Annotated in this window: 123 protein-coding genes, 4 tRNA genes, 3 rRNA genes and 3 pseudogenes; 79 read left to right on the plus strand and 54 right to left on the minus strand. The window is 58.7% G+C overall.

The window, feature by feature from the left end; translation table 11 throughout:
- From BGLCM_RS02215 to BGLCM_RS02295, 15 genes are all read left to right on the plus strand, one after another.
- On the plus strand, positions 1–248 hold a 248-nt coding region (locus BGLCM_RS02215; RefSeq protein ID WP_044084607.1), incomplete at its 5' end, for a zinc ribbon domain-containing protein.
- 549 nt (positions 249–797) lie between these two features.
- Entirely contained in the window at positions 798–5,330 is a 4,533-nt protein-coding gene (locus BGLCM_RS02220; protein ID WP_148401463.1) for a hypothetical protein, read from the plus strand.
- Between the two features lie 743 nt (positions 5,331–6,073).
- Positions 6,074–8,770: an Rne/Rng family ribonuclease gene (locus tag BGLCM_RS02225; RefSeq protein WP_006294978.1), complete on the plus strand. Its 2,697-nt coding sequence runs from the start codon at positions 6,074–6,076 to the stop codon at positions 8,768–8,770.
- A gap of 700 nt (positions 8,771–9,470) precedes the next feature.
- Positions 9,471–13,811: a SpaA isopeptide-forming pilin-related protein gene (locus BGLCM_RS02230; RefSeq protein ID WP_006294977.1), complete on the plus strand. Its 4,341-nt coding sequence runs from the start codon at positions 9,471–9,473 to the stop codon at positions 13,809–13,811.
- Between the two features lie 998 nt (positions 13,812–14,809).
- Positions 14,810–16,318, plus strand: a complete 1,509-nt coding sequence (locus BGLCM_RS07940) for an isopeptide-forming domain-containing fimbrial protein (protein ID WP_052295108.1) — start codon at positions 14,810–14,812, stop codon at positions 16,316–16,318.
- A gap of 256 nt (positions 16,319–16,574) precedes the next feature.
- The gene (locus BGLCM_RS02245) at positions 16,575–17,561 is read left to right on the plus strand and encodes a class C sortase (RefSeq protein WP_238548611.1); all 987 of its coding nucleotides are present in this window, start codon (positions 16,575–16,577) and stop codon (positions 17,559–17,561) included.
- Between the two features lie 304 nt (positions 17,562–17,865).
- Complete coding sequence (locus BGLCM_RS02250; RefSeq protein WP_006294973.1) at positions 17,866–19,038, plus strand: Cna B-type domain-containing protein; 1,173 nt, start codon at positions 17,866–17,868, stop codon at positions 19,036–19,038.
- Positions 19,039–22,245: 3,207 nt separating this feature from the next.
- The gene (locus tag BGLCM_RS02260; RefSeq protein ID WP_044084613.1) at positions 22,246–23,949 is read left to right on the plus strand and encodes an isopeptide-forming domain-containing fimbrial protein; all 1,704 of its coding nucleotides are present in this window, start codon (positions 22,246–22,248) and stop codon (positions 23,947–23,949) included.
- 339 nt (positions 23,950–24,288) lie between these two features.
- Positions 24,289–24,597, plus strand: a complete 309-nt coding sequence (rplU, locus tag BGLCM_RS02265) for a 50S ribosomal protein L21 (RefSeq protein ID WP_044084614.1) — start codon at positions 24,289–24,291, stop codon at positions 24,595–24,597.
- Between the two features lie 42 nt (positions 24,598–24,639).
- Positions 24,640–24,909, plus strand: a complete 270-nt coding sequence (gene rpmA, locus BGLCM_RS02270) for a 50S ribosomal protein L27 (protein ID WP_006295934.1) — start codon at positions 24,640–24,642, stop codon at positions 24,907–24,909.
- 156 nt (positions 24,910–25,065) lie between these two features.
- Positions 25,066–25,479 carry a SpaA isopeptide-forming pilin-related protein gene (locus BGLCM_RS02275; protein ID WP_155813718.1) on the plus strand — a complete coding sequence of 138 codons (414 nt, stop codon included), beginning with the start codon at positions 25,066–25,068 and terminating at the stop codon, positions 25,477–25,479.
- A gap of 100 nt (positions 25,480–25,579) precedes the next feature.
- A complete protein-coding gene (locus BGLCM_RS02280; protein ID WP_162176549.1) occupies positions 25,580–27,004 on the plus strand; it encodes a hypothetical protein in 1,425 nt (474 codons plus the stop codon).
- Between the two features lie 315 nt (positions 27,005–27,319).
- The gene (gene obgE, locus BGLCM_RS02285) at positions 27,320–29,011 is read left to right on the plus strand and encodes a GTPase ObgE (RefSeq protein ID WP_006295930.1); all 1,692 of its coding nucleotides are present in this window, start codon (positions 27,320–27,322) and stop codon (positions 29,009–29,011) included.
- A 259-nt stretch (positions 29,012–29,270) separates the two neighbouring features.
- Positions 29,271–30,368, plus strand: coding sequence for a glutamate 5-kinase (gene proB, locus BGLCM_RS02290; protein ID WP_420796142.1), 1,098 nt, complete (start codon positions 29,271–29,273; stop codon positions 30,366–30,368).
- A 97-nt stretch (positions 30,369–30,465) separates the two neighbouring features.
- Complete coding sequence (locus tag BGLCM_RS02295) at positions 30,466–31,671, plus strand: pyridoxal phosphate-dependent aminotransferase (protein WP_006295928.1); 1,206 nt, start codon at positions 30,466–30,468, stop codon at positions 31,669–31,671.
- A gap of 151 nt (positions 31,672–31,822) precedes the next feature.
- Here the strand turns inward: BGLCM_RS02295 and tnpA (BGLCM_RS02300) are convergent, their stop codons facing one another.
- Entirely contained in the window at positions 31,823–32,263 is a 441-nt protein-coding gene (tnpA, locus tag BGLCM_RS02300) for an IS200/IS605 family transposase (RefSeq protein ID WP_044084644.1), read from the minus strand.
- Positions 32,264–32,344: 81 nt separating this feature from the next.
- Here tnpA (BGLCM_RS02300) and BGLCM_RS08230 point away from each other — a divergent pair, with 81 nt between their 5' ends.
- Positions 32,345–33,634, plus strand: coding sequence for an RNA-guided endonuclease InsQ/TnpB family protein (locus BGLCM_RS08230; RefSeq protein WP_202961057.1), 1,290 nt, complete (start codon positions 32,345–32,347; stop codon positions 33,632–33,634).
- A 194-nt stretch (positions 33,635–33,828) separates the two neighbouring features.
- On the plus strand, positions 33,829–34,872 hold the full coding sequence (locus BGLCM_RS02310; protein ID WP_238548612.1) for a LacI family DNA-binding transcriptional regulator: 1,044 nt from the start codon (positions 33,829–33,831) through the stop codon (positions 34,870–34,872).
- 248 nt (positions 34,873–35,120) lie between these two features.
- Here BGLCM_RS02310 and BGLCM_RS02315 read toward each other — a convergent pair whose 3' ends face one another.
- From BGLCM_RS02315 to BGLCM_RS02335, 5 genes are all read right to left on the minus strand, one after another.
- Positions 35,121–35,888: a TraX family protein gene (locus BGLCM_RS02315; protein WP_006295921.1), complete on the minus strand. Its 768-nt coding sequence runs from the start codon at positions 35,886–35,888 to the stop codon at positions 35,121–35,123.
- Positions 35,889–35,961: 73 nt separating this feature from the next.
- A complete protein-coding gene (gene pulA / locus BGLCM_RS02320; protein WP_006295919.1) occupies positions 35,962–38,004 on the minus strand; it encodes a type I pullulanase in 2,043 nt (680 codons plus the stop codon).
- A 237-nt stretch (positions 38,005–38,241) separates the two neighbouring features.
- Entirely contained in the window at positions 38,242–39,096 is an 855-nt protein-coding gene (locus BGLCM_RS02325; RefSeq protein WP_044084646.1) for a sugar ABC transporter permease, read from the minus strand.
- A 47-nt stretch (positions 39,097–39,143) separates the two neighbouring features.
- The gene (locus BGLCM_RS02330; protein ID WP_006295917.1) at positions 39,144–40,550 is read right to left on the minus strand and encodes a carbohydrate ABC transporter permease; all 1,407 of its coding nucleotides are present in this window, start codon (positions 40,548–40,550) and stop codon (positions 39,144–39,146) included.
- A gap of 285 nt (positions 40,551–40,835) precedes the next feature.
- A complete protein-coding gene (locus BGLCM_RS02335; protein WP_006295916.1) occupies positions 40,836–42,107 on the minus strand; it encodes an extracellular solute-binding protein in 1,272 nt (423 codons plus the stop codon).
- Between the two features lie 219 nt (positions 42,108–42,326).
- Between BGLCM_RS02335 and BGLCM_RS02340 the strand changes: the two genes are divergently transcribed.
- The gene (locus BGLCM_RS02340; protein ID WP_006295915.1) at positions 42,327–43,997 is read left to right on the plus strand and encodes an alpha-amylase family glycosyl hydrolase; all 1,671 of its coding nucleotides are present in this window, start codon (positions 42,327–42,329) and stop codon (positions 43,995–43,997) included.
- Positions 43,998–44,139: 142 nt separating this feature from the next.
- On the opposite strand, the gene BGLCM_RS02345 is transcribed toward BGLCM_RS02340, so the two are convergent.
- Positions 44,140–44,910: an HAD family hydrolase gene (locus BGLCM_RS02345; RefSeq protein WP_006295913.1), complete on the minus strand. Its 771-nt coding sequence runs from the start codon at positions 44,908–44,910 to the stop codon at positions 44,140–44,142.
- Positions 44,911–45,317: 407 nt separating this feature from the next.
- Here BGLCM_RS02345 and malQ point away from each other — a divergent pair, with 407 nt between their 5' ends.
- On the plus strand, positions 45,318–47,531 hold the full coding sequence (gene malQ / locus BGLCM_RS02350) for a 4-alpha-glucanotransferase (RefSeq protein WP_006295909.1): 2,214 nt from the start codon (positions 45,318–45,320) through the stop codon (positions 47,529–47,531).
- 143 nt (positions 47,532–47,674) lie between these two features.
- Here the strand turns inward: malQ and BGLCM_RS02355 are convergent, their stop codons facing one another.
- From BGLCM_RS02355 to BGLCM_RS02365, 3 genes are all read right to left on the minus strand, one after another.
- Positions 47,675–48,286 carry a DUF624 domain-containing protein gene (locus BGLCM_RS02355; protein WP_006295908.1) on the minus strand — a complete coding sequence of 204 codons (612 nt, stop codon included), beginning with the start codon at positions 48,284–48,286 and terminating at the stop codon, positions 47,675–47,677.
- Between the two features lie 253 nt (positions 48,287–48,539).
- Complete coding sequence (locus BGLCM_RS02360) at positions 48,540–49,379, minus strand: carbohydrate ABC transporter permease (RefSeq protein WP_006295907.1); 840 nt, start codon at positions 49,377–49,379, stop codon at positions 48,540–48,542.
- Positions 49,376–50,230 (minus strand): carbohydrate ABC transporter permease, encoded by an 855-nt coding sequence (locus BGLCM_RS02365; RefSeq protein ID WP_006295906.1) that lies wholly within the window; start codon positions 50,228–50,230, stop codon positions 49,376–49,378. Before BGLCM_RS02365 ends, BGLCM_RS02360 begins: the two co-directional genes overlap by 4 nt.
- Positions 50,231–50,636: 406 nt before the next feature.
- Between BGLCM_RS02365 and BGLCM_RS02370 the strand changes: the two genes are divergently transcribed.
- Positions 50,637–50,873 (plus strand): hypothetical protein, encoded by a 237-nt coding sequence (locus BGLCM_RS02370; protein WP_006295903.1) that lies wholly within the window; start codon positions 50,637–50,639, stop codon positions 50,871–50,873.
- 94 nt (positions 50,874–50,967) lie between these two features.
- Positions 50,968–51,987: a LacI family DNA-binding transcriptional regulator gene (locus BGLCM_RS02375; protein ID WP_006295902.1), complete on the plus strand. Its 1,020-nt coding sequence runs from the start codon at positions 50,968–50,970 to the stop codon at positions 51,985–51,987.
- A gap of 718 nt (positions 51,988–52,705) precedes the next feature.
- Here the strand turns inward: BGLCM_RS02375 and BGLCM_RS02380 are convergent.
- Positions 52,706–54,025 carry an ABC transporter substrate-binding protein gene (locus BGLCM_RS02380; protein WP_044084647.1) on the minus strand — a complete coding sequence of 440 codons (1,320 nt, stop codon included), beginning with the start codon at positions 54,023–54,025 and terminating at the stop codon, positions 52,706–52,708.
- 1,495 nt (positions 54,026–55,520) lie between these two features.
- On the opposite strand from BGLCM_RS02380, the gene BGLCM_RS02385 reads away from it, so the two are divergent.
- On the plus strand, positions 55,521–57,272 hold the full coding sequence (locus BGLCM_RS02385) for a glycoside hydrolase family 13 protein (RefSeq protein WP_006295895.1): 1,752 nt from the start codon (positions 55,521–55,523) through the stop codon (positions 57,270–57,272).
- Positions 57,273–57,314: 42 nt separating this feature from the next.
- Here the strand turns inward: BGLCM_RS02385 and BGLCM_RS02390 are convergent, their stop codons facing one another.
- Entirely contained in the window at positions 57,315–58,004 is a 690-nt protein-coding gene (locus BGLCM_RS02390; protein WP_006295894.1) for a histidine phosphatase family protein, read from the minus strand.
- Between the two features lie 203 nt (positions 58,005–58,207).
- Between BGLCM_RS02390 and BGLCM_RS02395 the strand changes: the two genes are divergently transcribed.
- Together BGLCM_RS02395 and BGLCM_RS02400 are read left to right on the plus strand one after the other, a co-directional pair.
- Positions 58,208–58,675, plus strand: a complete 468-nt coding sequence (locus BGLCM_RS02395) for a DUF4235 domain-containing protein (RefSeq protein WP_006295892.1) — start codon at positions 58,208–58,210, stop codon at positions 58,673–58,675.
- A gap of 91 nt (positions 58,676–58,766) precedes the next feature.
- Positions 58,767–59,543, plus strand: a complete 777-nt coding sequence (locus BGLCM_RS02400) for a nitroreductase family protein (protein WP_006295891.1) — start codon at positions 58,767–58,769, stop codon at positions 59,541–59,543.
- 113 nt (positions 59,544–59,656) lie between these two features.
- Here BGLCM_RS02400 and BGLCM_RS02405 read toward each other — a convergent pair whose 3' ends face one another.
- The 5 genes from BGLCM_RS02405 to glf form a co-directional block, all read right to left on the minus strand.
- Positions 59,657–59,908 (minus strand): hypothetical protein, encoded by a 252-nt coding sequence (locus tag BGLCM_RS02405; RefSeq protein ID WP_044084617.1) that lies wholly within the window; start codon positions 59,906–59,908, stop codon positions 59,657–59,659.
- A 480-nt stretch (positions 59,909–60,388) separates the two neighbouring features.
- Positions 60,389–60,505: ribosomal RNA gene (gene rrf / locus BGLCM_RS02410) — 5S ribosomal RNA — on the minus strand.
- A gap of 184 nt (positions 60,506–60,689) precedes the next feature.
- Positions 60,690–63,771: ribosomal RNA gene (locus tag BGLCM_RS02415) — 23S ribosomal RNA — on the minus strand.
- A 464-nt stretch (positions 63,772–64,235) separates the two neighbouring features.
- Positions 64,236–65,778 (minus strand): 16S ribosomal RNA (locus BGLCM_RS02420).
- The 16S, 23S and 5S rRNA genes sit together here, the layout of an rRNA operon.
- Positions 65,779–66,364: 586 nt before the next feature.
- Complete coding sequence (gene glf, locus BGLCM_RS02425; protein ID WP_044084618.1) at positions 66,365–67,543, minus strand: UDP-galactopyranose mutase; 1,179 nt, start codon at positions 67,541–67,543, stop codon at positions 66,365–66,367.
- A 211-nt stretch (positions 67,544–67,754) separates the two neighbouring features.
- On the opposite strand from glf, the gene BGLCM_RS02430 reads away from it, so the two are divergent.
- Positions 67,755–69,245 (plus strand): glycosyltransferase, encoded by a 1,491-nt coding sequence (locus BGLCM_RS02430; protein WP_238548613.1) that lies wholly within the window; start codon positions 67,755–67,757, stop codon positions 69,243–69,245.
- An 82-nt stretch (positions 69,246–69,327) separates the two neighbouring features.
- Here the strand turns inward: BGLCM_RS02430 and BGLCM_RS02435 are convergent, their stop codons facing one another.
- Positions 69,328–70,296: a glycosyltransferase gene (locus BGLCM_RS02435; protein WP_044084619.1), complete on the minus strand. Its 969-nt coding sequence runs from the start codon at positions 70,294–70,296 to the stop codon at positions 69,328–69,330.
- A 90-nt stretch (positions 70,297–70,386) separates the two neighbouring features.
- The gene (locus BGLCM_RS02440) at positions 70,387–72,489 is read right to left on the minus strand and encodes a DUF6541 family protein (RefSeq protein ID WP_006295435.1); all 2,103 of its coding nucleotides are present in this window, start codon (positions 72,487–72,489) and stop codon (positions 70,387–70,389) included.
- A gap of 229 nt (positions 72,490–72,718) precedes the next feature.
- Here BGLCM_RS02440 and BGLCM_RS02445 point away from each other — a divergent pair, with 229 nt between their 5' ends.
- From BGLCM_RS02445 to BGLCM_RS02455, 3 genes are all read left to right on the plus strand, one after another.
- Positions 72,719–75,463, plus strand: a complete 2,745-nt coding sequence (locus tag BGLCM_RS02445) for an LTA synthase family protein (RefSeq protein WP_006295434.1) — start codon at positions 72,719–72,721, stop codon at positions 75,461–75,463.
- A gap of 158 nt (positions 75,464–75,621) precedes the next feature.
- Entirely contained in the window at positions 75,622–77,427 is a 1,806-nt protein-coding gene (locus BGLCM_RS02450) for a DUF4012 domain-containing protein (RefSeq protein ID WP_006295433.1), read from the plus strand.
- Positions 77,428–77,549: 122 nt separating this feature from the next.
- Positions 77,550–79,685 carry a glycosyltransferase gene (locus BGLCM_RS02455; RefSeq protein ID WP_081927603.1) on the plus strand — a complete coding sequence of 712 codons (2,136 nt, stop codon included), beginning with the start codon at positions 77,550–77,552 and terminating at the stop codon, positions 79,683–79,685.
- A 93-nt stretch (positions 79,686–79,778) separates the two neighbouring features.
- Here BGLCM_RS02455 and BGLCM_RS02460 read toward each other — a convergent pair whose 3' ends face one another.
- From BGLCM_RS02460 to BGLCM_RS08495, 4 genes are all read right to left on the minus strand, one after another.
- The gene (locus BGLCM_RS02460) at positions 79,779–81,599 is read right to left on the minus strand and encodes a glycosyltransferase family protein (RefSeq protein ID WP_052295125.1); all 1,821 of its coding nucleotides are present in this window, start codon (positions 81,597–81,599) and stop codon (positions 79,779–79,781) included.
- Between the two features lie 84 nt (positions 81,600–81,683).
- A complete protein-coding gene (locus BGLCM_RS02465) occupies positions 81,684–83,171 on the minus strand; it encodes a GH25 family lysozyme (protein ID WP_052295124.1) in 1,488 nt (495 codons plus the stop codon).
- A 327-nt stretch (positions 83,172–83,498) separates the two neighbouring features.
- Positions 83,499–84,830, minus strand: a complete 1,332-nt coding sequence (locus BGLCM_RS02470) for a polysaccharide pyruvyl transferase family protein (RefSeq protein ID WP_160268334.1) — start codon at positions 84,828–84,830, stop codon at positions 83,499–83,501.
- Between the two features lie 247 nt (positions 84,831–85,077).
- On the minus strand, positions 85,078–85,458 hold the full coding sequence (locus BGLCM_RS08495; RefSeq protein ID WP_160268333.1) for a hypothetical protein: 381 nt from the start codon (positions 85,456–85,458) through the stop codon (positions 85,078–85,080).
- A 91-nt stretch (positions 85,459–85,549) separates the two neighbouring features.
- Between BGLCM_RS08495 and BGLCM_RS07950 the strand changes: the two genes are divergently transcribed.
- Positions 85,550–88,069: an InlB B-repeat-containing protein gene (locus BGLCM_RS07950; protein ID WP_162176550.1), complete on the plus strand. Its 2,520-nt coding sequence runs from the start codon at positions 85,550–85,552 to the stop codon at positions 88,067–88,069.
- A 185-nt stretch (positions 88,070–88,254) separates the two neighbouring features.
- Positions 88,255–89,682 carry an MFS transporter gene (locus BGLCM_RS02485; RefSeq protein WP_006295425.1) on the plus strand — a complete coding sequence of 476 codons (1,428 nt, stop codon included), beginning with the start codon at positions 88,255–88,257 and terminating at the stop codon, positions 89,680–89,682.
- Between the two features lie 362 nt (positions 89,683–90,044).
- Here BGLCM_RS02485 and BGLCM_RS02490 read toward each other — a convergent pair whose 3' ends face one another.
- Genes BGLCM_RS02490 through BGLCM_RS02505 form a run of 4 tightly spaced genes read right to left on the minus strand, consistent with a single transcriptional unit; the run spans position 90,045 to position 96,419 of the window.
- Positions 90,045–91,421, minus strand: a complete 1,377-nt coding sequence (locus tag BGLCM_RS02490; protein ID WP_006295424.1) for an ABC transporter ATP-binding protein — start codon at positions 91,419–91,421, stop codon at positions 90,045–90,047.
- Complete coding sequence (locus BGLCM_RS02495; RefSeq protein ID WP_006295422.1) at positions 91,421–92,257, minus strand: ABC transporter permease; 837 nt, start codon at positions 92,255–92,257, stop codon at positions 91,421–91,423. Before BGLCM_RS02495 ends, BGLCM_RS02490 begins: the two co-directional genes overlap by 1 nt.
- 10 nt (positions 92,258–92,267) lie before the next feature.
- Positions 92,268–94,496 (minus strand): DUF6020 family protein, encoded by a 2,229-nt coding sequence (locus BGLCM_RS02500; protein ID WP_006295420.1) that lies wholly within the window; start codon positions 94,494–94,496, stop codon positions 92,268–92,270.
- A 51-nt stretch (positions 94,497–94,547) separates the two neighbouring features.
- On the minus strand, positions 94,548–96,419 hold the full coding sequence (locus BGLCM_RS02505) for a glycosyltransferase family protein (protein ID WP_044084621.1): 1,872 nt from the start codon (positions 96,417–96,419) through the stop codon (positions 94,548–94,550).
- A 329-nt stretch (positions 96,420–96,748) separates the two neighbouring features.
- On the opposite strand from BGLCM_RS02505, the gene BGLCM_RS02510 reads away from it, so the two are divergent.
- The 3 genes from BGLCM_RS02510 to BGLCM_RS07955 all read left to right on the plus strand — a co-directional run bounded on the left by BGLCM_RS02510 (position 96,749) and on the right by BGLCM_RS07955 (position 100,997).
- Positions 96,749–97,912, plus strand: coding sequence for an acyltransferase family protein (locus BGLCM_RS02510; RefSeq protein WP_006295415.1), 1,164 nt, complete (start codon positions 96,749–96,751; stop codon positions 97,910–97,912).
- Positions 97,913–98,037: 125 nt separating this feature from the next.
- Positions 98,038–99,036 (plus strand): glycosyltransferase family 2 protein, encoded by a 999-nt coding sequence (locus tag BGLCM_RS02515; protein ID WP_006295414.1) that lies wholly within the window; start codon positions 98,038–98,040, stop codon positions 99,034–99,036.
- Positions 99,037–99,335: 299 nt separating this feature from the next.
- A complete protein-coding gene (locus BGLCM_RS07955; RefSeq protein ID WP_006295413.1) occupies positions 99,336–100,997 on the plus strand; it encodes a CHAP domain-containing protein in 1,662 nt (553 codons plus the stop codon).
- Between the two features lie 360 nt (positions 100,998–101,357).
- On the opposite strand, the gene BGLCM_RS02525 is transcribed toward BGLCM_RS07955, so the two are convergent.
- The 4 genes from BGLCM_RS02525 to BGLCM_RS02540 form a co-directional block, all read right to left on the minus strand.
- A tRNA-Ser gene (locus tag BGLCM_RS02525) sits at positions 101,358–101,442 on the minus strand.
- Between the two features lie 154 nt (positions 101,443–101,596).
- A complete protein-coding gene (locus BGLCM_RS02530) occupies positions 101,597–102,361 on the minus strand; it encodes a hypothetical protein (RefSeq protein WP_006295411.1) in 765 nt (254 codons plus the stop codon).
- 369 nt (positions 102,362–102,730) lie between these two features.
- Complete coding sequence (locus BGLCM_RS02535) at positions 102,731–104,200, minus strand: hypothetical protein (protein WP_006295410.1); 1,470 nt, start codon at positions 104,198–104,200, stop codon at positions 102,731–102,733.
- On the minus strand, positions 104,197–106,269 hold the full coding sequence (locus BGLCM_RS02540; RefSeq protein ID WP_148401468.1) for a hypothetical protein: 2,073 nt from the start codon (positions 106,267–106,269) through the stop codon (positions 104,197–104,199). Before BGLCM_RS02540 ends, BGLCM_RS02535 begins: the two co-directional genes overlap by 4 nt.
- 342 nt (positions 106,270–106,611) lie before the next feature.
- Here BGLCM_RS02540 and BGLCM_RS02545 point away from each other — a divergent pair, with 342 nt between their 5' ends.
- Together BGLCM_RS02545 and BGLCM_RS08685 are read left to right on the plus strand one after the other, a co-directional pair.
- Positions 106,612–108,111, plus strand: a complete 1,500-nt coding sequence (locus BGLCM_RS02545; RefSeq protein ID WP_006295408.1) for an ABC transporter permease — start codon at positions 106,612–106,614, stop codon at positions 108,109–108,111.
- 2 nt (positions 108,112–108,113) lie between these two features.
- Entirely contained in the window at positions 108,114–109,295 is a 1,182-nt protein-coding gene (locus tag BGLCM_RS08685; protein WP_006295407.1) for an ATP-binding cassette domain-containing protein, read from the plus strand.
- 181 nt (positions 109,296–109,476) lie between these two features.
- On the opposite strand, the gene BGLCM_RS02555 is transcribed toward BGLCM_RS08685, so the two are convergent.
- The 8 genes from BGLCM_RS02555 to metG all read right to left on the minus strand — a co-directional run bounded on the left by BGLCM_RS02555 (position 109,477) and on the right by metG (position 121,986).
- The gene (locus tag BGLCM_RS02555; protein ID WP_044084666.1) at positions 109,477–110,289 is read right to left on the minus strand and encodes an HD domain-containing protein; all 813 of its coding nucleotides are present in this window, start codon (positions 110,287–110,289) and stop codon (positions 109,477–109,479) included.
- Positions 110,290–110,378: 89 nt separating this feature from the next.
- Positions 110,379–112,520 (minus strand): KUP/HAK/KT family potassium transporter, encoded by a 2,142-nt coding sequence (locus BGLCM_RS02560; RefSeq protein WP_238548614.1) that lies wholly within the window; start codon positions 112,518–112,520, stop codon positions 110,379–110,381.
- Positions 112,521–112,807: 287 nt separating this feature from the next.
- A complete protein-coding gene (locus BGLCM_RS02565) occupies positions 112,808–114,019 on the minus strand; it encodes an RNA-guided endonuclease InsQ/TnpB family protein (protein ID WP_006295403.1) in 1,212 nt (403 codons plus the stop codon).
- Positions 114,020–114,107: 88 nt separating this feature from the next.
- Positions 114,108–115,064: a TatD family hydrolase gene (locus tag BGLCM_RS02570; protein ID WP_006295402.1), complete on the minus strand. Its 957-nt coding sequence runs from the start codon at positions 115,062–115,064 to the stop codon at positions 114,108–114,110.
- 119 nt (positions 115,065–115,183) lie between these two features.
- Positions 115,184–115,339, minus strand: coding sequence for a hypothetical protein (locus tag BGLCM_RS08420; protein ID WP_006295401.1), 156 nt, complete (start codon positions 115,337–115,339; stop codon positions 115,184–115,186).
- Between the two features lie 107 nt (positions 115,340–115,446).
- Positions 115,447–118,245, minus strand: a complete 2,799-nt coding sequence (locus BGLCM_RS02575) for a glycoside hydrolase family 36 protein (RefSeq protein ID WP_238548615.1) — start codon at positions 118,243–118,245, stop codon at positions 115,447–115,449.
- Positions 118,246–119,571: 1,326 nt separating this feature from the next.
- On the minus strand, positions 119,572–119,901 hold the full coding sequence (locus BGLCM_RS02580) for a hypothetical protein (RefSeq protein ID WP_006295399.1): 330 nt from the start codon (positions 119,899–119,901) through the stop codon (positions 119,572–119,574).
- Between the two features lie 222 nt (positions 119,902–120,123).
- Positions 120,124–121,986, minus strand: a complete 1,863-nt coding sequence (gene metG / locus BGLCM_RS02585) for a methionine--tRNA ligase (protein ID WP_006295397.1) — start codon at positions 121,984–121,986, stop codon at positions 120,124–120,126.
- A gap of 257 nt (positions 121,987–122,243) precedes the next feature.
- Between metG and BGLCM_RS02590 the strand changes: the two genes are divergently transcribed.
- Positions 122,244–122,978 (plus strand): hypothetical protein, encoded by a 735-nt coding sequence (locus BGLCM_RS02590; RefSeq protein WP_052295123.1) that lies wholly within the window; start codon positions 122,244–122,246, stop codon positions 122,976–122,978.
- Positions 122,975–123,394 carry a variant leucine-rich repeat-containing protein gene (locus BGLCM_RS08545; RefSeq protein ID WP_044084627.1) on the plus strand — a complete coding sequence of 140 codons (420 nt, stop codon included), beginning with the start codon at positions 122,975–122,977 and terminating at the stop codon, positions 123,392–123,394. Before BGLCM_RS02590 ends, BGLCM_RS08545 begins: the two co-directional genes overlap by 4 nt.
- 106 nt (positions 123,395–123,500) lie before the next feature.
- On the opposite strand, the gene rsmI is transcribed toward BGLCM_RS08545, so the two are convergent.
- Positions 123,501–124,553 carry a 16S rRNA (cytidine(1402)-2'-O)-methyltransferase gene (gene rsmI / locus BGLCM_RS02600; RefSeq protein ID WP_006295394.1) on the minus strand — a complete coding sequence of 351 codons (1,053 nt, stop codon included), beginning with the start codon at positions 124,551–124,553 and terminating at the stop codon, positions 123,501–123,503.
- A 65-nt stretch (positions 124,554–124,618) separates the two neighbouring features.
- Between rsmI and BGLCM_RS02605 the strand changes: the two genes are divergently transcribed.
- The 6 genes from BGLCM_RS02605 (at position 124,619) to BGLCM_RS02630 (ending at position 130,178) form a co-directional block, all read left to right on the plus strand.
- Positions 124,619–126,289: a dolichyl-phosphate-mannose--protein mannosyltransferase gene (locus tag BGLCM_RS02605; RefSeq protein WP_006295393.1), complete on the plus strand. Its 1,671-nt coding sequence runs from the start codon at positions 124,619–124,621 to the stop codon at positions 126,287–126,289.
- A gap of 147 nt (positions 126,290–126,436) precedes the next feature.
- Positions 126,437–126,583, plus strand: a complete 147-nt coding sequence (locus BGLCM_RS08425; RefSeq protein WP_162013712.1) for a hypothetical protein — start codon at positions 126,437–126,439, stop codon at positions 126,581–126,583.
- Positions 126,584–126,837: 254 nt separating this feature from the next.
- A complete protein-coding gene (locus tag BGLCM_RS02615) occupies positions 126,838–127,629 on the plus strand; it encodes a DedA family protein (protein ID WP_006295391.1) in 792 nt (263 codons plus the stop codon).
- Positions 127,630–127,744: 115 nt separating this feature from the next.
- Positions 127,745–127,817: transfer RNA gene (locus BGLCM_RS02620), tRNA-Ala, on the plus strand.
- 346 nt (positions 127,818–128,163) lie between these two features.
- Entirely contained in the window at positions 128,164–129,402 is a 1,239-nt protein-coding gene (locus tag BGLCM_RS07965) for a hypothetical protein (protein ID WP_052295122.1), read from the plus strand.
- Between the two features lie 98 nt (positions 129,403–129,500).
- Positions 129,501–130,178, plus strand: coding sequence for a PspA/IM30 family protein (locus BGLCM_RS02630; RefSeq protein ID WP_006295388.1), 678 nt, complete (start codon positions 129,501–129,503; stop codon positions 130,176–130,178).
- 176 nt (positions 130,179–130,354) lie between these two features.
- Here the strand turns inward: BGLCM_RS02630 and BGLCM_RS02635 are convergent.
- From BGLCM_RS02635 to tnpA (BGLCM_RS02675), 9 genes and pseudogenes are all read right to left on the minus strand, one after another.
- Positions 130,355–130,654, minus strand: a pseudogene (locus tag BGLCM_RS02635) (SDR family oxidoreductase); the annotation flags it as partial.
- Positions 130,655–130,781: 127 nt separating this feature from the next.
- Complete coding sequence (locus tag BGLCM_RS02640; RefSeq protein ID WP_006295386.1) at positions 130,782–131,468, minus strand: HAD family hydrolase; 687 nt, start codon at positions 131,466–131,468, stop codon at positions 130,782–130,784.
- Between the two features lie 131 nt (positions 131,469–131,599).
- Complete coding sequence (locus BGLCM_RS02645) at positions 131,600–131,875, minus strand: hypothetical protein (RefSeq protein ID WP_006295385.1); 276 nt, start codon at positions 131,873–131,875, stop codon at positions 131,600–131,602.
- A 719-nt stretch (positions 131,876–132,594) separates the two neighbouring features.
- Positions 132,595–133,833 (minus strand): RNA-guided endonuclease InsQ/TnpB family protein, encoded by a 1,239-nt coding sequence (locus BGLCM_RS02650; protein WP_081927601.1) that lies wholly within the window; start codon positions 133,831–133,833, stop codon positions 132,595–132,597.
- Positions 133,834–134,171: 338 nt separating this feature from the next.
- A pseudogene (locus tag BGLCM_RS08690) lies at positions 134,172–134,726 on the minus strand (heat shock protein transcriptional repressor HspR); the annotation flags it as partial.
- 5 nt (positions 134,727–134,731) lie between these two features.
- Positions 134,732–135,793: a DnaJ C-terminal domain-containing protein gene (locus BGLCM_RS02660; protein WP_006295378.1), complete on the minus strand. Its 1,062-nt coding sequence runs from the start codon at positions 135,791–135,793 to the stop codon at positions 134,732–134,734.
- A 232-nt stretch (positions 135,794–136,025) separates the two neighbouring features.
- The gene (gene grpE / locus BGLCM_RS02665; RefSeq protein WP_006295377.1) at positions 136,026–136,658 is read right to left on the minus strand and encodes a nucleotide exchange factor GrpE; all 633 of its coding nucleotides are present in this window, start codon (positions 136,656–136,658) and stop codon (positions 136,026–136,028) included.
- Positions 136,658–138,523, minus strand: a complete 1,866-nt coding sequence (gene dnaK, locus BGLCM_RS02670) for a molecular chaperone DnaK (protein WP_006295376.1) — start codon at positions 138,521–138,523, stop codon at positions 136,658–136,660. Before dnaK ends, grpE begins: the two co-directional genes overlap by 1 nt.
- A gap of 371 nt (positions 138,524–138,894) precedes the next feature.
- Positions 138,895–139,335, minus strand: coding sequence for an IS200/IS605 family transposase (gene tnpA, locus BGLCM_RS02675; protein WP_044084682.1), 441 nt, complete (start codon positions 139,333–139,335; stop codon positions 138,895–138,897).
- 81 nt (positions 139,336–139,416) lie between these two features.
- Here tnpA (BGLCM_RS02675) and BGLCM_RS08235 point away from each other — a divergent pair, with 81 nt between their 5' ends.
- From BGLCM_RS08235 to rplA, 6 genes are all read left to right on the plus strand, one after another.
- The gene (locus tag BGLCM_RS08235) at positions 139,417–140,706 is read left to right on the plus strand and encodes an RNA-guided endonuclease InsQ/TnpB family protein (RefSeq protein ID WP_202961058.1); all 1,290 of its coding nucleotides are present in this window, start codon (positions 139,417–139,419) and stop codon (positions 140,704–140,706) included.
- Between the two features lie 126 nt (positions 140,707–140,832).
- Positions 140,833–140,905, plus strand: a tRNA-Trp gene (locus BGLCM_RS02685).
- A gap of 45 nt (positions 140,906–140,950) precedes the next feature.
- Complete coding sequence (gene secE, locus BGLCM_RS02690; protein WP_006295372.1) at positions 140,951–141,187, plus strand: preprotein translocase subunit SecE; 237 nt, start codon at positions 140,951–140,953, stop codon at positions 141,185–141,187.
- A 46-nt stretch (positions 141,188–141,233) separates the two neighbouring features.
- Positions 141,234–142,106: a transcription termination/antitermination protein NusG gene (gene nusG, locus BGLCM_RS02695; protein ID WP_006295371.1), complete on the plus strand. Its 873-nt coding sequence runs from the start codon at positions 141,234–141,236 to the stop codon at positions 142,104–142,106.
- A gap of 833 nt (positions 142,107–142,939) precedes the next feature.
- A complete protein-coding gene (gene rplK / locus BGLCM_RS02705; protein WP_006295368.1) occupies positions 142,940–143,371 on the plus strand; it encodes a 50S ribosomal protein L11 in 432 nt (143 codons plus the stop codon).
- Positions 143,372–143,391: 20 nt separating this feature from the next.
- On the plus strand, positions 143,392–144,087 hold the full coding sequence (gene rplA, locus BGLCM_RS02710; protein WP_006295367.1) for a 50S ribosomal protein L1: 696 nt from the start codon (positions 143,392–143,394) through the stop codon (positions 144,085–144,087).
- A 147-nt stretch (positions 144,088–144,234) separates the two neighbouring features.
- On the opposite strand, the gene BGLCM_RS02715 is transcribed toward rplA, so the two are convergent.
- Positions 144,235–145,014, minus strand: a complete 780-nt coding sequence (locus BGLCM_RS02715; protein ID WP_006295366.1) for a PucR family transcriptional regulator — start codon at positions 145,012–145,014, stop codon at positions 144,235–144,237.
- 86 nt (positions 145,015–145,100) lie between these two features.
- Positions 145,101–147,389, minus strand: coding sequence for a DUF6020 family protein (locus BGLCM_RS02720; RefSeq protein ID WP_148401473.1), 2,289 nt, complete (start codon positions 147,387–147,389; stop codon positions 145,101–145,103).
- 763 nt (positions 147,390–148,152) lie between these two features.
- On the opposite strand from BGLCM_RS02720, the gene BGLCM_RS07985 reads away from it, so the two are divergent.
- Both BGLCM_RS07985 and BGLCM_RS02730 read left to right on the plus strand, forming a co-directional pair.
- Positions 148,153–149,370 carry a hypothetical protein gene (locus BGLCM_RS07985; protein ID WP_052295121.1) on the plus strand — a complete coding sequence of 406 codons (1,218 nt, stop codon included), beginning with the start codon at positions 148,153–148,155 and terminating at the stop codon, positions 149,368–149,370.
- Positions 149,371–149,445: 75 nt separating this feature from the next.
- The gene (locus BGLCM_RS02730; RefSeq protein ID WP_006295359.1) at positions 149,446–150,495 is read left to right on the plus strand and encodes a biotin--[acetyl-CoA-carboxylase] ligase; all 1,050 of its coding nucleotides are present in this window, start codon (positions 149,446–149,448) and stop codon (positions 150,493–150,495) included.
- A 35-nt stretch (positions 150,496–150,530) separates the two neighbouring features.
- Here the strand turns inward: BGLCM_RS02730 and BGLCM_RS02735 are convergent, their stop codons facing one another.
- Positions 150,531–151,223, minus strand: a complete 693-nt coding sequence (locus BGLCM_RS02735) for a biotin transporter BioY (RefSeq protein ID WP_052295119.1) — start codon at positions 151,221–151,223, stop codon at positions 150,531–150,533.
- A gap of 401 nt (positions 151,224–151,624) precedes the next feature.
- Here BGLCM_RS02735 and BGLCM_RS02745 point away from each other — a divergent pair, with 401 nt between their 5' ends.
- The 5 genes from BGLCM_RS02745 to BGLCM_RS02765 all read left to right on the plus strand — a co-directional run bounded on the left by BGLCM_RS02745 (position 151,625) and on the right by BGLCM_RS02765 (position 166,349).
- Positions 151,625–153,598: an ATP-binding protein gene (locus BGLCM_RS02745; protein WP_006295357.1), complete on the plus strand. Its 1,974-nt coding sequence runs from the start codon at positions 151,625–151,627 to the stop codon at positions 153,596–153,598.
- The gene (locus tag BGLCM_RS02750) at positions 153,591–155,303 is read left to right on the plus strand and encodes an acyl-CoA carboxylase subunit beta (RefSeq protein WP_006295356.1); all 1,713 of its coding nucleotides are present in this window, start codon (positions 153,591–153,593) and stop codon (positions 155,301–155,303) included. The genes BGLCM_RS02745 and BGLCM_RS02750 overlap by 8 nt, the downstream gene beginning before the upstream one ends.
- 421 nt (positions 155,304–155,724) lie before the next feature.
- Entirely contained in the window at positions 155,725–165,117 is a 9,393-nt protein-coding gene (locus BGLCM_RS02755) for a type I polyketide synthase (RefSeq protein WP_044084691.1), read from the plus strand.
- A 631-nt stretch (positions 165,118–165,748) separates the two neighbouring features.
- Positions 165,749–166,216 carry a holo-ACP synthase gene (locus BGLCM_RS02760; protein WP_006295354.1) on the plus strand — a complete coding sequence of 156 codons (468 nt, stop codon included), beginning with the start codon at positions 165,749–165,751 and terminating at the stop codon, positions 166,214–166,216.
- Between the two features lie 59 nt (positions 166,217–166,275).
- Positions 166,276–166,349, plus strand: a tRNA-Gly gene (locus tag BGLCM_RS02765).
- A gap of 153 nt (positions 166,350–166,502) precedes the next feature.
- Here the strand turns inward: BGLCM_RS02765 and BGLCM_RS02770 are convergent.
- Positions 166,503–167,201, minus strand: a complete 699-nt coding sequence (locus BGLCM_RS02770) for a phosphatase PAP2 family protein (RefSeq protein WP_006295353.1) — start codon at positions 167,199–167,201, stop codon at positions 166,503–166,505.
- A gap of 283 nt (positions 167,202–167,484) precedes the next feature.
- Between BGLCM_RS02770 and BGLCM_RS02775 the strand changes: the two genes are divergently transcribed.
- The 8 genes and pseudogenes from BGLCM_RS02775 (at position 167,485) to BGLCM_RS02810 (ending at position 179,419) form a co-directional block, all read left to right on the plus strand.
- Positions 167,485–168,216: a 3'-5' exonuclease gene (locus BGLCM_RS02775; protein ID WP_044084637.1), complete on the plus strand. Its 732-nt coding sequence runs from the start codon at positions 167,485–167,487 to the stop codon at positions 168,214–168,216.
- 537 nt (positions 168,217–168,753) lie between these two features.
- Positions 168,754–169,435, plus strand: a pseudogene (locus tag BGLCM_RS02780) (hypothetical protein); the annotation flags it as partial.
- A 188-nt stretch (positions 169,436–169,623) separates the two neighbouring features.
- A complete protein-coding gene (gene rpsO / locus BGLCM_RS02785) occupies positions 169,624–169,893 on the plus strand; it encodes a 30S ribosomal protein S15 (protein WP_044084639.1) in 270 nt (89 codons plus the stop codon).
- Between the two features lie 423 nt (positions 169,894–170,316).
- The gene (locus BGLCM_RS02790) at positions 170,317–173,004 is read left to right on the plus strand and encodes a polyribonucleotide nucleotidyltransferase (RefSeq protein ID WP_006295349.1); all 2,688 of its coding nucleotides are present in this window, start codon (positions 170,317–170,319) and stop codon (positions 173,002–173,004) included.
- A gap of 413 nt (positions 173,005–173,417) precedes the next feature.
- Positions 173,418–173,996 carry a LemA family protein gene (locus tag BGLCM_RS02795; RefSeq protein WP_006295347.1) on the plus strand — a complete coding sequence of 193 codons (579 nt, stop codon included), beginning with the start codon at positions 173,418–173,420 and terminating at the stop codon, positions 173,994–173,996.
- A gap of 188 nt (positions 173,997–174,184) precedes the next feature.
- Positions 174,185–176,539 (plus strand): DUF2207 domain-containing protein, encoded by a 2,355-nt coding sequence (locus BGLCM_RS02800; protein WP_044084696.1) that lies wholly within the window; start codon positions 174,185–174,187, stop codon positions 176,537–176,539.
- Between the two features lie 236 nt (positions 176,540–176,775).
- The gene (locus BGLCM_RS02805) at positions 176,776–177,207 is read left to right on the plus strand and encodes an AraC family ligand binding domain-containing protein (protein WP_006295345.1); all 432 of its coding nucleotides are present in this window, start codon (positions 176,776–176,778) and stop codon (positions 177,205–177,207) included.
- A gap of 157 nt (positions 177,208–177,364) precedes the next feature.
- A complete protein-coding gene (locus BGLCM_RS02810; protein ID WP_006295343.1) occupies positions 177,365–179,419 on the plus strand; it encodes an acyltransferase family protein in 2,055 nt (684 codons plus the stop codon).
- Between the two features lie 130 nt (positions 179,420–179,549).
- Here the strand turns inward: BGLCM_RS02810 and BGLCM_RS02815 are convergent, their stop codons facing one another.
- Positions 179,550–180,413 carry an aldo/keto reductase gene (locus tag BGLCM_RS02815; RefSeq protein ID WP_006295342.1) on the minus strand — a complete coding sequence of 288 codons (864 nt, stop codon included), beginning with the start codon at positions 180,411–180,413 and terminating at the stop codon, positions 179,550–179,552.
- Positions 180,414–180,622: 209 nt separating this feature from the next.
- On the opposite strand from BGLCM_RS02815, the gene BGLCM_RS02820 reads away from it, so the two are divergent.
- The 15 genes from BGLCM_RS02820 (at position 180,623) to pstB (ending at position 201,361) form a co-directional block, all read left to right on the plus strand.
- Positions 180,623–182,257 (plus strand): peptidase U32 family protein, encoded by a 1,635-nt coding sequence (locus tag BGLCM_RS02820; protein ID WP_006295341.1) that lies wholly within the window; start codon positions 180,623–180,625, stop codon positions 182,255–182,257.
- A gap of 50 nt (positions 182,258–182,307) precedes the next feature.
- The gene (locus BGLCM_RS02825) at positions 182,308–183,489 is read left to right on the plus strand and encodes a purine nucleoside phosphorylase YfiH/LACC1 family protein (RefSeq protein ID WP_006295340.1); all 1,182 of its coding nucleotides are present in this window, start codon (positions 182,308–182,310) and stop codon (positions 183,487–183,489) included.
- A 68-nt stretch (positions 183,490–183,557) separates the two neighbouring features.
- Positions 183,558–184,433 carry an IspD/TarI family cytidylyltransferase gene (locus tag BGLCM_RS02830; protein ID WP_081450408.1) on the plus strand — a complete coding sequence of 292 codons (876 nt, stop codon included), beginning with the start codon at positions 183,558–183,560 and terminating at the stop codon, positions 184,431–184,433.
- 22 nt (positions 184,434–184,455) lie between these two features.
- On the plus strand, positions 184,456–185,145 hold the full coding sequence (locus BGLCM_RS02835) for a pyroglutamyl-peptidase I (protein WP_006295338.1): 690 nt from the start codon (positions 184,456–184,458) through the stop codon (positions 185,143–185,145).
- A gap of 138 nt (positions 185,146–185,283) precedes the next feature.
- Positions 185,284–186,996: a coiled-coil domain-containing protein gene (locus BGLCM_RS02840; RefSeq protein WP_006295337.1), complete on the plus strand. Its 1,713-nt coding sequence runs from the start codon at positions 185,284–185,286 to the stop codon at positions 186,994–186,996.
- Positions 186,997–187,211: 215 nt separating this feature from the next.
- A complete protein-coding gene (locus BGLCM_RS02845; RefSeq protein ID WP_044084640.1) occupies positions 187,212–188,549 on the plus strand; it encodes a C1 family peptidase in 1,338 nt (445 codons plus the stop codon).
- 1,096 nt (positions 188,550–189,645) lie between these two features.
- Positions 189,646–190,533, plus strand: coding sequence for a hypothetical protein (locus BGLCM_RS07990; RefSeq protein WP_052295118.1), 888 nt, complete (start codon positions 189,646–189,648; stop codon positions 190,531–190,533).
- A 920-nt stretch (positions 190,534–191,453) separates the two neighbouring features.
- Positions 191,454–192,575: a 3-deoxy-7-phosphoheptulonate synthase gene (locus BGLCM_RS02855; RefSeq protein WP_006295332.1), complete on the plus strand. Its 1,122-nt coding sequence runs from the start codon at positions 191,454–191,456 to the stop codon at positions 192,573–192,575.
- Between the two features lie 149 nt (positions 192,576–192,724).
- Entirely contained in the window at positions 192,725–194,680 is a 1,956-nt protein-coding gene (locus BGLCM_RS02860) for an acyltransferase family protein (protein WP_081450403.1), read from the plus strand.
- A 118-nt stretch (positions 194,681–194,798) separates the two neighbouring features.
- Positions 194,799–196,085, plus strand: coding sequence for a 3-deoxy-7-phosphoheptulonate synthase (locus BGLCM_RS02865; RefSeq protein ID WP_006295330.1), 1,287 nt, complete (start codon positions 194,799–194,801; stop codon positions 196,083–196,085).
- A gap of 115 nt (positions 196,086–196,200) precedes the next feature.
- Complete coding sequence (gene mtnN / locus BGLCM_RS02870; RefSeq protein WP_420796141.1) at positions 196,201–196,890, plus strand: 5'-methylthioadenosine/S-adenosylhomocysteine nucleosidase; 690 nt, start codon at positions 196,201–196,203, stop codon at positions 196,888–196,890.
- A 172-nt stretch (positions 196,891–197,062) separates the two neighbouring features.
- Positions 197,063–198,238, plus strand: coding sequence for a phosphate ABC transporter substrate-binding protein PstS (locus tag BGLCM_RS02875; RefSeq protein ID WP_006295328.1), 1,176 nt, complete (start codon positions 197,063–197,065; stop codon positions 198,236–198,238).
- Positions 198,239–198,297: 59 nt separating this feature from the next.
- Positions 198,298–199,263 (plus strand): phosphate ABC transporter permease subunit PstC, encoded by a 966-nt coding sequence (gene pstC, locus BGLCM_RS02880; RefSeq protein WP_044084705.1) that lies wholly within the window; start codon positions 198,298–198,300, stop codon positions 199,261–199,263.
- 251 nt (positions 199,264–199,514) lie between these two features.
- Positions 199,515–200,477 (plus strand): phosphate ABC transporter permease PstA, encoded by a 963-nt coding sequence (gene pstA, locus BGLCM_RS02885; protein WP_044084707.1) that lies wholly within the window; start codon positions 199,515–199,517, stop codon positions 200,475–200,477.
- Positions 200,478–200,581: 104 nt separating this feature from the next.
- Positions 200,582–201,361: a phosphate ABC transporter ATP-binding protein PstB gene (pstB, locus tag BGLCM_RS02890; protein WP_006295325.1), complete on the plus strand. Its 780-nt coding sequence runs from the start codon at positions 200,582–200,584 to the stop codon at positions 201,359–201,361.
- The last annotated feature ends 49 nt before the right edge of the window (positions 201,362–201,410 follow it).

Consider the following 201,410-nt stretch of genomic DNA (forward strand, 5'->3'; position numbering starts at 1 on the left):
CCATGCTGGAGTACAAGGCCGCATGGTACGGACGCGACATCGTGGTCATCGACCGCTGGTATCCCAGCAGCCAAATCTGTTCGACCTGCGGGAAGAACACCGGCCGCAAACCGTTGAACGTCAGGGCATGGACGTGCCCGCACTGCCACACGACCCATGACAGGGACGTGAACGCCGCGAAAAACATCCTCGCCGCAGGGCTTGCGGTGAACGTCTGCGGAGACCAACGCAAACACCACAACAACTAATCACGTTGTAGTGCGAAGCGTAGTCTGTGAAACAGAAACCCTAGGCCGCGAGGCCAAGGAATCCCCCGCCTCTACAGGCGGGGGAGGATGTCAATTTTCTTTCACCCACCCAGTTGCCTGCACATACCAATGCGTCACTATATTTGCAATTGACTGTATGGAGTTGTGAAAAATTAATGTCCATATATGGAGCGCTCTCGCATTTTCGCGTCAATTTCGGCTAGACTGGCCATATCGCAATTTCGTTACGAGCGAATAATTGTGGGGATGACTATTTACATAGCCTGCAGCATTAAGCCTCAGGGGTGGGGTTTAGCGCAGCGGGCCCCTGACATGGGGATGAATCCATAACGTAGTGGATTCTTCAGCCGGGCAATGGAAGGGATAATCCGTACTTCGGTACATTCCGGCAACTGCACATTTGACGTCAGCTGGGGAGTTGGGGTCACACAACCCGCATTGGGGGTGGGGAACATGGCCAAACATGGCAAGCCGAACACTATGCACTTGTTGTTCCATAGGGTACGTATGGTATGCAAAAACATTGGTATGCGCACAACCCATGTGGTCGCGCTCGCGCTCGCCACGGTGCTGTGCCTGTCAACGTGCCCGGCTCGTGGTGTGGAAGTGGTAGATGATGCACCATCATCGATCACGCAATCCAGTGATGCACCCGGCACCAGCACTGCAAACAGCACGAATACCAACGCCAACGGCGCTCGCGCAGCCGACGCTGCCGCGCGAGACGCCGCCAATGGGGAACCTGACGGGGAATTCACTACGAAAACCGACACGGTGTCGCCGTCGAGTTCGGTTATCAATCTGTTTGACTATTGGGAAGTGGCCAATGGCCGCGATACCCCAACGCCAGGATGGGGCCATGTGGGCCCTGGCGGTCCAACGAACAGTGACGAAGCGATCAACGCCGGTCATGCGTTCAAGTTCGTGCGTAATTCGGGCGATGGCAACGGTTTAGGTGAATTCAACCAATACACGAATAGCGCCAATGTGCGCCCGGGCATTGTGTCGAATCTGCTGAGCTATGGCTATCCGAAGCTGTCTGGTGAGAACGGGTTTGCGCCCGGCACTTCCGAGCAGGCCCGTAACGAATCATTGGACTATCTGTTCAATCCATTGACGAAAGTGCCTGATGGCCGTGCCACCTATGCGAATGTCAAGAACCTGTTCTCGTATACCAAAGACGGCTATTTGAGTTACAACAGCAATAAGCACTATGCGCAGTTCGATGAACACACGAACTCGTTCATATTGATGAATGAGCCTGCCTCATGCTCCCAAAGTTTTGATGGGCAATTCTTCCCATTTGACGCCCCCGCAAAAATTGCAGGGCATCGCAGTGAGGGCAACGGTTGCCAGGCTGGAGACATCAACCATTTCTTTGGTATCAACATCATTGCGCGCTTTGTGCAACGCAACGGTGGTTTCGCCGATGCACAGCACAAACAGCGCACAACATTCAGCTTTTCTGGTGACGACGATGTGTGGGTGTTCGTTGACGATGTGCTCGTGGCCGATTTGGGTGGCTTGCATAATGAAGCGTCCGTGGCCATCGATTTTGTGAACGGCCATATCACGGTCAACAATCGGTTCGAGGGCACGCTGAAGAGCAAATTTGAGGATGCAGGCCGTGTGCAAGGCGTCGAGTGGTCCACGACGGATCCCACGTTCGCCGATGAGACATCGCATACGCTGAAGTTCTATTACTTGGAGCGTGGCAGCGGCGAATCGAACATGCATATCGAATACAATCTCGTCGATATCCCCGTGACGTCGTTGTACAAAGTAGACCAGTATGGCGATCCGCTCAAAGGCGCCGTGTTCGCTACGTACCATGGGCGTCAGGAATACGACGACAACGGTTTGCCCGTGGTGGGGTACCTCAAAGACGGTACGGACAATGATTACGTGGCATGGCCTGCTGGAGCCGTGGTGGATCAGCAGACGGGCAACGTCTATGCCGACGAGGCCCAGCAGAATCTGTTGTTCACACCCACGTACAAAGCTGTTACTGACGATTTTGGAGAAATATTATTTGCCAATGAAAACGGAGCCCTCTCGGTAGGTGAGTTGAAGCAACTGCTGGGCGAGGAATTCGTGTTGCGTGAGCTGTATGTGCCGGACGGATACCGCACGGTCAGTGATGATGCCGTGTTGTATTTCGCGGGTGACATGCTGCAGTCGCGTGACCCGTACGGCACGGGAGTGTGGGCGGCGCCGAGCTCGCTCGTGACGGCCACGAACAGTTTGTATCTGATCAATGGTGACTCACAACCCACACCGCAACCGTATTACACGCTGAACAACGCGGGTGAATACGAATCGGAAGGCACGCTATTTGCCGTTGTGCTCAAGCGTAACGGCGCCGCGTGGACGGACCTGCAAGAGGGCGGCGACTGGACTCCGGTATACGGCAATGCCGATATGGGATATAAGGAAGCATCTCAAAAGGGCGTGTCGGGTGCCGTGGAAACGGTCAAATATATGACTGGCATGATGGACGGCGTGAGGCGTGGCTACCCGGAGTTCACGGCGCGTGCCAACGGCATGCAGGGATTGTTCTCGAATCTGCCGGGCTTTACGACGCAGTACTACTCGTATGTCGAGGAAGCCTATTTTGGCGGCGACTCGGGCAAAATCGCGGATATTCTGCAGGTGTGCGCAACCAGTGGCGGCACACAGCCCCTGGCCTCCTGCCAAGAGGCCATTAATCAAGGTGTGACGCGCGAGCAGCTTGAAGCGCTCGATTCAATTGAGTATTACGTCGGCTATTTCTGGACGGAGGAACACGATATTGCAAGCGCTAAGGAAGAGAACACTTGGCGCGTGCATTCACACCGCAACTCGGTGGAGGGGCTGAAGGACGACGAATTCATGGGGTTCGACGTCAAATGGGGATCCACAATCAAGGTGCCGAACGTTGAAAACCGCCTGATTGTGCAGAACCATGTGTACCGCGAGATGCCGCGCCGCACCGATGGTGTGGATGACAACGATGCCTATAACGGCTCATGGTTCGCGATGTATCATGTGGGCGAAACGCCTGTCCAAGACGAAGGTTCGTCGCCGGTCATGTATTACTTGGGCAACTCTACGGACGGCTCGCAAACGAACGTGCCGATCTACTTGAATCCTGATCCCAAGCGCGACGGCCTGCTGACCGATGCCGCATGGATTGTGGATCGGCAAACAGGGCAGCGCGTCGGGAACATTGGCACGTATCTGATTGACCAGAGCGTGCAATCGGCTGATAGCACGCAGAACCCGCAGGCTGGAGACATCACGGTGACAATCGGTGACGCTACATACACGATTCCTGTGGCCAGGAACGCTGAAGGGCAACGCTGCCTGAAACACACGCTGCCGGCGTCCGATCAGGAAAACCCGATCAAAGACGATGGCGCGCTGTATTTCTCGAAACTGCTGACAGGCACATATGTGGTGCGTCAAATCACAGCACCCGTGAACCCGGATGGTGAGAAATACGCGATCAACATTGCCGAATCCAAAGTGGCCGTGGATTCCACAGCAATCTATGCAAACGCGGGTGGCGACCGTAACGGCGTGCTCGTGGGTAACGGCGTGGGCTACCTGGCCAAAACGCTGAACATGTTCGCATCCAACGACGCGATTGACGAAACATTGCGTTGGGTGGCTTCCTGCTTGCGTGTCAACGACGCGCAAACATTCAGCAAGTTCGCGCAATTCCTGGCCTCGTCCGACGAGTTCGGAGAGGCTCCCTGGGGCAAGCGCAGCGAGAATACGAGCCACACGGCCATCTCCTCCGACTCCACGACCACGCTGCATGAAGCGATGGTGACGTATTTGCAGTTCGCCCCTGACGCGGCCACCACGTTTTTCGACTACCAGCCGAACCCAAACCAGTCGGGCAACGGACGTTTTCAAACCACGGGTCCGTATGTGATGCAGCAGATGGCCTCAATTGACGGCGACCTGTTTGCTCGCGAAGCGCGTGATGGTGAATCCTCACCTGATGGTGATGCGGTGCCTGGTGCCGGCCAAGGCAATGCCGGCAATGCCAACGATTCATTGCCCACCATGGGGGACGGTGAGGGCAAGATGCGCCTGTACACCGATGAAGGCTGGAGCAAGATCGACATCTACCAGGACTATGGCTTTGGTTTAATGGAATCGCAGCGACAGCAGGCAAACGGTTCGCATGTCACGTATGCAAGCCTGTGGAACCGTGAAATCACGGGCTTGTTCTCGAACTCCACGTTCGTGGACTACTACAACTCACCCACGGCAGGCCCCGCCATCGTCAAAGTGAAGGCTGAGACGGAGCAGTGGGACAATGTTCCCGCCAATCCCAACGACCCTGACAATACTGACACGGTCCGAAAATTCGTGGACTACGAGACCAAACTGTCGGGCGCGAAGTTCAACATCCAACGCAAGTTCGACGACAGCTACCGTTATCTGACGCGCTCGTGCCCCGCTGAGCCAGAAGCTGATCCGGACCCGCAGCCTGAACCGTCAGACGACCGGTGCACCTACGACTGGGCGCCATCCGAGTCTGATTCCGACCAGGCCTACCTCTTCACATCTGATGAAGTCGGCGTGGTCTGGCAGAACATCCCGCTCGTGCCTTATGCGAACGGTGTCAATGTGCAGTACCGTCTCGAAGAGGTGACGCCGCCCACGGGTTACAAGGCACTGCGCTCGACAATCGACTTTGAACTCTACAACGTGCAAAACAGCGAGACGGGCGCTCAAGACGGTTCCGTCACGATGATCCGCTTCTCTGATGCCCCTGAGGCCGACAAGCTGACTGCACAGGTGAAGGATCCGGAAACCAACGAAACCAAGACCGTAGTCGCCGCGCGCATCGCTCCCGGCGGTATGACGATGTACGTGGGCAACTACCCGGACCCCAACCCACAGCCCGATCCTGATCCTGATCCCGCTCCCGGCGTCATGCTGCCGAACGCAGGCGCCACATTCATCTGGCGCACCGTGGCCGTGGGCCTCGTATTGACGGTCATCGCGCTCGCAATGTTGCGACGCGCCTTGCAGGAGGGTGGCAATTCGAGCGATTACTGACTAGACTGCATTGCGTCTGTGTTAATGCGGGTGACCGCACGCACAGGTTCACGGCAGCAGTCTCGCAGTAGGCGACTAACAACAGACGTACCATGAATATCCCCATCACGGAACGCTTCCGGTTCTTCTTCCCCTATCTTGCCGGAAGCGTTCCTTTTCTTATGCGCCTTCCTATGCGGCCTGTCTGCAGCGTCTCGCACCCCCCTCACATCCCCTCTTCTCACCTCAATCACGCTCTGACTCAATTTCCCACGCAATCACGAGAAAAAACGCTTGGCCAATGTCGCTGTAATGTCGCCGCGCACAGGCAAGATAGACGGCAGCGGCGCTGCAAAGCCGCTGCCCATCCGGAGGCGTCGATCCCCTCGCGGCAGAGCACTCAGGTTCAGTGACGAGGCTCTCCCGAGCGCCGGTGTCCGCTTCCGCATGATGATGACTTTTGGATTGCCTCCAACGTGCATCCTCCACGATGCGGCCACGGTGAGAGCGTGGCGTGAGACCGTTGGGGCCAGGACGTTGCGGCATGATTGCAGCATGCCGTGAGGAGCATTGTGCCCGCTACATCAGAACATGGCTTCGATCACACCGACGCCGACCAGCCCACTTCCGTGACGACCTCTTCTTCCGATACTTCCGCTTCTTCCGCTTCTTCGGCCAACACAGCTGACTTTGACGGTTCCGCTGCGACTGCGGCCACGTCGTCGGCCACTTCCACGCCGCGCCGCCGCCGCACAGGCCGCCGCGTGGTACGTGGTGCCGGAGCTGCCGGCGCCCAACTGCAGCTCAAGGTTGAAGACCATGCACTGCTCGATCCGCCGAGCCCGGCTCCCGCGTTTGAGCAAACGGCCGATCAGCCCGCGCCTCCAGCCCCGCCCGCCACTGCGGACCGTAGCGATGAGCAGGAATCCCAGCCGCGCCGCCGCACGCGCCGCCGTTCCGCAGCGCGTGAGCATGAGCAGACGTTCCGTGAGCCGCCAACTGCGCCGCGCCGCGCCGCATCCCAGTCCGATGATGCCGTGCCCGACCTTGCACTCGACGTGCTCGATTCGCTGCCTGCCATGCCGCGTGCGGCCCGTGGCATGACTTCACTGCTGTTCCAGGAGCCGGTGCTGCCCGCACAGCACTCGCGTTCGCACGAGGACCGTTCCGAAAGTGCATCAGAGCATCATGATGATTTCCGCGAACCCACACGTAGCTCCTCACGCCACCGTCGCCTGAACGCTCAGGAACGGCGCGCCGCCGCCGAAGTCGAGCAAATTGAGGAAGATCTCGAACTCGACGACATCACGTATTCGCCAATCGACGACGACACGGTCGATCAGCCGCGCCCTTCACGCCGCCGCCGTCGCGGCCAGTCATCGCGTGCCGACCGTGAAACGCAAGACAATGGTGAATCTGCTGCGCATGAGCATGCCCGCGACGAGCGTGGCCGCGCAGACCGTGAGCGTGAAGAGGAAGAGGAGGCGCGCAGCACTACGCGTCGCCGTCGCCGCCGTTCGAGCGCTGCGGCACAATCCGATGAGGACCAGGTGCAATCCGCCACTGCGGAAGACGACGAGGAGCAGCCGACCACGCGCCGTCGCCGCCGTCGCAACCGCCAGCAGGATGCCGATGATGCTGCCAATGAGCAGACCAAAGACACTGCGGCAGACGATGAGACCGATAACGCGGACCGTGCCCGGTCCTCAGATGATGAGGACGAAGGCGCCACGGTCACGCGTCGCCGCCGTCGCCGCCGGTCAAGTTCCAAGAACGCTGAAGACGAGCAGACCACCACGCGGCGCTCGCGCAAGCAGCAATATATGGACGAAATCACCGATGTGGAAGGTTCCACGAGGCTTGAGGCCAAGAAGCAGCGCCGCCGTGACAACCGTCGTGAGCGCAACCGCCAGAACCAGCTGCTCGAGCAGGACTTCCTGGCACGCCGCGAAAACGTGGACCGTCTGATGGTCGTGCGCCAGCGTGGCCGCCATACGCAGATCTCGGTGATTGAAGACAATATTTTGGTGGAGCATTATGTCTCCGATATCCAGGAAGTGGCCACGGTAGGCAACATCTACTTGGGCCGCGTGCAGAATGTGCTGCCAAGCATGGAAGCCGCATTCGTCGACATTGGCCAGGCGCGCAACGGCGTGCTCTATGCGGGCGAGGTGAACTGGGACACAACGCGTCTTGAAGGCCAGCCGCGCCGCATTGAACATGCGTTCCGTTCAGGCGACCCAGTGCTCGTGCAGGTCACGAAAGACCCGATCGGCCACAAGGGCGCACGTTTGACGAGCCAGGTCACATTGGCCGGCCGTTTCCTTGTGCTCGTGCCGTCGGGCGGCATGACGGGCGTGAGCCGCAAGCTCAGCGAACATGAACGTTCCAGGCTCAAGTCAATTGTGGCGAAGGTCGCTCCGAAAGACATGGGCGTAATCATCCGTACTGCTGCTGAAGGCGCTTCGGAAGAAGCAATCACGAAGGATCTTGAAAACCTGATGCACCAGTGGGAACACATCACAGCCAAGCGTGAGGAGTTCCGCAACGGCAAGCGTCCCAAGCTGCTGCAAGGCGAGCCTGATGTGGCGATCCGCGTGGTGCGTGACATTTTCAACGACGACTTCTCAAAGCTGATTGTGGAAGGCGAAACCGTCTACGAGCGTATTGCCGAGTATTTGGACACAATGGCACCTGACTTGAAGGCCAAGCTGGAGCAGTGGGATCCTGCCGAGCACCAGGGCAAGGATGTGTTCGACAAATGGCAGATTGACTCGCAGCTGCGCAAGGGCATGGAACGTCAAGTGTATCTGCCGAGCGGCGGCTCGATTGTGATTGACCGTACCGAAGCTATGACGACGATTGACGTGAACACAGGCCGTTTTATTGGTAAGGGCCGTTCGCTTGAGGAAACCGTCACGGCCTGCAACCTTGAAGCGGCCGAAGAAATCGCGCGTCAGCTGCGTCTGCGCGATATTGGCGGCATGGTCATGATTGATTTTGTGGACATGGTCATGCCGGCCAACCGAGATTTGGTGTTGCGCCGATTGCTTGAATGCTTGGCACGTGACCGCACGAAGCATCAGGTGGCCGAGGTCACGAGCCTGGGTCTCGTGCAGATGACGCGCAAGCGCATCGGCCAGGGCTTGGTTGAGGCGTTCTCCGAGGAATGCCCGACGTGTAAGGGTCGTGGGTTCATTGTGCATGACGAGCCGACGGTTTCAGCCGACTTTGAAGATCCATATGCGTTGAAGGGCGGCGATCCGTTCATCAAGACGAACAAGCATGGCCAGGGCACGGCCGTACATGCTCCCAAGGGATCGAGTGAATCGGTCAAAGCCAAGCTGGCCCAGATTGCGGCGGCGGCAGTGGCCGCGAACAGCGATGCCGAGGAAGCCGAGGACGCGATGGATGAAGCGGAGCAGGCCGAAGTCACGATTGAAAGCATCGAAGAAAACTAAACGCAAACGTTTGCACTAGGCTATAACGAGAAAGCCGGCAGCGGGTTGAACTGACAACCTGCTGCCGGCTTTTTCGTATGCTGTCCAGCATGCGGAACCGCAATATGATGGCTGTTTCATCGACAATCCCAATCAAATCAACATGTTGCGTTCGAGTGTGTAGGTAGAGAGGTGCGATTGTGCACAATATGTGCAATATTTTCACGATTCGCGGGAATGTGGGGCGCAGCGCGTCTGTTAAGTAGGGCAGATAGGCGCGAAGGTGCGTGATCGCAGTACATGTTGGGGTTCCTCTTGGTCGAGCAAATAGGGGGAAGTCCTGTGAAAGTCCTTCGCCGCAACAATCCAAATCGCTAGAATGGGTGGCATTAACTGTTCGCCAGTAGTAAAATCGTTCCCAGATTGTTCGCTGAGGAATGAATAGCGGGGGTTGCATGCTCCCGAGTGCCTTGATCGCGCAGGGAAGCGTTCTGTTGGCAAAGACCGTGCGAACGGTTGCAGAGAGAGCACTGCACTACCAAGGAGAGGTAACGCAATGTCTAGAAGGGCAACGTGGCTGAGCCGCAAGGTGAAGTCAGCATTGCTGCGTGAACGTGACGGCAGGCAAGGAAGTCCTGCCGTCACTTCTGCATGACTGCGTGATGAACACTCGCAGCAATCCAATTCAACACACAACACCATGGTTTCGAGGGGAGACCGAATGACCAACAACACAACAGGTGCGCTGAGGCGGCAACCACGTGTCTACGCGGCCCTAACGGCCCTAGCCATGATGCTCGCCACCGCCGTTCCTGCGTTGCTGCCGAGGACCGCACAGGCGAATGACCCGGTGGCGGGAATCTGCGTCCCAGAGGACATCACGCTCGGTGACGGCACCGATGGTGGTACCGTCGACACCGGCGTGGCCACGTGGGTCGGTCGCGACATGTATGTGGGCGCCCCTAAGGCGGGCATAACCAATTACGGCAGGAATAGCAACGAGATCAACGGCTCGTACGCAGTGGAGGCCGAAGGCACGACCCTCGTGGGCGGCAAGCTGGCCATCAACTCGAAGAAGGCCTCCTGGAGCAATCGCGGCTTCCGCTTCGGCATCGTCGGCTTCGGTGCACAGTACCGCCCGGCCGCCGGCAGCGATGCGCTCGTCGTGGCCGGAACGAATTCCAACATCACCCTCACGGGAACCTCGAACAACGGCAGCCAGACCGTGGATACGAATGCGTTAGGCTGGGGCCGTAACGCCCGTGGTTGGGTCGGTACGCTCAAGAGCGGTGAATGGAACTACGATGCCCGCATCAGCGGCAACAAGAGCCAGACCGTCTACGACTACAGCAACCAGTGGTTCGATTCCGTATACAGTGACAACGCGGCGGACGTACCTGCTTCACAGGTGCTGTGGAACCAGTCCAATCCGCTCTCCAACGTCAAGCTGAACGGTGCCAATGGCGCAACCGCGGATTACACGAACAACACGGAGACCATCCAGAAGCTCTCCCAGACGCTTGCTGCGATTCCGGCCACCGAGGACGCCGCCACACCGAAAGTCGAGAATGCCGGTACGTATGACAACGGCAGCCTGAACGGCACCTATACCTACAAGAAGTACAACAGCGACGATGGCGTGTACATCGGCGCGAACATCACCTTCTCGAACGATGGCGGGAAGCGCGAGAAGCTCATCGTCTTCGATGGCAAGAACACCGATGCGAAGACAATCGTATTCTTCCTGGATGGTTCGCAGCTTGCCGACGGTAACGACTACAACGGCACGTCGTTCATGTTCAAGAACATCCCCGACAACGCGTCCATCATCGTCAACGTGTCGGGTTCCGCTCCAATCTCCTTCCATAACGGTTGGCGTTTCTGGTGGAACGGCCTGCAGATTGGCAATGGCTACTACCTCAAGTCCAATAATCCCGCCATCCAGAAGGCCTATGAGCGTGCGGCCCAGGCGATCATGTGGAACTTCTACGAAACGAGCTACCTCAAGATCGAAGGTGGCGTGGTGACCGACGGCCAAGGTGTTGCCTGGGCCAATACCGGTCAGCCGAACGACCAGAAAGTCACCGTCAACGACGATCCCGCAGCGGCCATGATCGGCAGCATCCTGGTGCCGAACGGCTCCTTCGAGGACCATGTCACGACCAACGGCCGTGTCTGGGTCGGCCAGGACTTCATGATGTACAACCCGAGCGTGGCCAGAAACTTCGGTCCCGGCGTCGGCGAAGGCGATTCCGCGTCAATCCTCGACATGGACCAGGAACGCCACAACTTCCCGTGGACGGGTTCGCTGCACAGCGAATGCTCGACGATCGCCTGGAACAAGGTGGACGAGAGCGGCAAGCTGCTCGGCGGCACCCGTTGGGGTGTGTACGGATCGCTGGAGGACGCGAAGAACCGTTCGAACGGCATCTATCCAAACGTAGCGGACAACAACATCCCTTCCGGTGATTGGAACCTCGAGGACGGCAAGTTCCGCGTCAATTCGCTCGTGCCCGGTGCCGACTACTACATCCGGGAAATCGAGACGGTCACCGGATACAAGCTCAACGACAACATCTACGTGATCAACGCCGCGAACAAGGGTGACGTCGCCAATACCGCCATCAAGGCGGTCTACGACGGCCAAGGCAATGCGCTCACCGGCGACAATGCAGACAAGGGACTGGCCAATGTGTCCCCCGCGGATTCGTCCAACCCGATCGGCATCGTCAACCCGACCGAGGGCGGCCTCGTCAACTGGGGCAAGTATGCCGAGGGGTCCAGCCAGCCCTACAAGGGGCTTGAGGGCTCCGAATGGAACCTGCAGAAGGACGGCGACTCGGAATCGTGGACGATCACTGACAATACGTTGGCTGTTGCGGGCCTCAAGGTCTTCCACGGCGAGACGCTGGTCGCGGACAGCGAGACCGGCGAGATCGGCGCCGTCGTCGATGTCGCGGAGTTCCAGCAGCTGCAGCTGAACGCGACCGTGCTGCCGGCGAGTGCCGTGCAGAAAGTGACCTGGTCCTCGGACAACGAGAAGGTGCACGTCAATGACGGTCTCATCAACGTGACCGAGTATCCGGGGGACGATGTGCAGGTGCACATCACCGTCACGACCGTGGATCTCGACGCGAGCGGCAACCCGATTTCAGTGACGATTCCGCTGCGCATCACGCAGGCGACGGTTGAGTCGCTCACCGTCAAGAAGGGCAACGATGTAGTGGCGCCGAACGAGACCATCGACATGAACGTCGATGATACCGTGAAGCTGACCGCATCCGTCGAACCGGCGTATCTGCATCCCACCTTCACATGGACGAGCAGCAACCCCGGTGTCGTGACCGTCGATGCGAATGGCACCGTGCACGCCGAGGGAGAGGGCACCGCAGACGTCACCGTGTCCTGCAAGGGCAAGACGCAGACGATTCGTTTCCTCGTCGCCCCCAACCAATACCCGTTGACGGTCTACATCCAGTGGCCGGGCGCCAAGCCGACGTTCTACTGGTATGATGCACCTGGTGAAAGTGGGCCGGAGTGGGGTGTTGCCCCGTACATGGACCCGGTCGACTCCTGTGGGAACAACTGGTATTCGTATAATCTGCCCTTCGGCAGCGGCAAGGAGTTCAGTTTCATCATCAGCGACGACCACAATGGCGAAAAGAAATACGCCATGAGCCTCTCGGATACGAATGAGTTCACCGGTCTGGAACCACCGGGGGGCACGCAGGGTAAGTACACGGCCGTCAAGGCGATGGGCAATATGAGGGCGTATATGATTCAGAATGGTGAGCTCTCCGTGGGTGCGCCCAGCTGTGCCGCCGTGACCCCCTCACGGGCCAAGGCGCTGAGCGTCGCGCCGCAGTCCATGTTCACACAGCAGGACCTACATGTCTCGTCCAAGCCTCTCAACGAGGTCGGCGCCGAGACGATCCTGCGCGCGCGCAAGGCGCAGATGCGTGACGCCGCCAAGGATTCCACGCCGATGGATCAGAACTCACGGCCCGGCGAATTCTCGCTGGCTCTGGAGAACGGCACGTACACGCTGTGGGAGAAGACGGCCCCCGCCGGTTACACGATCAATCCGACGAGGTATCGGTTCACGATTACGGACGGCGTCGTGGAATGGATCGGCGACCAGAAGCCTTCCATTGTCGGTGCTGTCGGCTGGATTGCTGATTCGCCGACCACGGTCAGCTGGCAGAAGACCGATGCCGACAACGACGAACTGCTCGGCGGATCCCAATGGGGTATCTACGAGAAGATTGACGGAGCCGTCCAGGTCGAGCCGATTCAGCTGATCGAGGACTGCGTCGCCAATGACGCGGCGGCGTGCGCCACGCGGTATGCGAACCAGAAGTATTACGATGCCAATCCGGCGAAGGGCAAGTTCAAGGTCAGCAAACTGCCCTCCGGTTCCTACGTACTCAAGGAAATCGAGGCCCCGACAGGCTACGAGCTCCTTGAAAACGGATACCCGTTCAAGATCGATACCACCAGTACCAATGAAAATGATGTGAACATCGAAATCGGGGCCTTGAAGAACCAGAGGACCCTTGGTAGTGTTACCTGGAGCAAGGTCGACGCGGAGGATACTTCGAAGCTCCTTGCTGGTTCTGAATGGACGCTGACTTATAAGAAGGGCACAGAAGATCAAGTTGTCCTGAATATCGAGGATTGCAATAGTAAGTCTGGATGTGAGGCGCTTCCTGCTGATGGAGCAGCGTGGAATGCGACTGGTGGGAACGTGGTATATGACTTCAATGGCACGTTCAGTATCAAGAATCTGCCGTGGGGCAGCTACGAATTGGTGGAAACCAAGGCGCCTGACGGATACTACCTCGATGCCACCGAGCACAAGTTCACGGTCGGACCCGATACCAATGAAACCGTTGAAACCATCAAGTTGAACTGGGATTTGGGTTCCATCCGCAACGAGCCCGGCGTCGTGCTGCCGTCGGCGGGTGGCGATGGACAGGCTGTGTGGGTGATGTTGGCGGGTGCGCTGGTGTTGCTCATGGGCATGGGGTGCGCGGTGATCGTGAATCGTCGTCGTGTGTGACCTCGTGGCTCGGACGGGCAATCGAGTGATCGGTTGATTCGTCTGGGTTGATGCCTGGCTGATATGACTGATGGCCGCAAGAGTTGATGCTCTTGCGGCCATCAGTCGTTTGTGGGGTGTGTGCGACTAGGTTAATTGGCTTCGAGTTTGAGCCGATTATGCAGTCACCGGTCGTTTGTGGGTGGGCGAGATCGTTGGAATATCAACGTTTTCTGAGGTTGTTGTGGCGTTATGTGAAGGATATGTGACGATTGGTGAAATCACTGGAATTTTCTTGACGCGTGTGGCATTGTATATATTGCTTTGCGAATCAAGCAATCGGTTGATTACTATTGGTTACTGAGTAATCAACCTCCTTTGGGAGAGGGGCGCATGCCCCGGCCTCATGGCCATACATGCGCCCCTCTCATCTTCTCCCTTCCACAATCCTTACCTTGATAGGCATGAAAGTTTACTGTGCCTAGTAATAGGAACGATTGTGCCCGCACGAGAGTTAGACAACTTCTCCCGAACAACTGCAATCAACTTGTGAAAATTTGAAAAAATACTTGGTCTCAGGTTGCAAAGTTCAATCTCATAGCTTAGACTCAAACATGTGGCCGACGGAATCGCTCTCAGCAGAGAGATTCGTCGCTCGGCAAAACTCAAGACGGAGAGCGGATTGAGGGAAGCACAACTTCCTTCGGTTCGCATAGCGAAACGAAGCGCACACAAATGTGCTGAGAATCGCAACTTGCATTTCCGATGTGTGCACCGGAGAAATCCTCCTGGATTTCAACGAAGGGGCCGGAGAAATTCTCCGGAAGCGGCGAAGCGATTCGTCCCGGTCAACCAAGACCTACCAGGTTGAAGTTGATTGGACATCGAGAAGTGAAGCACCAGCGGAGACGGCGCGAAGCGGCGTTAATCAGACCCTCAGATTCTCCCGAGGAGATGATTCCGCAAATGTGCACACAAGGCTCCACCTGTAAACACAGATGAACCAATTAAGGAGAATCATGAAGAAGCTCAACAAGGCAATCGTTGCCTTCGGCGTATCGGCGGCAATGCTCGCCACCGGCTTCGCCGGCATTTCCACCGCATATGCGGCAACTGGCGAGGATGCTACTGTCACCATTTCAAACTTCGTTGCCGGCGACGAGCTCGTTGGCTATCGTATTCTCGACATCACGTCCGAGAATAGCGGTGCCACGAGGGACGACGACAAGTTCGTCTATGCCGTCAACGCCGAGAACAGGAGTGCTCTCATCGCTGGCCTCAAAAAACTTGTGAGTGTTCCTGATGATGCTACGGATGCTGATCTGATCAAGCTCGTTCTTAATAACCTGACGACCTCTGCCAACGTTGAGACCTTCGCGAAGGCTTTCAAGGCCGCTTCTCCGACTGCCGGTCCGACGATTACGGATGAGACGACCTCGGTTAATCAGGGATACTATCTCTTCGAGCAGACTGAACTCGGCAAGGACGACACCTACACCAAGTCGAAGTATTTGGTTGTCAATGTCGGTAAGAACGGAGCAACCGTTACGCTGAAGAACGGTACCGTCTCGTTGGAGAAGAAGGTCGCGGACAACGGTGATCCCAACGCTCCTGAGGGTCAGGGCGAGAACGAAATGAACGACTCCGCCGATTACGCCATCGGTGACACCGTTCCCTTCCAACTGACTGGTACGCTTCCTGCCGAATACGACGAGTATGAGACCTTCTACTACTCGTTCAACGATACGATGTCCGCTGGCCTCACCTTCAAAGCAGATTCTGTCGCAGTGAAGTCTGGCGCCACCGATCTCACCGAGTGCTTCACGGTGACCGCGGCGACCCCGATTACGATTGCAACGGCTAACCTCAAGGCATGCACCGCTGCTGCCAGCCTTACTGCTGATAGCGAGATTGTAGTCACTTACAATGCGGAGCTGAACGACAATGCGGTCATTGGTACTGCTGGCAACCCGAACACCGCCAATCTGACCTTCTCAAATAATCCGTATGCGCAGGGCACAGGTGACCGCGGTACCACTCCGGATGACAAGGTTGTGGTCTTCACTTGGGAGTTCGATGGTACGAAGACATTCAGCATCGACCCCAATGACGCCGATCTTCCGGTGTTCCAGCTGACCAACAACAGCACTGGTGCGCAGTATACTCTGTCTGTCACGAAGCAGCCAAGCGGTGCCTACAAGTTCGGTGTCAAGGGCATCGACGCGGGTAATTACACGCTTACTGAGACCTACACTCCTGCAGGCTTCAACAAGGCTGACGACATCACGTTCGACATTAAGCCGACCCACGATGTCCTTGCGGATGAGCCGACCGCTGCTTTGGTCGTCACCGGCGATGGTGTGACTCAGGGCACTAATGGAGCACTTGCTACCGTTCTGAACGAGGGTGGTAACAAGCTCCCCGAGACCGGTGGCATGGGTACTGTGGCTCTGTACACGGCTGGTGCGGCTATCGTGCTGTTCGCTGGTCTGGGCCTGACCCTCGCGATGAAGCGTCGCAACGCCTGATTCAGGTATCAAGGATCCAATCAATGATTGGTGACTGACTTACAGCGGATGCTCTACCAACACGGTAGGGCATCCGCTCTTTTATGCAATCGTGGAACCCTTGTGAACACTATGGATTGCAGCACTGTGCTGCAGTAGACTCAAGGGGGGCAGACCACAATGTTTGTATTGTGCGTCTGCGGATTTTTTTTGACCTGCGCCAGCGGAGCGCGCAGCATAGTGCAATGCACGGTATGACGGATTGAAAGGGAACGCAGTGAGCCCAACACCTGATCAGCAACCAGTGGACCAAACAGCTCAGGGCCACGTGCAGCCTGACCAGGATTCACAGGCTGCTGCAACACAAACAGCTGACGCACCACAAACGCCAAAGAAGAAGAGCAATGCGTTCATGAACATCATGATCGCAATCTGCTCGTTGGCTCTGCTCGGTGGCATCGGCGTGCTCGCATACCCTTCGTTCGCCGACTGGTGGAACCGTCTGCACTCGTCACGCGCTGTGGCCAGCTACGTGGAGCAGGTCAACGACATGTCTGCTGAGAACAAGGCCAAGCTGCTTGAAGGCGCGAAGCAATACAACACGGACTTGTTGAGCTTCCCGAACCGCTTCCAGCCTAGCGACGCTGAACACGAGTACTACGAGAAGACACTCGACGTGACGGGTACCGGCATCATGGGTTACATCAGCATTCCGAAGCTTGAGCAGCGCATGCCGATCTACCATGGCACCGAAGAAACAGTGCTGCAGATCGCTGCAGGACATCTTGAAGGCTCGTCGCTGCCTGTGGGTGGTCCGAGTACGCATGCTGCGATTTCGGGGCATACAGGCTTGCCTAGTGCCGAGCTGTTCACTGGTTTGGACACGCTCAAAGAAGGTGACCAGTTCTCGGTCACTGTGCTCGATGACGAACATTGGTACCAGGTTGATCAGATCAATGTGGTGCTGCCTGGAGACATGAACAACCTTGCGATTGAAGACGGCAAGGATTATCTGACGCTGATCACATGCACGCCATACGGCGTCAACTCGCATCGCCTGCTTGTGCGCGGCCATGCGATTCCAACGCCGCCTACGGCCAAGGATGTGCAGTATCCAAGTGCGCAGGACATGACGAACATGGCTATCGCAATCGCTGCCGGCGTGTTCCTCGTGCTTGCGTTGCTCGTCTGGTGGTTGATCCGTCGCAAAGCCAAGAAGAAGTCACGCGATGCCAATGGGGCTCATCATGCCCATGAGCGCTGAACGGAAATAAATAAGAATAAAACATGAAGTGTCCGTGAAGTGACGTGACAGATTGCTCTAAAGCGGGTACGCTAGTAGCATAACTATCAGGGTGTGGCTCTGTGCGTCCGGGCGTGCGAATGCCGAGGTCTGTTGAAACCAGTGTTTCGTAACAGAGTGCGGGATCCGAGGGTACGGAAAACTGCATGCTCGGGCCGAAGGCGGCTCTGTCACACCGCATATAGCAACAAACGAATCTCAAGAGAGCGAGAAACCGCCGGCTGAGACTTGAAGCAAGGTCAAGGCCCAAGGAAGGGATCACACTATGACGAAGACCACTATGGCTCGCCGAGCATGGTTGGTGACGGCTGCCATGATGTCGACGGCAATGGCGTTCTGCGGCCTGACCGCACCCACTACATTTGCTGACGAAAGCACCGGCTCCATTAAGTCGGGGCAGAACAGCGTGACGGTAACGTACGAACATGAAGACAAGCCCGTCGCCGATTCCAACTACTACCTGTACCAGGTGGCTGAATGGAACGGTGAAATGCCGATGTATGACCATCTGACGTTGACGCCGATGTTCCAGAAGTATGAAGACGAGCAGGGCATCAACATCTCGGGCATGCTCAAGCCGAGCGGATGTGCGGTGGCGGATACGGACGCTGCTGCTTCCGGTGATGCTGCTGCTTCCGGTGATGCTGCTGCCACGACGGAGCCGACCGAATATGAACTTGCATCGCTGTGCTGGGATCGACTGAACAGCACGCTGTTCCAGACGCTCAAAGTCAACGGCGAATTCTATGGAGACAACCTGGCCAAGCGTATTGAAGCGGGCGACGCGCGCACCGCGGAAACCGACGCCAACGGACAGGTGACGTTCAGCGACCTGGGTGACGGCGTGTTCTTCCTTGTCTCTCCGATCGATGTCGTGCCGGAACTCGTGTACTCGGCGCAGCTCGTGTCGCTGCCGTCGGCCATGCCGGCCAGCGAGGAAGCGCGCCACCTGAGCGTGAAAGCCAAGCCGAACCTGTGGGCGGGCGTCGATCCGATCCACGTGAAGAAGGTCTGGAAGAACGACGATCCGGCAACGCGACCGAAGTCCGTGACCGTGGAACTCTACCTGAACCTCGATAACGGTATTGACGAAATGGTGTTGATAGACACCGTGGAGCTCAACGAAAGCAACGGTTGGGAATACGACTGGGACACACTGCCCGAATACATGGACTACTCCGTGCGCGAGAAGGACGTGCCTGAGGGCTACAAGGTGACGGTGACGGAAACCAAGGACGGCCCGAACACGGCGTACTTCACGCTGACGAACACGAAGCCCGCCGTGCCGCCGGTGACGCCGCCGACGCCGTCGGTGCCGGAGAAGCCGGCGCAGACCGGTGCGAACGTGGCGCTGATTGCGCTCGTGGCCGTGGCATCGTGCTTCCTGGCGCTGCTGCTGATTGTGGAAGCTCGGCGCGTAGCGAAAAATAAGCAGTGATGCGATCGGCTTGGGCCGCTGGGGTATATAGTGGCTCGTGGATTGCGGATCCCCTTCTGCAGGTTTTCTTCAATGGATTTCTTCCATAAATTTCCTGCAGAACGCAACCTGATCGCAATCCTCTGGATTGGCGACCCGTGGAGTACCCCTTCCCCCTATGAATGAGATCCACGGGGCCGCATCGCAAACTGCAGTTTGCATCAAAGGGACGTTCTTCCCCAGAACGCCCCTTTTTCTTTTTGGTTGTTGCTCGTTGCTCTGCTGCCTGCTGCTCCTGTTTCTTCCGGTGCCTTCCTGTTTCTCCTGTCTCCTCTGTTCCTGTTTCTCCTGTCTCCTCTGTCCCTCTTTGTCCCTTTCCTCTCTCTTCCTTTCCTCTTTTTCCTCTTCTTCTCTTTCTTCTTCTCCCGTTCCTCCTCTTCTTTCTCTCCGGTTCTTTCCTCTTTTTCCTCTTCCTCTCTTTCTTCTCCTTCCTCTTTCCTTTTCTTCTCCCATCCTCCCTTCTTCCCCTTCCTTCTCTCCGGTTCTTTCCTCTTTCCTCTCTCTTCCTCTCTTCTTCTTCGCCCTTTTCCTCTTCTTTTTCTCTTCTTTTCTTCCTCCCGTTCCTCCTCTTCTTTCTCTCCGGTTCTTTCCTCTTTCCTCTCTCTTCCTCTTTTCTTCTTCGCCCTTTCCCTCTTCTTTTCCTCTTCTTTTTCTCCTCCCGTTCCTCCTCTTCCTGCTCCCTGTTTCCTTTTCCTCCTTTCTCTTCCTTTCGCTTTGTCCTCTTCTTTCCGTTCTCTCTTCCTCTCTTTTCTCTCTTTTCTCTCTTTTCTCCCTTCTTCCTTCTCCCTTCTGCTTCCTCCTGCTGTCTCTTTCTTTCTATTTCTCTCTTTTCCTCAACCTGATGGATCCCTCCGGAGTCCTGCGGATTCTCTTGGACCCCGTACCTGTATCGTCTTCGTACCACCGTGGTACAGAAGCGGTACGGATTCACTTGCGAGGAGTCAATCTGTGTCGTGTTTGTACCACCGTGGTACAGCCGCGCTACGGATTTCGCTCGAAAATGCACGTGGTTGTACCACGGTGGTACGAACGCGTTCCAAACTCGTCAAAATCCGTACCGTAATTGTTCCGCCGTGGTACAAACGCATCCCATCTTCGCCTTCTTTGCCCCAACTCGTCTCGTTTCCGTACCACGGTGGTACAACCGCGCTACGTTCTTGGCCGCAACTGCACCTCCCCTGACCATGCTGGTCAGCGGGGATGCAGTTTCGGGCCGAAAAGTGTGGTTTTCCTGACCAGGTTGGTAAGCGGAGATGCAGTTTCGTGCTGGGAAGTGCAGTTTTCCTGACCGGGCTGGTAAGGGGAGATGCGATTTCGGAGTGGGGAAGTGTGGTTTTCCTGACCACGCTGGTAAGGGGAGATGCGGTTTTGAAGTGAGGTGTGTTGTTTCCCCATGGAACTGTTCCACCTCGATTCTGATCTACTCCATCCCCGCATGGTTTCCTGCCTATTGGGCGTGGGGAGAAGTGTGTTTTTCGTTGGAGGTGGGTTTTCCTGACCACGTTAGTCAGCGGAGATGCGGTTTCGTGCTGGGAAGCGCGTCCTTTTCTGACCACGCTGGTCAGCGGGGATGCATTTTTAAGTGGGGAAGTGGTGGTTTTCCTGACCATGCTGGTCAGCGGGGCTGCAGTTTCGGGCCGAAAAGTGTGGTTTTCCTGACCATGCTGGTAAGCGGAGATGCAGTTTCGTGCTGGGAAGTGTGGTTTTGCTGGCTGGGCTGGTCAGCGGAGATGCATTTTTAAGTGGGGAAGTGTGGTTTTCCTGACCATGCTGGTCAGCGGGGATGCAGTTTCGGGCCGAAAAGTGCGCCTTTCCTGACCAGGTTGGTAAGCGGAGATGCGTTTTTGGAGTGAGGCGCGTTGTGTTCCTCATGGAGGTGTTCCATCCCGATTCTGATCTCTTCCATCCCCCGTCTAATTTCCTGCCGATTGGGCGTGTGGGGAGGTGCGTTTTCTGTCGGAGGTGCCTTTCCTGACCATGCTGGTCAGCGGAGATGTGGTTTTGAGTGGGGAAGTGTGGTTTTCCTGATCGGGTTGGTCAGCGGAGGTACAGTTTCGTGCTGGGAAGCGTGTCTTTCCTGACCACGCTGGTCAGCGGAGATGCAGTTTCGTGCTGGAAAGTGCAGTTTTCCTGACCGGGTTGGTCAGCGGAGATGCGGTTTGGAACACGGAGATGTGCCTTCCCTGATTGGGTTGGTCAGAGGGGATGCGATTTTGGAGTGGTGAAGCGTGTCTTTCCTGACCACGCTGGTCAGCGGAGATGCGTTTTAAGTGGGGAAGTGTGGTTTTCCTGACCGGGCTGGTAAGCGGGGCTGCGGTTTTAGGTCGGAAAGTGCGCTTTTCCTGATCTGCCTGGTAAGAGGATATGCGCGTTTGAGATGAGGCGCGTTGTTTTCCTAGTGGAGTCACCTCATCCCGATTCCGATCTATTCCGCCTCCGTCTGGTTTCCTGCCTGGTGGGCGTGCGGGGATGTGCGTTTTCCGTTGGAGGTGGGTTTCCCTGACCACGCTGGTCAGCGGGGGTGTGGTTTTGAGTGGTGAAGCGTGTCTTTCCTGACCACGCTGGTCAGCGGAGATGCGGTTTTGGGGTGGGAAGTGTAGTTTTCCTGACCGGGCTGGTAAGGGGAGATGCGGTTTTGGGGTTGGGAAGTGTGGTTTTGCTTGGTGGGGTGGTAGGAAGTTGGGGGGGTTTGGGTTTGGTGGGATTGGCTGGAGGGCGCGAAGGGAAGGACGGGTCGTGGAGTGATGGGGGATGGTGGTGGGGGGTGGGGAAGAGTTGGGGTGGGTGTTTGCTGGAGGCCTAAGGGGGGGTTGGGCGAGTTGGAGGGGCGTGGCTAAATAATGGGTGTAATGAGCTGGGATTCTTACACTGGCAGCTGAGGGTGCAGTGAACAGAGGGGGAAATGATTCACAATGGGTGGCGAAGACGTTATGTGGAGTCTGGGGCCACGTAACGGATGGGGATTTTACACGTTTTTCTCCATCTATGGTTGGGCACACCAGCGTAGGATCTGCACCTTGCAGATCGTGTGCAGTGCATCGGGTACCAGATCGGGTACCAAGCCTGGTTCGGAACCGTATCTTCTTGACGCCAAGCGTGGACCGCCATGATGCTGGGGGTGGGCCGCCTAAGGCTTGCTTCCTGATCATGCAAGCCTCAAGGAACATTATGAACAAGCTATTGAAAGGAACGATCGCTGCGGTCTCCGGCGCAGCCTTCACCCTTGCTGGACTTGTTGGTGTCAACAGCGCGCTCGCTGAAGATGCACCAGCAACAGCGCCGACAGATTCCGCTACAACAGCAACAACGGTGCCAACCATTAGTGGCACTCCAGGCACAGCCTCAACGACCACGAGCAAAATTACCGTAAAAGGGGCTGTGGCTGGCGGCATGATTGAAGGCTATCGACTGCTCAATATCGAGTCACAGTCGGGCGATTCGTTCATCTACTTGGTGAACCCTGACTACAAGGCCGCCATTATCAACGGCATTAATGCTGTCATTGGCAGCAGCGGTACGCAGTTCACTGATGCGGTCACCGATGCACAAATCATCGAATACTTGACGAAGAATCTTAACGATAGCAATATCAAGACATTCGCCACGGGATTCATGTCCACTACGTCTGCGCCAACGCCTTCGTTCGAGCAAACTGATGCAACCAAGACGATTACTGCGCAGGTTGGCTATTACTTGTTCAACCAGACCGCTACTGGTGACCCCACGGGCAAGGTGCTGTCGAACTACATGGTTGACACGTTGGGTGCAGCGCCTCTGACTATCACGTTGAAGAACGGCACCGTGACGTTGACCAAACAGGTCAAGGACAATGACACCAATGAAGATGCAAGCGGCGCTCCAACCACATCTATGCAGGATTGGGTGAACGGTGCGGATTATGGTCTCGGTGACGAAGTTCCTTTCAAGCTGACTGGTACATTGCCGAGCACGTATAGCACCTTCACTTCGTATTCCTATACGTTCACCGATACGCTGTCCGATGGTTTGACGCTTGATCCGTCCACGGTCAAGGTGTACGCCGTCAACGGTACGGGCAATGCCCAGACCAAGACGCAACTTAACGGATTCACTGTGAGTGACACGACGCCAGTGACCACGCCTCATGCCGGCAACCAGTTCACGATTTCCACGAACAACTTGAAAGTCGTGACTGCTACTACGGGGCAGGCCAATGTCCCGAACCCTCTGATTACCGCTGATACCAAGATTGTGGTCGAATATGAGGCCACGCTGAACGAAAATGCCGTAATCGGCAACCCCGGCAACCCAAACTATGCTGATTTGACCTTCTCCTCCAGCCCGAATGTGGGTGGTGCAGGATCCACTGGAACCACGCCTGAGCAGCAGGCTGTAGTGTTCACCTATGAGCTCGACATCACCAAGGAATTCCAGGGTGCTGACGGCAAGACTGTTGACACCCCTACCAATGACATGCCTCAGTTCACGCTGTATGCGGCGGACGGCACCACCGAGGTGCAGGGCCCATTCACCGTTCCTGCTGATGATCGCAAGCTTGTGATCAAGGACCTTGATACGGGTACGTACATCCTCAAGGAAACCAAGACTCCAGCAGGCTTCAACAAGGCTGATGACGTTGAATTCACGATCAAGGCCGTGCATGGTACGGATAGTGGTGCAGCTACCATCACGGAGCTGACGGTATCCCAAGCCGGTTGGAATGCTGATCCGAGCACAGGCATTGTGTCGGGCGCGATTGTCAACTCGCAAGGAACCAAGCTGCCTTCGACGGGTGGTATGGGTACGACGTTGTTCTATGTGGCGGGTGCCGTGATTGTGGCGGCTGCTGTGGCTGGTCTTGTGATCGCGCTGCGTCGTCGCAACAACGCCTGAGTGTAGTTTTCGCGTTGATGTGAGGTGCGTCGGTGTGAGCTGATGCACTGATAATGTCAAACGCGTCCATATTGTGACCGGTGCTTTCCCGCGACCTGATGGGAGGGCACCGGTCCATTTTTGCGTGATAACGTGGATGAATCGGCCGGATTGCTGGGCTGCGGCGGTTATGGACGGCACGCGGAAATACAAAAAAGCAGCCCGACACGCCGCGGGACGCACCGTGGAAGTACAGTGTTGCCGTTGTACATGGGGTTGTGTAAATTTGATTGCTGGTGTCTGGCCGCGAGGCTCGAACGTGCCGGGCAGTAAGCTTTCCAAGTGAATAAAGGAATGATTATGTACGCGATTGTGAAGGCCGGCGGCCATCAGGAAAAGGTCGAGGTCGGTGACGTGATTCTCGTCAACCGTCTCGATGCCAAGAAGGGCGACACTGTGGAGTTCCCGGTGGCTCTCGTTGTGGACGGCGCGAACGTGACGCTCGCATCCGGTGATCTGGCCAAGATCTCCGTCAAGGCTGAAGTTGTGGACGATGAGGCCAAGGGCCCGAAGATCCGCATCCAGAAGTTCAAGAACAAGACTGGCGTTGCCCGCCGTAAGGGTCACCGTCAGAAGCTCACCGCCGTCAAGATCACGGAAATCGCCTGAGTGTAACTCGGGTCGGTAGAGAACAGACCGAAAGGAACAGACATGGCACATAAGAAGGGTGCGTCCAGCTCACGCAATGGTCGCGATTCAAATCCTCAATACCTTGGTGTGAAGAAGTTCGGTGGCGAAGCTGTGGTCGCCGGCAACATCCTCGTTCGCCAGCGCGGCACGAACTTCCACCCGGGCCACAATGTTGGCATGGGCAAGGACCACACGCTGTTCGCCCTTGTTGATGGCAAGGTGCAGTTCGGTGTGCGTCGCGATCGCAAGGTCGTGGATGTGGTCGAGGCTGCTGAGGCAGTGGAGGCCTGAGCGTCCGGAGCGAACTGAACGCTGATAAACGTTGAAACCGCGGATTCCGTTGAGGGGATCCGCGGTTTTTTGTATGCGGGGTGATGACCGGGGCGAGTGGGCGGCGCGCAGTTCAGTGTGGAATACCGAGCGTCTGCCAATGACGCGTGGAAGAGCGTGACCATTACTGATTGCGAAAGTGAGACGCGCAGTGAATGTCCGGCAGCTCCTGCGGGGGAGCCAGCGTGGGCGCGTGATGTGAACCCGGCTGCGGGCGCGTGGAATATTGAGGGGCTGCCGTGGGGACAGTACCGGCTCAAGGAAGCCAAAGCGCCGCAGGGCTACGCGTTGGAACCCGGATACTTTACGCCTGAGGGCGTAACGCAAGATTCGCAGCAAGCTATCATGGCCGTCGGCCCTAATGCGAACAGTTACATGTTCTCGTTGGGACTGGTGAAAGACGAGGCTTACGTGGAGCTGCCTGTGACGGACGGCGCGGGACGTGACACGTGGCTTGGATTGGCGGGCGCTGTGTGCATCGCAGTTGCGCTGATGATGGGAGGCGCGTATGTGCGGCGGAAGAATGCGTGAGCCGATCATGAGGAAGCAGACGGTCGCGGAGGCGGCAGCGGTTGCGGGGCCGGTGAAATCGGCGGACTCGGTGCGGCCGGTGGAGTCGCGGACGCTGGCGATGGAATCGCGGACGGGACGAGCTGTGGAGGTTGTGCACTTGGAGGAGCTGGGCGAACCGGCGATGGTCGCGGAACCGGTAGCGGTTGCGGGGCTTGGGGAGCTGGCGTGGTGGCTGCGGCGGCCGTGGCATAAGGTTGCGGCCGTGATCGTGGCGATGCTGGCGGCGTTGGCCATGTGCCTGGGGACAGGCGTGGTACTCGGCGCGCAGGTGCCGCAGGCTGTGGCGGATCCTGTGATGAACGCTGGAACGGGCGCGAACGCTGGAACGGGGACGAACGCTGGAACGGGCGCGAACGCTGGAACGGGGACGAACGCTGGAACGGGGACGGTCGTGCGCGGCAACTCGCTGCACGTGACGTTCAAGTATGGCGAGCATCCGGTCAGCGATGCCGACATGGGATTGATGGAAGTGGCGCGTTGGGACGGGCAGCTGCCGGTGACCGACCATCTGACAGTGCTGCCGCAGTTCACGCGCGGTGAGTATCGCAAGATTGACGTGCTGGGCCTGATCCGCGGGCAGCATCAAGGGCTCGAACGTGACTGGGGCACGCTTTCGGAGCAGCTGCTCAAAGTGCAAATGCATGAAGAAATTACGAATGCGCTGAAGCCACCGAGTGCCGCCGCGCGAAAGAGCGTAGCCAGCGCGGATGGCGTGCGTATGGATAACGGTGCCGTGCTCAACGGTATGACGAATACCGAGGGGCGGCTTACGTTTACGGATCTGAGTGACGGCGTGTACTTCCTGCGTGGCGCGCGCATTGTGTCTGCGAACCGGGTGGCTGATGTGGCACGGGCGTTGGATCAGATCGGTCTTGATGCCGGGGATGCCGGGACTTCGGGTGAGTCTGGCGAGTCTGGCGAGTCTGGGGAGCCCGATGAGTCGGGCGAGTCGGGCGAGTCGGATGACAATGTGAATGGTGAGGAGTCCGGAAAAGAGTATTCGTTTGTTGGATCGGCGCAGATTGTGGCGTTGTCTGGCGTGGTTGAAGGCGAGGAAACGCCGAATACGCAAGTGGTGACCAAAGGCTTTTTGGTGCGCATGAGGATGCCTGCGGGGCCGGTGGAACCCGGTGAGGAGCCGAGCGAGCCGCGGGAGAAGCCGAGTGGGCCTAGCGAGGAACTGAGTGAAGAGCCGTCTGAGCCGTCTGAGCCGTCCACACCTTCGACGCCTGCGGGTCCGAGCGCGCCGAGCTCTCCGAGTGCTCCGAACTCGCCGAGTACACCGAATTCGCCGAGTACACCGAATGGGCCGAGTGCGCCGAGTGTGTCTGCGGGAAGCAAGCCGTCGTCGCCTATTGCGCAGATGCTGGCTGCGACGGGTGTGAGTACGGTCGTGATTGTGATTATGGCCGTCGCGGCGCTGACGATGGGCGTGGCGCTGTCGATTGAGTTGCGGCGTAGTGTGCGGCGTGAGGGATGTTGAAACGGGTGGCCTGAAGTTGGCTAAAGCTGGCTGAATCTGGCTGAAGCAGGACAGGGCGGCTGAAGCGGGACGGGGCGGCTGGATGCGGGTTTTGCTGTGACGGCAAGGGGACGCATGTTTTTGGCTTGCGTTCGGGCTTACGCTTGGGCTTGGGGAGCGCTGGCGTGTCGGGGGGCTTGTGGGGCGTGAGGCACGTGGTTATGATGGCTGCATCGAACATTTGTTCGAACTGCTAGTCCCAATGCCGGGACCAGTGGTGGGGCGTGTGGTTGGGTGGCCGGGCAAACGGCATACTCGCGGCTAAGGTGGTGACTTATGAGTGACTTTGTGGATCGCGTGACTGTTCATGTCAAAGGTGGCGACGGCGGCAATGGTTCTGCCGGTGTGCGCCGTGAAAAGTACAAGCCCCTTGCCGGTCCGAACGGCGGCAATGGAGGGCGTGGTGGTTCCGTTATTTTTGTGGCCGACGCAAACGCCAATTCGCTGCTTGATTACCGCTTCATGCCGCATCGCAATGCCGGCAACGGTACGATGGGTTTGGGAGACACGAAAGACGGCTCGCAAGGCGACGACCTGATCCTGCCTGTGCCGATTGGCACTGTGGTGTTTGAAGCCAAAGGCAAGGAAGGCGAGCCGAAGCGTCCAGGGGCGCAGCTGGCCGATTTGCGCCATGCGGGCGACCGCTATGTGGTGGCTGCCGGTGGTGCGGGTGGCCTGGGCAACGCCGCGCTGGCGAACAAGACGCGTCGTGCGCCGGGATTTGCGCTGCTTGGCGAGCCAGGCGAAGAACGTGACGTAATTCTGGAGCTCAAGTCGATCGCTGATGTGGCGCTCGTCGGATTCCCGTCGGCCGGCAAATCAAGCCTGATCGCCGCAATGAGCGCGGCCAAGCCGAAAATCGCTGATTACCCGTTCACGACGCTCGTGCCGAACCTGGGCGTCGTCAAAGCGGGTGACATGCGCTATACGATTGCCGACGTGCCAGGCCTGATTCCTGGCGCTTCGCAGGGCAAAGGCTTAGGTCTGCAGTTCCTGCGCCACATTGAGCGTACGGAAATCATTGCGCACGTCATTGATTGCGCCACGCTGGAACCTGGGCGCGACCCGATGAGCGACTATTACGCGCTCGAAAACGAGCTCGGCATCTACTCGGATGAGCTCGAGCTGCCATTGGGAGCGATTCCGATCCCTGAGCGTCCGCGCGTGATTGTGCTCAACAAGGCCGACGTGCCCGAAGCCAAAGAACTCGCCGAGTTCATGAAACCTGAGTTTGAAAAGCTCGACCTGCCCGTGTACATCATCTCCACGGCGTCCCACGAAGGCCTGAAGGAACTGAACTTCGCGCTCGCCAAGCTCGTGCAAGAGATGCGTGCTGATCTGGTGAAGCGTGAAGAGCAAGAAGAACAGGAGCGTGTGGTGATCAAGCCGCTCGAAACCCCGCGTGGACGCATGCGTGGCAACGAGCCCGGCTTCACGATTGAACGCAAGCAGGATGGCAACGGCAACTACTGGTTCACCGTGCGCGGCGAAAAGCCCGAACGTTGGGTCATGCAAACGAACTTCGACAACGACGAAGCCGTGGGCTATCTGGCTGACCGTCTCAACCGGTTGGGTGTGGAGGATGCGCTGCGCAAGCAGGGTGCCCGACCTGGCGATGAAGTGCGCATTGGCCGTGGGGACCGTGAAGTGTCGTTCGATTGGGATCCAACGATTGCCGCAGGTGCCGAGATGCTCGACGGCTCGCAACTGGGTGCGCGCGGTCAGGACTTGCGTTTGCAAGAGGAAGACACGCGAGCGCGCCGCCGCACGAACACGGAGCGTCGCCGCCAGTATCACGAGATGATGGATGCTCGTGCCGCTGTGCGTGCAGCCATGATGGCTGAACGTGAGGCCGGACACTGGGCTGATCCGTCCAAGGATGACGATCGTCATGATACGCAGGCGATCCTGGGGCGTGGTGAGATGGCTGACGACGCGGACGAGGCTGGCCAGGATAGCGACGAGTAGTTGTCAACTGGTCCCTGCCAACCTCAGCGCGGCTTGACGCGGCTGATATGGCATGGCTGCGAATGCGGTTGTGTAGCTGTGGCCGCGCGGGCGGTTATGTGGCTGTATGGGCGTGGCGTAACTAAGGCGTATGGCATGGCCGGCTTGGTATGGCTGGGTCGGCTATGTGTGGCTTGGATGCCATGCTGGGTTATGCGGAAATAATGAAAAATCCGGAGAAGAGGACGCGGTGAAAACGCAAGAAGAGGTGCGCCGGGCGATTGCGGCGGCCGAAACGGTTGTGGTCAAGGTGGGTTCGAGTTCGCTGACGCAACCAAGCGGGCATCTGGATCCGGCGAAACTTGAAGCGCTCGTGGGCGCTGTGGCAAGTGCGCGGCTGCAAGGTGCGCGCGTGGTGCTCGTGTCGTCCGGCGCAATCGCTGCAGGATTCGGACCGCTCGGATTTGACGAGCGCCCCAAGGACGTGGCGCTGCAGCAGGCCACGGCGTCGGTGGGGCAGGGGCTGCTTATGGCGCAATACGAGATGCTGTTCGGACGATACGGTATTCGCGTGGGCCAGCTGCTGCTGACGGCGTGGGACACAATCCAGCCGCAGCAGTACCGGTCGGCCCGGCGCACAATGAACGCGCTGCTTGACTTGGGTGTGGTGCCGATTGTCAACGAAAACGATGCGCTCGCCTCGAGTGAGATTCGCTTTGGTGACAATGATCGCCTTTCAGCCCTTGTGGCGAACATGGTGTGTGCGAATGCGCTCGTGCTGCTGACGGACGTGGACGCGCTGTATACGGCACCGCCGTCGGAGCCTGGGTCGACGCGGATTTCGTTTGTGCCGAACGTGGAGGATGTGCTTGATTCGGTGCGTGTGGGCGGCTCGGAATCGGGTGTGGGCACGGGCGGCATGGTCACGAAGCTTGAAGCGGCGCGTATGGCGGCCGTGTCTGGCATACCGACCGTGTTGACGGCCGCGCATAATGCTGGCCCTGCGTTGATGGGCGACGAAGTGGGTACGGCGTTCGCACCAATTCATAAGCGCGGGTCGGCGCGACGGTTGTGGCTCAAGTTTGCGGCCAATCCGCGTGGCACGCTCGTTGTGGATGCTGGCGCGGCCCAGGCGTTGCGTGGCGGAAGGGCATCGCTGTTGGCGGCGGGTGTGCTCGAATCGCGCGGCGACTACTCGGCCGGCGATCCTGTGTGGATTGTGTCGGAAGATGGCGAGCGTTTGGCGCGTGGTCTGGTCGGGTATGACTCGGAAGAGGTGCCGCGCATGTTGGGGCGTACCACAACGCAGCTGCGACGCTTCTTTGGCGAGGAGTATGCGCATCCGCTGGTGCATAGGGATAATCTGACGCTCGTCTGATATCCGTCGGGTGCTCGTCTGATACGGGTTGCGTAACCGCTGTTCATATTCGGGGACGGCTGCTCGTGTTGTTGTGCTGCGTGGTTACGATGAAGGCATGGCTCAACTTGACACTCTTTCCACCCGTATTAATGCAGTTTCCCCGAGCGCCACACTGGCAGTCGACTCCAAAGCCAAGGCTATGAAGGCTGAAGGCATCGACGTCATTGGCTTTGGCGCGGGCGAACCCAATTTCCCTACTCCCAAAGCGATTGTGGATGCTGCGGCACTGGCCGTACAGGACGAACGCAACTATCGTTACACGCCTACGGCGGGACTTCCTGAACTGCGCCAGGCGATTGCCGACAAAACGTTGCGCGACTCGGGCTATGCGGTTGACGCATCGCAGGTCGTGGTGACGAACGGCGGCAAGCAGGCTGTGTATGAGACGTTCCAGATTCTGCTTGATGATGGCGATGAAGTCATCATCCCCACTCCGTATTGGACGAGCTATCCGGAAGCTGTGAAATTGGCTGGCGGCGTGCCTGTGGAAGTGTTCGCTGGCGCCGACGAGTATTTTGAACCGAATATCGATGCGTTGGAAGCTGCGCGTACGGAACGCACGAAGGCGATCATTATCACGTCGCCCAACAACCCTACAGGTGCTGTGTGGAGTGCCGACACGATTGCGGCCATTGGTGCATGGGCCATCGAGCATGGCATTTGGGTGATTTCCGATGAGATTTACGAGCACTTGGACTATGACGGTGCGAAGACCACGTACATTGGCGCTGCTGTGCCTGAAGTGCGTGATCAGCTGATTGTGCTCAACGGCGTGGCCAAGACGTATGCGATGCCGGGGTGGCGTGTGGGCTGGATGGTGGCTCCCGCGCGCGTGGCTTCGGCCGCTTCGAAATTGCAGGGGCATATGACGTCTAACGTCAACAATATTGCGCAGCGCGCGGCACTTGCAGCCGTGTCGGGCTCGCTGGACGCCGTCTATGAGATGCGTGAGGCATTCAACCGTCGCCGCGAGGTGATTGTGAGCATGCTCAACGAGATTGAAGGCGTGAATTGCCCGACGCCGACGGGTGCATTCTATGCGTTCCCTGATGTGACGGGTCTGCTGAACCGCCCTCTAGGGCCAAGCAAGACGGTATTCACGACGACGAGTGAACTGGCTGCCATGCTGCTGGAAGAGGGGCATGTTGCCGCGGTGCCTGGTGAGGCGTTTGGTGCTCCCGGTTATTTGCGGTTCTCGTATGCGTTGGCTGATGACGCGCTTGTGGAAGGCATGAAGCGTTTCCAGGAATGGGCGCGTTGATAGAGCGCTCAATCAGCTTGAAACCGTTGTGCTGATTGGTCTAGCAGTCAGTGTGCATCAGCGGTTGCGGTAACGGGTGGCGGTCACCGGGATGGGGGTTTGGGGGCGGGAAGCCCCCGGCTTCAGCTGTGGGGATGGATGGCCCCCAATCCTAGACGTTGCGTTGGTTTTCGACGTATTGCTTGACGATTTCGAGCGGCGTTCCTCCGACGGTGGCGACGAAGTAGCTGTTGGTCCATAGTGTCGGGATGCGGCGTTTGAGGCTGGGGTATTCCTGCCTGAGGAGACGGCTTGAGCGGCCTTTGATGAGGCGGACGAGCTTGTTGATTCCGTATTGCGGGTCGCAGTCCACGAGCAGGTGCACATGGTCGGGCATGGTTTCCAGTTCGAGGATTTCGCTGTCATGCTCTTTGCAGACGTCTTGGATGATTTCCTTGAGGCGCGCGTCTACGGGGCCGGGGTCTCCCGGTATTGGCGGGTTGTTGAGTTTCGGGTCGAGGCTGGTGATGACCTTGCGCCGGTACTTGGGGCACCAGACGACGTGGTAGTGGCACCGGTAGGTGATGTTGTGGTTGTGCTTGACGGCATCCATGTTTTTGCGACGGCTCATGCGTACAGTATACAGCAGCGAAACCATATGCGTATATGTTTTATGTATGGTATACTGTCTTTCATGAAGGTTCGCTACACGTACAGGCTACGCCCGTCCAAGACGGCGCGCCGCCGCCTCATGCGCGAATGGGGCATGTGCCGCTACGTGTGGAACCGGATGGTTGAGGAATCCAAACGCCGCCACGAACTCAACCGCGACGAAGGGCGACTCCACGACGAAGAGTTCGGCGACAAGACGGCGCAACGCTACCTGACCATCCTGCGCAACCTCACCTGCGACGAGCACGGCGACCGCTGGCTGCGCGAAGGCAGTGTCGTCGCCCAGCAGCAGACCGTCAGGGACTTCTCCAAAGCCCGAAAGAAGGCGTTGCTTGACCGCAAGAACGGGATTGCCCCCGGCAAGCGCGCTGGGCTGCCACGGTTCAAATCCAAACGCGACTCAACAGCGACACTTAATTACACCACACGAGGCTTCTCCCTATACGACGACGACGGCGGGACACGCCTACGCTTGGCCGGGGGTATCGGAATCCCGGTCGTATGGTCGCGCCCGCTGCCCGGCAAACCGTCAAGCGTGCGCGTCAGTCAAGACACCGACGGGCACTGGTACGCCTCCTTCGTCGTGGACAAGCCGGCCGAGACCCCACTGCCCGAGACGGGACGCGCCATCGGCATCGACCCCGGCGTAAGCACGCTGATGACCTGCGCAACCATCGACGCAAACAGCACCATCGATGAAACCGACGCATACGACCTGCCACACCCCGAATACGGCAAGAAGGCGCAGCGCGAACTCGCCCGACTACAACGACGCATGGCAAAAGAACGCAGACCGAAACGGCAGAAACCTTCCAACAGGTACCTGAAGAACAAGCGCCGCGCCGCTGAAATCCAACGCCGCGTCCAACGCCAACGGCAGGACACGGCAAACAAATGGGCGCGCCGTATCGTGCGGGACCATGACAATATCGCCATGGAGGACTTCAAGCCGAAGTTCCTCGCCAAGACCACCATGGCCCGCAAGGCGGCTGATGGGGCGATAGCCAGCGTCAAGCATGCGCTTGAATGGCAGGCCCTCAAACATAGCCGCACCCTCAGGCTCGTCAACCCATCCGACACCACGAAACGTTGCGCGCATTGCGGCGCGATAGCCAAACACCGCATCCCCCTGAAGGAACGCACGTTCCGTTGCGATTCATGCCGCATGTCGCGCGCGAGGGACAAGAACTCCGCGCTGAACATGCTTTGCAGGGCTGGTTTCATCCCTGACGGCGTGGACGGGGTAAACCCACGCTGGGACGCTGTTCCCACTGGCACCCGCCCAGCAAACCGTGAAATCCCCCGCCTTTAGGCGTGGGGAGGATTCAAAGTACAAGCACATCGCAAACACCACGCCATCGCACAGCGCAAGCGGCACACAATGCCGCGGCACATGTCGTGCCATGTATCGACACATGTGAGAACGTTTGCAAATAGTGTGCAAACACGGGTACGATGAAACGAAAATCATTGCATTCTTATTTATCCCAAGGAGGGGGTGAATCATTGGAGAAAAGGGCTGGGATTCGCGACGTTGCGAAGGCTGCCGGCGTATCCATTTCCACTGTTTCGCGCGTGTTCTCACGACCTGAAATTGTTTCAGATTCAACCCGCAAACGCGTATTGGAAATCGCGGACAAATACGATTTCAAAATCACGCGCACGGGCACGATGCTCAAGTCCGGGCAAACATTCCGTGCCGCGTTGCTGATGAACGAATCAATCACGAGCTGGTTCAACACGCAGGTATTTGCAGGCATCGATTCAATCCTGCACGACAAAGGCTACGACATCTCGTTGTTCCAACACATCGACTCGGCCGAGAGCCGCGAACGGTTCTTCACGAACCTGCCTGTGCTGCGCAACGTCGATATGGTATTTGTGGCCTCGTTCGCGATTGAGGCCGAGGAAGCCGAACAGCTGCAACGCACACGTGTGCCGATTGTGGGCATCAACGTGCCCGAATCAAGCTGTTTCGACTCCACGATCAGCATCGACGATGAGGGCGGCATGGAACGTGCCACACAGCATCTGATCCGGCTTGGCCACCGCAACATCGTCTACACGTGTTCGCAACCGGCCCCGACGATAGATTCCTCGATTGACGCGCGCGAGCGCGGCTTTGTGCGGGCCTGCACGCAAGCCCAGCTGACAATCCCCGATTTGCGCTGGAAAGTGTTGAAAGTGCCGCGCGGTCAGCAGTTTGCCGATTTCGCGTTGGCCGCCGTGCTGGCTGAAGAGACGTTCCCCGACGCCATTTGCTGCCAGATGGACATGATGGCGTTGCCACTCGTACTCAAACTGCAACATTTTGGCCACCACGCTCCACGCGACTATTCAATCATCGGCTTCGACGACTCGCCGTATGCCGACACGCTGGGCCTGACCACGATGCATCAAGATCCGTTCGAGATGGGCGCAATGGCTGCACGAAACGCGCTCAAGCTGCTGAACAACGAACCGCTCAACGAACCGTTCCAACTCGTAGAGCCGTCGTTGATCTTGCGGTCCACCGACGAGCGTCGCAATGTTGCACAAATAGCAGCATGAGCTATGCTTGGCAGTAGATGAAGCATTCAGAGCGGCAATTGCCCGTTCAATACCGAGGCCTCATCGAGCACGGTTCCATCGGTTGCCTGGGAATTCCCCTTCACCCCGGGCAGCGTCGCAACCCGCTGCATGGGCGATTTTTCCATAGCGTCGCGCCATCACCGTGGTTGTAAAGACCGGGCGGCAACCCTGTGCAAACAGGATTGCGCCCGGCTTTTTTCTTTGGAGTGAGGGGTAAGTCTTAGATCTTAGAGCGCGTGCAATGGTGCACACACGAGCAAGATCACGGGATACACGGCATACCACACCCATTTGGTCCAGCTGTGGCGTGCTCCCGTTTCATCATTGCGATAATGCAGAATGGCCACGCCCACAGCCGGCGCAATCATCATCATTGCGCCAAAGAAGCCGGCGGTCAGCATCATCGTGTTTTCACGGCCGTCAAAGAAGTAGAAAATCAGTGTGAACAGCACGCTCATCACGCCAATATTGATGACGAGACCCGTGTCTCCGACGCGGAACAACCATGACCAAGCCAGTCCCACGAGCACGACGATCACCGACAAGATGATCTGCATGCTGCGCGAATACGCACGCAACAGGTCGAGCAGGCCAATCACGATCAACGAGATCAGCAGCCCCCATACGGGATTCTGCGCGCCCATCGAAATCGCATGCCCGCTGACCATCAGGTCATACGGCACTTCACACACGAGCGCCAGCACCAGCAGCCTCACGCCATAAAGCACGGCGTTATGCGTGTACTGGTATCCCGAGTACACGAACCAGGCATACATCGGCACAGCCACCCACGACGCGATTTCCGACAGCACGCTCACCGTCAGGCTCGTCATGTTATTGGCGTCGGGCGTGCCGAGCCAGTACGGGAACAACGTCGTGCTTGCCGCCCCAAGGAACAGCAGCACAGCCGCGATCACCTTGAGCTTGAAGCGCGACAGCCCTTTGCGTGGACGCCGCTTTTTCTCGCGTACAGAAAATTCGTATTCATTGGCCACAGGCCTCGGGTCTCCTCCCTGCGTACGCTTGCGCACGCATTCAACGCTCAGTTGCCGCCCGGCATGCCGGCATTCAGTGCATCATCCAGATGCGGAACGAACGTGGCGGTAGTTCGAACATACGCCCATGCTCCCCTTGAGCGGGAGCCTCGAGCGTAATCCCGTGCTGATTCTCCACAGTTGAATCGAGTACGCACGTCCACGTCGGCTCCTGATTCTGGACATCCTGCGCGCGTGCGCCGTTCATGCTGTTCTCGTCATCCTTGCCCAGCAACACTTGGCGCGGCTCGCAATCCGGGTTCGCCAGCGCCAGGCACGTGCCGAACCGGTACGCAAGATGGTCACCGTTCGTCTCGATCGCCTCGTGCGCCACGCTGAACCATTCAGGCATCTGCTTGCGCAGCTCAATCAAGCGCCGGTAATAATCGGTCAGCGGCTGCATGCGTTGCGCACGCGTCCAGTCGATCTGGTTGATCTCCTTACCCGAGTCAAAAGAATTATGATTTCCGTATTTCGTCTTGGCAGCCTCTTCACCCGATAGCATGAACGGAACTCCAGCCGCCGTCCAGATCAGTCCTGCAGCAAGCTTGTTGGCCTCCAGCACACGCTGCTGGGCTTGCCCCGGCTCAGCCGCAAACAGCTCGGTCAAGTCGTCCATGCGCTTGCCATACATGCTGATGCACAGCTTGTCCCACAATGTCAAATCGTCGTGTGCCGACACGTACTGGATGATTTGGCCCGCATAGCCTTCCCACGTGTCTGGGGTGCGCCATGCGTCCACGGCGAAGGCCACAGCCTCTTTATGGCCGGCTGCATCGCCGTTGACATAGCCCTGATTCGACACTTCAAACACATGGCCTTTGATTGCGTCTCGCGTCGTGTCGCAGAAATGACCGATGCGCGGGTTGAGCTTGTCGAGTCCTTCCTTGTCTGCCAGCAAGGTGCCTTCAAGCGTGGCCGTGTCGGCGGCGCGCCATGGTTCGCCATACATGATGATGTCTTTGCCGTCCGGCAGCGCGTCGAGTGTGGCACGGATGTCGTTCATCGTGTCGGTGTCGATCAGGCCCATCAGGTCAAAACGGAATCCATCCACATGGTATTCTCGCGCCCAATAGGCCACCGATTCAACCATGAAACGGCGGAACATGCGATGCTCGGTGAACATGTCGTTGCCACAGCCCGAACCGTTCGACAGCGCACCGCTAGGCAACCGGCGCACGTAATAACCCGGCACCGTGCGTTCAAACCAGTTGTCTTTGACAAACATGTGGTTGTAGACCACATCCATGATCACTTTGAAGCCGTTGGCATGCAATGCCTGGATCATGCGCTTGCACTCGTTGATGCGCACGGCGCCATCATATGGGTCCGTTGAGAACGAGCCTTCGGGCACGTTGTAGTTCACAGGGTCATAGCCCCAGTTGAACCCATCGGTGCGCGTTTCATCCACGGAACCGTAATCGTAGAACGGCAACAGCTGCACAGCCGTCACGCCAAGTTTCTTGAGGTAGTCCATGCAGGTCGAGAACGCTTCACCACGTGAATCGTCGCTATCAGGACCATGCTCGCCATCCAGTGTGGTGCCGTTGAGCGTGAACGCCAAATATTTGCCACGCAACTGCTCGGGTACACCGCTGTGCGGATCGTTGCTGAACGAACCGACGTGCGCTTCCCAGACCATCGTTTCGCTGAATGGCGTATCAGGGCGCTTATCGTCGGCCCAGCCTTCCGGGTCGGTGCGCTTGAGGTCGATAATCATGCTGCGGCGTCCATTGACGCCTGCGGCCTTGGCCCACGGGTCGGCCGAACGCTGTGTGGTGCCGTCTTGCATCCACAGCAAAAAGTCGTAATACATGCCATCGAGGTTCTCGTCACTATGCCATGTCCAAGACCCGTCAGGTTGTTGTGTCATCGGATGGGACGCGAGATGGTCCACGTTGAATTCGCGTTCCTCACCGTACTGGAACAGTCGCAGCGTGACGGCATGCGCAGTAGGCGCCCAGAGCGCCACATCGGTGCCGGACTCGGTGATGGTGGCGCCCAGTGGACGCTCCAAGCACAGCGGATACGGTTCCACTGAATTTGCCTGTGAATTGTCCTGCATTGCAAAAGCCATTGGTGTGATTGGTCCTTACATCAAAAAGTTCGTGAAAGAAAGCATCGGGCATGTGGGGCCGGATGTGGTAGGGGGTGAAAACGGAAATCAAAAAGAATAATGTCAAGCAGTCCGTGCGATACCGGGCGGGCCATGTCCAAAAATCGGCTAGTCACTGCAATACCAGTGGCTAGCCGAGTGAAGTGGAACCGGCAGCGCAACGTCAAGCGAGACGCTGCCGGCACAGGTCAATGGGAATCAGCCCTTGACGGCGCCTGCCATCGACGTGGTGTAGAAGCGCTGCATCACGATGAACAGGATTGCGATCGGGATCGAGATCAGCACAGCACCTGCGGCGAAGCGGGCGTACCAGGACTGGATGTATTCCTTCTGCAGCATCTGCCACAGGCCCAGCGAAGCCGTGTAGGTGGTCTGCGTACGGCAGATGACCTTGGCCATGACGAAGTCGAGCCACGGGGTCAGGAAGCCGATAATCGCCTGATACACAATCATTGGCTTACAAACCGGGATGATAATCTTCGTGAACACCTGCCAACGGTTGCAGCCGTCGAGCATGGCGGCCTCGTCAAGCGAGGTCGGAATCGTGTCCATGAAGCCCTTCATCACGTAGAAGCCGGCGCCCGTACCTGCCGAGTAGACGATGATCAGAGCGATGATCGTCATGCTCGCGCTCGTCAAGCCCAAAGCCTTGAGGATGAAGTAAATGGCGACGACGGCCATGATGCCCGGGAACATGCCGAGGATCAGCACGAAGTTCATGAAGAAACGACGGCCGCGGAAACGCATACGGCTGATGCAGTATGCGACCGAGAGCACGAAGAACACCGAGATGATGCACACGAAGATAGCGATGATCAACGTGTTCATGAACATGCGCGGGAAGTCAAGCACGTTGCGCTCGGCGAACAGCTTGACGTAGTTGTTGAACGTGTATTCCGTCGGGAAGAACGTGGCCGTATACGGGGCCGTGTTCTTGTTGAAGCTCTCGAGGAACACCCATACGATCGGCAACAGCCAGACGATGGCCAGAGCCGTCAGCAGGATGTAGACCAGGATGTCTGCAAGGATGCGGCGCTTGCGCTGATCCTGCATGAAACCAATGGATTCGGAAGCGGGAACCTTAGCCGCGGTATGTTTACTCACCGGAAGCCCTCCTCGTTCTTGTACGAACCGGTGCTGCGGTACGTGATCAGCGAGACGATGGCAAGCACGATGAACGTCATGATGCCGATGACTGCGCCGAGGTTGTAATCGTTCTTCTCAACAGTCAGCTTGTACAGCCAGGTGATGAGCAAATCAGTCTTACCTGCCGAAGCGCCGACCGGTGTCGGCTCGCCCTTGGTCAACAGGTAGATGACGTTGAAGTTGTTCACGTTGCCCGTGAACGTGGTGATCAGGTATGGCGTGAGCACGAAGAAGATGTACGGCATCGTGATCTTCGTGAACGTCTGCCACCAGTTGGCGCCGTCGATGCGGGCGGCCTCATACAGGTCGGCAGGAATGTTCTGCAGAATACCGGTGACCTGCATGATCGTGTACGGAATACCAACCCAGAGGTTGACGATGATGACCGTGACACGGGCCCAGTTGGCGTCAACGAGGAACGGCAGCGGGCTGTCAATCCAGCCCCAGCTCTGCAGCAGGCGGTTGATAGCGCCCTGCGGCTGCAGCATCTGGCTCATGACGAGCAGCGACACGAACTGCGGCACTGCGATCGACATCGAGAAGATGGCGCGCCACACGCTCTTGCCGGCCGTGGTCGGACGGTTGAGGATCATGGCCAGGAACAGGCCGAGGAAGAAGTTCAGGAACGTGGCGAAGAACGCCCAGATCAGCGTCCAGCCGAGGACCGACAGGAACAGCTTGCCGTTGACAATGCTGCCCGTGCTGGCGAACACTTCCTTGAACGAATTCAGGCCGTCCCAGTCGAACAGCACCAGATGGTTGTGGTCGTAGTTCGTGAACGCCATCGAGATCATGAAGATCAACGGCAGCACGGTGAAGATGGCGATGCCGAGGATCGGCAGGAACATCAACGTGATGTTGGCGCGTTGGTTGAGCATGGCCTTGACGTCCTGGCCGAACGTGAGGGCATGGCCTTCGGCCTTGACCTCGCACTGCGCCTTGTATGCCGAACGGATCGACATGATCCACCATGCGATGAACACGAGGCAAATCACGACAGTGGCAACGCCGTACAGCAAGATGACCACGGAGTTGTCGCCGGCTTCATAGTGGTAGAAACCGTCGGCGTCCTTGACCTGACGCTGCTCATGGTCACCGAGTGACGGCAGCATGCTCAGGTTGTGGGCACCCGAGAAAATCATGAACAGAATGAACAGAACCTCACCGGCAAACAGCAGCAGACCCTTGATGATCTGCTTATGCATAACGTTGCCGAGGCCGAACACAATGATCGACAACTTGGTCCAGACATCACCATTCGCCAAAGCGTTCTTCAGCGAATACGGCGATGGCGGAATGTATTCCGCCCCTAATTTGCGGGCTTTTTTGGCCGCACGGGGGGAAAGCGTGGTGGCACTCATGGGCACCTACCGCCTCTCTCTTGTAAAAATGAACTCTCCAAAGAAAACACCAGGCAGGCATCCAATTGGCTCCGGACGCCGCCGGCCGAATGAAAAGCAAAAGGAATCTCGAACAGATCCGAAGAGAGTCCGGATCTCTTCGAGATTCCCCTGCTATGACGGGTCATACCGCCGACAAAACGGAGCATCGGGAGTGTGAATGACGATGCTCCGTCTGTGGGACCGCCGTTAGCGGTCATTTATGATATGGGCCGGATTGGCGCGTTGGCGCCGATCCGGATGCAATCACTGCTGGAAGGAGGCCAGAGCCTTGGTCAGCTGGTCTTCCCAATCCTTGGTCTTGGCTTCAGCATTATCAGCCGTCACGTCCTTGTTGACGATGGCCTTGCCGAAGGACTCGGCCGGGGTCCACCATTCGTTCATGGCAGCGATGGTCGGCTGAACGATGGAGGTGTTGGCGATCGTGTTGATCTGAGCCTGGGCAGCCGGATCCGCGGAGATGCCTTCGAGATCAGCCAGCGACTTGTCGGTCGGGATGATCTGGCGCTTCTCCCAGTGCAGCTTCTGAGCCTCAGTGGAGCCCAGGAAGCCAGCGAACAGAGCGGCAGCCTTGGTGTTGGAAGCGTTCGGGTTGTAGGCGGCAGCCTTGGAACCAGCGAACGACTTCATCTGCATGTCTTCACCAGCGCAGTTGAAGGTCGGCAGCTGGGCAGCGGCGTAGTTGTCGCCCAGAGCTTCCTTGACGGAAGCGGCATCCCAGGAGCCCGAGAAGTAGACGTCAGCGTCGCCCGTCTTGAGGGCAGCGAGGCCGGAGCCATCCTGATCGTTGATGAAGTTGGCGTTGTTGGCCACGTCGACGAGGTACTTGGAGACATCCACAGCCTTGTCGCCGAACTTGATGCCTTCCTTGACGTCGGTGCCGTTCTCACCGAAGAACGTCATGCCGCCACCGACATAGAATGCCGGGATGTACCAGGAGTTGCTCAGCGGGAAGGCAACCTTGCCCTTCTCGAGCAGCGTGTTGAAGCTCTTGATGTCGTCGGCGCTGTACTTGGACTTGTTGTAGTACATGAACCAAGTGTTGCCCGTGTAAGGAACGCCGTACAGCTTGCCGTCGGTGCCCTGGACGGAGTTGACCATGGACGTGTCGTTCTGTTCCTTGACCTGGGAAGCAACCGAATCCGGCAGCTCGCCGATGGCCTTGAGGTCGATCAGCGTACCGAGCTGATCGTTTGCGAACATGTAGACGTCAGCAGCGGCCGAAGGATCGGTCTTGACCTGCTTGGAGACGTCACCTTCGGAGACGACGTCGTTCTTCCACGTCACTTCATACTCAGGGTGAGCCTTGGCGAAGGCATCCTCAACGGCCTTCAGCCAGTTGCCCTGGTCATCGGCCTGATCTTCGGCCGGCGCCCACACGCTCAGCGTGACCTTCTCGGTGGAACCCGAGGAAGCGGTAGAGTTGGAGTTGGAGTTGTTGTCGGAACCGCAAGCCGCGAGCGGAAGCAGCATAGCAGCAGCGGCGGCAAAGCCAACCGACTTCTTCCAATTGATCATCTTCGATCACCTTTCATTTTCTCAATCATTTCCACAGTCGCACCGCGCTCAATTCCTTACCCCACAAGGCATGACGAATTCACGATGTTTCCGTGCGTTACACTGTACCATAGTTGCAAACGTATTCAAGTTCGCTCATTCCATGCTGGACGAATCCCCCCTCCTTTTCCAGCATCACGGAGCGTCTCAAATCTGCAGTAATCATGTAAGGAACCCGTCATGACCCCCTTCACCTCTCGGACGAAAGCATGGCTCAACACGGCCGTGTTCTATCAGATTTACCCCTCAAGCTTTCAGGATTCGAACGGCGATGGCATCGGAGATTTGCAAGGCATAATTTCTAGGCTCGATTACCTGCAAAAACTTGGCATTTCGGGCATCTGGATTAGTCCAATATATGATTCGCCGTTTCGTGATGGCGGCTATGATGTGCGCGATTTCTGCAACGTTGCAGAACGGTTCGGCAATAATGACGATGCAGTGAAACTGTTTCATGAAGCGCATAATCGAGGCCTGCGCGTGCTGCTCGATTTGGTGCCCGGACATACGAGTGATGAACATGCTTGGTTTGCCGATAGCAAACAAGCCACACCTGTTCACTACGCGGATAGATACATCTGGACCGACGACTGGATTGCCGGCGGTGACGGTTTGCCCTTCATCGCGGGTACGGCCGACCGCAATGGCGCCTACATCACGAACTTCTTCTCGTTCCAGCCCGCACTCAATTACGGATTCGGAGAGCGTCAGCGCGTCTGGCAGACCGAACCGTTGCAAGGCGCCGCATTGGACACGGCCCAAGCACTCGTGGATGTGATCCGCTTCTGGCTGGAGTTGGGCGCGGACGGCTTCCGCGTGGACATGGCTGATTCGCTTGTCAAGTTTGATGATGCGGGAGCTGTGGGCAAAGAGCAGACACGCCGTGTGTGGCAGTGGGTGTTTGACCAGGTGCGCCCTGATTTTCCCGATGCCGTGTTCGTCTCGGAATGGGGACGGCCTGACCAGTCCTTGGACGCCGGCTTTGACATGGATTTCTATCTGGATTGGCGTTGGGATGGCATTCCGAACGGCTATAACATGCTGCTACGCAACACGTCGACGCCACTTGAACACGATGATGACGCGAGCTATTTCAACGCCGATAGCGCCACTGGCATCGCGCCGTTCCTGGCCGAGTATGAGCCGCGTCTGGGGGCTGCGCAGCAGGCTGGCGGATTGTTTGATTTCATCACGTGCAACCACGACACGGTGCGTGTGCGCCCAAGGCTTAGCGAGCTTGAGGTGAAGCTGGCTTATGCCACGTTGTTGACGCTGCCGGGCGCCCCGTTTGTCTATTACGGCGACGAAATCGGCATGTGCTACCGCACGTTGCCCACGAAGGAAGGCGGCTATGTGCGCACGGGCACGCGTACGCCGATGCAATGGGACAGCGCACAGACCAACGATGGCTTCTCCACGGCCAGCGCCGAGGACCTCTATTTGCCGGTCGATCCGGACCCCGATGCGGAATCGGTCAACGATGCCATTGATGACGTCGATTCGCTGTGGCATGTGGTGCATGACTTGATTGCGCTCAAGAAGCAGCATGCGGCGTTGGGATCCTATGCCGGGTATCGCACGTTGTTCTCGTCCGACACGCAGCGCTCCTATGTGTTCGAACGCTTCAGTGACGCCGACGCAAACGATGGTGCATTGGATGCCGCGGGCGCGCAGCGTGTCATTGTGGCTGTGAATCCGTCACGACATGCGGAAACGGTGTCGTTGCAGGAGTTGCCTGACGGATGGTCAGGCAAGTTGACCGCGCTGTATACGGTCAACGACGTCAGTGCTTCCGACGACATGTTGACGTTGGGCGCCCAGAGTTTTGCCGTGTTCATGCTGGGTGAATGACCGGATTGTTGACATCATTGTTGAACCGGTAACGGCCACAACACGCAAGTGGGCGGTTGCATTGGTGTGCAACCGCCCACTGCTGTTTCATATGGCTGATTCACATGGCTGGCATGTGGACCGTTCGCTGTGACGCATGCATTCAGGCCACAGGCTGCGGCGCGCGCACCGCATCATGCTTGAGAATGTATTCGAGCACGGCACCGTAATCGGCTCCTTCCAGCGCCAGCGTGGCGGCGTCTTGCGCGCGTCCCGCATCGGGATCGTTGTCGGTATGCAAATACACGGTGTCGAATCCGGCATGGCGTGCGCCATCGATATCGCAATGCACGTTGTTGCCCACCATCAGCACTTCATCGGGACTGACCTGATTGCGTTCCGTCACGGTGTCGAACAATCCTTTGGCTGGCTTGCGCAGGCCTTCTTCGCTAGAGATCGTGATCGCATCGAACTCGCCAAGCAGTCCGAGCTCTTTCATTTCGGGCACTGTATAGCATGTCTGGGCATTGCTCAGCAAGACCACGCGGTAGCCCTCCTTGCGCAAACGCCTCAACAGTTCCACAGCCCCCGGGAACAGCTTGAGATGCTTGGTCGCGGCTTTCCTGAACGCCCAAGCGCAACGCTGCACCGTGTCGTCATCGGCATCAAACCACAAAACGGAAAGCAACCCGCGATACGCATCCATCAAGTCCGGTTCAAAATCCGGATCCATGTCCATGTGTTCGCGGTCCGGCATAAAACATGCCCCGAATTGGCCACGCAATTCATCATTGTTGTGGTAGAGCGCCCCATCGCGGTCCAATTCAAAACGCAGCGCATCCCATGCCGACTCCAGCGATTCATCCGTAATGTTGTCGACGAGCGTGCCATATAAATCAAAGGCGATGACCTTGTATCGTTGTGTAGCTGCCATAGCTCACCCCTTTCATATGCGCTGTTGTTCACCCTACATGAAACGTACACCCGTTTGGTTGACCAATCCACCAAATCCCTCATCATTTGCACACTTTTCACAGATTTACGTCATAAGGTGTCGCTGCTGTATGTGGTATGGGATGCGCACCGGCCGCGTAACATGGATTGCAAACGTTGCGCACCAGGGAACTACAGCGGCAATGGTTGCGTGCACAGAAATCAATCAAAATCAAGGAAAACGACACCCCATATCGCGTTGCAAACGATGGCAGTGTGCGGTAATCTGGACGCAATGGTGAGCGCGGTCGCAACCCGCAGTCCTGTGCGACGAAGCACGGGGGTACTGTCAGGAACCCGCCGAATCCCCAAGAAAACACACATCTTACGCGTATAAGGAGGGCAACGATGCCGAATGAACCCCGCAACGAATCCGCACAGCAGCGCACCGAGAGTGCCGAACGACTCGCGAGACCGCTGATCCAGCTCGCGAATCTCTGGGGCGTTTCCACCGCGTATATCGACCAGGTCGGCACGTATGTGGAAATCGCCGACGAGTCGCTCGTGACCGTGCTCGGCGCGCTCGGAGTGGACGCGTCAAGCGACGCGCTGATTGACGAAGCACTCGAGCGCATCCGCACGAGCATGCACACGCAGCTTGTGCCGCCGACGATTGTCAAGTTCACAGGAGTGAACAGCAGTGTGGAAGTGCGCGTGCCGGCAGGAGCCAAGCCACAAGTGGCAATTTCGCTGGAACAGGGCGGTCAGGCGGCCGACGATGCCGCGACACTTGAATTTGCCGCGCATGATGACGACGTGGACGTTTACACACTCACGATTGCCGACAGCTTGCCGGAAGGCTACCACCATCTGAGCGTGAGCGACGGAACCGAAACGGCCGAGTCGACAGTGCTGCGCGCCGCCGCACGCATTCCGCTGCCCAAGTCGATGGACCGCCAGCGCTGGGGATGGATGACGCAGATGTATTCCGTGCGCGGTCCCGAATCGTGGGGCGTGGGCGATTATGGCGACTTGCAGCAGCTCGCGGGTGACGCAGCCGCCAAGTCAGGCGCCGACTTCATGCTGATCAACCCGATTCACGCCTCGGCACCAATCACGCCGCTGGAACCGTCGCCATATTTGCCTGAATCGCGCCGTTTCCTGAACGTGACGTATATCCGTCCGCAGAACATTGCCGAATATCAACAGCTCGAAGCGATCGAGACGCCAGAATCGGCTCGTGTACTCAATGAGATCAAGACATTGCATGAGCGTGTGGCGGCAGACAACTTGAACCCCGACCCGATCAACATCAACGACGCCTGGGATGCCAAGCGTGAAGCGTTGCGCCTGATTTTTGAACAGCCGCGTTCAGCTGAGCGCCAGGCCGCGTTCGACGCGTTCAAGCAGGCGGCTGGCGAAGACTTGGAGGCATTCGCACTCTGGAGCGTGGCCTTTGAAGTGTGGGGCGCACCATGGCAGGCCGAGAACGACTGGTTCCATAAGCTCGACAAGCACTCCCCCGAAATCGCGAAGCTCAAGTCCGAATACCACGACATGTTCGAATTCGAATGCTGGCTGCAGTGGATCGCCGACGAGCAGGTGGCCGCCGCACAGCAGGCCGCCAAAGACAACGGCATGGCGCTGGGCCTGATGCAAGACATGGCGGTGGGCGTGCACACCTATGGTTCCGACGTGTGGTGGAGCCCCGAACGCTTTGCCATCGGCCATGTCACAGTGGGCTGCCCGCCCGACTTCTACAACCAGCAGGGTCAGGACTGGGGTCAGCCGCCGTTCAACCCCAACTATTTGGAGGCCACGGGCTACCAGGTGTATCGCGAGATGGTGCACAACATGTTTGCGCATGCGGGCGCCATCCGCATCGACCATGTGCTCGGACTGTTCCGCCTGTGGTGGATCCCGGCAGGCAAGGGCCCGACGGCTGGCGCGTATGTGCGCTACAACTATGAGGCTATGCTGGCTGTGCTGACGATTGAAGCTTCACGCGCCGAGGGCCTTGTGATTGGCGAAGACTTGGGCACGGTGCCCGAGTTCGTGCGCACGACGCTGAGCGAACATGGTGTGCTTGGCGCCGATGTGGAATGGTTCGCACGCGTTGGCAATTCAGGCACTGCGGGCGACCCATACATGCAGCCTTCCGAGTATCGCAAGTACGCGCTGGCATCGGTCACCACGCACGACTTGCCGCCGACCGCGGGCTATCTGCTCTACGACCATGTGGCGCTGCGCGACGAGCTGCATTTGCTCAAGGAACCTGTTGAAGAGTTCCGCAAGGCGGCCGAAGCTGAACAGCACGCGATGCTCAAGGTGCTCGCCGAAGGCGGATGGCTCTCGCCTGAAGCGGCCGCAGACGTGCCGAACCATGTGCAGGAAGTGGTGGAGGCCATGCACCGCATGCTCAAAGCCACGCCGTCGTTGCTCATGCAAGCCGCGCTCGTCGATGGCGTGGGCGAGCGCCGCACGCAGAACCAGCCCGGCACATCCACCGAGTACCCCAACTGGCGCATTCCGCTGGCCGACGCTGACGGCAATGTGGTGCCCACGGACCAGGTGTTCGATTCGCCACGCGTGCAAGCGCTGTCGGCCATTATGAACGGCTGAGAGCCCGCATAACGGCTTTATGCAACATAGCGATATAGCGTGAGCGCCCCGACTGCCATCTGGCGGTCGGGGCGCTCAACTATGTCAGTAGATCAGTCAGGCCTTTTGTTGGCCACTTATGACCTTGGTCAATCAACATAGGTTCAGTGTGTGGCCGGCAGATGGCCGTGCGTGCGCAAGATGTATTCCTGGATTGGCACATGCAGCGACAGCAATGAGCCGTAACCCAACACGCCAAGCAGGAACAAGCCTTGCGGCAAATACAGGAATGACGCCACAATCAACGCTACGAAGGCGATGTCAATCGCCATCATGGCCAAAGTGGCCCAAATGTAGCTGACGCCAAAAATGTAGGCGTTGATCAGCGTGCGCGACACGGGATTTTCGAAGCGCGCCTGCAACGCCCATACCCATTCAAACCCGATGAACCATACGAGCGTCAATGCGATTTTTGGCACCATGAGTTCAGGGATCGTGATCAGCCACATCCATGCGGCGAGCGCGCCGACCAAGCCGAACACGATCCACAGCATCGTGGCTTTGATGAAGTTTTGTTTGAACGATTTGAAGTAGCGTCGTATCCAATGGCCTTCGGCGTGCAACATGCGGCGCGTCGTCTCTTGACCGGCCGCGAGTGAAGCGCCGATTGTGATGATCGGGATGCTCGTGAGCGCCATGAGCAGGTTGATGATGATTGCGTCAACGAAGTTGCTCCATCCCTGCATGAACCGGGAATCAGGAGACAGGAAATTCATGGGTCGCCTTCCAAAAGAGCCAAAGAATCGTGTTACGTGTTGTAACTGTGATAACTGTCTAGTAAAGCTGCTCAGCAGTATAAGGGCAAGTGGCGATGCCTGTGCGGGTGTGAGAGTGGTGGGGATTGGGGATGCGCGGCGGCTATGGGGGTGCCACGGAAATAATGAAGAAAATACCCAGCCCAAGCGCACCATCAAAAACAGGCGGGAAGGAGCGAACCCCTTCCCGCCTGCATGGAAATGATTGAAAAAATCAGCCCTTCACAGCACCTGCCATGACACCCTTGACGATGTACTTCTGGCAGATCAGATAGAAGATGACAATCGGGATGATGGCGAGCACGAGGCAGGCCATCATGGCGCCCATATCCACCGCGCCATAGCCACCCTTGAGATACTGGACGGCGACCGAAATCGTCTTGTATTTGTTCAAGTCCAGCGTCAAGTACGGCAGCAGGTAGTCGTTCCAGATCCACATGGCCTGCAGAATCGCGACCGAAATGATCGACGGCTTCATGATCGGCACCACAACCTGGAAGAATGTGCGCGGCACGGAAGCGCCATCGAGCATGGCCGACTCTTCGAGCGACTCGGGGATGCCCTTGACGACGCCCGTGAAGATGAACACGGCCAAACCGGCGCCGAAGCCCAGATAGATGAAGCACAAGCCCCACGGCGTGTTCAGGCTGAGGCGGTCAGCGAGCCAGGACAGCGTGAACATGAGCATCTGGAACGGCACAATCATGTTGAACAGGAACAGCATGTACAGCGTCTTGGCGGCCCAGTTGTTGACGCGGACGATCCACCAGGCGCACATGGACGTGCACAGCAGGATCAGGCAGACGGAACCCACGGAAATCAGCAGCGTCCAACCAAAGCTTGCGAAGAAGTTCGTGACTTCAATGCCGCGCAGATAGTTGTCGAAACCGGAGAACGACTCGCCAGTCGGGAAGGCGAACGCGTTGTCGTTGATGAACGCCTTCTTCTTGAACGAGTTGATGAGAACGAGGAAGAGCGGGAAGACCCAGGCGATCGAAAGCGCCGAGAAGAACAGGGTCCACGCAAGCGCGTGCTTCGGCTTTTCGGAATTCATGCCGCGACCTCCTTGGACGTGGTGAGCTTGTTCTGCAGCAGCGCGACGACGGCCACGAGAATGAAGAACAGGACCGCCTTGGCCTGGCCCACACCCTCAAAGCCCGTGCGAGCATAGAACGTGTTCGTGATGTTCAGCGCCAAGCCTTCCGACATCTTCATCGGGTTGCCGGCCGTAAGCGCGAGGTTCTGGTCATAGAGCTTGAAGCCGTTGGTGACCGTAAGGAACGAGCACACGGTGATGGACGGCATCATCAGCGGGATGATTACGCGGAACATTGTCTGGCGGCTGTTGGCGCCATCGACCGAGGCGGCCTCGAGCACGTCGGTCGGAAGCGACTGCATGCCGGCGATGTAAATGATCATCATGTAGCCGATCTGCTGCCAGCACACGAGGATGACCAAGCCCCAGAAGCCATACTTCGCGTCGAACGTAAGCGACTTGGACCAATGGGCGAGCACGCCGTTGAGCAGCAGCAGCCAGATGTAGCCCAGGATGATGCCGCCGATAAGGTTGGGCAGGAAGAACACCGAACGGAACACGTTCGAGCCCTTGATCGCCTTCGTGAGCATGTAGGCGACCGCGAACGCGATCACGTTGATGATGATGGTGGTCACAATGGTCAGCAACGTGGAGAACAGCAGCGAATGCAGGAACACAGGATCCTTGATTGCCTTCGCATAGTTCGAGAAGCCCACGAACTTCGCATCGGTGACCGTGGTGAACTTACAGAAGCTCAGATAAACGCCATATACGAACGGGACGATAAAGCCGATGATGAACGCGACGAATGTCGGAAGGACAAACAGCGCCCACCATTTGCGTATCGCCTTTCCAGCCATACTGATCATAGGGGTCAGGCCTACTTTCTTCGGGTCATCTCCATCCACGCCATCGTGTCGATGAAGACAATTGCATTGCCGGTCTCAGGTCTCGCTGCCGGTGCGTTGTGCATCCATCATGCCTGGCATGTCTGGTGCAGTATGCCTGATGCGTCATCTCTGATGCATCGTGCATGGCCACAATTCTCGTTACCTTGCGTTGCTCTGCTGCTGCCGCTGCTGCGTGGATGCTGCAGCTGCGCCGCTGTTGCTGCGCTGCCGCATCGCTGCGACGGCCGCTCGCGTTACTCACCGATTCCCAAAACACGCCGAACGTGCTTGGCTCCGCTGAGTACTGCTTGAGTTTCGCTTGGTTTCGATTGTTGTGAATGCGCTGGCTGCTTTGCCGCGACCACTGCATGCAAGAATACCTATCATGGCCGATAATGTCAAACGTTTGCATTCCCGCGTGCCGAATTCCGCGTGGCGCGGTAGAAGCCGCGGAATCATTGCTGTACAATGGGTTTCAGTAAGCCGTTTGCACAGCACTGCTGCTGAACTGCAAACGTTTGTGCAATCGATGGAACAACAAACGTTTGCAATACTGCAACACGTGTCATTCAGCGACGAAGATTCTTCAACGACGAAGAGCGACGGCTCCCGTAATCACTAACCACTGACTACTAACGACCAACTACCAACCACAACGGAACAGTGCAACAGCAACCCATGCACAGGACCATCTATAGAAGAGGTGTGACTTCCCCATGAACACGAGCATTCAGGATGTGGCCAAAGCCGCGCAGGTCTCCATATCCACGGTCTCCAGATCGTTCACACGCCCCGAACTTGTTTCCAAAGCCACGCGTGAGAAAGTGCTCAAGGTGGCCGAGGAACTCAATTTCTCCACGTCCCGGTCCGCCGCGGCACTCAAGACAGGCCGCTCCTTGCGCATCGCACTGCTCATGAGCGACGCGCTGCATCGCTGGTTCAGCTCCTCCGTGATCGAAGGGCTCAACCAGGTGCTACATCCGGCCGGCTATGATTTGTCGATTTTCCAGGTTTCGAGCGTCGAGGACCGCCGAGATTTCTTCACGATGCTGCCCGTGCGGCGCAATGCCGACGCCGTGATCGCCACGTCGTTCGACATTGACACGAGCGAGGTTTCCGAGCTGATCGCCATCGGCGTACCCGTGATTGGCATCAATTCAGTCATGCCGCGCGAACGCGGGTTCACAGCTGCCGTCAACATCGACGATGTGCAGGGTTCGATTCTGGCCGCCCGTCACTTGATTGCGCTCGGCCACCGCCGCATCGCCTACATCCGTTCGGCGCGCGACGTTTCGCTGCACTTCAGCGTGGCCCAGCGTTTCGATTCGTTCGTGGAATGCTGCAGTCACTCGGGTATCACTCCGACCGTCATCACGGCCATGGAAGGTCCCGACCGTATCGGCGACGTTGTTACCGAACTGTTGAGTCTCGAGCAGCTGCCCACGGCCATCGCCTGTCAGGAAGATGACATTGCGATCCCGCTCATGTTCCAGCTCATGCGCAGCGGGTTCTCGATTCCCGCCGATTTTTCTATCGTTGGGTATGACAACAGTACTTTTTCTTCTGATTTAGGCCTCACAACAATCGCTCAAGATCCGCAGGCCATGGCTGCAACAACGGCGCGTATGACGCTTGACCTCATTGATGGCATCAACCCGCCAGAACTGTTCGTGACCGAACCCGCACACCTCGTTGTGCGTTCCAGCACCGGCCCCGTGCCGCAACATAAAGCCTAGCTAGCGCCAGGCTGCTAAGGAAAAGGCAGAACCCACCAAACCGCATCTCTCCTTACCAGCCTGATACGCAAACACGCACCATCCACCAGCAACCCGCATCGTTGCGTACCAGCCCGGTACGCAACGATGCCGAATCCATCCCCAAACCGCACCTCCCCTGACCAAGCTGGTCAGCAAAACTGCAGTTCCCCGCTCCAAACCGCACCTCCCCTGACCAAGCTGGTCAGCAAAACTGCAGTCCCCCGCTCCAAACCGCATCTCCCGTTACCAGCCCGGTCAGGAAAGATGCAGAATCTGCTGCCAAACTGCATGTTTACTTACCAGGTTTGAGGGGGGGCACGAGCGCTCAAGCCACGTACTTCTCATCCCGCCAATAGTTCAGTTGGGCAGTAAACCGGCTAGGCAGCACGGGCGTTGAACTGTTGGCGGGATTTGTTTTATGTACTCGCACATACGTCACCATTGCGCGCCGCTGGGGTGGCCGCCGAATACGCGGGGACGAGATCAACGGGTATACCAACGGGGCTGCAGCCATCCCTTGATGGCTACAGCCCCGATTGTTGAGAGAGAGGAAAAGAAGAATGTCCTATGGCTTTGCGAATTGGCTTTTTCTGGCCAATTCGCACCAAGTCCCCGTGACGGCCGGGAGGATCACCTCCCGGCGTCACGAGGATTGAGATATTTCGAGCGGATTCGTTACCGAATCCAAGTGTCAAAATCAGTGGGAAGCGTCGTACTCGGTCTTCCAGTTGTCCACGAAGGCCTTCTCCACGGCATCCCAGTCACCGGTGCCCTGAGCGTAGGCGAGCATGGCCTGGCCGAGCTGGTTCTTCCACTCCTCCGACGGCATCATCGTGAAGTTCCAGGTGACCTGCGTCTTGCCGGAGTTGGAATCCTCAACAGCGGCGGTGACGAGCGGGTTCTCGGAAGTGACCTTGTCGAACGTCTTGAATGGCGTGGTGAAGCCCATGTCTTCCGACAGAGCCTTGATGCCCGTATCCGACGTGATGACCCAGTTCAGGAAGTCCTTCGAAGCCTTCTGATCAGCTTCCGAAGCCTTGGCGTTGATGCACAGGTAGTTCTCAGAGCCCGTAGCCAGGCCCTCAGTGGCATCGTCCACACCGGCGTAGATCGGCAGCATGCCGAGCTGATCAGCGTTCATGCCGGCCTTCTGCAGATCGGACCATGCCCAGGTGCCGTTCTGGTAGAACGCAGCCTTGCCGAGCGCGAACTCGGAGTTGGCGTCGTCACCGGTCTTCGAGCTCAGAGCCGTGCGATCCGTCGTGGAATCGGTGATGTACATATCGAAGATGTTCTTGAAATTCTTCAGATACGTGCCCTTGATGGTCTCAGGCTGCTCAGTGATGTTGTCGGCCTTGAACTCGTAGTACAGCGGGATGTTGGCCAAGTGCGTCTTGAAGCGCCAGTCGGAGCTGGAGTCGAAGCCAGCCGAAGTGAAGGCACCTTCAATGCCGAGTTCCTTGGCATGCTTCTGCATGTCGTCGGCCACTGCCTTGAGCTTGTCGTACGAGTCGATCTCTTCGGCGCTCTTGACCTTGGCATCGGGCAGCTTCGTGTACTTGTCGACGATGTCCTTGTTGTAGATGATGCCGTAGGTTTCCATCACGTAAGGAATGCCAACGACCTTGGAGTCATCCTTGAGGGCGATGTCCTGATTCTTGAGCTGCTTGTACATCTCGGTGTCGGACATATCAGCCGTGTAATCCTTCCACGTGGCCAGACCCACGGGGCCGTTGACCTGGAAGATGGTCGGGGCGTTGCTCTTGGCCATCTCGGACTTCAGCGTCTGCTCATAGGTACCCGAAGCAGCCGTCTGCACCTCGACCTTGACACCCTTTTCCTTCGTGTACTTCTCAGCCAGAGCCTTCCACTGATCAGCAGCTTCCGGCTTGAAGTTCAGGAAGTACACCCTTCCTTCGGAATTGTCAGAACCCGAGTTGCCGCAAGCAGCCAGACCAGTCAGGCCCATGACGGCCACAGCAGTGATTCCGATAGCTTTCTTCCAAGTGCGATTCATCTTCGAACCTTTCATACGATATTTCGTCTTTCGACGCTCCGCATCGGTGTGGAGCAGAAGAAGTTTCTCTCATGGACTTCTTTCCGTGATTCCCCATTATGCACCACTTCACAGCAAATTGCAAACGTAATCATCATAAAAGCTGTTTTGAGCGCTCCATCACATCCCCGCGAACCTCGTTTTCCCTAGAAAACAAGCCAAAACCGCCATGTGAAGAAAATGAAAGCGTTTGCCGCAACGAGCGCAACACACCCCCAACCTGTGCACCACCATCACGCTGATTGCCTCCCAATAGCCAACGATTCCTTCTCATTCCTATGCGCCCCCACTCCTGCCTCTTCCCAATCGACCTCTTTCCCGTACCAGACTCTTCCCTACCTCGGCACTGTCCGATCCTTGCCCTTCCCGACCCGCCCTTTCCTCCGCGTTTATCTGTTTCTGCCGATTCCTTGTCCATTTTTATTTCTGACCATTTCCCCTCACCCCTTCTCATTCCTGACCTACCCCTATCTACCCCGGCCTCACCACTTCTCGTTTCCAACCAATCCCATCTCATTCCATCTACTCATACGGGCGAAGTTGAAGTGTGGGATGGAACAATACGCCGACTTGCGACTCCTATGTGCAGACGGCGCCCCTAGGTGTAGCGTCTTCGTACCACCGTGGTACAAACACGACACAAGTACCCGCAATCCGTACCGTTTCTGTACCACCGTGGTACAAACACAATACGGATTTCAGGCCAAATGTACCGCTTTCGTACCACCGTGGTACAAACACGACACAAACGAGCCAAAATCCGTAGCGCCAACGTACCACCGTGGTACAAACGCGATACGAATAGGGACCATCCGTACCGGATTTGTACCACCGTGGTACAAACGCGATACACGCACGAGCCATATCCGCAGCGAATCCACGTCACAGCAATGCAAACGCAATACAGAAGCAAGCCAAACGTGAGGCCCCTTACCAGTCCAGCACAACAAACCTCCGCTTTGGCTACGGGAACTGACGTCTACTTGCCGGCCCAGCGCAACAGACCACCATTGTGGTGGCCAAGTGCGGCCTGTTCTGACCGCAACGGATTACAACAGCCATAGTTCCACGCCCAGTTGCTCACTCCTATATCCACTATCCAGCCGCTGCCCAAACCCACCTTGACGCATACGACGCACACACGGATTGCATATCGAATCGCCCGCCCCTACTCTTTCCATCCCTCCCACCAAGTCGAACACGCTTTGGCCCGCGGCACGCACCGCATGTCGCGCCACCCCCATCTGGCGGTCGTTGTCGTTAGTATGGTGGCCAATCGCACAGTGATGCCGAACAACAGCACCGCCATGCAGGCCAGGTGCGGCGGCACTTGGTGCATCGCCGCACCAAAGCCCAGCCATGCCACAGCGCCACCGACAGGCAGCGCCGTAGCGCCACCACACCGGCAGCGCTGTAGCGCAGATAGCCGTTTTGAGATGAAGGAGGAGTCTCGCATATGACCAACAACAACACGTTCGCCGACTGGTGGAAACAAGCCGTGGTCTACCAGGTGTACCCGCGCAGTTTCAAAGACATGAATGGTGACGGCTTGGGAGATATCGCAGGCATTACCGACCGCATGCCCTATTTGCATGAGCTCGGCGTGGACGCGATCTGGCTTTCGCCGTTCTATCCGTCCGAGCTGGCCGACGGCGGCTACGACGTGATCGACTACCGCAACGTCGATCCGCGCCTCGGCACGCTCGACGACTTCGACGCAATGATCACCGCCGCGCACAAGGCCGGCATCAAAGTCGTCGTCGACATTGTGCCCAACCACACGTCCGACCATCACGTTTGGTTCCAGGAGGCGTTGGCCAGCAAGCCCGGTTCTCCGGCACGCGAGCGCTACATTTTCCGTGACGGCCAGGGTGAGCATGGCGAGTTGCCGCCCAACGGCTGGCAGTCCGTGTTCGGCGGTTCGGCTTGGCAGCAGGTGCCCGACGGCCAGTGGTATCTGCATCTGTTCACGAAGGAGCAGCCCGACCTCAACTGGAAGAATCCCGAGGTGCATCAGGATTTCAAGGAAACGTTGCGGTTCTGGTCCAAGCGCGGCGTTGACGGCTTCCGTATCGATGTGGCGCATGGCTTGGCCAAGGATTTGGACTCGCGCCCGCTGGCTGAGCTTGGTGAGCTCTATTCCGTGCAAAACCTCGACAGTCCCGACGGTCAGCATCCGCTGTGGGACCGTCCGGAAGTGCACGACATCTACCGTGAGTGGAATGAAGTGTTCAATGAGTTCAACCCGCCGCGTTTCGCGGTGGCTGAGGCGTGGGTTACGCCCGAGCATCAACATCTGTATGCGCGCGAGGATGAGCTCGGCCAGATTTTCAACTTTGAGTTTGCGAAGGCCGACTGGTTCGCGAAGGATTTCCGCACGGCCATTGTGGAGGGCTTGCAGTCGGCGCAGGATTCGGGCACCACAACTACTTGGGTCATGAGCAACCATGACGTGCCGCGTCATGCTTCACGATACGGCCTTCCGCAGGTTGAGACGCCTCAGTATCACCGTTTGGCCAATGACTGGCTGTTGCGTAGCGGCACGAGTTACGTCGAGGATCGTGAGCTCGGCGCGCGCCGTTCACGCGCGGCGCTGCTGATGGAACTTGGGTTGCCGGGTTCGGTGTACGTCTATCAGGGTGAGGAGCTTGGCCTTCCCGAGGTCGCGACGATTCCTTGGGACCGTCTTGAAGATCCCGTCGCGTTCAATACGGACCACGGTTATGCCGAGAAGGGCCGCGACGGCTGCCGCGTGCCGTTGCCGTGGGATTCGTCCGATCTGCCCGAACCCGCGCTCTGGGATGAGACGTTTGGTGAAGGCTCGACGGGTTCGTTCGGCTTCTCGCCGGCCGGTTCGGCTGACCCGCATCTGCCGCAGCCCTTGTGGTTCAAGGACTATTGCGCCGACGTGGAGCACACCGATCCGGCTTCGATGCTCAATCTGTACCGTCGCGCGCTGGCGATCCGTCAGTCGCTGCTCACGTCGACACGCAGCCTTGACTTCACGTGGTTCCCGACTGTGGAATTTGGTGAGCAGGTCATCGCTTATTCGCGTCCGATGCACGACGAGACCGGCGACCGGTTCGCTTGCATCGTCAACTTCGGTGCCGAACCCGTGATGCTGCCCAACGGCGAGCTGTTGCTCAAGTCATCGCCGTTCGACGGTTATGCGCTGCCAACCGACACGGCCGTGTGGATGCGCGTCTGAGTTGTGGGGTGGAGACGGCACGGTCGCGGTAGCAGAAATCAATTAAAAATTCCACTCCTCGATGACCGTGTCGCCCTTGTAGAACCCGAGACGGCACAGGTGGGCCGTGTCGAGACGCAGGTGACGGGCCGAACGCGGGTCCTCGCCGAGGAACTGCGTCGTTAAGATGCGCAGGATGTGCGCATGGGCCACGAACAGCACGTCGCGACCCTGCATGAGTGCCGGGCGTGCGGCTTCGATGGCCCGCGAGGCGCGCGCGGCCGCCACTTCCAGCAGTTCCCCCTCGCCGTTGACCACGTGCACGGTCGAGCCGTCCGGCATGATTTCCGTACGCTCGCCCGAAAACTGCAGCGGCACCCCCTCGGGCCCCTCACGCCATACGTCCCACGGCGAGCCGAGGGCCTCGGAAATTTGCACTCGTGTGCGGCCTTCCGCACGGCCGTAATCCCATTCAGCAAGTTCGTCAAGCACCTGGTGTGTCGGGAAGCCGGCCAGGGCCGCCGTTTCCTGCGCGCGCACGAGCGGACTCGTGAACACGTCTTGTGGCTCGAATCCGCGCGGGAAAATCGCACGCAGCCGCTCCCCTGCGGCCACGGCCTGCTGCCGGCCCGTTTCGGTCAATGTGATGTCTGTACGGCCCGTATATTGCCCGCTTTCGCTCCATACGGTCTGTCCGTGGCGCAACAGCACCAGCGTTCCCGGCGTCACTTCTTGTTGTGCGAACGGCATCATGATCTCCTGCTTCGTTGCGTGGCCTCAAATATGTTCATCCTATGCCAACTTCGCGTTGTTCACGAGCGTTATTTCGGTTTCTTCATGGTTTATGCTGATTTCTATTTCTGTTGGGGAGAGCATGGCGTCCCGACCTTCACAAACTCAGTCCGTTTCTAGCAAGTGCCCAATCTTTGGACTGTTCAGTGACATACACTGGACACATGAGCTTAACAATCAAGAACACACGCGGCTCGGCCGTGGCGGCGCTCGACAAGGCCGATGCCAAACTGGTCAAGGCTGATGCCGAAGCATCCCACCAGGAACAAGGGTTGTCGTCCACAGCCGGCAACGTGATCAACTCACTGCACAAGGTCGACAACAAAGTCAACGGTCTGGCCGCCGCGCGCCGTCGCGATCCCGATACGCTTGGAGACAAGATTGCGAAATCGGCCGTCCCGTCGTTGGCCGGCATGGCTGCCGGACGTATTTTCCAAACGGTGTGGGATCGCATCATGGACAAGATTCATCCAAGTCCCGTAGACGACGAGCAGGACCATAAGACCGGCATCATCGGCAGCCTCGTGTTCGCCGCACTGTCGGCCGCCTTCGTAGCCGTGGTCACGCAGCTGTCCGACCGTGGCACGATCGCCGCCATCCACAAAATGCAGTCCAAACGCAAGAAGCGCTGAGTGGGGCTGCGTGCAATAGCGGTTTTCTGTGGATGGCTGATTTTTGCCAGGTTTCGTTGGCATCAGGAGGGTTCGCCTTGATAATGAGGGTATGGCAGAAATAATTCATAATCAAACTGTTGATGCACTACTGAACCGTTGTTCAATTCGAGCGTTCGAACCGGACGAAATTGACGATGATACGATTGCGACGCTGGAACTGTGCGCACAGCACGCGCCGTCGAGCATGTATCTGAACGATTGGTCGGCAATCCGAATTACGGACCCCGAAAAACGGCGGAAGTTGGCCGAAATCGGACGGCAGTCGTATATCGGAACCGCGCCGCTGCTCTATATTTTTGTGATTGACGAACACCGTAACGCGCAGATTGCGCAACGGATGGGCGTGGATGTGGAGTCCGGCGAGTTCACGCTTAACACAAGCTACCGATTCACGCAAGCGCAGAACGACGCCACGCTCGCGCTGCAGGCGATGGCCACGGCGGCCGAATCGCTCGGGCTGGGAAGCGTCGTGCTCGGAACCGTGCTCGGCGATATCGATGCCGTTATCGACCTGCTTGAGTTGCCGCAGTTCACGTACCCCGTGCTCGGCCTGGCGCTCGGCAAGCCAGCGCAACAGCCGGAAGTCAAGCCGCGCATGCCGCGCGAAGTGCAGTTCATGGAGAACAGCTACTTTGGCGACGAACTGACCACGCGAACGCGCATGGAAGCGTTCGATGCCGAGGTGCACACGTATTACGATCTGCGTAATGACGGCCGGCCGGAAGAGACGTTCAGCAAGCAGATCGCGAAGAAAGCTGTGGCACAAGGTGTGCTCCAGAGCGGTCTGGACCATGCCAAGCGGCAGGGGTTCCGGTTGGATCGCTGAGATAGCGGCGAATCTGTGACGGATAATCCCGAACGAAGAGGGGCCTTACCTTCATTGGTGAGGCCCTTCTGCTTATCTGCGACGGCAGTATTTCTAGGAGGAACTCACGGCCGTTACCGGTGGCGCGGCTTGAAGCCTTTCTTGCGGGAGTGAGGACGCTTGCCCGAGCGCTGTGTGAAGGGCGGAAGCACGGCTTGCGGATTGCGGTGGGTCAGATGCCAGGTATGGCAGAATTCGCACTGGTAAACCCAAAGCTCGGTATGGCGCTCGATTCTACTTTGCTCAGCTGCTTGCAAGGCCGTGACCTTGTCGTGATACATGATCTTGTTGGTGGACTCGCAACGCTTGGGCACAAAGTAATACATGCTGCCATCCTTGCACAAGGGTGCTATGTCTATTGCTGAGGGGTTGATGCGGGATATGCGGGGCTGGGAAAGTGGCGCTGATGGTGGGAAGCTGCGGTTCCCGGGCGCAAACCGCGTCCCTCCTGACCGGTCTGGTCAGGAAAGGTGTGGTTTCCGGGTGTAAAGCGCGTCCCCGCTGACCAGGCTGGCCAGGAAGCATGCAGTTCAAAGGCTTAAAGTGCATCCCTGCTGGCCGGCCTGGTCAGGAAAGGTGCGGTTAGGGGTTCCGGATGCGGCTTGCTCCTGCCGGTCCCGTGCCTCCGGATCGCGTCCCGTCCCCAAAACGCGTCCCCGCTGACCATGCTGGTCAGGAAAGCTACGGTTACATGGTGCAAAGCGTGTGCCTCCTGGCCTGTCTGGTCGGGTGGGAGGCGGTTTCATGCCAGGGTTGGTTTCGGGTATGAAAAAAGGCACCCTGTGGGGGTGCCTTTGAAGTGTGGGTTGCGGCGGTGTGCTACTCTCCCGCGTCCTCTCGGACGCAGTACCATCGCCGTGCCAGGTCTTAGCTTCCGGGTTCGGAATGGGTCCGGGCGTTTCCCCTGGGCCATGGCCGCCGCAAAATCTTCTATTATACCCTTCCCCGTGCGGGGGGATTGGTGTTGGCGGTTTGGGGACCGGCGGGTGGACGCGGATGGTATCGTGATGTGCTCGGGGATTGTTTGTGTCGTCCCGCGTGCGCGGGGGATTGTCCTGGTGTCTTGCGCAGGGATTCTTGCGTGTTCCCAACCGTGAAGGGTTGGGGGTGTGTGTGCGTTCGGCCGTTAGTGCCGGTCAGCTCCACCCCTCGCGGGGCTTCCACGTCCGGTCTATCCACCACATGGTCTCATATGGGGCCTTCAACACGTGAATGTGTACGGAATCCTTATCTTGGAGCGGGCTTCCCGCTTAGATGCTTTCAGCGGTTATCCCTTCCGAACGTGGCCAACCAGCCATGCCGCTGGCGCGACAACTGGCATACCAGAGGTTCGTCCACCCAGGTCCTCTCGTACTATGGGCAGGTCTCCTCAAGATTCCAACGAGCGCAGAGGATAGAGACCAAACTGTCTCACGACGTTCTGAACCCAGCTCGCGTGCCGCTTTAATCGGCGAACAGCCGAACCCTTGGGACCTGCTCCAGCCCCAGGATGCGACGAGCCGACATCGAGGTGCCAAACCATCCGTCGATATGGACTCTTGGGAATGATCAGCCTGTTATCCCCGGGGTACCTTTTATCCGTTGAGCGATGCCGCGTCCGTACGCCGGCACCGGATCACTATCTCCGACTTTCGTCCCTGCTCGAACCGTCGTTCTCACAGTCAAGCCCGCTTGTGCGATTACACTCGACACCCGATTGCCAACCGGGCTGAGCGGACCTTTGAGCGCCTCCGTTACTCTTTGGGAGGCAACCGCCCCAGTTAAACTACCCGCCAGGCACTGTCCCTGGCATGGATGACATGCCGAGGTGAGGCACCAGATGGGGACAGAGCGGTATTTCACTTGCCGGCTCCACACGGGCTGGCGCCCGTGCTTCACAGCCTCCCGCCTATGCTACACAATCCGCACCTGGTACCAATACCAAGGTATAGTAAAGGTCCCGGGGTCTTTTCGTCCTTCTGCGCTTAACGAGCATCTTTACTCGTACTGCAATTTCGCCGAGTTCCTGGTCGAGACAGCGGGGAAGTCGTTACGCCATTCGTGCAGGTCGGAACTTACCCGACAAGGAATTTCGCTACCTTAGGATGGTTATAGTTACCACCGCCGTTTACCGGGGCTTGAATTCACCGCTTCACCAAACAATATGGTTGACGGATCCTCTTAACCTTCCGGCACCGGGCAGGCGTCAGTGCATATACAGCGACTTGCGTCTTCGCATGCACCTGTGTTTTTGGTAAACAGTCGCTACCCCCTGGCTTGTGCCACCCCCCAACGCTCAAAGGCCGCGAAGGGCCCTCCACGCCGGGGGGTCTCCCTTATGCCGAAGGCACGGGAGCAATTTGCCGAGTTCCTTGACCAGGATTCACTCGATCGCTTCGGTATACTCTACCTGACCACCTGTGTCGGTTTGGGGTACGAGCGGCAACGCGCCCTGACGCCGAAGCTTTTCTTGACGGACCGGATCACCTGATATCACGCCACAAGGGCGCCCACCATCACACCTCACCTTGAACATCCCCCGGATTTGCCTGGGGGACAGGCCACATGCTTGGCCACGGAAAACCACCTCCGCGGCAGGCTACCGGTCCGTGTCACTCCCGCGCTCACCACCAACCCGTCCGAGCCACGACCCCGAACACCCGGGACCGCCCGAAAGCGGACCCGGCCGGCCGGGGAAGCGGCCTTCCAGGAAAGCGGCGTTGGTCGGTCGCGTGCCGGTACGGGAATATCAACCCGTTCATCCATTCGACTACGCCTGTCGGCCTCGCCTTAGGACCCGACTCACCCAGGGACGATGAACGTGGCCCTGGAACCCTTGGTCGTCCAGCGGCGGGGATCTTCACCCCGCTTTCGCTACTCATGTCTGCATTCTCACTCCCGCACGGTCCACCACGGGTCACCCCGCGGCTTCACCCCATGCAGGACGCTCTCCTACCCAGCAAGCAAACGCCTGCTGCCGCGTCTTCGGTGGCGTGCTTGAGCCCCGCTACATTGTCGGCGCGGAACCACTAGACCAGTGAGCTGTTACGCACTCTTTCAAGGATGGCTGCTTCTGAGCCAACCTCCTGGCTGTCTATGCGACTCCACATCCTTTCCCACTTAGCACGCGCTTGGGGACCTTAGACGACGGTCCGGGCTGTCTCCCTCTCGACGACGGAGCTTATCCCCCGCCGACTCACTGCCGGAATACACATGACGGGTATTCGGAGTTTGGCTGCTATTGGTACCCAGTACGGGCCCGCGAGCATCCAGTAGCTCTACCCCCCGCATGCAATCAACCGACGCTGCACCTAAATGCATTTCGGAGAGAACCAGCTATCACGGAATTTGATTGGCCTTTCACCCCTAACCCCAGGTCATCCCCTCAGTTTTCAACCTAAGTGGGTGCGGTCCTCCACGCGGTCTTACCCGCGCTTCAACCTGCCCAGGGCTAGATCATCCCGCTTCGGGTCCAGGACAAGCGACTCAAGACGCCTTTTAAGACTCGCTTTCGCTACGCATCCGCCACAAGGCTTATGCTCGCCACCTGCCACTGACTCGCAGACTCATTTTTCGATAGGCACGCCGTCACCCCCCAAAGGAAGGCTCCGACGGTTTGTAAGCGCACGGTTTCAGGAACTGTTTCACTCCCCTCCCGGGGTGCTTTTCACCTTTCCCTCACGGTACTGGTTCACTATCGGTCAGACACTCATACTTAGGCTTACCCGACGGTCCGGGCTGATTCACACGGGATTCCACGAGGCCCGCGCTACTCGGGAACAACCACTCGCCAGACCATGCGCGTTCGGTTACGGGGCCATCACCCTCTACGGCCCGGTATCCAACCCGGTTCACCTCACACACGGTTTTCTCACTGGCGGCACACGCGTCGGCATGTGCACAGGTCGTCCCACGACCCCGTGCGCGCAACCCCCGACGGGTATCACACGCGCACGGTTTAGCCTCATCCGCTTTCGCTCGCCACTACTCACGGAGTTTCCTTTCCTGCAGGTACTGAGATGTTTCACTTCCCTGCGTACCCCCCAGCCCGAAAGCTGGTGCCGGCCCACAACAGCCGGCGGGTTTCCCCATTCGGACACCCTCGGATCAAAGCCCTGTCGGCGGCTCCCCGAGGACTATCGCGGCCCCACACGTCCTTCATCGGCACTGTCTGCCAAGGCATCCACCACACGCCCTTACAGGCACACACGCCCGCAAGACCACACGAAAAACACCAGACAACACGCCAACCATCCCAACAAGGGACAGCCGGCGTCATCGACACAAAAAATAATGATCACAAAACGATAAACAACAACTACAACGAACCACCACCCCCAACAGGGGACGGCGGCCGCAGTACCAAGCGAACACACGAACCACGAAAAACCCGCGGCCGTGTGACGCTCGCGTCCACTCTCCAGTTCTCAAACCACCAACCCGCACAGGACACCCCACACCCGAACACGGGCAGGGACACCCCATGGGGCGCACGGAACACCACACCCCCCCACACCGGGGAGGCGGGTGGCGGTCCGGGGACCCAACAGCATGCACCACACCACAACAGCGAACCCAAGGCTTGCCAATGACCCTTTTCCAGCCAGCGACACCGGCACCCCGGACCCCTCACAGGCCCGGAACACATGCCGGCGAACATTCATTTCTCCGTAGAAAGGAGGTGATCCAGCCGCACCTTCCGGTACGGCTACCTTGTTACGACTTAGTCCCAATCACGAGTCTCACCTTAGACGGCTCCCCCCACACAAGGCGGTCGGGCCACCGGCTTCGGGTGCTACCCACTTTCATGACTTGACGGGCGGTGTGTACAAGGCCCGGGAACGCATTCACCGCAGCGTTGCTGATCTGCGATTACTAGCGACTCCGCCTTCACGCAGTCGGGTTGCAGACTGCGATCCGAACTGAGACCGGTTTTCAGGGATCCGCCCCACCTCACGGTGTCGCATCCCGTTGTACCGGCCATTGTAGCATGCGTGAAGCCCTGGACGTAAGGGGCATGATGATCTGACGTCATCCCCACCTTCCTCCGAGTTGACCCCGGCGGTCCCACGTGAGTTCCCGGCATGACCCGCTGGCAACACGCGGCGAGGGTTGCGCTCGTTGCGGGACTTAACCCAACATCTCACGACACGAGCTGACGACGACCATGCACCACCTGTGAACCGGCCCCGAAGGGAAACCCCATCTCTGGGGCGATCCGGAACATGTCAAGCCCAGGTAAGGTTCTTCGCGTTGCATCGAATTAATCCGCATGCTCCGCCGCTTGTGCGGGCCCCCGTCAATTTCTTTGAGTTTTAGCCTTGCGGCCGTACTCCCCAGGCGGGATGCTTAACGCGTTAGCTCCGACACAGGACCCGGAAAAAGGGCCCCACATCCAGCATCCACCGTTTACGGCGTGGACTACCAGGGTATCTAATCCTGTTCGCTCCCCACGCTTTCGCTCCTCAGCGTCAGTAACGGCCCAGAGACCTGCCTTCGCCATTGGTGTTCTTCCCGATATCTACACATTCCACCGTTACACCGGGAATTCCAGTCTCCCCTACCGCACTCCAGCCCGCCCGTACCCGGCGCAGATCCACCGTTAAGCGATGGACTTTCACACCGGACGCGACGAACCGCCTACGAGCCCTTTACGCCCAATAATTCCGGATAACGCTTGCACCCTACGTATTACCGCGGCTGCTGGCACGTAGTTAGCCGGTGCTTATTCGAAAGCTACACTCAACATCCCCGAAAGGACGCCTTGCTGACAATCAAAAGCGGTTTACAACCCGAAGGCCTCCATCCCGCACGCGGCGTCGCTGCATCAGGCTTGCGCCCATTGTGCAATATTCCCCACTGCTGCCTCCCGTAGGAGTCTGGGCCGTATCTCAGTCCCAATGTGGCCGGTCACCCTCTCAGGCCGGCTACCCGTCAAAGCCTTGGTGGGCCATCACCCCGCCAACAAGCTGATAGGACGCGACCCCATCCCATGCCGCAAAAGCATTCCCCACACCACCATGCGATGGAGCGGAACATCCGGTATTACCACCCGTTTCCAGGAGCTATTCCGGTGCACAAGGCAGGTTGGTCACGCATTACTCACCCGTTCGCCACTCTCACCAGCCAAGACAAGCTCGGCCGGATCCCGTTCGACTTGCATGTGTTAAGCACGCCGCCAGCGTTCATCCTGAGCCAGAATCGAACCCTCCACAAAAAAATCATGGAAAGCCAAAAAACGGCTCTACAAAAAATAATCAACGGCCGTTCCCTTAAGGACAAGGAACGGACACACAAAAAACCCCGGCACCAATCAAACCCTCTCGGGCACCACACGGGCAGGCACCGGACTGGCAATCAAAAACAAAACCAAACAAAAGGTTCGCTAAAAAAAGAAGTAGTACAGTACACACTATTGAGTTCTCAAACCACCACCACACACCCACCAACCACACCAGGAAAACCCCGGCAAGCCGTGAGCGGCAGCAAAAGAAAAACCTACACCACCCACACCAAAACCGCAACCCACCACACAAAAACCCAAACAACACAACACCTCCACGGCGTGTCGCAACCAACCAAAACAACCCCACAACAACACCCAAACCACCCCAACCAACCCCAAAACCACCCCACAACGGCGTGTCACCACCACAACACCATCCACACAACACAAAATCCCGCGCCACCCAATCGGATGACGCGGGATTTGCGAATCAGTTACGAGCCAGTTCAAGACCCCACTCAAGCTCAAACTCAAGCTCAAGTTCCAGCTCAAGCTCAAGCCCTACTCAAGCTCACTCTCAGCCCTCCAGCAGCGGAGCCACCTGCTCCTCGAAAGCCGTCAACGCGGTATCGATCACATTGTGCATGTCGTAGTACTTGTACGTACCCAGGCGCCCACCGAACACGGTCTTCGGCTCCTCAGCGGCCTTCGCGGCATACTGCGCGTAGAGCGCCTTGTCGTCGTCGGTGTTGATTGGGTAATACGGCTCATCGTCACGCGTGGCAAAGCGCGAGTACTCCTCCCAGACCACGGTGCGGTCGGGATTCTGCTGGTCCTTGCGCTCAGGATTGAAGTTCTTGAACTCAATCGCGCGCGTATACGGCACCTCGGCGTCCGAGAAGTTCATGACGGGGCAGCCGAAGTGGTCGCCCTCGTCGTACCGCACTTCCTTGAAATCGACCGTGCGCCACTTGAGCTCGCCCAAGTCGTAATCGAAGTAACGGTCAATCGGACCCGTGTAGACCACAGGCACGCCAGCTTCCTGCAACGCCTTCTTGTTGAACGGCTGCGACTCGTCGAAGAAATCGGTGTTCAGCGTCACCGTGATGCGCGGATCGTCAATCATGCGCTCGAACCATGCCGTATAGCCGTCCACCGGCAGGCCTTCATAGGTGTCTTTGAAGTAACGGTTGTCGTAGTTGAAACGCACCGGCAGTCGCGTGATGATTGACGCCGGCAGCTCGCTCGGGTCGGTCTGCCACTGCTTGGCCGTGTAATTCTTGATAAACGCTTCATAGAGCGGGCGGCCGATCAGAGAAATGCCCTTATCGTTGAGGTTCTGCGGATCCTTGCCCGCGAGTTCGCCCGCCTGCTCCTCAATCAAGGCTTTGGCCTCGGCCGGCGTGTAATGCGCGTGGAAGAACTGGTTGATCGTGCCAAGGTTCGTCGGCAGCGGGTAAACCTCGCCATTGTGCGTGGCATAGACGCGGTGCACGTAATCGGTGAACTCAGTGAACCGGTTCACGTAATCCCACACGCGCTGGTTCGACGTGTGGAACAGGTGCGCGCCGTACTTGTGGATTTCCGCACCCGTTTCCTCATCCATGTAGGAGTAGGCGTTGCCTCCGATATGGTCACGGATGTCAATAATCTGCACGTTCGCGCCGTACTTTTCCACGGCCTGCTGTGCGATGGTCAGTCCGAACAGACCGGCGCCCACGATCACCAGATCAGGGTACTGCGTCTCCTGCGCCATGCTGGTTTCCTTTCTGATGCGGGACTCGGGCATGCTGGCAGATCATCGCCACATGCTGTCCCGCGCCGAACATCACGGTATCAATCGTCCTTCAGTGTAGCCCGTAATATAGCCCGCTTTTTCCAACCCCTCTCCCCCTATCCTCCCCACACTTCGCACGCAGCCCAAGCGTCACGCAATCGAACCCCACTATGTTCTAGGATAAAGAGTCGTGAACACAGCGCTTCCTGACTCCCCCGCAACCCCGCCGGCAGCCCCTGCGGCCCCATCAACTTCCGCTGCAACCCGCGACACTGCAACTCCGGCAGCCCTCGAAACTCGCGGTCCAGCAGCCCCCTCAGCAGCCCCCACAGCACCCGCCACCAGCGCCACGCTGCCAACGCCCGTCGCGCCTCCCAGCGTGCGCACATTGCCGCCGTTCAGCCTGCTGATGTCGGTGTATGCCAACAACAGCGTCCATGAGGTCACGCGTGCCGTCGAATCAGGCACGATCGCCCAGGAACTGCCGCCCACGCAGATTGTGATTGTGCGCGACGGTCCCGTTGATGTTGAGTTGCAGCGGTTTCTCGACATGCTGCCCACCACGCTCGAGCTGTGGTTCTCGGGCCAGGTGGTGCCTGAGCTCACCGTCGTGCCGCTTGAGACCAATGAAGGTCTCGCCCACGCGCTGAACATCGGCCTTGAGCATTGCAAATATGACGTTGTGGCGCGCGCGGACGCCGATGACATTTCGTTGCCCGACCGCTTTTCGTCCATGATTCCGTGGTTCGCTCCCGATCAGCCGCGTCTTGACGCGTTGGGCAGCTCGATTCAGGAATTCACAACCGAGATGCTCAATACTGATGACGAGCGTTCTGGACAGGTTCGTTTACTGCCCGCGTGCGGCGAGGAACTCGACCGCTTCGCGCGCATGCAGTCGCCGCTGCATCATCCGAGCGTCGTGTTGCGCAAGTCAAGCGTGCAACAGGTGGGTGGGTATCCTGAAAATTCGGGCCGGTTCGAGGATTACCTGCTGTGGAGCCGTTTGATGACGAACGGCTGTGTACTGCGCAATCTGCCGCAGGTGCTCGTGCTGTACTGCGTTGACGGCGACGCGTTCGACCGTCGCGGCGGCCGTCAGATGTTGCGCGACGAGTGGCAGCTGCAGCGCACGTTCCGCAAGGAGAAGTTCACAAGTTTCGCGCAATTCCTGCGCAATGTGGTGGTGCGCGCGGGTTACCGCTTGGTGCCGTCCTCGTGGCGTCAGAAGGCGTATCATCAGCTCGTGCGTTCGCGCAACAACGCTGCGGATGGTGATTTTCATGATGATTCCCGCTCATCCTCGCAAATCACGGCCAGTACCCCGCAGACCACCACGATGCTCGCAGAGCCAACCGATAAGCCAGCCACACCGCCGAAGCCGCGCGCCGTGGAATCCAAGCCCGTGGTGTGGGTAGTGCCCGCTTCCGAGCAGGAGGATGTGCCAAGTTTTGCGCCAATGAATCCTGAGCGCACTTCAGCCAACCGTGCCGCACGCGCCGCACAGCGCGAAGACCAGCATGTGGCTGAACAGGCCGTGGCCGGATTGCAGGAAGATGGCGTTGTGCAGTCGTTCTCGCAAGAAATACCGGCACTGCGCTTCAGTGAAACATCAGGCATTCAGCGCATCAACGCGCAAAACATCGAAGCTGTGATTCCTGATCTGAAAAGCTTCAATCTCTAACCGCTGGCAGCCAGCAAAAGGCAAGCGAGAGGTGCCGCATCCGAACCGGCTGCTTGATGGCAGCCGGTTACGTGCTGCTGACTTAGCGTTCCACGGTTTTGATCGCGCGTTCCGCCAGCGGTTCGCTGGCAAAAATGGCCTCATTCGATTCGGGATTGGTGTGCCATCCTTGGTTCCAGCCCTCTTGGAAATACGTCAACAATGCTTCGCGATCCGCGCCGCGCGCAATCGTCAAAGCCCAACGACGCATAGTTTTCAGTAGCAACTCGGCATATTCTTCCGCATAAAAATCGGATCGGCGCAATCGCATCATCCAGATTTTGTTGCGCACTTCGTTGACGAACCGCGCGCCCGGATCCGCGTCTGAGGAGCCAAACACTTTGGTCCGATGCTCCACCACGCTATTGGGCACGTAGTAGCCGATACCGCGTTTGAGCAGCGCCGACGTGAATTCAAAATCGTCGTTCCATAAGAAATATGCGGCTAGCGGCAATCGGTGCAATCCTTGCACGGCACCCGCATTGATCAGGCAAGACACGAACGACAACGACCGCACCTGGAACGCGCCCTGCGACCCCTGGAGGAACCGCTGACCTTTGCGCACAAACGTACGCAACCGCGGCTTGTTCATCAGATGTTCGCGACCATCGGTCCACACAGCTTTTGACCCCAATACCGTCGGCAACACGCCATTCTCAGCAACGCTCGCGTCAACAGCGTCCAGCAGTTGCGCCAACGCCGTGCGCTTGGGAATCGTGTCGTCGTCCATGACCCACAGATATTGCACAGTGTCGGGCCGGTAATAGTGCTGCATCGCGAGCGCGATACCCGCACAAAAACCGCCAGCGCCGCCATAGTTCTTGTTGAGTTCAACCACATGGGGATGCAATGGATGAGTGCGCGCGACGCGCAGCGCATGGTCGGTGCTTGCGTTGTCTATGACAATCACATGGTCGGCCTTGCGTGTTTGCCGCTGAATGCCTGTCAAACATTCTCGCAGCAGTTCTTCACGGTTATAGGACACGACAATCGCGGTGACTTCACAATGCATGTGCCTCATTATGCCCGTCAAGGCCGTCATTGTGCTGGGCCAGTGCAGCGGTGCGCAGCAATGTGCAACAGCGCACAACTGTTTGCAACATCAGCGCACGCTGCAGCCTACGATGTGGTACAGCGTGGCTTCCCCTTGCGAATCCATGGGCTCAAGCAGCGGACTGGACGCTGCATCAAAGCGTTGCATGCCGTCGAACACCTGATGCTGCGGATCATTGCTGACATAGGGTTCGCCCATATCCAAGTACCATTCCAAGCCTTGGTCGTTCAGAATCGAGCACACCTTGTCGTCATTGCCGATGTTGTCCATGTGGGTGCCCAGATAGCTGTGGTCATGGTCCCAGATCATGTACAAGTGCGGGTAATACAGGTCTCGACCGCCGATAGCGAGCGCGAAACCGCTACCATTCCACGGGTCGGATACGATCAGTTCGCCTTCAGGCACGGTGTCGCCAAGTCGTTTGAGCAGCAAGTATTTGTCTTGTGACAGCATCGGATTGTTGGCCCCGTTGGCTGCGAATTGGGCTGTCTGCCCCACGGCATGTGCCATCGTGTTGGCTTGGGGGCTTAACAGCACGCATAGGCATGTCAACGAGAGCAACACGGTGCGTGGCAGGTTTCCGATCACGATGCGCATGCGTGAGTCATGCGTGCCGCCGTTATCTGCTGTGTTGGCTGTGTTGGCGGTCTTGGCGTGGAGACGGTTACGCCACCAACGGCATAATGTCAAGCAGCCCAAGCATATGATCGGAATCGTGATCATGGCCCAGGCGGCAAATGGCCGGCGTTGGTCCTTGTACCACAATGCTGTCACGACTTTGGCCCAGTCGGCATGCGTGCCCGCGCAGCACGCGACCACAAAGCACAGCAGCGCATAGGAGCACAGCAATATGGCGCCATCACGACGCGTTCCAGTTCGTTTTTTGGCCAGCAAGACTATTGACAACACTGCGATGGCCAGCAGTGCCACGACAATCCAATCCACAGGCATGCGTGCGGCGCGCGAATCAATCGGCGTGCCCGACAATGCGCGCCAAATCGCTGATGACATCGAGTCGGTCGGCAGCGCCTGGCCGCCGTTGAGATGGTCGCGAATCGGCCTCGTGTTGTTGCGCAAATACATGCGGTCGAATACGACTGCGCCACAGGCCAATATGGCCAGCACAATCAGTGTGAACGCAACCACGGCCACATGCATGACATGCGCGCCGTAGCGGCGTTTGAGCGCGCGAGCCGCAGTGATCAGCCACCAGATCAGCAGTGGCAACGCCAGCAGCAGGAACGTCATCATCACGCGGAAATGCGCGACGCTGACGGCAAGCATGCCCGTCACGATCCAACCCAGACCTGCCGCGCAACGGCCACCGCCATGATTCCACTCGTGCATGGCCCATTGCCATGTGGCGGCAAATAGCACGGGCATTACGCATTGCGCGGCGAACATCGAATAGAGCGTGCCCCAATCGAGCAGCAGAAACGGGAAGCCGCCAGCCATAGCAGCCAAGGCTGGAGCCATGATGTCGGTCAGCATGTGGCGCCCGCAGACGGTGCGTACCACATAGAGCACGGAAATCGGATTCACGCATGCCGCGAACACGATCCATGCACACATGATCGCCGCGGGCGATGTGGTGGATGGCACGGCCAATTGTCCAAGTGCCGCAAACTGTTGGAACGCGATCGGATAGACATCGCGCACAGGCGGCAATGCGTGCAACATGTCTGCCTGGCCCGAATGCACGATATGCCCGACCACGTTCGTATGAAAAATAGAGTCATAATTTTGCATGACTTGGTCAGGCGAAGGGACTGCGGAAATCAATCGTCCAATAATGGCCACGGCGGCGAGCAGCACGCCGAAAACCGGGGCCCACGAACGTGGGAGCCGGCCCGCGGAAAGCACGAATGCGGGCGAACGGTGGATCAATGATTGCACCACGAACACGAGCAGCGCGGCGAACGCGGCGGTGCAACCGTATACAGCCCACCCCCAGCGCATGCCGAGGCGCGCGCACCACAAGCCCGATGCCGTTGCAACAATCAGCGAAATCAGTGGAGCCCAAGCCAGGATGCCCGTACACCTGCGCCGTCCCGCGCCGGCGAGCCATGCAATAATCGAGCCTGGCACATACAGCGCAACCATAATGAGGACGGTGGGCGCGATGGCGGACCCCCACGAGGCGAGCTGCATGGAACGCTCCTTTATGAACACAATTCAATGAAATAGTCAACCGGTCAACGGCAGAGTATCGAGAGCTGCAAGGCCGCACGGTCATTCATCTAGATTACATTTGAACCATGATTCGCTCCGGTGCGAACGATTGCAGCTTTATTGAGTACTCTGTGTCATCGTTACTGTGCAAGCATAAACGCGCCGGCAGCCCGTACCGGAACCAAAGCACAACAAGAAAGAGGACGTCATGGCCGATCTTGATCAGACGGAAGATCCCAAGGATCTGCACGAACAGATCGAGCAAGAATCCGGTCATGCCGGTGCTGAGGCGGGTTCGGGACAGGCCGAGTCCCCGCAGACTGCTGCTCCGGCAGAGCGTGAAGCGGCAGTTGACAAGTCGGCACAACAGCCGGATGCGCAGACTGCAGCGGATACAACGAATACAGCTAATACAGCGAATCAGGAAGCGGCTGAGAGCGCAATGAATCGCGGGACAACTGAGAGCGCACTGGGCAATGATGCGCAGGCTGTGAAGCAGGAGATGTCCGAAACGGCGCAGGCTAATGAGACGGATGCGAACAGCATTGCCAGCAGTTCAGAAACCATTGGAACGGTGGACGGGGAGACTGCCGACACTGCGCAAACTGGTGAGTCTGGCGAACAGAACAATGACGCAACCGTTCAGCATGCAGCCGACGAAGCGGCTGATCAGCCCGCTGCTGAAACGGGTGGGGAATCTAGTGCCGAAACGGCCGGCGAGACTACTGCTGAGACGGGTGGTGAGGGCGCCTTGGAAACGACCGACGAACCCGCTGCCGTGACAGCTAACGAATCTGCCAAAGATTCTGCGGCCATGAGTGCAGCCAAGGGCGCGACGAAAGCGGCACACAAGCATCGCGGAGTGCATGCGCCGCAATGGTGGGTGCGTTACAAGCAGACGAAGTTCTATCAAATCTGGGACAAACGCATCAAATTCTCGTATGGCGCGTATGCCGTCGTGTTCATTGTCGTGACGCTCGTCATGGACATGTTCCAACTGTGGGGTACGGCTATTGGCAGCACCTATGATCCTAACGGTCCAAGCTTGTTGCATCAGGTGTTCAAAGCCGAATATATCTGGCTGTCAAGCACCTCGGGCTGGCTCAATATGATTGGGCTCGCGTTGATTTATTTGGCCGTGATCTGTGTAATCAACCGGTTCTGGGTCGCCACAGGTATTTTTGGCGCTGTGATGACGGTGTTCGGCATTGCGAACAAAATCAAGATCGCGTTGCGCAACGAACCGATCATCCCGTCCGATTTGCTGTTTATTTCCGGCGGCCAGGGCGGCGAAATCACTTCGTTCGTGTCAGACGACATGAAAAGCCTGGTCAACGCGGCCATCTGGTTCGTGGTGTGGTATGTGATCATTTGCTTTGCGTTGCAATTTATTGATAAACGCCGCGCATTCATTTATTGCTCCTGGATGCATCCGATTCGCAATGCCAAAAATATTTGTGGCACGTTGGGCCGCATCTTGGCCGCCGTGCTGAGCGTGGTATTGCTCGTGAATTACGCCTGGGGATTGTCGGACACTGAATCAGCCTCGTACCGCTTCACGTCGAAGACATTCGGTTACTCGCCAAAGCTCTGGAATGCGCTCGAAGATGCCCAAGCTTCGGGCACGGTGTCCACATTCTTGAGCCTGACGAAGATGCGCGCCATGGAAAAACCGGACGCCTACAGCGAGCAGGAAATGAATAAGCTTGCCGCAACCTACCGCAAACAGGCTGATGCGATCAACGAGCAGCGCAACACGCAATTGACCGACAACACGGTCATTGCCATTCTGTCGGAATCGTTCTCCGATCCCACGCGCGTGCCCGGCATCACCATGAGCGAGGATCCCATTCCGTTTGTGCGCCAGCTCAAGAACGACACGACGAGCGGCATCATGCTGTCGAGCGGCTACGGCGGCGGCACTGCGAACCTCGAATATCAAGAGCTGACAGGCCAAAGCATGGCCGTGTTCGACCCAAGTATGCTGGCCCCCTACCAGCAGCTTGTGCCGAAGCTGCGCTCGATTTTCACGTTCAACCAGATGTGGAACCGCGCTTGCGGCAGCGAGAAATGCTCCGTCGCGTTCCATCCGTACCAGAAGAACTTCTATATGCGCGATTCGAACTATAAGAAGTTCCAGTTCTCATACTTCAGGACGCAAGACACGCAGCCGCCTGTCACGCATCAAGATACTTTGGAAAACAGCTGGGTCGTCAGTGATGAAGCCGCGTACAGGGACGTGCTTGACGAGGTCAAGTCGAATGACCTCAACCAGTTCGTGCAACTGATCACGATGCAGAACCATGCGCCGTATACCACGCAATACCCGGACGACACGAACCAGTTCGTTGCCGCCAACACGTCCCAAGGCTTGTCTGGAGACGAGAAGCATGCCATTGATGTCTATACGAAGGGCATCAACTACACCGACAAGGCCACCGAGCAGTTCCTTAACGAACTGAACACAATCAACAAGCCGATCACCGTCATTTTCTATGGCGACCATCTGCCTGGCATTTACAGCACGGCACAGAAGAATCCGGCCAATGATCTGGCGCTGCACGAGACCGACTACTTCATCTGGTCGAACACGAAGGCACGGGAAACCAACAAGTCAATGGTCGACCATCCGGGACAGTACTCAACATCGAACTATTTCATGGCGCAAACGGCCACGCATCTCAACGCCAAAGTCTCGCCGTATCTGGCGCTGCTGACCGAGCTGCACCAGGCCATTCCGGCCATGGTGCGCATCGCTCCGACCGACGGCAAGTGGGCTCCGGGAGACACGGTGACCGTGATCGACAAGGATGGCAATCTGATTCCCGAAAGCCAGCTCGACGAGCATGCCAAGCAGTTGCTGCATGATTACACGCTCGTGCAATACGACATGACAGTTGGCAACCGTTACCTTGAAGGACAGCAATTTCTGCAGCTGCCGGATGCGCAGTGAGCAGCAAGCAGTGAGCAGTAAGCAGTGAGGGGACAATCATGAGCAAACATGCCGCTTCCCATACGAACAATGGCCATAGCCAAGCGCAAGGGCACGGGCGAGGGCGAGACCAAGGCCAAGGCCAAGGCCACGGGCACGGGAATGTCAGCCCGACTGTCATGAAGCGCCGTTGGCCATGGGTTGTGGGCATTGTTGTGCTGCTGCTCGTGGCAGTCGGCGTGGTATGCGGCATATTCGCATCCAAAATCTATGCAGAAGCCAAAGAAGTCAAGGCGCATGAGGAACGCGCCATGTCAATGATTGGCAACCTGTCCGATATAGCTGATGGCAATGCCTTGGACAGCTTGCAGGCCAACATTCCTCAAATCCAGCAGCAAACCCAAGCCGCTGCCGACATTGTGCAGCAAAGCCATTGGGGGTTCGCCAGTTCGCTACCGTGGATCGGCCAAGACATTACCACGGTGCGCGGCATGGCCGTGCAAGTCAACAACATCATGCAGCAGGACCTGCCTCAGTTCGTTGACGCGTTCAATGAGCTGACGCAATCGGATTTGAGCGCTGGTGACGACCAGATCAATCTGCAACCGATCATTGATGTGCAGCCCAAGCTGACCGCTGCGAACACTGGTTTGCAACACCATGTCCAAGCATTCGATGCATTGCCTGAGGGCAACATCTCCATGGTGTCCGACGCCTATCAGCACAGCAAACAGAAATTGGATGGCATGGCCACGAAGGTGGACCAGATCAGCAACACAGTGAAAGTGATTCCCGAATTCCTGGGGCATGGCGATGGTCCGCAAACCTATGCCGTCATGGCCGCCACTACCTCCGAAATGCGTTCTTCGGGAGGCCTGATCGGTTCCGTTGGCGAGCTGACCACCGATAACGGCCATATTGCTATAGGCGATTTCCATTCCAATGCGGATTATCTGAACGGCAATGGCGGTTCGGCCACGGGCACGGCGGATGAGCAGCGCATCTTCCAAAAGGAAGGGCCGTTGCGCATGTCGTTTGACATCCGAGACCTTGCCGTGTTCCCCGATACCGAACGTGTGGCGCAAGGTATGCAAGAAGTATGGGACCGCACAGCTTGGGGCATGCAAAAACCGTTGGATGGCGTCATTCTTGTCGATCCCGTGTTTGTGCAGGAGCTCGTGCGCATCAACGGTCCTGTCACGTTACCGACCGGCCAGGTGCTTAACGGCGACAATACAGCGGAATATCTGCTCAACACCATTTACAAGGATTACCCGAACGAAGGCGACGCGATGGATAGCGTGTTCGGTTTGGTCGCCACGCAATCCATTGGCGACATGTTCCATAATCTCAACGTCAAAAAGCTGTTGCAGATTGGCGACATCATGGGCGCCATGGCGCAGCAACGACATTTCTCCATGTATGCGTTCAACAAGGATACGGAACAGACTATTGCGCAAGCCGGCTTCACGGCTTCCACACCGCAGGATGCCACCAAACCGCAAGTCGGCATCTACCTGACCGAGCAGAACCCTTCCAAGATGGGCTGGTATCTGCAGCGCAACGCGACCATCACCAAACAGGATTGCAACAAGAGCGGTGCACAGACCTACCATGTGCAATACACGATGCATAACACCATCACCACGCAGGAAGCCAAAGACCTGCCCTGGTACATCACGGGCGTCAACCCGAACGACCGCGGCAATTGCCGTGAGAAAACGCTGTTATATGCGCCAAAGGACGGCTCGATCAGCAACCTGACAGTTACTGGACTGGCTGAAAAAGCCACGTTCAAGCAAGACACAATGAATGGTTCGCCCATTTACCGCTCCACCATGGTCATCAAACCAGGCGAGACCGCCACGATCAGTTTTGATGTGACTACCAGTGATCAAGCCACATCGGATCTGACGATTGATCAGACGCCAATGGGCTGGCCAGGTGATGCCACCGAGTTGGCTGTGCTCGGCTGCAAGAAGTGAGCTGCAAGGGGCAGCGCACCGTAAGGAGGCGTAAGGAGGCGTAAGGAGATATAAGAGGCCGGGAACCGTCAGGAAGTTGCGCCAGCGAACAGCATCGGATTGCTTTGGCATATACTGCAACCATGCCACATGCACAGCAATCTTTGAAGAACGGCACTACTGCCGGCAACCAATCCGCAGCTTCCAAGGCAGCCAAGGCAGCCAAGGCGTCCAAGGCGTCCAAGGCACCCAAGGCATCGAACAAGCCCGACGAAACTTGGCAGGTCGTCAACCGCGTCGTCTACCCCGTGCGCGACGAGGATTTGACGATGCCGCTGTATTGCATTGAATGGACTCGCCCGCATCTGACCGATGCTGTGCTCGACCCTCGCGTCGACACGCGCGCGCTTAACTTCAAAGCCATGAACAAGACGACATTCCAGCGTCTCGTGGGTGAGGGCGTCAATCCGCACGCCAACACGGCCCAGCATGACGTGTTCAGCACGCTTGGCCGCACAGGATTGCGCATACAGCCCGGTCAGCATGTTTCGTTATGCACGTTCTTCAACGCGTTTCCCGCCAGTTATTGGCGCCGCTGGACGAACATCACGGCCGTCCGTTTCGTCGCATGCGTGCAAGGCCACGGCCAGATCACGCTATTCCGCTCCACAGGGCGCGGCCTGTTCTCCCCCGCCGGCACGATTGCCGTGGACTGTGAGGAGCCGACCACCGTCACGTCCGACCTTGATTTGCATGGTCTCATGGACGGCGGGTACTTCTGGTTCGACGCCAAGGCCAGCGAGAGCGACTCCCTGACCGTCAGCGACGCCGCGTGGAGCGTGCCCGTCGCCGACCGCACGGCTCAAGAATCGACGACACTTTCGATCGCGATCACCACGTTCAACCGCGCGCCTTACTGCATGAATCAGTTGAAAGCTATTTCCGCTGAAGCACCATTGCGTGCCCGTCTCGACACAATCTTCTGCACGGACCAAGGCACCGATCTGGTCAAAGACCAACCCGACTTCGACCAGGTGGCAGACGAACTGGGACCGCAATTGACCTATATCCGCCAAGCCAATTTTGGTGGGTCCGGCGGCTTCTCGCGCGGCATGTATGAAACGCTCAAAGCTGGCACATCGTCGTATACGCTGCTGCTTGACGATGATGCGATCAGCGAGCCTGAATCGATTTTGCGTGCTGTGCAATTCGCCGACTATTGCAAGAAGCCGACGATTGTGGGTGGCGGCATGCTGCATCTTGACAATCGCACGGTGCTCTACACGCAAGGTGAGCGGTTCACGCGTAACAGTGTGTGGATGGCTCCTTCAGATGGTTTGCCGTATAACCATGATTTCGCAGCGTTCCCGTTGCGTGACTCACCCGAACGCCATCGTCGTGTGGATTCGGATTTCAATGGTTGGTGGATGTGTCTGATTCCGACGGCCATCATGAAAGACATCGGGTTGAGCCTGCCTGTGTTCATCAAGTTTGATGACACGGAATACGGCCTGCGCGCTCTTGAACACGGCTATCACACCGTATGCCTGCCTGGTGTGGCCGTATGGCATCAGGCTTGGCATGACAAAGATCCGTCGCGTACGTGGGAGGAGTATTTCTTCCAACGTAACCGCTGGATTTGCGCGTTGCTGCATGAACCTAAGCCGAGTCTGCGGTTCATGTACGAGATGTTCTATGGCGATGTGAACGTTGGGCTCAAATTCGTCTATTCGGCACTCAAACTGCGCCATATGGGATTGCGTGACATTATGCGTGGCCCGCAATACATTGTCGATTCGATGCCGGGCAAGCTCGCCGAAGTGCGTGAAGCGCGTCAAGGATTTGCCGACACGACCATGCTGACCGACCGCGACGCGTTGCCGGAGCCGCGTCGCGAATTCTCTGATGATTTCAAACCTGAAAGTTTTTCCGCTACGAAGATTTCGGGTCTCGTGGCCATTACCAAAGCGTTGCTTTCACGCGGCGATGGCACTGTAGACACGCAGCCCGACATCGCGATTCCGGCGCGTGACGCATTCTGGCGCTCCTACGACGGCATCAATTCAGCCGTGGTGACCTCGCCTGACGGATCAAGCATCGCCTGGTGCCGGCGAGACAGCAAGGAATACCGCAAACAAATCAAGCGCGGACTGTTCCTATCGAATGAATTGCGCAAGCGCTGGGAACAACTGTCCGAACAGTATCGCGCTTACGACATGGCCAGTGTGGCCGTGTGGCAGCGCATTTTCGAGTCGGGCGCGGCCAAGCCGGCTCAATAAAGCAACGCCAACGCAATATAGCCTCAATACAGTCTCAATACAGTTAGGCCGGCTGGAACAGGAATCCAGCCGGCCTAACTGTATAACGGCCAATCACGCGTTGGCGCTGGCACTGGCATCCGTGCTGGCACTGGCGCTAGTACTAGTCCTAGCATTGGCAAACCGTTGGCGCACAGTCTGATATGCGAGTGCCAATCCTCGCGCAATCTGTACGGTGCCATAAGCGGCCAACGGAATCAACAGCAAGAAGAACGGCAGCGTATACACGCTTTTGGCTTCCCATAGCAGATAGCACAGGAATCCGCCAATGAAGCCTGCACTCAATGTGGTCGCGGTAAACACGAATGCGGCGTCCAACGCCTCATGCCGTTGGCGCACGAGCTTGACGATGATTGCGATGACACCGATGAACGCGGTCAAATAGAGCATGCTCTGGAACACGTTCATGTACTGGAATGCCAACGAGTCGGGGCTGATAGCCACCAATCGGGCCAACGTACCCGTGAACTGTGAAGTCGAATCCCCTAGCCCCGAATAATACAAGGATTCAAATGTCGGATCGGACCATTCCCCGATCAACTTGGTATGGAAGAAATCCCACGCTTGGGAAGGATTACCTTGCAGCTCTTGGGTGCGCTGCACCAACCATTGCTTGATCAGCTGTTGCTGCAACCCGTAATCGCCATCCGCTTTGTCATAGATTTGGATTGCGGCACCGGTCCACCAGCCTTCACGCTCCGGATACCGCTTGTCTTGACTCAATCCCAGCATCACCCAGGACGTCATCGGCATGCCTTTGCCATACGTTTGGCCGCTCACATGTTGCACATAAGCCAACGGCAGCAATGAAGACAGCTTGTAGCCGACTGCTCCCAGTCCCGCGCCCCATGGGATTTGCCAATAGCGTTTGTTGCATAGCGCCGCCAACACGATGGCAATGATCGCAGCCAACACCACAATCACATACGTGGATTTGAACATGATGCCGAGTGAGCACAACGTGAATCCCGCAAACATCACCAATGCCGAAACCCATGCGCGTGCAACGTCCAGCGAGCGCACCACCACACAAATACCAGCCAGCACCAATCCGAAACCGACCATGTTCGTGTATACGAACGCGCTGATGAACGTCATTGGCAGGAATCCCGCAACCAGCAGCGCGCAGATTGCTGTACCGAAATTGCCTAATCCCAACCGTTTGGCCAAATACCACAGGCATCCAGCAATCAGCGTGCCAAACACCGCGTTGCACAATTGGATACCCCAAATGTTGTTGGCGCCAAATATCTGGAACACCAACGCGAACCATAATGCGGGCCCGCTCTGGAACGGATACATATGCAAATAGCGGTATGACGACGGCACGCCAACGTCACAGTAGTCCATCGGATGCGGTCCCGAGCAGGCGTCCGCGGCAAAAGAACCCATTTGCGAAGGGTTGAGTGGCATGCCGTTCAATCCGTTGATGCCGTTGGCAATCGACATCAGGCTCAACGAATCGTTGTATCCGTAGTTGTACAAACTCAATGAAGCGACCCACACGATTTGCGCCACGGTCATGTATACCAGCAATGCCGCCACAACAATACGGCCCGGCACCCGCTTCAACAACGTGCCAGCCGCAATGCATACGCCAAGAAGCACCACGAGCATCGTATAAAACGTGAACGATGGAGCTCCTTGGAACACGTGGAACCGTTCCTCAGAGCCCGCACGGCAAATCATGGCGCCATGGCAACGTTCGGCATCGAACCGTTTGAACGCCACAGTGCTGCCAAAAGACAGCCACACCAGAAAACCGACGAGCAGGAATTGCAACGCCAAAGCGGCGACCATCAACCATCGCGGCAAGCCATTGTTCCACCACCGTGGGCCATCATCAAGACGAGGACGCGGCAATTGCGCTGTCATGAACACTTCCTTCTGCTCTACCGGGCTTTTCCCTGCTTCTCAACAAGTTCCGTTCAACGAGTTCCGTTCCTTGTTGCGCACAATTTACGCGTGCCCATTATATATAGCGGCACGGTGCAGGAAAGCCGCCATATCCTGTCGAATCACCGTGTTTGTTGGCCGATACGTGCCATCAGCAAAACCAGTGGCAATGCCATTGGCCGCACACCACCAAATCTCTTTGGCATGCGGCGTGCTGGCGTTGACATCAGCAAACCGCGTTTGTTCGGCAGCGGAAGGCGTATACGCAGGCGAACCAGCTAGGCGATACAGGAACGCGGCCATGTCCTGACGGTTCACATGGTTCATCGGCCTGTAGCTGCCATCATCAAACCCCGTCGTAATGCCGGAGGCCGCCAGCCACCAAATCTCTCTGGCATGCGGCGTGCCAGCGCCTACATCCTTGAATCGTTGCTTCTGGGCAGCCGTTGGCGTGAACGCCGGCGACCCGGCCACACGGTACAAGAACGCGGCCATATCCTGGCGCACCACCGTGCTGGCCGGACGGTATGTCAAATCCCCGTATCCAGTCGTCGTGCCGTTCGCACGCATCCAATCGATATCGGCGGCGTGGGCTGTGCTATGCATATTGACATCGCGGAACACGTACCGGTCGAACGCGCTCGCATCCACCGCTCCGGTAATCCCCCACACATCACCTGCGTCCGTATACTGCCAGCCGCGCGAGCCCTGATAGCTGGATGGATACGCATAATCAAAGTTCGGCTTGTATTGCGCCACCCATCCCGTTCGAGCGCGAATGCTGGGATCGTTGAGTTCATGGTTCAGGTAGTCCATGTAGCTGTATACCTGCACGTGCGTGTAGCCGCGTTTGGCCAGCGTGTTGAAGAACGCGTCAACAATCGGCTTGTATTGTGCCGCGGTCGTGGGATGCCGGTGTCCCGTCCACGTCCATTCCTCAAGATCGTAGAAAATCGGCAGCATGTTGTCACGGATGCCGTATCGGTCCATGACGTCCGCCACATAGTTCGCTTCTTCACGCGCGAACTGCGCGTCATACGCGTAGCTATACAAATACACGCCGAACGGCAGCCCCACTTTGCGCACGCCCTGCAGATTCTGCGCGAATCTCACGTCATCATTCTCGATGCCGTAGCCGAGCCTCAGCACGGCTCCGTCCACTCCCGAACGCACGACTTTTGTCCAGTCGACCGCCTCTTGATGCTCGGAAACGTCAATCACTTTCATCGCATCCGCCGAGAACACCTGTCCATTGCCCTGGCGCACCACGCGTTTGCCGTTCGCGTCCGCTTCCCAGTTGGGCCGGTCCGTAAATCCTCGCGCCGAGTAAAACCTTGGGGCAGGTTCACCATCTTGGGTTGCGCCCGACCACATGTGCGTCGGGTTCGGCGGTACATCCGCCGTCACCATCGCGCTGGTTTCATTTGATAATGATGATTCCTCAGCCAGTGCCAATGGCGTTCCAAACGTTGCCGTCATCGCCAACGCCGCTATTGCGCCAACCACTGTGCTGAACTTAAGCGAATGGCGTGAATCTTGTGCATGACGCATTCTTCTCAACTCCATCTCTTGCCGCCAAGCCCGTAAGCTACCCATTGTGCCATCTTCTCAAGCATTCACCTGAAAAAGTAATACACTTCTCGCATAGCATCCACATCGTGAGCATCTTGCGCAGCGTGGATTTACTCATTACTGCGCCTACTGGCACAATAATGCGGCGGCATCGAACAGTTTCACCGCCGATGATGCCAGTAGCGGCCAGCCACCAGATTCGACGCGCGTGCGGCGTATTCTCGTTGACATCCGCGAATCGACGCATTTGCTCCTGGCTCGGCGTGAGGTCGGGAGCGCCTCTCGCATAAAGATATTCTCCGCGAATCAACGACCGTATAACACAGCGGCATCAGCACGGATCTGATCGCGATATACGAAGCGTTTGGACACATCCGCAAAGCCTTGTCCGGGTTCAGGAATCACGTCGGCACCAATGGCGATTGGCGTCCAATGCGACCCCATACGCAGCACAGCATCATGCTTGACGTCGTAATATCCGGGTTTGACGACCATGTAGGAGCCACTGGCCCCTACGGCAGCAGCCAACAGATGCGGATGGTAGCGCGTGGAAAGCCAGCGCTGGCCTTCACGGGCAGGGAATCCGTCTTCAAGCAGCAGTTGCATCGGGAACAGCACCGGCGTCCAGCCGGCCTGCGCAACAGCGGCCAGCACGTCACCCACCTCATAAGGAATGCATTCGACTACGCCGACGCGAGCGCCAGGTTCCACACCCCATGCCTGCAGCGTGCGCACCATCGTGTCAACAACGGACTGCTTGCCGTCGACCAAATCGTTTTGTACGCACACCATCACGTCCGGCAGACTCGCGGGGTCACGATGGTAGACACCTTCCAAACCGTTGACGAAACAGTCATCGGGAGCAACGCGCACGTTGTCCGCGTCTGTGCCCAACGCTTGCGCACTCAGCGCGTCACGGCAGCTGAACAGCTGTACCGCATCAACCACCTGTCGCACGAAATCGAGGTCTTTGTCTTCCAATGGCAAAATGCCTGTGCCTGTCACCATGGCCGGCAGCCCATGGCTCGCCGCCCATAAGGGCGCTGCGAGCCTCGCCAAATTCGCGGGCCACATGCTATTGAGGTATCCGCCGCCCAACACATGCATGCCACGCATGCTGCGTTGTATCAGCCGAATACCAGCGGCCACTTGTGCGGCCATCCCGTCATCATCCAATGCCCTAAGAATATGATCTGCTATGGGTTGCACGGGTTCGGCAGACAAGTTGTCGGATTTGTCTACATGCACATTCTCAACACTTAATCGCGCCACGGTATCCACAACCGTCAATTGCGGATGCTGACCATAGAGCAATGCGGCCGCTGAACCGGCATGCATGCAGTCCATGATGACTGGCGTTTCCGGATGCAGCCACGCTAGATAGCGCAACCATTCACGGGCGATCAGCTCGTCACCATAGTTTGGGAAACCGGCCTCAGCAATCAAGTAGTAGGCTTTGCGTTCACGTTGCGAACGCTCAAGGTTTTCGACCATGCGCCTCAGCTTATGCAATTCATCGAGCATCTGATTGTCGTGGTCGCCAAGTTGTTGCAACCGGTTGCGCAGATCAGCCGTCTGACCGTACAATGCCCGCCTCGTTGCAGGCATGTGGTTGCCCAGGTCAGTACGTATATCCATCTCGGCTTGTTCCTTCCATCGCATCCGCTATCTGCTCACATTGTACTGGGTAAAATTCGTAAATCTTGAGCATTCTGCCCAAACGTTCTTCCTGATTGCTTCTAGAGTACGACACCGGGGTTGCAACGGGCTTTTCTCGTTGGCAGAAATAATAATCTTCCAACCCAGCAGAATCTTGATTGTGCCAGAGCGAAACGGGCCAATCAAGAAACTGCACCCAACGGGTGTTGCGCACGGGACTGAACCTCTATAATTTTTGCTGTAAGCAAACTTTATTGTCGCTCTCGATGATTGCAGATGGTGCAGGGCTGCACGAACGGCGACGCTTACGAAAAACAGAGATTACGAGAGAAGGTGAGTAATCCATGAAACGATTGAATTCCATGATTGCCGCGCTGATATCGATTGCATTATTGTGCATAGGAATACCAGTTGCCCAAGCTACTGAGTTGATAGAACCAAACGTTGCCGCGGAATTGACCCAAGGCCTACCGTCCTCATCCATTACGGACACGGGCGAGACCATACAGCGAGAAGTCAGCGGCGATACGCAATCGCGGCGGTCGAACCGCCGCATGCTTGCCGCACGCGCTTCAATCCAATCACAAAACATCAGTTTCACCGACACTACGGGTAATGTCGTCAGACTCAATGATTACGCGGGCTCGCCGCGCGTGATTATTGGGGGTTCATATTCATGTCCTCATACGCAAAGCGCCGTGGCTGAAGCAGCAGCGCTGACCAATGTGGCCGGGTTTGAGCATGCGCAGTTCTTTGTTATGAATTTTCAAGCTGCCAGTGTTGCAGAGTTTGTCTCGCAGTATGCGCCGAGCGCTTCGGCCCGCGTGCATGTGGAAGCCGGTGAATCCAATTGGACACTATGGAAGCTCATCGATGGTGTTGCCCCAACAACTACTTCCATCAACCTGCCCGCCGTGTTCTATATCGACGGCAACGGCACCATTGTGGACTACACCAACGGTTCCACATCACTACGCGATGGCATGGCGCGGAATTTCGGCTTGGAGGAACCCAACAGCAAAGGCCTGACCACTGACGTTTCGCTTGGCATCTCCGGCGTTACCGTCTTCACGACCGAAACAGTGGACCAGCAAGCCGTGTATGCCAGCGCATTGAACACTGTGAAGAAATGGCGCCAGGACGCATTGAACGACACGGCGATCAAACTGCCATACAACGGCAGCTACAAAACAGTGCGCGAATATCTCAAGGCCGCGGGCATCAGCGAAGCGACCTATCTGAACCCGCAATGGTCACAGACTTTGGAACGCATCGCATTGCAACGCGCCATTGAAATCTACGATTATGCCGGGCTTGTGCATACACGCCCCAACGATGATAGCTGTTTCACGGCCACCTACAACGGTGCCCACGCCAACGGAGAAATCATTGCCGCAGGATTCAGCGACATCGCCGACACTATTGACCGAGGCTGGGCTGGCGGCGAGAAAGCCGACTATATCAAGGAAATCAACGGGCAACCCCATGGCCAAACCGGTCATTATGTCAATCTGATCACGCCGGAAAACCAATATTATGGTTTCGCTGGCGCTAGCGAGAATGCCTACGGCACATCTTGGGCTGGTGAAAGCTCGCAGTCGCTGTCCGGCACGACCACGCCGCTGAATCTCAAAGGGACTTATGAATTTTCTATCCGCGTCAGCGAGGCCAGGCTCGATCAAGGCGTGAACCTTGTGCTGCCTGACCGCATGGCACCGAACCGGACCGCACAGGCCAAAGCCAAATTGGCATATATGAACGGCCGCTATGAATTGCGTGGTGATTGGAAGTCATCCAATACCGCTGTGGCCACAGTTGACGCCAATGGCAACGTGGCAGCCCGTTCGGCCGGAACCACAACGATTAGCGTGACGCAGCATAATCGCACGTATTCGAAGCAGCTTACCGTGGCTACCACTACTGTGTCGTTCGCCGGCAATGGCTCCACTAGCGGCGCCACCAATGCCATCACTGGAGCACAAGACGATGTGGTGACGCTGCCCACAAGCGGTTTCGCACGCACCGGCTACACGTTCACCAGTTGGAACACCAAGGCTGATGGCACCGGAACCACATATCAGGCAGGAGCCAGATACACACTGCCTGCACAGAATGTGACGCTGTATGCCCAGTGGAAGATCAACACGTATACCGTCACGTTCAACGCAAATGGCGGCAGCGCAGTGGCCTCACAAACCGTCACCCACGGCAACAAAGCCAGCGCGCCCGCCAACCCCACACGCACCGGCTACACATTCCAAGGCTGGTACACCGCGGCCAGCGGCGGCACCAAGTTCGACTTCAACACCGCCATCACCGCCAACCGCACGCTCTATGCCCAGTGGAAGATCAACACGTATACCGTCACGTTCAACGCAAATGGCGGCAAGTTCCTGCCGAACAAGGCCGATACCATATCCAAGAGCGTGGATTACGGCAAGAGCGTGACGGCTCCGGCGGCCAATACGATGAGCCGTCCAATAGGTCACCAGTTCTCGGGCTGGTACACGGCCAAGACAGGCGGTTCGAAGGCCGAACTGAGCAAGGGTGTCACGGGCAACATGACGTTGTATGCGCATTGGGACACGATCATGTTCTCCGACGTGCGCCTGCCGGGAGCCGACGGCAAGGGCGGCACCTCGCATGCCGAGCATGTGCAATGGATGGCCGCCTCGTATCTGGCCGACGGTTACGACAACGGCGACGGCACCTATCGCTATGAAGGCTTGACCCGCGTCTACCGCCAGGACATGGCCGCGTTCCTACGCCGTCTGGCCGTTAAGGACAAGATCGGCGACGCCGCCACTTGGACGCCGTCCGCGACCGACTGGAACCGGTTCAAGGATGTGACACGCAACACGCCCCACGCCGAGGACATCCTGTGGCTGGCCCACGCCGGCATTTCCGAAGGATGGAAAGCGTCGGACGGTTCGGCCACGTTCCGTCCGATGGACACGGTCAAACGCCAAGACATGGCCGCGTTCCTCAAACGCATGGCTGACAAGGCCGGTAAGTCTTCCGGAGTGGCCCCCAAGTCGTTCTCGGACGTGACCGACGAGACGCCCCACGCCGCGGAAATCGGCTGGCTTGGCGGCGCGGGCATTTCCATAGGCTATGCGAACGCTGACGGCACACGCCGTTTCGGGGGCATGACACCCGTCTACCGACAGGACATGGCCGCGTTCATGCACCACCTCGACACCCGCCTCACGCAGTGAGAGCCCAATAAGAGCTTGATAAGAGCTCGAATACCATCCACTCCGCGGTGGGCCACCCCATACAGCCCACCGCGTTATCATCCTCCTGCCGCGCCGCACTGGCGATACGATGAAGCCAGCACATATGCACTTTCATGCCTCATCGTTGAGCCATATATCCGGCATGGTAGGAGGTTCTTATATTCATGGCCACCACGCAACGTTCACCGCTCCAGCAGTCGCATCGTTCCACGACGGCTCTGATTATTGTGCTGCTGGCCAGCAATGTGCTGGCTTCAATCGACCAATCAATGATGAACGTCGCGCTTGATGCCACGGCCACAAAGTTTCACGTGGAACTTGCAATGGCCAACTGGACCGTCCTCGGGTTCTCAATCATCGCCGGCACCGTCATCATGGCCGCCGCCGCGCTGCTGGCCCACTTCGGTCTGCACCGCATCATCATGGCCGGACTCATCTTCTCAGCCGCCGGCTCATTGCTAGGCCTGGTGTCTTGGGATTTCTGGTCATTGCTCGCCGCACGCTTCCTGCAAGCCGTCACATCGGGCCTGTTCTTCCCCGTCATTTCCGCAGCGTTATTGATTGTGGCGCCTTCCGGCAAAAAAGCCACGCTGATTTCGCTCAACAGTGCCGTCATTGGCGTCGGCCTCGCGTTTTCTCCCGTGATTTCCGGCGTGCTGTTGACCTATCTCGGCTTGCGTTGGATGTTCATTGTGCCGTTGATTTTATCTATTTCCCTGATTATTGCTGGGCCATTCACATTGTTTGATGTTGAACCCCGTGCGAACCGGCCTGTGGATGCGATCAGCGTCATTGTCAGCTTCATCGGCTTCTTCGCCTTCATGTATGGCCTCAACGATGTGACCAAAAACCTGATGCACGGCCTGATTGGCATGATTATAGGTACCGCCGTCCTAGCCTATTTCATTTATCGGCAAGGACGTATCGCCCATCCGCTGCTTGACTTGAAGCCATTCAAGTATCTGGAATTCGATTGGGGCGAGGCCGTGGCCATGCTGTGCTTCATGAGCTCGCTCTACATGAGCCTGCTGGCGCCACTGTATTTGGAAGGTACGGCAGGGTTTACACCGTTTATTGCCGGATGCTGGCTCGTCACACCGATTTTGCTCTATGCGCTCTCCACGTATATTGGCGGTCGCATTGAAGACAAACGCGGCATCTGGCCCTTGGTGCCTTGTGGCGTGGGCTGCGTCGTCATCGGTTTGACAGGCATGGCGTTCGCGGCCTCAACTCGTAGCGTCATCGTGTTTATTGTCTGCTGTGCCGTGACCTATTTCGGTGTGGGATTCGTCTATGCGCCCATGAAATCACGCGATTTGGAGCTCGTACCCGAAACGATGAGCTCGAGTGCTTCCTCAATCCATTCCACGTTGGCCCAAGTCGTCACGTCGATCGCTTCGGCATTGTTCGTCGGTCTCATGTCGTCCGATTCCGCACATTTGATGAGCCAAGGCGCATCCAAAGCCGATGCGTATGCGCATGGCTTCGTGCACACGTTGCTGATCGATCTTGGCATTGCCATAGTCTCGTTGCTGCTCTCACTCGGATTGGTGCATCTCATGCGCCACCGCCATGAACTGCGGGCACAATAGCCGCACGTCTCATCAAAACTCCAGTGCGATGAAACGCTTCTCCCCTATCTACTGCAATTGCTGCGATATTCAGTGCAATAGGGGGTGTTGGGCAACGGTACCCAACACCACATGCGGAGGATATCCTCTGGCTGCGCGCACAAGGCATCGCCTTCGGATGGCTTGAGAAAGATGGCACACGCACATTCCGTGGCAACCAGACCATCCAACGCCAAGACATGGCGGCTTTCGTGCATCGCTTCGATAATCTGCTCTAAGCACACGTCGTCTACGCAACAGAAAATCCCGTATCCATCAGTAATGGATGCGGGATTTCCATGTACAAGCGTGCACGTTATCAGGCACGCCAGCCAGACATCAATCTATGCTTGCGCCTCTTCGACTGCGTTTTGGAATGCCTCTCGTTGCTGGGCCGCACCGGACTCAGCTTGTTCACACGTGATTTCGGTGAACTCGAGCGCACGGTCGCTGAGCAATGCGTAGCTGTTCGGGTTGGCCTTGTCACGGATTGAGAACGTGCAAGCGTTGTCGTCCAATGCCACGCCGACGGCATCGGTCATGTTCGGGTTTCCTGGCGTCGGCGTGCGCAGCGAGGTGATCAGGCGGAACTCGCCGTTGTTGAACAACGCCAACGGAATCTCGAAATACACGGTGTGATGCCCGTGCTCGGTCATCTTGAATTTACGCGGACCCGAATCATAGGTAATACCGCCACGACGGATGTCGTGCATGGCGATGGCCAGATAGAAGTCGCCGGGCTCGTCGAACTGGTATTCCACAGCGAAACGGAACGTGTCGGAGCTCTTCATCATGAGCGGCGAAACGCCATAAGTACGCAGGATCGGGCAACGCTTGTTCAGCCCGTTCGGGAACACTTCAGGGTTTGCAGCAAGTTCATGGTTGCGCGCCGATTCTTCCTTGCGCATTGCCTCAAGATTGGCCAACGAATACTGTTCGGCCACCATCATCGGGTCGCCAATCGAGGCCACCTCACCTTCCTGGATGAACACGGCACGCGTGCAATACCGCTTGACTGCGCCCATGTCGTGTGTTACGAGGATCACGGTCTTCGCGGGATCCTTGCGGATGTTCGTGAAGAAGTCGTCACACTTGCGTTGGAACGCCTCGTCACCCACAGCCAGCACCTCGTCGAGCACAAGAATGTCACCTTGGGCTTTGATCGCCACCGAGAACGCGAGACGCACCTGCATGCCGCTCGAATAGTTCTTGAGCTTTTGGTCCATGAAGTCTTCCAACTCGGCGAACTCGACGATGTCGTCATACATCGCGTCGACTTCCTCGCTTGTGAATCCGAGCAGCGCGCCGTTCAAATACACGTTCTCTCGGCCTGTCAGTTCAGGGTTGAATCCCACGCCAAGCTCAATGAACGGCACGAGCTTGCCCGAGACTGTCACCGATCCCGAGTTTGGATAGTAAATCTGCGAGATGATTTTCAGCAGCGTCGACTTGCCGCCGCCGTTACGTCCCACAATGCCGAAAAACTCACCTTGGTGCACCTGGAACGACACGTCTTTGAGCACGGTCTGCTCACGGTATCCTTTGATACCTTTCGTCCAGTTGATGAACGCTTGCTTGAGGCCCGTGGCCTGCTCGGTGGGCAGTTTGAAGAACTTCTCCACGTGGTCCACGTCCAGCACAACGGGGCGCTTCATATAATTATTTATGCTGACCACGTCGTTTGCCGTCGTGGCTTCGCTTACCATCGCCTCGCTGCTCATCACATCACCTCCGCAAACTTACGGCTGTTCTTACGGAACACGAACACGCCTAGGCAAATCAACACGACGGTCAACGTCAACGGAATCGCCTTGACCCACCAGGCATGGTAGGTATTCCAGATCGTCGGCTGCGTTTGGGGTGCCAACAGGTTGTGCCGGATGTCCTGGATGGCTTGGGCGATCGGGTTGAGCAACTCGAGTTTGGCCAGCTGCGCGTAAATGCCGCCACGGTCAATGACGTAGCTCAACGGGTAAATGATTGGCATGCCGTAGAAAATGATCTGCTGCAACACTTCCCAGATATGCGCGATGTCACGGAAGTAAACATACATCGTGCTGAACAACAGCGCTAACGCCAACGCCAGAATGTAGAGTTGCAACACGTTCAGCGGTACCCACAGCACTTCCCAAGTAAAATGCACATGGCTGAAGAATGCGAAAATCAACACAACGACGAAGTTGATGCCGAAACTGATCATCGAGCCGATCGACGCTGAAACAACGACGATATAGTTCGGAAAATGCACTTTACGCAACAAGTCGCCACGGTCAACAATGGCGCGCAAACCGATGTTCACAGTTTCCGTGACCATCTGCCATGAGGTGATACCCATCAGCAACACCACAGGATATGTGGGGGTGCCATCAGACATGCGCAGGAACTTGCCGAACACCACATACATGACGGCGAACAACATCAGCGGCTTCAACACGGACCATGCCATGCCCAAGAACGAGCCCTGATAGCGCAATTTGAAATCGGTCTTCACCAAACCGCGCAGCACGGTCATGCCGTAGCCGTAACGGGTTTGCAGTTTGGACGACAACGTGGCCATGACGCCTCTCCTACCTCTCGTCCTGATTGTTGTTTCGGGCGTTGTGCTCCATCGAGCCAATCATTGTACTCGTATGGGCACCTTCAGCTCCCAGGGTCCCATTCTGCGCAGATGCAGAAGTATCGTCCATGGTGTCCAACGCCAACGTTGCCGCAGTCTGAGCCTTGATGAACGCAATCGCCATGACCAGTACGGCGCAAAATGCCATCGGCCAAGTATAGCGGAACTGGTGCATAGGGCTGAGCAGCATCGTGCCCATCATAATCAGGAACGGCGCCAGGTACAGCAGGTTGCGGTATCTGCGCAATGCCAAGCACAACACCAATGCCAACACGGGCAACCATAGCGAGTACAACCCTTCGGTCATCAGCACACCCACAACGGGCAGTCCCGCGTCAATCATATAGAGCTGGCGCGCACGCAACTGGCCTGGGGACGCTTCATGGTCCCGATACTGCGGCAGGATCATCGTGCCGCCTTGGTCTTCCCAACCCCAACGCACCGAGAACCCCTCATCGTAATACGGCGACATCAAGAAGGCTTGGAACAATGACGGTGTGGCTTCAAACGCCGTAGCCGGATGCTGCGCAGCCAGTTTGGCCCATGTCAGCATGAAGTCCCGGTATTGCTCACTCGTCGCATCACGGTTATAGCAATCCTTGGCGCCATCGGCGGTTTCGGTCGTGAACCGTTCTTTGAGTTGATCAACCGTACAGGCGCCGAAAATGGTTTCCAACACGGCTTTATCTTGAGCATCGATCGTGTCGCCATGGCGTAGCAGGATGCCAGCCGACTGCTGCAACGGCACGGCAATCCTTTCTTGTGGACCGCCCGGATAAATATGCAAGGTCGGGTACGCCACTTTCGGAATGGCCATGGAGACGGCAACAATCACGACCATCATCAGGCCAGTGATGATTCGAGCGCGCAGAACCACGAGCAATACAAGTAGCGACGCCAGAAGCACATACACGCCCGTTTTCTTCATCAACCCGCACAGCACAGCCAACGCCACAAGCCCGATGCACAACCACACGCCAATCTTGCGCTGTGCCAACACGCGGCGGATGTACTCGATGAATAGCACGATCCAGACCATAAAGAACGGCAAGAACGTCAAATCCTTGACAATGCTCATCGCTTGGCGGCCATAGATTGGCACGAATGCTGCAAACAATGTGGCGAACACGCCAAATTTCCACGATAATCCGACACTGCCGCACAAATATGTGATTAGTATAGCGAACGCGACGGCAATTAGCGCCACATGCACAACAGCCAGAATCCATAAGCCCAACGCCTCGTTGCCGAGCGAGACGCCCCACTGGTCGAACCAACCATAAATCAACGTCGTCAACCAAGGATGGTGGTCACTCAACGCGAATTGTGCGGGCAAGTCTTGCCTCGATGAAGGATCCCACGCGTGTCCCGTGCGGTACCAGACCAGTTGGGCCACCGTATCGGGGCCAATATTAGCCGGTCCCATCCAGATAATCCATGGCAACCAGCACACCACAATGATCAGCGCCACCAGCATGACAATGCCAAACTGCATGGTGATGAACCATGATTGCGCGAACGAGAACACACGCCACCATGCTTGCGTAACCGCATGCCAATAGCGGGTCAACTGGTCTGTGCACGGTTGATTAGACGCGACATCCTTGGCACGCACAGCATCATCGCGAGTCAACGCCAGTTCCCCCTCATGCTCAGCGCGCGCAATGTGCCAAATCACACAGCGAAACAGGCATACCACCAAACATGATGCCAATACTGACAAACTCGCCCATCGCACGCCGTTGTATACCAAGTACGAAGCCCAGTGCAACGGCCGCCCCGTAGCGAACTCTTGACCATGTTCCGGCACACCCGATCCGGCAGCCATCAACGACCAGGCAATCGGGACGCCGGCGATGCACGCAAGCACGCGCAACCGGACCGACGCATGCAACCACGCCAACGCCGACCATGCCGCGCCAACCATCAAGGCCAACCCCAATATCGTGATCGCCACCGGTCCCGCTTTGCGCACATCACCGCTCGCTTCGCGAAACGCTTCAATGATGCCTGCAGCAATACCCGCACGCGAATGGAACGGCGAGAGCAACGCGAAGGTTGCGCCAGCGCCCACCATCACGCTAAACAACAGCCACAGCAACGGGTGGCGCAACACAAAAGGCTTGTCCACCTCGCGGCACAGTGCGCCGCACATAGGTTCCACGCCCATATTCGACATCACTGCGCCTTACTGGTAGACAAGCCCAACAGCCGCGTTAGCAAACCGCTTTCAGTCCATCTTCAAATAGTGCTTCCAGTACTCCACGCTTGTCAGCTCGGGGCGAGCGGCGCGGTACTCGGCACGCAAACGGTCAATGTTCTGCTTGTAGTACTTCAGGTCACGCTGGTAACGCTGTTTGATTTGCGCATAGCGGGCGGCGTCCTTCGTGCGGATGGCTCCCTTGCGGTTGTACCAATCAATGACCACAAGCTTGTTCTTGCCGCGGATCACGCCTGCCGGATACACCCAGCCGAGCAGTGGAATCACCGCATAGCCGGCGCCACGCGTCTTGATCACGCGCTGACCGTTGTCGGTCACATAATCAGACAAACGCTGCGGAATCGAACGCGGCTTGTCGCCATCGATGAGCTGACGGTCGATCTGCTCCAGGTCGAAGCCGGCCAACTCAGGATCCTGGGAGGCCTGCTGCTGCAGTTCCTGGAAGCCCACGAGCTGTTCCTTGTGGCGGTTGGCCGCCATGAAGCTCTCCTCAGCCTGGCCCGGACGCGCGATGAAGCGCGGTCCCTTGAGGAAGTCTTCGAATGCGTCGAGGCACAACTCAGCGTTGTCATAGCCGAACTTCTTGAGTTCCAGACGGATGTTGCGGTGCAGCTCCTCCATGAAGTCCGAATCGGGAGCAAAGCCCGTCACCGCCTGGGCGATCATCGTGTTGCGCGTGGTCTGGTAGCGCTCCACGGCCGCGTTATATCGCTCATGGAAGCTCATGTGCCACACGCACAGGCTGTTCATCGTGATGAATTCGGTGTTGCAACGCCAACCGTATTCGGCGTCATCGCAACGCACAAAGAACGGCAACGGCAGGCCGTTCTTCTCAATCACAGAAATCGGAATGCAGCAATACCACCACGCGGCGTAGCGCTGGTCCTGCATGAAGCTCGGCACGCGGAACAGTTCGTTGAACACGATGTCTTCGAACTGCGTCAGGCGCAAGCCCGGCTTGCATGGGGCGAACGTGCCTTCCTTCGTCATGAAGCCCGTGTCTTCCCACTGGTCCTCGCCGATCTCATAGTTCAGCATGGCGCCCGAGATCATGGCCGAACGGTGTTCAGGGCTCAGGATGCGCAGCAGGTTGTAGGTGCGCTTGATGCTTTCGGGAGAGACGGCAACGTCATCATCCATCAGCAGGATGTGCGTGGCCTTGGGCTTCTGCTCCATGGCCGTGATCATGCCGCGCGTGAAGCCGCCAGCGCCGCCAACATTGTCGTTCGGCACCACAGTGATGCGCTCGCTACTCAATGTCTGCACGTCGAGTGTGCGGCCGTTGTCCATAACATACATATGGAAATGCTTGGCGATGTCATCATTGGACTCAACAATATGCGTGCGCACAAGGTTGATGTTGTTCTCGATGAAGCTTTCCTTCTTGAACGTCGTTGTCGACAATACGAGTTCCACATCGGTCGGCTCATCAGACAGTTCAAGCTCGTAGTAGCTGTTGCGCAGCTCCACTTGGCCTTCGGTTGCGATTTCAAAACCGACAATCACCATCTCATCGTTGATTTGCAACGGCAGGTCGAGTGTTTGCCACTCTTGCGAGGCTTTCACGGCATGCTCGGTGCCCGGCACGGGAATCGAGTGCGCGGCAAACGTGTCGCCCATCGTCTGACGCACGGTGCAAGCGGCTCCCCTGAGTTCCAGATGCAACGAGAACGCAGTGGCCGTGGTGTACTGGCGCAGCTTCATGACCGACAGGCTATTGAAATAGGTCGTGAAGTCATACAAGCCCTTGTCGAACAACACCCACACACCGTCTTCCTTGGCCGGTGTGACAGGCTGGTTGGCCTTCACATAGAGCGATGGATAGCTGACTGACCTCGGATTGGTTTCCAGCAGCACATTGGCGAACTTCATTGAAGTCATGATTTGGTTCCTCATCAGACGTATGGTTAAAGCCTATTCGTGTCTGTGCGCCATCATAGTCAGACGTGCAGAGCGTGCCGGATCCGCGATTACGCCGCCCGCACAGCGCTGCTGTCATTCGCCGTGCTCTTGAAGGTATACAGGCCGGCTTGGCGCGAGCACCAGTTTGTTGGCTATTTTTATTTCTGCCAACCCTCATCACATCCCCGAACGTCATGGCTGCGCCTCGCTGCCGGGCATGATGCCTTGGGCGTACACTGATACAGTCTTGACCTCGGCAGGTCGCCAGTCCTGCCTGACGATGGCGTGGGAGAGGAACCGTATCGACCATGAAGCAACGCATCCGTTATTTCGATATTGCCAAAGGCATCGGCATACTCTGCGTGGTATTGGGCCATGCCGCCATCGAGACGATGGTGTTGTTCAATTCGAACATCGCCAAAGAGATGGTGGCCATTTGTTTCTCATTCCACATGCCACTGTTCTTCCTCTTGGCTGGCTACTTCATCCATCCCGAGCGCAAGTTCCAATGGCTCAAGGAAAGCAAGCAGCTAGTTTTCACCTACATTCTGGCAGCCGTGCTCGTCGTGGGTGGCGCCACGGCGCTGGCCGCGCTCAGGCATACCGGCATACGTGAAGTGTTTGAATTCTGGTTGTACGCAGCCACGTATGGCAGCGGTGACGTGTCGGGCAACACGTTGTGGGTGGTGCAAGGACGCATCGGTGCCATCTGGTTCCTGCTGGCCATGTTCTGGGCGCGGTTGCTGATCCATGCGTTCGCAAGACTGCCTTACACGGGCATGTGGGTGGTGCTGGCTTTTGTCGTAGGGTGGGAAAGCTCCAAATTTGTCACATTGCCTTGGAGCATCCAGCCGGGCCTGTGCGCCACAGTATTCCTATATATCGGCTACCAAGCCAAGCAGCATGACGTGCTGGGCGCGCTCAAACGCAGCCCATGGCTGTGGATTGTGGCGGCGTTGTTCTGGATTGCAGCGATCCATTGGTTCACAGGGTTCTCAATGGCCATGAACAATTACGGCATGTATCCCGTGTTGGCCGCCGTCGGCGCCATCGCGGGCACCGTCTGCGTCGTGGGCATTTCGCAAGCCATCGACCACGCCAGCTGGCTCAAATCCTGGCTTGGCACGTGGCTGACCAAAGCCGGCCAAGCTTCGTTGGCCATACTGTGTGTGCATCTGGTTGAAGACGACGTGTTGCCATGGACGCAGATATTCACGGCCATCAACGCGCGCATTGCAGGATTCCCGTTTGTCATCATCGCGTTCGCGTTGCATCTGGCCATCGATTTGCCGGGTGCATGGCTGCTCTATCACATTCCAGGCATCAACGGATGGTTCTACCCGATGCGCGCCAAAGGCCGCGCGACGATGCCACACAAGAACACCCCGGCACACGAACTGCATGAGGAGCCAATGTCCGACGGCAGGCCCGCACAGGAGCTGCCGACTGTCATAGGCGGCGACCAACAGTAACGCCGCGAGCCAAGCGGTCTGATTGTTCGGCTTGCTTGGCTACGATGGCAACCATAACCCATACACTCCGCAACGGTCATAACGGCCGGTTTGCATATCAAGGATTTCCAGTGGAGGCACACACCATGAGCACTACCCCGGCACCATCCGCATCAAGCGCGTCAGCCGAGCTCAGGAAGCCACCGTATCTGCTGGTGGTCGTGCCTTGCTACAACGAGGAGGAAGTGCTGCACAGCAGCGCCGGCATCCTGCACGAACAAGTCGCCACACTGGTCGACAACGGCGATGTGGCCGCCAATAGCGGCATCCTGTTTGTGGATGACGGTTCAAAAGATTCCACCTGGCGCATCATTGAGGAATTGCATGAGCAAGACGGCACGATGTTCCATGGCGTCAAGCTCGCGCATAACAAGGGCCACCAGAACGCGCTGCTGGCCGGCATGACCTATGCGTACGACACAGGCGTCGACGCGATCATCTCGCTGGACGCTGATTTGCAAGACGACCCGAACGCCATCACGACAATGGTCAACGACTACCGCTCAGGCGCTGAGATCGTCTATGGCGTGCGCGACAACCGCGATACCGATACGGCGTTCAAGCGCGGCACGGCTGTCATGTTCTACAAGGTCATGAACGCGTTGGGCACCGAGACCATCCCGAACCATGCTGATTATCGCTTGTTGAGCCGCAAAGCCTTGGCCGCGTTGATGCAATACCAGGAAGAGAACCTGTTCCTGCGTGGCATCGTGCCGAGCATCGGTCTGCCTTCGAGCAAAGTGTATTACAAGCGTGGCGAGCGCCAAGCCGGTGAATCGAAGTATCCGTTGCACAAGATGGTGTCGTTCGCCGTCGAGGGCATCACATCGTTTTCGGTCAGGCCGTTGTCAATCATCACGGGCCTGGGCATCGTATCGATCATTGTTAGCATCGCCATGCTGATTTACACGTTGGTGTCGGTCGGCAATGGCCATGCTGTGGCGGGTTGGGGTTCGCTCATGTGTTCATTGTGGCTAATTGGCGGCTTGATTCTTATTTCCTTGGGTGTGATTGGCGAATATATCGCCAAGATTTACATCGAAGCTAAACATCGTCCGCGGTTCATTATTGAACAGGCCATCTGAATATTGACGTATGGGCCATCAAGCCACTTGACCGCACAAGACGCCATCGCAGCACAGCGATGGCGTCTTGTGCTTTGTTGACTCTGTGCCCAACATCACCGGTCGTTTTTCCCCCCCCCCCCTCACATTGCCCATACCAGCATTCATATGGTGAGCATCCTGTGGTAATACACCAAGGCATCGTACACAATTCTTCTTGTTTCCTTTATGCTGCATATGCAGAGAATTGCTGCGAACTATGCATGATTGTTGTTGTGCATATACGGGAATAAAGAGGAAAAAAGAGGGGAAGGGCAATTATGCGTCATTCAAAGTTCAAGGCAGCAGCCGCGCTGATTATCGGCGCCAGCCTGGCCCAAGGCGCCATTTTTCCAAGCATTGCGCTCGGCGACCATTTGGACACCGATGTGCCCACATACACTGTCGAAGCCATGAATGCGGACGGTACACCAGCCGCGAGCAACGATTTCGATGATCAGACCACATCTCCTGCCAATAATGGCAAGCCTTCTACTTCCACGAATGTAACGCCGGACGCCACGGACACACCGTCCACGCCTGACGCCACTGAACCTTCCCAGCAGCCTTCATCCGGCGCCGGCACCGACACCGACGCAGACGCCGACGCCGGCACAAACGACGATGCCGATGCCACCACGCCGGACGACGGCCAGCAGCAACCGAACGTCGACGTCGACGCTAACACCGACCCCGATGCCGACACCGCAGACACCAAAGAAACCCCGCGCTTGATGTCCGCCAAGAACGATAAGGATTCCAAGGAGCAGCAAGACACCGTCACACCACCTTCTCCTGATTACACGGGTTGGGTCGACCACAAGGGTAAGCGCTACTGGTTCGACAACGGCACGATGGCCAAGGGCAAGGAAATCTTCGACCAAGACTCCAACGCCTGGTACTTTGTCGAGTCCGACGGCACGATGGCCAAAGACAAGGATGCCTATATCCGTACCGGCTCGGGCAAATGGATTCGCTTGGCCAAAGACGGCAAGCGTGTGCATGGTGAGAACTACCGCAACGGCAGCTGGTATTACTTTGATACCAAGACTGGCGCGATGCTCAAGGGCGTGCGCCTGATTCCCGTCAAGGGCGGCGGCTCCAAGTGGGTCTATTACGATCTGCAAACCGGCAAGATGGCCCATGGTGAAAAGTATCTGAACTACGACAAGGAACACACGGGCTGGTATTACTTCCATCCCGACACGGGCGCGATGCAGTATGGCTTCATCTACCACGGCAACGCCAAAAAGTGGGTGTTCTACCATCGTCAGAACGGCAAGATGCTCTACGGCGAGCAGTGCATCGACAAGGGCTGGTATTTCTTCAACAAGACGACGGGCGCCCGCGCGCACGGCTTCACGAACCTGCCCGGCAAGCGCGTGTTCTATAACACGTCGAACGGCCGCATGGTGTACGGCGCCACGCTGATCAACGACCGCCCCTACTTCTTTGACAAGACGACGGGACGCCAGTGGTCCAAGAACGAACTGGTCAACAAGATCGTCTCGACGGCGCGCAGCTTCCGTCTCAAGCACCCCGACTGCCCTGGAGCGTTGGCACTTAACGGCGGCATCATCTGCCCGCAAGGCCCGTGCATGTCGTTCGTCTGGTATGTGTTCCATGCCGCCGGTCTTGACGTGTTCCTGTGCAACGGCGGCGCCGTCAATGGCCGTCCGTCCGGCATTCCCGACGACAATTATTCGTGGTATGCCAAACGCGGCCGCATCAGCTCGTCACCCAAGGTTGGCGACATCGTGTTCTGGCGCTTTACGAACGGCTACAGCTGGTCAACAAACGCCAGCCACGCCGGCATCGTCGTCAACGTGGCCCCCGGCAAGATCACGGTCATGGACGCCGCGTTCAACAATATTGACGAACGCCCGATTTACTCATCGTATTATCCGTCCACCCCGATGTTCGCCACGCCGTACTACGGCTGACATCCGATCCCGGAGCGTTGGGTACGGAAAACATTGATTATTATTTCCGCCAACCTCCATGGCTTCACCAAAGCCCTGACCGTCTGGTCAGCAAAACTGCAGTTCCGGACCCCAAACCGCAGTTTTTCTTACCAAGCTGGTCAGGAAGATTACAGTTTCGCCCCCCCCCAAACCGCGTCTCCCCTGACCAGGCTGGTCAGCAAAACTGCAGTTTCGCCCCCCAAACCGCGTCTCTCCTTACCAGGCTGGTCAGGAAAACTGCAAGTGGGGTTCAAAAGTGCATAATCGGATCGGGGTTCGCGGCGAGGGCGGCGGAAGCATGAAAAAAGGGTTTTCGCGAAGAAGCGAAAACCCTGAGGGCGGAGGATGCGAGATTCGAACTCGCGAGGCTGTTACACCAACACGCTTTCCAAGCGTGCGCCATAGGCCACTAGGCGAATCCTCCAAAGCATTGCAAATTGAATTATTGCAAGCAACCTGAGTAAAGCTACCACAAATTATTACCTGCATCAAGTCAGCGTGTCGTCTACATGCCGACGAATCCTCTTTCCTCGCCCTACAATCCTCTGCCCGCGCAACGCAAGCCGTCATCGGGAAATTCAGTACGAATAGTGTGTCGGGGTTGCGTCGACACTGCGCGCATGCGCTGTGGCACCGCCGTTACCGCCAGAGTCACTGCCGCCACGCCCCTCACGCCCGATGCCGTCGGCAGCTTGCGAACGGGAAGCGGCCGTTCCATGGGATCCGCTGACTGTGGCGGGGGCATTCGTCGACGTAATTTCCACGGTCACCTCCCGGTTGGCACAGTCATTGAACACGCCACAGCTCAGCGCCACCACAATGCCGGCCACAATCAACACGATGACGGCGATCACAATCTTTCCAACCGGCGATTTTTTGGGCGTCCCATTCCCCGGATTCTTGCCATTCTTGCCATTCTTGCCGTTTTCGCCGTATCCGCTGCCGTTTTCGCCGCTCTTGTCACCCGCGCCATCACCGGTTCGCCCAATCGTTTGCTGAGGCGCATTCCCCATCACGGAACGCCCAGTCACGCCGCTTCCCGTCACGGCATTCCCCATCGCGGACGCTTGCGTTTCACTCGTCCCCATCACGGACGCTACTTGCGCATGGGCCATGTCCATATCCGTCACAGCCATGCGCGCTCTGGCCATATGTTCAATATCGATCGGCCGCATCTGCGTCGTCTTCACATCTGCCGACTGCACATCCGCTCCGCGCCGCGCACCCGCTGGCTGCATATCATCGATCTGCGCACCCGCTTTGGGCGCATAGTGCTTTCGTCTGTTTTCTATCGTCGTCTGCGAGCCACTGCTCTGCGACGTGTGGTGTTTCAGTGAGGTCACGGCAACGTTCCTTCAGTGCTCCAGACAAGTCCCGTCAGGGGCTCGCCTACTGTTGTTGCGCCGGCATGGACCCCGTTTCAGGGTTCAGTTCCATTCTTTCCATGCGGTGAGTTTCATTGCCTTTGAATCTAACGACGCACTCTTTGGGTTCCATGGGAATTCCCGCAACACTGGCATGGGGAATCGCAGGCAACGCCTTGGAAACCCCCCGAAAAGCGTTGAAACAGGCCGAATCAGCTGAGTTGTGACAATGTTGTGAGCATTGCCCGCTCAGCTGGTTCGACCTGTCACGTTCGACGGTTCCTGTCTATCGGCACCGTCCGTCAGCGTTACGATGCGTTACGATGCGTTATACTGCGTTACGCTACCTCACGTATGCAGCTCATCGCAGCCCTCAATTTTGGCTTGCAACGCATTGAGATGGCCGTCCAAATCATGGACCATCAATGCCCGCGCCGCTTTCCTGGCTTGCGCCGGGTCGGGCAGCCGGTTGAGCAGCACGGCCGCCATGTTGTCGGCCATCTGCAGCATCCAGTAATCCCAGATTTCGCGTTTCGAGGGAGCCTCACCACGATGTTGCGCATCCTGCATTTCGCAGCGCACCACCATCGACAGCGGCAACGACTGGAATCCGGCCTGTTCCACAATGCGCCCGTGTTCCGTCATCCAGTTCACCGTGTTCTGGAAGCGCACGCGGTCGCGTCGCTCAAACGCCGTGCGCAGCATTTCGGCATGGAACGATCCGATCAACGAGCCGGCCACGTCGTTGAGCAGCACAGGATTTTCCCACGCCTTCATGTTCGGCAGCACCGCGCCGTCCCGCACGCATTGCATGATTTCGTCCATCTTCATCGTTGGCGTGTTCCACAAGGCTTGGTACGCCTCGATTACGCGTTCAAGGTCGTACAAGTATCGCCGGTCGATCAACTGCATCGTGCGCGTCCACTCACGTTTCGCTGCGGGCTGGGTTTCTTGTGGTTCTGGTGATTCCTGTGATTGCGACTCAAGCAGGTCATGGTATCGTTGCAGATCCCGTGCGTACTCAAGGTCCGCCTGCGCGCGCAATTGCAGCAAGTAATCCATCACTTCGCGATGATGCAGTACGGGGGCCGGTCCCATGAAGGCGTTCACATCCGCCGAGTCGCGCAGCAACGGCCTGCCAATGTCTTGTTGCAACAACAGCATGGATGCCATGTTCACGCTGGGATGATCATCAACCCCCCAGGTCAGGCAACAGTATGCGGCCACGCGATACGTTTCATCAGCGAAATCGCGCATCATCGATTCAATGGCGTTGGCTGTGCCGTAGCGTTCAATGCCCGAACCATGCAGCCAACGGGCCATGCGACGACCCGTGACGGGCCCCAGGATCGGCATCGTCGGTGCGGGTTGTTGCATGACTTGCGCCACTTTGGCATCGTTGATCAGCACGTATAGCCATGTGCAGATGTCGTATTGCTCAGTCCACGTCATGACGTGCTGCAACAATGCGTGGCACCATTCCACGAGTGCCGTGTCGGCACAGGCGGCAGCCCAGTCGAACATGCGTGTCCAATGAGGGCTGCCAAACAACTGCAATGATGTGCGATGCAAATCGGCGTCGATGCACGAATCATCTTCAAGCATGCGGTCAAACGCCTTGCCGGTCAGTTTGAGCGTGGAGTGGCCATCGAGCCTGCGCTCAACAGCTTCCTCAAACTGGTCGGAGAAGTCGATCAGGGCTTGCACAAAATCATCATCACGCATCGCATATCGCAACGCTTTGGGGCGCACGATTGTGTCATCATGCGAGGCGCCATTGTTCGTGGCATCCATGTTCATGTTCATCGAGGCGCTCATCCGACCACCCCCCAATCCTGTTCCCCATTGCGTTCACGGGCGAACATGCGGTCATGGTTATCCCGTTCGTCGTCATCGTCATCGACGAATGCGACCACGTCGTATGGCGTTTCCTCGGCTTCGTCAACCGGCCCAAATGGTGCGGACGGTTGCGCTATTGGGGAATGCGCCGCATCGAACGAGTCGCCCGACCGTCCCTTGACACACATCATCACTGCCGGTTGCGGCAACTGGTTGAGCATATGGTCGAACATGGCATCATCTCCGCGCATCAACGCGACTGCCATATCGCGCAACCATGCGCTGTCAGGCATGCGCAGCAACAGCACACCGGCCAGGTCATAGGCCAAATCGCGATACTGTTCGCACAAGGTGTTGCGGAACACCAACCGCGTATCGCCCGCATGCGCCAACATGGCTTGGGACCGGTGCACCATTGCAGACATCATCTCAAGCAATCCCATGCGTTCCACCATGTCAAGACGAATGCGCAACAAATCGGCCATCTGCTCGAACGCGACGAGATCATGCTGCTCAAACGCCTGCATGAGCCGTTCTCCCGCACCGGGGCCAAGCAATCGTCCGGCAGTTTCAGCCAGATGCACAGGATTCTTCCACAGCGCCTGTTGAGGCTTCGCATTGCGTTCTTCCAATGCCAGCAACAACTCACCAGGATCGTCAACGAACTCATCCCAAAGTTCACCCAACGCATCCAGCAACCGTTGGCCATCATCCACGAACCGCATGGATTCGCGCATCATACGGTCGGCTATGCCTTGCAACGAATCGCGCGGCGAAAAACCGTCCAGTCCCACGGTGCCGTTGATACGCACGTAGTCCAAATCGGCTTCCAGCCGCAATGCACCCACATAGTCGACCACACGGCGGTAGCGCGTATCAGGGTCGGCACGGCGCCCCACACGTTCATCTTCACGCATCATGGCCATGCCAATATGCGGGTGGCTGGCTAGCATGCATGCCACGTCAAGATGCAGCGTACGCAACTCATAAGGAATCGAGTCGTCGCCGCTACCCCAACAGGTCAGCACATAAATGGCCAGGCGATTGCATTCTTCGGCATACCGCCACATGTCTTCGATGAGCGCATCCGACGCAACGCCACGCGCAGGCCGCTGCCGGGCACTGTTCAATGTTTGTTTGCGCAGTTGGATTCCGATATCAGCGATGCCCATCGGCCTCATGATCGGCATGTTCGCACTCGGCTGGTGCAACATGGCTGAAATGTTGGCATCATTGAGCACATCATAGAGCCATACGCATAACCCGCCAGTGCTCGTCATCAATGACGCTTTCGACAAAAACCTGCGCACGAGCGCAATGAGGTTGCGGTCACGCGTCAACGTGGCCAACAGCATCGTATCGACCCAATGCGAAGCGCCGAACGCGTCGAATCCCAGCCGCATCAGCTGTTCATCGACAAGCCCGGTCTGCACGAGCGCCATGGCGTCAAATCCCCAAGGACGCCGATACCCGACCACCACGGGAATCCCTGCGAACTCATCATGCTCAGACTGGCGATCCTCCGGCGCATCATGCGTGGTTTGACCATGGCGCATGTCGGCAGGGCTGCCATCCACAGGCTGTGCATCATGACTCGCAGGTTCGGATTGCCCTTGGTGGCCTTCCTGATGGACGTCCTGGTGTGCGTTCTGGGGCGTGGCCTGGTGTTTGCCCTGACGCTTGGCCCGGTGTTTGCCTCCATGCTTGGCTGAGCTCGCACGTCCCGCGCCATGCCGGATACGTTCCAGTTCCTGCAGCAAGCGTTCAGCCTCCCGCCCTATCGACTCCTCATCAGCAAGTGGCAGCTGCGTGATTGGACCGAACGCTTCGACTTCCTCAACAGCAGCCGCATGGCGCGCACAATCGGTATGCACGCCGGCCTCGCGAGCGCCACCCTCGTCAGCCTGCCCATCATCCATGGCGGCATGACGGCCAGTGCGCTGCTCGCACATTTGTGTGCAGAGCACCGCTTCGAACCGTTGCCGTAACTGGTCGATCAGTACGGCATAGGTTGTGGCTCCGGTTTGCTGCATTGTGGTTTGACTCATGAAAATGGGTCCCCTTCTTCTGTGGTTCTGCTGTGAACCGTTGTTCTCCTGTTGCGCTGGCTTGACCGACGTGTTCTCCCCCGGCCAATCAAGTCGCACACATCCAGTGCCCAAGCAGGGCCCGGATGCATGATTCACTGTGCCGCCAACAGCTGTTACGACCACCTTTACATCGAGGGCGGTTCTGGATAAGTGCACAAATGCATCGGTATCCACAGCCTGTGCACATTTGCCCGACACATTGCGCCAATAGCCCGTCAACTGCAATCTCGCCGTTGTGCCATATGACTACAGTGGCCTGCAGGACTACCATCTGCCACCTACCGATGAGGAGAGGCATTCATGTTTGCATTGAGGAACGCTTGGGCGGCACTGATGCGCCATAAGCTGCGCACACTGCTCGTGGTGCTCGTGTCACTGTTGACCGTGATTGGCACCATGGCCAGCGCATCAGTGATCCATCAGGCCAATTACATGGCCACCACCGCTTACGATCAGCAAAAACCGTTTGCACAAATCCGTCCGAACGCATCATTGTTGGCCGATCGCGCCGGTGACAACAGTGCATACACCGACCATTATTTGACGTGGGACCAATACACGGAAATCTCGAATCTGCTCAACGCCGCGCATGTGCGATTCGGCTATAGCATTTGCGAATCGGTGCCCGTACGCTCCAGCAAGACGTTGCAGCCCGTCATGTCGAACGCCACGAAAGACGCCGACGAGTCCAAGACGGGCGGCGATTTCACATTGCAGTCGTTCTACACGGCTGAAGCCAAGCAGCTCAACGAATGGGGTCCGTACACGATTGTGTCTGGCCAGGATGTGTCGTTCAATGCGCAAACCGACCTGACCGCGCGTGACGCGATCATTTCCGAATCATTGGCCAACAAGAACCATCTCAAGGTGGGCGACAAGTTCACAATCGGCAACCCGACCGATACCAAAACCACTTATGAATACACGGTCAGCGGCATTTACCGGTATACGGGCGAGCCATTGGACGGATCAATCGCGGCCAACGGCACCGATGCCACATTCGCCAAAGACGACCGTGAGAACGTGATTTACACGTCGTATTACACGTTCGCCGTCACAGGCCTCGATGTGACGGGCACGAAGGGCTGGGCCAAGCCTGATTTGAATATCGTGTTCACGTTGGACTCCCCGAAGACGTTTGAAGCGCTCAAGAAAGCGATCGCCGATTCCAAGTTCGCTAAGGATTACACGGTCAGCTCCCCCACGCTGGACGCGTATCAGCAGTCCCATGCGGGGCTTGATGCCGTACGCCAGAACATGGTGATCATGCTCGTGTGCACGCTGAGCATTGGCGGCGCGTTGCTGTTGCTGTTCACGCTGTTGGGTTGCGTGCCGCGCCGCGAGGAAATCGGCAATGCGCTGCTGGTGGGTGTGACGCGCGTGCAACTGGGTTGGCAGTTCATGCTCGAAGTGTTCCTGCCGATGTTCCTCGGCGCGTTCATTGGCTGGATTATTGGCGTGTTCGCGTCCGACCCGCTCGGCAACGCGATCAGCTCCACACAGCTCGTGCAGATTACGGGCGCGATCAAGGGCAATACGGCATGGATTGGCGCGCTCGCGATTCTCGTGTTCATGATCATAGCGGCCGTGCGCGTCGCCTGCTTCCCGAAGATGGCGTTGTTCACGTCGCCTTACGCGCCCGACCCCAACAGCATCGAGCGTGCAGGCATGCAAGTGCCGGCAACCCAGGCTGCATTTGCCGAACAGCATGACCAGCAGTTGGATACACACATCGACGACCGCAACCACGTTGACGGCAACATTGACGACCCTGACCAGAACGACCCACAGGAGCAGTGACGATGACTGAACCACAGCATAACGACGACACGTTCGAGCCGGCTCCCGAGTCGAAGGTGCCCGACAGCATCCAATTCGCCGTGGATTACGACGATGATCTGCTTGAAAGCGAACTGTATGCCGACGATCTGGCCAACAATGATCCATCAGCGTTCGTCGACGCCATGGAAGCGGCCGAGGTGCTCGAGCAAGCCGACCATCGCGAACACGAGGTCCAAGATGCCCAGGGAACCCAAGGCTCCAAGCCAGCCAACGAAGACCAAGCAGCCAAGCATTCGTCAGCGCAAGCAACCTCCGCTGACACCGCCAGCACCAGCACCGCCAACGCAGTAGACACAGCTGCTGCATCTGATACAGCTGACACATCCTCTGCTGCCGATGCCGCCGCTTCCGCCAGTCCAGCCACAACCCGAGCAACCACCGCAACCCCCGCGCCCACCGCATCAGGCACCACGTCCACGCGCGTCAGCGCGCGTCTCGACCACGAGCTGCATGAGAGTGACGACGCGGCCGCGGACGCCGTGTTCAAGGCCTATCCGACCTACCAGTTCTCGCATGTCAGCGTCGAGCATGACCACGAGCGCGTCCTTGATGACGTGTCGTTCGCCTGCCAGGCCGGCACGGCCACGGCGCTGCTCGTAAGCGCCGACAAGCCCGATCAGCATGCGATGCTGCTGGCCGTGATGTCCGGCATCGTCTACCCAACTCAGGGCGATGTGATGGTGCGCAGCCAAAACATTGGCCACATGCTGCCCCATGAGGTACGCGGCCACCATCTGGGATTGATGCTGCAACAGTTCTCGCTGCGTTCTGACTTGGATGCCGAACACAACCTGATCTATGCGATGCAAGCCTCGCAACGCAACTTCCTCAAGCCGCTGCCGATTCTCGCCCAGGAAGCGCTCGCCCAGGTCGGCTTTGAGCAGGGCGGCCGCGCCACTGCCGTCGGCAAGCTTGACGTGATGGCCCAGCATCGCGTCGCGTTGGCGCGTGCGCTGTGCCGCGAGCCCGACGTGCTGATCGCCGACGAGCCCACGGCCACGCTCGACGCGTCCGACGCGGCCTCGTTCCTGCAACTGCTGACCAAGCAGGTCGGTGAAGGCAACAAGCAGCGCGCCGTGATCGTCGTCACAAGCGACCCGCAAGTGGCCTCCCAAGTCGGCAACGTCATCTCAATCGACTGAGCCGCCAGTTTCAGCCACCAATTACAGCGAGAGGGCCTTGGGAACTTCCCAAGGCCCTCATTGCATCGCCAGTCACTGTTCAGCGCCAGTCACTGTTCAGCGCCAGTCACAGTTCAGCGCAAGTCACTGCACAACACCATCCGCTGCTCACACCCCCGCTTCACGCTGCACCGCCGGCCGCTCATTTGATTTGCATGCCGTACTGCTCGGCCAACGCCGCAATATCAGGCTCGCCATATTTGCGCACGAGTTCAAGCCACTCGCGTTTGTTATCCTCGCCCCAGCGCGCGGCTTTGCGTGCGTATGATTCGGCCGTCAGGAAGCGTGGCGGCACCGACTTGCTGTGGTATTTATCGGCCACCATCACAACTTCCTGCTCAAGGTTCATCGGCACGTAGTCGGCTGGCGGAATCGGCAGGTGCTGCCGCTCGACTTCATCCATCGTCAGGCCCACGCCCGTATGGTTGCGCGCGTACTGCGCAATCGACTCGTCAAAGCCCGCGGCGCGCAGCAGATCGTAGCCGATTACGCCGTGCTGCACGTAGTTCGGCCCGTCAAACTGCAGCGGCTCGCCATTCGTGCCGTCGTTGACAATCAGTTTGTAGACGCCAATGTCGTGCAGCAGCGCGCCGAGTACGGGCATGCGCGCGTCAATATAGCGCGGCGGCACCATGCCGCCCGTCACGCCGTCCGTCGCCGGAACGGTGAACACTTGCGTTTCGTCCGTTTCGATGATGGTTGATTTCTGCTCGTCTTCGCGTGGCTCAACCATGCTCTCGCCCGCCAACGTCGCGTAATCGCCCGTGCGTTCAATCGCATCATTGGGCAAGGTACAGCGGCGCATGAACAATGCGTTCTGGCGGTGAATCAGTCGCGCCGTAATATCGGCAACAATCTTGCAGTGTGTAAATACCAGATCAAAAGCGGCCTCAGAAGGCGCCAGCTCATGATGCAGCCGTTCAATATCGGCCACGGTGGGAATCGTATCGGTCATATCAACCATCCTAGAACGGTTGAGACAATGCTGGCTTTGATTCACGTGAAACGAGTATTGTCAAACGGGCGTGGCACGCGCGGACAACGTTACTGAATGCGGCGCAAACGCTGGGGAGGAGTCGTTGTCAGGAACAACGGCTGCACCTCGATCAGCGGATTGTACGGGGCCAAACCGAACCATTTGACTGGAGAACCGGCGACGTGACGGATCGCGTACTTCATCTCCAAAGCCCACGCACCGCGCGTCGAAACCTTCGACTCCGGCATCAGTGCCTTATGAATCAGCACGTATTTGATCGGACCAACGTCCGGATCCGAATCCACTTTCGGATACACGGTCTTCTGCATTGGCAGATCGTGCGTCTTGATCAGGTCGTGCATGATCTGGCGGATGTAAGCCGGCACGCACTGCTGCATTTTGAAACCGAGCGTGATGCGCACACGGAACATGTAATCGGTGCCGAAATTTTCAACCTCATACTCGCGCGTATACGGTTCGTCGGATGTGGTCACACACACGCTCCACCAGGCGCGCGCACGCTTGGGATGGTCGGCGAAAATCGAGAAGAACACGTCCGTGTCGATGCGACCCAAATCAGGATCCGACGTCAAATAGACGATGTTGTCGGCAAAATACGGGATCGAATCGTCGTCATGCAAGCGTTGCAGCACAGGCAGGCAATCTTCGGGACGCATGTGACGGCGTTGCGCGCGCTCAATTTTCGTGCCCTCGTTCCACACATACATGATGCCGAGAATCACAATCATCAGCAGCATCGTGAACCAGCCGCCATGCAGGAACTTGGCCATCGACGCAAGGAAGAACATGACCATGATTGTGGGGAACAATACGCCAAACAGCACGGCGGACACGCGGTTGATATGCCACAAATGCACGGTCACCAAAATCGACGTCATGATCATCGTGATCGTCAATGCCAAGCCATACGCGGCCGCGATGTGTTCGGAATCATGGAACAGCAACATGACGCCGATCGTGGCCACACACAGCACGCCATTGACCACAGGAATGTAAATCTGGCCGCGCGTGCGCGCCGGATAACGCACTTGCAGATGCGGCATCCAGTTGAGTCTCGTCGCCTCGGACACAATCGTGAACGCGCCGGAAATCAACGCCTGCGACGCGATGATGCCGGCCAACACGGCGAGCAGCACGGCAATGAAACGCATGGTGGGATGCATCATCTCAAAGAACGGGTTCGGCACGGTCGTCACATACGACGGATTCTCCTCATTGTGGATCATCCATGCGCCTTGGCCGAAATAGCACAGCACAAGGCACACGTTGACAAACGGCCAAGTCGCGTAAATGTTGGCGCGGCCCACATGGCCCATATCGGAATAGAGCGCTTCAGCACCCGTGATCGACAGGAACACAGTGCCCATCAGCGCGATGCCCGCATGGTTGTTGCCGCTGAACAGGAACATCACGCCATACGCCGGGTTCAACGCACGCAGCACGCTCCAATCGTTGGCCAAATTGATCGCGCCTTCCACGCCGATGAACAGGAACCAGACCAGCACGACCGAGCCGAACACTTTGCCAATACGTTCCACGCCATGCGACTGGATTGAGAACAGCACGAGCAGCACCACGATCGTGATCATCAGCGTCAGATCTTTGTTCTCGGTAAACACGCCTTCCAACGCGGGCAGAGTGCGCAAACCTTCCACAGCGGACGAAATCGACATGGCCGGAGTCAGCATCGAATCAGCCAGGAACGCCGATCCGCCGATCATGGCAGGAATCACGAGCCATACGCCATATTTGCGCAACAGTGAATACAGTGCGAAGATGCCGCCTCCACCATTGTTGTCGACGCGCATGCAAATCAGCACGTATTCAATCGTTGTGATCAGCGTGATCGTCCAGAAAATCAATGACATCATGCCGATGACGGCTTCGGAGTCAGCGTTTGGCAGACCGCCTTGCCCCGAAAGGAACGTCTGGCACACGTAGAGCGGTGACGTGCCAATGTCGCCATAGACCACGCCGAGCGCCACGAGCGCCATCGCCGCCGTGACTTTGCGGTTGCTTGACATGCGCGGTCGCCCCGGGCCAGAGACGGCAGTTGCGCCGGATGCGCCTTGGGTTGCAGCGGCAGATTGGGGATTGGCTGAAGTATTGGATTCCCCTGGAGTGGGCAGATTGCGACCAGCTTGCCGAGGCAAGGCATCGCCATTGGCCACCTGTGACGGTTGCGACATCACGATTCCTTTCATCGGCGGGCACCATCCCGCCAGAAACAAACGCAATCGGCAACACTATGCCCAATCGGCCCCTGTTGCAACTCGCCCTACCGCCAAACAATGGCACAAACTTGCGTGTGATGCGCTATACTTCGCAGCAGTTGGCCGCCTCTGGTTGTCGTGAGCGCAATGTGCGGCAGACAACCATTCTTGACATCCTCCCCCGCCTGTAGAGGCGCGGGATTCCTTGGCCTCACGGCCGAGGATTTTCTGTTTCACAGACTACGCTTCGCACTACAACGTGATTAGTTGTTGTGGTGTTTGCGTCCGTCTCCGCAGACGTTCACCGCAAGCCCTGCGGCGAGGATGTTTTTGGCTGCGTTCACGTCCCTGTCATGGGTTGTGTGGCAGTACGGGCACGTCCATGCCCTGACGTTCAACGGCTTCTTGCCGTTGTTTTTACCGCAGTGGGAACAGATTTGGCTGGATGGGTACCAGCGGTCGATGACGATGAGCTGGCGCCCATACCATGCGGCCTTGTATTCAAGCATGGTACGGAACATGCGCCAGCCCGCGTCCGTGATACTACGGTTGAGTCCGCGTTTCGCTGCCCGACCGTTGGGAAGATACCGACCCGGATGGGCACGGTCTTCCTTCGGGGCGGCTTTGCGGCACATGTTCCGCACAGCCAGGTCTTCCAGCACCACCGTTTGGTTTTCACGGATGATGCGGGTTGACAGCTTGTGCAGGAAGTCCTTGCGCCGGTCGGCGCCCTGCGCCTGAATGCGGGCGACTTTCAGCCGGGCCTTCTCGTAGTTGCGACTTCCCTTCTGCTTGCGGGCCAGATTGCGCTGCGCTTTCCCCAGCCGTTTCGCGTTGCGCTTGCGGAAACGCGGGTTGGGGATTTTCTCGCCGTCCGAGAGCGCGGCGAGAAAATCCACTCCCATGTCGACGCCGATTCGTGTGTCGGTCCTGGGTATCGGCTTGACGTGTTCCTCCACGAGGATGCTCACATGCCAGCGTCCCGCCGCGTCCAAGGATATGGTGACGCTGGAGGGAACGGCTTTCACGGGAAGCGTCCTTGACCAGATGACACGCAACGGTTCCTTCATTTTCGCCAGCTTGAGATGACGCTTGCAGCCGTCCCATGTGAAAGCGTAGCGGGTGAAGGTGGCCGAACCGCCATGCGCCTTGCGTTTGAACGCGGGGAAGTCCCCCGTGTGGTTGAAAAAGCTCGAGTACGCGGTTTGCAGATGACGTAGCGCCTGCTGCAATGGTACGCAGGACACGTCGTTGAGGAACGCCAGCCCTTCGCTTTTCTTCCACCCGGTCAGCGCCTTGCTGGTATCCCGGTAGGACACGTTGCGTTGTTCGCGGGTCCACGTTTCGCTACGCAACGCTAACGCCTTGTTGTAGACAAGCCGGACGCACCCCAATGTGCGCCGTAGCAGGTTCTCCTGTCCCGGCGTGGGATAGAAACGGAACCTGTAGGCCCGTTGTGTCCGACTCGTTTCCATGTTTGTTATTACACCACCATAGAATAACAAACATGAACTCGGCTAACTGCCGCCTACAGAGGCGGCAGTCTGCGCCGAGAAACAAAGATCAAACGCCGTACACACGCTTCGTCGTTTCACGCGTCGCACGCGCCACATCGACCAGCGGCATGTCAAGATGGTCGGCAAGCGCTTGCAGCGTGTAAGGAATCATGTATGGCGCATTTGTGCGGCCACGATACGGCATCGGTGTCAAATACGGCGCGTCCGTCTCGACCATCACATGGTCGAGTCCCACAATGCGTGCCGATTCGCGGATGCTTTCGTTGCCTTTGTAACTGCTGGCTCCGCTCATGCTCAAATACCAGCCATGCTCCTTGGCAATTTGCGCCATGTCGGTGTCGCCCGAATAGCTGTGGAACACGGTGCGTTCAGGAGCGCCATCAGCCAGCAACGTGTCGATGACTTCCCTGTGTGCGTCACGGTCGTGGATTTGCAATGCGAGACCGAGTTCTTTGGCGAGCGCGATATGGTCGCGGAATGCTTGACGTTGCAGTTCTTTGGCGGATTCACCCGTACGGAACAGGTCCATGCCCGTCTCCCCGATGGCCACGACTTGGCGTGGATGGGCGCGCGCAATGCGTGCGACTTCAGCCATTGCTTCGTCAAATGGCACATCATGCCAAGGTTTGTAGCGTACGGGCAGCCCGTCGGGCCCCGGTACGCCACGGTGGCCGTGCAATACGGATTCGTTGGGGTGAATGGCGATGGCCGCGTGCACGCGATCGGGATGTTCAATCGCCATGTCGACGGCCGTCATCAGGTGCGGCAGTTCACAACCGCAGTCGATGACGCCTTCAACGCCGACGGCCGCAGCCTGGTCCAACAGTTCACGCACGCTGTATACGGGCACTTGCGGCTGGCCTTTGCTCACCGCCTCATGGTTCATGGTTTCGCTGAACGGCACGACGGACGCCACATGCGTATGGTTGTCTATGACCTGCGCATCAGCCGGCAAAGACACGGGCGCTGGCGCCCAACTGCGGTCCCTGTGTTTTTTGCTCATCGTTAGCTCCTCGCTCGCCCATGGTTTCAGCCCGTTTCCTTGATGATGATTGCAATATTTTTTGCGTTGATGGTGCAGTACATGGGTGTCCCTGCCTGTTGTGTTTTCCACTATAGTTGTCAGACAGGCGCCTTGAATGTGAGCATTTCGTCTTCGCGCGCGTCCAATGCGACATCGACCGCGTTCTCGTACACAGCGGTTCCCATCCACCGCATCGCCTGCACGGTCATGTCGTGGACGGCTCCCGGTTCGAGCGCGTCCTGCTCGAGCAGCACGTCCCGTCCACAGTTCTCGGGCACCTTGCACGGCCTTTAAGGTGCAATGTGCCCATCATGCGTGCCCCACTGTAAATGTGCGCCTTGCCGACCTCACCACCGAAGGCTCAACGTATTGGTTGCCTGTCGTACACCACCTTGAACACGCGTGCGCTTGGCACATCGTTGCGTGACGCTGTGATGCGCACGGTTGTGCTGTCTTCGCGTTCCACAGTCCATGGTTTCGCGCCCGGCGCATGATGCTGGTGTTGTGCGGGGTCGGGGAACACTTGTTCAAGATGCGCGTCAGCCGGCAGTTCCAAATACATGGATTCCACGCCGTGACGCCGCCAAATGGTCAGATAGTCGCAGGTTTCCCCTGCGGCAATGCGCGCAGCCAATTCCGGGTCGGTGTCGTGCGCGATGCGCTCATCATGTTTGAGTCCGGCCACGAGCCATGCGCCGTTGAAATCAGGCAATTCATACGGATACCACGGCACCATAGCGCGTTGCTCGTCCAACACGGCGCGATGCAGCCCGATGGCTTCACGCACCAAATTCATGCGCGGCTCGTCGAGCTGGTCGAGGAATCCCGTCAATATCATGCGCGACAGGATGCCTGTGGCCAATACGAACACGGCCTGTTCATCGTCCATGGCCGCATCGGGACGCACCCAGTGACCTTGCTGCTCGGGCAACACGGTCAGTCCCGACGCGGCGGCAATGCTGGCGAACACGACCGGGTCGCATTGATCGGAAGTAGATTGCATATCCAAACGCGAGAGTATCGCGTAATCGGCACGCATGGAACCCGAACTGCTGTTTTCGATGATCACGTCGGGGTGACGCACGCGGATGCTGTCAACCCAGTCAAGCACGGCGCGGCAGTGGTCGAGCAGCGCGCTGCCCATCGACTCGGCGTTCGTGTCGGGCCCCATGCCGGGCGTCGTGTTGTACGCAAACTTGAAGTAGCGCACGTCGAACTCGTGGACGAGCCGTTCAATCGCCAACGTGGCGTGCTCACGCGCGAGCGGCGAACGGAAATCAAGATGGTAGCGGCCGCGGTCGCCGACGCGCTCGCCGTGACGGCACATGAACGCCGAATCGGGCAGCATGCGCGCGGCAGGCGAGTTGACACCCACAATTTCAGGCTCCACCCACAGCCCAACGCGCATACCGTTGGCCTGGATCGTATGCGTGACGCCAGCGAAACGCAGCGCGCCGAACCGGTTCGTTGACGGCATCCACTCGCCTACCGTGCTCCACCAGCCCAAGTCTTCACTGTCATACCAGCCTGCGTCGATGCAGAAAATATCGGCGCCGGCTTTGGCCGCGCCACTGATCAACGGCAGTTCCTTGTCGACGCTCGGATCTCCGTTGAGCGTGTCTTGATAATCGTTGTAGACGACGACGCCCTGCTCGTGCGCATGCTCGTCGACGCGACCGCAGTACGCGGCCTGCGCGCGACGCAACGCACGGCGCTGCATCGTCATTTCCGCCACCACGTCACGCCAGTCGCCCTCGCAAATCGCGAAACTGACAGGCACCGAGCGGAACACGTTCGTGTCGTCAAGCATCGTGAACCATGAGTGCTCGTGGCATTCGGGCCCGTAAGCGCTCACACGCAAGCCCGGCGCGTCCTCACCGACCGCCCATTCCCAGGCGCCGTTCGTTTCAATCTGCCACATGAACGAGAACGGGTGCGAACCGTCCGTGAGCCGCGTGGCTTCAATGATGCCGGCCGGTAAGAACTCGCCTGTCGACCATGTGGACGAGCTGCTGCGCGAGAACCTCGCCGATCCCATACCCGGATTGGCCTGATAGTTGCGGTCCTTGAGCGTGGTCGAACGCAATGGGCTGGAATGCCAGTCGTTTTCAAGATCCCATGAACTGTCGCCATAGTAGATCGTCATGTCTTCAGGCTGCACGTCGCACGCCGCCAACGGCAGCGTCATGTTCATTGACGACAACGCTTCGAGCGGATACTTGTTTTTCGAGTGCGCCAACGTATACGTGCGCACGGCGCTCAAGCCTTCCTCGATCTGGAATATCGAGGCCACCACAGGCACTTCGCCAAGTTCGTCGTGCTGCACAATCACGAGCGTCGCCGGCTGCCGGTCCGCATCACCATCCACAACCTTGCTGCCCGCACGGTTCAACTGGCCTGGTGCCAGCGCGAACGCACCACGGAATCGCAAGCGTCGCCCTGCGGCCGACACCGCCAGTTTGAGACGGCTATCCGCGCCCGAATCACGCGATGAACGCATAACAACAATCGGTTGCGGGTCAGGTTCGCCTGTGAATGGCTGATCAGCGGTGGCCGCGGTGTCCGCAGTGTCCGAGCCGGATTGGCCCGCAGTATCCCGCGCGCCGGCTGCCGAATCTTCCGAGTTTCCCGAGTTCCCCGAATTTCCCGGATTTCTCAGGCTCTCACCCGAGTGCGTCGGGAACATGTCGAGCGACGTGTCAGCTTGCGGTACCGGCGCCACCAGATCAGCCGCGTCAGCCATGCCGCGGCCGGAAATCCCGACGAGCGAGACCGGGGATTCATCCGAAACTTGGAACGTCAACGAAGTCACGCCATTGCCCCACGTGAACCGACCGTCGCCGTCCGGCTCGATGCGCGTGCATCCGTTGCACACGGACGCAATGATCGCGTCGATTTCCGCCAGCCCGTCCCAGCTCGCCGAGCCCGGCACGCTCGCGTAATCCTCGCCGAGTAGTCCCAGTGCCGGCGGGTTGTCAATCGGACCCGCGCACGTATGCCGGTCACGCATGCCGCGCACGTGTGTGGGGTTCGCCGGTATGGTGGACACGAACGGTTCCTGAATAGGTTCCCGCGTAGGTTCCTGAATAGTGGAGTTCGACGACACGTCTTCTCGATTCTCGCGTGATGCGGAGGTCGCACACTGCTCTGACGGGTTCATGGCAGGCCTCACTTTCTCGTTCCGGCACAACGCTTGAGCCGGTTGATACCGAGCTTCGCTCGCTTCTACGGGCATTGTACGAAGGCTTGCACGCGCGGTCATTCCCCCGTCCAAGGAGGGAACGCCCTACTTGGATTCAACACACCCCAGCCATACCCCCGTAAGCTGCCCCAAGTTCCAGCATGGCATAGGTTTCGTCGATTTTTTTGATTTTTCCCAAAACGGGTCGTGTCCGCCGACACTTCGCCACGGCCAACCATGCGTAGAATGCCCTAGCTACGCGCCCCGCCAGCCCCGGCTACAACGGGCACACTCGCGAACACAGAAATACCCAAAAACCACAAACAAGCCTCCCGCAGCGGATGCGGAAGGATTATGTACAGCCCCAGCGTGGCCGCAACGGCCTTGAGCCGCCACCGTCACAAAACTAGCGGCCCAAACCGTTGACAGCAAACAGGTCGGCAAGAAAAAGTGGCAGCCTAAAGCCCAAAACCGTAAACCCGCTTACCAGACTGGTCAGAAAAGACGCAGTTTGACGAACGAAACCGTAACCTTCCTTACCAAGCTGGTCAGAACAGACGCAGTTTGAGGGATAGAACTGTAATCCCGCTGACCAAGCTGGTCAGAAAAGACGCAATTTGGGGTCTGAAACTGTAGTTATTCTTACCAGGCCGGTCAGAACAGACGCAGTTTGAGGGATAGAACTGTAATCCCGCTGACCAGGCTGGTCAGGAAAGATGCAATTTGGGGTCTGAAACTGTAGTTCTCCTTACCAGGCTGGTCAGAAGAGACGCAGTTTGGGGTCTGAAACTGTAGTTGTTCTTACCAGGCTGGTCAGGAAAGACGCAGTTTGAGGGATGAAACCGTAATCGTGCATCCCGGGCTGGCGCAGTTGGAGCCAGACAAAGAGAAAGCCGGCGGTGAGAAGCCGCCGGCTGAGAGAGAGAAGAGAGAAGAAGGGTTCAGTTATGGGGTTCCTTGAAGGAGCCTCGCCAGTAGTTGGTGATTACTGACAGTTATTATGAAACTTCTTGACCCTGAGAAGAACAATACTCTCCTCTGAGAAATCACTGAAACAGTTGCACAATGTTGCTGGATGCCGAACAATCGGGCACACAACCACCACTGCCGCATCTTACAAACGTTGCAATATCAACGATTTGAGCTTCCACATCACCGCTTGGCCCCACACGGCGTACCGCCCGAAATCCGCGCTACAAACCCTTGAAATTAGCATACAGCATAATATGCAGCGTCCGCCGAGTGCCCGATCCCAGCAATATCGCGGTTGCGGCAGCGATGTTGCGCACAGACCCAGTTCCCGGGTTACAGGCCGAACCGTGACTTCATCACGTACAGCGCGACGCCATAGATTACCGTGCTGATGACGGCCAGCAATACGGCGATCCAGGCCATCAGGCGACCCGACTCCTTGCGCTTGGGGCCTGTGGCAGCCACGGCCACACCGGAAAACCCGAAGCCCAGTACGGCGATGAGCAACCATGTACCCACATTCATCTGTTTGGCCCATACGGCCGAAGAATCGCCGACGAGTTCAGACAGTCCCAACAGAATGAACGCGATGTTCACAATGACCGCAATGATCGGCCAAAACGAACGTGGGCCATCATTGTCGGCAATCCATTTCTTCTTCATGGCATGGTCCTTGTATGCAGTAGGTGGATGATGCAGCGGGCTGGCATAGTGGCATGGACTGGCGCAGTGACAGTGACATGGCACAGCACGGCATAACGCAATCGCGCGTGGCAGGAGGCATACGGTACGCCATGCCTGCCACACGCGATTGCATGCCAATACTGGCAACTCTGTACTGGAACTGACGAGTACTTGCAGGTACTTGCTAGTACTCACCAATACTTATTGGTTGAGCTTGGCTTTCTCAGCCGCCAGACGGTCGGCTTCGGCTTTCTTGCGCGCTTCAAGCTGCTCGGTGAAGCTATCAAGCTCTTCCTGCACAGCCTCCTGCGGAATCTTCTCGAAGATCGGCTTCGGCTTGGCGATTGGCGCTCCCACCTCAAGCGGCTCGCGACGCCATGGATGCACAGTGTCACCCAGCACATAATCGCCTGTGATGATCGGGTACTGGAAGTTCGGATCATCAAGATCGCTGACTTCCTCAATGCGCGGCATTGGCGAGAACGTGCCCTTGCCACCGAGCGCTTCCCATACCAGCTGTGCCGAATGCGGCAGGAATGGCGCGAGCAGATGGTTGGCATCAGACACGGCTTGGGCCGCCACATGCAGCACGGTACCCAAACGCTTGGGATTGTCCTTGATCTTCCACGGTTCCGTGGCCGAAATGTACTTGTTGATATCGCCGACCAAACGCATGGCTTCGTTCAGCGCATTCTTCTGGTGGTGCTGGTCCAGCAGCGCGCCGACAGTGTCAAACGCATCGGCAGCTTCGTCAAGCAGCGCCTGGTCCTGCTCAGTCATCTCGGACTCGAACATAGCCGGCACTTCACCAAAGTTCTTATGCATGAGGTTGGCCACACGGTTGACGAGGTTGCCCCACGATGCCGCCAGTTCTTCATTGTTGTGGCGCACGAACTCGCTCCAGGTGAAGTCCGAATCCGAGTTCTCCGGGCCCGCGACAGAAATGTAGTAACGCACGGCATCCACCGGATACTTGGCCAAAATGTCTTTGACATAAATCACAATGCCGCGCGACGAGCTGAACTTGCGTCCTTCCATCGTCATGAATTCGGAGGCCACAACCTGTTCTGGCATGTTGAGCTTGCCGAGTTCGCCAGGTTCGCCGCCTTTGTCACCTTCGCCGTTATACGCGAGGATTTCCGAGGGCCAGATCTGCGAATGGAACGTGATGTTGTCTTTGCCGAGGAAGTAGTATCCCGGCGTGCTCGGATCGTTCCACCATTCGCGCCACAGTTCGGGGTCTCCCTTGCGGCGCGCCCACTCGATTGACGCGGAAAGATAGCCGATCACGGCATCGAACCACACGTACAACCGCTTGTTTGGGTTGTCAATCCAGCCCGGCACGGGGATCGGGATGCCCCAGTCAATATCGCGAGTGATTGCGCGCGGCTTGACGTCCTTCATCAGGCCGCGTGAGAAGTTGATCACGCCCGTACGCCATCCGGTTCGCCCTTCGAGCCACTGTTCGTTGGCTTCTTTGAGCGCTGGCAGGTCGAGGAAGTAGTGTTCGGAATCTTGGAAAATCGGCGTTTCCCCGTTGATTTTTGACACTGGGTTGATCAGTTCGTCAGGGTCGAGTTCATTGCCGCACGCATCGCACTGGTCGCCGCGCGCACCCTGTGTATGACAGATCGGACACTCGCCTTCAATATAACGGTCCGGCAGCGTGCGCCCCGTTGACGGCGAGATGGCCACTTTCTGCGTGTCCTTATATATATATCCATTTTTCAGGCACTGACGGAACAATTCTTGCACCACGTGCTCGTGATTCTTTGTGGTGGTACGCGTGAATAGATCGTAGCTCAAACCCAGATTGCACAGATCATTGACGATCACGCGATTGTAGCGGTCGGCGAGTTCCTGGGCCGTCACACCTTCCTTGTCCGCTTCGACGAGGATTGGCGTGCCATGCTCATCCGTGCCCGACACCATGAGCACGTCATTGCCCTTCATTCGTTCATACCGCGCATAGACATCCGAGGGGACGCCAAAACCCGCCACATGGCCGATATGACGGGGGCCGTTGGCATACGGCCAAGCAACATTCACCATAATATGACTCATAAGCTCTGATTATCAGGCGCAGCCGCGACAGTACAACGGTTAGCAAGCACCCCACACGCCCACCACATAAAGGCGCGCATAGGCCGGTTCACAGCCCGTCATCCCTGAATGCCATCTCGTCCACCACAATGCGCACAGCAGTGCGTCTGCAGGCATATAGTTCACTGATTGACCTAGCATCGTGCACCTCTGCACATATCCACGATGTCACACATGATCCATGCCACGTTGACACGCGGCTTCTAGACTGGGACCACATGACCACGCAATTCACGCAACATGCACAACGACGTCATACTGTGGCCGGACGTCACACGAGCGGCCCAGGCACGAACCAGTCCATGACCCGTCCGCCTCGCACGCGCAAGCCGCCCACGCACCGGCGCCCGAAGCGCGGCACCTCCATGCTGCAAGGCAGGGACCTTCCGGGCAGACTCAGCAAAGACATGCTGCTCGACTCGGGTGTGCTGCATGCCGTCAATGAGCATTACGCGTATCTGACCGCTTTTTCCGATTCGTTGTATGGCAGGGCCAACATTCTCAGCGATGTCATGCCGCAAACAGCCATCGCCTGTATGACGACGGCCGCATGGGTCTGGTGCGGAGGGGTGTTCCCCACATCATTCGATGTGGTGTCCACCTCGCATTTTCGCAAATTCATGATGAACCGCCCTGTGCGCACCTATGCACGCCATATCGAACCGGGCCATATTCAACGCATCGGCGAATTGCAGCTCACGTCGCCGCCGAGAACGGCTTGCGATTTGGCGCTGTTGCCCGCGCACATGCTGTTTGAGGACGGATGGGATGCCATTGTGCACAAGTTGATGGGCGACTATGGCGTCACCGTTGACGAATGCGCGGCATTGCTTGCCGAGCGCCGCTTCCCGCCACAAGCCAAACAGGCGCGGCAAGCCTACCAATTCTTTGGGCTTCCCGTTCCCGAATACCTGCTTGAAGCCGACGAAGAACCCGAACCGTTACTGCCATGAAGCATCATACCACTCGCGCTTCCCGACGCGAACACGGGCCAGCGGCCACACATCGGCTGCGACGCCAGCATGCCGCTCAACGGTTGCATGCCGAGCAACCGGCGCTATCACGCAGCTCGACCCAGCAGGGCCGCCATCCATTGGCTCCGCCGCCCGCGCCAATCACGTTGACGCCGCTTGTGGCCATGGATGCCGACACTGATGCGGAACTGCTCTGGCATATCGCCCGCACAGCGCCCGAACTGCGCCGTTGGCTTGTTGCCAATCCCAGTGCCGACGCCGAACTGCTTGAATTCGTTGCTCAAGCCGGAGGTCCCGGTGTCAAGGACGCATTCGACGTGCTGTTCGATTCGATGGATTACGACGTCGCCTGGCGCAAGCGCACGCGCCGCCGCAAATCCCCGGACAACCGTTAGCCACCACGCTTCAGCGCAGCACGGTTCAGCACAGCACAGCATGGCTCAGCACAGCACAGCGCTATCACGACACCTGCGCGTGCCTCATCCGCTGCAGCCGGTTCGTTCAATGCTTCATCGCAAGCACGGCCGCATACACCTGTTTGCGATTCGCCAACGACCCATCAGGCATCGGATGCTCGGCCACGACGGCCGCAATCGCATCCTTGATGCGCACATCATCCTGCTGCGCGCGCTGTTGGGCCAGCTCTGCCAACTGCTGCACACTGAGCACCACGGGCAGCCCCAGCCCTGCCGCACCCGCGCTATCACCATCACCAGCGCCATCACCGGTTTGCCGATCAACTGCGATGCCCAGCGCACGCGCGGCCTCCTGTTCACTGGCACCGCCAATCACAAGCACCATTTCGCCATGCGGAGGCTCATCGATCACGCTCTGGCGAATCTGCGCAATGCTGCCACGGCGGATCTGCTCATAGGATTTCGTCAGTTCACGGCACAACGCCATCGGGCGGTCAGGCCCAAACACGGCCAGCAGATCATCCATCGAATCGGCGATGCGGTGCAACGTCTCATAGAACACGATCGTGCGCCGCTCGGCACGTAGCGCGCGCAAATGCTGCATGCGTTCCGCATGTTTGCGCGGCAGGAACCCTTCATAACAGAACCGGTCGGTTGGCAACCCCGACAACGCGAGCGCGTCGAGCACGGCCGACGGTCCCGGAGCACAGGTTACGGGCAGGTTGCGTTCAATCGCGCGCCGCACGATCGCAAGTCCTGGATCATTGATCGTTGGCATGCCCGCGTCCGACACGACGACCACGGTGGCTCCGGCCGCCACTTCGTCGAGCAGCATGTCGGCTTTGCCGCGCTCATTGTGGTCATGATTGGCCACCACGCGCCCGCCCACGTGCACGCCAAGCCGGTTGGCCAGCGCGTAGAGCCGTCGCGTGTCTTCCGCGGCCACAATGTCGGCCTGTTCCAGCAGCGTCACGAGCCTGGCCGACGCGTCCGCCGTGTTGCCGATCGGCGTCGCCGCCAGTACAACGGTGCCTTTGGGCACGAGCGGTGCCGCATTGTGATGCTTCAGGAATTCGTCTGCCTGCTCAACTTGCGCTTCATCCATACGTTCCAACATACCAACCGTGCCGTGCATCATCTCGCCGTGCGTGCGCCAGAGTAGCGTAGTGTCCACTCGCCGGTTCGGGTTTGGACAGAAAGGACATGATGATTACTGCAGCCCACGCGCGTCACACCGCGGCTTCGCATCGCCCGACGAAACTTCCACGCCATTGGGGGCTGTCCGACGCCGCATGGAACTGGCTGTTGACGCTGCTTGTGGGCCTTGTGGCCGCGGTGTTGCGCCTGTTCCGGCTCGACCAGCCACGTGCTGTGGTGTTTGACGAAACGTACTATGTTAAGGACGCGTGGGCCATGCTCAACACGGGCGTGGAACGCGACTGGCCGAGCAAGCTTGCTGTTGGCAACAAGCTGGTGCCGATCAATGAGCTGTTCGCTTCAGGCGACACGGATCATTGGCTACAATCGGCTGAATATGTGGTGCATCCACCCATGGGCAAATGGTTTATCGCCTGGGGGTTGAAGCTGTTTGGAGGCGCGGCGAATCCGGCGGCATGGCGGGCATCTGTGGCGATAGCGGGAATAATTGGAGTCATCTTGTTGACGCGGCTGACGTTGCGGCTGTTTCATAACACGAGCGTGGCTGTGCTGGCGGGACTGCTGATGGCCGTGGACGGCGTGGGCATTGTGATGGCGCGCACGGGCCTGCTTGACAATTTCATCATGGTGCTTGCGCTCGCAGCGTTCCTGTTGCTCGTGATTCACCGGGACCATGCGCGGGCGAAACTCGAACAGGCCTACGCACTGGACGCGGCCGATCCGGACGCAAGTTGGATGCCGGCCTGGCAGAGCCGCAAACAACGCAAAGCGGGCGTGCAGCCGCGCATGGTGCTCAACGCGGCCGGACCGGTCGTGGCGTTCTCGTGGGCGCGCGTCGGGGCTGTTGTGCTGCTGGGTCTGGCGACGGGCGTGAAGTGGTCGGGCACGTATCTGTTCGCCGTGTTCTGTGTGATCAGTGTGTGCTGGGACGCGTGGAATCGGCGTGAAGTCGGATACAGGCCGTGGTTCCGGTTCGGCATGCTGCGCGACGGCATTATATCGGCGCTCTATATGGTGCCGCTGTATGGGCTGACATATCTGCTTGACTGGATCACGTGGTTCACGCACTCGGATTCCTACATGCACGACTGGGCGTTGAGCCACCCAGGTGAGGGATGGCAGTGGCTGCCGCCCACGTTGCGTTCGTTTGTGGCCTACCATCAGCAAATGTGGGATTTTCACACGCATCTGGATGCGCCGCATGATTACAAAGCGAACCCGCTGACGTGGCCGTTGCAGATCCGGCCGACGAGTTTTTATTGGGAAAAACCGAGCGGGCATCCGGGCCTGTGCGCTCTGGCGCCCAATTCGCAGTGCGTGGAGGCCATCACGTCGCTGGGCAATCCGCTGATCTGGTGGGTGGGGTCGTTGTGCACCGTGTTGGCGATCGGCATCGCGATTGTCAAACATGGTGATTGGCGCATTTGGGCCGTGTTGGCCGGTTTCCTGGGCGGTTGGCTGCCGTGGGTGCAATATTTGAACCGCACGACGTTCACGTTCTATTCAATCGTGCTGCTGCCATGGATTGTGCTCGCGATTGCGTATGTGGCCAATGAGCTGCGGTTGTGCTGCTCACGCAGCACCTGGCTCGTGGCCTGGTGGGCCGTCGTCATTGTGGCAACGCTGGTTTCCGCGTTCTTCTACCCGATCTGGACGGCCATGCCCGTGCCATATGAATTCTGGCGAGCGCACATGTGGCTGAACTCGTGGATCTGAAGCTGGTTCTGAAGCTGGATTGTGACGCTGGATCGAGAAGCCGGATTGGAAAGCTGGGCCGGGAAGCCGAATCGGGAAGTCAAGACCGCACGCTGACCTTCCTCAACTGCCGATGTCGCGGCTCGCATGGGCAATACTCCACAGCAAGTGAGCGTGTATCGCGACAAGCTCATCAAGAATGGCGTCATCACCCCTACAGAATGGGGATTTGTCGACTTCAAGATTCCGTATTTGCGCGATTACCTGCGGGAACATAGCGAACATATCGCCTACCACATGCATGCAAGGGAGTAGCTCGCGCGCCACCGCCATACGCGGCGCGTATGGAACCGACCTGGCCGATCAACGGCTCCCGCGCTCAGCACACGCATGGAACAGCGTGCGGCAACCTGTGTGCAGCGCACGGCGACCTATGGCCGCATTCGCCCGCAGCTGGTAGTGTGCAGGAGGAAGCATGAGGGCCGCGACCATTCGTCAAGCATTCGTCAAGCCGGTCTGATTGCATGGCCAGTTTCTTGGGCCAGAACAAGATTATGTAGAGGGACATCATGGGATTCATCCATTTCATTGCCAACCTGCTCAAAGATCCGCGCAGCGCTATCGCCGGCTGGATCACCATGGGAGTGGGGCCCACGCTGGGCTTCATTTTTCTGATTGTGTTCATTGAGACGGGTGTTGTGTTCTTCCCGTTCCTGCCCGGCGACTCGCTGCTGTTTGCGGCTGGTTTCTTCGCGGCCCCAGACGCCGTGACCGGCAAATCGGCGCTGCCGATCATGTTGCTGCTACCCGTGGTCTGGCTCGCCCCGATCATTGGTGACCAGTGCAACTATTTTATTGGTCATTTCTTCGGCCGCCGCATTGTCGAGTCCGGCAAAGTCAAGGCGTTGACTCCCGAACGGCTCGCCAAAACCGAAGGCATGATTGAAAAATGGGGTCCGCTGGCCGTGTTCCTGGGCCGCTTCTTCCCGTTCATTCGCACGTTCATGCCGTTCATGTCCGGCATTTCCGGCATGCGCTGGGCCCGGTTCACGCCGTTCTCCGTGCTGGGTGGCCTTGTGTGGTCCACGCTGTTCACGCTGCTCGGCTACTTCTTCGGCGGCATTCCGGCCGTGCAGGAACATTTCGAGCTCGTCATTGTAGCCATTCTTGTTATTTCTCTGATTCCGACCATCGTCGGCCTGTTCAAAGCCAAGTTCGGCCGTAAGAAGCCGGCTGCGCAAACTGATGACATTTCGAGCAACTCGATTACCGAAGCTCTCGAAAACCAGCTTGATGAATCCGTGGACCTCATGCATAGCGCTGAACAGCTGGACTCCTCGGCGAATCAGTCATCGCGCTGATTCCGATCGTTCCCAAAACCGTTGCGACACGGCGCTTTCGCACCTCGTGTTGCATTTGGCCATACCCAACGCTAGAGTGATGTGCGTTGTCGCGCGCAGCGTGACAACAGTCCAAGGGGCTGTAGCTCAGTTGGTAGAGCGCTTCGTTCGCATCGAAGAGGTCGTGGTTTCGATTACCATCAGCTCCACTTGGGCCGTTGCATTCATTCCACCGCAGCGGCCCATTTCTTTTTCTTCCCCTCCTTCTCGCACGCCGTCTCCGTCTCACCCTGTCTTAGCGCCGTCTCAGCTCCCGGACAGCCCAGCGCGATTTCATACCCCCTACTCAGGGCGTTCCGGCATGTGCGGCAACGGTTCCGTAAGTCTTATGAATCGCAATCGTTTGAGCAGGTTCAGCGCGCTTCTCTCTGCCGGCGAACTTGTCGGCCGCGCGCACCGCAGCCCACCCCATGACACCCGTCACGCTTGGCGGCTGCTCCCATCCGGGTGCAATCCAGTAGAATGGCGCTCAGACGTTTTCAGAAAGGAGGGGATATGGGTAGGCCAGGTCAAGGAGGAGGCGGCGGCCATTCAGGCGGCGGCCACAGCGGCGGCTCGCGTTCAGGAGGAGGCCATCGCATCGGGGGTTCCGGCGGTCATCGCCCGGGTCAAGGCGGATTCGGCGGCGGCGCATCGCGCGGATCATCCGGCGGCTTTGGCGCCGGCATGCCCCCACGCTCGCCGATGGGCGGCGGCATGCCCCCGCGCTCACCGTTCGGTGGTCTACCGCGGCGTCACAGCGTCCCTGTTATTGTTCCTATTCCTGTGGAGCGCAACCGTCGCTCGCAATACAATCCGCCACCACCAGGCTACGGGCCCGGTCCCGGCAGACCAGCATCAGGCGGCAGTGGTTGCGGCAACCTCTTCGGTGGCTTGCTGGCGATGTTCGTGCTGTTGGTGTTGCTGCTGATCATCATTTCGTCGTGTGGTGGCTCATCGAGCCATTCGTCATCGTCGGGGTATTACAGCAACCAGGTGTCGAGCGCGAACACGAGCGGTGACATTCCGGCCAGCACGACTGACCGTGAAAAGGCGGATGCAGGCATTTCGTTTACGACGGATTGCATCACCGACCAGATTGGTTGGGTGTCGAATCCGACGGCCACGTGCAAGAACATGAAGGACTTCTATTCCAAGACAGGCCTTCAGCCGATGGTGCTGCTCAAGTCGTACGACTCGTCACTGAAAACGGATGACGAGAAATATGACTACGCGCAGCAGTACTACACCGATCACATCACGAACGAAGGTTCGGTGTTGTATGTGTACTTCGCCGAACAGGACGAGGAAAATGACGTCGGTTACATGGCCCTGATCAACGGCAAGCAAGCCGGAGCCGTTATGGATGCCGAAGCGCGCGACATTTTCTGGGCATATCTGGATAGCTACTGGTATTCGGACATGGACATGGGTGACGTGCTGTCAACCACGTACAACAACACGGCAAACCGCATCATGACGAAGACGACGACCAAAGCCGACATCATCAAGGCCGTGATCATCGGACTGATTGTGGTCATCGTTGTAGTGAGTGTGGTCATACTGGTCGTCAAGCTTGTCAAGGAGAAAAACCGCAGAGCTAAAGAAGAAGCGGAAGAAACCGAGCGCATTCTCAACACGCCGCTGCAAAACGAGGCCGACCCGATGCTCGCGAAATACGAAACATCGTCCGAATCGCAGCCCGCAACCCAGCCGCCAGGAACTGACGGCACGGGTTCCGCAGGCCAGCAATAGGGTTGACTTGCCAACATGAACGTACCAATCAAGCAATAAACAAGACTTGCCAACCCGAGTAAAGAAATCGGAGCGGCACCAACAGAAAGAAGGCAACCATGGGAATCCTCCAGCGTTTCTCGGACATCATGCGCAGCAACATCAACGCGCTGCTCGACAAGGCCGAAGATCCGGCCAAGCTCGTCGACCAGATGCTGCTTGACCTGCGCAAGGATCTTGCCGAGGTCAAGAAGGAAACCGCGGGCGTCATGGCCGACGCAACGCGTGCCAAGCGTGATCTGGATGCCTGCGACCAGGAAATCGCACGCTACGACAAGGCTGCACGCGCCGCGCTGCAGGCCGGCAATGAAGGTGACGCACGCGCGCTGCTTGCCAAGAAAGTGGCGCTGCAGGAATCACGCGAATCGCTGGCCAAAGTCTACGACATGAGCGAAGCCAACGCCAAGAAGATGCGCGAGATGCACGACAAGCTCGTCAGCGATATCAACTCGCTCGAAACGCGCCGCAGCACAATCAAGGCGAAGGTGGCGGCAGCCAAGGCGCAGCAGCACATGAACGACATCACGAGCGGCGGCGACCGTGCGCGCTCGTCGATGGAGGCCTTCGACCGCATGGAAGACAAGGCCGACAAGATGCTCGACCAGGCTCAGGCCGCGTCGGAACTCAACGGCCAGAACGACCCGCAGTCCGATCTGGCAGACAAGTATCTGTCTGGCGCCAACTCGCCGTCCGTTGACGACGAACTCGCCCAGCTGAAAGCCTCCATGGGCATGTAAACCCGGCTCTGCAGCTTGCTGAAGCTTGCTCAAGCTAACCGAAGCTCGCTGCAGACCAAAGCAAGGGGCGGCCCCGCATGTAATACACATGCGTGGCCGCCCTTTTATTATGCCTTTCTTATATCTGCTCTTAGCTGTGTCCGGCGTCTTGCCGGGCTACGTAGCGTTACGCTCGATCAGCGGTATTGCATGCCGCCGTCCACAATGACGGTCTGACCGGTGACGTAATCGGCGTTGTCGCTCGCGAGGAACGAGACGACACCAGCCACATCGGCCGGCACTTCGCAACGGCCGAGCGCGATCGTGCTTACCATGTCTTTGAAGTTTTGGCCAATCGGCTTGCCGTTGAGGTTGTGCATTTGCTCGTCAATGTACGTCCACATCGGCGTGTCCACGATGCCTGGCGCATAGCCGTTGACCGTGATGTGATGCGGGGCAAGCTCTTGGGCGGCCGCCTGCGTAAGGCCACGCACGGCGTTGCCCTCCAGCATACGCGCTGTTGCGAGCGCTACGCCACACGGCCTACGGCGCACACAATCTGCAGGCATAGTTGTCCATGACCGTCACGGTTGCTCGTTACGCGTGTTCGTTACGCGCAACCCCTTACGCTTGCATTGCCGACAAGCGTTCACGCACGAAGGATTCAAGCAGTTCCGGCGTCACGTTCGCATAGCCGTTGATTGAGGCGAACTGCGGACCGTCGCTGTTGTCGGCCTGGATATATCCCGTTTGCGCAACCGTTGTTGCCCCGCTGGCTGCGGCCGACGTCAGCCCGCTGATCGAGTCTTCCATGGCCACGCACAACGCCATGTGCTCACGCGCGATGCCGAGTTTGGACGCCGCCAGCAGGTACGGGGCCGGATCGGGTTTCTTGGCCACGTCGTCATCGCCGCACACGTATCCCGCAAACGCTCCGGCAGGTGCTTGCGCAATCAGGTTTTCGGCCATCTGCCGCGGCGAGGTCGTCACGAGCACGTTCGGCACGCCCGCGTCACGCAACAGTTCCAGCAGGCGCTCAACTCCGGGAAACCAAGGAATCCGCTCACGTTCAGCTTCAATCACGTGCGTGATCATCAGATGACTTATTTCATTTATGCTCAGCGGGCATCCGTGTTCGACCATGCGTGCCGCCACCTCGGGTACTGGTGTGCCAGATCCTTGCCAGGCCAACGCTTCATCCCAATAGCCGCCATACTGTTGGGCGATGCGCATCTCGCCTTCATGCCAATACGGTTCGGAATCGATGAGCGTGCCATCCATATCCCAAAACACGGCTTTGAGCAATTCCATGCGCGTCACACCTCCAGCTTGCCGATGCCATGAAGCATGGCAGAAATACAAAAAAGTCAGAACCACCCTACAACGCAGCGCAGCCACGGTCCGTACGGAACCGTGGCTGCATAACAATGGCCAGATACAGATCAGCTTTCGAGCACGAGGTCTTCCATCTCGGCCTGCTGCACTGCGGCTTGCTTCCAGCGCGAAATGCAACGCTCCACGCGCTTGTAACCGATGATCTTGGGATCCAAGCCTGCCTCACGGAAGATTTCCGCGGGGGACTCACCGGCATTGTAGCGACGCATGCAATCGTCGCGGAATGCCGCCGAATAGGAGATGCGTGTCTGGGTGACCGAATCAACGGCCTTCAACGACCACAGATACTTGCGTGTTTTCGCATTAAATGCTCCGCCTGCCATAACAAACCTCTTGACCTGAAAAAAAGTAATTGCTAAAGACGGGGTTCTCTCAACCCTTGGTGATGGCATCTATCGTAAAACGTTCGGGGGTGTTGTTCCTACGGCAAAAGATGTCGATTAGACTTGCATTCAGAATATGACTGGTTTATACTACGCGCTAAAACTGCACACATTATCATTGTAACATCGCATGTTTCAAGCGCATCTGACCAATAACCTACACTGAAAAACCGTTCAAAACACTGATGTTTGACCTCAGCGCAATGTTCGGCATCTCAACATATGGGCATAACATGCACAGCGCAAGCAATACCACGGGGGTATCCAGACAACCCGAAACCAACACCCCCGCCAACAACGTTGGAATGGCAATGCCCCCTTACGTTGCGGGCGGCAACCCATGCTGACATGCGAGGACTCGATGAACACATATGCGAGCGGTTGTGTCAAGAACGATCCGGCACCCAGTCACATCGCCCAATCCACCACCCCACTCACTGCATTCACTGCCAAACAACCGTCACCGGATAGCTGGTCAAACGACACTCTGCCGCATCAGGTGTGATGTGCCTAGCGCTGGCCTAGCGTTGCGCCTGGGCTTGGCGCCGGATCCGTCACTCAGCCGGGTTCCCGGCAACATTCTTCACGGCTTGACGTCCTCCCCACGGCTGAAGCCGTGGGATTCCTTTCCTCGCGGAAAGGGTTTTCTGTTTCACCGACTACGCTTCGCACTGCGACAATGCATCGCGGTGTTTGCGTTGGTCTCCGCAGACGTTCACCGCAAGCCCTGCGGCGAGGATGTTTTTGGCTGCGTTCACGTCCCTGTCATGGGTCGTGTGGCACGCGGGGCACGTCCATGCCCTGACGTTCAACGGTTTGCGGCCGGTGTTCTTCCCGCAGGTCGAACAGATTTGGCTGCTCGGGTACCAGCGGTCGATGACCACAAGCTGACGCCCGTACCATTCGCACTTGTATGCGAGCATGGTGCGCAACATGCGCCAGCCCGCGTCCGTGATACCGCGGTTGAGGGCGCGTTTGGCCGTCTGGCCGTTGGGAAGGTAAAGGTCTGGATTGGCCGGGTCCGGTTTCGGCTTGCACCTGCGGCTCATGTTTTTCACCGCCAAGTCCTCGATGACGACCGTTTGGTTTTCACGGACGATTCGGGTCGAGAGCTTGTGCAGGAAATCCTTGCGCCGGTCCGCGATGCGGGCCTGAATACGGGCCACCTTCAACATGGCCCTGCGGTGGTTGTTGCTTCCTTTCCGTTTGCGCGCCAGATTGCGTTGCGCTTTCCTCAACCGTTGCGCGTCCTGTTTGCGGAATCGGGGGTTGGCTGTCTTTTCCCCGTTCGAGGTGATGGCGAAGTCCGTCAACCCCATGTCGATGCCGACCTGCGTACCGGCCTTGGGCAATGGTTTGACGTGTTCCTCGACGAGGATGCTCACATGCCAGCGTCCGGCCGCGTCCAATGTGACGGTCACACTCGACGGCTTGGCGCTGCGCGGCAGCGTGCGGCTCCACTTGATATTCAAGGGTTCGCCCATCTTGGCGAGCTTGAGGTCGTGGCCGTTCCATGTGAACGCGGTGCGCATGAACGACGCGGAACCGCCATGGGACTTCTTCTTGAATTCCGGGTAGTCGCCACGCTGGTTGAAGAAGTTGGAGAACGCCGCCTGCAAATGTCTTACGGACTGTTGCAATGCAACGGAGGACACGTCGTTGAGGAACGACAGTTCCTCGGTGTTCTTCCATAGGGTCAACTGGCGGCTGGTTTCCGCGAAGCCCATGCGCTCGTGTCGCGTCGTCCATGCTTCGGTGCGTGCAGCCAAAGCCTTGTTGTACACCAGACGGCAGCATCCGATGGTACGCCGAAGCAGGTCCTCCTGCTGGGGCGTTGGATAAAAGCGGAACCTGTAGGCCCGCTGGGCCACACCATCGGAACTCATGGTTATAATCATGGCACAGTTTTTATAAGACATGCGCGCCTTACATCCCCATGCCTAAAGGCAGGGGCTTTACGGCGCAACCCGGTAACTGCCAAAATCACGACCAAACCACAACCAAACCACCGCAAACCACAACGGGGAGCGCCGCATACGATATGCGACGCTCCCCGTCAAGCAACGCGCGTTGCGCTTCAGTGGGCACCCGTCCACAGCACCATTGAGCGCGACCTGCTATGCGAGGCGGACGCCACGCTTGCAGCAGCACTCACATGCGCATCAGCGGTGTTCCCGCCAGCGCCTGCAGTACCGCCACCAAGCGTGTCAGCGCTGGTGACGCGAATCACGCCGCCCTCACCAGCCGCAGCACCCGCCGCATCTGCAGCATCCGCAGCGCCCCACACGGCGTTGCGCTGCGGCAGTTGGCGCGTTTCACGACGCAGCATATTGCGCCAGTCACGCATATTGCGCGAACGATGCACTTCCACAATGTCACCATCGGCGTTGGCCGTGAACACGCTCGACCCGTTCGAGCGGCGCAGCCGTCCAATCCGCTTGCGCAGCTCGCGGTTTTCTTCCTGCAATGACAGGATGTGCTGTACGCCCGTCAAATTGATGCCTTCATCCTGGCTTAAATGCTGGGCTTGCACGAGCCGGTCCACGTCACGCAATGAGTAGCGGCGCGCGCCACCTTCCGTGCGTTCAGGCACCACAATGCCAAGCCGGTCGTACTGGCGTAGCGTTTGGGGATGAATATCCACGGTCTCACCCACCGCGCCCACCGTGAGCACAGGCTCGTCCACATTGAATCCGGCCGCCGTGGCACCTTCGAGCGTGGCACGGCCGCGCACCAAGGCGAGCGCACACAGTTCATAAAGATGGCGCATATGCTTGGGCATGCGAGCCATGGCGCTCACCTCTTCTGCTGCTCGGCAAGCTCCTCAAGGAACTTCTCCCCGCAGGCCTCGTCGAAAGCCTTCGCGGCGTTCTTCTCGGCATGGGAAGCGTGTTCGGGCACGCGGATTTCAATGCGTGCCACAAGGTCGCCCTTCTTGCTGGGACGCTGCACGCCCTTGCCGTGGACGCGCACCTCGGCGCCGCTCGACGTGCCGGCTGGCACTTTGAACGTCGTAAACTCGCCTTCAAAATCGCGCGCTTCAATCTTGGCGCCGGCCACGGCCTGACCCACGCTGATCGGCAGCGTCATGACGAGGTCGTCACCTTCCATCGTGAACTTCTCGTCGGGCTTGACCGTCACCTGCAGATACAGGTCGCCGTTCTTGCCGCCATGCTTGCCCGCGCGGCCCTTGCCAGCCAGACGGATCTTCTGGCCGTCTTTGACACCGGCTGGCACGCGCGTCTTGAACTTCTTGCCGCCCGCGCTCAGCGAGACCGTGGCACCCTTGACGGCCTGACGGAACGTCAGCGTGATCTTTGAGTTCAGATCCGTGCCGTCTTCTGGCATTGTGGTCGGGCGGTGTCCTTGGAACGCGCCGTCATCGTAGTCGTAATCGTCGTAGTAGCCATGGTTGGTCCCATAGCCACCACCACCGAACATGCCACCAAAGATATCGTTGAGATTCGCGGCGTTGAACCCGCCGCCATTACCGCCCGTCTGGAAACGGATGTGCGTGTTGCCGCCGCCCGGAGCGCCGCCACCGAACATGCCGCCGAACATGTCGGCAAAATCGCCGGCGTTGAATCCGGCATCACCCGCGCCGCCCGTGAAGCGTGCGCCACCCATGCCGAACTGGCGGATTGCATCGTAGCGTTCGCGCGATTCCTTGTCTTTGAGCACGTCATACGCCTCGGAGATGTCCTTGAACTTCTCCTCGCCTTCCTTCGTCTTGTTGATGTCGGGATGGTACTTGCGCGCGAGCTTGCGATACGCTTTCGTGATTTCGCTCTCTGTGGCGTCCTTGGAGACACCGAGGATTGTATAGAAATCCTTGTTGAGCCACTCATTCTCAGCCATCCGTGCCCCCTTTCGTGGTTGGTACAGCTGAATTGATTCGTGTTATACAGTGCAAAAATTCAAAGGTCTGCGCCTATCCGTCAGAACCTGTTCCGTCAGGATTTGCCGTATCAGGACCGGCACAGACAGCACCGGCCGCGAACCGTTTCGCTTGCGGTCCGCGGCCGGTGCAGTGCGTTTGTGGTGAGGGGCCGGGTCAGATTTCTCGGCCCCTCAGCGTGTGAACCGTGCGTCAGGCTTCGGGGGAAGCCACCACGACTCTCGCCGGGCGCACAACGCGGTCGCCGATGCGGTATCCGGCTTCTACAACCGTGTCGACGGTCGGCTTTTCGCTGTCCGGGTCGGGCTTGTGCAGGATCGCGTCGTGACGTGTGGGATCAAAATCCTCACCTTTGACGCCGAATTTCTCGACGTCAAACTTTTCGAACGTGCGATCAAGTTTGGCGGCCACGGCCTTGAACGAATCGTCGAGTTCACCGTGTTCACGGATCCGGTCAATGTCGTCGAGCGCCGGCAGCATCGCCGTCAGCACGTCGATGATGCCCTGCTGGCGTGCGCGGTCCATGTCTTTGCGTGTACGGTTGCGGTAGTTGATGAACTCCGCCCGTTCACGCTGCAGCGCCTCAAGGTATTCCGCGGCTTCCTTCTTGGCCTGGCCGAGCGGCGTCAACGTCGCCGCATCGTCCGGGTCGCCCGTCTCCCCCGCTGGTTCGGTGGGTTCCTGGGTTTCGTCAGCTTTGGATGATTCCTCTGGCTGCGACGTGGCGGATTCATCCGCCGGCGATGCGGTGGATGCGGCCTGCCCGTCCAGCTCGCTGGCGTCGGGCAGGTCATCGAGGTAATCGTCCTTGTTGAACTCGGACATCACTTGTTGTCCTTGTCGTCGTCGTCCACAACCTCAGCGTCAACCACGTCGTCATCAGCGGCCGAATCAGCGCCCTGTGCCTGGTCGGCACCGGCGGCGCCAGCGGCGCCTTCCTGGGCATAGAGGGCTTGGCCGATCTTCTGCGCAGCCGTCATGAGCTCTTCCTGGGCCGACTTGATCTTGTCGATGTCGTCACCCTTGAGGGCTTCCTTGAGCGCGTTGACCTTGTCGGTGACCTCGGTGGCCAGCTCGTCGGAAAGCTTGTCCTTGTTGTCGTTGACGAGCTTCTCGGTCTGGTAGGCGAAGCCTTCGGCCTGGTTGCGCACTTCAGCCTCTTCACGACGCTTCTTGTCGTCGGCTTCGTGGGCTTCGGCGTCACGCACCATGCGGTCGATCTCGTCCTTCGGCAGTGCCGAACCGCCCGTGATTGTCATGGACTGTTCCTTGCCTGTGCCCTTGTCCTTGGCCGAGACATGCACAATGCCGTTGGCGTCGATGTCGAACGTGACCTCGATCTGCGGGACGCCACGCGGAGCCGGAGCGATGCCCGTCAGCTCGAACGTGCCGAGCGGCTTGTTGTCGCGAGCGAACTCACGCTCACCCTGGTAGACCTGGATCAGCACGGAAGGCTGGTTGTCCTCAGCGGTCGAGAAGATCTCGGAACGCTTTGCCGGGATGGCCGTGTTGCGGTCGATGAGCTTGGTCATGATGCCACCCTTGGTCTCAATGCCCAGCGACAGCGGCGTCACGTCGATCAGCAGCACATCCTTACGGTCGCCCTTGATCACGCCGGACTGCACAGCGGCACCAACAGCCACAACCTCATCCGGGTTCACGGACTGGTTCGGTTCCTTGCCGCCATCGAGTTCCTTGACGAGTTCCTTGACGGCCGGCATACGCGTGGAGCCACCAACGAGCACAACGTGGTCGATCTGCGAAACCGACACGCCAGCATCAGCCAGCACGTTGTTGAACGGTGCACGGCAACGGTTCAGCAGGTCGGCCGTCATTTCCTCGAAGTGGGCGCGCGTGAGCTTCTCGTCGAGATGCACTGGCGTGCCGTCAGGCGTCATGGCCAGGTACTGCATCGAAATCGTCGTGCTCATCGAGGAGCTGAGCTCCTTCTTGGCCTGCTCAGCGGCTTCCTTCAGGCGCTGCAGCGCGATCTTGTCTTTCGACAGGTCCACGCCGTACTTGTTCTTGACTTCGCCGACGAGCCAGTCAATGATCTTCTGATCCCAGTCGTCGCCACCAAGGTGGTTGTCACCGCTCGTGGCCTGCACCTGGATCGTCGAGAAGCCGTCGTCGTCCTTGCCGATTTCCAGCAGCGACACATCGAACGTGCCACCACCCAGATCGAAGACGAGAATACGCTCATCTTCCTTGCCCTTTTCGAGGCCATAGGCCAATGCGGCAGCCGTCGGCTCGTTGATGATACGCAGCACGTTGAGGCCGGCGATTGTGCCGGCGTCCTTCGTGGCCTGACGCTGGGCGTCGTTGAAGTATGCAGGCACCGTGATCACAGCGTCGGTCACAGGTTCGCCGAGGTAGGCTTCAGCGTCACGCTTGAGCTTCATCAGAATCTGGGCGGAAATCTCCTGCGGCGTCCACTTCTTGCCGTCAATGTCTACCGTCCAGTCAGTGCCCATATGACGCTTGACCGAGCTGATCGTGCGGTCAACGTTCGTCACGGCCTGGCGCTTGGCCACTTCGCCGACGAGGATTTCGCCGGACTTGCTGAATGCCACGACCGATGGCGTGGTGCGCGAACCTTCAGCGTTCACGATAACGGTGGGCTCGCCACCTTCGAGGGTTGCAATGCAGGAATTGGTAGTACCCAAATCAATGCCGACTGCGCGTCCCATACTGTGTTCTCCTTTTGCTTGACGAATGATATTCAGTTCAGCTTCTTACGGTCCGTACACGGGCTGCATCGACCATCGCGGTCAACTTGCCCTTTCCAGACCATCCGAAACTTGAGCCTACATCACTCAACTTATAGAATCCTGAGTTTATTCCCAGTGCGGAACACAATTTCTTCACACCCCCTAAATTGGCGGTATTGCTAGCAAACCAAGCCGTACACAGGCCCCCTAAAGCATCGATTCAGCATTTCCCCAGCAACGTGCGCTTTCACCACGTCATCGCATAGCGCAGCCACCTCGCCATCACCGAGTTGGGGGTTTGGGGGCGGGAAGCCCCCGGCTTCAGCCGTGGGGATGGATGGCCCCCAATCCTAGACGTTGCGTTGGTTTTCGACGTATTGCTTGGCGATTTCGAGCGGCGTTCCTCCGACGGTGGCGACGAAGTAGTTGTTGGTCCATAGTGTCGGGATGCGGCGTTTGAGGCTGGGGTATTCCTGCCTGAGGAGACGGCTTGAGCGGCCTTTGATGAGGCGGACGAGCTTGTTGATTCCGTATTGCGGGTCGCAGTCCACGAGCAGGTGCACATGGTCGGGCATGGTTTCCAGTTCGAGGATTTCGCTGTCATGCTCTTTGCAGACGTCTTGGATGATTTCCTTGAGGCGCGCGTCTACGGGGCCGGGGTCTCCCGGTATTGGCGGGTTGTTGAGTTTCGGGTCGAGGCTGGTGATGACCTTGCGCCGGTACTTGGGGCACCAGACGACGTGGTAGTGGCACCGGTAGGTGATGTTGTGGTTGTGCTTGACGGCATCCATGTTTTTGCGACGGCTCATGCGTACAGTATACAGCAGCGAAACCATATGCGTATATGTTTTATGTATGGTATACTGTCTTTCATGAAGGTTCGCTACACGTACAGGCTACGCCCGTCCAAGACGGCGCGCCGCCGCCTCATGCGCGAATGGGGCATGTGCCGCTACGTGTGGAACCGGATGGTTGAGGAATCCAAACGCCGCCACGAACTCAACCGCGACGAAGGGCGACTCCACGACGAAGGGTTCGGCGACAAGACGGCGCAACGCTACCTGACCATCCTGCGCAACCTCACCTGCGACGAGCACGGCGACCGCTGGCTGCGCGAAGGCAGTGTCGTCGCCCAACAGCAGACCGTCAGGGACTTCTCCAAAGCCCGAAAGAAGGCGTTGCTCGACCGCAAGAACGGGATTGCCCCCGGCAAGCGCGCTGGGCTGCCACGGTTCAAATCCAAACGCGACTCAACAGCGACACTTAATTACACCACACGAGGCTTCTCCCTATACGACGACGACGGCGGGACACGCCTACGCTTGGCCGGGGGTATCGGAATCCCGGTCGTATGGTCGCGCCCGCTGCCCGGCAAACCGTCAAGCGTGCGCGTCAGTCAAGACACCGACGGGCACTGGTACGCCTCCTTCGTCGTGGACAAGCCGGCCGAGACCCCACTGCCCGAGACGGGACGCGCCATCGGCATCGACCCCGGCGTAAGCACGCTGATGACCTGCGCGACCATCGACGGAAACGGCATCGTGGACGAAACCGGCGCATACGACCTGCCCCATCCCGAATACGGCAGGAAAGCGCACCTCGAACTTGCCCGACTGCAACGACGCATGGCAAAAGAACGCAGACCGAAACGGCAGAAACCTTCCAACAGGTACCTGAAGAACAAGCGCCGCGCCGCTGAAATCCAACGCCGCGTCCAACGCCAACGGCAGGACACGGCAAACAAATGGGCGCGCCGTATCGTGCGGGACCATGACAATATCGCCATGGAGGACTTCAAGCCGAAGTTCCTCGCCAAGACCACCATGGCCCGCAAGGCGGCTGATGGGGCGATAGCCAGCGTCAAGCATGCGCTTGAATGGCAGGCCCTCAAACATAGCCGCACCCTCAGGCTCGTCAACCCATCCGACACCACGAAACGTTGCGCGCATTGCGGCGCGATAGCCAAACACCGCATCCCCCTGAAGGAACGCACGTTCCGTTGCGATTCATGCCGCATGTCGCGCGCGAGGGACAAGAACTCCGCGCTGAACATGCTTTGCAGGGCTGGTTTCATCCCTGACGGCGTGGACGGGGTAAACCCACGCTGGGACGCTGTTCCCACTGGCACCCGCCCAGCAAACCGTGAAATCCCCCGCCTTTAGGCGTGGGGAGGATTCAAGAAACGCGGATTTTGTGAAGACGATTGGACATCGTCGCCGCCACCCGTTACTATTTCAACTTGGCGGTTTTCCTCAGGGAACTTACGGATCCTGAAGAAAACATGTTAAAGGGATGTGGCGCAATTGGTAGCGCAACGGTCTCCAAAACCGTAGGTTGTGGGTTCGAGTCCCGCCGTCCCTGCTCATTCTCTCGAGTATGCATCGAGGCCACTAATTGGAGGGTAACATGGCTAAGTCCACCAAAGAGACCAACGATGACATCGTTGTGAATCCGAACATTTTCCAGCGCATTGGCCTGTTCATCAAGCAGATTATTGACGAACTGCGCAAGGTCGTCACTCCTACGCGCAAGCAGCTGTTCATGTGGGTACTCGCAGTGTTCATCTTTGTGGTGCTGCTCATGGTGTTCGTCACAGCAATGGACTTTGGTCTGGGTAATCTGGCATTCTTGATTTTCGGCTGATTGAAGCTTAATCACAGTTTTTACGAATACCTGAAAGTGACCGTGCATGACTGACGAAGAAAATCTCGAGGAAGCCACCTCAAATGTGGATGACATCGTTGAGGATGCCGTAGATACCGCCTTGGCAGCAAGCGCTGCTGCGGATGCGGATGCTATGGCTCAGGAAGCCCAGGATGAGATTGATCAGATCGAAGCGGACGCACCGAGCGGAGACGTGGCTGACGGCGTAGCTGAAGCGGAAGCAGAACGAGAAGCAGCCGAAGCTGAGCAAACGCAAGAGCAAGAGAACGACGACGAGCTGGACGCGGGCGCCAAAGCTGTCAAGGAGTTTTCCAAGACGCTGCGCACGCTGGAAGGCAAGTGGTACGTGCTGCACACGTATTCAGGCTACGAAAAGCGCGTCAAGAGCAATATCGAGTCCCGTGTGGCGAGCTTCGGGCTGGAAGACGTGATCTTCCAGGTGGAAGTGCCGATGGAAGAAGTCGAGAAGCATACGGAAAAGGGCAAGAAGGTCGTCACTCGCGTACGTGTGCCGGGCTACGTGCTGATTCGTATGTATCCGGACGAGAACGCGCGCCGTATTGTGCGCGAAACTGAAGGTGTGACGGGCTTCGTGGGCCCGACTCGTGAACCGGCACCGCTGAGCCGTCAGGAAGTCGTGAGCATGCTCGCACCGATGATCGCCTCGCAGGCGCTCAAGGACGCGGGTGACAAGCCGGCCGCCGCCAAGAAGCGCACGATTGAAGTGTCGTTCGCGCCGGGCGACCAGGTGACCGTGACCGACGGACCGTTCGCCACGATGAGCGCCGTCGTCTCCGACGTGGAGCCGACCACGCAGAAGCTCAACGTGCTCGTGTCGATCTTCGGCCGTGACACGCCGGTGGAACTCGGCTTCGACCAGGTGGAGAAGCTCGTCTGAGATTCGATTCGCCGGACCGGCTACGAATCCAACTACAAAACGTAACAGAAGGCTCTTGGAAGTTGATTCCAAGAGCCTTTTTATTGTCTGCCGTCGTTGCTGAAGCTGGTTATTCCCCGAATTCGTAGCGTTTCTGTACCACGGTGGTACGTTCGCGGTACAGATTGGGTGGGGAATGGGCTGAAGTGTAGCGTTTTTGTACCACGGTGGTACAACTGCGGTACGGATTTAGGGCGAAAATGCACGCGTCTGTACCACGCTGGTACGTTCGCGGTATAAACGGGCGCAAATCCGTAGCGTGTCTGTACCACGGTGGAACGTTCGCGGTACGGATTGGGTGGGGAAGGGGCTGAAGTGTAGCGTTTTTGTACCACGGTGGAACGTTCACGATACGGAAACGGTAGTGGAGCGGCACAAAAACGAGATGAAAAGATGCGGAAGAGGGATGGAAGCGGCCCGAAAGCAGCACAAAAGAGAGACGAAAGCTGAGAGAGGGGCGGAAGGGGCGCAGGAGCGGCACAAAAGAGAGACGAAAGCTGAGAGAGGGGCGGAAGGGGCACAGAAGCAGCTCAAAAGAGAGACGAAAGCGGCACAGAAGCGGCGCAAAAGCCGCACGGAAACCGCACAACGGAGGCGCCGATTTAGGCTCTGGTAAAAGTCCGGTTCGTGGGGCATAATTGGAGAGTTGTGCCTGGAGGAATCGCAGGCCGTTCAGAGCGCCGTATCGGCGATCGTACACAGCTCCCGTTCCGCTCGCACAACGACACAACAAGTTGCGGAAGGTGCGCAGTAGGCGTGCCGCAATACCGCTCTAGTGAAAGAAGAACCATACAATGGCTCCTAAGAAGAAAGTCTCGGCGCTGATCAAGCTCCAGATTGAGGCTGGCAAGGCCAACCCGGCCCCGCCGCTGGGCCCGGCTCTGGGTTCGCATGGCGTGAACATCATGGATTTCTGCAAGGCATACAATGCCCAGACGCAGGACAAGATGGGCCAGGTCATCCCTGTTGAGATCACCGTTTACGAAGATCGTTCCTTCACGTTCATCCTCAAGACCCCTCCGGCAGCAGATCTGCTGAAGAAGGCCGCCGGTATCAAGAAGGGTACCGAGAACCCGCTGACGCACAAAGTTGGCTCGGTCACCAAGGCACAGGTCAAGGAAATCGCGGAGACGAAGATGGCTGATCTTTCCGCTCGCGACATCGAAGCCGCCATGAAGATCATCGAGGGCACTGCGCGCTCGATGGGCATCACGGTGAACGACTGATAAGAGGGGAATAGACAGACATGGCTAAGCACTCCAAGAAGTATCGTGAAGCGGCCGAGCGCATCGACCGTAACAACCTGTACACCGTTCCTGAAGCTCTCGCTCTGCTGCAGAGCATGCCGGCTTACAACTTCGACCAGACCGTCGAAGCTGTGCTGCGCTTGAACGTGGATCCGCGTAAGGCTGACCAGCTCGTCCGCGGTTCCGTGAACCTGCCGAACGGCACGGGTAAGACCGCCAAGGTCCTCGTGTTCGCTCGCGGCCCGAAGGCTACCGAAGCTCTCGAAGCCGGCGCCGACATCGTTGGCGACGACGAGCTCGTGGAGAAGGTCGCCAACGGCTTCCTCGATTTCGATGCCGTCGTGGCTACTCCGGACATGATGGGCAAGGTCGGCCGTCTGGGCCGCGTGCTCGGTCCGCGTGGCCTCATGCCGAACCCGAAGACGGGCACCGTCACCATGGACGTGACGAAGGCTGTCAACGACATCAAGGGCGGCAAGGTTGACTTCCGCGTCGACAAGAACGGCAACCTGAGCTTCCTGATCGGCAAGCTCTCGTTCACTCCGGAAGCTCTCGAAGAGAACTTCCGCGCTGTGGCCGACGAAGTTCGTCGCCAGAAGCCGACTACCGTGAAGGGCCGTTACCTGACCAAGGCAACGCTGACCTCCACGATGAACCCTGGCGTTCCGGTTGACACCGCTTCGGTCTTCGCCTGATCTCGCCTGAGTTCAACGGCTCAGTTTGATTAATTCCCGCTCCACTGCACATGTTGCTGTGGAGCGGGGATTTTTTATTGTTATTTTTCATATACTCCCTTGGCCGCCACACCCCGCAGTCTGGCACCGTGCTTACACCGGCGCATTCTAGTGGTCGCGCATGCGGCCGATGGCTATGGCGGTGTTGAGGACGAAGGCGTCGCGCGGATCGGTGGCATCCCAGCCGCTGGTTTCGGCGGCGCGTTTGAGGCGGTAGCGCACCGTGTTCGGATGCACATTGAGTTCTTTGGCGGTCGCTTCCAGCGAACCGCCGTGACGCAGGAACGTGCTGACCGTGTTGAACGACGCGTCATCTTCGCTGTCCCCTAACACGACGCGATACACGTTGATATAGAGCTCGTCTCGCGCCATCGGGTCGCCAAGCAACGCGCGCTCAGGCAACAGATCATCATCGCGCACAGGTCGCGGCGCATCGAGCCATGCGGGAGCCGCTTGCAACGAGAAATAGGTTTCGCGAATGGTTTGCGAGGCTCCGACAATTCCCTCGCGCACAGGGCTGATGTACACAGCCTGATTGTCAGCGAATGCGTCCAACACATTTGTGCACAGCACTTCCGGGCGCACGGCTGATTCCTGGGTGGCGAGCACCATGACCATCGTGCCGGCCGCGCCGACGAGCGCATGGGCACCACCCAGGTCATGCACGGCTTGCCGCAGCATCCGGGAGGTGCTGGCCGGATGCTCGCGTGGTGTGCCACCAATCGCGAAGCAAGGGAACGCGCTGCCCCATCCCAACACATGCATGAGCGAGTTCACACGGTCATCGACCACACCATTGAGCAAGCATTCAAACGTGAGGCGTTCAATCGTCGTATCGTCGGTATGCCCGGCCAACAAATCCAGCACATCACTTTGCTCATCCATCATGAGGCACGAGTCTAGCCGGTATGGCTGAATGCCAACAGTACGCAGCCAAATCCGGCAGTCAGCTCTGGTCCGATCTTAACGACAATTCAGCTTTGGTCGCGTTGGGGACTGTGGATGCGTTGCTGACCTTGGTTGCGCTGGGCTTTTGCTGCACGCTCGTACGAGGTGCGTGGAGTGTTGGCGCGACGCGTATCGCGCACAAATGTCAATACGAGGAAGCCGAACACAAACGCGAGCGGCAACATATGGCGCTCAAAGTTGTTGGCCGGCGCCATGACCATGACGCCCATCAGCATCAGCAGCGGAATATGCCATGCCAACGTTCTCCAACGCCGCAGCACGAGTTCCGCCGCGCCGAACAACAATGTCAACGTGACATAGAAATTGCCATGAGTAAGCCACCCCAACACGGGAATGTGACTCCACGAGTTGACAAAATGCACAACGTCATTACGCCAATCATGGTTGTATTGGCCGATCCATTCGGTTTGCGATTGCACGTAATCATTGTTCACGTAGTAGCTCATGGCCACATACGGTTCATCAACCACATCGAAGTAGCCGTAGCATTCGGCAAAGAACGCGTCCATCGCCACTTGCGGATTGGCCTGCACAATCTCAAGCCATGCGCTGTTGAATTGCTTCATGTCTTCAGGAGTGACGGTACGCCAACGGTAACTGGTCTTCTTGGATTGGATGCCTGAGGACTTCACAGGGTCGGCGTCTTGACGGAAATAGGCGTCGGCCATCTGGTCGAGATTGAAAATGGGCGCCAGTTTCTCGCGGGCCGATTGCGGGATTGACTTGGGATCATGCTTGGCTACGCGCGCAATCATTTGCAATTGGATGCCACGACTTTCAATCGGGTCGCCCGTAATAATCAGGCCTTGATGGCCCAGCGCGCTGATGCCGCCATGGATTAGCAGTGTGGGAAGGAACATGGTGAGCAGATATACCTTCCAACGGCGGCGGTCAGCGAGCATGCACAGCACTACTTGGAGCATCAGAATGTACCATGCGTATTTTGCAGAAATCAACATGATAATAACGGAACCGACCATGGCCGCGAGCGTGCGTGGACGGACGTGGCCGCGCGTGCAAGCGAACTCGTAGAGCACGCCGAACCACCAGACGAACGCGAACGCGAACAGCGGGGATTTGGTGATCGAAATGGTCGAGAACCACACGAGCGGGCAGCCCAGGAAGAACAGCAGAATCCACAAGCGAGCCGCGCCGCCAGCCGGACGCGTGCGCTTGAGGAAGCCGCGTTCGGGGTGAGCGTGTGAGCGCGGCTCAAGGTCGCAGCCGCGTGAGGGCGTCGGCGTAAAGCTTGTGGAAAGCCACGGCAGGTTGAGGAAGCGGTGCGCGGCCGACGCCACGGCGAACGCGGCGAACGCGAACTGCAGTACCGAAAGCGTGACAAATCCCAGATCGTTCGAACCCGTCAGATAGCGCGAGAACGCTGTGACGGCGCCATAAAACACAGTCAGCACAACGTTGTGTTGGTCGGTCAGGTAGGTGGGGTCGTGCGGCCACAAATAATGCGCCGTGGGGTAGATGTCCATCGGCACGAACGAGAAGAACCCGATGTAGGGCTGGTCGAGGCCCGTCCACTGGTTCCAAGCCCAGCTGAACTCGCGCGCTTGGGAACGGATGTCGGCGCCGAATGCCGAAAGCAGCGTTGCGGGCACCCATAGCCAGCCAATGAAGAACACGAGGAACAGCTTCCAGAAGCGGTTGGTGGCGTGCGTGAGTTTGCGGCCTGAGCGGTGGAGGAAGAGGTGTAGGGGGGTGGGCAGGAGGTGGTGGGTAGTGTGCGCAGGGTGTGAGGAGGCAGTGCGTGAGGCGGCTGATGCGCGTGATGCGCGTGAGGCGGCTGCGCGGGTATCTGCGGTCAAAGGTGAGGGATTGGCTACGGTGAGTGGAGACGGGTCTGTGGTGAGTGGGGACGGGTCTGCAGTGGCGTGCGGCGAGGGGTGGTCCGCAGTGCGTGACGGAATCCGGGTGATCATGCGCGGCGAGTGGCGGCGTGCACGCCACCAGCGCGGCAGGCGCCCGCTGCCGTAAGCCCAGAGCAGCCACACGATTCCAAAAGTAATCGCGAAGGTGAGCACGAGCCAGAGCACGTTGATCGCGCCGAAAGAAGCCAGGCCTTGGTCGGAACGCATGCAGGGGCCGATGGCCGTGCACCAAGCGATCCACAGGCACGCGAGCGCGGCGATGGCCCATGTGAAGATTGACGCGGCGCGCGAACCGTGAGAGGCACGGGCGCGGCCGTTATTGGATGATTGGCGTTGCGGGAAATTGCTGGCGTTGGGGGAGGAAGAGGAGGATTGAACGCGGCCGGCGGGGGTGCTGACAGTACGCGTGGCCATACCGTTGACGCTGCTGCCGTCATGCTCTACTTGCTGGGTTTGCTGGGTCTGCTCACCGTTGCCGCCCTCGCGAACGGGGAGGTCGGGCGTATTTTCGGCGTGCTTTTTTCTGTGAGCGATACGGTGTTGGAGCTGCAAAAAAGCCCCGGAAGCCAAATTTGTACAATTCCTTGACAAAATAGACACCCTGAACGGTGTTGCGGGTACATCCGGTCGTGTAGGGTTGTCAATAGGGATCTGGTTCGCACGGTCGCCAATCATGATTCGTAAGCTTATTACGAGCGCACGAATGGGTGGCGAGCGTGTGCGGGATGGCATGCTGCAGGGGATTTTCCAAAGATGGTTGATTGCTGGAGTGCGTCGAACTGCGTTGAACTGCGTCAGACTATGCGGAACTGCGAGAAATTTCGCTGAACTGTATTGGACTGCGCGGGGCTGCTTATTGCGGTCTGTTGTGAACCGGCTTCTTGACTCGCGGCTCGTGAGGCTGTTGCTCAAGGTGGTGAACAGCGGCGTTGCGGCTACGGGGAATGGTTTCGGGCGTGCGCCGCACACGCACACGCTTGAGCCGGGTGCATCGAAGCAGATGCACCAACTGCATAACTGCATAACAAGATGCAAACGCACAGAAAATACTATGGGACCGCCATAGCACCGGAAACACCGTGGAGCATGTGCGCAGGCATCGCAATAGAGGATGCTCGAGCAGGGATGCTGGGGGATACGTACTACTTGATACGCAGAAGGGAACCTGACAATGGGGATGGTCGATACGGCAGCTACGCAAGCAGCGGTTACGCACACTGCAACTACCGCTACGCGCACTACAGCTACGCACACTGCAACTACGCACACTGCGGCTGCCGCACGCAACAGCAACAGCAATACCAACAGCAACATCAACAACGAAACTGACACTGCAACCACTGCAACCACTGCCAACACTGCAACCACTGCCAACACTGCCAACACTGCAACCGCCGCACACAAGCTGACTGACACTGTCAGCTCCTGGGGGTCCTGGATACGTGGGGAGCGCCGCCCGGGATCCACGCTGCTGGACGCAGGCAATCGTGGCATGGTCGTGCCCGTCAAAGCGCCGCGTCTGACGCGCACGCGCCAGCTGATTTCGCGTGTGTTCACGCGCGCTCGCGTGGCTTCCACGCAGCGTGAAGCCCGTCGTCTGGTGCGCGAAGGCGAGCTCAACAACGAGCTGCAGCGCATAACGCAATTCCCAGCCGCAGCGCTAATCCGTCCGGTCGCCGTCGTGGCCGCCGATGTGGAACATGATGCGCGCGGCCGGTTCAACCGCCGTTGGTTCAGCATGCCGAGCAGCTCACTCACGTTCACGCTCGTGGCCACGGCACCGCGTGAAGCCATGAATCATAAGGATTTCACAGGTTGGGTCAACGTGCTCAGCTGCATCGCCGTCATCGACGCGATTCACGAAGCCGCGCCCGCTGACCTCGACAGCAAACTCACGTTCGCGTGGCCCAACGATATTCTGTGCGACGGCATGCGCCTCGGCAGCGTCAACGTGTCGTACACGTCGTTGCCCAACGACGAGCAGCATGCCGCCGTGCTGATCACGTTCGGCCTGAACCTGGCAATGCCGGCTTCCTGCCTGCCCACACCGAACGCCACGTCATTGTCAATGCATGTGCCAGACATGCCGTCCGCCGACACGTTGCGCGACATGATCACGGCTTCCGTCGTGGCCGCGCTGCCGCTGCAAGTGTCGGGTCTCGCCGCCCAGCATGACGCGCACCAGCAGGCAACAGTGTTGCGTGTGCGCGAATCGTTGTCTCGGCACGCGCGCTCGCGTCACTTCCAGCTCAACGACGGCAGCAGCGTGGACGGCACGATTGTGGACTTCAACATCGACGCATCCGTCACAATCCGCACGAGCGCTGGAGACCGCCGCTTGCATCCGTCCGACGTTGGCGTGACGGCCCAGTGCATTGATGTGGTGCTTGCGTAAGCGCGGCAATCGCTTGGAGAAGATTGGGCTGGCCGACGCTCCTGATGCGGGCGCGAGCTGCAATAATCGGGAAGCATGATGACTATGCACAATGATTCGCACGAGTTTGCGGCTGCATCGACGTCCGCATTTGCGTCCGCGCCCACATCCGATCCCACATCGTCGCCCACTTCAGTCGCGCGGGATACGCAAGGTCCCGCGCAATTTCCAGCGTCCCCGCTGCCCTTCCCGCTATGCCGCACAATCGCCGACGTGCGCGCCTATGACGTGGTCGACTCCACGAACACGCTGGCCGCGCAGCTCGTGGCGTCCGACGACTACGCGCACGACCGTATCACCGTGGTCACGGCCCGTGAACAGACTGCGGGTCGCGGCCGGCTCGACCATACGTGGACGAGCGTGCCGGACGAATCGTTCATCGCGTCGTTCATTGTGCGCCTGCCGCGCTCGCTCGTCACCGATGAGCTTACTGCCGGTTGGGTGTCAATGGTTCCAGGATTCGCGACGGTCGATGCGCTGCGTACCACGGTACGTGAGCTCAATCTGACGTGGCGCACGGACGCGCACGGCAATTCATTCGAACCCTCACTCAAGTGGCCCAACGACGTGGTATGCCAAGGGCTCAAGCTCGGCGGCATTCTGACGCAGTGGGTTGGCGTCGGTCTCGACTCGGCCGCCGTCATTTTCGGCATCGGCCTCAACCTCAACATCCCGGCCGACCGCCTGCCAACCGCGCAGGCCACGTCACTGCAACTCGTTACGTCCGCTGCGGATTCGGCTGGGCAGGATTCCAGTAGTATTTCCGCATCCCACGCACGAGGCGTCCCCCACCTGACGGACTGCTTGGCCATGCATATGGTGCAACAGCTGCAGATGCAATGCGAGTCGCTGATCGATGCGCCACGTGACACGGCTGCGCGCATGCAGTCGCGCATGAACGCTGAATGTTGGACGCTTGGCAAACCCGTGCAAGCGCATTTGGTGGACGGTTCCACGCTCAACGGCACAGCCGTTGCCCTACAAGAGAACGCATCCTTGGCGATCCGTTTGCCCGACGGTAGCATGCGAACTGTCACCACGGGCGATGTGGGAGTGCTTCCCGAAGACACACATTTTGTCCTTTAACCCCCATATCGTGGCACCGCGATGAATCGAGCTGTTCAGTGCTGTTCGCGATTCAGCAATGACAATCCCGAAGCGGCGGCTGCGGCGACAATCGCCTTGCACACGTCACCCGCAATGAAGCCCATCGACGCCAGTGCTACTGTGCCAACGGGCATGCCCGTGACGAATGACTGCAGGCCGATGCCGAACACATAGAGCACACCCACGCAGCCGACGAGGCAAGCCACAACGTTGCGCACAAAACGCAACACCACCGTCAACGTGACACGGCGTGCCGTTGACTGTTCGCGCGCAATGGCCGCATCCCAACGGCTCTTGCGGCTAGCCAGCAGTCCCGTCACCACCACGGCGGGTACAAACCCATAGAGGAAGCCGCAGCTCGGCCCGATCAGCGCGGCTATGGACATGCCGCCCGAAAACACGGGCAACCCGCAAGCGCCAGCCGTCAGATACAACACCACCGATGCCAACGCGTTGCGCCAACCAAGCAGCAACGCCATCATCATGACCACAAACGTCTGCAACGTGATCGGCACAGGAGTGCCCGGCACTGGAATGCGGCCGGCAGCCGTGGCCGCCCACAGCAACAATGCGGCGCCCACAATGGCCGTCAAACGCATCGCAGGTGTGAGACCATGATCACGAGCCGTGATCACGGGCGGCAGCGTGGACGTGGTGGAAGCCGACGTGGTGGAATTGGTTGATGGGGCATTCTGTGGTTGTGCCATGGTGTTCGTCTCCTCTGCGATACCTGCCATGCAAGTCATGCCATGCAAGCCATGCCATGCAAGCCATGCCATGAAAGTCGCCGCACGTGGCCTTGTCCAGGAACGTTGTGCATGCGTGCATGGTGGCGTGGAACATGCCGAACGCTTGCGAAGCGGCAATGTCGCGTCCTCAGAGTGGTGAGGGCGAGCGGTTTGTGTCGCCCAAGTGCGGCCGGCAGGATTCATCGTAAGAAAGTTTGGTTACGACTCCGTTTGTGCACGTCAACAAAACTTGTGGCGAACTTTTGCATAATCGGCGATGCCGCACCCCGGACCGGCATGGCAAGGTGGAACGCATGCCAACACAGCCTGCCACAACTGTCCCTCCATCCACCCTTCCATCATCGCCGTCATCGTTTGCAATGTCAGCCAACAACGCCACTGCAACACCGCGTCCAATCGCCACGTTGCTTGTGGCCAACCGTGGTGAAATCGCGTTGCGCGTGGTGCGCACGGCCAAAGAAATGGGCATCCGCACGGTTGCCGTGTATGCCGAGCAAGACCGTCACGCCCAATACGTGCGCATGGCCGACGAAGCATATCTGCTGTCGGGCGACACATACGCCGAAACCTATCTCAACCAGGATCGTCTGATTGAGATTCTTGAACGTTCAGGCGCCGACGCCGTGCATCCTGGCTACGGTTTCCTGTCTGAAGTGCCGTCGTTCGCGCAAGCTGTGCTGAACGCGGGCGCCGCTTGGCTCGGCCCGAACCCTACAGCGCTTGAAGAACTTGGCGACAAGATCAGCGCTCGCAAAGTCGCCAAACGCGCCCATGTTCCTCCGGTGCCGGGCATTTCCGAACCAATTTCCGACATGCGTCCGCTGCTTGACTTTGCGCATACGCATGGCTACCCGCTCATGCTTAAGCGTGCCGACGGCGGTGGCGGCCGTGGCATCACGCTCGTGCGCAGCGATGATGAGCTGCGTGGCTTTTACATGAACCACGACGCGTTGCAAGGCGGCGATTTGCAAGCGTATTTCGTCGAGCTGTTCATTGATCAGGGCCGCCATGTGGAAACGCAGTGCGGCCGTGATGCGCATGGCAATTTCACCGTGTATTCAACGCGTGACTGCTCGCTGCAGCGCCGCAACCAGAAACTGATTGAAGAGGCTCCGGCCCCGTTCTTGACTCCTGAGGTTGAGGAGGCGCTTGAACGCAACTCGCGTGCGCTGTTTGAAGCCGTGGACTATGTGGGTTTGGGCACGTGTGAGTTCATGGTCACGTCCACGGGCAAGGTCTACTTTTTGGAGGTCAACCCGCGTCTGCAAGTCGAGCATACGGTCAGCGAAGAAGTTTGCGGTCTCGATTTGGTGCGTGAACAGATCACCATCGCGTCCGGTGGCACGCTTACACAGCCCGAACCGTTGCGTGGCCACAGTTTTGAGCTGCGCATCACGTGCGAAGATCCGAATACGAACTTGGCGCCGAGCTCCGGCACGTTGACGCGCGTCGTCTGGCCGTCCGGTCCCGGCATCCGCGTGGATTCAGGTGTCGTTGAGGGCGACACGATCTCCCCGAAGTTCGATTCGATGATGGGCAAGCTGATTGTCACGGCCCAAGACCGCCGTTCGGCCATCGCTCGCGTGCGCCGCGCACTTGAAGAGCTCGTCATTGAAGGCGTGCCCACGCCGGCCCCGCTGTTCGCCGAGATTTTCCGCGACCACGAGTTCACGGCAGAAGACGATATTGATTTCTCGGACACCGACAACGCGTTCCAACCGTCCACGCCCGGCCGTTTCGCTGTGAGCACGAAGTGGATGGAACGCAAGTATCTCAATAGGCAGGCGGCGTCTTCGAAGGGTGGACAGCCTGCGTCGCTGTCTGCAGAAATCAATGAACCAAACAAACCTGAGCCCAGCGAAACGTTCGTCATTGAAATGAACGGCAAGCGCGTGAGCCTGACCGTGCCGTCGGACGTGGTGGCCAACATCACGGGTGCCGCGCGCATGAAAGCCGGCAAGCAGGCCACGCAACCGTTGCGCGGAGCCGGACTGCACCACGTACCGCGCGCCACGCACGAGTCCGAGGCCGGAGCCGGCGTGATCGCCGCACCGATGCAAGCCATCGTGACGCGCATCAACGTGGCGGAAGGGCAGGAAGTAGCCAAGGGCGACCTGCTCGTCGTGCTCGAGTCGATGAAGATGGAAAACTACGTCTACGCGCCCACGGGCGGCACCGTCACCGACATCCAAGTCGCGCCGGCAGCCGGCGTGGAAGCGGGCGACACGCTGATGACGCTCGATGTTGACGGCACCACCAAAACCGATACGGCAGGCGCCAATGCCACTGCCAATACGGCTGCAGATACCAGCAAGGAGGGCAACGATGACTGATATCACGCAGTCACCGAACGTGCTCGCGTTCGCCGATGCGAGCGGCGATTTCAACGAGGCTGTCAGCCGCGTGGAAGCCAGCGAACAGGCGCGCGTTGAAGCCGCGGGGGCGGCCGCGACGGCAGGAACACCGGGCGCGCAAACCGCAGCGGCAGGCGAGCGCCAACCGATCCGCGCGGCCGTGCTGAAAGCCGCACAGCTCGCGCGTGACGCCGAAGAACATGCGCGCACGAAACAGCACGTCAAAGGCAAACTCACGGCGCGCGAACGCTTGGATCTGCTGCTTGACACGGGCAGTTTCGAGGAAATCGGCCGGTTCAGCGGCGGATCGATCAACGGTGGCGTGGCCGGAGCGGCCGTCATCACGGGATTCGGACGTATTTATGGCCGCACAGTGGCCGTCTACGCGCAGGATTTCTCAGTGCGCGGCGGTTCGCTCGGTGCGGCTGAAGGACGTAAAATCTGCCGGCTCATGGACGAAGCGCTCGCACTGGGCGTGCCGGTGATCGCACTGATCGATTCGGGCGGCGCGCGCATCCAGGAGGGCGTGGCCGCGCTGACTGAATACGGCCATATTTTCCGCCGCACCTGCCAGGCGAGCGGATTCGTGCCGCAAGTCTCGCTGATTTTGGGGCCGTGCGCGGGCGGTGCCGTGTACTGTCCGGCGTTGACCGACCTGATTGTGATGACGCGCGAAAACTCGAACATGTTCGTCACGGGTCCCGACGTGATCAAAGCGGCTACGGGCGAAACAATTTCGATGGACGACCTGGGCGGCGGCCATGTGCATGCGACGACGAGCGGCGTGGCACATTATTTGGGCGAAGACGAGTCGGACGCGATTGATTATGTGCGCACGGTGCTCGCATATTTGCCGGCGAACGCGAGCGGCCCGCTGCCGCATTACGATTACATGGCCACGCGCGCCGACCATGAAGTGGCCAAACGTTTGGCCGGCATTGTGCCGGCGAACGAACGCCAACCGTACGACGTGACCGATGTGATCCGCTGCATTGTGGATTACGGCGAGTTTGTGCAAGTACACGAACTGTTCGCGCCGTCGGCCGTGGTCGGGTTCGCGTGCATGGATGGCAATCCTGTGGGCATTGTGGCCAACCAGCCGGCCGTGCTGGCAGGCAGTCTCGACGTCGACGCGTCGGAGAAAGTCGCACGGTTCGTGCGGTTGTGTGACGCGTTCAACCTGCCCGTGATCACGCTCGTGGACACGCCTGGTTACAAGCCGGGTGCCGAACAGGAACATGCGGGCATCATCCGCCGTGGTGCCAAAGTCATTTACGCCTATGCAAGCGCCCAAGTGCCGCTGATCACGGTGATCTTGCGCAAAGCATTCGGCGGCGCCTACATCGTGATGGGTTCGAAGTCAATTGGCGCTGATCTGAACTTCGCTTGGCCCAGCAGCCAGATCGCCGTGCTTGGCGCGACGGGTGCCGCGAACATTTTGCATCGACGTGACTTGCAAAAAGCCAAGGACCAAGGCAAAGACGTGGAAGCCGAACGTGCACGCTACGCAGCCGAATATGAGCGCACGACGGTCAACGCGAACCTGTCGATGGAAATGGGTGAAGTCGACGCGATGATCGACCCCGAGCAAACACGCGAAACGTTGCTGCATGGCTTGGCCACGCTGCGCACGAAGCAACGCCGGCGCGTCACAGGCAGGCATCATGCCAATCCGCCGTTGTGAGCCTGCGCGGGAAGGCGGCCGCATGATGGCGCGTTGATAGCCCGTCAGCAAATCCGACTCGAAAGCGGGCTGCCAACTTGGCCACGAGCCGGGTTGCCAACCTGGCCGCCCGCTGAGTTGCCAGCGGGGCTGCAAACCCGCCCAACGATCTGACCATGCATCAACCGAACCAACTCGCCACTCTTCTGGCCACCTAACAGTTTCTATACAACCAACCGCTTCTATCCAACCAACATCCAACCAATCACCACTGATGGCAAGGAATCCTATGAACAACCTCAACGAAGCCGCAGCTACAACTGCGGCAGACGCCACCTCCACCACGAACTCGTTCGAGTATTTCCTCGACGTGCTGGGCGGCGCAGCCACTGACGCCAGCACTGCCAACACTGCCAGCGCAGCCGGCGAACCCTACGTGCTGATGTTCGCAGGCCAGTCCACACCGTGGACGACGGCGCTCAACGAATTGGCCGAGGACGGCCAGACGAGCAGCGTGCTGCACGCCCAAGCCGACGCCGCGCGCGCCAAACTCGCCCCTGTAGCGGCTGACCTGCTGGCCATAGCCGGCAAGCCGCTCGACTTGTTCGCGCTCGCGGCCGCCACGGCCAGCACGAATTCAGCACGCCTCGGTGCGGCTGCCGACGCCACAGCCAGCGTTGAAGGCATCGCATTGGCGCAGCTCGGCGCGCTGGCTGAGCTGGAAGCATTGGGCTTGGATCTGCGGCAGCATGCGCCAGCCGCATTGCTCGGCCATTCACAAGGCGTGCTCGGCGTACACATGGCCCATGCCATCGCCAAAGCCGGTTCCGTCGAGGCCGCTGCCGACGCCACGGCCAACATTCTGGCCATCGCCGCGCTGATTGGTGCGGCCGGCACGCGCGCCGCCCGCCAGGAAGGTCTCGTGCCGCGTTTTGGCGATGCCACGCCGATGCTGTCGGTCAAGGACGCCACGCCTGAACAGGTGCAGGCGCTGATTGCCAAGGTGCGCAATGCTCGCACACCTATCTCAATCGCCGTGCGCAACGCGGCCGACCATCTTGTGCTGTCAGGTCATCCGCAGGATTTGCAAGCGTTCGCCGACCAGGCCGCCAAACTCGCCAAGCGTGAGCAGGCCGCGCGTGACGGCAAGCAGCAGGGTGGCGCCGTGTTCGATCCGACGCTCGAATATTTGGACGTGACACTGCCATTCCACAGCCCGCTCATGGAGCCGGCCGTCGAGCAAGTGGCCCAGTGGGCCGCCGCCTGCGGACTTGACGTGGACACGGCCGTCACGTTGGCGCGTGAAGTGCTCGTCGATCCCGTCGATTGGGACGGCCAGGTACGCCAGTTGCTGGCCGATCAGGATGCAGCCGCACTCTGGGCGCTCGACTTGGGTCCGGGTGCTGTGACGGCCAAGCTGTTCTCAGCTGTCGCACAAGGCACGGGTGCCGGTGTCGTCGACGCGTCGACGGTCGAGGCGCGTGGCGCGCTCGCCACGACGCCAGCCCGTGCGTTTGCCCGTTTGCAGGATTGGTCGCGGTTCGCGCCGCGCGTGGTTGAGACGGCTGACGGCCCGAAGCTCAGTACGGCGTTCTCACGTTTGACGGGCAAGCCGCCTGTGCTGTTGGCCGGCATGACGCCGACGACTGTTGATCCAGAGCTTGTGGCCGCCGCTGCCAACGCGGGTTACTGGGCTGAGCTGGCTGGTGGCGGCCAGGTCACGGCCGAAGTGCTCGACCGCAACATCGCCGAACTCGAACGCTTGCTTGAAGAGGGCCGCACGGTTGAGTTCAACGCGATGTTCATGGACCGGTATTTGTGGAATCTGCAGTTCGGCCAGTCGCGTCTCGTGCCGAAGAAGCGTGCGAGCGGCGCGCCGATTGACGGCGTGGCCATTTCCGCAGGCATTCCTGAACTCGATGAGGCTGTGGAGCTCGTGCGTTCGTTCCAGGCCGACGGCCTGCCGTACGTCGCGTTCAAGCCCGGCACCGTCGACCAGATCCGCCAGGTGGTGCGCATCGCCAAGGCCGTGGCTCCTGTGACTGTGCTCATGCAGGTTGAGGGCGGCCAGGCTGGTGGCCATCACAGCTGGGAAGCGCTCGATGATTTGCTGCTGCAAACCTATGCGCTTGTGCGTGAGCAGCCGAACCTCGTGCTGTTGGCCGGTGGTGGCATCGGCACGCCAGAACGTGCGGCTGACTATGTGACGGGCGAATGGTCGCTCAAGTACGGCCGTCCGGTCATGCCCGTGGACGGCGTGTTCATTGGCACGGCCGTGATGACGGCGCGTGAAGCACATACGAGCCCTCAAGTCAAGCAGCTGCTGCTCAACACGCCCGGTATCACGCCAGACACGCCTGCTGGCGCCGATTTGGGTACCGGTGATTGGGTTGCGTCAGGCAAGGTGCGTGGCGGCATGACGAGCGGCATGAGCCATCTGCACGCCGACATTTACGAAATCGAGAACACGTCGGCCCAGTGCGGCCGCTTGCTCGCCTATCTTTCGAAGCATCCCGACGAGGTTCCGGCTCGCCGTCAGGAAGTCATTGACGCGCTGGCCGGCACGGCCAAGCCTTATTTTGGTGATCTTGACACGATGACCTACCGCCAGTGGGCCGAACGGTTCGCTGAACTGTCGTTCCCGTGGGCCGACCCGACGTACGCCGACCGTTTCCTGCATATGCTGCAGCGCATCGAGGCGCGTTTGACGGCTCAGGAAACGGGTTCGTTCACGCCGTTGTTCACCACGCGTGAGCAGGTGGAATCCGACCCGTCGGTTGCGATCGCCGAGCTGGTCAAGGCGTATCCGCTGGCTGAGCAGCGCATTGTTTCGCCGATGGATGCGGCTTGGTTCACGACGCTCGTCAACGAGTATCCCAAGCCGATGCCGTTCGTGCCGGTCATTGATGGCGACGTGTTGCGTTGGTGGGGCCGCGACCAGCTCTGGCAGTCCGAAGACCCGCGCTATTCGGCCGATGTTGTGCGCATTATTCCGGGTCCCGTTTCGGTCGCCGGCATCACGTCCGTCGACGAGCCCGTCAAGGACATTCTGGGCCGGTTCGAAACGGCGATGATTGACCGTGCCGCAGCCCAACAGGCGGACGAACAGGAATCACATATTGATTTCTCTGGCGCCAACGCGAGCGTTCCCGCCTCCGGCCAGCGTTTCGCCGTGCTCGGTGAGGCTGGCGACGCGGCTGCATTCATCCGTCGAAGCCCGAATATCTCATGGGTGGGCCACGTGATGGACAACCCGGCCTACGGCACGCAAGATGACGACGCGACGTATGAACTCGTGTCGCTCGGCCAAGGTACGGACGAGCAGGGACGCACGGTCGAACAGTTCGACCTGGTGATTCATCTCGACACATTCTGGGACGGCGATCCGGATGGTGGCCTCTCAAAGCATGCCGTGCGTGAGATCACGATTCCGCTTGACGTGGCGCATGTGGCCGCTGGCACGATGCCTGTGGTCAACCGCGAGCGCCTGCCCAAGCATGTCTACTCGATGCTGGCCGCCACGGCCGGCATTGGCAACACGGCAATCACGGGTGACGAGTTGACCGAACTGCCTGTTGCTGATACGGCCAGCGCCAACGAAACGGCGCCGTTCGGCTTCGTGCACGCAACCTATACGCTCTCGCCAAACCTGGGTCTTGACCACGCGGCGGCCACGGGCTCGGCGATGCTGGAAACGGCTGACCTGATGATGTCGCGTATCGTGCCTGACGCGCTCGTGGGACCGGCGTGGCCTGCGATCTATGCGGCGCTCGGCTCGGTCATGGTTGACGGATACCCGGTGATTGAAGGCCTGCTGAACGCCGTGCATCTCGATCATCTGATCGATTTGGCCGTCACGGACCAGGAGCTGCTGGCGCGCACCGGTGAACAGGTGGTGTTGACGAGCTGGGCTGAACCGTATGCCGAGTCGGCGTCGGGACGCGTCGTAACGATTCACGTGAAACATTGCGCGCAGGACGGCACCGAACTAGCCCATGAAACCGAACGGTTCGCAATCCGTGGACGCGCTTATAGCGCCGCGCTGCCCGAACCGGCAGCCGAATATGGCGGCCTTGGCGAGGATGTGGAGCCTACGCCACGCCGTCTGCTGCGCCGCGTGAAGGTGACGGCGCCGGGTGACATGACGGCGTTTGCACGCACGTCGGGTGATTTCAACCCGATCCACACTTCGACACGTGGCGCGGCGATTAGTGGACTGTCGGCGCCGCTCGTGCATGGCATGTGGCTGTCGGCCACGGCCCAGCATGTGGTGCAGGCCACCGATATCAAGGGCATGCACTTTGAGATTGAAGGCTGGACCTATTCGATGGTCGGCATGGTGCAGCTCAACGACGAAGTCGAAATCAGCGTGGAGCGCGTCGGCCACTTGCCGCATGGCGGTCTGGCGCTTGAAGTCACGTGCAAGATCGATGGCGCGCTCGTCTCGCGTGGCACGGCTTTGTGCCGCGCACGCCGCAGCGCCTACGTGTACCCGGGCCAGGGCATCCAGCAGCAGGGCATGGTGTTGAATGAACGCGCGATGTCGCCGGCGGCGCGTGCCGTATGGGAGCAGGCTGACGCGTTGACACGTGAGAAGCTTGGATTCTCGATCCTTGCCGTCGTACGTGACAACCCGACCGAGTTGACGGCCAACGGTGTGACGTATCGACACCCCGAAGGCTTGCTGAACTTGACACAATTCACGCAGGTCGCTCTGGCGACGGTCGCGTTCGCGCAGACGGCGCGTTTGCGTGAGGCCGGCATGGATATTGACGGTTCGTATTTCGCAGGTCACTCGCTTGGCGAATACAACGCGTTGAGCTCGTATGCCGATGTGATTCCGCTCGACACCGTGCTTGAGCTCGTGTTCCACCGTGGTTCGACGATGCATCATCTGATTGAGCGTGATGAGCAAGGCCGTTCGAACTATCGTATGGGCGCGTTGCGTCCGAACCAGTTCGGTGTGGACGACGCGCATGTCAAGGATTATGTGGCGCGAGTCGCTGAGGAATCGGGCGAATTCCTGGAGATTGTCAACTACAACCTGGCCGGACAGCAGTATGCCGTGGCTGGCACAATCGCCGGTTTGAAGGCGTTGCAGGCCGATTCGGCACGTCGCGTGGCCGAGTATGGTGGCAAGCCCGCATTCATGTTGGTGCCGGGCATTGATGTGCCGTTCCATTCCACGCTGCTGCGCAAGGGTGTGGAGGAGTTCCGCAACAAGCTCGACGCGTTGCTGCCGCAATACATCGACTACCATGGCGCGTTGGAACACCGCTATATTCCGAACCTTGTGGCTGTGCCGTTCGAGATGACACGCGAATTCGCGCAGCGCATCCTTGATGTGGTGCCCTCGACGCGCATCGCTGAAGCGTTGGCTGACCCGGCCGTCTGGGACGAGTATGCGGCCGACGACCAGAAGCTTGGCCGTTTGCTGCTGACCGAACTGCTCAGCTGGCAGTTCGCATCCCCGGTGCGCTGGATTGAAACGCAGGCGCTGCTGTTCGGGGCTCGCGAACAAGGCGGTCTTGGCGTGGAACAGTATGTGGAAGTCGGTTTGGGCAATGCGCCGACGTTGGCCAACCTGGGTGCCAAGACGCTGCGCCTGCCGCAATTCGCCGACCGTGTGGTTGATGTGTTCAACGTGGGTCGTGACGAAGGCCGCGTCTACATGACCGACACTGATTCACTCGTTGAGGAAACCGTGGAAGAAACGCCGGTTGAAGCCGCTGCCGAACCGTCGGCTGCTCAGGCTGCGCCTGCCGCAGCTGAGGCAGCGCCTGCCGCGCCGGCACCGGTGGCTGCTCCGGCTGCTGTACCGGCTGTGGCGGCCGGATCAGTGGCTGATATCGCGTTCAAGGCGCATGACGGCATCGCAATGCTGCTGGCCTATGAAGCCAAGGTGCGTCCAGATCAGATTGGCGGTTCGGACACAACCGACACGTTGACCAATGGTGTGTCGTCGCGCCGCAACCAGCTGTTGATGGACATCAGCACCGAACTCGGTGTGGCCAGTGTCGAAGGCGCGGCCGAAGCCACGGTGGACGCGCTCAACGCGATGGTTGACAAGGTGGCGCCGAACTACAAGGCGTTCGGCCCGGTGCTGGCCGACATTGTGCGTGACCGCGTGCGTGGCATGTTTGGTGCTGCAGGCATCAAGCCGGCCGCAATCGAACAGCGCGTGACCGACGTGTGGGGCTTGGGCGAAGGCTGGGCCAAGCATGTGGTGGCCCAGATTGTGCTGGGCACGCGAGACGGCGCGAGCGCGCGTGGTGGCGATTTGGCCACGCTCGGCACGGACTGCGCATCGAACCAGGCGGCGGCCAATGCGCTGATTGACGCGGCTGTGGAACAGGTCGGTGCTGAGCAAGGTGTTGCTGTGGCCAAGCCGTCGGCTGGCGGTGCATCCTCAGTAGCCGTGGATTCGGCCGCGTTGGATGAATTCGCACAGACAGTGACCGGAAATAATGGAATCCTCGTGCAAACGGCACGCTACATTCTGAACCGTCTTGGGGCCGACGCGGCTGTGACGGCCGATGAGGGCGACGATCAGAGCCATGTGCTCGAAGCGGTGGCCGCCGAACTTGGTTCCGACTGGCCCGAGCAGGTGGCGCCGCGGTTCCGTGCGAGCGAGGCCGTGCTGTTTGACGACCGTTGGGCGTCGGCGCGTGAGGATTTGGCGCGTGCGTTCTACGACCGTGACGAAACGGCGTTGGACGGCCAGTTTGCTGGCCTTGGCCAGGCTGTTGCCGAGCAGGCGCGCTGGTATGCGACGCAAGCCCAGGAAGCCGGCGAAACCGAGCTGGCGCAACGGTTTGCGGCGATTGCCGACGAAGCGTTGACGACTCCTGAACTGCCGTATGCGGGTGACGTGGCCGTCGTGACGGGCGTGGCGCCCAACTCGATTGCCGCGCAGGTCGTGGCCGGACTGCTGGAAGGCGGCGCGACCGTGATCGCCACTTCGCACAGCTTCCGCCAGAGCGTCAAGAGCTGGGCCAAGCGCACGTTCCGTACGCACGCCGCAGCTGGCGCGAAACTGTGGCTTGTTCCTGCGAATTTGTCAAGCTACCGGGATGTGGACGCGCTCGTGGACTGGATTGGACACGAACAGAAAAAGGTGAACGGCGCGACGACCACGGTGCTCAAGGAAGCTTACGAGCCGACACTGTTCTTCCCGTTCGCCGCTCCTCCGGTGCACGGCACGCTGGCTGATTCGGGCGAACTGTTCGAATCCCAGGCGCGACTGATGCTGTGGGGAGTCGAGCGTGCGATTGCCGGACTCGCGGCGCTCGGTGCCGACACGGACGTGCAGCACAAGTTGCACGTGGTGCTGCCGGGCTCGCCAAACCGCGGTATTTTCGGCGGTGACGGCGCATACGGCGAGGTCAAGAGCGCGTTTGACGCGATTGTCAACCGTGCGCGTGCCGAGCGTGCCGCATGGTCACAGCGCGTGACGTTCGCCCACCCGCGCATCGGATGGGTGCGCGGCACGGGCCTGATGGGCGGCAACGATCCGCTCGTAGCCGTGGTTGAACGCCAAGGACTGCGCACCTACAGCACGGCTGAAATCGCGCAGGAACTGCTGGCGCTCGTCTCTGCCGAATCGCGTGAGGCCGCCAAGCAGGCCCCGCTGAACGTGGATTTGACGGGCGGACTGGGCGACACGCCGATTGACATCAAGGCGCTGCGCGCTGAAGCGGAAGCTGACGCGGCGGCTGAAGCTGCTGCTGGAGCTGGTGCCGGGGCTGGTGTTGCTGGTGCTGCTGGAGCTGGTGTTGCTGACGGTGACACGGTGACAATCAAGGCGCTGCCGAACCTGACAGTGCCGCAGCAGGCGAGTGTGGATCTGGCCGACTGGACGGCTGTGACGGCGCGTCCGGAAGACCAGATTGTGATCGTGTCGATCGGCGAACTTGGCCCGTGGGGCTCCGGCCGTACGCGTGCCGAGGCCGAACTCGGCATCCATGAGGACGGCACAGTGGACCTGTCGGCCGGAGCTGTGCTCGAACTGGCATGGAACATGGGCTTGATCTCGTGGGCCGACACGCCTGAACCGGGCTGGGTCACGCCGGAAGGCGAGCTCGTGCCCGAAGAGGAAATCCACGAACGCTTCCATGACGAAGTTGTGGCACGCAGTGGCGTGCGACCGTTCGAAACGGGCATGGGATCGGACTACCGTCCGGGAGCCGGTGCCGGTGGCACGGGCGGCAATGACGAGGAAGAAGCCGAAGTGTTCCTCGACCATGACGTGACGTTCAGCGTGCCGTCGCAAGCGATCGCTGAAGAATACGTGGCAGTGGACGAAGCGCACACGACGATTGCCGAAGATGCGGAAAGCGGCGAATGGCTCGTCACACGCACGGCCGGATCGATGATCCGCGTGCCGCGACGCGCCACAATGACGCGCACCGTGGGCGGCCAGTTCCCCGACGGATTCGATCCGATCAAGTGGGGCATTCCAGCCTCGATGGTCGGAGCCGTGGACCCGATCGCGTTGTGGAACATCGTCGTGACGGTGGACGCCTACCTGTCGGCAGGATTCACGCCAGCCGAGATTTTGCAGGCCGTGCACCCGTCGATGGTGGCCAGCACGCAAGGCACAGGATTCGGCGGCATGCACTCGATGCGCAAGCTTTATCTCGACCGCTTCCTGAACCATGAGATCCCAACCGACATTTTGCAAGAAGCGCTGCCGAACGTGGTGGCGGCCCATGTGATGCAAAGCTACATCGGCGGTTACGGCTGCATGATCCAGCCCGTGTCGGCGTGCGCCACGGCAGCCGTTTCGCTCGAGGAAGGCGCCGACAAGATCGCGTTGGGCAAGGCTGATTTCGTGGTCACGGGCGCCATTGACGACATTGGCGTGGAATCGGTGATTGGCTTCGGCAACATGAACGCCACCGCCAACTCGGCGGAAATGCTGGCCAAGGGCATTGCGCCGCGATTCTTCTCACGTGCCAACGACCGTCGGCGTGGCGGCTTCATCGAATCGCAAGGTGGTGGCACAGTGCTGCTCACGCGTGGCGACATTGCGCAGCGTTTGGGACTGCCTGTGGCTGGCGTGGTCGGATTTGTGCATTCCTACGCCGATGGCGCGCACACGTCAATCCCGGCACCCGGCTTGGGCGCGCTTGCCGCAGGCTTGGGCGGACGCAACTCAAAGCTTGCACGCGATCTGGAACGTCTGGGCGTTGGTGTGGACGACATCGCCGTGGTCTCGAAGCACGACACATCCACGAATGCCAACGATCCCAACGAGTCCGAGCTGCACAACTCGCTGGCCCATGCGTTGGGACGTGCTGAGGGTGAACCGCTGTTCGTGATCTCGCAAAAGAGCGTGACCGGCCACGCCAAGGGTGGCGCCTGCGTGTTCCAGGTCAACGGCTTGACGCAGCTGTTCCGCTCCGGCGTGGTACCGGCCAACGTGGCGCTCGACTGCGTCGACCCGAAGCTGGAACGCGACGACCACATGGTGTGGTTGCGCCAGCCACTGGACTTGGGCGCTCGCGGACCTATCAAGGCCGCACTGGCCACGTCGCTGGGCTTTGGCCATGTGTCGGGCTTTGTGGCGCTCGTGCATCCGGGTGCGTTCGAGGCCGCTGTGGCCAACACGCTGGGCCAGCAGGCGCTCGATGAATGGCGTGAGCGCGCCAACGAGCGTTTGGCTGCAGGCCGCCGCCACTTCGAAGAAGGCATGATGGGCCACAGCGCGTTGTACGAGCCAGTCGACAACCGCCGCTTCGCCGAAGACGGTCGCGGCTACGTGGCGCACGACGTGGAGAAGGCCATGCTGCTCGATCCCGAAGCCCGCCTAGGCGCCAACGGCCAGTTCTAAGCGATATCGCGGCGCGGCTGCGTGGTTGCGGCGCTGGTTGAGCGGCATGCGTGATGTCGTGCGACATCAGGTGATTGCGACACAATCCGTGGTGGGGTGGTACCCGTTGGTACCACCCCACCACTTCTTATATGTCCCTATCCCGCCTTCCCACCCAACTTCTTCGGTCAACTTCCCAGCCCCTCAAACTGCCACTTGCCTGACCAGCTTGGTCAGAAGGTTTACGGTTTGGGCGCTGAAATTGCGTCTTTTCTGACCAGCCTGGTAAAGGAAATTACGTTTTTGGCCCTTAAACTGCATCTTTTCTGACCAGCTTGGTAAGGAGGTTTACAGTTCCAGCCCTTAAACTGCGTCTTTCCTGACCGGTCTGGTCAGGAGGTTTACGGTTTGGGTTCTCAAACTGCATCCTTTCTGACCAGCTTGGTAAGGGAAGATGCGTTTTCGGTGGATTCCTGGTTTGATGGCGGCGGTTGCCACTGGTGGGGAGGGATCGTTATGACGGTTGGCGTGTGGTGGTGACGTACCATGCGACGGTGGGCTGGCACAATAGTGTGGGCGGTGTTGTGTGCAGTGTTGTGCGCACGTGGCGAGCAGCGTCGTGAGCAGATCGGAGTGAGGCGAAAGGGGTGCGATGCGCGGGTTGGGGCATGATGTGGTGGAAGTGACGGCGTTCGCGCAGCAGTTGGAGCAACCAGGTACAACCATGGGCAAGTTGTTTTCGATGCGCGAGCGACGCCAAGCGCAGCAATCAGCCCAACGGCATGGTGACGGCATCGCCGTGCATCTGGCTGGCAAGTGGGCGGCCAAAGAGTCGGTAATCAAGGCCTGGTGCGAAGCGCTGGCCCAACAGGGGGTACACACGCGAGCGGCGTTGCCTTACACGATTGAGTCGGTGCCGTGGAGTCGCATCGAGATTCTTGACGATGCGCTCGGCGTGCCGCATGTGGTGCTCGGCAGTGAGGTGCAAGCTATGCTTGTGCAATCCCTGGGCGATGCGGGTACTGCGGAAATCAATCAAAACAGCCCAAAGCAAGTCCGCTGGCACGTAAGTATCTCGCATGACGGGCCGATTGCGTCCGCAGTGACGGTACTTGATTGACGGAACTTGCGATGTGTGCGTGCTTGTGTATAATGGCACACGTTGCCCCAGCGGCGTACGCGGATGTAGCTCAATGGTAGAGCCTCAGTCTTCCAAACTGATTACGCGGGTTCGATTCCCGTCATCCGCTCCAACAGACGAAACGGCTAGACTCCAAAACGTTGGAATCTAGCCGTTTCTGTTTGTCTGCGCTTACGCTGCATGAGCGGAAAACGCAGCTGTTTGGGTTGGATTTGTGTTGAATTCTTCAACAACTCTTCAACGGAATGCAGCTGCGACCCGCAGTTTACCCGCGCAACGCTGTGGCGTTGGGGGAGCGGGCGATCCACGGTTTGACGATGACGGCGAACACGATCAGATAGGCCACAGAAAACAGGAAACCGGCCGAAACGTCGCTCGGATAGTGCACGCCGAGATACACGCGGCTGACGATGATGATGCCAATCAGCGCGGCAAGCACCACGGTCCCAAGCCAGCGCAGCCAAACATTGCGGCAGAACCACCACAACAACACAATCAAAAACCCGTAAAACGCCGTGTTGACCATGGCATGGCCCGACGGAAAACTGTATCCCCACTCCTGAATGATGCGATGCTCGCTCGGCCGCGGGCGCCGCACAATCTCTTTGAACAGCGTATTGAGTCCAAAAATCAACGCCAAATTGATACACACGGCCGCGCCGAGACGCCGGTTGCGCACGATGGCCAGCATGAGCAGCGAAATAATGATCAACGGCCAAGCCGACCCGAGGAACGTGCAGGCCTTCATGAACGGCGTGAGCGCAGGGGAAATGAGATGGGCGGCGAACCAGGAGTAGACCGTCTCGTCGAATGCGCCCGTACGATGTTCGGCCACGAGCATCCACAGCCAAACGAACACAGCCGTGCACACGACGAGTAGCAGCATCTGCACCACAATGCCGACGGGGGAGTGGGCAGGCGCAGCAGGGACGGAAATGGCTCTACGATTGCGGTTTTCACTCATTCGTCCAATCTAAAACGCGGGACATACAGCGGGTGGCGAGGAAGTTGGGGGTGGAAAGGCGAGGTCGGCCGGGAGTCGAGCGGCAATCGCTCGGCCGCCCCTGTTTTCGTCTCCCAGAGGAAAGCAGGGGTTTCAAGGTTTTCCCAGCATAGCGCGGATAGACTGAAGGCGATCGCCCGGCCGGGCCGTTCCGCTGGACGTTGCGCGAGAACGTTGTACGGGCACGTTGTACGGGCACGTTGTGCGGACCTGAGCCGCTGGAAATTTGTTGAAGGAGGCTGCCATGAAGCAGCGTACGATTTGGTTGTTCATCGCAGTGATCTGCTTGCTGACGATGCTGTGGGGATTCGGCATGCACTCCAACTTCACAGTGCTCATTATTTGGCTCGTGTGCTGGGGTATCGCGGCCATCGTGTTCTTTGTACTTGCGGGCAACACAGCCGCCGACAAGCGCATCGGCGGCGCGTCGTCACCCGTCAAAAACGTCAACCTGCTGCCCGATAACTACTGCGCGATCGACGTCATCACGCATTCGCCGGACAGTGATGAACTGATTGAACTCGCCGCGATCCGCGTGCGCTCCGGTAAGCCCGTGGGCCAGATGGAAACGCTCGTCGCCCAGTCGGGTCCGCTGCCGCAAGACGTGGCCGCACGCACGGGACTGACGGATGCCGCGCTCGCCGGGCAGCCGTCCGTCAAGCAGGCGATCGAGCAGTTCCTCTCGTTCGTGGGCAACGACACGTTTATCGCGCCGAACGTGGGCCGCATGCAGACTGAACTGTTCTTGGCCGAACGTGCCAGCGGCGTGCCGATGCACCGCAATATTTTGATCGATCCGCTCATGCTTGAGCAGCAGATGTATCCGGGTGACGACACGTCCTCGATCAACGCGCTGATGAACCGCGCCGGTTTGATGGAAGCTCCGGCCACGCGCGCGCTGACGGCCTGCAAGCAGACGGTGGCTTGCTACCGCTGGCTGCGTCAAACGATCATCAACAGCCGTAAGCAGGCGTGAACGCTTGGCTGAGTAGGAGCTCAGCTGGGGCGTGCGGGGAGCGTTGTGAACGTCCGCAACGTCCGTAATAAAGCCGCACTGCAGTAGCTCAAGATTGAGTTGCTGCAGCGCGGCTTTGTGTATGGTGCGGCTCTCCCTCCGTCTCCCGCAGTCTCCCTCCTTCTCCCGTCGTCCCCTCCCACCCGTCTCCACCCTCCTCGAGCGTGCGTTAGCCGCCCGTTAGTATACTGGGCTCACCAATGTTCCCGAGACGTTCCCAAGCGCTCGCAAGCGGCTATGCAGAACACCGTGGGAAACATTGTGGAACACATGTTCAGACGCAACAACCCGCGGGGAGGAAGCAATATGGTGGCTGACGAGCGCGTCACGCACGATTCGCAGGATGGTTCCGCAGCGGCTTCCATCGATACGGCCGTCAGCAATCCCGCTGCACCTGCTGAACCGTCCGCTTCGGCAACTTCCAGCGCTGCCGCAGCTCCCGCCGCCCCAACCACTCCAGCTACTCCAGCCACCCCGTCCGCGCAGTCCCCGTCCGCGCAGCCCTCGTCCGCGCAGTCCCCGTCCGCGCAGTCCGAGGCCGCCCCTGACTCCCCGTCCGTCCCCACGGTTTCCAAGCACCCCACTCCCACGATCGGCGAGACTGACATTTCGTTGGCCGACATTGAAAAGCGCCGCTCGCATCCGGGAGTTTGGGTGGCAGGCATTATTATTACTCTGCTTGCATTGATAGCGCCGTACTGGTATGGCCGGGCCCTCGCTGTTACGCAAACGCATATGATCATTGATCACCTGAGCATGCTCGAACCACGCGGCGTGGCGATGGTCAGCTGGGAAGCCACGTTGCTCGGCTTCATTGGCCTGGGCATGATGATCATTGACCGCCACAAAATCGCTTGGTTCTCGCTGTTCACCCTGTGTTTGGTCGTGGAACAGTTCATTGCCGGACTGTCACTGCTGAAGTTCAACTTCTGGAACTCGACCTACGTGATTTATGGCGCCAACGCACGCCTCGCCAACGCCGCGAACCTTGGCATCATCGCCGCCGCGCTCGGTTTGGCCGTGTTCGCCGTGGTATGGGTAGGTTTGCTCGTGTGCATCAAAAAAAACGTCGCCGCTCAACGTGTTGACTCGCGTGTGGGTATCGTTCCTGTTTTTCATCGTCATCGAACTGCTGGCGTTGGCCGTTGTGCTGTTCGGCGGCTTGATCACGACGGTTTAGTACCGGTCAAGTAATTCCGGACGCCCCGACGCTCCCACGTTCCCGCACTCCCACCTTCCCCACGCTCCCGCCGCCCCGTTGTCCGTAGGGCGTGGGTACCATTATCGCTTGGCGTACATCGCCCGCGGATCGAGAGCGCTTCCAGCATCGGGTTGGAGGCACCGCGCAACTCATTTGAGGAGGAAGCCGTGGCACTCACGACTGAAGAAAAGAAGCAGATCATCGCTGAATACGCGACTCACGAAGGTGACACCGGCTCGCCTGAGGTTCAGGTCGCTCTGCTGTCCAAGCGCATCGCTGACTTGACCGAGCACCTCAAGGAGCACAAGCACGATCACCACTCCCGTCGTGGTCTGCTGCTCATGGTTGGTGACCGTCGTCGTCTGCTTGATTACCTCAAGCGCGAAGACATCGAGCGTTACCGTTCGCTGATTTCCCGCCTCGGCCTGCGTCGATAATCGACGTTTAGGCACGTCAAGGCGCGTCAACTTCAAACTTTTCAGGTCCGTCCCGTCAAGGGATCGGACCTGTTTTTTATTTCCGCATAATCTTCGCAAGCGTTCCGTTGCCGCACATAGGCATGCCGTTTCGTTTTGTGCCGCTTGCGATGCGCTGCAGGACTCGCTCAGTGATGTGCACGAATCGTACTACAATCAAGCACGGTGAATAATTGCGGGACGCCAGTGCTAGTGACGCTAGGCTGGCGACGTCAAGCTAGCGGCGCTAGTGACGTTGACGCCAGTGGCGCCCCGGGTACCGCCAGGCTCCTTGAAGCTGCACGCTGCAGCGTCAGGTGGCGCGAACATCGGCGCCGGTTTCACCTGGGAGCCATGCAGATGGATGAATGAAAAAGGAATAAGAACACCCTAAGGAGGAACCCTATGGAGGGTCCCGAAATCAAGGCTGTGGAAGCCGTAATTGACAATGGATCGTTCGGTACGCGCACGCTGCGCTTCGAAACCGGACGTCTCGCCCAGCAGGCTGATGGCGCCGTCGCCGCCTATCTTGACGATGATACGATGATCCTGTCCACGACGACTGCCGGATCGAGCCCGAAGGAGAACTACGACTTCTTCCCGCTGACCGTGGACGTGGAAGAGAAGATGTATGCCGCCGGCAAGATCCCGGGTTCGTTCTTCCGCCGTGAAGGACGCCCGAGCACCGAAGCCATTCTGGCTTGCCGCATCATTGACCGCCCGCTGCGCCCGCTGTTCCCGCACACGCTGCGTAACGAAGTGCAGGTTGTGGAAACGATTCTGGCTGTTAACCCTGATGACGCGTATGACGTGGTGGCCCTGAACGCCGCTTCGGCCTCGACGCTGATTTCCGGTCTGCCGTTCGGCGGCCCGGTGTCGGGCGTGCGCCTGGCCCTGATCGATGGCCAGTGGGTCGCATTCCCGCGTTGGAGCGAGCGCGAGCGCGCCGTATTCGAAATCGTCGTGGCTGGCCGTGTTGTTGACAATGGCGACGTCGCTATCGCTATGATCGAGGCTGGTGCTGGCAAGAACGCATGGAAGCTCATCTACGACGAGGGCCACATGAAGCCCGATGAGGAAGTCGTGGCCGGTGGCCTTGAGGCGGCCAAGCCGTTCATCAAGGTCATTTGCGAAGCCCAGGATGAGCTCAAGAAGCTCGCTGCCAAGGAAACGCGCGAGTTCCAGCTGTTCCCTGAGTACACGGATGACCTGTATAACCGCATCGACGAGATTGCCCACGCCGATTTGGACGAGGCTCTTTCGATTGCCGAGAAGCTGCCGCGCCAGGAGCGCATCCATGAAATCAAGGAGAAGGTGCGTGAGGCGCTTTCCCTCGAGTTCACCGACATGGACGAAGCCGAGAAGGAAAAGGAAGTCGGCAACGCGTTCAAGGAACTGCAGCGCCAGATTGTGCGCCGCCGCATCCTGACTGAGGATTACCGAATCGACGGCCGTGGCTTGCGCGACATCCGCACGTTGTCCGCCGAAGTCGGCATTGTGCCGCGCGTGCACGGTTCCGCGCTGTTCCAGCGTGGCGAAACGCAGATTCTGGGCGTGACCACGCTCAACATGCTCAAGATGGAGCAGCAGATTGACGCGCTGTCGGGTCCGACGTCCAAGCGTTACATGCATAACTACGAGATGCCGCCGTATTCGACGGGTGAGACGGGCCGTGTCGGCTCGCCGAAGCGTCGTGAAATTGGCCACGGCGCGCTGGCTGAGAAGGCCATTGTGCCGGTGCTGCCGAGCCGCGAAGAGTTCCCGTATGCGATCCGCCAGGTCTCCGAGGCCATCGGTTCGAACGGTTCGACGTCGATGGGTTCCGTGTGCGCGTCCACGCTGTCGCTGCTGGACGCTGGCGTGCCGCTCAAGGCTCCGGTCGCTGGCATCGCCATGGGCTTGGTGTCGGGTGACGTTGACGGCAAGCACATTTTCAAGACGCTGACCGATATTCTGGGTGCTGAGGATGCGTTCGGCGACATGGACTTCAAGGTTGCCGGCACGTCCGAGTTCATTACGGCCCTGCAGCTCGACACGAAGCTCGACGGCATTCCTGCCGACGTGCTGGCTGGCGCGCTCAAGCAGGCTCACGAGGCCCGCACCACGATCCTTGAGGTCATCAACGAGTGCATCGACGGCCCGGCTGAGATGAACGAGACGGCTCCGCGTATCATCACGACCGTCGTGCCTGTCGACAAGATTGGCGAGATCATTGGCCCGAAGGGCAAGATGATCAACCAGATCCAGGAAGACACGGGTGCTGAAATCGCCATTGAGGATGACGGTACGGTCTTCATTTCGTCCGAAGGTGGCGCTGCCGCCGAGGCCGCCAAGAAGATCATCGACGAGATCGCCAATCCTCACGTGCCACAGGCTGGCGAAACGTACACGGGCAAGGTTGTCAAGACCACGAGCTTTGGCGCGTTTGTCAACCTGACTCCGGGCACTGACGGTCTGCTGCACATTTCGCAGATCCGCAATCTCGCCAACGGCGAGCGTATCGACGCTGTCGAAGACGTGCTCAAGGAAGGCGACGAAGTCGAGGTTGTCGTCCAGAACGTTGACGACCGTGGCAAGATCAGCCTGGCTATTCCGGGTTTTGAAGACCAGGAGTCGGGTGCTCAGCGCTCTTCGGACCGTCCGGCTCGCGACGACCACCGTGACCGCGGTGAGCGCCGTGGCCGCCACGACCGTGACGATCGCGATGATCGTCCGCGCCGTGCTCGCCGCGATGACCGCGACGACCGTGATTATGACGACCGTCCGCGCCGTTCTCGCCGCGATTTTGACGACGATGATTTTGATGATCGTCCGCGCCGCTCTCGCCGTGACGACCGCGACGACCGTGATTATGATGATCGTCCGCGCCGTTCACGCCGCGATGACCGCGATGATCGTGACGACCGCCATGAGTACCGTTCGCGCCGCGACCGTGATGATCGCGATGATCGTCCGCGCCGTTCACGCCGTGACGACCGCAACCCGCGTTACGCCGCCGACGAGAACTACGACGAGTATCGTGCGGGCCGTGAGGAGCGTCACGAACGTCCGCGCCGCCGCGTGCGCCGCGATTTCGATCCGTACGACGACTGATCGGCATGCTTGCGCAGCGTAGGGCGTACGGTCCGTTATTGGACTATTGATTTCTGCTTCTGCGCCGCGTAGGCCACTCAAGCCTCACCGCCGTTACCGTTTCGGCTTGACCACAGGCCCCGAAGGTATTGCACCTTCGGGCCTGTGTTGATATCAGCTGTCCAGCTCGTGAACAAGAAATGCAGGGGGTGTCTGGCTCCGCAATAATGGCTCAAGTGCCTTCCGAGGCTGCATAAGTTGCATACCGCTGCATATCACTTGGCAACAGTCAAGTACGGCGAACAAGGCTGCATAAGATTGCGAACGACTGCACACGGACGGCACCGCAAGGCAAACAAGCATCGAAACGCGTTGCGAATCCCACAAGGAACCGTAACGACTCTTCGACTCGACTGAAAGGAACGGTGATCCCCATGAGTGCAGGGTGGATCATTCTCATCGTCGTTGTGGTGCTGCTGATCGCCATCGCATTGTGGTTGGTCGCTGTCTACAATTCACTCGTCCAGCTGCGCAACCGTGTGGCAAACGGTTGGGCACAGATTGATGTGACGCTCAAGCAACGAGCCGACCTGATTCCGAACCTCGTGGCCACAGTCAAAGGCTATGCGGCACACGAGTCTTCAGTGTTCGAGCAGGTCACGCGTGCGCGTGCCGTCGCGATGGAAGCCGCCAACAATCCGCATACCACAGTGGCCCAGCGTGCCGCCGCTGAAGACGCGTTGACGAATGCGTTGTTCAATTTGCGTGCCGTGGCTGAAGCGTATCCGGACCTCAAGGCCAACCAGAACTTCCTGCAGCTGCAAGGCCAGCTCTCGCAGCTCGAGGAGCGCATCGCTTACGCCCGCCAGTTCTACAACGACGTGGTGCTCAAGTACAACAACGCCATCGCCGTGTTCCCGAGCAACATTGTGGCGTCGATGTTCGGCTTCCACGAGGACGGCTACTACCAGGTCGACCAGGCCGACCGTGTGGTGCCAACCGTGCAGTTCTGAGCATCGCCATGTGATGACGGTTGCGCATTGAGGCGCAACTGATACGCAAATTTGATCAAACCTGGGAGGGTAGGCCGCCTTGCGTGGCTTTCCCTCCCTATTTGGAATGCCAGCGGAAATAATGCGCCTGATTGTGCACAAACGTGAGATGGGGACGCTGGAGAAGAGAAGGAACTGAAGTGGGAAATTTGGCGAAAAAAATTGTGTGGGCGATAGTTGCCACGCTCATCGCCGCCGCGCTGACGATTGGCATCGGCATAGGGATCGGGGCTGCGGAATCCGACAGCCAGATGAAATACAATTCACTCAACTATGACGTGACGGTTGCCGATAACGGCGACCTGCGCATAGTACAAGACATTGACGTGCGGCTCGACAAGCGCGGCAGCGGGGACGACGCGAAGCCGTGGAGGCAGCTGTACCAGCAGTACACGCTCAACACGAACAACCTGCTTGACATTACCGACATCAGCGTGGAAAACCTGACGACGGGAGAGACCTATACGCAAAGCGAGCCTGTCAACGCGGGCAACGTGTATGGAGGCAAGTGGGACACGTCCTATGCCAAGCACTGGTATATCGGCGACATTACCAACGGCGACACGTTACCGACCGCATACCGGCCGTTTGACAATGCGGATGCCACATACAAAGCGGATGAGCCACGCAAACGCAAGGTGGAACTCGGTTGGAACATTCCTAAAACCATGTCGGCCAAAAGCATGAAGTTCCGCGTCTCCATGACCTGGCGCGGCACAGGCACCACGTATGAGGACGTGACGACGTTCAAATGGGAACCGTTTGGTGAGAACAACCAGATGCCCATGAACAACGTGAGCGTGAACGTGCATATGCCGAACGTGTGTACGCAAGACACCGGCAAGGAAAACGGCGGCAAAGCGTACGGCTCGTCGGCTGAGCGCACGGGTACCAACCCGCTGTGCCGCACGTGGGTGCACTATTCGAAGCAGTCCACGGTCACGCGCAGCGAGGACGGCACGTTGACGGTCTCGATGAACCAGGTGCCGACGGGCACGTATCTTGACGTGGTCGCCATGTTCCCGAGCGTTGCTGGACATGCGGCCGTGCGCGGGGAAGACCGTGACGCCGCCGCGAGCCTGATCGACTCGGAAGGCGACGAAGAGCGCACATGGTACAAGCACCAGCGCACGAAAGCGATCGTGACGATTGTGGCGTGGCTCGTCGTGTTCGTTGGCGGACTGGCGTTGACGATTCCGTGCGTGATCAAGGCGCTGCGCGTGCGCAAGTATGCCGAGTATCTGGGTGGTATCGAGTATTGGCGCGAGCCGCTGCATATGACTCCGGCCGTGGCCGCGCAAATCAACCAGGTGCTCAAGTCGACGTCGCCTGGCGGCGTGGACAAGGAGATGATGGGCGCGACGATGCTTTCGCTGATTTCACGCAAGTTCATCGCCGTGTATCCAGGTCCCGCGTCGATGTATGCGGGCATTGACATGAGCCGCGTGCATCCTGCGGGTTTGGCGCAGTTCGCCGAGCAGCGCCTGGCTATGGATCCATCGATGGCCAAAGCGAACACGAACACGATTGTGCTGCTGCCGCCAGCGTACGACATGCAGGCGTTGCTGACGTTGAGCCCGTCGGAACGCACGCTGCTTGACATGCTGCAGGAAGCGAGCAGGCTGATTGGCAATCTGCCCGTGTTCGACATGAACGCGATGAAGCACCAGTTCAAGAAGCATGCGAAGAAGGGCGCTGCGGCGATCGCGGCGTTCGAGGACGCGTGCCGCAAGGAGCTCGATGCGTCGAAGGCGCTGGCCACGGTGCGCGGTGGTGTATATGCGATGGGTGTGATTGGCATGATCCTCGGCATCATTTCGATGATGGCGTTCACATTGATCGACGGCATGCTGGCGTTGGCGTTCATCATTGGCATTCCAGTGACGTTCCTCGGCTTCCTTGGCGTCATGCTGATGCCGGCCCGCGTCTTTACCGGCCAGCCCGATGATTGGGCGACAGCTGGCGGTTCGGGTGCAGCCGGTGTGGCTGGAGTGGCCGGCAGCGCTGGCGGTGCAGATGCTGCAGGTGCGCTGCCGAAGTACGTTCCTGACGGTCCGGGCCAGCAGATGGCCGGCCATGTGCAGGGCTTGCGCCGTTATCTGCTTGATTTCTCGGACTTCTCGGACCGTGGCGTGTTGGATTTGATGTTGTGGGACCAATATCTGGTGTTTGCCACGGCGTTCGGCATCGCCGACAAGGCCATGGCCCAGTTGCGCCAGGCATATCCGCAGTTGTCGGACCAGCGCTGGCTTGACGAACACGGATACCATTCGTCGAACATCTACTGGTCGAACCGCACGTATGTGGCCGGTTCGGTGTTTGCCAGCATGAACATCAGTTCGGGAATGTCGGGCTTTAGCGATTTGGGATCGGCGCTTTCGTCGAGCATGAACAGCATCAGCAACACGATCAGCGCCGCGAACTCGAGCAGCAGCAGTGGTGGCGGTGGCAGCTTCGGCGGTTCGGGCGGTGGCTCAGGCGGCGGCTCATTCGGTGGCCGCTGATCTGACGGTCTGCCGCCAGCGCTGACCGAGTATGGCACGGTTTGTCCGGTCGCATATGCACATCATCGTTTGCTGAACAAACGCTGTGGATATGCGGCAGGATGAATCTTCAGGGAACTTTCAAGTGCGGGTTGCTATAACAAAGCCAACACCCCGCGCATGCATCCGTGACTGCCATGCCGCTTCCAAGGCGGTGTGGGTGCCGATGCCATGCCCATAGCTTGAAAGGATTGATCATGGACGCCATTCGTATGACTTCCGCGCACACCGCTTTGATGGAACAGTTCCCGATTGAGAAGGACGCCATTGAGCGTCACAGCATCATCGAGAACCCGCTCGTGCAAAACGAGCTCGTGGTCCTCGACGCGGGTCAGGAGATTGCTGAGCATGCTTCCGACCAGCTCGTCATCGTCACGCTGATCAACGGTTCCATCGAGTTCACTGTGCAAGACACTGTGCAGTACATGCATGGCGGCGACGTGATCTACATGGTTCCGGGTGAGCTGCACAAGGTCAAGGCCATGGAACAGAGCTACATGTCGCTCACGAAGATCAATGCCAAGGCTGTGGATTGCCTCGAAGACGAAGAGGCCGAGAAGGAAGCCAAAGCACTCGAAAAGGAAGAAGCCGACGCCGGCAAGTGTGACGGCTGCGGCTGCGGCAAGTGATATACCGCTAGCTGATCGGGACCGCATGGACCAGCGCTGCTGGTTTGCGTGAACCGGAATAAAAGGCCCGCAATGGTAATGCCATTGCGGGCCTTTGTTCTGTCTGTTGTGGTGTTAATAATAGGTTCGCGTAGAAGGAATAACGGGAGGGGTTGCGATGGTACGCACCGCGGACGTTCAGCATGCAACAGGCCACAAGGCTTCCGAACGCGAGCAAAGTCACCATTTCACTGGCGTGGATGGGTTGCGAGCCATTGCGATAATTGGCGTGCTGCTTTACCATACGCGACCTTCGCTGCTGACTGGTGGTCTGCTTGGCGTCACGATGTTTTTGGTGGTTTCGGGCTTCTTTATTACGCGTTCCATCCTGAACGCCGTGGATCGCGGCACATTCGCCTATGTCACTTATCTCAAGCGCCGATTGCGACGCATTTGGCCTCCTGTACTCGGATCCATCGCGTTCATTGCGCCATTGATCTACTGGTGCACGCCATCATTGCTGGCCAAAGTGCGGGCCGACACATTGCCGAGTGGCCTGTTTGTGAGCAACTGGGTATACATTTTCCGTCACGATTCATATTTTGCGGCAGCTGGATTGCCAAGCCCGCTCACGCCGCTATGGTATACGAGCCTGCTGATGCAATTTTACGTGATTTGGCCGTTCATAATGCTGCTCATATGGAGTTGGCGCACCTCACGTGAGCATCGCATTGGAGCCATCGTGGTGCTTATTGCACTGTCCACACTCGAAATGGCGCTGATGAGCGTCGCTGGTGTGGACACGTCGCGCATGTATTACGGACTCGATACGCGAGCCGGCGAATTGCTCGTGGGCGCGTTGCTGGCCGTCGTGCTGCATCGGCGACGCCCGACCACGCAACCGCGCAGTTCCGGCCACAGGCGGCAGCATGCGACGGCTGCCGAGGCGCCAATGCCCACCGTTGTGCGCACAGCGCTGCCGGTGCTGGCCGCTGTGGGCTTGATAGTGATGATTGTGCTGTTCTTCGTTGTGCACGGTGAAAGCGCGGGATTGTATCGAGGTGGATTCCTGCTTGTGGCGTTGCTCAGTGCCCTGCTGGTATATGCGGCCGTACGCTCCAACGTGGTGGCGTGTGCATTGTCCATTAAGCCGTTGCGCTACTTGGGATCGCGCTCATTCTCGCTGTATTTGGTGCATTTTCCATTGCTTGAAGTGATGAATCCGGCCACGCGCACCACGCCGATCCGCTGGTGGGAGTGGATTGGGCAGTTCCTGCTGATCATGGTGGTCGCCGAAGCGTTCTACCAACTCGTTGAAGCACTGCGTGGCACCCCATTGCTGCCGTGGCTGCGTTCCCCGTCGAGTGCCGTGCGGCATGCGGTGCCGACGCCGTCACAGCGTGCCAGCAACGCGACGCCGTCACGGCGTGCCAATACCGCGAGCACAGGAACGTTGCGCATCACGTCCCGCATCGCATGCGCATTGGGAGTGGTGACGATTCTCGTGTTGCTGTTGCCGTTGCATTGGGACGCCATCGCCCAGCAGCGTGCGCAGGTGTTGCGTCCGGAATTGGCTGCGAGCGCGACGCCGTCAGTTGGGTCATCCGCTGCGCCCTCCGCCGCGCCATCGCAATCGGCTGCGGCACAGCCAAAGCCGAGTGACCAGGCAGATGCGGCAACCGCCCAAACGGGCCATGTGACAGCCGAGAAGGTGCCGTTCAATCTCCATACCAACGATTGGCAGTGCGACAATGCGCAGAAAATATGCCAAGCACGCGTGCTCGTGGTCGGCGATTCGGTGACATTGGGCGCTCAGGAAGCAATCATGCAGCATTTCCCGAATGCCGTCGTGGATGCAGCCGTGAGCCGCTATCCAAGTTCTGGCGTGGCCGCGATCCATGACCATATTGATACGGGCTACGATGCCCAAGTGGTGATTGTGGCGTTGGGGTCCAATGGCACCGTGGTGCCGGAAGCTATCCAAGGCTATCTTGACGCCGTGCAGGGCCGTCCGCTCTATATTGTGTTGCCGCGTGCTCCTGCAAGTTGGGTGGATCCGAATATCGCGTTGTTCCGCCAATGGGCTGCGGATCACGACAACATGGGGCTGTTGGATTGGCAGAAACTCAGTGGCGAACACCCTGAGTATCTAGTTGACGACGGCACCCATTTGACGCCGTCCGGTCAGCAAGCGTTTGCCACCATGCTGTACGACGCCGTCTGCCCCCACTGACGGCTGCCGACAACCGGCTGAACGGTTGCCTTTCAGACAACATAACAAAGCCCCCGCCGACCCAAATTCCGGCAGGGGCTTTGCTGTGCACGCCGTTGTCGTTGAACTCAACGGCATGAGGAAATGGCGCTTACGGCAGCATCGCCAAGTCTTCGGGAGTCAAGGCCAGATCGCCGGCTTTGAGCGAATCGAGAATCGTTTCCGGACGGTGGGCACCAGGAATCACGAACACATGGTCACCCTTGGCGAGCTCCCATGCGAGCACGACCTGCTGGTAGCTGACGCCGTGACGGTTGGCCACAACCTTGAACGGGTCGAACTTGGACTCGTCATAAGGCTTGCGGAAACCACCCAACGGGCTCCAGCATACGAACGAAATGCCGATGCGAGCCGCATGCTCAAGCGTGTCAGCTGTGTCGAGATAAATCGGTGAATACTGGTTTTGCACCGCGATCAGACGGTCGCCAAGAATCTCCTGCGCAATGTCCATCTGTTCGATTGACGCGTTCGACACGCCGCCTTCACGTGCGACGCCTTCGTCAATAAGCTCGCGCAGCGCCTCAATCGACTCGCCATAGGGAATCTTCGGATCAGGACGGTGGAAGTAGAGCAGGTCGATTGTGTCAACGCCGAGTTCGTAAGCGCTTTCCTTGGCGCGACGAATCAGGTTTTCGGGGCTGCCATCCACATCCCACGTGGGCTGTCCGTCCGTAAAGTTGCGGAAATGCCCGACTTTCGTGGCCACGAGCACTTCGTCGCGCGGACCGTTCCACGTCTTCAACGCTTCACGCACGAGCTTTTCGCCCGTCTGCTCCTCACCGCCCGAACAGTAGTAGGCCCAAGCCGTGTCGATCTGGCGGCACCCCGCATCCAGCGCCGCATGAATCGTTTCAATGCCTTTGGCCGTGCCCAGGTTGTTCTCGATTGTCAACGGCATTTCACCCAAGCCGATGGCCGTCGTGTCAAACGGCCCAAGATTACGCTGCAATACCATGGTGGTTCGCTTTCTTCCAGTGGATCAGTACAGTTGCGTACCCCTCAAGGTTTATCAGAACAAGCCGCCATGTGCGCTCCCGCTCCGATGCATGGTCCCATCCTTGCCGCACTCCTCCCATCCGCCCCGCGCTGTGCGGTCGGCCGTATAGAATGGAACGCGTTATTTTTCGCCGAACAACGTTACGGAAGAGATCAACAGACGTGAGCATGAAGTATCGCAGAAGGCCGGAAGTGCTGGCTCCGGCTGGCAACTTGCAGGGCTTGAAAACAGCCGTCGATTATGGCGCCGACGCCGTCTACTGCGGCGGCAAGGCGTTCGGCATGCGCTCGGCTCCGCGCAACTTGAGCCTCGAGGACTTCCGTGAAGGCGCGGCATACGCGCACGAACGCGGCGCCCGCGTCTACGTGACGCTGAACATTCTGCCGCGCAACAGCGAAGTACGCCAGATTGAGCGCTACATCGCCGATTTGGCCGACACAGGCATCGACGCGTTGATCGTTTCCGACATGGGCATCATGATGATGGCCAAACGCATCGCCCCCGGGCTGGAACTGCATGTGTCCACCCAAGCTGGAGTGACGAATTACGGTGCCGCCAACGCGCTCGCCGAGCTCGGCGCGAGCCGCGTTGTTTTGGCTCGCGAGATGGACGTGCAGGCTGTGCGCGATATCCGCGCGAACATTCCCGACACGCTCGACATTGAAACGTTCGTGCATGGCAGCATGTGCATGGCGTTTTCGGGCCGCTGCCTGATTTCGAACTATCTGACAGGCCGTGACGGCAATCATGGCGAATGTGCGCAGCCGTGCCGCTGGAAATACAGTCTCGTGGAAGAAAAACGTCCAGGACAGGTCTTCCCGCTTGAAGAAACTCACGAGGGCACCTACCTGTTTAATTCCCAAGACATGAACATGATGGAGCATCTCGACGACCTCATTGATTCAGGGGCCACGAGTTTGAAGATTGAGGGCCGCTCCAAGTCCGCTTATTATGTGGCGGCCATGACGAACGCTTACAAGACCGCCGTCAACGCGTACATGGTGCAACGTGGGTTTGAAGACGAGGACGGCAACGAGCTGCGCCCGTTCCGCGACCGTGTGTTGCGTCCCGGCGAACGTGCGCAAGATATTGATAGTGATTTCTGTGATGATTCCTTGGCCGCTGCGCGCGACTCGATCATGGCCCATGCTGACGATGCGTTCGCGGGCCTGCCCGACGCAGCCGTGGACGCCCCGGCACCCGGCCAGATGATTGACGGTGAAGCCGGCCTGACCATGGCGGGCGTCAACCGCCCGCAAACCGCGGCGGCTCCTGCGCCCGCGCATGTCAAGGCGCAAGCCCCCGATTTGAACTCGAACCGTTCGGCGCGCCGTCAGCTTGACATTTCCGATGTGCCCGAATCGGACTTCGAACATGCACGCGTGGTACCGGCACCCAAGGTCGAGCTGCCCCAGTGGCTGCATGAGGAGCCATACAAGGTGGCGCACCGCGATTACAGCACGGGTTTTTATTATCCTGAGCGCAAAGTGACGCAAAACACCGACCGTTCCTCATATTTCCGCGATTGGCTCGTGGTTGGCGAAGTGTTGGATTGGGCTGACGGGCGTGTCACGCTCAAAAGCCGCAACAAGATTGAGGCCGGTCAAGAGGTCGAATTTCTGCTGCCAGGCCAAGCGCCCCTTGTCTACATAGTGCCTCAAGGCGGTTTCCTCAATGAAGCCGGTGAGCCTGTGGAAGCGATCAACAACCCCGCGCACGTGTTCTCGATGCCATTGCCGCAGCCGGTGCCCGTGAACGTGGCGATCCGTTCACGCACGCGCAAACCCACGCTCAAGGCGTGACCCGTTAATACTTGAAGGAAATAACAAGGTTGGCCGCTACAGTGGTGGCTATGACTGAACAGCATAATATTGTGGACGATGCCGCATCGCAGGGACCTGACGATGAAGCGGCACGCAAGGCCGCGCAAGAAGCGAGCCTCGCGTTAAGCAAAGCCGTGAACGAAGCGATTGCCAAAGCGCTCAAAGGCCAAACACCGCAAACTGCCGCGCCAAATAACGTGGTCAAGCAGTATGATGACGCGATTTTGGACTCCACAGCCGTGGATGCCACGGATGCCGAGGGCAATCCGGTGCCGGTGACGATTCCGATCGCACTGGCACCAGGTATCACCGTCGTGTACACGACGCGGTTGGGTGGCGTGAGCCAAGGCGATTACGCGCATTTCAACCTCGGTGGCAAAAGTGGCGACGCAAGCGAAGCTGTGGAAGCCAACCGTGAAGCGTTGGCACGTGAACTGGGTTGCAAGATTTCAATCGTGAACCAGGTGCATGGTGCCGAACCTGTGGACGTGGATGAACAGTTTGTGGAAAACCGTCCGTTCGGTTTCGACGCTTCCGGCACGGTGCGCGACATGGTGGACGATGTGGAACACGTCAACTCCGAGGTGCAGATCATTGATGGTGACGCGCAAGTCACCACAAAGACCGACATCGCATTGGGCGTGTTTGCCGCCGATTGTCTGCCCGTGTTGATGGCCGATCCGCAAGCCGGCGTGATTGCCGTGGCGCATTGCGGCCGTTTGGGACTTGAAAAGCATGTGATTTCCGCCACGGTCAAGATGATGGAAGACAAAGGCGCTGACCGCTCGCGCATTGTGGCCACATTGGGACCAGCCATTTGCGGCGACTGCTATGAAGTGGGCGGCGACATCGCTGACGCGTTCGACCATGTGTTCCCCGGCACATACACGCTGACGCGTTTTGGTGGCCCTGGCGTGGATTTGAATGCGGCGGCGCTGCAGGAGCTGGATGCGGCCGGCATTCATGGCGACCGCATCATCTCGTCGCAGCCGCGCGCCAATGCAGCCACACAGTATTTGTCTCATGACGAAGAACTCAAGCAGTTGTGCCGTGAAGACAATGAAGGCAATCCTGAACTTGATGAACGCATTGGCCACATCCATCGTTCGCTGTGCACGCTCGAGAACCCGATCTGGTTCTCGCATCGTCGCGCGCAATTGGCGAAGAAAGCGCATGAAGGCCGCATGCTGGCCTTGATTGTGCGCCACTGATTTGATGCACCCATGGTGTATTCGCAACCGTTTGATCCAACCCAAGGAATGTGATTCTTGTGACTGATATCACACCAACTGATGAAGAACAGCAGCGCGTGGTGCCGGTGGTCGCCGTGGTGTTGGCCGCCGGTTCCGGCGTGCGCTTCGACCCGCGCAATCCCAAGCAACTCGTGATGCTCGGCGGCAAACCCATTGTGCAATGGTGTTTGGAAGCGTTCGAGCATAGCGCGGCCGTTACCGACATCATGGTCGTCGTCAACGACCGCGTGCGCGAACCGGTGGAGCACATCATTGAAACAACCGGCATGACCAAAGTGCGTGCCGTGATCAATGGTGGTGCCGAGCGTGCGGACAGCACACAAGCCGCACTCGACACGCTGGCACGTTTCGGCGTGCCAGGAGATGCGAAGATTTTGATCCACGACAGTGTGCGCCCGTTCGTGTCTCAACGCCAAATCCAGGATTGCGTGGATGCGCTCGACGAGTTCACAGCCGCCACCGTGGCCGACCCGTCGACCGACACCGTGTTGCTGACCGAAGCGTTGGGCGACCGTAAAGTCATCAAATCGGTGCCTGACCGCCGTTTCGTGTTCCGCGCGCAGACACCGCAAGCGTTCCGCTATGCCACGATCCGCCGCGCCTACGAATTCGCGTCGCAAGACCACGGATTCAGGCCCACTGACGACACGCGCGTCGTGGTGGAATACCTGCCTGATGAGCCCGTGGCCATTGTGGCGGGTTCCCAGTTCAACATGAAGGTCACGACGCCTGAAGACATGCCATTCGCCGAGCTGACCGCGGCCATCATCACGCGCACCAGCGCCAAACACGACATGCGCCAAGTGTTGATGAGTGCGATTGATGAGCTCATGGGTGGCTCGGACACGACCGATCAGCCCGGTGCTCCTCAGCAGCCTGCACCCGATACGCAGGCACGCTGAGCCATGGTGGAACGCGGAAATAATGATGAATACTGCAGCGAACAGTGAGCCGACGCGGCTGTCAGTGCTGATCTCGGGATTCGGACCGTATGACCACGTGCCGGTCAACCCCTCCCAACTCGTGCCCAAACTGCTGGCCGAGCAGGGGATTGCGGCAAACCCCGGCGACCTGGACGACCCGCTACGCGGCGTGCAACTCGACGTGCACGCGGTGACGATGCCCGTCAGCTACGCGGGGTCATGGGCGATGCTTGAGCGCGAACTTGAGCGCGTCCAGCCCGACATCGTGGTGGCCACGGGACTCAAACGCGCCGCACGCGGCATCCTGCTCGAACGCGGAGCGCTGAACCGGACGGATTCGACGCGTCCCGACGCCGATGACGTCGTAGCCGACCGTGGTCCGATACGTGAGGGCGCGCCGGCCGCATACTGGACACGCCTGCCGTTGCGGGCGATTCTCAACGCGTTCTCCAAAGACCACACGCTGCCCGCGTCACTGACGTCGGATGCGGGCACGTTCGTCTGCAACGCGCTGTTCTACCAGCTCCAGGACTGGGCGGCCCACCAGACGCGCGACGTGCTGACGGGATTCGTCAGCCTGCCGCTGATCAACGACGAACCGCATCCGCAACACGGCCTGCCTTTGGAACGGCAAGTCGTGGCGATCCGGCATGTGGTGCGCCAATCAGTGGCCTATTTGCTCGATATGTGACGCATGTTTGCCACGTTGCTCAGCTCGAAGAGAGCGACACCACGAGCTGTTCGATTGCGACATGCGTGTGCAGTACTGTGAAGACATGATGTGCCGTGTGGGGAACACGGCAACAACCGATGGGAAAGGAAGTGCAGCATGGTGGATCGCTTCCCCGTGGTGCTGAGGGGTTACGACAAGGATCGTGTGGACGAGGCGCTGTCTGCGGCCCAAGTCACGATCGAACGTCTGCGCGAACAAGTCAAAGCCAACGACGACGTGATCTTGCAACTGCAAGCCAAAGTGCAGGAAGAACGCGCCAAAGCCGCCAATAATGACAACACGTTCGCCTCACTGGGCGCCAACGCGCAGCAAATGCTGGCCTCAGCCGAGCAGACCAGCACGGAACTGCTCGAACGCGCCAAAAAAGACGCCGCATCCACGCGCACCGAAGCGGCCTCCCAAGCGCAAACGCTGCTCAACAACGCCAAGCTTGACGCACAGCACATGCTGGCCGACGCGCAAGCCAAAGCCGACTCGCTGCTGCGCAACGCAAAGTCGGAAGCCGACACGATTGTGACGAACGCGCGGGAAGATTCCTCACAGCTGCGCGCGTCCACAGCCAAGTCAATCAAGGAACAGCGCGAGGCACTCGACCTTGAACTGACAAACTCGCGTGAAGAACACACGAAGCGTCTCGCTTCCGAACGTGCAGCCCAGGAACGCGAACTGTCGGACATGCGTGCCGAAGCGACGCAAACGATTTCCGAACAGCGAAAGGCCGCCAATGAGGAAATGACGCGCATCAAGAGCGAAACGAATGACCAGATCGAAGCGGCGCTCGCCGATGCGAACAAGAAGCTCGCCGACGTGCGCGAACAAGTGTCGAAGATGATGACCGAAGCGCAGCGCAAGGCCGGTGAAATCACCGATGCCGCACAAAGCCACGCGCAGGAAATCACCGACAACGCTGAAGTCGAGCGCACGCAAACAATCAGCCAGGTCAAGGCCGAGGTTGAGCAGATTCGCGCCGATATCGCCGACCAGCAGGATGAGGCGACGAACAAGGTCAACGAACTGCTGCGCTCGCTGGAGGAACGCCAAGCCGAGGCCAAGAAGGAATCGGAGGAGCTGCTCGCCCAGGCGCGTGCGACGCGTGAGGAAGCCGACGTCTATGCGGCCAACAAGCGCCACGAGGCTGATGATGAGGCGGCAAGCATTGTGCGCAAGGCCGCCGAGGAAGCGGCAGAGCAGATTGAGGATCGCCGTCAGGCCGCGAAGTCTGAGCTGGACAGCTTGCAAACGCGTATCGCCGATTTGCAAAGCCGTGAAGCTTCGATCACGCAGCGTGTGGCTGAATTGCGTTCGATGTTCGCCAATGCGTTCTCGAGCTTCGGCCTGGCCCCTGAAGGGCCTGCCGCGACCGATACGCTGTCGGTGGTCAACGCTGTGGCTGGAACGGATGAAAATGCCGCTTCTTGCGCACCTGTCGAGGCTGCTGCAGCTGCCCCGGCCGCTGCGGACGCCGCATATGATGCGCCAGGCAGCGTGGCTACACAAAGCTCGTTCTCGCATAGCGTTGCGGATGGTCCTGCCGGCGTTGAAGTGTCTGAGGAACACGTCGATGCGGTAATGACTGAAGACGGCGCTGTGGATGCCGCCGCGGACGATGCTGCGGATGAGGACCAGACGGGTGACGCGATGGCTGCCGTGCAGATGGAAGCGCAGGAAACCGCGGCTCTCGTTGAGGAAACCGTGATTTCCGAAGAAGCCCATGAAGACAATCCCGTCGAAGAGGCGCAAACCGTGATGCTGACAGCTGTGGATGACGATCAGCCGCATGGCGGTTTCGAAGGCGGCGCCCAAGAGTAGGGGCGAGGCTAGACTCGACGTTGAAAGCAACAGTCACGAGGCATCCGGCATGCGGCCGGGTGCCTCGACTGCGTGATACGGGCTATGTCGGGGGTATGGCGCTCCCTGCGGTGTGCCGTGTGTATGCGACGCGGCGGCTATAGGGTGGGCTATGCCACTGGAATATGGCGGAAATAACAAGAAAATACAGAAGACACCAGAGGAAAGAAGACAAGATGGCTCAGATTCAGCCGTTGGACGCAGCGCAACTCGACAGCATGCGTGAGGCGTTCGATGCCGACAAGTCAAATCGAATGGCCATGAACGCGGTGACGGCCGCGGGCATCGACAAAGTGGCACGCAACTATGACCGTGCGCGCCTGCTGCAGCGCCGATTCAGCATTCTCGTGGACGACGGCGAGGCCACCCACCAGGACCGGTCGGGCCGCTGCTGGCTGTTCAGCTCGCTGAACGTGGCGCGTTTCGTGGCCAAACGCAACATGAACCTGACCGAATTCGAGTTCTCGCAGAACTATGCGATGTATTTTGACAAACTCGAGCGCATCAACTACTTCCTGCAAGATATCGCGGCACTCGTGCGTGAAGGCGAGTCGATTGATTCGCGCCTGTTCCAGCACATGCTGCACGATGTGATGGGTGACGGCGGACAGTGGACGATGGCACTGAACATTTACAAGAAGTACGGTGCCGTCCCCAAGTCGCTGTACCCGGAAACCGAATCGTCCAAAAACACGGGCGAAATGAACACGCAGCTGCGCCGCCTGCTGCACACGGCCGTAGCGCACATGGTGGCCGAACCCGCGCGCATCGATGAGATTGTGAACGAAACAGTGCAAGCCGGACACCGCATGCTGACGATCCACTTGGGTGAGCCGCCCGTCGAGTTCGATTGGGAATGGACCGACAAGGACGGTAAGTTCCATCGCGACGGCACAATCACGCCGCAGGAATTCTGGAAGAAGTACGTGGGCGACGCAAACCTCGAAGAGTATGTGTGCCTCGTGGACGATCCGCGCGAGGAACATCCCAAGGGCAAGAAGATCGGCATCGAGCACCTGAACAACGTGGCCGGCGGCGATCCGACCGAATACCTGAACGTGCCCGTGCAGTTCATGAAGGATTGCGTGCGCACGATCCTTGACGAACAGGGCATCCCCGTGTGGTTCGGCGCGGACTGCCACCCGATGATGGACCGCGAGGACGGCGCCTGGGCTGTGGACCTGTTCGAGTACGGCAAGGTGTACGACGTCGACTTCGACATGGACAAGGAACAGCGTGTGCGGTTCGCTGATTCGGCGATGAACCACGCAATGGCGTTCGTCGGCGTGGACGTGGAAGACGACGGCAAGACGACGCGGCGTTGGCGCGTGGAGAACTCGTGGGGCACGAAGATCGCCGACAAGGGCTACTTCACGATGAGCGACCAGTGGTTCAGCCAGTACGTCTACGAAGTCGCCGTGCCCAAGGCGATGCTGCCCGAGGAATACCTCAAGGCGCTCGACGAAGCCCCGATCATGCTGCCGGCCTGGGATCCTATGGGCGCGCTGGCGTGAGCTTGCTGGCGCGGCTGCTGGAGTGAGTGGCTGGCGCGGCTGCTGGAGTGAGTGGCTGACGCGGCTGCTGGAGTGAGTGGCTGACGTGAGTTGGGCTGCCTGGCGCTGAGCTAGGTTGCGGTCGCTGGAGTAGTGCGCTCGCAGCCGCCTGAACCTACGCAACCGCCCCGTTGCTCCCTAAAGGGAGTGGCGGGGCGGTTGTTTTGTTGGGGTCGGAAGTGCGGTTTTGCTGACCGGTCTGGTCAGGGGAGGTGCGGTTTGGGACGCGGAAAGTGCGGTTTTGCTGACCGGGCTGGTCAGCGGAGATGCAGTTTGGGACGGGAAAGTGTAGTTTTCCTGACCGGGCTGGGCAGCAGAGGTGCGGTTTGAGGGCGGAAAGTGTAGTTTTCCTGACCACGCTGGTCAGGGGAGGTGCGGTTTGGGACGGGAAAGTGCGGTTTTGCTGACCGGTATGGTCAGGGGAGGTGCAGTTTGGGGTGGGTCGAGGGGACGGACAACTGAAGTGGGGGAGAGCGGGAACTGTGGGCTGGGCAGCAGGCCGAAGTGGGCTGAGCTGGGGATAAACGGTGGATGAAGTGGAAATGAAGTGTGGATGAGATGTGGATAAAAGGAATCTTCGGAGGGATGGAGTTGGCTGAAGGAAACTGTTGGAGAGCGGAAATGAAGTGGGTTGGAACAGGGCAGTGGACTTGGAATAGAGCGGAAATGGAGTGTGTGCGAAGCGGACCGGATGCAGGCCGGATATAGGCCTGATGGTGGTGACATGATTATTCACAAGGTATACGGGCGTACGGCAGTTATCCACATATGCACATTATTTTTTAACCGACGGAAATGATGCGGGGAAATTATTTACCATGAAACTGTGAGCAACGAAACATCATCCATGTATGCCGAGCATATGGCACGCAATGTCCACCAGCAGTCCCAGCGAACAGGCGCACACGCGACGCATCCGCCATCAAAGCCCTCCGATCAGCCTCGCACATCGCGAGCCAGGCCGCGGAGACGTTGGAGCGTCAATTTGCGGCGAGCTATGGAGGAAGCCGAGGCGGGCGGACGTTGTCTGCTGAGTAACAAAACAATTAGCAGGACCATGCATGGCCGTACCGATACCGGTGAATTTGTGCGGCTCATGCGCGGCGTTTATTATCCTGCTGAAGCGTGGAGCCAGCTGGACGTTGGCACCCGAACGATTATGCTCATGCGCTCGTTGCAAACGCTGCATCCGCAATGGGTGTTCACCGGCATGCATGCCGCTCTCGTTCATAACCTCTACTATTCCACGCTGGTATTGGATCAAGGTCCGTTCCATCTGCTGACCACGCGTGGCGGCAGCCAAGTTGACGACGTGTCGCACGTCAAACGGCACCATGTTGACCGTATTGATTTCGAAGTTGTGCAGGGCATACGTGTGGCGACTGCGGCGCGCACCGTGGTGGACTGCGCAAATATTTATGAGTTCCGCAATGCGTTGGGCGTGGCTGATTCCTACCTGAGGAATGGTGGTTTCCTTGAGGATATTTACCACGCTGCACACGCATACATCACGCCGCAGTTGATCGACGTGTTGCGTTATGCCGACGCGAACAGTGAAAGCGGCGGCGAATCGTTCAGTAGGGCCACGATGATTGAAATGCGCTATGTACCGCCGATATTGCAAGTGCCATGCCGTGTGACGCAACCGGATATGGTGCGCCGGTTGGATTACTTGTGGTTCCTGCCGAACGGGTCGCGCTGGGCGTTCGAGTGCGACGGCATGCAAAAATATATCGATCCCGAATCCAACCAGGTCATTGGCAACAGAGTGGCCGACCAAGTAGTGCGTGACAAGCAGGTCATCGATGCGGGTATTCAAGGCGTCACTCATTTCACGCTGTCTGATGCCATCCGCAGGGCACCTCTGCGGCAGATGCTCGCCAAAGCGAACATCCCTCAGGTGCAGGGTCCCGCGCTGCTGAGTTCAACGACAGGCATGCGCTGAATGCTGGGGCGGTGGGTGAGAAGGGCCGGTAGGTCAGAGGGGCTGGATCCGTGCCAAGGGCGGATTCAGACCGGATTGACGTGCTGAATGGGGTCGGGCATGTCGGAGGAGCCCCGCCGTTCCCTAGATGAAGAGGAAAGTGCGCCTTTGCTGACCATGCTGGTCAGGGGAGACGTGGTTTGGGTTGGGAAACCGCGTCTTTTCGTACCACCTCGGTAAGGGAAGGTGCGGTTTGGGAGTCGGAACTGCAGTTTTGCTGACCATGCTGGTAAGGGGAGACGCGGTTTAGGATGGGAAACTGCAGTTTTACTGACCAGGTTGGTCAGGAGAGGTGCGGTTTGGGCCTGAAACTGCGTTTCTTCTGACCATGCTGGTAAGGGGAGATGCGGTTTGGGAGCTGGAACTGCGGTTTTGCTGACCAGGTTGGTAAGGGGAGACGCGGTTTGGGAGCTGAAACTGCGGTTTTGCTGACCGGGCTGGTCAGCGGAGATGCAGTTTGGGAGTCGGAGCTGCAGTTTTCCTGACCGGGCTGGTCAGGAAAGATGCGGTTTAGGGTGGGGGAATCCGCCCTGTGGGGGCGCCGGCTCGGCGGTTAGGGCAGGCCTCTCGGAGCAGCTTGCGCCCGTAGTTGCAGTGTTTGCAGAGTTGGTGGAAGTTTCTGAGATAGGGCTGCATTAAGGGGGATACATATGGATATAGTGAGACGTTCGTAAGGTTGCTGCTGGTGCCACCCGGCAGGTATCGTCTGGCAGGTGCCGTCCGACAGGCGTACCCGTCAGATGCCCCAACTGGCCCCTCGACTGGTATCGGCCGCCCCTGTGCTCGGCAGGCTCCATCCGTCACCCGCCGACAGGCCAGCCGGCAGCCACACCATAACCAGCGTCAACCACTATCAGCGTCAACAGCGGAGGAATACAGCGATGAATGCGATGCGCGGTCCAGATAGCTCTCATGAGGAACTGCCTGAGGGTGCGGTGTTCCCCGAGACTGTCGATGTGAATATCCGCCAGCTCGACCCGATTCCCGCTCCTCGCTATTTTATTCGCGAACTGCCGTTGAGCGACGAGGCTTGCGATCTGGTCATGCGCTCGCGCAGCGAGATCCGCGACGTGCTGCACGGCCGCGACGACCGTCTGCTCGCCATCGTCGGCCCGTGTTCGATCCACGACCCGAAGGCCGCGCACGAGTACGCCGCGCGTTTGGCCAAGCTCAACGAGGAGCTTAAGGACGACCTCGTCATCGTCATGCGCGTCTACTTCCAGAAGCCGCGCACCACGATCGGTTGGAAGGGCCTGATCAACGATCCCGACCTCGACGGCCGTTTTGATATTCGCAAAGGCATGTGGTTGGCTCGCAAGGTGCTCACCGACGTGCTTTCGATGGGCTTGCCGACGGCTACCGAATGGCTCGACCCGATCACGCCGCAATATTTGTGCGATCTCGTCAGCTGGGGCGCAATCGGCGCGCGCAACACGGAAAGCCAGGTGCATCGCGAGCTCGCCAGCGGTATGAGCATGCCGATCGGCTTCAAGAACGCTACGGACGGTTCCGTCAAGCCGGCCGCCGACTCGTGCTACGCGGCCGCGTTCGAGCATCACTTCCTGTCGATCAACCTTGACGGCCGCGTCATCGCTGCCGAGACCAAGGGCAATCCCGACTGTCACCTTGTGCTGCGCGGTTCCGACAAGGGGCCCAACTACGACGCCGAGTCCGTCGCGCGTGCGCTCGAGGAACTGCGCTTGTCGAAGGCCGAAGGCCCAAGCAACCACGGTCTGATCATCGACGCCGCGCACGGCAACTGCGGCAAGGACGAGGTGCAAGAGGCTCGCGTTCTCGAGAACATCACTGAGCGCATCGCAGCTGGCGAGCGCGGCATCCTCGGCATTATGATGGAGAGCTTCCTCGTTGCCGGCCATCAGGATCCGGCTCCGCTCGACGAACTTACGTATGGCCAGTCTGTCACCGACGCCTGCGTGCCGTGGGACCGCACCGAGGAGTTGCTGCGCGGCCTCGCTCAGGCGGTGCGCACGCGCCGCGGCTGACGTCCGTTTGCGTTGTTGTTGATTCACTCGGCCGTGCGCTTGGGGTAGCGACGGCCGGCAATACTGGACGCCACGTTCACTATGTGGCCATCGTCTACCCGCGTGAGCACAATGGCCAAGGGAAAAATTGCAGTAGGGGAGCCGTATTCATGCCGCGTAGCGTTCAGTCCGTTCGCATTTCAGGAGATTTGAATTCTTCGGTCCGTCCTCGGCGTTCACGTATTCTCGCCGCTGACGGTTTGCGCGCGCTCGCCATTATCGGCGTTATCGCATATCACACGCGCCCGTCTCTGCTGAAGGGCGGTTTGCTCGGCGTCACGCTGTTTTTTGTGATGACGGGTTTCTTCACGACGCGCAGTTTGCTGCGTGCTTACGCTCGTCATCATTTTGATTTCCCACGTACCCTCATCAAGCGTCTCAAGCGACTGTGGCCTGCGGTGCTCACTGTTGTAGCGTTGGTTGCGCCTTTGACGTACCTGATCGCACCAAGCTTGTTGCACAAAGTGCAGCAGGACGCGTTGCCGAGTGCGCTGTTTGCGAGCAATTGGGTCTATATTGCGCGGCATACCTCGTATTTTGAGGCGGCTGGATTGCCTTCGCCGTTGACGCATTTATGGTATACGAGCCTGATCATGCAATTCGCCGTGGTTTGGATGCTCGTGTTAGCAGCCATTGTCGTGTGTTGCAAGTCGCGTCGCATGCGCATGTTGTGTGTGCTTGTGCTGATTGTGTTATCGACGTCCGAAATGGCTGTGCTCTATGAGACCGGTCATGAGATTTCGCGCATGTATTACGGGCTTGACACGCGTGCCGCTGAAATCCTTGTTGGCGCGCTGCTCGCGATGATGATGGCTCCGGAATCCGATGGCGGTTCTCGTGAGCGTGAACCGGGTTTGCCGCCTGAACCGCAATGGATGCGTGGCGTTTCGGCATGGGTGGGCGCCGCGTTGCTGTGTGGCATTATTGCGGCGTTTGTGCTTGTGGATGGTCGTGGCGCCGGCTTGTATGAGGGCGGTTTCCTGCTGACGGCCATCGCCAGTGCGATTGTGGTGTGGACGTGCACCAAATCCACCTGGTTGAGCCGTGTGTTGGGTTGCAAACCGTTGCTGTATTTGGGTTCGCGATCGTTCTCGCTGTATTTGGTGCATTATCCGCTGCTTGAGTTCATGAATCCCGCTACGCGTGTGACGCGAGTGCAGTGGTGGGAATGGATTGTGCAGTTCGCAATCATCCTGATTGTGGGCGAATTGTTCTATCAATGCATTGAAGCGTTGCGCGGTGCGCCATGGTTGCCATGGATGCGTTCCACCTTGCGCACGTTCCATGATGGCGCGTTGCGTCCGGGTGCGATCGTGGGCGCTGTGTTGGGCGCGTTGACGGCGCTTGTGTTGGCGTTTGCGCCTGTGCCTTGGGCGCAGTTGGCGCAAACACGCGCCGAACAGTTGCGTCCGGAATTGGTGGCGGCCGCCAAGGCCAGCCCTTCAGCGCAACCGTCGCAAGCCCCGGCATCGCCGGCTCCTGAGTCCAAGGATGATGCGGCGCAACCGTCAGCATCGCCTTCGCCTGCCGCACCTCAAGTGCAGGCCGCCATTGTACCGAAGAACTTGCAGCCTGAGCGTTGGCGTTGCACGGCTGATTCCTGTGATGCGCGCGTGCTCATTGTGGGCGACTCGGTGACCGAAGGTGCACAACCCGTGTTGCAGCAGCAATTCCCGAATGCTGTGATTGACGCGCAAGTGTCACGTTCGTTCCTGGCTGGCATCGACATTGTGCGCAACCAGGTGGCGGCGCATGATCCGCAGCTCGTCATTGTGGCGCTTGGTTCCAACGATTTGGTCAATCAGCGTGAATTGGACCTGATGCTTGACGCTGTTGGCGGCCGCCCGCTCTACCTGATTACGCCTCGCGCGCCTGTGGAATGGGTGGAGCCCGACGTGGCCACGTTCAACGCGTATGCGCAGCAGCACGACAATGTCGGCATCATTGATTGGCATGCGTTGACGGCCCAACATCCAGAATACCTTGTGGATGACGGCACACATTTGACGCCGGCCGGCGAAGAAGGATTCACGGCATTGATCAAGGACGCCTGCTGTCCACGATGACGCATCCGCGGATACCAAGGGCGTTACAGTGAGTGTGCCAACCTGCTGTTGAGCGTGGTATGTGCACATTGCGCGCGAATCGCGCGCGCCCGATATCAAGCTGTTATGCTTGGGCAGCATGAACCGCCAGCAAGATGAATTGTCATCACAACCGGATGCGTCGCGCATGAATGTTGCCGCCACTGCCGCCACTGCCGCCGACCATATCCACCATGTGGATGATCCGTCACGTGTTGATCCGCAAAAGCTGCATGCCGTGCACCAGGTGCTGCAGGAGGGTGGCGACCCGTTTACCGAACTGACGGATTTGCCGCGGTGGGAAGACCAGGTCGGCATTGACCGCATCATCAACAGGCGTGTGCTTGAACTCGACCCGTTGCCCACTCCCGCCTCAATACTCGCGCAATACCCGCTGTCGCCGAAGGCGCGCGACATCGTCGCCTATTCGCGCGATGAAATCCGTGCATGCCTTTATGGCCAGGATGACCGTTTGCTCGTGATCGCCGGCCCATGCTCAGTGCATGACCCGCAGGCGGCCTTTGATTATGCCGAACGTCTGGCCCGTGTCAAGCAGCAGGTGGAAAGCGAACTGCTGATTGTGATGCGCGTCTATTTTGAAAAACCGCGTACCACAGTCGGTTGGAAAGGCCTGATCAACGATCCCGACATTGACGGCACGCATAACATTCCCAAAGGCCTCGTGCTGGCTCGCCAAACGTTGCTTGGCGTGCTCGATCGCGGATTGGCGGCAGCCACCGAATTCCTTGAGCCCACAAGCCCCCAGTTCATTGCTGATGCCGTCAGCTGGGGCGCGATTGGCGCGCGCAACACGGAAAGCCAGGTGCATCGCCAACTCGCGAGCGGCCTATCGATGCCCATCGGCTTCAAGAACGCGACGGACGGATCGGTCAAAGCCGCAGTCAATGGTTGCTTCGCCAGCGCACAGCAGCACACGTTCTTCGGCATTGACCATTTGGGCCATGCCTGCGCTGTGGAAACCATGGGCAACCCTGATTGCCATGTGGTATTGCGCGGTTCAATTCATGGACCCAACTACGACACGGCCTCGGTCGAGCAGGCCTTGGATGTGATTCGTGATGAAATGCCTGCCGATTCAGCGGCAAGCCACGGTGTCATTGTGGATTGCTCGCATGGCAACTCCGGCAAAGACCATGTGCGTCAAGCGCAAGTGGTGCGCACGATTGGCCAGCGCATCGCAGCTGGCGAGCGCGGCATCACAGGCATCATGATGGAAAGTTTCATCGAACCAGGCAATCAGCCCGAAGGGCCACTTGACACGCTCGTCTACGGCAAATCCATCACCGACAAATGCATTGGTTGGGATGATACGGAACAGTTGCTGTTCGAATTGGCCGATTGCGTCAAAGCCCGACGTTGGGCTTGAATACGACCCAGCCGGCGCCCTGAGCCGATGTGGCTAGAGTGGTGGCGGCGCAATCTAGACATGTGGCGTGCAACAGTGCTTCATGCGAATTGGCGAAAAGGAGAAGGAGACCGTTATGCAGGTGGCCATTATCAGCGCTCTGGAAGAGGAAGCGGCCCACATCGCCGCGTCATTGGACGATGTGCATGTGCACGAACGCGCAAGCCTGACAATCACACGTGGCACAATCGCGGCCGATTCAGGCGAAACGATCGATGTTGCCGTCACTGTTGGCGGTATGGGCTTGGTCAACGCGGCCGCCACCACACAATGCCTTATTGATCTGGTCGACCCGCAAGCCGTGATTTTCTCGGGTATTGCCGGCAACCTCAACCCTGAACTGCATGTCAACGACATTGTGCTTGGCGGCACGTTGCGTTATCTCGACACGGACATGCGTCTCGTGGGCCAGTGGAAGCCCGAAAGCGACGAGTTCCATTCCGACCCGCAGCTGTTGGATTTGGCGTCACGCACGTTGGATGCCATGGGCATCCACCACATTACGGGCATCATCGCCTCTGGCAACTATTTTGTGGACTCGCCGCAAAAAGTGGAGGAAGTCATTCGCGCCACCCATGCCGACGCTGTGGAAATGGAAGGCGCAGCCGTCGCACACGTGGCTGCACGCAACGACGTGCCCGCGCTGATCATTCGCGCCATGAGCGATAACGCCGATACGGACTATGAGGAATTCCATACATTTGATGTGTCGGAGTATGCCGACACGGCCGCGCGTATGGCGCTTGCCATCATCAAAGGCTTGTGACAAGTTGCCGGACGGCATTGGAGCTCGACGAACTTGCCGACAATGCGCAGGCAACGCGCCGGTAGCACCCGTGCGGTTGGTCACGATGATCGTCCGACAAAGGGGCACACACCACTGTGTCGCCTAAGCTGGTAGTGGCGCATATGCGTAGAAGAACCGAGAAACAAAGGCAATGACGTTGATGAACACCAAGCGACACCATGGCCCGACGGCCATTGCGCGTGCACTGGCCGCAATATGCGGACTGGCTTTGCTGATTCCTGTTGCCGCCTGCGGTGACAACGCCCCGATTGACAACGATACGGGAGCGCCGGCCAGTGGTATCACGGGCAACTATGCGGGCGCCGGCGCATCTTCGCAGCAAGCCGCTGTGGAAGCCTGGATTTCCGGGTTCACCTCCAAGAATCCCGGCACGTCAATTTCATACAATCCCACAGGATCGGGAGCCGGTGTCACGACATTCCTGACGGGGGCCACCGCCTGGGCATCCTCCGACAAAGCGCTCTCGGACCAGGAAGTGCGCGAATCACAGCAGGCGTGCGCATCGGGCACAGCCTTTGATGTGCCCGTCTACATTTCCCCAATCGCCATCGCATTCAACCTGGCCGGCGTGGAAGCGAGCGACGGTTCGCGTGCCCATTTGACGATGGATGCCGCAACAATCGCACGCATTTTCAACGGTTCCATCACGCGTTGGAATGATGCGGCGTTGCAACGGCTCAACCCGAACATCACATTGCCCGACCTGCCAATCACCGTCGTGCACCGTTCCGACAAATCAGGCACGACGCAAAATTTTGTGGAATACCTCAAAGACGCCGCACCCAAGGATTGGAACTACGACATCAGTGAAAACTGGCCCAATGAAGTAGGCCAAGGCGCCAAAGGTTCCACAGGTGTCATCAACACGATCGACCAGGCCAACGGCACAATCGGCTACGCCGATCTGTCAACAATCGGCTCGCTGGGCACCGTCGACATCCAGGTTGGCGATGAAGCCGTGCCCGTATCGGCCGAAGCGGCGGCCAAAGCCATCGCCGACTCGAGTGTGGCCGAGCATCTCTATGGAGACAACCGCGTCGTCATCGATGTGAACCATACCACGACGGCGAAAGGCGCCTACCCGGTCGTGCTCGTCTCGTACGACATCGTCTGCCCCGTGTACCGCCACAGCGGCACCACCGACTTCGCGAAGGCGTGGTTGCGTTACATCACTTCGGACGCGGGCCAGCGCATGGCCACACGCGCCGCAGGAGCGGCACCGTTACCGCAGAACATTGTTGAACACATCCAAACTTCCATCGATGCGATGGGAGCCGATGCCAAAACCTTGAAGGAGCAGCAGTGAATGCCGCCAAAGCGCCTGTGGACAATGCCTCCGCGGGCCAATCTTCCACTGAACCCGACATGACCGCCACCACGGGCGACACGGCCTCATTGACCAAACCCGTCAGCGGACGTCAAGCCGACCAAGTGTTCAAAGCCATCGCCTATGGCTGTGGCGTGCTGATCCTCGTCGTGCTGGCCGCAGTCGCGATTTTCCTGCTCGTGCGCGCATGGCCGCTGATTGGCGGTGACCAGCAAGCCGTCAGCGACGTGATTTCCGGATTCACTGGAGGCCGCGCCACGAACTTCTGGTCATATGTGGGCCCCCTCGTGTTCGGCACCGTGCTCGTATCGGCGTTGGCATTGCTGATCGCATTCTTCGTGGCGATCGGCATCGCATTGTTCATTTCGCATTACGCGCCCAAACGCCTGGCCGCCGTCTTAAGCTACGTCGTCGATTTGCTCGCGGCCATCCCGTCCGTCATTTACGGCCTGTGGGGCGGCATCGTGCTCGTACCGGCCATCTTCCCGTTCTGGAATTGGGTGGCCGAACATTTGGGATTCATCCCATTGTTCGCCGGCCCTGCGGCCAACCCGCCACGCACCGTGGCCACTGTGGCCGTCGTGCTGGCCATCATGATCTTGCCGATTATCACGTCGATTGCACGCGACATCTTCCTGCAAACACCAAAACTGTTGCAAGAAGCCGCATTGGGCTTGGGCGCCACCAAATGGGAGATGATCAAACTCGCCGTACTGCCATTCGGCAAATCAGGCATCGTATCCGCATCGATGCTGGGTCTGGGCAGGGCACTCGGTGAAACAATGGCTGTGCTGATGATCCTGTCTCCAGGCCTGACCTATTCGTTCCACCTGTTGCAAGCCTCGAAGAACCAGACGATTGCGGCCAACATCGCCGCCCAATATCCGGAAGCCAATTCCATCGGCGTATCCGTGCTGATTGGCACCGGCCTCGTGCTGTTCATCATCACGTTCCTCGTGAACCTCATCGCGCGCAAAATCACGCAGAAAGCGAGCGTCAAATGAGTGATTCCCGCCAACCGCGCAATGATCTGCGCAATGATCCGCGCAACAATCCGCGCAGTAATTCCAACAACGATTCACACAACAATCCCAACAACGCGGCGTTCCCCGACGTGCCCTCAGCCGACGACCTGCGCGAAACCCGTGCGCTGGACGCGCTGACGCGTGACGACACCGCGCTCGCCGACCGCCACGCCGCTCACGCCAGCCAGCCGTCACCAGCAGCAGCCACACCCCAAGAGCCCGCTTCGGCCATGGATGGCGCACCCGTTATCGATTTTGACAAGTTCAAACCCACGCGTTCCTACACGGCCGCGCGCAAGCGCAAAGACGTGGTGATGCGCGTACTGATCGTGCTCGCGTTCATAGTGGCCTGCATCCCGCTGATTTCCGTGCTCTGGACGACGATTGTCAATGGCGTGCACCGTTTCAACTGGGACTTTTTGAGCCATAACATGACGAATGTGATTGGCGGTGAAGCCACGGCCACGAACGGCTATGGCGGCATTCTGCACGCGATCATCGGCACGCTGGAAATCACAGCCGGAGCCATGGTCATCTCGATTCCTGTGGGCATCATGTGTTCGGTGTTCCTGACCGAATACCGCCAAACCGGGCGGCTCTCGCGCATGATTCATCTGCTCGTGGACGTGATGAGCGGCATCCCGTCGATTGTGGCCGGCCTGTTCGCGTTCTCAATGTTCGCAATCATTGCGGGCCCCGGCACACTCAACGGTTTTGAAGGCTCAGTCGCGTTGTCGCTGCTGATGATCCCGACCGTCGTCAAAACGACGGAAGAGATGCTGCGCATTGTGCCGAACGATTTGCGTGAGGCCTCACTCGCATTGGGCGTGACCAAACAGCGCACAATCACGAAAGTCGTATTGCGCACAGCGCTGCCCGGCATCGTCTCTGGCTCAATCCTGGCCATCGCGCGTGTGATCGGTGAGACGGCTCCGCTGCTGATGACGGCAGGCTACATCGTGTCGACGAACGCGAACCTGTTCTCGGGCCAAATGACGACGCTGCCCGTGTTCGTCTATCAGGAATACAGCAAACTGCGCGCGAACTGCCCGGCCAACGCCGACGCGAGCTGTGTGACGACGATTCCTATGGAACGCGCTTGGGCCGCCGCACTCATGCTGATCTTGATTGTGCTCGTGCTGAACCTGATCGGGCGCATTATCGCCCGTGTGTTCAGTGTCAAGACCAAGTGAGCGGGCATGAGGCAACGGCACGCCACTGCGGTGATGTGCGGAAATAAAAATTTAATTACCAACTGAACTTGAACAACCGAAACTGAACAGACGAAGGAACCCACATGGGACAGCGCATTGATGTGAACCATCTGAATATTTATTATGGTTCGTTCCTGGCCGTTGAGGACGTGAACCTCAACATTCAAGCGAACAAAGTGACGGCGTTCATCGGGCCGTCGGGCTGCGGAAAATCAACAGTGCTGCGCACGCTCGACCGCATGCACGAAATCACGCCGGGCGCGCACTGCACAGGCGAGGTGCTGCTCGAAGGCCAGAATCTCTACGCCAGCGACGTCGATCCCGTAGCCGTGCGCCGCGACGTGGGCATGGTGTTCCAGCGGCCCAACCCGTTCCCGACAATGTCAATCCGCGAGAACGTGCTGGCCGGCGCGCGCCTGAACAACCGTCACATCGCCAAATCGGACGCCGACGACCTCGTCGAGTGGGCACTGCGCGGCGCGAACCTGTGGAATGAAGTCAAGGACCGTCTTGACAACCCGGGTATCGGCTTGTCGGGCGGCCAGCAGCAGCGTCTGTGTATCGCGCGTGCCGTGGCCGTGCATCCGCAAGTGCTGCTGATGGACGAGCCGTGCTCGGCACTCGACCCGATTTCGACGTTGGCCGTCGAGGATCTGATCAACGAACTCAAGCACGAGTACACGATCGTCATCGTCACGCACAACATGCAGCAGGCCGCGCGTATCGCCGATTACACGGCGTTTTTCAACCTCAAGGCCGTCGGACAGCCCGGCCATCTCGAGTATTTCGCCGACACGACGACGATGTTCAACAACCCGCAGAACGAAGAAGCCGAGCGTTACGTCTCGGGCCGTTTCGGCTGATCGGGGGGGGGGGGGGGGAGGGGCTTCCCAACGCGCCGCCGCGCAAACT

The sequence above is a fragment of the Bifidobacterium gallicum DSM 20093 = LMG 11596 genome (assembly GCF_000741205.1).
In the GTDB taxonomy this organism is placed as follows: domain Bacteria; phylum Actinomycetota; class Actinomycetes; order Actinomycetales; family Bifidobacteriaceae; genus Bifidobacterium; species Bifidobacterium gallicum.

What these genes read in the sequence shown, in the direction of transcription:
- BGLCM_RS02720 (WP_148401473.1), bottom strand. Translation starts at nt 147,389, where the DNA reads ATGGCCACGCGTACTGTCAGCACCCCCGCCGGCCGCGTTCAATCCTCC.
- BGLCM_RS02730 (WP_006295359.1), top strand. Translation starts at nt 149,446, where the DNA reads ATGATGACTATGCACAATGATTCGCACGAGTTTGCGGCTGCATCGACG.
- BGLCM_RS02565 (WP_006295403.1), bottom strand. Translation starts at nt 114,019, where the DNA reads ATGGAAACGAGTCGGACACAACGGGCCTACAGGTTCCGTTTCTATCCC.
- BGLCM_RS02405 (WP_044084617.1), bottom strand. Translation starts at nt 59,908, where the DNA reads ATGTATTACTTTGTGCCCAAGCGTTGCGAGTCCACCAACAAGATCATG.
- BGLCM_RS02330 (WP_006295917.1), bottom strand. Translation starts at nt 40,550, where the DNA reads ATGAGTGCCACCACGCTTTCCCCCCGTGCGGCCAAAAAAGCCCGCAAA.
- BGLCM_RS02465 (WP_052295124.1), bottom strand. Translation starts at nt 83,171, where the DNA reads ATGCGTCATGCACAAGATTCACGCCATTCGCTTAAGTTCAGCACAGTG.
- BGLCM_RS02540 (WP_148401468.1), bottom strand. Translation starts at nt 106,269, where the DNA reads ATGAGTCAAACCACAATGCAGCAAACCGGAGCCACAACCTATGCCGTA.
- pstC (WP_044084705.1), top strand. Translation starts at nt 198,298, where the DNA reads ATGACCGCCACCACGGGCGACACGGCCTCATTGACCAAACCCGTCAGC.
- BGLCM_RS02400 (WP_006295891.1), top strand. Translation starts at nt 58,767, where the DNA reads ATGGCAGAAATAATTCATAATCAAACTGTTGATGCACTACTGAACCGT.
- BGLCM_RS02590 (WP_052295123.1), top strand. Translation starts at nt 122,244, where the DNA reads ATGACCACGCAATTCACGCAACATGCACAACGACGTCATACTGTGGCC.
- BGLCM_RS02515 (WP_006295414.1), top strand. Translation starts at nt 98,038, where the DNA reads ATGAGCACTACCCCGGCACCATCCGCATCAAGCGCGTCAGCCGAGCTC.
- BGLCM_RS02760 (WP_006295354.1), top strand. Translation starts at nt 165,749, where the DNA reads ATGCGCGGGTTGGGGCATGATGTGGTGGAAGTGACGGCGTTCGCGCAG.
- BGLCM_RS02770 (WP_006295353.1), bottom strand. Translation starts at nt 167,201, where the DNA reads ATGAGTGAAAACCGCAATCGTAGAGCCATTTCCGTCCCTGCTGCGCCT.
- rplA (WP_006295367.1), top strand. Translation starts at nt 143,392, where the DNA reads ATGGCTAAGCACTCCAAGAAGTATCGTGAAGCGGCCGAGCGCATCGAC.
- BGLCM_RS02340 (WP_006295915.1), top strand. Translation starts at nt 42,327, where the DNA reads ATGACCCCCTTCACCTCTCGGACGAAAGCATGGCTCAACACGGCCGTG.
- BGLCM_RS02840 (WP_006295337.1), top strand. Translation starts at nt 185,284, where the DNA reads ATGGTGGATCGCTTCCCCGTGGTGCTGAGGGGTTACGACAAGGATCGT.
- rsmI (WP_006295394.1), bottom strand. Translation starts at nt 124,553, where the DNA reads ATGATGCACGGCACGGTTGGTATGTTGGAACGTATGGATGAAGCGCAA.
- BGLCM_RS02505 (WP_044084621.1), bottom strand. Translation starts at nt 96,419, where the DNA reads ATGACTTCAATGAAGTTCGCCAATGTGCTGCTGGAAACCAATCCGAGG.
- BGLCM_RS02395 (WP_006295892.1), top strand. Translation starts at nt 58,208, where the DNA reads ATGAGCTTAACAATCAAGAACACACGCGGCTCGGCCGTGGCGGCGCTC.
- BGLCM_RS02440 (WP_006295435.1), bottom strand. Translation starts at nt 72,489, where the DNA reads ATGCAGCTCGCCTCGTGGGGGTCCGCCATCGCGCCCACCGTCCTCATT.
- BGLCM_RS08685 (WP_006295407.1), top strand. Translation starts at nt 108,114, where the DNA reads ATGACTGAACCACAGCATAACGACGACACGTTCGAGCCGGCTCCCGAG.
- grpE (WP_006295377.1), bottom strand. Translation starts at nt 136,658, where the DNA reads ATGTCCGAGTTCAACAAGGACGATTACCTCGATGACCTGCCCGACGCC.
- dnaK (WP_006295376.1), bottom strand. Translation starts at nt 138,523, where the DNA reads ATGGGACGCGCAGTCGGCATTGATTTGGGTACTACCAATTCCTGCATT.
- BGLCM_RS07985 (WP_052295121.1), top strand. Translation starts at nt 148,153, where the DNA reads ATGGTCGATACGGCAGCTACGCAAGCAGCGGTTACGCACACTGCAACT.
- BGLCM_RS02835 (WP_006295338.1), top strand. Translation starts at nt 184,456, where the DNA reads ATGATGAATACTGCAGCGAACAGTGAGCCGACGCGGCTGTCAGTGCTG.
- BGLCM_RS02575 (WP_238548615.1), bottom strand. Translation starts at nt 118,245, where the DNA reads ATGAACCCGTCAGAGCAGTGTGCGACCTCCGCATCACGCGAGAATCGA.
- BGLCM_RS02380 (WP_044084647.1), bottom strand. Translation starts at nt 54,025, where the DNA reads ATGAATCGCACTTGGAAGAAAGCTATCGGAATCACTGCTGTGGCCGTC.
- BGLCM_RS02445 (WP_006295434.1), top strand. Translation starts at nt 72,719, where the DNA reads ATGGCCGATCTTGATCAGACGGAAGATCCCAAGGATCTGCACGAACAG.
- BGLCM_RS02365 (WP_006295906.1), bottom strand. Translation starts at nt 50,230, where the DNA reads ATGATCAGTATGGCTGGAAAGGCGATACGCAAATGGTGGGCGCTGTTT.
- BGLCM_RS08235 (WP_202961058.1), top strand. Translation starts at nt 139,417, where the DNA reads ATGAAGGTTCGCTACACGTACAGGCTACGCCCGTCCAAGACGGCGCGC.
- BGLCM_RS02645 (WP_006295385.1), bottom strand. Translation starts at nt 131,875, where the DNA reads ATGGCAGGCGGAGCATTTAATGCGAAAACACGCAAGTATCTGTGGTCG.
- BGLCM_RS02775 (WP_044084637.1), top strand. Translation starts at nt 167,485, where the DNA reads ATGAAGCAGCGTACGATTTGGTTGTTCATCGCAGTGATCTGCTTGCTG.
- rplK (WP_006295368.1), top strand. Translation starts at nt 142,940, where the DNA reads ATGGCTCCTAAGAAGAAAGTCTCGGCGCTGATCAAGCTCCAGATTGAG.
- BGLCM_RS02435 (WP_044084619.1), bottom strand. Translation starts at nt 70,296, where the DNA reads ATGCATTGTGAAGTCACCGCGATTGTCGTGTCCTATAACCGTGAAGAA.
- BGLCM_RS02485 (WP_006295425.1), top strand. Translation starts at nt 88,255, where the DNA reads ATGGCCACCACGCAACGTTCACCGCTCCAGCAGTCGCATCGTTCCACG.
- BGLCM_RS02370 (WP_006295903.1), top strand. Translation starts at nt 50,637, where the DNA reads ATGGCCGATAATGTCAAACGTTTGCATTCCCGCGTGCCGAATTCCGCG.
- BGLCM_RS07955 (WP_006295413.1), top strand. Translation starts at nt 99,336, where the DNA reads ATGCGTCATTCAAAGTTCAAGGCAGCAGCCGCGCTGATTATCGGCGCC.
- BGLCM_RS02865 (WP_006295330.1), top strand. Translation starts at nt 194,799, where the DNA reads ATGAACCGCCAGCAAGATGAATTGTCATCACAACCGGATGCGTCGCGC.
- BGLCM_RS02790 (WP_006295349.1), top strand. Translation starts at nt 170,317, where the DNA reads ATGGAGGGTCCCGAAATCAAGGCTGTGGAAGCCGTAATTGACAATGGA.
- pstA (WP_044084707.1), top strand. Translation starts at nt 199,515, where the DNA reads ATGGATGGCGCACCCGTTATCGATTTTGACAAGTTCAAACCCACGCGT.
- BGLCM_RS02260 (WP_044084613.1), top strand. Translation starts at nt 22,246, where the DNA reads ATGAACAAGCTATTGAAAGGAACGATCGCTGCGGTCTCCGGCGCAGCC.
- BGLCM_RS02545 (WP_006295408.1), top strand. Translation starts at nt 106,612, where the DNA reads ATGTTTGCATTGAGGAACGCTTGGGCGGCACTGATGCGCCATAAGCTG.
- BGLCM_RS02490 (WP_006295424.1), bottom strand. Translation starts at nt 91,421, where the DNA reads ATGAGCAGCGAGGCGATGGTAAGCGAAGCCACGACGGCAAACGACGTG.
- BGLCM_RS02385 (WP_006295895.1), top strand. Translation starts at nt 55,521, where the DNA reads ATGACCAACAACAACACGTTCGCCGACTGGTGGAAACAAGCCGTGGTC.
- rplU (WP_044084614.1), top strand. Translation starts at nt 24,289, where the DNA reads ATGTACGCGATTGTGAAGGCCGGCGGCCATCAGGAAAAGGTCGAGGTC.
- BGLCM_RS02570 (WP_006295402.1), bottom strand. Translation starts at nt 115,064, where the DNA reads ATGAGCAAAAAACACAGGGACCGCAGTTGGGCGCCAGCGCCCGTGTCT.
- BGLCM_RS02375 (WP_006295902.1), top strand. Translation starts at nt 50,968, where the DNA reads ATGAACACGAGCATTCAGGATGTGGCCAAAGCCGCGCAGGTCTCCATA.
- BGLCM_RS02820 (WP_006295341.1), top strand. Translation starts at nt 180,623, where the DNA reads ATGAAGTATCGCAGAAGGCCGGAAGTGCTGGCTCCGGCTGGCAACTTG.
- metG (WP_006295397.1), bottom strand. Translation starts at nt 121,986, where the DNA reads ATGAGTCATATTATGGTGAATGTTGCTTGGCCGTATGCCAACGGCCCC.
- BGLCM_RS02455 (WP_081927603.1), top strand. Translation starts at nt 77,550, where the DNA reads ATGCCACATGCACAGCAATCTTTGAAGAACGGCACTACTGCCGGCAAC.
- BGLCM_RS02355 (WP_006295908.1), bottom strand. Translation starts at nt 48,286, where the DNA reads ATGAATTTCCTGTCTCCTGATTCCCGGTTCATGCAGGGATGGAGCAAC.
- BGLCM_RS07990 (WP_052295118.1), top strand. Translation starts at nt 189,646, where the DNA reads ATGCATGGCCGTACCGATACCGGTGAATTTGTGCGGCTCATGCGCGGC.
- BGLCM_RS02605 (WP_006295393.1), top strand. Translation starts at nt 124,619, where the DNA reads ATGATGATTACTGCAGCCCACGCGCGTCACACCGCGGCTTCGCATCGC.
- BGLCM_RS02450 (WP_006295433.1), top strand. Translation starts at nt 75,622, where the DNA reads ATGAAGCGCCGTTGGCCATGGGTTGTGGGCATTGTTGTGCTGCTGCTC.
- BGLCM_RS02390 (WP_006295894.1), bottom strand. Translation starts at nt 58,004, where the DNA reads ATGATGCCGTTCGCACAACAAGAAGTGACGCCGGGAACGCTGGTGCTG.
- BGLCM_RS02325 (WP_044084646.1), bottom strand. Translation starts at nt 39,096, where the DNA reads ATGCAGGATCAGCGCAAGCGCCGCATCCTTGCAGACATCCTGGTCTAC.
- BGLCM_RS08230 (WP_202961057.1), top strand. Translation starts at nt 32,345, where the DNA reads ATGAAGGTTCGCTACACGTACAGGCTACGCCCGTCCAAGACGGCGCGC.
- BGLCM_RS02510 (WP_006295415.1), top strand. Translation starts at nt 96,749, where the DNA reads ATGAAGCAACGCATCCGTTATTTCGATATTGCCAAAGGCATCGGCATA.
- tnpA (WP_044084682.1), bottom strand. Translation starts at nt 139,335, where the DNA reads ATGGATGCCGTCAAGCACAACCACAACATCACCTACCGGTGCCACTAC.
- pstB (WP_006295325.1), top strand. Translation starts at nt 200,582, where the DNA reads ATGGGACAGCGCATTGATGTGAACCATCTGAATATTTATTATGGTTCG.
- BGLCM_RS02735 (WP_052295119.1), bottom strand. Translation starts at nt 151,223, where the DNA reads ATGGCACAACCACAGAATGCCCCATCAACCAATTCCACCACGTCGGCT.
- malQ (WP_006295909.1), top strand. Translation starts at nt 45,318, where the DNA reads ATGCCGAATGAACCCCGCAACGAATCCGCACAGCAGCGCACCGAGAGT.
- BGLCM_RS02860 (WP_081450403.1), top strand. Translation starts at nt 192,725, where the DNA reads ATGCCGCGTAGCGTTCAGTCCGTTCGCATTTCAGGAGATTTGAATTCT.
- glf (WP_044084618.1), bottom strand. Translation starts at nt 67,543, where the DNA reads ATGGCGCAGGAGACGCAGTACCCTGATCTGGTGATCGTGGGCGCCGGT.
- BGLCM_RS02810 (WP_006295343.1), top strand. Translation starts at nt 177,365, where the DNA reads ATGGTACGCACCGCGGACGTTCAGCATGCAACAGGCCACAAGGCTTCC.
- BGLCM_RS02460 (WP_052295125.1), bottom strand. Translation starts at nt 81,599, where the DNA reads ATGACAGCGCAATTGCCGCGTCCTCGTCTTGATGATGGCCCACGGTGG.
- BGLCM_RS02220 (WP_148401463.1), top strand. Translation starts at nt 798, where the DNA reads ATGCGCACAACCCATGTGGTCGCGCTCGCGCTCGCCACGGTGCTGTGC.
- BGLCM_RS02295 (WP_006295928.1), top strand. Translation starts at nt 30,466, where the DNA reads ATGGCTCAACTTGACACTCTTTCCACCCGTATTAATGCAGTTTCCCCG.
- BGLCM_RS02815 (WP_006295342.1), bottom strand. Translation starts at nt 180,413, where the DNA reads ATGGTATTGCAGCGTAATCTTGGGCCGTTTGACACGACGGCCATCGGC.
- BGLCM_RS02630 (WP_006295388.1), top strand. Translation starts at nt 129,501, where the DNA reads ATGGGAATCCTCCAGCGTTTCTCGGACATCATGCGCAGCAACATCAAC.
- BGLCM_RS02825 (WP_006295340.1), top strand. Translation starts at nt 182,308, where the DNA reads ATGACTGAACAGCATAATATTGTGGACGATGCCGCATCGCAGGGACCT.
- BGLCM_RS02650 (WP_081927601.1), bottom strand. Translation starts at nt 133,833, where the DNA reads ATGATTATAACCATGAGTTCCGATGGTGTGGCCCAGCGGGCCTACAGG.
- BGLCM_RS02345 (WP_006295913.1), bottom strand. Translation starts at nt 44,910, where the DNA reads ATGGCAGCTACACAACGATACAAGGTCATCGCCTTTGATTTATATGGC.
- BGLCM_RS02640 (WP_006295386.1), bottom strand. Translation starts at nt 131,468, where the DNA reads ATGGAATTGCTCAAAGCCGTGTTTTGGGATATGGATGGCACGCTCATC.
- BGLCM_RS02250 (WP_006294973.1), top strand. Translation starts at nt 17,866, where the DNA reads ATGACGAAGACCACTATGGCTCGCCGAGCATGGTTGGTGACGGCTGCC.
- BGLCM_RS02280 (WP_162176549.1), top strand. Translation starts at nt 25,580, where the DNA reads ATGGAATCGCGGACGGGACGAGCTGTGGAGGTTGTGCACTTGGAGGAG.
- BGLCM_RS02535 (WP_006295410.1), bottom strand. Translation starts at nt 104,200, where the DNA reads ATGAGCGCCTCGATGAACATGAACATGGATGCCACGAACAATGGCGCC.
- BGLCM_RS02360 (WP_006295907.1), bottom strand. Translation starts at nt 49,379, where the DNA reads ATGAATTCCGAAAAGCCGAAGCACGCGCTTGCGTGGACCCTGTTCTTC.
- BGLCM_RS07940 (WP_052295108.1), top strand. Translation starts at nt 14,810, where the DNA reads ATGAAGAAGCTCAACAAGGCAATCGTTGCCTTCGGCGTATCGGCGGCA.
- BGLCM_RS02875 (WP_006295328.1), top strand. Translation starts at nt 197,063, where the DNA reads ATGACGTTGATGAACACCAAGCGACACCATGGCCCGACGGCCATTGCG.
- pulA (WP_006295919.1), bottom strand. Translation starts at nt 38,004, where the DNA reads ATGGCTTTTGCAATGCAGGACAATTCACAGGCAAATTCAGTGGAACCG.
- rpmA (WP_006295934.1), top strand. Translation starts at nt 24,640, where the DNA reads ATGGCACATAAGAAGGGTGCGTCCAGCTCACGCAATGGTCGCGATTCA.
- BGLCM_RS02845 (WP_044084640.1), top strand. Translation starts at nt 187,212, where the DNA reads ATGGCTCAGATTCAGCCGTTGGACGCAGCGCAACTCGACAGCATGCGT.
- BGLCM_RS02555 (WP_044084666.1), bottom strand. Translation starts at nt 110,289, where the DNA reads ATGACCGATACGATTCCCACCGTGGCCGATATTGAACGGCTGCATCAT.
- BGLCM_RS07965 (WP_052295122.1), top strand. Translation starts at nt 128,164, where the DNA reads ATGGGTAGGCCAGGTCAAGGAGGAGGCGGCGGCCATTCAGGCGGCGGC.
- mtnN (WP_420796141.1), top strand. Translation starts at nt 196,201, where the DNA reads ATGCAGGTGGCCATTATCAGCGCTCTGGAAGAGGAAGCGGCCCACATC.
- secE (WP_006295372.1), top strand. Translation starts at nt 140,951, where the DNA reads ATGGCTAAGTCCACCAAAGAGACCAACGATGACATCGTTGTGAATCCG.
- BGLCM_RS02335 (WP_006295916.1), bottom strand. Translation starts at nt 42,107, where the DNA reads ATGATCAATTGGAAGAAGTCGGTTGGCTTTGCCGCCGCTGCTGCTATG.
- tnpA (WP_044084644.1), bottom strand. Translation starts at nt 32,263, where the DNA reads ATGGATGCCGTCAAGCACAACCACAACATCACCTACCGGTGCCACTAC.
- BGLCM_RS02855 (WP_006295332.1), top strand. Translation starts at nt 191,454, where the DNA reads ATGAATGCGATGCGCGGTCCAGATAGCTCTCATGAGGAACTGCCTGAG.
- BGLCM_RS02660 (WP_006295378.1), bottom strand. Translation starts at nt 135,793, where the DNA reads ATGGCTGAGAATGAGTGGCTCAACAAGGATTTCTATACAATCCTCGGT.
- BGLCM_RS02560 (WP_238548614.1), bottom strand. Translation starts at nt 112,520, where the DNA reads ATGTCGCAACCGTCACAGGTGGCCAATGGCGATGCCTTGCCTCGGCAA.
- BGLCM_RS02805 (WP_006295345.1), top strand. Translation starts at nt 176,776, where the DNA reads ATGGACGCCATTCGTATGACTTCCGCGCACACCGCTTTGATGGAACAG.
- BGLCM_RS02470 (WP_160268334.1), bottom strand. Translation starts at nt 84,830, where the DNA reads ATGGATATACGTACTGACCTGGGCAACCACATGCCTGCAACGAGGCGG.
- BGLCM_RS02750 (WP_006295356.1), top strand. Translation starts at nt 153,591, where the DNA reads ATGACTGATATCACGCAGTCACCGAACGTGCTCGCGTTCGCCGATGCG.
- nusG (WP_006295371.1), top strand. Translation starts at nt 141,234, where the DNA reads ATGACTGACGAAGAAAATCTCGAGGAAGCCACCTCAAATGTGGATGAC.
- BGLCM_RS02500 (WP_006295420.1), bottom strand. Translation starts at nt 94,496, where the DNA reads ATGTCGAATATGGGCGTGGAACCTATGTGCGGCGCACTGTGCCGCGAG.
- BGLCM_RS02580 (WP_006295399.1), bottom strand. Translation starts at nt 119,901, where the DNA reads ATGAAGAAGAAATGGATTGCCGACAATGATGGCCCACGTTCGTTTTGG.
- BGLCM_RS08545 (WP_044084627.1), top strand. Translation starts at nt 122,975, where the DNA reads ATGAAGCATCATACCACTCGCGCTTCCCGACGCGAACACGGGCCAGCG.
- BGLCM_RS02495 (WP_006295422.1), bottom strand. Translation starts at nt 92,257, where the DNA reads ATGGCCACGTTGTCGTCCAAACTGCAAACCCGTTACGGCTACGGCATG.
- obgE (WP_006295930.1), top strand. Translation starts at nt 27,320, where the DNA reads ATGAGTGACTTTGTGGATCGCGTGACTGTTCATGTCAAAGGTGGCGAC.
- BGLCM_RS02755 (WP_044084691.1), top strand. Translation starts at nt 155,725, where the DNA reads ATGTTCGCAGGCCAGTCCACACCGTGGACGACGGCGCTCAACGAATTG.
- BGLCM_RS02615 (WP_006295391.1), top strand. Translation starts at nt 126,838, where the DNA reads ATGGGATTCATCCATTTCATTGCCAACCTGCTCAAAGATCCGCGCAGC.
- BGLCM_RS02795 (WP_006295347.1), top strand. Translation starts at nt 173,418, where the DNA reads ATGAGTGCAGGGTGGATCATTCTCATCGTCGTTGTGGTGCTGCTGATC.
- BGLCM_RS02715 (WP_006295366.1), bottom strand. Translation starts at nt 145,014, where the DNA reads ATGATGGATGAGCAAAGTGATGTGCTGGATTTGTTGGCCGGGCATACC.
- BGLCM_RS02745 (WP_006295357.1), top strand. Translation starts at nt 151,625, where the DNA reads ATGTCAGCCAACAACGCCACTGCAACACCGCGTCCAATCGCCACGTTG.
- BGLCM_RS02230 (WP_006294977.1), top strand. Translation starts at nt 9,471, where the DNA reads ATGACCAACAACACAACAGGTGCGCTGAGGCGGCAACCACGTGTCTAC.